Genomic DNA, 227,929 nt, shown 5'->3' on the forward strand with positions numbered 1-227,929 from the left:
GCGAGAACGGACAGGGCGAAGGCAGATGTAGCAAGACGGATCATTTTGGAACCTCATCAATAAGACTGTTGAAGACGTTCCATGGGGAACGCTGTTCCATCACATAAGCTGTATTTCAAAAGCTGCAATTTGACTGACTGTTTATTGAGGGTGAACAATTTGTCATAATTCCGCTGGATGGTTCGGAAAAACGACTCGGCGAGTTATCGAGAAGAATGGAAGTTTCTGCGGGGTCTACAACTGCGCTAGGCAACAGTTGATAGTGACCAAAGCGGCCGCTTTTGACCTTGAAACAATCTGTAGTTTGATGAACGTGATATATGTCATGAAGGCATCAAAGTCTTCAGGCATTCCTTTCGTGTCTCGGTCGCTCGAGCTTCGTTTCCCTTCAACATTGCTGGTGCTTTGACCCCGAACCTTCTGGAGCATATCCGTGAACCGTGCAGCTATTGTTTGCCATCGTGGCCTCAGCCTTAAAGCCCCGGAAAACACTCTGGCGTCTCTGGAAAAAGCGATCGAAGCAGGCGCGGAAGTGGTCGAGCTCGATGTCCGTCCATCCCGCGACGGTGTCCTCTACGTCTTTCACGATGACACGCTGGATAGAACGACGAACGGCTCGGGCCGGTTTGCCGACAAACTCTCATCTGAGATCGACCGACTTGATGCAGGTTCCTGGTTTTCAAAAGAGTTTTCCGGCGAACGTGTGCCGCGGTTTGATGCATTCCTGAAGGCGTGCCGGGAGCGGATTTCGGTCTATGCTGAGATCAAAGAAGGAGACCCGGCGAAGGTCAGAGACATGCTCCAGGCTAACGGTCTCCTGGAAACAGCCTGGACGTTCTCCTTTGACCAGGCCATTCGCGCCAAGGCACGGGCCCGTGTTCCTGATCTCCGGCTCATGGTCTTGTTTGATCATGTCGGCTCGGTTGAAAGGGCGGTCGCGCAAGGCGCGGCAATTTTGGAGTTTCAAGCGCACAACCTGGACCCTGATCTGGCCGCTTCAGCAAGGGATGCTGGGCTCACCACGCAGCTCTTTTATGACGGTGATGATCGCGACGTGTTCGAACTGGCGGTCAAGTGCGGCATCCAGCAAATGAACATTGACCATGTCGACGTTTTCCGCTCTGTTGAAAACGAAATTCTGACCCCGGCGACCTAGGATTTTTGATCACGAGCCGGGCCCTGCAAAACACAAAAGGACTACGACCGGTGACGGGTCATGATGCTGCCTTGAGCCTCAACCGGTTCGAAACGCGGCTTGCAACACGGCTGGTGTTTTTCATTGGTGGACTGACCATGGGCGCCTGGTCACCGCTGATCCCGTTCGCACAACAAAGGCTTGGCGTTGATGATGCCGGGCTTGGTCTTTTGCTCTTGTGCCTCGGTATTGGCTCGGTTCTTTTCATGCCGCTTGCCGGACCTCTATGCGCCGCATTTGGAAGCCGTCGAGTGATCGTCGGGTCCGGGATCGGTTTGATTGCCGGATTTCCGGCTCTTGGGTATGCAGAGACAATCCCGCTCATGGCTATCGCGGTTTTCCTGTTCGGGAGCTTCCTCGGTGTCATGGAAGTCGGCATGAATTCCCATGCGGTGGATGTTGAAAGCGGATCGGATAAACCGCTGATGTCGGGGTTCCATGCCCAGTTCAGCATCGGCGGGTTTGCCGGGGCAGGGGGTGTCACGCTTTTCTTGACGCTCGGCCTGTCACCGTTCGCATCTGCTGGCTTGATTGCGCTGTCAAGCCTCTTGCTGCTGATTTTAGCGGCCCCCCGGCTGCTCCCAAATCGCACGGGCGGTTCTTCAACGGGCGGGGCTTTCCCGAAAAGCGTTGTCCTGCTTCTGGCACTCCTCATTGCCATCACGTTTTTGACCGAAGGAGCTGTTCTGGACTGGAGCGCTGCGCTGATCACAGATCAGGGGCTGGTGGACATTGCCCAGGGCGGTATTGGCTTCATGTGTTTTTCAATCACGATGACGATCGGTCGTTTGCTGGGCGACCGGGTGGTTGCCAGGTTCGGCCCGAAAAATATCCTGCTTTGGGGCGGAGTGATCACCATTGCCGGTATTCTGCTCGTTGCAACGGCGAGCAACCTGGCTGTGTCGCTGATCGGATTTGCGGCAATCGGGGCCGGGGTCTGCAATATTGTCCCGGTGCTCTTCAGCTTAACAGGGCGGCAAAAGGTCATGCCGCAAGGCGCCGCGATTGCAGCGGTCGCAACAGCCGGGTATGGCGGAATATTATTGGGGCCTGCGGTGATCGGTTTCGTTGCGGACGGGATCGGCTTGCCCGTGACGTTCGCCGGGCTTTCTCTGCTTATGGTAATCGTAGCGTTAAGTGCTAGTGTTGCCGTTCAAGGTTCACAGGCTGAATAAAACTGTTGTTTTGATTGTCGTTAGACAGCATCGAAGCCGGGATTTGCCTGTCTTATCAATTCCTCAACGCAGGTGACCGTCAGTTGGAAATAGTTGCGATAGTCTTGGCCCTTATCGCTGTGGTAGTATGAGTATGTCATCGGGGTTCAACTTATGTTCCGCGCCCTGTTTGCTGGCCTTCACCTAACGTTAAAATTGTCAATGTTATAAGGCGCTTCAATAATCATCTAAAATACGGTGTCTGGCGTGGTTTCCATTCGGTCAATAGACGTGTCTACGGTGTTTTATAAGCTCCTTGTTATAAAACCATTTGGCAGACCGGTTGGGTTCAACGTATTCGCTTTTTTTCTCTGCAGTTTCGCGGTCCTGTCTAGCGTCGGTGAAGCGCGCGCTGAGTGGGTCGTCAAGCGTGTGTCTGGGGTCGTTTATTTTGTTGCGCCAGAGGTCAAAGCGTTCCGCGTTCAACGCGGTATGGTGTTTCAACCAGGTTACACCATGGCAACGCGTTCCGGCGCGCGGGCGCTGATCGCGCGCGGCGCAGAGACCATCTCGGTTGGCCCGAATGCCAAGTTTGCTCTTTCAAAGTATCGGAGCAACAATCGCAAGACCACGCTGCTTCAGCGCTCTGGCCGCCTGACCGTCGATGTTCAAAAGCGTGGGCGTCCGCATTTTACAGTCGAAACCCCTTTTCTCGCCGCTGTTGTCAAAGGAACGCGGTTTGGTGTTTCCGTGAACAGCCGCGAAGCGCGGGTTTCTGTTGAACGTGGCCTTGTTGAGGTCTCCGATTTGGCGACCGGCCAAACCGCTTCGCTGGGACCAGGTCAAAGTGCCTCAAGTGCGCCCGGCAGCCGGTCGGGCTTGTCGGTGTCCGGTGTGAATGCGCCCTCTGTGTCACCGGGCGCTGCAAGGGCTCCGGCTTTTGCCACTCCGTCAATCGGAAATGTTCCGAGCCAGTCTACGAACACCTCCAATCAAGGCGTTTCGGGAGGCTCAACAAACAGCCAGGGGCAGAATGCTGGTGGCAACTCGGGTGGCGCCGGTAATGGGAGCGCGGGCAGTTCTTCCGGGAGCGGCGAATCTTCTGGCAATAATGGGAATGGCAACGGAAACGGCAACGGCAATTCCGGCAACAACGGAAACGGCAACGGCAATTCCGGCAACAACGGAAACGGCAACGGCAATTCCGGCAACAACGGAAATGGCAACGGCAATTCTGGCAGTAACGGAAACGGCAACGGCAATTCCGGTAACAACGGAAATGGCAACGGCAATTCCGGTAACAACGGAAATGGCAACGGCAATTCCGGTAACAACGGAAATGGCAACGGCAATTCCGGTAACAACGGAAATGGCAACGGCAATTCCGGTAACAACGGGAATGGCAACGGCAATTCCGGTAACAACGGAAATGGCAACGGCAATTCCGGTAACAACGGAAATGGCAACGGCAATTCCGGCAACAACGGGAATGGCAACGGCAATTCCGGCAACAACGGAAACGGCAACGGCAATTCCGGCAACAACGGAAACGGCAACGGCAATTCCGGCAACAACGGAAATGGCAACGGGAACGGCAACGGTGGAGCTGATACAGGCGGTCGTTTGTAACGCCATTGGTGTTTGCGTACTCAAGCTATCGGTTGGGGAGCCGAAACTTGATGCCAAAGCGTCCTGATGGGATGCAAGCCGGAGTGTATCGAACATTTAGAGGTGGGATTGGGCGGGCAAAGTGCGATTAGGAGCAATTTCGGCTGACTTAAAGAGATTTCTTGCAGCGATCGTGTTTGCAGGCCTGATGGGGGCAGGTCTTTTGGCGCTGCAAGCTGTCCGCGTTACGGACGGGCTTGACCGGATGCTATGGGAACACCGGTTCACAGCGTCCGAGCGTCCGGTCACAGGAGATTTGCTCTTTGTCGATATTGACGCGCGGTCGCTCGAGCAACTTGGCGTATGGCCAATACCGCGGCGAACCTACGCGGATCTGATCGACAATCTGTCCGAAGCTGGCGTCACTGAAATCGTTTTTGATATCGATTTCAGTTCGGTCTCAACTCCAGAAGATGATGCGATTTTTGCGGCGTCCATTGAGCGTGCAGGAAACGTCAGTCTTGCAGCTTTCCGCCAGGCGGCAACCGGTGCAGAGGACGAATCCGAAGAAATTCTCAACCAACCAATAGCGGAATTTTTGGAATTCGCCTGGCCCGTCGTTGTGATGGTGCCGGTGGAGGCCGACAGCCGGATTTGGCGAAACATCTACGGATTTGAACTAAACGGCGTTGAGGAGCTGTCCGCCGCCGCCTATCTCGGCGGCCATACCGGCGCAACCTCAGGGGCCTTTTGGCTGGATTACAGCATCGCCATTGATCAGATGCCCCGGGTATCCATGATTGATGTGCTTGAAGGAGACGTCGCCAATACGACCGTCTTTGGGAAAAAGGTCATCATCGGAGCAAGCGCTCAGGAACTGCGGGACCTGTTTCCAACACCAGTATACGGCATCCTTCCTGGCGCCATGATTCAGGCCCTTGGGGCTGAAACCCTCATGCAGGACCGGGCGTTGATTATCCGTGGCGCAATGCCTGCCGTTTTATCGGTTCTTCTTCTGTTTGTGCTGCTCGCAACAACGAAAAGAACAGGCCTCAGCACGAAACTGGCCGTGCTGGTCGGCTTTATGTTGCTCTTGGAGCTTGCCGGGTATTTTGCCCTTCAAGAACGTCCAGTGCTGATCTCAACGGCGTCCGCGCAAGTGCTGCTTGTCGCCTCTGCGATTGTCATCATTTTCCAGGAACTCGGCCTCAGGAAACTGATCTCTCAGCTCTACCAGATCAGCCAGCGCAATACGGTCCGAATGCTGGGACAGGTCTTTGACGACAGTTTTGATGCCATCGTTGTGATTGATCGGTCGGAGAAGATTACAGCGTCGAGTGAGGTCGCGCGTCAGCTCTTTGGTCTGAACGCCGTTCCGAACGAATCTGGCCGCGACGCACTGCCAGTTGAACTGGTGGATGATGCCGTTGCGGTGTTATCCGACACAACAGAGGGCAAACCTGAACCCAAACTCCTCAAGATGACTGGGGAAGATGGTCAGCTGCGCGTTATTGAGTATGTGGTAACGCGCTCTGAAAAAACAGTAACCAGCAAAAAAGGGAAACACGCGCGGGAAAATGAGGCGCTGGCGTGTCTGACCTGCCGGGATATTACCGAGGAATACGAAGCCAACAAAAGGCTGGCTTATCTTGCAAAGTTCGATCCTGTCACGGGGTTGTTCAACCGCAATGGCTTCGAAGACGAGATGCCGGCGACCGTTGAAAGAGCTGGATTTGATGGGCAAGTCCTGTGTCTTGTTCAGTTCTCGATTTCCAACCTTGACCAGATCATCGCCTCACTGGGATTTTCCTACGGGGATTTGTTGCGAAAAGCGGTTGCGGACCGCGTGACCCAGCATTTTGGCACGGAAGTGACTTGGGCGGCGCTTACGGCCGATGTATTTGCCGCAGCCTACATTTCGGAAGAAGGGGAGGTCTGCGCTGAACGGTTCCTTGAGACGGTGCAACAAGTCGTTGGCAAAGACTACATGATCGAGGGATCCCGGATCTCTGTCCGGCTGGATTTCGGATACATCGTCGACCACTACGCGTCCGAAATAGACGAGCTTCTGAAAAAATCCGGCAACGCATTGGCCTTGTCGCGAAGAAGCGCTCAGCTGGCCTGCGTGGCTTTCCGCCCGGAAATGAATGACACGTTGCAACGGCGCCGGAGCCTGGAAACAGAGCTCTTCAAGTCGATTTCACGGAACGAACTCCGGATGGTTTACCAGCCGCTGATTGATCTGCGGAGCCGGGAAATTATTGGCGTGGAAGCACTGCTTCGCTGGCGGCATGGAGAATTGGGTGAAATCTCACCCGTGGAATTCATTCCGATATCGGAGGAAAACGGGTTTATCGTCGAATTGGGAGCCTGGACCTTGCATCGGTCAATGGAAGAGGTCGGTCAATGGAACAGCAACATCAATCTTTCGGTCAATGTGTCCGCCCTCCAGTTTTCGCGGGGCGATATCGTCGCCACCGTCGAAGATGCGCTCAAGGCCACAAAATTTCCGGCCGACCGGTTCGATCTGGAAATCACAGAATCGCTGTTTATTGACGAGACCATTGATGTGCGGTCCAGCATGCAGGAGCTCGCCGAGCTGGGGTGCTGCTTCTCTCTGGATGATTTTGGCACGGGATATTCGTCGCTGGCCTATCTCCAGAACTATCCATTTTCCAAGATCAAGTTGGACCGGATGTTCATATCGAAGGTGACAACCAACAAGAAGGACGTCGCCCTCATTGAAGCGGTCCTACATATGGCCAAGGCCTTTGGCATGGAAACAGTCATGGAGGGCATTGAAACCGAGGAACAGACTGAAACGCTCCTCGGTCTCGGGTGCCGTGTCGGACAAGGCTATCTTTTCGGGCGCCCTATGAGCGCTGCGGACCTTGCGCAGCTTCTTCGCAGGTCCGCCTAACCGCTTTTAGAGGCCGAGGCCGCCGAGGCAGCTGTATTTGATGTTCAGATAGTCATCGAGGCCATATTTGGAGCCTTCATTGCCGATGCCACTATCCTTGACGCCGCCGAAAGGTGCAACTTCAGTTGTGATAACGCCTTCGTTTATGCCGACAAGGCCATACTGCAGAGCTTCCATAACGCGGAAGGTCCGGCCGAGATCCTGGGTGTAGAAGTAGCAGGCCAGGCCGTATTCGGTGTCGTTTGCCCAACCGATTGCATCTTCTTCGGTTTCGAATTTGAAGAGCGCTGCCAAGGGGCCGAAAGTCTCTTCGTTGGCGACTTTCATGTCCGCGGTTGCTCCGACAATCAGTGTCGGCTCGTAGAAAGTGCCCGGACCGTCGCTGCGCTTGCCGCCGGAGATCAGCTCACCGCCTTTTGCAAGAGCGTCGGCCACATGGTCGGCCACCTTTTCAAGAGCTGCTTCATTGATCAACGGACCTTGTGTGCTGCCATCTTCCAGACCATTGCCGGGTTTGAGTTGCGCGGCGATCGCATCTTTCAGTTTGGCTGCGAAGGCATCGTAAACACCGGCTTGCACGTAGATCCGGTTGGCGCAGACACATGTTTGGCCGGAATTGCGGAATTTCGAGGCGATTGCGCCCTCAACGGCCTTGTCCAGATCCGCATCGTCGAACACGATGAACGGCGCGTTGCCGCCAAGCTCCATGGAGATCTTCTTCATGTTCTTGCCCGCGTTCCCGGCCAGCAGTTTGCCGACGCGGGTCGAGCCGGTGAAGGTGATCTTCCTCAAGAGCGGGTTTTCACACATTTCTTCGCCAATCGCCGGAGCGTCGCCAGTGACGATGTTGACCACACCGGCAGGAATACCGGCTTTTTCTGCAAGAATGCCGTAAATCAGAGCGGAGTAGGGTGTGAATTCAGCCGGTTTCATCACCATGGTGCAACCTGCTGCAAGGGCCGCGCCGAGCTTTCGGGCAATCATGGAATTCGGGAAGTTCCATGGCGTGATCGCGCCGACAACGCCGACAGGCTCTTTGGTCACCAGGATGCGACGGTCCGGCCACGGAGACGGAATTGTGTCGCCATAGACCCGTTTGCCTTCTTCGGCAAAGAACCGGATGTATTTCACACCAAGAGCGATTTCGCCTTTGGCCTCGGCGAGCGGTTTGCCCATTTCTGTGGTGAGCAATACGGCCAAGTCGTCGATCACCGCCATGATCTCATCGCAGAGCTTGTGCATGAGCGTGGCACGGGCTTCTGCGGTCAAGGCCTTCCAGGCCGGCATGGCCTTGTGGGCCGCATCGATTGCGCATTTTGTCTCCTCCCGGCCGCAGACCGGAATGGTGCCGATCACATCTCCGGTTGCCGGGTTGGTCACTTCCATTGTTTGGCCGCTGTCGGCATCCACCCAGGACCCGTCGATGTAGACTTGCTGTTTCAAGAGCGCCGGATTGAGAGACATAGAGAACTCCGTGACATAGGTGCAGGAACCGGGCGAGTGCCGGTCTGAGTTGTTCAAGTGATAGGCGGATCACCAAGGGTCTGGCAAGGCAAAACACTGTTGCAACAGTTCACCGCCCAAACGCGGCGTGGCCGTGTCTGAGCGGTGAACGAAGAAGCGTTGAACGGATCGGGGATTGCGCTGGATCAGCTGCCGCCAAGCCGGCTTTGCAGGGTTGCGATCTCATCGGCAAGGGACTGGGCCTGCTTCTGGATGCGATCAAGGGCGACCCGCATGCTGTCGAGATCTGCGGTGGTGTCTTCTGCAACAGGCGGCGACCCGCGTCCGACAAGAAGCCAGGTCGGGCTGACGTTCAAAAGGCCTGCCAGCAGGATGAGTTTGTTGGACCGCGGTTCGGAGCGGTCGCTTTCCCAGCTTTGCAATGTAGAGGTTTTGATGCCGAGGCGGCGCGCGAGCTGAGCGGTGGACAGTCCGGCAATATCCCGTGCCTTACAAATCCGTTCTCCCAGGGTGTAGTCGCTGCTGCTGTTCGACATGTAGTTGGCTCCGGTGTCCGCAGGTGCGCCGATAGCCGGATAAACGGTCTGATCGTCTTCCTGCGGAACTTCAATTTTCTTTAGATTGGTCATGGGCCGGACCCTCGCATGTTGTGGCGGTGGACCGCAACAGCAAGCCGGCGATTTGTCGGAAAAAGAAATTTGTGTGGCGGAAATCCGAGCCGTATTCGCTAAAAATGCCGGTGATCGTTTAGCCATGTCTGACAGTTTCGACTGGCAATAAAAACGACCATCAATACTCCCGCTCAAAGAATATGCCGGCTTTCGACGACCCATCCGCGCCGACTTCGCCGCGAACCTTCAGGCCGCGGTCGAGGTCAATGTCGACTTTCACACGGCTGGAGCCGCTGGACGCACCTTGCTCGACACCCAAGTAGATGTTGTCGTTGATATAGCGGCCAACCGACACCGATGGTCCATCTTCGCCGGATGTGTCGATGTCGATTGCGTCGAGGCCGAGAGACTTCCGGATCTGGGCAAGCGGTCCGCTGTCACTGCCGCCGGTCAGGGTTGCAACGGCCGCTCCAAGCTGGGCGATCTGAGTGGCAGACAGGTTGCCGACAGATTTGCCGAACAAGAGAAGTGCCAGGACTTCATCCTGTGGCAGTTCCGGGGAGGATGTGAAAGCGATCTGCGGATCATCCGCTTCGCCTGTGACCGTGATCGTAATGTTGGTGTCACTGACGGTCGTGGTCGCAACAAACTCCAGAAATGGTGTGAGGCTGCCTTCAAACGTGGCGCGGCCCGTGGAGAACGTCAAACGACGGGTCAGGATGTCCAGCACGCCGCGGCGCAAGGTGAACGCGCCGATGGCTTGGGGATCGGCGGTTGTTCCGACAATCTTCAAGTTGCCCTGTAGTTCTGCATCAAGGCCGCGTCCGCGAATGAAGATACGGCCAGGGGCCGATACCAGAACATCAAGGCGTGGAGGGTTGCTGCGTTGTTCGGTTTGCCGCCCGCTGTCGCCGCCGCCGAGCTCTTCAGCCTGGCGCCGGACGGCCGCAGACGCATTGAGGTGGCGGACATCAACCGGGGGGATTGCCCCCGGCAGCGACTCTGGAATGGAGACATCTGCCTTGTTGATGGTCACCGTGCCGCCGATCAGCGGCGATGCGGAGGTCGAGGCGAGGGGACCGGTGACAGAAATGCTGGCGTCGACCTCAGCATTGACCAGACCTGGATCAATGTAGCGCGCCTTATCGAGGGAAAGGTTGAGATTGGCTGGCGACCCGTCTTTCATTCCGACGGTACCAGATGCCGACAAAGACCCACCTGTTGCAAGATCACCGGCGATACCATTCAGCGAGGCTTGATCTTGGGTGACGTTCGCTGAACCGCGAATGTTTTGAACAGTCAGACCAGTTGAAAGACTGGTTACCTTGAGGCCGGATGGCGCCGCTGTGAGATTATAGGCTGGAGATTGCGCACTGCCGCCGATGGATCCGTTCAAGTTTATTCCGCCTTCCGCGCGGATACCCGCCTCCAGCAGTGGCCGTCTCAAGGCCGCTGTCGGGATGGTTCCGTCTACAGTGATGGAAAGCGGCTGCGGTGCAGTCAGTCCGACTGTGCCGTTGGCACTGATAGACAGTCCGTTTGCGTCGGACACCTTCGTGGTTTGGGATATCTGATTGTTAATCAGAGTGCCGTTCGAGTTTAGCGCCAGGGCTGAGAGCCCATTGTCCCGCAAGGGAGATGCGGTTAGGCCGCTGCCGGACAGCGCCCAGTCAACTTCCGGCGCTGATGTGCTGCCTTTTGCATGTACCGTTCCCGTCAAAGTGCCGCCGATGCCGAGCGACGACACAAAAGCGTTCGCCAATGAAAGGGGCACTGCGTTCAGATCGGCTTGCAGGCCCAGAGCCTCGCCGGCAGATCCTGAGATTGATAACGATCCTTGCCCGAGCGCAAGTTCCAGCGGAGTGATATCGGCTGTCCCATCGCCATAGGTGATCGTGGCAGGCTGCTTCAGCTGGCTGGCGATGCCCTCATAATTTAGCGCGAGCTGATTGAGTGCGAGCGCATAACTCGTGGCAGTGGGCTGGGACAGGACAGCTGCAAGGGTGAGGCCATCTTGCGCACCATCTTCAAGCTTTACATCGGCGGTCAGAGCCGTTCCATCGCCTTGCGGCTTTGCCGTCAGGGCCACACTGCGCACCGGGGTTGCCGCCGTGATCAGATCGTTCACGACAAGATCGGCCGACACCGTTTTGGGATCATAGGGACGCGCGATGTCGGCTTTCAGCTGAAGACTGCCGATGTTGACTGAAGGAACGTCGATTTCAGCACCGGAGAGATCCAGCAGAAGTTTTCCAGCATCAGGATCGGCAGTAAGGGTTCCTTCGAGGCGGCCGCCAAGCTCCGTCAGGGCCAAGGGGGAGATCGCTGCAAGGTTCGGCGCATCGATCTTCAAGGAACCACTCAGTGTCTCGACAGGGTTTTCCAAGTCGGCCACTGCAAGATCGCCGGAAATTGTGTTTTCCGCCACTCTCACGGCCAACGGATTGAGTTCCGCCGCGCCATCAGCGCTTTTGAGATCCACATCAACCGAGACGGTCTGCCCGTTCAGGTCTGCGGACCCATTGACGCTCGCGGACGGTGCCGACGGATCGGCGGTCGCCTCGATGTCCAGTTCCAGATTGTCGAGAGGAGTGCCGGCCAGGAGGATCTGTTTGGATTTCACATCCGCGGTGATGTCCAGCCGGTCCAGCGGGCCGGATGTTTCAGCACTGAGGTCCAGCGCGCCGCCCAACTGCGGATCCGCCAAAGCGAGATCGGGGAGGGATACAGTGATGCCGGAAGCGAGGGTACCCGACACATAATCCGCAGATCCGGCCAGGGTTAAATTGGTGTTTGTCACCGTCAGATCTTCAACCGATACATCGTCCACACCGGCAAGTTTGACGGTGCCTTTCATGTCCGTTCGACCAGTGAGCAGCGCATCGGCTTGCGCCGTGCCTGTCCGAATATCTTGCGCGACGGCCTGAAGATTTGCTGTTCCTTCCAGCGCTGAGGGGTCCATGTCGAAATCCACGCTTGCCGTCACAGCACCGCCTAGATCTTGTACAGCGAGTTGTGAAAAGCGGCTTAGATCGGACAGGGTCAGCCGACCATTGCCGGACGCCTTTTCCGCACCCAGCTCAGTATCGGATAGATTAAGGTTCACAAAACTGGAGGTGAGGGCGAGGGCGCTCAAATTGAGTGTTTGCGATGCGCCATTGACCGATCCATTGGAGTTGAGTGCCAAAGCACCCGTGACAAACTGGATTTCAGTCATTAGGCCCTGCAAGCCATCAGCAGTCAGGGAGAGATCAAAGGGGGTCGTCAGCACGTCCGGGGTGAGATTTGCACCGCTTCCCTTTGCCGCCAGTTGGATTTGACCGCCGCGAATTTCGGTGGTTTCGAACGAGGCCAGTCCAATGTCCGTTGACCAGGCGACCGACGACATGTCGCCATTTGCGGAGAGTTTAACCGTCAGTGGTCCGAAGGCAATCCGCCGGTCACCAAGATCGAGTGCAATCAGAGAATCTCCGCCCGCGCTGACAGCCAAGTCTGCATCGGCCGACAAACGATTGTTTTCAAGCGCTCCTTGGGCTGACAGGGAAACGGTCTGTGTTTTCAGGTTGATTGAGCCGGATTGCGGCGCGAAATCCAATGTGAAATCTGCGTTGCCAGTGGCGTTGGTGGTTCCCAGCAAAAAGGCATGCGCTTCGGGCGGCGCCAATGGGGCGAGGTCGCCGTCAAGGTTGAAGGTCAAGTGGCGGGCCGCCGCAGTTTCGGCAAGCTTGGCCGTACCGGAAACCGTCTGGCGTCCATCAAGAGCGATGCTGAGATCCGCGGCCCATTCATTGAGCGGGCCGCTGCCGGTCAGCTCAAGACCGAGGGCCGGAAGGTCTGGAACATCAAGCAACCGGGCTGCCAAACCACCGCGCGGTTCGGACACCTTTATGTCAAAGGCCAGGGTTTCTTCCGAGGGGGCGAACTCTGCTTTTGCGGAGAAGTGCGCGTCCACACCGTCGATCCGCCGGACGTCCAGGTTGGCCGAAAAGATCGCCGGATCCATCGCGGCACCGCCTGAGCCGGTCAATGCCAATGCAATTGGGGTCCCGAGAAGGGGCTCGCCGAGATTTATCTCCGAAATGCTGAGCGATCCGAGTGCAACATCAAGAGGGAGCGCGAAAGATGATCCTGTTTCATCGGTGCTTTCGGCGGGCTGCGTCTCTTCCGAAGCTGCGGGAAGCCGGTTCAGGTCGACCCGGGAGGCGGAGATGTCATTGACTTGCAATGTGCCGGAGATGAGCTGAAGCGGAGACCATGAAACGCTTAAATCATCCGCCTCGAGCCAGGTGCCCAAGTCATCGCCGAGCGCAATGCGTTTGGCCGAAAGGTCGAGGTCAAACCCAAGATAAAGGTCTTCGACAGAGATGGTTTGGGCCGGTGAGGATGCAAGATCGCTCACCATGTTGGACACGAGTGTCCGACCTGCCGGGAATTGCAGGATCGCGATAGCGACAACTGGGATTGCGACCGCCAGTGCGACCAGCAGTCCAATGATCCTCAGGGCTAGATTTACAAAACGCATCGGCGTTAGAAGGCCTGGCTTAGTCCAACATAAAGGGCAAAACTCGGGTCGTCCTGTTCCGGGTCGAGCGGGACGGCCGCATCGACTCGCAGGGGACCTATGGGCGTAAAGTAACGCAGTCCAGCGCCCACGCCTATCTTCAGGCCGTCAGAAAAATCAGGAATGGTATCTTCGTACGCATTGCCCGCATCGACAAAACCGACGACGCCGATGGTCTCGGTGATCCTGACGCGGACTTCGCCGGACATTTCGATGAGCGAGCGCCCACCGACAACTTCACCATTTAGCCGCGGGCCAACGTTCCGGTAGGCGTAGCCGCGGATTGACCCGCCGCCGCCTGCAATGAGACGGCGGTTCGCTGGGACGGCCGACACAGACGGCGCGATGATTGATCCGGCGGACAGCTTGCCGGCAAGAATAAAGCGTTTTGCTTCATCCAGGGCGTAGTAGCTTGAAACGGTTCCTTGGAGGAAACCCATTCCGTTGCCGTTCTTGGCATCATAGGCCGGTTCACCAAAAAGGGCGGCAAAGACACCCTTTGACGGGTTTAGCTTGTCGTCCCGGTTGTCGAAGGTCAGATCAGCCGGAAGCCCGACCAGAAGATATTGGTTGTCGCCAAATGCGTCTTCTTCGTCGGCGTACTGGATTTCAAAGCCGGCCCGGCCCTTGATCTGCTCGCTGAACTCCCGGCTCAGGAATGTGTCATAGGTCAGCGTCCGGCTGATGTAGGCATCCGGGTTTTCCTGCTTGGCTTCAAGGCTTGTCGTGAAGCTGGTGAGAGGGCCGAAAACACCGGGTTTTTCAAATGCAATGCGGGCGGAGTATTCCTGGTTGGCAATGCTCTCGGACCCGATCCGGCCAATCGAGCCTTCGACCGACAGGGTTTCCCCCCCGCCAAACAAATTGCGTCGGCGCCAATAGGCTTCCGCGCTGAAGCCTTCGGTACTGGACCAGGACGCGCCCGCACCGATGACATGGCGTTTGCGCTCGGTAACCTGGATGGTGATCGGCAAGGTGCCATCCGGTCTTGCAATGTCGCCTTCTACAAACCGTATGGAGGAAAAGATGCCGAGGTCGTTCAAGCGTTTCCGAGCGCGCGAGATGTCTTCGGGCGAATAGATGCCTCCTTCCGGGATCATCGCCTGCTGGACCACAAACTCCGGCTTTGTAACTTCGGTGCCCGAGACCGATACCTTGCCGAACCTTGCCTGCGGACCGGCATCTGCGATCAAAGCGACGTCCAATCGATGGGAGCTGTGGTCCGCCGTAATCCGGCGCTCTGCGATTTTCGCCTCCGGATAGCCGCGTCCACGCAACATCGTGACTATTCGGCGCTCGGCACTCAGAATTTTGCCGGAGCCTGCTGGCTCTCCGGGAGCAAGACCCCAGAAAGCAGGATCGGTCGAGAGTTCGCCGCCGGGGCTTTGTACTGTGACAGTGCCGAATGTGAAAGCCGGACCCGGGTCCACCAGGATCTTGACTTGAACAGGCCGCCCGTCCGGCAAGCCGGCGCGTTCAAGCGCGCTTTCAAGCGGCAGTCCATTGAGGGAAATACTAACTGTGCCGCCGTAGCGCCCATCGGCATAAAGGCGGGCGATCAAACGTTCCCGGTCCGACAAGGACCGGGCGATCAACCCAGCTTCACCCGAGGGCGGTTTCTTCACTTGCTGAACCAGAAGCGACGTGGCGGTCATTTCCTTGGTCAGATCAGCATCACTGCGCTCAGATACAGCAACCTCTGCCTCATAGGCGATGGGATCCGGGACGGCGGCCTCTTCTTCCTTGCCGTTCTCAAAGAACTTCCAGCCGAAGATTTCAAATGCGTGTGCGGGTTGTGGCGCCAACACGAGCGGAGCTACAACGCTGAGAACTAGCAGTGAAGAAGTGGACAGCAGAAAGGGTGCCGCGTTCTTGGTGTTTACGCGCGCATCTCTTGCGCTTGAGCGCAGGCGCCGGACATGTCCGGACGCTTGAGACGGTAGACCCTTCACTCACTGCCGCCTGTTCAGGTTTAAAGTCGGCATGACCAAGCACTTAGCGTCCTTTGTCATGCCATCAACTTATCTGCAACTGCAGTCCCTACATGGCGCAGCTTAGTTGGCCATGGTTAAGAGGCTGTCAACATTGATAGACCATGGCGGCAGGCCGAATGCAAGGCGGCGGTTTGACCTAACGGAACAGCTAAAAAAGCGGCTCGTCTTCCGGTAGGCCCATGAGCCGTCGGGCGGCGGTTAGCGTGTTGACCATCAACATGGCAATCGTCATCGGTCCGACGCCGCCAGGTACAGGCGTGATGGCGCCGGCGTGTTCTGCGGCTTCGTCAAAGGCGACATCGCCGACAAGACGGCTTTTGCCTTCACCCTTTTCCGGTGCCGGGATCCGGTTGATGCCAACATCAATCACTGTGGCCCCCGGTTTGATCCAGTCGCCCTTGATCATCTCCGGCCGTCCGACGGCTGCAACGACAATGTCGGCTGCGCGGACAACGTCGGGCAGATCTTTGGTGCGGCTATGGGCAATGGTGACGGTGCAGCTTTCCTGCAGCAGCAGCGAAGCCATCGGCTTTCCGACGATGTTCGACCGGCCGACGACAACAGCATTTTTGCCGGTCAAAGTGTCGCCGAGGGTGCGCTTCAACAGCACAAGGCTGCCCGCAGGCGTGCAGGGGACGAGCGCACTGTCGCGTTCGCCGGCGGTCAGAAGGCCAACATTGATCGGGTGAAAGCCGTCGACATCCTTTTCCGGCTTGATCAGGCGCAGAACCTTGCTTTCATCGATATGGCCGGGCAGGGGAAGCTGCACGAGGATGCCGTGAATATCCGGGTCGTTGTTCAGCTGATCGACCATGCCAAGCACTGCGTCTTCGCTGGAGTCGGCAGGCATGGTGTGCTTCACGGAATGAAAGCCACAGGCTTCGGCGGCACGGTCCTTGTTCCGCACATAGACCTGGCTTGCCGGATCTTCTCCGACAAGAACAACCGCAAGGCCGGGGCGTTTGCCGGTTTCGCTCAGAAGCTTTGCTGCGCGTTCGGTAATCTCACCACGCACGGATTCTGCAATAGCTTTTCCGTCAATGATTTGAGCTTGTGGCATTCCGCCTCCCTTTGAACCTGAGATCGGTTTTCTATTCCTATCCGGTGCTCAGCTATAGAGCGCCCGTCTCTTCTGTAAAATGCGGAAAACGTCTTATCGTGCTCTGCATTCGCCATTCATGTTCAAGTCGCAGTCACAGCGACTTGGCGAAGGCGTTCAGTTCCGAAATTGCGCAGACGATGTGATAGAGCGAACTGGCAGGTGCGGCCTCGTCTTCAAACGAGCCGTCAACATGCCACTTGTCCCGGTATAGGCCAGCGGGCACGTCCTCAAAATAAGCCGTAAGCGCTGCAACCGAGAGCGAAATGTCGGCCGTATAGGCCTCGCGTTCCGCGCCAACCGATATCCCGGCCAAGGCAATGGCGGCCTTGATCCATTCCGTCTGCCCCCAGAGCCGTGCGACTGGGTCGCGCACGCTAAAGTCGTCATTGATCGACATGAAGGTCGCGCCGCGGCTTTCGTCAATGCCGTAGGTCCAGCCGATGTCATAGAGCCGCCTGGCTGCGACAAGTGCATCCGCGTCGGCCCGGCTTGTGCCCCACCGGACCAGCAGCCAAGCCCATTCAAAATGATGTCCAGGCTCCAATATCCGTCCTTCGTCGCCGGGCAAAGGGCCCCAGTGAAGATCGAAAAATTCGCGCAATCCGCCGTTCACCGGGTCGATCAGTTTGGTAAGAGCCAGCTCGGCCAACTCATCCGCCATACCCGACCACATCGGGTCGTTGGAGACGCTTTCCCAAGCCATTGCAGCTTCAAACAGGTGCATATGGGGATTTGCGCGCAGAGGGATGCGGTCCGGATTGTCCTCCCGGAACCCGATTACTGGGTGCTTGTAGCTCTTGACTAATACCTCAACGAGTGACTTTGCATCTGCTTCGGCGCTGCTTGCGCAGGCCGGGATCTTGTCGGCCATGTGGGCCAAGGCAAAAAGCACGAACGCCTGATTATAGAGATCGAAGCGCGCATCGGTCAGGGTGTTGTCCATGGCCGCGGTGGCCGCAAAGGTGCCGTCCGGCATCCGGTAGGTGTCCGAAAACCAGGCCCAGAGCCGGGTGGCAATGCTCTCCGACGGGCCCGTCCAGCCAAGCCGGGCCCCTTCAAGAAACGAGTAGATTTGCCGTGGAATAACACGCGCCCGGCGGTCTTTGGGCACGCCTTGCTGGGTTGCAAGGTCTATGGTTTCGTAACACTCGCCAGTGTCTGAATTCATGCCGCCCGCTTGCCAGGCCGGCAATGCGTCCTGCGTTAGCCAAAGTGTCAGGTCATCGGCGAGTTTTTGGACGTGCGCGGTTTCAGAGGACATGGTCACCTATCACGTTACCGGGTGCATTTTGCAGGACCTGCTGGCAGGAGTGGGCGGCAGGTTAGACCAACGTGGCAAACAAGCAAACCGGTAATCTGATCAATGCGTTTTTCGCGTTTCCCTTGCCGATAAGACGGCGCTGAAGACGCTTACTCAGAAGCAGGTTCCGGTAACAGGTAGTAATCTCCCTTGGTCTCACAGTGAATGTGATGGCTGATCTGAAGGCCGGTGGGGCCGTCCTGTGTGCCGGCCATAATCGACACAACGCCTTGGCCGTCCGGCTCCCAGAAGAGCTGGCTTCCGCAGGCTGCACAAAAACCACGGCGAGCGCTGTCGGATGATTGAAACCAGGTCAGATTGTCTTCGCCCTGAATGTGGAGGTCTTTCTTCGCCGCCTGTGTGGCGGCGACAAAATGACCGGATGTCTTGCGGTACTGGACGCAATGGCAGGCAATAACGGGGCGCAATGGCCCCGTTACTTCATAGGTGACACGACCACAAAGACAGCTGCCTTTCATCGTGTCACTCCGGGCGATTTAAACGTTGCTGTCCGGGAAGGACGATTTGCGCTCTGCCATGAAGTCCAGCAGTGCTTCGTCGATGGCCGGATCGAGAGCAGGGCCTGTATAAGCCGCAAGCTGCTCTTTCCAGATCTTGTTGGCCCGTTTTGCCGCGTCCAGTTCACCGTCCGCGAGCCACTGCTCATAGGAATTGTTGTCCGCAACGCTGGACCGGTAGAACGCGCTCTCGAAATTGCGCTGTGTGTGAGCTGCGCCCAGGAAGTGGCCTCCGGGACCGACTTCTTCCAAAGCGTCCATCGCGAGCGACTCGTCGTTGACATCGATGCCTTTGGCCAAGACGTGCATCATGCCGAGCTGATCGGCATCCATGATGAACTTTTCATAGGACGAGCAAAGGCCGCCTTCGAGCCACCCAGCTGCGTGCAGGCAGAAGTTCACGCCGCCCTGAACGGTCGCGGTAATCGTTTGGGCTGATTCTTGAGCGGACTGGGCATCCGGCAATTTGGATGCGGTGAACGAGCCGCCGGAGCGGAACGGAAGACCTGCGCGGCGGGCAAGCTTTGCTGCGCCGTTCAAAAGGAGCGAGCCTTCCGGGCTCCCGAAAGTCGGCGCACCGGACTGCATGGAGATGGAGCTCACGAAAGCACCGAAGACGACCGGAGCGCCTGGGCGGATCAGCTGGGTAAGCGCGCAGCCGGCCAGTGCTTCGGCCAGAACCTGAGCGAGAGTGCCGGCAACGGTCACCGGGCTCATCGCACCGGCCAGAATAAACGGCGAGACGATACAGGCTTGATTGTTCCGGGCGTAGACCTTGAGCGCGCCCAGCATGGTTGCGTCGAACACTAGTGGGGAGTTGGCATTGATCAACTGGATCATCACGCAGTTCTGGTCGACGAAGTCTTCGCCGAACGTGATCTGGGCCATTCGAACCGAATCTTCTGCACGTTCCGGGGCTGTGACGGATCCCATGAACGGCTTGTCGGAATATTTGATATGGGAATAGACCATATCAAAATGACGCTTGTTGACCGGCAGGTCTACCGGCTCACACACGGTGCCGCCAGAATGGTGCATCCATGGGGACATATAGGCGAGCTTCACGAAGTTGCGGAAGTCGTCGATCGTGCCGTAGCGGCGGCCCTGGTCAAGGTCGGTAACGAAAGGAGGCCCGTAGACCGGGGCAAATACAAGATTATTGCCGCCGATTTCCACATTGCGTGCCGGATTACGGGCATGCTGGGTGAACTGCGACGGAGCCGTTTTCAGGATCTCGCGCAGCATGCCTTTTGGAAAGCGAACCCGCTCGCCGTCAACCTCTGCGCCGGCAATCTTCCAGATGTTCAGAACGTCCGGATCCTCGCGGAACTCCAATCCGATCTCAGCAAGGATGCGATCCGCGTTGGCCTCAATGGTGGCCGCGCTCTCGTCGCTCAGCACTTCGTAATTCGGAATGCCACGGCTGATATAAGGAGCGCCGACGCCTCCGGACGTGGCGGTGCGTCTTTCGCGGCGGGCGGATCGGCCACGGCGGCCGGTGCTGACGGCGGCGTCTGACATTGTGGGGCTCCCTGAACAGAAAATTTGTGTCGTTATGTCAAGTCTTAGAGGGCTTGGCCAGCGATCTTGGTGCGGATGCGTCCTATCATGCCCTAATTCCGTCATTGCGGCGGTTCCGGCCCCTGCGTCGGACGGCGGCGGTTTGCCGGGCTGAAATTCTGCTGCGTGTCGTCGCAACATGCTCCCATGACGCAATTGAGCTACTTTGCCCTCCGGAGTGTCGCAATACTGGCGGCCAAATCGGCGGGGCAATGGCTCCGGGGTGCAGAAGAATATCCTTCGTGGATGGGACAAGCGGAGGGGAGCGCGTTTAAGCACAGCGCTTCCTGCCTTTTGAAGAGGAATGAAACATGTCAGCTTTTCCTGACAAGGCACAGGTCGTCATAGTTGGTCTCGGCGGCATCGTCGGCGCTTCGGTTGCGCATCACCTGATCGAGCGCGGCTGGACGGACATTGTCGGCATCGACAAGTCTGGCATTCCAACCGACGTCGGCTCCACCGCCCACGCTTCAGACTTCTGCTACACCACCAGCCACGACTTCTTGTCCACATGGACCTCGCTCTATTCCGTCGATTTCTTCGACAAGATGGGCGCCTACGAGCGCGTCGGCGGGCTGGAAATTGCCCGGACCGGCGACGATGCCTGGATGGAGGAAATCAAGCGCAAGGTAACCTCTGGCAAGGCATTTGGCACCAATGTCCGCCTCGTCACACCCTCCGAAATCAAGGAAATGTTCCCGCTGATCGAGGAAGATCAGGTTCAGGGCGGCCTTTATGACCCGGACGCCGGTCTTGTTGTGCCGCGGTCCCAGGCGCTGTCCGGTCGGCTTGTCGACATGGGCGTTGAAAGCGGCAAGCTGAAATCCTTCGCCAACACACCGGCGCAGTCCCTGATTGTCGAGGACGGCAAGATCACCGGTGTGAAAACCCACCGCGGCACGATCACGGCCGATCATGTTGTCGTCTGTGCCGGTCTCTGGGGCCGCCTGATCGCAAACATGGTGGGTGAAGATCTGCCGGTCATGCCGGTGGACCACCCGCTGACATTCTTCGGTCCGTTTAACGAATTTGAGGGAACCGGCAAGGACATTGGTTATCCGCTGCTTCGCGACCAAGGCAACTCCGCCTATATGCGCGATACGGGCGATCCGAAAACCACCGAAGGCGGCCAAATCGAGTGGGGCTACTACGAGACCACAAATCCGCGCATGTGCCACCCGCGTGATCTTCAGTCCAAGGAAGAGGCGCGCCTGTCTCCCTCACAGCGCGACTTGGAGCTGGAGCAGGTCATCGAGCCGCTTGAAAAGGCGATGGAACTGACCCCGATCCTCAGCGAACTCGGCTACAACGAGACTTGGTCGTTTAACGGCCTGTTGCAGGTGTCGGCCGCTGGCGGTCCATCCTGCGGCGAAAGCCAGAAGGTGCGCGGTCTTTGGTACTGCGTTGCCATCTGGGTCAAGGACGGTCCGGGCTACGGCAAGCTGATCGCCGACTGGATGACCGATGGCCGCACTGAGATCGATCATGCGGGTATCGATTATTCCCGTTTCTATCCGCACCAGATGACAGAAAAGTTCATCGAGGACCGGTGCTACGAGGCGGCGCAGAAGATCTACTTCCCGGCAATCCACCCGCGCGAGCCTTATGCCGGATCACGCAACATCAAGCGCTCGCCGTTCTATGAGCGTGAGGTGGAGCTTGGCGGATACTTCATGGAGCTTGGCGGCTGGGAGCGGGCGCACGGCTACGCGGCCAATGAGCACCTTTTGGAGAACTACGGCAACAAGGTTCCGGTCCGCGAAAACGAGTGGGACAACCGTCACTTCTGGCGCGTTTCCAATGCCGAGCAGCTGGCGCTCTCCGAAGACTGCGGCATCATTAACCTGTCGCACTTCTACATGTTCGATGTGGAAGGTCCGGACCATGTTGCACTGATGGAGTGGCTGTGCGCGGCCAAGATTGGCGGCGACAACAACATCGGCAAAGGCATCTACACGCACTTCCTCGATGATGAAGGCAATGTCCGCGCTGACCTCACCATTTTCCGCATGGAAGACCGCTGCCGGATCGTTGATGGCGCCGATGCCGGGCCGCGCGACTATCACTATGTAAAGCGCATTGCGGAAGACAAAGGTTTTGACGTCACGGTGACCGATGTCAGTGAAGAGTACACGACCATCGGCATCTGGGGTCCGAATGCCCGTGAAAACCTGAAGAAGGTCGTCTCCGATCCAGCGGCTCTTGATCCGGAGAACTTCCCGTTTGCCGCGATCCGCAACCTGGAAATCGCCGGCAAGAAAGTGTCCGCGCTTCGCTTGTCCTACGTTGGCGAGCAGGGCTGGGAACTTCACATGAAGTACGAAGACGGCCTGGCTGTCTGGGACGCGCTGCGCGCGGAAGGCATCATGGCCGTTGGTGTTGAAACATACGCGAACTCCCGGCGCCTGGAAAAATCCCTGCGTCTCCAAAACGCCGACCTTCTGACCCAGTACAACCTCTATGAGGCGGATCTGGCCCGTCCGAAGGTTAAGGAAGCCGATTTCCGCGGCAAGGAAAAGCATCTGGAATACCGTGCGCGCGACAAGCAACCAGCGATGCTCTGCACGTTGGTCATGCAGGAAAACACGGATGCCAGCGGCGTTGAGCGGTTCCCGGTCGGTGCGATGCCGGTTCAGGATCCGGACACCGGCAAGACGCTGGTCGATGAGCTGGGCCGTATTTCCTACACCACCTCGGTCGCATACGGCCCGACCATCGGCAAAAACATTGCGCTGGCCTATCTGCCGCAGGAATACTGCGAAGTCGGCCGCAAGCTTCAGGTGGAGTACTTCTCCGAAAGCTACCCGGTGGAAGTTGCCGGTGTCGGCTATGCGCCGCTCTACGATCCGGAGAACGCTAAACCGCGGAGCTAAGGCGCGGCGTATATGGTCCGCAGTCCCGGGCTTGAACCGGGGCCATCAGACAACTGGTTAGCTTCCGGCGCAGGGCTGGAACAGCCGACGAACCGGAAAAACAAAACCCCGCGTGGACATCCGCGCGGGGTCTGCTATTGCAGGCCTCAGATTTGCCTTCGGGCTCGAGACGACTCGGAAAGACCAAAAAGACATGTCGAAGTTTGAAGATTTCCTCGCTCAAAAAGGTGCATTGCTGGCGGACGGGGCAACGGGCACCAACTTGTTCGATATGGGGCTGGTGTCCGGCGACGCGCCGGAACTCTGGAACACGGACGAACCACAAAAGATCAAGACGCTTTATAAGTCGTTTGTCGATGCCGGGTCCGACATCATTCTGACGAACACCTTCGGCTGCAACCGGCACCGGTTGAAGCTTCACAGCGCGCAGGACCGCGTGAAGGAACTCAATATCGCCGCGGTCGACCTTGCGAAGGAAGTCATTGCACAGTCTGGCCGGGACGTTCTCATCGGCGGTTCGATCGGTCCAACGGGCGAACTGTTCCAGCCGCTCGGCGCATTGTCCTATGAAGAGGGCGTTGAGGCCTTTCGGGAACAGATCGAAGGGCTTGTTGAGGGCGGTGTCGATGTCCTCTGGGTCGAAACCATGTCCGCGATTGAGGAAATGAAGGCAGCGGCGGAAGCTGCTCAAGGCTTTGATATGCCCTTGGTCATCACCGCTAGTTTCGATACGGCTGGCAAAACCATGATGGGGCTGTCGCCAAAGGGGCTAGGGGATTTGCAGGACCAGTTTGCCTGCACGCCGGTTGCCATCGGGTCGAATTGCGGCGTCGGTGCCTCTGATTTGCTGGCGGCCATCATGGAGATCACCGAGGCTTATCCGGACGCGGTTGTCGTTGCCAAGGCCAATTGCGGCATTCCCCAAATCAAGGGGGATGAGGTGGTCTATACAGGTACACCAGAACTGATGGCGGACTATGCCCGCATGGCTTTGGACGCAGGAGCGCGCATTGTCGGTGGATGTTGTGGCACGTCTCCCTCCCATTTGAAGGCAATGCGTCTTGCGCTTGACGACTACAAAAAGGGTGTGCGTCCGACGCTCGAACAGGTGATTTCAGAGATTGGCCCGCTGGTGTCTCCGCCCAACAAGGAAGCCGATGCCGCACGCGCTGCAGAAGGCGAGGGTGCCGGATCCGGTCGCCGCCGCGGCCGTCGCCGGGGTTAATTGGAAGACCGGCATCTGCGAACCAAAATCACTTAGGCGTTGAAAGTGAACCGCACGCTTTCGACCAGCCATGCGATCACCGGGACCCGGAGACGGATTTGCAGGTTTCGCAGATCGCGGTCGACACGGGCAAGGTGCTGTGGCGGTATGGCTTGATACCGTCCATCAGCGCGGCCAAGGCCTGGTACGCGGGTCGACAGCCTGTTCACTGCTTTCCCCTCGGCCCAACGGTCAATTGTTGCATTCATCGGGAGAAAACCGGCTTCATCGGTCCAAGCTTCGATGAAGGTGATTTGCCCGTAATCGTTGAAGGTGAACTCCTGATAAATATCGACATAGGAATCGATCCACTCATAGTGGAAAGTGACCCGGCACCGGCTAAAGGGTTGGACCTTAAAACTACGGCAGTCCCGGTTCAGGACGCGCGTCGGATAGAGCACAAGCAACCGGTCCATCGTCATCCAGTGGTCCTTGTGACCGGTCAGGTACAGCCAGGGAGGCCACTCCCACCGGATCACATGGGTGGAATAGTTGGGCTTTGAGGCGCGGGACGCATAGCTGTCCAGTGTGTCGAAGTATTTGTTGCCTTGTTGGGCGTAGTATGCGGCCGGAAACTTCGGGCTGAGATTTCTGGAAAACGCGGCATCCGGCGGGCCCAGTGTGGCCAGCGCAGACGATACCAGCATAAAGATGTACGTGAAGAGTGTGTCGCAGCGCACTTGGTCCGCGCGCGGGCCACTGCTGCTTTTGTGCATCTCCTGTTCCTCACGAAATTCCAATTTGAAAGGGTGCATTGACACCCGAGCTTCACGGAAAGATTGTAAGGATATGTAGGCTAAGCATGTGGGGTCAAATTATACGCGCTTGACGCGATAGATCGTTTTTAAGTGCACGAAGTCGTGTCTGCGGTGATTATCGGTATAAATGACAGCCGTATGATGAGGCGCTAGGTTATTATTACTGGTTGTATTCCGAGGGGAGGACTTCAGTGGCGCATTTCCGGTATCTTGTTGAGAATGTCAATGAGGCCGTCTCCTTCTATCGGGATCAACTCGGATTTGACCTGAAACAGCAATTTGGGCCGGCGATGGCGATTCTCCAGCGCGATGATCTTGAGCTCTGGCTGGCGGGGCCAATGGCGTCTGCGTCAAAGCCGATGGCAGATGGAACTGTCCCGAAATCTGGAGGGTGGAACCGCTGCGTCCTTATTGTGGCTGATCTGGAAACGCTTGTGACCGAGCTCAGGCAGAAAGAACTCCCTTTCCTCAATGACATCGTCGCCGGGCCTGGCGGAAAACAGATCCTGTGCCGGGATCCATCCGGAAACGTTATCGAGCTCTTTGAACCGGCATAAAGAAAGGGCCCCACCGAACGGGCGGGGCCGCGCAAGGTTGGAGCATTCGGTTATTGGGCGAAATAAGCGTCGATGATGCTTTGATACTCGCCGTTGTCGATCATGCCTTGCAGGACGGTGTCGAGTTCATCCCGCATACCGGCCAGATTGTTGGCTTTTGAAAAAGCAATGTAGGACGGAACAGAAGACAGCTCGGGCTCGAGCTCTGCGACTTTCTCCAGACCGCCCAGGTTTTTCAGGTGATGCATGGCGCCGTACTTGTTCATGATGACGGCATCGATCCGCCCACCCATGAGCTTTTTGATGTTGTTGGAGCTTTCCGGGGCGTAGTCGAGATACGTCAAAACACCTGATTTGATAGCGTCATCAACCGTGCCGCCGTAGCTCAACCCGTCGACGAGGCCGATCGAGACATCACTTAAGCTGTCCATGCTGCCATCAAATGCAACGCTCTTGTCCTTGTTGACCCAAACGGAGACGACTTGCGGCATCAGAACGGTTTTGGAATAGTCGAGGAAGGTTTCCCGTTCGGCGGTCTTATAGGCGGTGAATATGGCATCGGCATCGCCGGTCTCGACCATCTTCAAAGACCGTTTCCAAGGCAAAACCTCAATGCTGATGTCCGCGTTCATTTTGGCAAATGCCTCGCGCAGGATGCGCACGACGATGCCGTCGGCATCAGATCCGGCCTCATACTGGTAGGGCGGGTACTCAAGGGTCACAAGTCTGACGGTTTCTGCTTTGACCGCTGTCGCGCAGAACGCCAGTCCCAACGCAATCAGAGTGATGTGTGCCAGTCGCTTCATGCGTGCCTCCATCCGTGGCTATGACGCCCAGCCTGCGGGCATCGGGTGTCGCAAACCGCCATAGTGGCGGATACTTTAGAACTCCGTTTTTGCCGATTTCTCCGCGAAGTAGTCGTCGATGATCCGCGCATAGTCGCCAGAGGCGATCATGGTCTCCAAGACTTGATCGAACTGGTCTCTCAGCACCGTGTGATTTCGAAGTTTCGAGAAGGCCACATAGGAGGGAACCGAAGAGATTTCGGGCGTCAGTTCTTTGACCCGTTCAAAGCCGTCTTGAAGGTGCAAATGGTGCAGGGCGCCGTAGCGGTTCATGATGACCACGGATGTGCGGCCTGCCAGAAGTTTCTTGATGTTCTGCGCGCTGTCCGGCGCATACTCCAGGTGTTTCAAAGCACCGCTCTTGAGCGCCCGGTCGGCTTTTTCGCCGTAGCTCACTCCAAGAACAAGGCCGATTGAAAGATCCGCAAGGCTTTCCATGGTCCCATCATAGGCAACTTCGGTTTCGCGAAGCGCCCATAAGGAGACTGTTTGTGGGATAAGGACCTTCTTGGAATAGTCGAGGTACTTCAGCCGCTCAGTGGTCTCATATACGGTGAATATGCCGTCGACTTGGCCTTTTTTGGCCATGAGTTGAGCGCGCTTCCATGGAAGGACCGTAATTTCTATGTCCCGTCCCAGCTGTTCAAAAGCGTGGTGCAGCAAGCGGACGACGATGCCGTCTACCTTGTCGCCATCCTGATACTCGTAAGGCGGATATTGAAGCGTTACGAGTTGCAAAGGCGTTGCGGCGGCGGACAGGATTAGGGCCAGCGAGAACGCTGCAGAAAGAACAAACTTCCGGAACACATATCCTGTCGCCATGCTATCGATCCGCAGTCCACGTCATGAGTTGGACAAGCAGTTTCGATAGATTTTGAATTAAATTTGGTTTACGTCGCAGTTCGCAGCGCTTTTGAATCACATCACTATTTATGAAACCTTGAGCTGGTCGCTTAGCACTCCAAGAAAGTCATGTATTTCAGAATGATACGCGGAAATGACTAGATGAAGGTGTTCGCCTTGTCTCTTACGCCCTTTGAAGTCAAAGCTCAGCACTTTTGAGGGGCGGCCTTTTCAAAAGGAACGTCCGTTTCCTTAAGCGATGCTTCGACGATCCCCATTGGCTGAAAGGGTGGTTCTGTCTGCATTCCAAGATTTGCCATGTGAATCGTGTAACAGCCTGAGAAAATGACAGTTGAGCCGTCGGTCTTGGTGGTGTTGAGTGCGACCGGAAGGCCCCAATAGATCTGACCGGCACCCGGATCAGGCTCGGTCGGGCCGAACGTCACTTCAACACTTTTGGTGTCCGCATAACCTTCCGACCAGGACTTGAAATCCTTGGGCGCCATGTCCGTTTGAAAATAGCTGTAAGCTTGAACATAAAGCTGGTTGCTGATCGCATAATAATAGCTTTCAACCAGTTTTTGAGGTGTCGACCGGTCATCCAGATATGTCCAGTCTTCGCCATGCGCCGCACTTGCAAGCATGCTGGCGGTCAAAGCTGCGATAAGGCCGTATCGTGTCATGTGCATGCCTCCAGATGAGTTTTGACCAAGCGTTGGGTCACCAAGTGCCTGCCAGGTGTCGATAAACGTTTTATATAAATACCAGAAAATCAGTCCGATAATCTTTTGTTGGCCCGCGGTCGGTCTTGCCACCGTCATGGAGCTCTTCTAAGGCAGAGTGCATCTGCCCTCGCGTTTTGCTGAGCCAAAAGCCAAGAAAACGGAATTCCCCAATGCGCCCCCTCGGCCTTGTCCTCATTGCACTTGCGGTTCTGATACCGGTTTATTGGTTTGTGCCGATCGCCTCCGAGCGGGACCCGGTTGCCTTGTTCAGCCAATTTCTTGGCTCCGCCGCTCTCATCCTGATGGGCATCAATCAATTTGTCGCCACGAGGGCCCCGGGTTTGGAGATCGTCTTTGGTCCGCTTGACCGGATGTACGTGCTGCACAAGTGGCTGGGTGTCATGGCGCTTGTCGCCATGGGGCTGCATGACATCATTGACGCGGAGATGAACGGGGTGCGCGGCGGAGCGCTCTCCGGAATTGCCGAAGATATCGGTGAGATCAGCCTTTATGGCTTGTTGATCCTGATTCTGGCCTCTGTCATCACCTTCATTCCCTATCACCTCTGGAAATGGAGCCACCGCATCATCGGGTTGTTCTTCTTTCTCGGAGCATTTCATTTCTTCTTCATTGCAAAGCCCTTTTCCAACCTCGACCCGCTTGGGCTCTATGTTTCGGCATTCTGCGGCCTAGGAATAGTTTCCTATATCTGGATGTCTGTCGTTCGCCCGATGGCACCACGTGGTCACAGATATGAAGTGGATCTTGTCCGTCGGGCCGGCGGGTTGACGGAGCTGGTCTTGGTGCCCAAGGGGCGCGGGATGCGGCATAAGCCGGGGCAATTTGCGTTTCTGTCGATCGATGGTAACGGACTGGGGGAGGAGCACCCCTTTACGCTCAGCGGTGCGCCGACAGACGATCGGGTTCTGCGGTTCTCCATCAAGGATCTTGGTGATTATACCGATCGGCTGCAAAGAACGGTTCAGCCGGGCATGGGCGCAATCGTGTCGGGTCCATTTGGGCATTTTTCGATGCCCCGTGGTCGGGATCCTCAGGTGTGGATTGGGGCAGGTGTTGGTATCACCCCGTTTCTGGCCTTTGCGGAAAGTCTCAAGGGCCGGGAGACCGGTCCGGTAAAGCTCTATTATTGCGTCCGGGAGCGGGACGACATTCCTTATGCAGTCGAACTGGAGCGGCTGGCTGAGGAGGTGGATACGCTGGAGCTGATCAACGTGAACTCCGCAGAAGGCATCCGGCTGACTTCGGACCGCATCGTGTCCGACCTCGGAGGCAATACCACAAATGCGCATGTCTTCTTCTGCGGGCCCGTGCCTATGCGCAAGGCGCTCAAATCCGGTCTGGTTCTCAAAGGGCTCAAGGCCTCCAGATTCCACTTTGAAGAATTTGAGATGCGCACCGGAATTGGTCTCCAGGCGCTTGCCGTGTGGCTTTGGGAGCGCGGTATCTATGAAGTGGAAAAACGGGTTTCCAGAAAAACCGAACCTGCTGAATAAGACGGTCTATCCCGCGAACACACTTGCATCAGAACTGCTTTGACGTTTACGTAAGTCAAAGAGATACAACGATTGCAAGTTGAATGGATTGGGAGAGTCGATGCAGCCGATCATGAACGCTGATGAAATCATGGGGATGCTGGATGAGGTTTTTCCTCAAATCCATGCCGATGGCCGCGTCTATGCTATCGAGAGTGTCGGGCCCGGCGAAGCCGTTCTACGCCTGTCAGCCAACGAGCGGCATTTACGTCCCGGTGGCACGGTGTCCGGTCCGACCATGATGGCGATGGCAGACTTTGCGGCCTATGTCGTCATTCTGGCGCATATTGGGCCGCAGGCCTTGGCTGTCACCACCAATCTCAACATCAACTTCCTGAGAAAGCCGGAGCCGGGCGATTTGCTGGCAACTTGCCGTCTTTTGAAGCTCGGAAAACGGCTGGCCGTGGTCGACTGCGCGATTGCCGGAGAGGGGCAGGAAGATATGGTTGCCCATGCAACGGCCACCTATTCGATCCCGCCGCGGTAGTCGGCAAAATACTCCAGAAAGTGTCAGGCACTTTTCTGAGCAGCTTCGTCCTTGAAAAGCCCTTCCAGATCTTCTGAGTATTCAACGACCTGGTTGCGCCCGCCGCGTTTGGCCGCGTAGACCGCCAAGTCCGCGCGGTGCAGGGCGAGGTCTTCCGTATCTCCATCGCGGGAGAGATAAGCACCAACGCTCAAGCTGGGTGTGTAGCTGTTGCCTTCGTGGGTGCAGGGCGTCTTGGCGCCTTCCATGACGCGCTGCCAGAGCCCCCGGAAGTCCTCTTTCGTAATGTTCCGGCACAGGATCACGAACTCATCCCCGCCATAGCGGCCAACGACATCGTCTTTGAGGCGGATACTGGATTTCAGCACATCCGCGATATGCTTCAAAAGGATATCACCACAGGCGTGGCCGTACTTGTCGTTGACCTGTTTGAAATAGTCCACGTCAACAAAAAGAATGCCGGTTCCGGCCGCTCTATCGGGATCGATGAACAGTGCCTTTAAATGCTGTGTGGTCGAATTGCGGTTGAAAACACCGGTCAGTTGGTCATACCGCGTCAACTCAAGCATACGCTTGTCGTTTTGCATAAGTTGTTGGGTCCGGCGCACGAATGCGCCGATAGGGAACAGAAGAACGAGCACGGTTCCGGCGACGAGGTATATGCTGACTTCCTGAAAGGTTTCTTCCAAAGCTTCTTCAAAGGCACTGGCATCCACATAAAGCTCGATCGTGCCAACCTTTTCGCCGGAAGAGGTGATCGCGGGTACATACGCCTCGATATAGGTCTCGGGAACCCGGGGATCGCTATCCGTCCGCTCGTCATTGTCATCGTGATGAACCTCGATGACAGGTTGTCCCGTTTCGAAGGCGAGAACAGCGTTCTCGTTGGGTGCGTCGCCGTAGTTGCTGTCCCGGTCCAGGCTCCCGTTTGACAGGAAGGTCTGCCGGCCTTCTTCGTCAAAGAGCTGAAAGCGGATGATGTTCACCAGGGCAAAGGAGTCTTCCAGGCGGTTGATATCGTCCATATCGCCTTTGCCTGTCTGGATCAGTTCAATGGCAGACGGCGTGGTTTCCAGGAAATTGTGGGACCAATTGAGCGCCCGTTCCTCAGCGTTGCGCTTGATGGCTTCCTGGACCTGCCAGTCTATAAGGGTGTCCAGTGCAATCCACACGATGCCGATCAGGGCCAGCGTTCCCGTGGCTGCGGCAAGAAGCGTATAGCGGTGTTGTTCATACAAACGCGTGACGTTCATCAGGGTTTCCCAGTCATATCCGGGGGAGATCGTAGCCATCGACCGCTTAAGGGCGCGTAAAATAGCGGAAAATTGAATGCTGCCAATTCCAGCGCTTTGGTCTCACCGACGCTGCAGGATGACGATAAGCCATCGAAAGACGCAAAAAAGATGCGGTAATATAATACCGTTTTTTTAAATGTATGATTTTATTACGTTATTTTAAGCGTTGAACGAATAAAGGTTCTTGACGCCCAATTTGGACAGGCGTATAAGCTCGATCCGAACGAATTGAAGGTCCGTTCGCTGTGCTTGTTGAAAGCCGCGCTGGCCTTTTCTTTAACCTGAACTCATGGATCGAACTCATGAAGACCTTCTCTGCCAAGCCGGCCGAGGTCGAGAAAAAGTGGATCTTGATCGACGCAGAAGGCATGGTTGTTGGCCGTTTGGCTGCCTACATCGCCAACCATCTGCGCGGCAAGCACCTGCCGACCTACACGCCGCACGTCGACACCGGTGACAATGTCATCGTCATCAACGCCGACAAAGTGGTTCTGACCGGCCGCAAGTACGACAACAAGAAGTACTACTGGCACACCGGCCACCCGGGCGGCATCAAAGAGCGTACAGCACGCGGCATTCTCGAAGGCCGTTTTCCGGAGCGGGTTCTGGAAAAAGCTGTTCAGCGCATGATGCCGGGCGGTCCGCTGTCCAACAAGCAGCTGTCCAACCTGAAGGTCTACGCTGGTCCGAACCATCCGCATGAAGCTCAGTCGCCGGAACTGGTCGACGTGAAGAGCCTCAACGCAAAAAATGACGGCAAGAGGGCTTAACAATGGCTGAGCTGCAATCCCTGGAAGAACTGGGCGGCGCGGTCGACACCGCAGCCCCTGAAGCTCCGGTCCATGTCCAGAAGCTGGACGCACAGGGCCGTGCATACGCAACCGGCAAGCGTAAAGACGCGATTGCCCGCGTTTGGGTCAAGCCGGGTACCGGCAAGATCATCGTCAACAAGAAGGACTTCACCGAGTATTTCGCTCGTCCGGTTCTTCAGATGATCCTGAAACAGCCGCTGATGATCACCGAGCGTGATGGTCAGTTCGACATCGTTGCCACCGTTACCGGTGGTGGTCTGTCCGGTCAGGCGGGTGCTGTGCGCCACGGCCTGTCCAAGGCTCTGACCCACTACGAGCCGGAACTGCGTCCGATCTTGAAGAAGAACGGCTTCATCACACGCGACAGCCGTGTTGTTGAACGTAAGAAATTCGGCCGCGCGAAAGCTCGCCGGTCCTTCCAGTTCTCCAAGCGTTAATCGCTGGACCAACTGGTTCGAAGACTTCAAAGCCCGCCGGATCGCTCCGGCGGGCTTTTTGTATGACAGGACTGCAAAGCCGATTGAGCGGCCCTTCAGTTTTCCCGAACCGCGGCGATTTTCCCATTGCGAAACTCAGCGAAGTTCCCATCTACCTGAATGGCCATCTAATCGGCTGATGGACTGCAGAAATGGCCTACGAGCATGACATAGACCGTGCCCACGTGTTGAGCCTGCATTGCTTCTACGCCGCGACCCGAAGGCCAAAAATGTAACAATATTGGTTTATGGTTTTCTGCTTGGATGATGAGATTTCTTAAGGGCCCGATGGAGTGGATTTCTGATCCGATAAAGTTCCGGCAGATAGACTATGCGCGCGACATCCAGGCAATTTTTAGGACGGACCTGTGTCCCTCAAGAGCAGCACTTCCGGATAAAGACTCTGTCCCACATGAAAGACGCTGCCAATGATGCCGGGAACTGGCCGTAAACGCCGCCGGTTGTTTCGCTGGTCATGGCGTCTGGCAAATTCCCGGTCGGGCAATATTGGTGTCGCGGTTGTCAGTTTCGCCGAAGCGACAGTGGTTCCTGTCCCGCTTGAGGCCGTTCTGGCTCCGCTCATGCTGCTCAATCCCAAGCGCGGTTGGACTTTGGCCGCGATGGCAACGATCGGGTGTCTTGCAGCCGCGGCTGTCGGCTACGTAGTTGGCTGGCTGTTTTTTGAAAGTGTTGGCCTGCTCTTGATTGACACCTTCGGCTGGCAGGCTGGGCTTGCGACAACGCAAGAATGGATGAAAGCCTACGGTTTCTTTGCCGTATTTGTCATTGGCGTCGTGCCAATACCATTCCAAACTGCCATGCTCTTGGCTGGAGCCACGGGAATGGCGTTCCCGTTGTTTATGTTGGCGGCAGCCTTGTCGCGCGGCGCGCGCTACTTCGGCTTGGCATTCGTAATGATCAAAACTTCCAGTCTGCGAAAGCGTCGCCGGGGTGTTAAGCTCGTGTGATCGGTCGGGGTACCTTCTTAAGCCTCAAAGGTCCTGGCCAAGCGCTGAACCTGTGCTCGGAAACATTTGTGGGCCGGGTCATTTTGTCGGCGGGAGGCACAGGAGATCGAGGTCAAAGGCGGGGGGCGGGAAGGCCGATGGATCGCACGACACATTGCCATCGTGGAGTTTGGCGATACCGCTCGGCATGATGCTCAGTGCGTCCGAGCTGGATAAAAGTGCTGGAGGTATCTCGGGTCTCAGATCAATTGCCTGAGCGCAAGCCGCTGAACATTCTGGCATTTTCCAGAGCGATCACGCTTTGATCGGCAAAGGTATGGGCAAGTTCTGTTGCCTCGCGGCTGAACGGTCGGACTTGTTGCCGGTAAATTGTGAAGGCTCCGACCAACCGGTCGCCAGACAGCATCGGGATAGCGACAAAGGATCGGGCACCACCCAGCTTGGCTGTTGCATGCCGGAGCGGATCATCGGTGTGGTAAACTTTCTCGGCCCGAACGTCGAAGATGTTTATGACTTCGTGGGTGTTTTCCATCCGGCCCAATCCAGTTTGTGCACCGGGAGCAAATGCGCCTTGTTCGTCAAACCAATCGCGAAATGCCGACGGTATGCCACGATAGAAACTGGCGGAAAATTGATTGTTGCCGTGGTGTTCGAATAGAACCCCGAATTCGGCTTCGCACAACTCCAGAGCAAAGCCGAGGATCGCGGCCATTACGGCGTCGATATCGCCGTGTGATCGGCTGATGATTTTTAAAACCTCAGCCATCGTGCGCTCTCGGCGCAAGGCCTCCTCCAGGCTGAGGGCCAATTCCGATATGACGGCCGCATGGTCCGTCTGGTCTTCGTTGCTGGGTTGATCCCCATTCAGCCGGGCGAGCAGTGCAAGTTTTGAGGAAACTTCAAGCTTGCGGTAGACGGTTGCAAGGTGCGTGCGGACTGTAGACGGTGCGAGACAAAGCCGGTCGGCGATCTTTTGATAAGTGTCACCGTCCGCATAGCTGCTCGCGATTTCAATCTCACGTGGGCTGAGAATATCGGACGCCGGCTTCATAGAGTTTTTCATATTTCTCGTGCCATTTCCCGATTAACACAGCCAGTGCTCCGGCATTTGCGTCAGACTAATACTGCATCTCTTCGCATAAAATACTGCATTCGCATGATACTGGGAAAATGTGCCGCTTGATAACCTTTCGTCATGGTGTGGCAAGGAGAAGCGTCATGACGGTCAAGCAAGTGCAACAGTTCACTGTTGCGTCCGATTGGAGGTGAGCGATGCGCTGGCGGATGCTTTCACTCCTCTTCTTTGCCCGGGTCGGGCTCGGCTTGCAATTTCAGACCATGGCGTCGAGCGGCGACGCTTTCGCAATGAGTTTCGGATTGGCCTATGCCGAAATTGGCTTGCTGATCGGTCTGTTTATGGCGCCTGGCCTGTTTCTCGCCCTTCCGGCAGGTTTCTCTGGCCGTTACGCTTCTGATCGGTTGCTGGCGGGTGGTGGACTTGCCGCACTTGCCCTTGGCGGCGTCATGTGCGGGTTGGCGAACGATCCCACTCTGGTTGCCCTTGGCCGGCTTATGGCAGGGGCAGGTTTCCTGTTCGCAAATTTGTACTTTACCAAGATGGTTGCCGATTGGTTCGATGGACGCGAAATCGCAACCGCGATGAGTATTCTCGTCATGAGTTGGCCATTTGGCATCGCGATGGGGCAAGCGGGTTATGCCTGGCTCATAGAAATTCATGGATGGCGGGTGCCATTTTTGTCCGCTGCCATCTATTGCGCGCTCGCGGCTGTCGCTGTCCTGATGTTTTACCGCCCACCTGAAACACACAGCGGCCCTGCATCAAAAGGGGCATTCCAGTTGTCGCGAACGGAATGGGCTTTAATCATTTGTGCGGGCGTCGCATGGGCCGTCTTTAACGCAGGCTATGTTGTCTATCTCAGCTTTGGGCCAAAGATGCTTGAGGTGCATGGCTTGTCGAGTATCGCAGCCGCGGGCGTAATCAGCGTTGGGAGCTGGTTGATGATCGTATCAGGGGCCATATGCGGTCAAATCGTGGATCGGTTCGGCCGCAGGGACGTTGTTCTGATCTTCTGTATGACGGGCGCCATCGCGGCACTTGTGCTCTTGAGCGTTCCCTCTGCCGGACTTCTCGCGAGTTTGCTCTTCGGCCTGATCGGTATGGCGCCAGCCGGGATCATCATGGCACTTTCTGGCCAAGCTGTTGCCCCGGAACGCAGAGCATTCGGAATGGGGATCTTTTTCACCATCTACTACGCCATCATGACCGCGGCCCCGCCGGTTTCTGGCGCAATTTTCGATAGTGTTGGCACCCCGGGTGCGGCGCTGATCTTTGGAATGTGTTTGTTTGCTGCAGTTGTTCCTGCTGCCCTAGCATTCCGCTTGGTTCAGAGACAGGGTGCGGAACGACTGGTCAAAGGAGAAACGTAATGCACATCCGGAAAACCGTTTTAATCCGTGAGTTGACTGAAACCGATGAAACCGGAGTTGTGTCTACGCCACAGATCCGATGCGCGGCGCTGGCCGTGATTCAAAACCCTTTTGCTGGTCTGGAGCAAGACGATCTTTCTGCGCTTTTTGAGAGCGGAGCGATGTTGGGCGAAAAGCTTGCAGCTGACGTTGTGAAAAGCCTTGGCGGTCCAGCAGTGTCCTATGGCAAGGCAGCAATTGTCGGTCTTGACGGCATCGCCGAACATGGAGCGGCATTGTTGCACCCAAGGTTTGGCAAACCGGTGCGGAGCCAAATCGGTGGCGGTCAGGCCCTGATGCCATCAAATGTCAAAGTGGGTGCAATGGGTGTTGCAGTGGATCTGCCGCTTGGCCACAAGAATGAGGCTTGGTCGTTCGACCACATTGACACAATGACTGTTAGCCTTGCCGACGCACCAAGAGCTGATGAAATCGTTGTATGCCTCGGTATGGCCGATGGACCCCGTGTTAGAGCGCGGGTCGGGAGCGGGCCGACAAAGTAGCCTTTGTATACTGGCTGGACACTCCAGATCAGAGAGGTCTGCCGAGCGAGAACTTATCTCCGTCCATCACAGTCTTACAAAGGTTTGTTCAAAGACCTTGCGCCAAACGTCGGACCTGTCCGCGGAACCATTTGTGGGCGGGGTCGTTTTGGCGGCGCGGATGCCACATCAGATCGACATCAAAGACGGGGGACGGGAAGGGCGATGGACTGCAAGCCACATTGCTTTCGTACAGTTTGGCGAGACGGCTCGGCATCATGCAAAGCGCATCGGAGCTGGATACAAGTGCTGGAGCCAGCAGAAAACTCGGCAACGAGATCGCAACGCGGCGCTTGTGACCGGTCTCTTTGAGGACACGGTCTGTGGCTCCAATGAAGCCACCGCCTTCCGGTGACACCAGGATATGCGGGAAAGCGCAAAATCCTTCAAGTGTCATTTGCTGTCCCACAAGAGGATGCGTCTTGGACATGATCACCTGAAAATCTTCTGTGAGCGCTGATTGTCTTTTTGCCTCCGGCAAAGACATGCCCGTTGCAAGCGCAAGGTCTGCCGTTTCGACTTCGAGCGATGACCAGAGCGTTTTCGGATCGAAGGCCAAAAATGCCGCCCGCGCACCCGGGGCTTCCGTCGCCAGCATCTTTTGAACGGGCGCGGCCAAAACGGCATGGACATAGTCGGTCCCGATCAGACGAAACGTTGTTTCGCTCAATGCCGGGTCGAAAACCGTGTGATCGCGCACCAAGGCGTTTAGGCCCTGAAGATGGGCGTGCAGGTCATTCTGCAAAGCACGTGCGCGCGTGGTCGCCACCAGACGCCGGCCGGACGGCACGAGAAGTGGATCGTTGAAAAGGTCGCGGAGCCGCTTGAGCTGCGCCGACATGGCAGGCTGCGTGATGCCGATCTGTTTCGCGGCCAGTGAGACATTCTCATGGTCCAGCAGGGCATTCAGGGCAAGGAGCAGCCCAAGCTCGGTTTGTTTTATATCCACCCAGATTATACCTAATATCTAATTTCGCGATTTTATTTATGCCAGCCTCCGCACCATGTTCAAGCCATCAGACAACAGGAGATGGAAATGAACATCGGTTTTATTGGTGCCGGCGGAATGGCGAAGGCCCTGGCGGGCAAGTGGGCTTCCAAACACGAGGTGATGCTGTCCGGCCGGGATCTGAACAAAACTGAAGCCGCAGCTAGCTCCCTTGGTGTTCGTGCTGGAACCGCTCAGGAAGCGGCCCATTTTGGAGACGTGATTGTTTTGGCAACACGTTGGGAAGATGTGTTTTCGGCCATAGAAAACACTGGTGGACCGGCCGCCTTCGAGGGCAAGACGGTCATTGATATTAATAACCCTGTCAGCATCGAGACCTTCCTAACGACCCGCGAGGATGGTCGGTCGCTGACCCAGGCCATCGCGGATGCATTGCCGGGTGCTAATGTCGCCAAGGCCTTCAACATGGCGCAAGTCGCCGTTTGGGAAGACCCGAACATGATCTATGATGGCCGTCAGCTGGTCACGCTCTATACGTCCGATGAGGAGATTGATGAGACCGTTGCCGGGCTGATTGCCGATGTTGGCTCCGAACCGCTGCGGCTCGGCGGCAATGCGCATGCCCACCAGCTGGAGGCCGCGGCCGCCATTGTCATCAAGTTTTTGTTCGCAGGCCGGGATCCGCATACGGTTTTCAATTTCATTCAGCCCGAAGTGAAAGCCATTCGGTAAATCCTCAAAAGGAAACTTGAAATGATAAATTTTGAAGGAAAAAGAGTAGCGGTTGTCGGCGGCGGCTCCGGGATCGGTCGGGCAGTTGCCGAACGTGCGCTGACGCAGGGCGCTGATGTTATCATTTCCAGCCGGGATGCGGCGAAACTCGAAAGCGTTGCGGAGAACCAATCGGGCATGACTGTGCTGCCGTTGGATATGACGGATGCGACATCCAGAACCGCATGGGCGGATAGGCTCGGATCGATTGATCATCTGGTGATTTCCGCGTCGAGTGCGGCCCACGGAGCGTTCTCCGATTTGCAAGAGGACCCACTCCGGGCCATGTTCGATGCAAAATTCTTCGGACCCTATCTGACGGCTAAGGCAGCGCTGCCACATCTTCGCGATGGCGGGTCGATCACGTTCTTCAGTGGTGTCTTGTCCCGGAGGCCCGGAATGAACTGCTCCGGTCTGGGCGCGGTCAACGGCGCCGTTGAGAGCCTCACCTATGGATTGGCTTTAGAACTCGGTCCCCGATTGGGGGTCAATTGCGTGTCTCCGGGCATGATCCGCTCTGATGCCTATGCGGCTGTGCCGGAGGCTGCAAGAGAAGAAATGTATTCAGCAACGGGCGAGTCCCTGCCGCTGGGCCGGGTCGGGACAGTCGATGAAGCTGCGGAAGCTGCATTGTTCTTGATGGCAAACACCTTCACGACCGGCCATGTTCTGGATGTCGACGGCGGCCACATGATCCGGCAAAACGCCACGCGATAAAACCGGTCCCGACAATTAAGCACCAATGATTGCCGGGCGATTGCCGGTGACATGCCTAAAGACTGGTGCTCTAATGTTCTGAGCCGTTTGCCAGCCATTCGAACACGTCGGCCCAAAGGGGCGCGCACTCTGGTTTGAAGGCACCTTCGTGACCAATCCGCTTGACGTTGAGGTCTTTCGGGGAGGTGAAGGTCAGCGACTTGGGCGCATTCGGATAAGCGTCCAGAAGGACCTCATGGGCCTTGGGTGTTGCAATCGGGTCGTCTGTAAACAGCCAGCTGCGGATCGGCGAGCGAACCTGATCATAGTGCTGCGGTGCCAGCGCGGTCTCAAAGTCCTTTTGAAAGTAGGTCGGGCTGTGGCTCCACCTGCGCCAGGTCTTGAAGACTTCCGGGGGCAGTGCTTCTCCGCGCCACCCGCCAATCGGCTTCAACTGACCATGGCGCAGCAAGGAATAACTGCCCAGACCCCACCAGAAATAGGCTTCCATCGGGCGGTAATGGGCCGCGTGGTGGCCGATGTATCCCGTGCTGACGGCCAGAAAAGCATTGCGCGCGATCTTGTCGTGGTTCGGCATCAGGCCAAGAAAGTGCCCACCCACACTGTGTGCCAGATGCGTAATCGGCAGCTCCGGGGCCGTTGCCTCCAGAACATCGATTGCGGCCGGCATATCAAGACGGCCCCAGTCCGGCAGATCGATTGCGGAGCGGGCGATCGAGGCTGTCTTGGACCCGCCGATCCCCCGGTAATCATAGGTCAGAACGACAGCGCCCTGTTCGGCCAGGTAAGCTGCCATATGCCTATAGAAACGCCGCGGAAATCCGGTGCCTGAAGAGACCAGAATAGCGACCTTCGGCGAAGGGCCAGCATACAGGTCTCCGGTCAGCTGCCAGCCGTCTTCTGCCTGAAAGGTCAGGGATTGGGATTGAACGGTGCGCATGCTTCAGCTCCTTCAGGAAGGGGATTGGCTTTTGTCCGTGTCCGGCTCATCGAATTGATCGGTACCTGGCCCGTTGATGATGGTGTCTGCGTTGGTGGCAAGATGGTTAAGGAACCGGCCGATGACGTCCTGCTCATCTTCCGTGAACGGAGCAAGCAGGGCGGCATTGTAATGTCGCGTGTGGAGGCCTGCTTCTTGCGCTGCCGTCCGACCGGTCTCCTTCAGGTAGACCCTTGTCACACGTCCATCGACCGGGCAGGGACTGCGCCTGACCAGGTGTTTCTCGCACATCCGGTCGATCAGCCCGGTGAGACTGGACTTCCCCATGGAAAGATGATTTGCGATTTCGGAAACCGGTTGCCCGTCCTTTTCATTGAGCAGAAAGAGGACGGCGATCTGTGTGATCGTAAGTCCCGTATTTTGCTTGGCCCGGTGATCTGCCGCGCGGAACACGGCCGAATAGGCGACTTGCAGAAGATAGAAAACACGAAGTTTCTTGGACATCTATTTGGTTCGTATGTGGACTAATTTAGTTTCAATACGAACTAATATCTCGTCTGGCAAGGTTCTTTTTGACGTAAACGGAATGATGATTTTGACGGCAATCGCACTTGGAAATTGGAGCAAGCGCTGCTGGCCGCGCGCTTCGAAAAGAGGGAAGCTCTTCAGCTAAGTATCAGAGCGACGAATTTAGTTGTTCTGTGTTTCTGATCATGAAATTCAGCTCCGCCTATCCGCTGCAAATTATTGCGAATGAACAAAGAATTCGCTTGCTGTTGATCGCAAATAATGGACATGATGTTGGGCAGTAGGCGCCTTGGGGCAAGACTATCATTTTACTCGAACAGCAGTGAACCGCCGCATCAGACTTGTGGTGGCGAGCAGCTCTGTGTGTGTCCGGCACGGATTGATCGGCCCAGATGGGTTGTAGTCCCGGCAGCGCTTTGCAACAGTAGGGTGGTCATGGATGGAATGACGGACAAACCAGAACCGGACACGCCGAAGCGCAAGGAACGCCCGCTCACAATCATTGGATGGATGGAGCGAGTCAGCCTGCCTGATTTGGATCTTTTCGGTGTAAAGGCGAAGATTGATACGGGCGCGCGGACGTCTGCACTGCATGTCAGTGAAATCGAACACTTCGAACAAAATGGGGAACCCTGGGTCCGTTTTCTGACGTTGGACGCGGATGGACAGGGCGACCACTACGCCACCGCAAAAATTCATTCTGACCGGTGGATCAAGAACACAAGCGGTATTCCCGAAGAGCGGATCATCATCCGCACCCGGGCGCGATTTGGAACGCGAACCTGGACCATTGATGTTTCTTTATCCGATCGCACAAACATGACGTTCCCGATGATCGTCGGGCGCTCTGCTTTGAAAAATCACGCCATCGCCGTCCATACCCGCCGCGCTTATTTGATCAGCGAGAAATGACGAATTCAGCTGAAAGGACGTATTATGAAAATTGCAATGCTGGCCCGGAACGCCAAACTCTATTCGCACCAACGTCTGAAAGAGGCCGCGGAAACGCGCGGACATGAGCTGGAAATCATCGACACCTTACGGTGTTACATGAACATCGCGTCGCGGCGGCCGGAAGTTTATTACAACGGTGAGAAGTTGACTGGATTTGATGCCGTTATTCCGCGGATTGGAGCATCTGTAACCTTTTATGGCATGGCGGTCCTGCGGCAGTTTGAAATGATGGGCGTCTACCCGCTTAATGAAAGCGTCGCGATCGGACGCTCGCGTGACAAGCTGCGCTCCATGCAGTTGATGGCCCGTGATGGCATTGGGCTTCCAGTGACGACTTTTGCCCATGATCCGAAACAGACAGAAGAAGTCTTGAGGCTTGCAGGCGGGGCTCCGATCGTTATCAAACTTTTGGAAGGTACGCAGGGGATCGGTGTGGTTCTAGCGGATTCCGACCGGTCGGCGAAATCCGTTGTCGAGGCGTTTCGCGGTGCCGGCGTGAACATCATGCTGCAGGAATTCATCAAGGAAGCCGGTGGCACCGATATCCGGGCAATTGTGATTGGCGGCAAGGTGGTCGCTGCCATGAAACGGACGGGGGCGGAAGGCGATTTCCGCTCCAACTTGCACCGCGGCGGATCTGCGCAGGTGGTCAAGCTGTCCAGTGAGGAGCGGGCAACGGCCGTTCGCGCGGCCAAAAGCCTTGGGCTGAACGTGTGCGGCGTTGATATGCTGCGGTCCAACCATGGGCCGGTCATTATGGAGGTCAACTCGTCCCCGGGCCTGGAAGGCGTTGAAAAGGCAACCGGGCTTGATATCGCCGGCAAGATCATCGAGTACATGGAGAAACACGCCAAATCTGGCGCGACCAGAACGAAGGGCAGCGGTTGATGGCACCGCGCGCGGCCTTCGAGATCGGCCAATACAAGGTTCCGGCAGGAACCCGGCAAACAGTTGATGTGCCGGTTAGCGTGCTCTCAGATCACACACCAGTCACCATGTCCGTGCACGTGGTCCACGGCAAACGCAGCGGACCAACGATCTTTGTCAGCGGTGGTGTTCACGGTGATGAGGTCATCGGTGTTGAGATTATCCGGCGTTTGTTGAAAGCACCTGGCCTTGCAGCGATGCGCGGCACTTTGCTGGCGATCCCGATCGTCAACGCCTTCGGTTTTATCAACCACTCCAGATACCTGCCGGACAGGCGCGACCTGAACCGCATGTTTCCAGGTTCTGCAAGCGGGCCTTTGGCGTCCCGTCTAGCGCACCAGTTCATGAACGAGATCGTGCTAAGATCGGATCTCGGCATTGACCTTCATTCTGCTGCGATCCACCGGATCAACTATCCGCAGGTGCGGGTCTCTCCGGACAATGAGCGGACCATGGAGCTCGCCAAAATTTTCGGTTCTCCGATCATCATGCGTTCGCCCATCCGCGACGGGTCGCTTCGACAAGCTGCTGCAGATGCCGGCAAGGATGTACTTTTGTTCGAAGCAGGCGAGGGGCTGCGCTTTGATGAGTTGTCCGTTCGCGCCGGTGTCGCCGGGGTGTTGCGCATCATGCGGCATTTCAAAATGCTGACCGCCAAGGGGATCTCCAAACCGAAATCGGGCCCCTGGGTGTGCCGGTCCAGCAAGTGGCTGCGTGCGCCGATGGGTGGACTGTTGCGGATCTTTAAAGCCGATGGCGAATTGGTGCGTGAGGGTACCGTTTTGGGCGCGGTGTCCGATCCGTTCGGCGAGCGGGAACAAGATATCATTGCGCCGTTTGACGGGGTGATTGTTGGCCGCGCAGTCATGCCGGTCGTCAACGAGGGCGATGCCGTGTTTCACCTCGGGCGTGTGATGTCCGTTCCTCGGGCGGAGGGCACTTTGGAAAACCTCAGCAACCAGCTCGAGGACGATCCGATGTTCGATGAAGACGAGATCATCTGATCGAGACGAACATTCGTCGCCTCAATGAACGCAAAGCGCAAGCCTAGGCCGCATGAGGGTCTGACTTCTTCAAAAATTCCACCACCGTCCCGAGCGGAGAATTTGGGTCCAGTTGATGCCGCGTTTTGATGGTGAGTTTCTTCTGCAAGGCAACTGTTTCTGGAAACGGAGCAACCAGGGTTCCAGTCTTCAGCTCCTGCCGCATAAGTAAGTCGTGTCCGATCAAGACGCCTGCGCCATTCTTGCACTCCTGCAGGGCCAAGGCATAAAGAGAAAACTCCGGGCCTGACTTTAGGAGCCGTTTGCCCTCCGAGATGTGCGAGAGCCAAGTCTCCCAGTCCGATTTCCAGGCGGTATCATATAAAAACGTCGTACTCGCCAGATCATCCAGGGTGCGGAGTTTTTGCGCAGTCTCAGGCGAGCACACTGGATATATCGTGTCCGATCCAATCAAGATTTCATTGCTGCAGTGATCTGATGTGCTGCTAAAAAAGATCGCAAGATCAAAGGGTTCTCGCGTAAGATTTGGCGGCTCTTCCATGGCCGTCAGGGAGAGGGAGAGGTCCGGTATTGCAGCCCTCAGACGCGGCAGGCGCGGCGAGATCCATAGTTGCGAGATGCTTGGTGTGGCCGCGATCCGGATGTCCAGCGGGTTGGCGGTTGCCCTAAGGGTTTGCACCGAAGACGCCATCGTGTCGAAGGCCGCTATGAAGCCGGGCAAGACGGTCGCGCCCAAAGGTGTCAATTGAACACCTTTGGCGTTGCGCTTGAACAGCTTTTTGCCTGTCCAGGTTTCGAGGCTTTTGATCTGCTGTGCGACCGCAGCCGGCGTAACACATAGCTCGTCGGCGGCAGCTGAAAAACTGTTGAGGCGCGCAGCTGCTTCGAAGGCTTTCAAAGCGTTGAGCGGCGGCATCTTGGGTCGCGGCGGGGCAACGGCCATAACAGATCCAATGAGGCATAGAATTTCTAGGGCAAATAATTAGCAAATCTCGTTTGCAGGTTCCACCCGCATTTGCTTTCGTTCCAATCAACAGCGCGGGAGAGCGAAATGACTGCATTGGAAAGAAGAAACTGGGTGCCGGACGCCTGCGAGGCTTACGTTCAGGAGCTGGCTGCCCGAACCGCCTCAGCCAATCTGGAGGTGACGCAGGCGCGCATCGACGCGTTGATCGCACAGAATCTCCAGATCCATGACCGCGACTGCTTTAACCTCAATCCGGCGACCAACGTCATGAACCCAAAGGCCGAAGCTGCGCTCGCCGCCGGGCTCGGGTCGCGGCCGTCGCTCGGGTATCCGGGCGACAAATACGAAATGGGCTTGGAAGCGATCGAGGAAATCGAGGTCATTTGCGCCGAACTCTGCGCGGAAGTGTTTCAGGCGAAGTTCGCCGAAATACGGGTTGGCTCCGGCGCGCTGGCCAATCTCTACGCCTTCATGGCGACCTGCCGTCCCGGCGATACGATTATTGCGCCGCCCGCGTCCATCGGCGGTCACGTGACCCACCACACGGCCGGATGTGCCGGCCTCTTTGGCCTTGATATTCACGAAGCGCCAGTAAGCGCGGATGGCTACACGGTCGATCTTGATGGGCTGAAGGAACTGGCCGGCCGCGTAAAACCGAAACTGATCACCATTGGCGGCAGCCTCAATCTTTTCCCGCATCCTGTCCGCGAAATCCGCGAAACTGCAGACGGGTGCGGGGCCAAGGTTCTCTTCGATGCGGCGCACCAATGCGGGATCATTGCCGGCAGGGCCTGGCCGAACCCGCTCAAGGAAGGGGCCCACATGATGACCATGAGCACCTACAAGAGCCTCGGCGGACCGGTAGGTGGATTGCTGGTCACCAATGAAGCCGATCTGGCAGAACGGTTGGACGCGATTGCGTTTCCCGGCATGACAGCGAATTTTGATGCAGCCAAGTCGGCAGGCCTCGCGATAACCATGCTGGACTGGAAGGCCTATGGCGAAGCTTATGCGGCCGAGATGATCGCTCTGTCACAACACCTTGCAAAGGAGCTGCAGGAAAATGGTGTGCCAGTCTTCGGCGGAGGAAAGGGTTTTACCCAGTCCCATCAGTTCGCAGTTGAGGCAGCCAGTTTCGGCGGCGGGCAAGCGGCTTCGAAAAAACTACGCCAAGCCGGTTTCCTAGCTTGTGGCATAGGCCTTCCGATTGCACCGGTTGAGGGAGACATGAACGGACTGCGGATTGGAACCCCAGAATTGGTGCGTAGAGGCGTGACCGCTAAAGACGCACCAAAATTGGCGGGTCTGATCGCATGTGCCCTGACCACCAACGATCCGGCCACTCTTGCCCGGGAGGTCTCGGCATACCGGGCTGAGTTCAACGATATTCATTTCGTTCACAACGTGTAGGCTCCTGATACTATCAATCATAGGCCATTTAGTTTTGAATGCAGGGGATACTGATGTCGCACACCGGAGGACGGATCATGAGAAGATTGAACTTGATGGGTGGCAGCTTGGCCATGTGCTTTTTCATGTTCTCTCCAATGCACTCTCCAGCGTCTGCTGAGGGTGACATGGTTGATGGCCGGCCCAAAACTGCTGCAGAACTTGGTATCATGAAGGGCTTTCCGCCCGAGCGAACGGTAGACATCGCTTCCTGGGATAAAGGGCCCGACAACAGGTGGGCCTTTCAGCACATAAGTGAATTCCTGCACGTGGCCAACATTAGCCGTGGGTCTGGTTCATCCACAGCTCTGGAACCGGCTTTCGCGGACTTGTCAGGACTGGAATTCACGGACGCTGAAGGCGGAACCCTGACCGTCTCTGAAATGTTGGTTCGCACGTACACCGATGGATTTATCGTTCTTAAAGATGGGGAGTTGGTTTTTGAGCGATATTATAATGGGATGACCCCGGACACCCGGCATCTCCTTATGTCGGTGTCAAAATCGGTAACCGGCATGCTGGCTGGTGTTCTCGTCAACGATGGGCGGTTGGATCCAACGGCTCAGGTGGTTGATTATATTCCCGAATTGCAGGCCGCTCCGGGGTTTCGCGAGGCCTCTGTGCGCCAAGTGCTCGATATGACGACATCCATCATTTTCAAAGAGGATTATGCTGATCCCGATGCCGAGGTCGTTGCGCATGAAGCATCTTCGGCATGGCGCGGAGCATCCGCCCCATTTGCCTCGGAAGGCGTTTACGCTTTCGCCAAAACGATCGAGAAAGAACCGTCCCGTCCACACGGCCAGCAATTTCACTATGCGTCGATCAATACCGACGTTTTGGGTTGGCTTATTGAAAGGGCGTCAGGACAGCGGTTTGCAGACTTTTTCAGTGATGCTATCTGGTCCAAGCTTGGTGCGGATCACGATGGTCAAATCACGGTCGACTACAAGGGCTCCGCGGCAGCCAATGGTGGTTTTGTTCTGACACTCCGTGATTTGGCTCGGTTCGCCCAAATGGTTTTGGACGACGGTTACTATAACGGCCAGCAGATTGTTTCGTCTGGCTGGATAGATGATACGCGTTTCAATGGCGACAACTCAGCTTGGCAGCCAACCAGCTATTCGGAGATATGGGCTGACGGCTTCTACAGGAACCAATGGTATGCCACGCGCGATGATCATGGTTCCTTTTTTGCTGTCGGTGTTAATGGCCAGCACATCTGGATTAACCCGACGACCCGCACAGCTATCGTAAAATTCTCCTCTTTGCCCGTAAGTGCAGACAAGGAGAACATTTTGCTCGGATGGTTTGCCATGGATGCTATCTCCCGGTCTTTCGAAGACTAGGGTTGGGGGTGTTGTGGCTGGGTTGGTAGTGGCTGTCCCACTCCACGGAACGTTTGTGCGCTGTCATGGGAAAAGAGTTGGCTTAATCGTGCTTCCCGTGGCATGACGCGCGCAGGGGCCACTGTCTGAGTCCCGGCAAACTGTCTGTGCTCATGTCCCAAGCCAAATTCCTGACCGGCAACCTGTTCCATCATGTGACCGTGATGTCGCTGACATCGTCCGTCGGTCTCATGGCCATTTTCGCCGTTGATTTCGTCGATATGATTTTCATCTCGATGCTCGGCAAGGATGAGCTGGCGGCGGCGGTCGGTTATGCGGGCGCAATCCTGTTCTTCACCACATCCTTCAACATCGGTGTTGCGATTGCAGCCGGTGCGTTGGTGGCCCGGGCGCTCGGCGAGGGAGACAAGGAACATGCGCGCAGCAGGGCATCAGCAGCACTCGGCTGGGGCGTCCTCTTTTGCATTGTGTTTGCGACCCTGGTCTGGTTCGGGCTGGATTTTCTAGTCAGCCTGATTGGCGCGACCGGCGCGACCCACGGACTTGCCGTTGATTACCTGTCGATCATTGTTCCAACCTTGCCGTTTTTGCTGTTGGGCATGGCGGGGGGCGCCATTCTTAGGGCTCACGGGGATGCCCGGCGCGCGATGTCCTGCACAATCATTGCCGGTTTGGTGAACGCGGTTCTGGATCCGATCTTGATCTTTGGCTTCGGTCTGGAGTTGACCGGCGCCGCCCTTGCAAGCGCAGCGTCCCGCATCGCGCTGGCTGTCTTCGCCATCTGGCCGATCTTTCAGTATTACGGCGGTTTGAGCCTTCCAGGTAAATCCGCTTTCATGAAAGCTTTGCCGCCGATCGCGGCCATTGCCGTCCCTGCAATTCTCACCCAATTGGCGACCCCTGTCGGTCAGGCGTTTGTCACCCGCTCGATGGCGGAGTTCGGTGAAGATGCGGTTGCCGGAATGGCAGTCGTTGCCCGGATGAGCCCGCTTGCCTTTGCCACGATTTTTGCGCTTTCCGGTGCCGTAGGGCCGATCGTCGGGCAGAATTATGGAGCAAGGGCCTACACAAGGGTTCGCACCGTGTTGCGGGATGCGCTTTTGTTCACGGCCCTAGTGGTTGCGTTCGCCGCCTTGGTGCTTTTTCTTCTTAGAGAGCCGATCGCCGCCCTGTTTCAAGTGCAAGGCGTGGCCCTGACGCTGATCTATCTCTTCTGCGGCCCTTTGGCCCTGGCATTCTTTTTCAATGGCGCTCTCTTCGTCTCCAACGCATTCTTCAACAATCTGGGGCGTCCGTTCTATTCGACCTGGATGAACTGGGGCCGTCATACGCTTGGCACCATCCCGCTCGTCATGATTTGCGGATCGATCTGGGGAGCTCCCGGGGTGCTGATCGGTCAGGCCGCAGGCGGTGTGATTTTTGGCGTTGCGGCCATCTTCCTGGTGCGCTCGGTGATCCGGTCGGTCGAGACCGGGGACGGCAGACCCGCAGGGCCAAGCATCTTCCAGCGTCAGGCCCGCCAGGTCATTCTCTTTTTCAACCGCCGCTAAGCCACTACCTGAAGAGTTTAGAACTTGCTGGGTTTCACAGCGCTCCTTCGGGCACTGATCCGGATGAGTTTTTGAAACTTCGGGCATTCTATGTGACGCGGTGCAGGGCAGTCGGCAACGTGCCGGATCATATCCCGCAAGGATGTCAGCCGGGTGATCTGATCATCGAGATCGTCCGCCTTTGTGCGCAGGACCGAGCGGGAGAGGGACGGGCGGCCGTCCGGTCCGAACATGCCCTTGATCTCCTCCAGCGAAAAACCGGCGGCTTTGCCGAGCCGGATGACAGCCAGCTGATCGAGCACTTCCGGTCCGAACAGCCGTTTCAGGCCACGCCTGCCGGCGGAATGGATCAGACCCTTTTCCTCATAGTGGCGCAGCGCTGATGCGGCGACCCCGGACTGGCGCGCAACTTCCGAAATATCGAGTAATTTCATCTCTTGACCTTAAGTCGACTTGAACTTGTAGGCTGCAGCCAACTCAGTCGTCATGCAAGAGGATTTTTACATGACTTATACAAATGGCCGGCCGGAAACATCGCTTTGGCGCGATGTAACTGCGTTGGCGCTGCTTCTGACAGCCTCGTTAAAAATCATGGCAAATGCCACGATCAGTCCTGCCTTGCCTGCGCTGGAAGCCAGTTTTTCAGGCGAGCCGGGCGCAGCTTATCTGGTCCGCTTTTTGGTCTCGGCGCCGTCCTTGACCGTGGTTCTTGTTGCACCGCTTGCCGGTCTTGCGATTGACCGCTTCGGGCGAAGCTGGCTGCTGATGGCCGGTGTTTTGGTGTTCGCACTGTCGGGCAGTGCCGGTGCCTATCTGAACGATCTGACTGCCATCCTTATAAGCCGTCTTCTGCTTGGGGTCGCCCTTGCTTTTACGATGACCGCGCAGGTCGCACTTGCCGGGGATTTGTTTCAGGGCAACCGCCGCAGCGCCTTTATGGGAGGGCAGGTTGTTGCGATTAATTTCGGAGGTTTTTTGTTTATTGGCGGAGCCGGTCTGTTGGCCGGCGTTTCTCCGCGTTTGCCCTTTGTAATTTATGCGTTGCCTCTTCTGCTGCTGCCGTTGCTCTGGCCGGTTATGAAACAGGAGTATCGGAACCGGAAACCCGCACACGACGTGCCCACATCCTTAACCAGTGCGGCAACCGAAGTATCAGCTGCGCAAGCCGGATCGTGGCTGGTCTATGCTTTTGGGCTTGCCGGTCTTTCAATGCTGACCGTGATGATCTTTTTTCTGATGCCAAGCCAATTGCCGTTTTATCTTGAAACATCAGGATTTGACGGGGCGACCGGCACAGCGCTCGGGCTTGGCGCCTTGACCCTGTCGGGCGCTTTCACTGCGTTGAAGTTTGCAGCGATCCGCGGCCGTCTCGGTCTCCCAATCACGTTTTCGGCAGGTTTTCTCATCATGGGATGTGGGTTCGCCACGCTTGCGATGTATCCAGCGTGGGAGTTCATCATTCCAGGCTGCGCACTGATTGGCGTTGGCTATGCGTTCGTCCAGCCGGCCTTGTTTCTTGCCGCGCTCGACATTGCACCGTCCGCTCGGCGTGGAACGGTCTCCGGCATGATCACAACATCGATGTTCTTAGGGCAGATCGTGTCGCCATTTGTGTTTACTCCGGCACTCCAGAGCTATGGTTTTGTAGCGGTATACGCCGTGAGCGGCGCAGCATTTGTTGTCTTCGCATCTTTGGCACTGGCAGTTAGACTTTTCAGACCCGTAAGAATGGCTGTGCCCTCAGAGCCTAGTTTGGAAAAACCAGTACTTTGACCGGTAACAGAAGGGACTGGATGCGGATGACGAGCGCATTCGCAATTCCCATCCCGTCCACGATCCGGAACAGGAAGGCAGAGAACCCGGAAATCTCACCAGACTTGATGGCCTTGTCGTGATTTGAATACGCAACGCCTATGCATCGGCTGCCGGGTGGGATGTAATCCGCATGACCTTCGAAAACAGGCTCTAGAACAGTCAGGATCGTGCCGGGACGCGCGCGATCCTGAATATCGATTAGCTGATCTGTGGGCCGGAGTTGACCGCCTGAGATCGCATCCTGGATTTCGGTGACAGCCATCGGGATGACGGCAAGCGGTTTTGAGGCGCAAGTAATCTCAACGACCGTGCCGATGTGGAGGATCTGAGCTGAGATTTGGCCAAAGCCAGCCTGAAAGCGGCCGCGGCCCGATCCTTCAGGGACCAGAATACCGGCCGGACGCAGGATTGGATTGACGAGGTCACCCGGTTGGAGCTTGAACTGGCGGACAGTACCGTTTGTCCCGGCAAAGACGGTCGACTTTTCGATCTCTGTTTCCGCCTGCGCAAGTGCCGCTTCGGCACTCGACTTTTGCGCTGGGAGAAGAACCCGGAGCCGGGTCTGGATCGCATCGCGCTGCGCCTTGATTGCTTCCTGCGACCCGGTTAGACCTTCGACCGACAGCCGTAGGCGCTCCAATTCCTGCTTGGTGACCACATTCTGGTTGCGCTCAGACAGGTTCAGGCGCCGCGTGAGATCATCCTGTGCCTGGCGCAACTGACTTTCAGAAGCAACGATATTGCCTTCGGCTGCTGCGAGTTCCGCTTGTCCGACCAGAATTGCGGCTTCCACCTCGGCAATCCGGCGCCGCGCTGTCTCGGCTGCCGCTTGTTGCCGCTGCGTATCGAGCCGGAAGATGGGGTCTCCGGCGCGGACAAACTGGTTGTCGGCAACATAGACCTCTTCGACCCGGCCGGGTCGATCGCTGAGAATAGAAACGGTCCTGAAGAGTGAGGTGACATTCGTCGTGGTGGGGTGAAAATAGAAAATCACCGTCAGCAGACTGATCGCAAGCACCGCACAGGACGTGATGCCCCAACGCAGTTCATACCACACTGTGAACAGGTTGATCTCATGACCAAGCCGCTTGCCCTGCTTGTAGCGGCGATAAAGGTAATCCGGAAGGATCGTAATCAGGGCGCTGAAAAGCAGCTCAAGCATTACCGGATCCTTCGCTTGCCGGTCCGGCCATAACGGAGCGATTTGACCTTAACTGGTAAAACTATCTGCGAAATTGGAATGGCGGCGAGCAACAGAGCTGCAACCCAAAAGGCGTTGTTGAAGGTGATCAGTGACAACAGGCCGAGCAGCCCGACAATCTGGATCTGGGTCTTGCCCATGCCGGACGCCATCCGGTCCGGCCAAGCCTGAACTGTGAAATACAGCGCGCCGAACCCGACCAGCACCAGGACCATGAAGATACTGACCGCGATGAACAGCGTGTCTGTCTGGCCCGGTGCCGTGATAAAAAACGGCAGCGGATCATGGCTAAGATTGCTCGTGATTGTGTCCACAACATCCCCTTCAAAGCCGAGACTTTGTTCTTAGTAGACAAAGTCAGTGCCTTGCGGGCAATACGTAATTTTGCGTTAGAGGCCGGCTGCGTCGAGGTCTGCAGGTTTCTGCGGAACCCCTGCCACATAGATTTCGACAACGGACCGATCGTCACCCAGGGTTTGTAAAACAAACAGCTCTTCGGACAACGTTTCAGCTGTTTCCATCCGCAAGGCCATCGGGCGCGTGGCTTTGGCGTTCAGAACGACAATGTCCGCGTCGGTACCAACGTCGAGCGAGCCGATCTTTTCAGAAAGCGACAGCGCCTTCGCATTGCCAAGCGTTGCCCAGTAGAAGGTTTCAAGCGGATGCAGGCGCTGGCGCTGCAATTGCAGGACCTTGTAGCCTTCATCCAGCGTGCGCAGCATGGAATAGCTGGTGCCGCCGCCAATGTCGGTCGCGATCGAGGTTTTTATGCCGGCTGCTTCTGTCCGTTTTTTGTCGAACAGGCCACTGCCCAGGAACAAATTGGAGGTCGGACAGAATACGGCGACAGAACCGGTTTCCCGCATCACGCCCAATTCCCGGTCATTCATGTGGATGCAGTGACCCAGTAGTGTTTTGGGCCCCAGAAGTCCGCAGTCTTCGTAGACACCCAAATAGTCTTGTGCGTCCGGGTAGAGCTCCTTCGTGAAGGCAATCTCGTTGTGGTTCTCATTGATGTGCGTCTGCAAATGGCAGTCCGGATACTCTTTCAGGAGCGTGCCGGCTGCCTCCAGCTGCTGGGGCGTCGAGGTGATCGCAAACCGCGGCGTGATGACGTAGTGGGCGCGACCTTTGCCGTGCCATTTCTCCAAAAGTGCCTTGCTGTCAGTGTAGGCGCTTTCGGCAGTGTCACAGAGGGCTTCCGGCGCATTCCGGTCCATCATCGTCTTGCCGCCGAGCATCAGCATGCCCCGGCGGCCGGCTTCCTCGAAATACGCCTCGACCGAATTCGGATGACTGGAACAGTAGGCGACCGCCGTCGTCGTGCCGTTTGCAAGCAAACAGTCGTAGAAGCCTTGTGCGATCCGGTCACCGTGTGTTTTGTCGGCGAATTTCTGCTCGGCCGGGAAGGTGTAGTCGTTCAACCAGTCCAGCAGTTGGTCCGCCCAAGAGGCGATGACCTGCACTTGCGGAAAATGCAAATGCGTATCGATGAAACCGGGCATCAGCAAATACGGCCGGTGATCGATTTCCTCAAATGGCTCTAAAGCTGCGGCTTTGACATCGGCATACGAACCGCGTGCCTTGATCACTCCATCGGAAATCAGGAGCGCGCCATCGTCTTCATAGGTATAGGCGGATGTGTCCTCAGGGCCGCCGGGCGCGGAGGTGAAGGTCAGCAGTCTGCCGCGCAGAAGTTTTGCCGTTGTGTCTGCCAAATCTCTATGTCCCTGAAATTATGCTGCCGGAGCCCGCTGTGCGAGGCAAGGCCTTTTAGACGCGATCCGGGAGGGCGGCAACGCGAGATACATTCAGAATTTCAAGAAAGACCTCCATGAGAGGGCCGCCCAAATGGCATTCTCACTTTGACGGTAAGTTGCAAATCTCTTCAGCGGCCGGGTCTGAATGAATGCTTGAGGTTGTCGATAGACTGCGGTTAAGTGCCTGCAGTTCTTTTGATAAAGGTGCCCCATGGCTGTTGATTTGCCCCGTCAGACCGACAACGCGTTCCTTGGCGATTCTCTGAAAGGAGGGTCGCACGAGCCGACTTATGGCGGCGTCTTGTCGTTCATGCGCCGGCGGTACAGCCGCGATTTAACCGGGGTCGATCTGGCCGTCTGGGGCATTCCGTTTGACGCTTCCGTTTCAAATCGGCCTGGTGCTCGTTTCGGACCACAGGGCGTGCGCCGAGCATCGGCTATTTTTGATGGGGATCCGCAATACCCCTTCGAGTTTGATCCTTTCGAAACACTGGCTTGTGTCGATTATGGGGATTGCGTTTTTGACTATGGCCACAACCGGGATATCCCAGGCCACATTGAAGCACAGGCGCGAGAAATCCTGCAGAGCGGCACGCATCTCTTTTCCATCGGTGGTGATCATTTCGTCACCTATCCCTTGTTGAAGGCGCACGTCGAAAAGCACGGACCTTTGGCCCTCGTTCAGTTCGACGCCCACCAGGACACCTGGGATGACAAGGGAGACCGGATCGATCATGGCACCTTTGTCGGCCGGGCGGTTCGAGAAGGGCTGATTGACCCGGAAAAATCAATTCAGATTGGTATCCGGACGCACGCGCCGGAAACTTGCGGCCTCGAAATTCTTTACGGCGAAGAAGTGGAGCTGCTTGGGGTCAACGGCGTGGTCGAATTGGTCAAGGACCGGGTCGGTGATGCCAAGGCCTATATGACGTTCGACATTGATTGCCTTGATCCCGCGTTCGCGCCAGGAACTGGAACGCCTGTTGCGGGTGGTCTTACAAGCCGTGAGGCGTTGATGATCTTGCGCCGCCTGGGGGATTTGAACTTCGTTGGCGGGGATGTTGTCGAAGTCGCGCCAGCCTATGATCATGCCGACATCACATCAATTGCAGGCGCAAGCGTGGCGTTGATGTATATCGGATTGCTTGCGGAAAAGCAGCGTCAGCGGACGGACGGTCTTTGACGTTGACGGCCGAGATCGGACGTCATGTGTCCGTCGGATAAGCCTTTGAATGACTTGTTGTTGTCGTTGGCTTTTTGTGTGTCCCAGAAGCGGTAGAGCGGATGGGTTGTCTTGTTTTGGCTGTAATAGGCAGACAGTTGCTTCCACAAAACGTACTGGGTGATCATGGCGACAATCACACCTGTGACAGCCACAAGTAGCGATAACATCAAACCACCCAAGATGGTGATAGCAAGCGCTGTCCACGCAGTCAGGTAAAGACCCAGCATTGGTCCTTGTTGACCTTTGGTTTCTCTCAGTTGATTGAGCCAGATACGTTCCCCGTAGGCAGCCTCCCGGCATAACCGCAGGCTGTTTATCGGAACATACCGAGACAGGGCTACCACAACCCAACATGTCCAGAGTGCGAGAATGCCAGCATAGAACGGGCCGATCCAAAGCGCCGTCCAGCTTGCAGCCGAAGCACATGCAGGGACAACTATGCGCGCTGCCATGACAGACGCTTTTACCGGGGCAGGTGAACCAGACCGTGCAGTGTAGCGCGCTGACCCGGTTGGCCCGGCCCAGTGTGCCGGTCTTCCATCATCAGAATGAAGCAGAGGCGGTGTGTGCATGATCTGGATTTGTTTCCCTTCGTAAGAACCTATACCGCGCGCTAAACGGGTTTTGCAAACCGGGAAAAGCAAGCGGCTTGGCAAAGTTGACAATAATCAGACAAGGCTTTGGTTCGGTTTTGCTCTCATGCGGCGTTTCTGGGGTTGGATTAACGGAAAATCAAACCAAACACACAGAGCTTGTGCGGGATTAATGCATGTAAACGCTTTGGCAGTCTGGAATGTGTTACTAGGATGGTCTGCAAGAAAAAGTGATAAGCAGATGCGGTTGAAGGCGGATCCATGACGGATCAACAGGTGTCTCAGGGAAGAAACGAAGGCCCAACAGGTTTTGCCGATTGGCAAGCCATGAAATCCCTTGCGACCAGACTGGAAGAGTTGAACACAACAGCGTGCTTTAACAGCTCTCTGGACATGTTTGGCGATCTGGACTGGCTTCAGCAGCTGGTGAACCTCGTTTCCGATTATGTCTATGTAAAAGACCGCCGGTCGCGATTTGTCATGGCAAATGACAAGGTCGCTGAAGATATGGGCCGGTCAACCAGTTCGGAGTTGATTGGCAAGTCCGATTTGGAGTTGCATCCACCCGAGGTCGGGCAGGTGTTCTACGAGGACGAGCAGTCCATGATGCGTGAAGGCCGGGATTTGGTCGACATTATGGACCGTATCCTTTTGCCCGACGGCACCGAAAAGTGGTTTTCATCATCCAAATATCCGATCCGCAAAGAAAACGGTGATGTTGTCGGGATTGTCGGTATTTCCCGAGATGTAACGGAGCGCCAAAACGCTGAGAAATTGCAGCGGGGTCAGAACGAGATCCTGAAGAAACTTGTGAGCGGTTTGCCGCTGCAGGATGTTTTGAATTCGCTCGTGCTCATGATCGAAGGGCAGCTGGAAAGCGGCATGGGTTCCGTCATGCTGGTGGACGACAGCGGTAATCATATCCTGTCTGCGTCCGGTCCGAACTTGCCCCAGAGCTATCTGGAGTTGGTTGATGGCATCGAGATTGGTCCAAGAGTAGGGTCTTGTGGAACGGCTGTTTTTAGAAAGGAAGCAGTGTTCGTCGAGGATATTTTCGACAGCGAGCTGTGGGCAGAGTATGTCGAACTCGTTCGCGAATATGACCTGAAATCGTGCTGGTCCGTTCCGTTTTTCTCCGGGGATGGCAAGGTGTTGGGGACCTTTGCATTCTACTGGACCGATGTTCGGGCCCCTTCAGAGCGGGAAGAGAAAATTGTTCGCGAAGCGGCGCATTTGGCTTCCATTGCGGTTGAACGCGACCGGGCGGAAAAAAGGATCCGGTATCTCGCAGACCATGACCCGCTGACGGGATTGCCGAACCGCCGGAAGTTCAAACGGAAGCTGGAAGCTAAAATCGAAGCAAGCCGACAAACCGGCGAACCGGTTGCTGTCGTGTTCGTGGACATGGACAACTTCAAGTTCATCAACGACAGCTATGGGCATGCTGTGGGTGACGACGTGTTGTCCACTGTCGCGGATCGCATCCTCGGATCCCACAACACCACCTTTGAGACGATAAGGTTCGGCGGGGACGAATTTGTCCTCTTCGTAGATGGCCCTACCGCGCAGAAGTCGGAACTAAAGGACTATCTGGCGCGCATGCGCGCTGAAATTTTGAAAACAATCGAGCTGGAAACGCTGACGCTTCACGTGACTTGTTCGATCGGGGCAGCCGTCTTCCCGTTAGATGGCGACACGGCCGATGAAGTTTTGAAGAACGCCGACCAGGCGATGTTTGAAGCTAAGAACCTCGGCCGGGACAATTTTTTCATTTTCGATCGGGAAACGGCGCCGGCGGGTGTCAACCGGCTGAAGCTGGTCGAAGAGCTGCGTCGGGGCATCAACAACAACGAACTGTTCCTGGAGTATCAGCCACAGATCGATCTGATGAGCGGCCGGATTGTCGGTGCTGAGGCGTTAGTGCGGTGGACACACCCTGAACGCGGGAGACTAATGCCCGGCGAGTTTATTGAGATTGCGGAACAAACCGGCGCGATTATTTCCCTTGGCCGCTGGGTCCTGAACGAAGCATGCCGTCAAAACAAAGCCTGGCAGGACGCTGGTCTTCCGCACATAACGATCGCGGTAAATGTCTCTGCGAACCAGTTCCGTGACAAGGCTCTTTTGTCAGATGTGTTTTCCGCGCTGGACACAAGCGGTTTGGATGCGCGGTATCTGGAACTTGAGTTTACCGAAAGCCTTGTCATCCAGAATGTGGAACAGGCCGTCGCTTTGATGGAAGATTTCCGGCGGATCGGCATTCATTTGGCGATTGACGACTTCGGCACCGGTTACTCCAGCCTTGTCGCTTTGAAGAATTTTCCTTTGAACCGGCTGAAGATTGACCAAAGCTTCATCCGGGATCTCGAATACAAGGAAAGCGACCGCGCAATAGTGCGAGCGATTATCAGCCTCGGGCGGGAACTGGGGCTAAACGTTGTCGCCGAAGGTGTCGAAACGGCAAAACAGCAAGCGTTCCTGCTGAGCTGCCGGTGTGAGACCACACAAGGTTACCATTTCGGCCGGCCTATGGCGGCCGACAAGTTCTCAAAACTTCTCGGGATGACCAGAACACCGTTGGACGTGGCGCTCTAAACGTTGTCTGCCTGTTGGCGCTCGCTTACTGCGAGAAAGCTTGCGGGGAAACACAAGAAGGCACGAAAAGATCGCTTAGATCCGTGCCTTCTTTTTTAGAGCTCAGACCCGGTTCATCACATAACTTCCCGGGGCGTCTTCGAGTATCTTGACCCGGTTGGCGCCAGGTTTGCGCGGCTTGGCTTCAGCCGGATCGTTTTTGCGGATCCACTCGTCCCAATAGGGCCACCAGGATCCGGGGTGCTCTTCCGCGTTTTTCAACCAGTTTTCGAGTGTCCCTCGCGCTTCGCCGCCGGTCCAATACTGGTACTTGTTTTTGACGGGCGGATTGACGACGCCAGCAATATGGCCGGAACCCGACAGCACATATTCCACCGGTCCACCAAAACAGCCCGACCCCAAGAACACAGATTTTGGCGGCGCGATGTGATCTTCGCGGGTTGCGAGGTTGAAGATCGGGATCTTGACCCTGGACAGGTCAAGTGTTTCGCCGCCGATTTCCATCTCGCCTTTTGAGAGCTTGTTGTCGAGGTAACAGTTGCGAAGATAGAAGGAGTGGTTTGCGGCCGGCATGCGGGTAGAATCTGAGTTCCAGTACAAAAGGTCGAACGGGAAGGGCTCTTTCCCCTTCAAGTAGTTGTTCACCACATAAGACCATATGAGGTCATTTGACCGGAGCATGTTAAACGCCGACGACATCTTGGACCCGTCCAGATAGCCGCTTTCCGCCATGCGCTTCTCCAGGATGGAGATTTGTTCTTCGTCCACAAACACCTTGAGATCACCCGCGTAGGTGAAATCGACCTGCGTCGTGAAGAAGGTTGCCGTCTTGATCCGGTCGTCGCCGGTCTGCGCCATGTAGGCCAGCGTTACGGCGAGGAGTGTGCCGCCAACGCAATAGCCGATTGCATTAACCTCTTCCTGGCGGGTGGCGCGCTTGATGACATCCAGCGTGTTGAGGATGCCCTCTTTCATGTAGTGCTCAAAGCTTTTTTGAGCTTGCCGTTCGTCCGGATTGACCCAGGAGATCACGAACACCGTGTGGCCTTGATCCACGGCCCACTTGATGAAGGATTTCTCCGGGTTGAGGTCGAGGATGTAGAACTTGTTGATCCACGGCGGCACGATCATCAAGGGGCGCTTCAAGACTGTGTCCGTAGTCGGGTCGTACTGGATGACCTGGCACACGTCGTTTTGCGCGATGACCTTGCCCTTGGTGGTTCCGAGGTTTTCGCCGAGTTTAAATTTCGACGGATCTGTTTGCCGGATCTTCAGTTCGCCCTTGCCGGTCTTCAGGTCCTCGGCCAGATGCTCCATTCCCTTGACGAGATTTTCGCCGTTGCTCTCCATGGTCAGACGCAGGAGTTCAGGATTGGTCAGAAGGAAATTCGACGGCGAGAGTGCGTTGGAAATCTGTGTGACGTAGAACTCGGCCTTGTGGCGGGTGTGCTCGTCCAGTCCCTGGGCTTCGTGGACCATCTCTTCGGCCCACTGACTGGTGATGAGATAAATCTGTTTGACGAAATCGAAATACTGATTGTTTTCCCAGTCGGGATCAGCAAACCGCTTGTCCGTTACCGGGGCTTTGACGGCCGGCTCCGACTGTTCGCCCATCATCCGTTTCAGTGACGAATTCCAGAGATCGATGTAGCCGCTCCACAAGCGGCCCTGCGCCTCCAGAGCCCGCTGCGGATCAGACGCCCAGTATTCGCCAACTTGAGCGAGTGTCTTGACCACGCCGGTGAGTTCGTCAGTTGATTCGTGCGTAATCTTGCCTTGCTCGCGCGGCTCGATATACGCAGCGAGCGCCTTGCCTGCATTTTCCAATGTCTTCGCAAGATTTTGCGCGAAAGCTTCTGGATTGTTGATGATGTATTGCAACATGGGATGCTGGCGGTCATCAGCCATAAGCAGGGATTCCTCCGACTTCCGGTCTTCTTAACTGCCGTCTGGAGGCGGCAGTCTGTTGGGCGGTTCCTCAGCGTTATGTGTTTCTATTTGCGCTTGTATTCGGAACGTCAGTTTCATTTATGGCACAACGTTCCGGCGCCGTCGATTGGTTTCCATAACGCGTATTGCCGCTGTGCTAGAGGACTTGTGTGACACTTCGATGGAAGTATGATCACAGTTGTAGTTGAGGGAGACGGCAATCATGCGCGTGCGGCGCGATCTCTGTTTGGTGTTCTTGGGGGCATCCATTCTCCAATCCTGCGCCGTTGGCCCCGGCACGCCGCTCGTCAAAGCGGTGAACCCGGACCAAAAAACACGATCAGGCACCGTGCAGCCGCCAACGGGTTACGGTCCGCCAAACGCGTCCGCGCAGTCCAAAGGCCTGATCAACCCGTTGGAGCGGGCAGAGACGGAAGAATATCTAAAAACTCTCGCAGACGAGCAGTGAACAGATCGACACGGCCTTAGCACTGAGTGCGGCGGACTGCCTCTAACGCTCTGGTCTATTCTTCTCAATGGCGCAGAGTGTTAGTTTTATCATAGCCTCAGCAGATGCACCTAACGTCACCTCCCGATAAAAATAGCGGGTACCGTTACGTAAAACAACTTTGGATAACTTTGAAACTTTGGTATGCCACTTTCGGGTGAGCACATACTTTGTTGGGCAGAAATGTGGTCCCGGCGTTTTGGGGGCGCTCGTGCTTGATGTGAAGACTATACTGTTTTCCCTAGTTGTCGCTGAGCTGACAGCCAGTGCTGTTTTGTGCTTTCTTTTTTTCTTCTGGAAACATCGTGACCGGGCAGGGCATTTGTCCTTCGGGCTCTGGTCTATTGCGTTCCTGCTCGGGGCGATCGGCACACTGCTCATAAGCTTCCGTGGTGTGTTGCCGGACGACCTGACCATCATTGCAGCGAATTTTCTTATCCTTTTTGCAACTGGCCTGAGACGCAGTGGTGTCGCGGCCTTCTTTCACCAGCCTTTGCGCCTTTGGATTGCTGCAGGGCTTGCCGGGGTCTGGCTATTACTCTGCTCAGTTCCGGACTTTGCGACAACATTGTCCAGCCGGGTGGCTTACGTACAACCGGTTATGATCCTCTACATCGCATGGTCGGCCATAATCTGCTTGCGCTGGAATACAGAAAACCTCGTCACGCCGAAGCTGTACGCTTTCAGCGCAGCTCTGGAAACGAGCGCGCATTTCAGTTTGCTGACCGCACTTGGATTTGGCGCTGAAAACGGGCTGTTCGAAGCGATCAGCGGTCATGTCATTTTGATTGCACTGCTGCTTATCCTGGTTGCCATGGTGCTTTCCATGTTTACAGCGCTCGCAATGCCGATCGAGCGATCACTTTTGCAATTCAAATCGGCCGCCTATCGCGATTGTCTAACGGGATTGCCCAACCGCCGGGCGGTGTTTGAAAGGGCGGCAACGTTTACGTCAGTTTCCGGCGCAAACAACTGTCTCACGGTGATCCGGTTTGACATTGATGAGTTCAAGAGGGTCAACGACAAGCACGGCCATGCAACCGGTGACCTGGTCCTTCAAGTGTTCGGCCGGGTTTGCGAGGAAACAAGACCGGCGGATACGGTTGCAGGCCGGCTGGGCGGTGATGAGTTTGTCCTTCTGTCCACCAGGATGGAGCCAAACCAAGCTCGGATTCTTGCCGAAAGGATTCGGGCTCATTTCGCAGCTGCCTGTTCTGCGGAGACAGAGGGTGCGATTCAGGTTGGACTAAGCGCTGGCGTCAGTTCTGTGCCGCTTGATCTCGGACTGGATGAGGCCTTGGAAATTGCAGATAGAGCTATGTACGAAGCCAAAGCGTGCGGCCGGGGCAAAACGGTTGTCGGCTCGGCTGAAAAGGCCAGGGTTTTTTCTGGCACTGAAGACACACAATTCGCTTTCTATAACCCCCATCCGGCATAGCTGCCCATTACCCAGCCTTCTATTTGGCGTGCTGTACCTCGTTTCGGGGTCGTTCTTGGTAGGCCCCGGCCAAACTTATCTGTTCCCACATTTAGGTGGCTAGGCGCTCAAAGATGGGTGCGAAACTTGAAAAGGCCTGTTAAAAGGTCGCCCAAACTGCTTACCGCGCAGGTGAGACATACCCATTTTCAAGCCGCAAGGATCCGCGCCCATGGAGGAGTTCCACAAAATCAAACGGCTCCCGCCGTATGTTTTTGAACAGGTCAATCGCTTGAAAGCTAAGGCGCGAGCGGCGGGCGCGGATATTATCGATCTCGGTATGGGTAACCCGGATCTGGCAACACCGAAGCACATCGTCGACAAGCTGACCGAGGTCGTTCAGGATCCACGCAGCCACCGGTATTCCGCTTCCAAGGGAATTCAGGGTCTGCGCAAGGCTCAGGCGTCATATTACGGCCGCCGGTTTGGCGTGAAGCTCGATCCTGACACACAGGTCATCGCAACTCTTGGCTCCAAGGAAGGCTTCGCCAATATGGCGCAAGCCATTTCCGCGCCGGGCGACGTGATCCTGAGCCCCAATCCAAGTTATCCAATCCACACGTTCGGGTTCCTGATGGCGGGAGCCTCGATCCGCAATATTCCGGCCGAGCCAAACAGCGGCTTCTTTGAAGCGCTGGAACGCGCGGTCATTCACTCTGTGCCGAAACCGATCGCGATCATTCTGTGTTATCCGGCCAACCCGACAGCGTATTGCGCGGACCTCGATTTCTATAAGGACGTCGTGGCTTTTGCGCGCAAACACAACATCTTCATCCTGTCGGATCTAGCCTATTCAGAGATCTACTTCGGAGACACCCCGCCACCGTCTGTCTTGCAGGTGCCGGGTGCAATGGACGTCACCGTTGAATTTACATCCCTGTCCAAGACCTTCTCCATGCCGGGATGGCGGATGGGCTTTGCGGTTGGTAATGAACGCCTGATTGGCGCCCTTGGCCGGGTGAAGTCCTATCTTGACTACGGCGCTTTCACGCCGATCCAGGTTGCTGCGACCGCGGCACTGAACGGTCCGGATGATTGCATCCGTGAAACCCGTGAGATCTACAAGAAGCGCCGGGATGTTGTCGTTGAGAGCTTCGGCCGGGCCGGGTGGGATATTCCAGCGCCGGAAGCCAGCATGTTCTGCTGGGCCCCGATCCCGGAAAAGTTCAGGTCCCTCGGCAGTCTGGAATTCTCCAAATTGCTGCTGGAACGCGCCGACGTTGCAGTCGCGCCAGGCATCGGTTTTGGCGAATACGGTGACGGGTTTGTCCGCATTGGTCTGGTAGAAAACGAGCAGCGGTTGCGCCAGGCGGCAAGAAATGTCCGCCGGTTCCTTGAAACTGCGGAGCAAAAGCTGCACAACGTCATCCCGCTTGAGACTTCTCGCTGAATAGAATTGGATTAATTCCCGAATGGCAGACGCATTGAAAATCGGCGTGGCCGGCCTTGGAACGGTCGGTGCGTCCGTGGTGCAACTCCTGGAAAAGCACGCTGGCCAGATCGAACGTAGGACCGGTCGGTCCTTGACGGTTACAGCTGTTAGTGCCCGGAACCGGACGCGCGACCGGGGAATTGATACAAGCGGCTTCATCTGGTTCGATGATCCGATGACCATGGCGAATGAAGCAGAACTCGATATTTTTGTTGAGCTGATCGGCGGGGAAGACGGACCGGCCGAGCAAAGTGTTCGCGCAGCGCTTAGCCGCGGTGTGCACGTCGTGACGGCCAACAAGGCTTTGATTGCCAAACACGGTGTGGATCTGGCCCGCGTCGCAGAGGAGAACAACGCCTGCCTCAACTATGAGGCAGCGGTCGCGGGCGGTATTCCGATTGTCAAAACCATGCGTGAGTCTCTGGCCGGCAATGAAGTCAGCCGCGTCTATGGCATCCTCAACGGGACGTGCAATTACATCCTGACGCGGATGGAAGCCGAAGGCATCAGCTTCGAAGATTGTCTGGCTGATGCGCAGCGGCTTGGTTATGCGGAAGCCGATCCGACGTTCGATATCGAAGGCAACGATACGGCACACAAGCTGGCGATCCTGACGAGCCTTGCCTTTGGCACCGAGATTGACGCCGACAGCATTTTCATGGAAGGCATTACTTCCATTACAACGGCTGATATCCAGGCTGCCGACGAGCTCGGCTTCCGGATCAAGCTGCTCGGTGTTGCACAGCGCACCGACACGGGCATCGAACAACGCGTTCACCCGACAATGGTGCCGAAATCGTCCGCGATTGCACGGATCGACGGCGTTCTGAACGCTGTTGCCGTCGACGGTGATTACGTCGGTGAGATCGTGCTGGTTGGACCGGGTGCCGGTGGGAACGCGACGGCGTCGTCTGTGGTTGCCGACATCACAGACATTGCCCGGGGCGACGAAACACCAGTCCTTGGTATGCCGGCAACAGACCTGGTTCCGTACGAGCGGGCCCGGATGCGCCTTCACGAGGGTGGCTATTATATTCGCTTGTCGGTCTACGATCGCCCGGGCGCGTTCGGCGAGATTGCCCGCTGCATGGGGGATGCCGGTATTTCTCTTGAGTCCATCGTTCAAAAACGGGCAGCGGCAGAAGACCGAGACCGCGACAGTGCGGATGCGCCGCAACCGGTCATCCTTATCACCTATGAAACAACCGAGATCGCCATCAAAGAAGCGCTGGATGTGGTCATGTCAAAAGGCGTGGTCGCAGAACAGCCGCAGATGATCCGGATCGAAAAACTGAAGTAAGTCAAACGTCCCGCGGACGTGCGGAACGGGGGAAAAGCGGAGATGTTGATGTCCAACACAGAACACCAGCCAGCCAGCGGGCTTGACCGTATCCTGACATTGGAACTGGCGCGTGTTGCCGAAAGAGCAGCTGTGTCAGCCGCCCGGTTGCGCGGTCACGGTGATGAAATGGCCGCCGACCAGGCAGCTGTTGATGCGATGCGCCGTGAATTGAACCGCCTTCCGATCGACGGCACGGTGGTGATCGGCGAAGGCGAGCGTGACGAAGCTCCGATGCTCTACATCGGCGAGAATGTCGGCACCAAGCAGGGCCCGAAAGTGGACATCGCTTTGGACCCGCTGGAAGGCACGACCATCTGCGCAAAGAACCTGCCGAACTCTCTCGCTGTCATCGCTCTGGCTCCGGAAGGTGACCTTTTGAATGCGCCGGACAGCTACATGGACAAGATTGCGATCGGTCCAGGCTATTCTGAGGGCCTGATTGATCTGGATGCGCCGATTGCGGACAATTTGGCCGCTGTCGCCAAGGAAAAAGGCGTCAAGATCGAAGAAGTGACGGCTTGTGTCCTCGACCGTCCGCGCCATGCACGTTTGATTGAAGAAATCCGAGCCACCGGTGCTGCGATCCGCCTGATCGGTGATGGTGATGTCGCTGGTGTGATCCACACGACAGATCCGGAAGAAACCGGCATCGATCTTTACGCAGGTATCGGCGGCGCACCGGAAGGCGTTCTGGCGGCCGCGGCCCTGCGCTGTATCGGCGGTCAAATGCAGTCCCGTCTGGTGATCACCCGCGATGAGCAGGTCGAACGCGCCCACCGGATGGGCATCGACGACATCAAGAAGAAATACACGCTGGAAGAAATGGCAGGTCCGGACGTTCTGTTCGCCGCAACCGGTGTGACGGACGGCAACTTCCTGCAAGGCGTGCGCTTCGGACGCAATCACATCACCACGCACACTGTGGTTATGCGATCCTCAACGGGGACTGTCCGCTACATCAAGGCCCAGCACACACAGCTGGAAAAGTTCCACCTGGACTAAGTCTGAACGCATGCTGACAGGATTTGGCGAAGACGATAAAGGGCGCCTCGTACTCGGGGTTGCCCGCTCCGCCAATGACAATGCATGGCGGGAGCGCCTGAGCTCCGCTGAAGCGCGCGCCGCGATGGCGATCTCGCAACAGCACGGGCTGCCCGATGTTTTGGCCCGCGTCATGGCAGCGCGTGGTGTTGCTGCTGAAGACGCTTCGGCGTTTCTCGAACCATCCCTCAAGACCCTGATGCCGGACCCGAGCAGTCTCGTCGACATGGACGCAGCTGTGGCTCGCGTAGCCGATGCGGTTCAGGCAGGGAAGAAGATCGCGATTTTCGGCGACTACGACGTCGATGGCGCCACCTCGTCCGCAGTACTGGCAAAGTATCTTCAATGGATGGGGCTTGATCCGGTCATCCATATTCCCGACAGGATCATTGAGGGGTACGGCCCAAACGGACCTGCAATCGAGAACCTTCAGGCAGGCGGTGCGGAACTGCTGATTACGCTCGACTGCGGCAGCACATCTTTTGAAGCCTTTGAAACGGCCGGGAAGCTTAACCTCGACGTCGTGGTGATTGACCACCACCAGGTTGGAGAAACGCTGCCCGATGTGCGGGCGCTGGTCAATCCGAACCGGCAGGATGATCTGTCGGGGCAGGGACATTTGGCGGCCGTTGGCGTTACCTTCCTCTTTATTGTCGGACTGAACCGCGAGCTGCGTCAGCGGGGCGCATTCAACGGCTGTCAGGCGCCAGATCTGATGGCGCTGCTGGACTTGGTGGCACTCGGCACGGTGTGTGATGTGGTTCCGCTCCAGGGCTTGAACCGTGCTTACGTGACGCGTGGGTTGGCAGTCATGCATCAACGGCAGAACTACGGCCTGACAGCGCTGTCAGATGCCGCGCGGGTGAGCGGAAAACCGGCCCCTTATCATCTGGGGTTCCTGATCGGTCCGCGGATTAATGCGGGTGGCCGGATCGGCGATGCGGCTTTGGGCGCACGGCTTCTGACCACAGCGGACCCGCATGAAGCTCGTGCTATTGCCGAACGTCTGGATCAACTGAACACCGAGCGTCAGGCGATGGAAGCTGTGATGCTCGAACAGGCAGGAGCCGAGGCCGCTATGGCCATCGAACAGCGGGACCCGGCCGTTCTTTTGACCGGATCCAGCGACTGGCATCCGGGGATCGTCGGCCTGATCGCGTCGCGGCTCAAGGAAGCGCACCGCCGCCCAGCGTTTGCGATTGCCTATGATGAAACGGGCAAGGGGACAGGGTCCGGACGATCAATCAATGGCGTGGATCTCGGCAAGGCGGTCCGAAAAGCTGTCGACGACGGGCTTTTGGAAAAGGGCGGCGGACATGCCATGGCCGCAGGGCTGACGGTGCGCCAGGAAAAAGCAGCTGATCTGGAAGCCTTCTTCAACGAAATTCTGAAAGATGATGTGGAAGCTGCAACGGCACACCGGGAACTGAAGATCGACGCGGCATTGACTGCAACGGGTGCAAACCTCGATCTGATGAATATGCTGGAAAAAGCAGGCCCCTACGGCGCTGGTCATTCCGAGCCGGTGTTTGCGTTTCCTGCGCATCGTATCTCTTTCGCCGATGTCGTGGGCAAGGGCCATGTTCGGGCGACACTTGCGGCTGGTGACGGCACTGCGCTCAAGGGGATTTGCTTCAAGGCAGAGGACAAGCCTCACGGCCAGATGCTTCTGGAAGGCCGTGGCCGCAACCTGCATGTTGCAGGGACACTGTCCATTGACACCTGGCAGGGGACACCGAAAGTGCAGCTGCGCATTCTGGACGTCGCGGACCCGCAAAAGACCAGGCTTTAGCGTTCCTGCAACGCCAGTCGAACACCGAGAATGCAGAAAATCGTCCCGACGGCTTTTCCTTGCCATTTCAAGATGACGGGATTGCGCTGGACCAATCCGCCAAGTGTACCGGCGCCCAAGGCAAAGACGATCGTGCTGAATAGCCCGAGGGCGACAAAAATAAATCCGAGAATTGTCAGTTGAAGCAGCACGTAACCATTTTCGGGCTGCACGAACTGCGGCAAAAACGCCAAAAAGAATAGGGCCGTTTTTGGGTTTAGAATCTCCGAAATGAAAGCCTGGCGAAAGGCTGTCCCAGTGCTTACGTCCGCAATGCCGTTTCCGAATGACGTAGCAACCTTCGAAGTGATGGCTTTGATGCCAAGGTAAATCAGATAGGCGGCACCGACGTATTTGATCACCGAAAACAGAAGAGCTGAGGCCGCGATGATCGCTGAGAGGCCGAATACAGCGAGCAATGTGTGAACGATGTCGCCAGCTGCGATCCCGGCGCCTGTCGCGATGCCGACTTTTGGACCCGACGTTGTAGCCCGTGCGATCGTCAAAAGGGTTGCCGGACCAGGAATGAATACAAACCCAAGTACGATGAGACTGTAGGTGATGAGTGTCGGCAGATCGACCATGGCATCCTCCGTCAAGAACTATATTCAATCCATCACGGGCTCAAGGTCTGTACAAGGGATTTGTTATCCGCTGCAATTAACCTCCCTCTAACACCCTTGCCGTAGCGTTCATTCCACGAAGGAATCGTGAGGGTTGAGTATGCGTACTCAGAATGAGTTGGTACCGTATTTCCGCGAGATCGACCGGCGCACAGACCGGGCTCTTGAAGGTGTTCGGGAAGTTAGAAAATCTGCAAAGTTGCGGGCGCTTCCGGCCGAACCCAAGCCGTGGTTCATAAATACCGGCTTTCTGGTTCTTTTGACGTTTTTTGTCGCCTTGTTCGCGAGCTGAACCAAACCGTCTATCGTCGGCCTTGAACTGATACGCAAGGTCCAGCTATGTCGGCTGCTTGGTACTCAAATGGGGCGGCAGCATGACCGAATATCCGATTTCACTTTGGTCCTTCAATCTCGGTAGAGCGCCCAGATCTGTGGCCGCGCTGGCGGACATGATTGCGGAGGGGCTCGAGAGGGCAGCGTCAGGAGGCGCGAAGCTTCTCGTCCTGCCGGAATACCTCGCCGAGACATGCCTTGCCTTCAAACCGGCGGGACTACGGCCAGATCAGGAAATGGGCTTCCTGGCTGATGTTGGTGACGATCTGTTTCCGCTGCTGTCCGAATTGCCGCAAAAGACAGGCGTCTCATTGTTGGCCGGGACATGGCCGGTGAAAACACCCTGCGGGATTACAAATACAGCGGTTCTGCTGACCGCTGATGGCCGCGAAATCCGCCAAGATAAATTAAGCCTCACACCCTTTGAGCAGGAAGAAGACATCTGGCATCTGGTGCCCGGAACGGAGCTGAAGGTGTTTGAGCTGGATGGTCTGAAGATGGCCATCCTGATCTGCCTGGACATTGAAATGCCAGCGCTGAGCTGTCTTCTTGCCAAAGAAAAAGTCGACCTCATCCTCGTACCGTCGATGACGGAAAAACTCTCCGGCTATCACCGTGTGTTCGGTTGTGCAAAAGCGCGGGCGGTCGAATTGATGTGCGCCGTTGCAGCCTGCGGCGTTGTAGGCCGTGCGGAAGGCACAACGCAGAACGACACGAATGTTTCCGGAGCTGCGCTCTATGTGCCGTGTGAAGAAGAGCTTGGATTCGAAGGTGTTGGCGCTGAACTGAAGCCGACAGGCGGCGTCGGCGGTGAAGAATTATTTCTAACCACGCCAGTTCCAGTCGGCGTGATTCGAGCCTTGCGCGACGGCGGTGCAGAGGTTTGGCCGGGCGCTTGGACGGACGAAAACGTAACACTTTTAAAAATGTGACACTCATTGCGTAGTTTTAATGCGTATATGCGCACAATGTGCGTTTTTTGCTAGACGGCAAACAAACTGCGCTATATAAGCCAGCGTCTCAACTTCACCATTCTAGGATTGGTATGGCTTTTGCCCCGACGATATCGGCGTTCGACGCCTCGTGGCTGCGCGGTTTTGCTGGTTTGTTTGTCAAACCGGCCCGCCTGCAGATCGCGGCGTTGTGTTGCCGGAAGGGCGAACAGGAGCATGAGATCCTTCTCGTGTCGACACGGGACACCGGCCGGTTGATTTTGCCGAAAGGATGGCCCGAGGCGGACATGCCGGCCTTCGAGACGGCTCTGCTTGAAGCTTATGAAGAGGCTGGGGTGATCGGCAAGGCAGATCATCGGCCTCTGGGCAGTTTTCGGTCCTACAAGGGGCTCGCAAGTGGCTTGAAACTGCGCACCAAAGTGCTTGTGTTCAAGGTGGAGTTTGAAAGCCAAGTCGATAATTTTCCTGAGCTGGGGCAACGCAAGCGCATTTGGATGCCTGTCTCTGAGGCTATTGAAAAGGCTGATGAACCGGCCTTGCGGCGTTTCTTGAAGCGGCATCGCAACCAGCTTTTCTAATCGATCTGTCAGAACGTTTGAGCGGTCTGTGACACGTCTGCGTCGCAAGGCTGTTGCAAGGCTGCTGGCATATTCAGTTTACTCCGGCGCGGTGCGGACCTGAAGGTCTTCTTGCGACAGGCTGCCGGTGAGCGGATCTGAAAGACGGGTACTGTGCGTTCGGGGGACAACCTGACACCAAAGGCACTCGATAAGGATCTCGACCGGGTCGGGTTTCTTGGCGATGCTGCAGAAGCGATGGGCCGGCGCTTGATTGCGCCCGGGCTTGCCATCTGCTTTTTGGCGGTCTGCGCAATCCTCGCGTCCCTGCAATTTGCAGCGTCGGATGTCTCAAACGTTCTGATCCTGGTCACCGGTGCAACGGTCGGCGGCTATCTCGCCATCACCATTGGCGCCAATGATGTTGCCAACAATGTCGGACCTGCAGTTGGCGCGCGGGTGGTCAGCATAACAACGGCGCTGATCATCGCTGCGATTTGCGAAAGTGCGGGCGCGTTGTTGGCCGGTGGTGACGTGGTCACCACGATTTCGACTGAGATCATCGCGCCAGATGACATCCCTGAAAACTTCCGCTTCATGAAAGCAATGCTGACCGCCATGGCAGCGGCGGCGATCTGGATCAACATTGCCACGCTCATTGGTGCGCCAGTCTCCACGACCCACACGATAATCGGTGGCGTGGTGGGGGCAGGCGTTGCGGCCAGCAGCTTTGCTGCGATCAACTGGTCAACGCTTGGGGTCATTGCCGCTACCTGGGTCGCATCGCCTTTCTTGGGCGGACTTGTTGCAGCGTTGCTGCTTGCCTTTATCAATGCCAAGGTCATCTACACGGACGACAAGCTTTCTGCAGCTCGCTTCTGGCTGCCGATCCTCTTGGGCGGATTGGCTGCGACCTTTACCGCCTATATGACCCATAAAGGTCTTCATCGGCTGATCGTTCTGCCGTTTGTCCCGGCAACGCTGGCACCAATTGTTGTGGGGGCCATGGTCTGGGCCATCTATCGGCGCGTGGTAGCCAGTCAGGCGTTGTTCCTCGACAATCGAACACAGTCTTTGCGCTCTCTCTTTGCGATCCCATTGATTTGTTCAGCTGCTCTTCTGTCGTTTGCGCATGGCGCGAACGACGTGGCGAACGCAATCGGGCCGCTGGCGGCGATCGTCAACAGCCAGTCCGATGAAATCAATGACTTGCACTACTGGATTCTCGGCCAGCTCAACCCGGTTGCACCGCTTTGGGTGAGCGCTGTCGGAGCCTTTGGCATTTCGGCCGGCCTTCTACTGTTTGGCCGCCGTCTTGTAACAGTTGTCGGCAAACGGATTACCAAGCTGAACCCGATCCGGGCGTTCTGCGTCACGCTGGCAACATCTGGAACGGTGCTGACAGCATCCGGGCTTGGGTTGCCGGTCTCGTCCACTCATATCGCTGTGGGCGCCATTTTTGGCGTTGGTCTGTTTCGCGAGTGGTACAGAAACCGGTTCGTCCCCCAGAAGGTGAATGGCAAGCGCCATCAGCCTATCCGCAACCGGGAAGAACGCCGCCGGCGGCTTTTGGTACGCCGGACTAACCTGGTCACCATCATCGGTGCCTGGATCGTCACGGTCCCGGCGTGTGCGCTCCTATCTGCGGGGTTCTTTCATGTGTTCGATTATCTGTTGATCACACAATAGCCCGGTGTCGTCCAGCACCAGAGATTCAGGCAAGATGGCCTGTTGGCTCAAGGGCGAGCTCTGCCCAAACGGGAAGATGATCTGACGCGATCCGCGCTGTCTTTGATTTGTGAACCCCGGCCTTTTGAACGGTGAATTCCGGACTGGTGATGATCCGGTCCAGACTGCCAACGGGCAGGGGACTTGGAAAGCTCCGGCCGGGCGTTGTGACTTCGTAGCGTTTTTCCAGGAGACGGATGCTTTTCGCATCATCGCGCCATTCGTTCAGATCGCCGATCAAAATGGTCGGCAAATAATCCAGGCCTTCGTGAAGCTGGTGCATGAGCGAGGAAATCTGTTTCTTGCGGAAATGACCGATCAGGCTGAGGTGCATGGCGGCGACCCGGATCTTCTGATCCTCCACTGCCAAATCCACGGCCACGGCGCCCCGCGGCTCCAAGGTTGGCAATTCAATTCGCCGGTGATCCAGAATTTCAATGCCTTGCCGGACCAAAATGGCATTCCCATGCCAGCCGAGGCTGTGTTCGCCAACCGCAAAGGGCACCGGGCGGAAGTTGGTCTGCGCAAGAATATGATCGCGGTCGAGAGTGCTCTCGCGCGGTCCGAAGCGTTTGTCGGCTTCCTGCAAGGCGATCACGTCGCATTGCAGCTCACCAATGACCTTCAATGTCCGGTCTGGTCGCCGCCGCGCATCGACACCAATCGATTTTTGTATGTTGTAGGAGCCGATCTTCAGCATTGGGCGGAGTTTGGTGACCCTTGCAATTTCGTTATATCTGAGGACATCAAGCGCCCCTTGTAGCGGAATTATGCAGCCTTGTATCCGTCCATGCGCTGTGTGGCGCGTTTCAGGGCTTCAAAACATGTTGAATCCAACGCAGATCCGACATCGCTCTCCAAAATACCGAGGGCTTTTGCGAGCGGCATGGCTGCGCGGTAAGGCCGCTCTGCCGTCAGGGCATCGAAGATATCTGCCATCGTAACGATCCGCGTCTCCATGGAGATCCTGCTTGCGGTCAACCCATCAGGATAGCCGCGCCCGTCGAGCTTCTCGTGATGCCCGCGCCCGATCGGAGCCAAGTCTTTGAAGGCGTCGATACGAAGGAGGATCTCGTCGGTAAAGACGGGATGAAGGCGGATTGCTTCCCATTCCAGATCGTCGAGTTTGCCGGGCTTGTCGAGAATGGAGTTGCTGACACCAAGCTTGCCGATATCGTGCAGCAATGCCGCGCGTCTCAAGAGTTGCCGGTCCCGGGCGCTGTACCCCAGTTCTTCCGCAATCATGTCGGTGTAAAGCGTGACCCGTTCGCTGTGCCCCGCTGTGTAAGGGCTCTTTGAGTCAATGACCTGCGCGAACCCGAGAGCGATATCGTCCAGCTGGTCATCATCGGTGAAGCGGACGTTCTGGGCCGGTTCCAGTCCGTACACGGTCGCCTCCAGATCGTCCGATTGGAGTGTGTCCCAAAATCCTGTCTCTGAAGCGGTTGTTTCCGCGGCTGCGACCAAGGCCGGATCAAACCAGGATCCGCTGCGCTCTTTTATTTCTGTGAGCGCGCTGTCTTTACCCGCGTTGATCTGGAACACGTCGATCACCTGCGCCAACAACGCGATCTGTGAGAACAGCGGTATGTCAGCCTGTTTCAGCCCATGCGGACGCCCCTGACCGTTCCAGTGCTCATCGAGGCTGTAAATCCCGTCTACAACCGGCTGAGAAAAATGCATCTGGCGGGCAATGTCCGCGCCGCGCTGGCAACGGGTCTCGATCATCTCCGTCGCAATATCGCCGCCGTTCTGCAAAATGTTGACGATCGCCCGGACCCGTTCGGCAAAGCCGTGTTTCAAACCGGTATGCGACAGCACAAACCGAAGTGCAGCAGGCAGGCTGGTCCCAATGGTCTTGAAATCGTGCTTGAAGGTCAGGTCATCCGTCAAATAGAGCTCGCAAATGCGTGCCGCATTGCTGGAACACCCGAGATCTTTCAAGAGCAGCGTATAATAAAGGTCGCTGAGTTCTGCTTCCGGCAGACCGATTTGCCGCCCGATGTGGATGCCGATCCAGCAGCAGCGGACACAATGCCCACGTGGTTGGCCTTCGGTAATGTCGAGGGCGTGACTGAGCGCTCCGAAGAGCTCGGCCAGACGGATCTTACTTGTGTTTTCAGCTGGCAAAAGAAACGACCCTTACGCTCGAGTTCGCGTAAGGGTCGCCGAAGAACCTTAAGATGCGGTTGTTGTACGCGCAGGCTGTGGTCAGGCCGCGGCCAACTCCTGGGCGCTTTCGACAAGGATGCCGGCAACATAGTCCATGAAAGAGACCCAAGCCTCGACCACGAATGTGTCTTCACCCGTGCGCCAGATCATGACTGGAGACTTGTGGAAGATTGTCCGGGTGACTGTACCCACCGGGAACTTTTCCAGTGAGAAATCGATGAATATCCCCGTGTTCAGCAACCAGCTGGCCTTTGGACCTGAAACGATCAAAGCTTCCGAGCGGTGCGAAATGTCGGTGAGGGAGTGCGGCTGACCGTCCAGTTTGGCCTCGATCCCGTCAAACACAGCCTGAAGCTCGTCTTCCGGCGCCAAAAGCGTCCATTCGTCCGGCCCCATCCAAAGCGCTGCCCGTTTTGCCGACGTTTCCGCACCGAGCGGGGTCACCGGCAATTTCGCGCCGAAAGCTTCACCCGCCGCCGGGATGGCAGTTTCGCGCAACCGGAGCGACAGCCGTGTCATCGGCGCTGCCTTCAGAATTGAGACATCCGGAAGGCTGAGGAGCGGGGTTTCGCCGGCGTCCGGCGTGATGACGTCACTGGCAAGAAGATCAGACATTGAGCCGCGCTCCTTCCTTGTCAAAGAATATTGGGCTGGTCACTTCCACCTCGATGCCGCCATCCGGCATTGGCACATAAAGCGACTTGCCATGAAGGGCATGGCCGTTTTTCACAATCGCCAGGGCGATCGTCCGGCCCATGGCGGGACTGAAGTAAGATGAAGTCACATGACCTTCCGCTGGTGTTCCGGTGGCCGGGTTTTGCGTAACAGTGATCTGTGCGCCTTCTTCCAGCTTGACCTTCGGATCCTTGGTCAGGAGGCCGACGAACTGCTTGCGGTTTTCGGCGACAAGATCCGGGCGTTCCAGGCCGCGTTTGCCGACGAAGTCATGCTTTTTCTTGCCGATGGCCCAGCTCATGCCGGCGTCTTGCGGGGTGACAGTCCCGTCGGTGTCCTGACCGACGATGATGTACCCCTTTTCGGCGCGCAGAACGTGCATTGTCTCCGTGCCATATGCTGTGCCGTTGTGCTTTTCGATTTCACCTGCCAGCGTTTCCCACATCATCTTGCCATGGCGGCGCGGGACATTGATCTCGAACCCGAGTTCGCCGGTAAAGGAGATGCGGAACAGGCGGCACGGAACACCGCAGAAGGTGCCTTCCTTGACGCTCATGTGCGGGAAAGCCTCTGCGGACAGGTCAATGCCTTCGATGAACGGGGCGATCACTTCACGGGCCTTAGGTCCCTGAACTGCGGCCACTGCGTATTGCTCAGTGGTGGAGGTGATCCAGACGTCGAGGTCCGGCCATTCGGTCTGCAAATAATCTTCCATCGTGGCAAAGACGCTCGGCGCACCGCCGGTGGTCGTGGTCACGTGGAAGCGGTCGTCTGCCAAACGGCCAATGACACCATCGTCGACGATGAAGCCGGCGTCGTTCAGCAAGAGACCATAGCGGCAGCGGCCAGGAGCCAGCTTTTTCCAAGGATTGGTGTACATCCGCTCTAGGAATTCGGCTGCATCCGGTCCGGCCACCTCGATCTTGCCAAGAGTGGACGCATCAAACAGGCCAACGCTTTCACGCACAGTAGCGCATTCCCTAGCGACGGCTGCATGCATGTCCTCGCCCGACTTCGGGAAGTACCAAGTCCGTTTCCACTGTCCGACGTCTTCATAAACGCCGCCATTGGCGACAACCCAGTCGTGGGACGGGGTCTTGCGGACCGGATCAAAATGATCGCCGCGGGCAACGCCTGCGAACAGACCAAAGGTTGTTGGCGTATAGGGTAAGCGGAACGTCGTCAGACCGACATCCACGATCGGCTTTTCCAGAGCGCCAGAGGCGATGGAAAGCGCATTCATGTTGGATAGACGCCCCTGGTCCGTCGCCATGCCGGTCGTCGTGTAGCGTTTGATGTGCTCAATCGACTGCATGCCTTCGCGCGCGGCCAGTTTGATGTCCTTGGCGGTCACGTCGTTCTGGTAGTCGACAAACGCCTTCACGCGCGAGGCATTGCGGTCATGGGGCAGGGCACCGAGAACAGCGCCTTGGCCTGCTTCCCCGCCGGATGCGGCGGCGTATGTGACCTTGGCTTCCTTGCCGATCGCAGCTTTTGCCGCTGTTTCACCAGCAGTATAGCCGTCCTCAAGTGTTGCCTGAAGGCCGTAGAGACCTTTAGCGGCTCCAGCCGAGCGCTCGTTTTGAACGGATTTTCCAGGAACGTAAGCACCAACGGTTTCGTCCCAGACAACCTTGCCGCGGGACTGTGAGTAAAGGCTCACGGTCGGTGTCCAGCCGCCCGACATCAGGATTGCGTCGCACGCGACCTGACCAGCGGATGCGACCTGGCCGGAGGTCATCAAACGGCCGAGCAGGGCGGCCTTGACCCGTTTGCGCCCAAGGGTACCGGTCACAACGCAACCAGCCTCAACCCGAATGCCGCGGGCCTGTGCAATGGCCACAAGGTTTTCTGGCGGGGTTTCACGCAAGTCGGCGATGGCCACGACGTCCACGCCGTGATCGGCGAGATCGAAAGCCGCCTGCCAGGCAGTGTCACAAGCGGTTGCGACAAGCACCTTGTTGCCGACCTTGACACCATAGCGGTTGAGATAGGTCCGACCGGCATCGGCGAGCAAGATGCCGGGGCGGTCGTTTTCCGGGAAGACCATCGGGCGTTCGATGGCTCCGGAGGCGATCACCACCTCCTTGGCGCGAACCTGCCAGAGGCGTTCGCGCGGCAGCTTCGGATCCGGGTCGCTGAGGTGCTCGGTTACACGCTCGGCAAGAGCGATGTAGTTGTGCGCGAAGTAGCCAAACGCAGTCGTCCGGGACAAAAGCGTGACGTTGTCCATAGATGCCAACTTGGCAACTGTTTCCTGGACCCACTCGATCGGGGTTTTGCCGTCGATGGTTGCGTTTTCGTCCGACAGGAGCGAACCGCCAAATTCGGCCTGCTCGTCACACAGTATGACCTTTGCGCCGGTTTCAGCTGCGGCCACCGCTGCGGCAAGACCGGCTGGTCCGGACCCGGCCACCAGTACATCGCAGTGCGCGTAGATGTTGCCGTAGGTGTCGTGATCCGGGTTTTTTGGCGGTTTGCCAAGACCGGCCGCAGCACGGATGACCGGCTCATAAACGCGGTCCCAGAAGGCCTTTGGCCACATAAAAGTCTTGTAGTAGAAGCCCGCCGGAAATAAGGGCGACAAGAGGTCGTTGACCGCGCCGACGTCAAAGCCGAGCGACGGGAAACGGTTCTGTGAGATCGCCTCAAGGCCTTGGTAGACTTCCACCTGGGTTGCCCGCAGGTTCGGGGTCTGATCGCCCTTGCGATAGATGCCGACCAGTGCGTTCGGCTCTTCGGAGCCTGCTGTCACGATGCCGCGCGGACGGTGGTACTTGAAGGACCGCCCGACCAGGTGAACACCGTTTGCCAGCAGTGCCGAGGCAAGGGTGTCGCCCTTGTGGCCCTGCATCTCTTCCCCGTCGAAGGTGAAGGTCAGCTGTTCGCCGCGGTCGATCCGGCCGCCTTTTTCAGTACGGAATGGCTGGCTCATTTGCCGGCCTCCTTGGCCAATTCGTCAAGATCCGGCATCGGTTCGCCAGCCTTGTAAAACTTTAGGAAGTCGTCGCTCACGGTGTGACGGACGGCGTTGAAGAACCGGCCACAACCATGGATGTGGCGCCAGCGTTCCGCGTAAACACCCTTGGTGTTGTCGCGCATGTAGAGATACTCAACCCAACCTTCGTCGGTGACTTGTGCAGGGTCGGACGGGCGGGCTATGTGCGCCTGGCCGCGGCAGGAAAACTCGGTTTCCGGACGCTCGACCTGGCAGTAAGGGCAGTAAACCAACAACATGTCTGTATTCTCCCCTTAGTGTGCCACGGCGGCGGCGGCCGCTTCGTCGATCAGACGGCCGGTCTTGAACCGGTCGATCGTGAAAGGTGCATTGATCGGGTGCGGTTCGTCCTTGGCAATCGTATGCGCAAAGACGTGTCCGGAGCCCGGTGTTGCCTTGAAACCGCCTGTGCCCCAGCCGCAGTTCACGTAAAGACCCTGGACCGGTGTTTTGGACAGGATTGGTGAGCGATCGGGGGTTACGTCCACGATGCCACCCCAGTTGCGCAACATGCGCATGCGCCGGAAGTGCGGGAACAGTTCGCAGATCGCGTCAATGGTATGGTTGGAAATGTGGATGCCGCCTGTCTGGCTGTAGGAGATGAACTGATCCGTGCCTGCACCAATCACCAGTTCGCCCTTGTCGGACTGGGAGATGTAGGCATGGATCGTGTTCGACATCACGACACAGGGGAAGGCGGGCTTGACCGGTTCGGAGACGAGTGCCTGTAGTGGGAAGGACTCCAGCGGCATCCGCACACCGGCCATATCCATGACGGTTGTGGTGTTGCCGGCAGCCACGACGGCGACCTTCTTGGCCTTGATGAAACCCTTGGCCGTTTCAACACCTTCAACAGCGCCATCGGCGCCGCGCTTGATGCCGGTGACGAGGCAATTCTGGATGATGTCGACGCCCATGTCGTCTGCGCCGCGCGCATAGCCCCAGGCCACCGCATCGTGACGGGCGGTGCCGCCAACGCGCTGAAGGGCCGCGCCCATTACCGGATAGCGGATGTCCTTGGAGATATTGAGCGGTGGGCAGTATTCCTTGGCTTGTTCCGGCGTCAGCCATTCGTTTTGAACACCGGCCAGCCGGTTGGCGTGGATGTGGCGCTGTGCAACCTGAACGTCGTGGACTGTGTGGGCCAGCATCATGACGCCGCGCGCGGAGTACATGACGTTGTAGTTTAGTTCCTGTGACAGGCCGTCCCACAAATCAATGGCGTGATTGTAAAGCGCCGCGCTTTCTTCCCAGAGATAGTTGGAGCGCACAATGGTGGTGTTCCGGCCCGTATTGCCGCCGCCAAGCCAGCCTTTTTCAAGAACCGCAACGTTGCGTACGCCGTGTTCCTTGGCAAGGTAATAGGCGGTAGCAAGACCGTGGCCACCGGCGCCGATGATGACCACGTCATACTCGGCTTTGGGCTCCGGAGCGCGCCATTGGCGGCCCCAGTTCTGGTGCGCGGAAAAGGCATTTTTTGCCAGTTCCAGGAAGGAATAACGCTTCATAAAGAGCGGCTCCGCACGTTTTGGACCATCACAGCCTTTCAGGTTAGAAAGACGGTCGCGGTCCGGTCCTTGTGTTCATGTCCTATGGGCACCGGCAATTGCCAATCGGCAAGCTGTGTCCGTTGGTGCGCATATTCGCGATTGCATGCCCATCTGCATATCAGGTTTCGGTCGCTTGTTGGTCTGAAAGCGACATATTCACCGGCACAGGTTTTCCGCAGGATTAGACATGCTGAAAACACGCGAAAAATGTAAGGCCTTGGGCTGTTTTTGGGCGCAGCAAGGAACAAACCGGCGCTCTTGAATGCGTAAATCCGACATTGGATGTCGTCCCGGTTCTTGCAAATGATCTCGCTCGGAGTAACTGTGCGGGTCAATAGCATTTAGGGAGATCGTCAAATGCAAGTTCGTGCAGCCGTGGCAGTGGGCGCCGGCAAGCCCCTCGAAGTAACCACAGTCAACCTGGAAGGCCCGCGGGCTTTTGAGGTTCTGGTGGAAGTCAAGGCAACTGGCATTTGCCATACGGATGAGTTCACCTTGTCCGGCGCGGATCCGGAAGGTCTCTTTCCGGCGATTCTCGGCCACGAAGGCGCAGGCGTTGTTGTTGAAGTCGGGAAGGGCGTCACGACCCTGAAGCCGGGCGATCATGTGATCCCGCTCTACACGCCGGAGTGCCGGACGTGTGAATACTGTCTGAACCCGAAAACCAACCTTTGTCAGGCAATCCGGTCCACACAGGGCCAGGGCCTTATGCCGGATGGGTCTTCCAGGTTCTCCACGCTCGATGGCGACCCGATCCTGCACTACATGGGGACATCCACCTTCGCGAACTACACCGTCGTTCCGGAGATCGCGCTGGCAAAGATTAACCCGGACGCCCCGTTCGACAAGGTTTGCTACATCGGCTGCGGCGTCACGACTGGCATCGGCGCCGTGATCAACACGGCCAAGGTCGAGATTGGATCGCGCGCGATTGTTTTTGGCCTCGGCGGCATTGGTCTGAACGTCATTCAGGGACTGCGGCTTGCCGGAGCAGACCAGATCGTTGGCGTTGACTTGAACCCGGCCAAGAAGGAAATGGCTGAGCGCTTCGGCATGACAGACTTCGTCAATCCGTCCGAGGTGGAGGAAGACCTGGTTCCGTATCTGGTGAACCTCACAAAGGGCGGTGCGGACTACACCTTCGATGCGACCGGAAACGTCAATGTCATGCGGACCGCACTGGAATCAGCGCACAAGGGCTGGGGCGAGTCGATCATCATTGGTGTGGCGCCGGCCGGTGCCGAGATTGCCACGCGTCCGTTCCAGCTGGTTACCGGACGCGTCTGGAAGGGCACGGCCTTCGGCGGCGCACGCGGGCGGACCGATGTCCCGCAGATCGTTGACTGGTACATGGACGGCAAGATCGAAATCGATCCGATGATCACGCACACCATGCCGCTCGAGGACATCAACAAGGGCTTCGATCTGATGCACAAAGGTGAGTCGATCCGCTCAGTGGTGCTCTACTAAGCTCGTGACGGATCTCAGTGTCAGATCTGCCCGCGCAGAAGATGGGGATGGCATATGGGATATGCTGAACCCCGTCTTCGCAGCCGGTGAAACCTACACGGTCGATCCCGATATCGACCGTGCCGGTGCGCTTGCCTATTGGACAGGCGGCAAAAAAGTCTTTGTGGTTGAAAGGGGTGGGCAACTTCTGGGCACCTACTACATCGTTCGAAACCAGAAGGGCGGTGGCTCTCATGTTTGCAATTGCGGGTTCGTCACCGCTGCTGCCGCGCAAGGCTTAGGCGTTGCCAGACTTATGCTGGAACATTCGCTCGAGACTGCAAAGGCGGACGGGTTTCGGGCGATGCAGTTCAACTTTGTCGTGTCGACAAACACGCGTGCGGTGGAGATCTGGCAGCGATATGGATTTGATGTCGTCGGCCGGTTGCCAGAGGCATTTCATCATCCGCGCGAGGGGTATGTCGATGCACTTGTCATGTACCGGAAGCTTTGACGGTGCGGATGCTAAAGTCTTAATGGAGTTTCCATGAAAACCCTTTCTGAAAACAAGTGTTTTGGCGGCGTTCAGGGCGTCTACAGCCACGAAAGCGCTGTGATCGGTCTGGAAATGACCTTCGCGGTCTATATCCCGCCGCAGGCCAAAGACGGTCCAGTGCCGTGCCTGTGGTATTTGTCCGGGCTGACCTGCACCCACGAAAACGCGATGACCAAGGCAGGTCTTCAGGCGCATGCCGCGGAGTTTGGCCTCGCGGTCGTATTTCCGGACACCAGTCCACGCGGTGAGGGTGTTGCCAACGACGAGGCCTACGATCTTGGCCAGGGCGCCGGATTTTACGTCAACGCAACCCAAGATCCATGGGCACCGCATTTCCAGATGGAAACATACATCGCAACTGAACTGCGCGACCTTGTGCAGGCGCAATTCCCGGTGTCGATCCACCATGGGATCACAGGGCACTCTATGGGAGGGCACGGTGCGCTGACACTGGCGATGAAGTACCCGAGCCAGTACCGCTCCTTGTCGGCCTTCTCACCGATCGCAAACCCAAGCCAATCCGACTGGGGACGCAAGCAACTCGACGCCTATTTTGGGGGCGATGAGAGCCTTTGGACGGCGCATGATGCTGTGTGCCTCCTGAAGGAAAAAGGCTGGGTTGAGGACATCCTCATTGACCAGGGCGCAGATGACCAGTTCTACGATCTGCTCAAACCCGAGGCGCTGGCCGCGGCACTTGCTGAGACAAAGACAGCCCACAGCTTCCGTCTGCAACCGGGCTACGATCATTCCTATTACTTCGTATCGACCTTTGCCCGCGATCATGTCGCCTGGCATGCCGCGCGCTTGAAGTAGGTCCAGTCATCTCGGGTGTATCCGGATCGCGCTGAGAGCCGGTGCGATCCAGCTTGCGATTGTGAGCTAAGTCCATGTTACGCGTGTGGACTCGGTATATCTAACTTTAGTTGTGGAAGCTTTCGTCTCAATTTAAAATAATTGTTCTGCATGGAATTTCGGGCCTTACGATAGCACGCTACGGTCGATATTGCTTTTTTTTGCTAAATTTACGGAGCGACCTATGATCGTCGTTGATCAAAAAGTAATTTATATAAAGGTCCCAAAAACAGGGAGTAGCACGGTAGCGGCGGCAATTTGGGAGCATTATGGAGTGCAGCGAACTACCCCAAGTAAAGAAGTCGTGAATCTCAATTTTTACGATCGCACACGAAAATCTATCGGTTGGCACGTCGCTTTTCACGATATCGAGAATTTTCTCGGAAGACATATCTCAGACTTCAAATCATTTACAGTTCTGAGGAACCCAACTGAACGTATTGTTTCAGCCTATCGTTGGTCCCGGCAAAAAGCGCCAGAGTTCTCGCTTTTTAGTTCTTTGGATGTTTTTCTGGAAGCGGTTCTCAACAAAGATCCGAACTTACCAAAGCTCTCCAGAATTCACGCTCAACCCCAGACTTCTTGGTTGCGGAATGCGGCAGGAGAAATTGAGCCGAGCCTAAGTATATATAGAATGGAAGAATTGCATAAATGCTTGGAATTTTTTGAAAAACACCTAAGTTTTGTGCCAAATTTAGGGCACTTGAACAACTCGATTAAGCATCCGGTGCAAATTGGATCGAAAACAAATTCTATGATCGAAAAGCTTTATGAGGATGATTTCGATCTCTACGAGAAACACTTCGGAAGATTGTTTGAAACAAGTAAATTATAAAACTGAATTCAATTTTTTTTGTAGAAACGACTGTCTTTCTTGAGGGTAGAAAATTCTGTCGACAGTTTTGGATTTGTGAGCTGGTCAGTGTGAAATTGGACCACTTCTGTTGATCTTTGGGTGTATCCGGATTGCACTGAGAGCCAGTGCGATCCAGCTTGCGATTGTCAGCAGTCCGCCAGTCGGGGCCGCCATCGGGAAAAGGCGGTTGCCGATTGTGGCGCGTGCGATTAAATCGCCGCTGAACAGGGTGATGCCAACGACCATAAGCGCAAAGGCAACCGGCAAAAACGGAACACGCCGGATCTGCGCGACGAGTCCCATCCCTAGAAACACGGGGGCGTGGAAGAGCAGCATGTGGGCTGCGGTCTTCATCAGACCGGTCGTATCCGCATGCGCCGAGAGAGCCAAAAACGCGACGCCCGAAGCCCCGCTCAAACCGCCAATGACCAAACCGAGACGGAGAAGTTTCGAGGTGGCGTCGGACATAGTGGGCGAGGTCTGCATAATCAGAAACTCGTTGGTTGGACAATCGATTGCATGAGGTCGGAAGGTCTTGCTTGCCGTTCCGGCATTGCGCCAGGATCTATAAACAATGGTCCCGGCTCGGGGGCCGGGACTGCATCTCAATCAAGTCAGGCTGCGGCGAGGCCGCGGCCTTCCAGAAGGGCGTCGATTTTCGGGGCGCGGCCGCGGAACGCGACATAAGCGTCTTCCGGATCCGGTCGACCGCCAGCGGAATAGATGTTGGTCAAGAGCTTGTCCGCTGTGTCCTTGTCGAAGATGTCACCGGCTTCCTTGAAAGCGCCGAAAGCATCTGCATCCATCACCTCTGACCACATATAGCTGTAATATCCGGATGAATAGCCGTCGCCGGAGAAGACATGTTGAAAATGCGGGATGCGGTGGCGCATGGTGATCGCTTTCGGCATGCCGATCTTATCAAGTTCGGCCTTTTCGAACGCGACCGGATCAAAGCTTGACGGATCGTCCAGCAAATGAAGCTTGAGATCGAGAAGGGCGCAGGCCGTATATTCCACGGTGGCGAAGCCTTGATTGAAGTTCGCGGCGGCAAGCAATTTGTCGAGCAACGCTTTTGGCATCGGTTCGCCGGTTTTGTAGTGAACGGCAAACCTGGAAAGAACTTCAGGTTCGGATAGCCAGTGTTCGTAGAGCTGCGATGGCAGCTCGACAAAATCGCGTGCGACAGATGTTCCGGAGATCATCGGGTAAGTGACATCCGACAGAAGCCCGTGCAGCCCGTGTCCGAACTCATGGAAGAGAGTGCGCGCATCATCAAATGTCAGAAGCGTGGCTTCACCCGATGCGCCCTTGGAGAAGTTCATGACATTGACGATGATCGGTGTTTCGCCGCCGATCAGCTTGTGCTGAGAGCGGAACGCACTCATCCAGGCGCCGGAGCGCTTGGAAGGACGAGCGAAATAGTCACCGAGGAACAGGCCTTTATGGCTTCCGTCAGGGTTCAAGACCTCAAAGGCCCGAACATCCGGATGGTAGACAGGCATGTCCTTGAGTTCCCGGAACGTGACACCGAAGAGGCGAGTTGCTGTGTCAAATGCCGCCTCGATTATCTTGTCGAGCTGCAGATATGGCTTCAGCTCGGCTTCATCGAGATCGTGCTCCGCCTTGCGGACCTTCTCTGAATAGAACCGCCAGTCCCATGCCTCGATCTCATGGTTTTCGCCCAGGCTCTGAGCCATCTCACCGAGTTTTTCTGCTTCCTCATGTGCGCGGGCAACAGCCGGCGTCCAAACCTTGGTCAAGAGATCGCGGACGTTTTCCGGTGTTTTGGCCATCGTGTCGTCGAGCTTGAAGGCGGCAAAGCTGTCAAAGCCCAAAAGCTTGGCTCTTTCAGCGCGCAGTTCCAGCGTGTTTTTGATGATTGCGCGGTTGTCCGTGTCGCCGCCTTTCTCACCGCGGGCAGACCATGCCTTGAACGCTTCTTCGCGCAGCCGACGGTTGGTGGAGAACTGCAGGAACGGCTCGATGGAAGAGCGGGAGAGGGTGATGACATGCTTGCCGTCAAGGCCGCGCTCCTTGGCGGCTTCTGCTGCTGCGGCGACCAGAAAGTCCGGCAGTCCGGCGCGGTCTTCCTCTGTCTCCAGAATCAGCTGGTATTCAGATTCATCTTTCAGCACATTTTGTGAAAACGAGGTGCCAAGGGTCGCAAGCTTTTGCGAGAGCTCTGCCATGCGGGCCTTGTCATCTGCTTCCAGCCCGGCTCCTGCGCGCTGGAACATCTTGTAATAACGTTCCAGGACCTTGGCATCTTCGGGGGGCAATCCGAGGGAGTCTTTTTCATCCCAAAGAGTGGCAATCCGGTTGTAGAGTTTGGCGTTGAGCAGTGTGTCGGAGCTGTGCTTGGCAAGCTTTGGAGCAAGATCGCGTTCGATCTTCTGGAGGGCTTCGTTGGTGTGGGCGCCGCTCAAATTGAAAAAGGTTCGTGCAACTTTGGACAGAGCCTTGCCCGATGTTTCCAGGGCAACAACCGTGTTTTCGAAGGTTGCCGGGGCCGCCTGATCCGCGATTGCATCGATCTCGGCGCGGGCCTCTGCCATGGAAACTTCGAAAGCCTCTTCGAAGTGGCCCGGCTCGATCTCAGAGAAAGGTGGGAGCTCGAAAGGCGTGGTCCAGTCGGTCAGCAACGGATTGGCGGTCATGAAAGTCCTCAAAAGGGTTCGAAATCGACTGCACTCAGATATGGCGCAAGCTGATCGTCCTTTAAAGAGGCGCTTCCGTTATTCCACTACGTCGAGGTTAAACCCTTGGCTGCTGTTGCGTCGCACAGTGGATGCCGCCGCCGGTCTCGCCGAGCGCGTCGACATTGAGGGCGACAACTTCCCGGTCCGGATAAAGCCGCCGCAAAGTCCTCTGCATTTCGACATCCGTGTCCTGATCGCCAAATTCGGCACATACAACGGCGCCATTCAGAACGTAATAGTTGGCGTAGGACGCAAGAAAATCATCAGATGTCACTCTGATGCGGTCGGGTGAGGGCACTTCAGTGATCTTCAAGTGACGTCCTTCCGCATCCGTCGCCGACTTCAGGATAGCGAGCGTCTTCCTGGCAGAGATAGAAAAGATGTCATTGTCGTCCGGATATGGAACTTGAATGAGAACTTCACCCGGGCGAACAAAGCGTGCGAGGGCGTCGATATGATCATCTGTGATGTCATAACCAGCAACACCTGGTGCCCAGATCATCTTGTCTGCGCCATAGGCCCTGAGCAGCCGATCTTTGATCTCGGCGCGTGAGAGAGTGTTACGGTTTGGATTGACCCAGCAGCTTTCATGGGCAAGCAGGGTGCCATGGCCATCCCATTCCACGCCGCCCGGTTCACCGGTCAAGCCGCTCGGATAAACAGTCAGACCCAAACGCTCTGCGACACGCGGCACAATTTGACCGTCGTTGTCATGGACTTGTTTTCCGCCCCAGCCGTTGAATTTCATTCCCGAGACAACAAGGCCGCCCTGATCGTTGATTGCAAACAGTGGTCCTGCATCCCGGCACCAGAGATCGTCGGTCGGGATATCCCATAACTCGACAGACTGGGAGAGAAGCTTGCGAGCGTTTGCATGGTAATCGGCACCGGCCAGCATGACCACAGGTTCAAACTCGGCAATGGTGTTTGCAATCTCAGCGATGGTTTGCTGCAGGTCTTGCAGAAACCAGCGGTCTGGATGAACAGCGGGATGCACGGGCCACTGCATGAACGTGCGCTCGTGCGGGTCGTCTTCTGCCGGGACGAAGTAGCCGTCGGGCAAGCCGGTCGTTGATGCTTGCGCTGACATCATGAAACTTGCTCCAGAGCTACTTGCCGCCAACATTGCTGTCGCCGCAGAGGCACCTTGCAGAAAACGTCTCCGAGATCGGCCTGTTCTTGTCACCACATGGACCCTTTTGCCCGTTGTAACCAGTCCGCATCATAGGTCGATCCGTCGAAACTGTCCTTTATTTCCTGCATGATTTGTCCAGGGGTCGGGATGTCGCCTTTGGCAATATAGCTCTCCGAATTCCAGAGGTCTGCGCGCATGATGGCGCGGGCACACTGGAAGTAAGCTTCCTCGATCGTGATCTCGATGACGGACCGGGGCTCTTTTCCCTCCATGACAAAAAACGCGAGCTGAGCCGGATCAACTGAGATCACCGCATGTCCATTGATGCGCAAAACATTGTTCCAGCCCGGGATCATGAACATCAGCGAGACGCGCGGGTCACGAATGATATTACGCAGAGAATCAATGCGGTTGTTTCCGCGCCGGTCCGGCATGAGCAAAGTGCGAGGGTCCTTGATTCGAACGACCGGGCCGGCGTCTCCGCGCGGGGAACAATCAAGACCTTCCGGTCCCGCCGTTGAGAGTGTGCAAAAGCAGGATTTCTCGACGATTTGACGGTAGGCGCTGGTCAGGTGATCAGTCACTTTTATGAGCGACGCTTCGCCGACTGGCCCATAGTGTTTTTCAAGCTCATCGATGGTTTTGAGAACGGTCATAAAAAAATCTCTTGTGGTTGGTTTCATGAGAAAAATTTCGGCAGGTGCATTGTTTATGTGCAGGTTTTGGTCCGGTCCAACATGTACGGGCCTGCGCGGGCGAGCCGATCATATATGACTTTTGTCTAATGATCTGGATGGATAGGTGTTTTGTCACATTACGTATAGGTTATTTTGCGGCGCAGCAAGAAAAATTTGGGAATGGCTATGATCCGGAGCATGTCGTTTGTTTGCGCTGCGACATGAGTGAGGTGTCATGAGAAGTATTTAGCCAGCGTTACTTCAAAAGTATTAGGCGCTAGAAAGTAGGGCGCGCCAATAGTCGTATTGCTGACTGAAGCGCATCGTTTCTAAAGTCTTGCCAGCTTGCAGTTTTGACGTGGTGGAGCCGGGCAACCGGACGGGGAACAGGTCTGAGCTGCTTGCCGCTGTACAGCTACTGCAGGCGCGCTCAAGGTGAGCCCGCCATGCCTTTCTGGGAGGAAAGAATGAGCTTAATTCGCAAACCCCTTAATCGCCGTTCGATTCTGCGCGCCGGCGCGCTCGGCGGTACGGCTCTCGCCATGCCGACGGTGTTCACCAGCCGTGCGTGGTCGCAGGGCTACTTGAATGAGCCGACCGGCTCGACAGTTACCCTCGGCTTCAACGTTCCGCAGACCGGACCTTATGCCGAAGAGGGGGCTGACGAACTCCGTGCTTACGAACTTGCTGTTGAACACCTGAACGGTGAAGGCGACGGCGGAATGATGGGCACCTTCTCGTCGAAGGCGCTGAAGGGCAACGGTATTCTCGGCAAGAAGGTCGAGTATGTAACCGGTGACACCCAGACCAAGTCTGATGCTGCCCGTGCATCTGCAAAGTCGATGATCGAAAAAGACGGCGCAATCATGATCACCGGCGGCTCGTCCTCCGGCGTGGCAGTGGCTGTGCAGGCGCTCTGCCAGGAAGCTGGCGTGATCTTCATGGCGGGTCTGACCCACTCCAACGACACCACCGGTAAAGACAAGCGCGCCAACGGCTTCCGTCACTTCTTCAACTCCTACATGTCAGGTGCAGCTCTTGCTCCGGTGTTGAAGAATGCATACGGCGCTGACCGTAAGGCCTACCACCTGACCGCGGACTACAACTGGGGTTACACCACAGAGCAGGCTGTCAAAGAGTCCACCGAGGCTTTGGGTTGGGAAACCGTTGAGACCGTTAAAACCCCGCTTGCCGCAACTGACTTCTCGGCTTACATCACACCGGTTCTGCAGTCCGATGCTGACGTTCTCGTTCTGAACCACTACGGCGGCAACATGGTGAACTCACTCACCAACGCCGTTCAGTTCGGCCTGCGCGACAAAGTCGTGAACGGCAAGAACTTCGAGATCATCGTTCCGCTCTACTCCCGCCTGATGGCGAAGGGTGCTGGTGCGAACGTTAAAGGCATCTTCGGCTCCACCAACTGGCACTGGTCGCTGCAGGACGAAGGCTCCAAGGCTTTCGTGAAGTCCTTCGGTCAGAAATACGGCTTCCCGCCAAGCCAGGCTGCGCACACCTGCTACGTTCAGGCTCTGCTTTATGCGGATGCGTGTGAGCGTGCCGGCACGTTCAACCCATGCGGTGTTGTTGAGGCCCTCGAAGGCTTCGAGTTCGACGGTCTCGGCAACGGCAAGACCTTGTACCGCGCTGAAGATCACCAGTGCTTCAAGGACGTTCTTGTCGTGAAGGGTAAAGAAAACCCGACATCCGACTTCGACCTTCTGGAAATCGTCGAAGTGACACCTGTGGAGCAGGTGACCTATGCACCGGATCACCCGCAGTTTGCCGGTGGTGCACTGGGTACCTGTAACTCAGGCGCTTAATCCTATCTCAAAAAATCCGACAGGGCGGGTCTCTGCCCTGTCGGTGTTTTCCTTGTAATCTAGCGCGGTTGGGGGCTACCGCCACGCGCTGTTGATCCGAGCTGAGAGCGATGGACGCGATACTTCTTCAAATCTTGAACGGTCTGGATAAGGGGTCCGCATATGCGCTGATCGCCCTTGGGCTGACCCTCATTTTCGGCACATTGGGCGTTGTCAACTTCGCCCACGGCGCGTTGTTCATGATCGGGGCCTTTTGCGCGGTCACACTGAACCGTCTGCTGTCCGTGTCGTTCACCACCATCGACGATACCCGGACCGACTTCCTCGGGAACCCGCTGAAGGTTGAAACACCTTATGTGGAAGCCTGGTTTGGCCCCGAGATGGGAGGCGCGATTATTGATTGGTCGGTGCCCCTTGCGATCCTGTTCTCAATTCCGATCATGGCCTTGGTCGGCCTGTTCATGGAACGCGGCCTGATCAAATACTTCTACAAGCGCCCGCATGCGGACCAGATCCTGGTGACCTTCGGCCTGGCGATCGTTCTTCAGGAAATCATCAAGTATTTCTACGGCGCAAATCCGATCCCGACACCGGCTCCGGAAGTCTTCGCTGGCAGCTTTGATTTCGGTGCGATGATCGGAATGGACCCGAATGTCATCATCTATCCGTACTGGCGGATTGTTTACTTCCTGTTCGCCACGGTCATTATCGGCGGGGTCTTCGCCTTCCTCCAGTTCACAACCTTCGGCATGGTTGTTCGAGCGGGTATGGCAGACCGGCAAACGGTCGGATTGCTCGGCATTGATATCGACCGGCGCTTCACCATCATGTTCGCCCTTGCTGCGATTGTGGCAGGCCTTGCAGGCGTGATGTATGCCCCAATCAATTCACCCAACTACCACATGGGGATGGACTTCCTTGTCCTCAGCTTCGTCGTGGTGGTTGTTGGCGGCATGGGCTCGTTGCCCGGGGCCGTCGCTGCTGGCTTCCTGCTCGGGATTCTCGAAAGCTTTGCGTCCATGGCGCAGGTCGTCGCCCTGCTGCCGGGCATCAACCAGATCATCATCTATCTCGTTGCGATTGTGATCCTTCTCACCCGTCCGCGGGGACTGTTGGGCCGCAAGGGCGTAATGGAGAGCTAAATCATGCTTGGACTTAACAAAAAAGACACGTCGCTCTTCATCCTCGTCTTGCTGCTGGTTGTATTTGCGCCGTTCCTTCTGAACCCCTTTCCGGAAAATTCAGAGCTCGCGCAATTCAACGCAGGCTATCCGGACCTGATGCAACGCTTCCTGATTTTCGGGATCTTCGCCATTGGCTTCAACATCCTCTTCGGCCTGACGGGCTACCTCAGCTTCGGTCACGCCGCCTTCCTGGGTGTTGGTTCCTACGCTGGCGTCTGGATGATGAAGCTGCTGACCATGAACGTTCTGCCGGCCATCATTATCTCGGTGATCTTTGCCGGTCTGTTCTCTGTCATCGTCGGATACATCTCGCTGCGGCGTTCAGGCATCTACTTCTCGATCCTGACTCTCGCGTTCGCTCAGATGTCGTTCTCTCTGGCTTATTCGGTCCTCACCCCAATCACGGCCGGTGAAACCGGGCTGCAGCTTGCGCTTGATGATCCGCGTATCCTCGGCGTGAGCCAGGTAGATGGGACCATTCCGCTTGCCCACTTCTTTGGGATCGACATGCGCGACAGTTTTGAATTGGCCGTTGGCGGGTGGTTGTTCACGTTCAATGCGGGATACTACCTCTGCGCTGTCGTGATGATGATCGCTTTCTATATCGCGATCCGGATTTTCCGCTCGCCCTTCGGCATGATGCTGCGCGCGGTGAAGTCCAACCAGCAACGTATGAATTTCACTGGTCTGAACTCTAAGCCCTATACACTTGCTGCCTTCGTCATCTCTGGGATGTATGCCGGTTTGGCTGGTGGTCTTATGGTGGCGATGGATCCGCTTGCAGGTGCGGAGCGCATGCAGTGGACGGCGTCTGGTGAGGTCGTCCTGATGACCATCCTCGGCGGTGCAGGCACCTTGATCGGTCCGGTCCTTGGAGCTGGTTTCATCAAGTATCTGGAAAACATCTTTTCCAAGATCAACGACAACATCCTCTACGAATGGTTCTCCGGTCTTCCGGAAGGCATCGCTGACTTCCTGGTCTTCGTCATCCACCCGTTCATCGGCAAGGGCTGGCACCTGACGCTTGGCATCATGTTCATGCTGATCGTTATCTTCCTGCCTGGTGGCATCATGGAAGGTCTTGAGAGGATCGGGCGGCTGTTCAAGCGCAAGTCGTCCCCCGCGAAAGGCTCTGGTGCCAAACCATCCGCCGCGCCAGCTGAATAAGGTGATTTGATATGGAAATCCTCAAAGTCGAGGGCGTAAACAAGTCGTTTGGCGGACTTCGGGCTCTCAACAACGTTAACTTCAGTGTGGAAGAAGGCACCGTCCATGCGATCATCGGTCCGAACGGAGCCGGTAAGTCGACCTTCCTCAACTGCATGATCGGGCGTCTGGCTCCAGATACCGGAACCGTGATGTTCGGGGACATTTCTCTGACCGGCATGAAACCGCACGAGATCAACCAGGTGGGTGTGTCGCGCGTGTTCCAGACACCGGAAATTTTCGGCGATCTGACCCTGATGGAAAACATTATGATCCCGGCACTTGCCAAGCGGGACGGCGAGTTTGCACTCCACGCGTTTGCGCGGGTGGATCAGGATGCCGAGATTCGCGACAAGGCCATGCATATGCTGGAAGATGTCGGTCTCGCCGAAAAGGGCGACATCACAGCGAGCTCCTTATCCCGTGGTGACAAACGCCGGCTGGAGCTTGCGATGTGCTTGTCACAGGATCCGAAACTTCTGCTTCTGGACGAGCCAACAGCTGGCATGTCCCGGGCAGATACCAACAACACCATCGATCTTTTGAAACGCATCGGTGACCGCGGCATTACCAAGGTGGTCATCGAGCACGACATGCACGTTGTGTTCTCGCTGGCCGAAAAGGTTTCCGTTCTGGCGCAAGGGGCGATCATCGCCGAAGGCAAGCCAGAAGACATCAAGGGAGATCCGAAAGTTCAGGAAGCCTATCTCGGAGGAGCGCACCTGTGACCATTCTTGAAGACCAATTCGCCGGCAAGACGGCGCCGGCTGTTCCGCCAAAGAAAGCCCGCGGTGGTGCTCCGGCCTTCTTTTCTGCCTGGGACCTTCACGGCTACTACGGCGAGAGTTACATCGTGCAGGGCGTCAGCTTCGACGTGCGCGAAGGCGAGATCCTTGCTCTTCTTGGCCGGAACGGTGCTGGTAAGACCTCGACCTTGAGGACGATCGCCCGCATGGACGACCCCGCGCTCACCCACGGGGAAATTTGGCTCGACCACAAGCCGCTGCATGAAATGAAGAGCTTTCAGGCCGCTCAAAACGGGGTCGGCCTGGTGCCAGAGGACCGCTGCATCATTCCAGGCCTCACGGTTCAGGAGAACCTGGAGCTGTCTCAGATCGCAGAGCCCAAGGGCTGGTCGATCGAGCGGATCTATGAGCATTTTCCGCGGCTCGCAGAGCGGCGCAACCAGGAAGGCACCACCATGTCCGGTGGTGAACAGCAAATGCTTGCGGTTGCCCGTATCCTGGCACGGGACATCAAGCTCCTATTGTTGGATGAGCCCTATGAAGGCTTGGCGCCGGTTATCGTCCAGGAAATCGAGCGCATTCTGGAAGGCGTGAAGGATCTCGGCATGACAACCATCATCGTTGAGCAGAACGCCATCGCAGCGCTCCACTTGGCGGACAGGGCGGTGATCCTCGACATGGGTGAGGTTGTTTTTGACGGCACCGCGCAAGAGGTGCTCGACAACGCGGAGCTTCGCCAGGAGTATCTCGCGATTTAAAGCTGCCAGAATACTGGATGATCAAGGGTCGGCGTTTGCGCCGGCCTTTTTTTTGTTCGGTTGTCCGACCAGCAGCGCCGCTTATAGTGGGCGCAATATTTGATTGATTCTTCGGGCTGGGGCGGCGGGATGTCCATATTACGATCAGAACTTCCGAGCCTCGTCGGGTTCCTTGCCTTTGCCGCCTTCAAGCTGCTTGGCGATGGTCTGAAACCAGCCGCAGTTGGCACGTTTGGCAGCCTGATCCTGCTCGTGCTGATCTTTGTCGTTGTCATGTGGTGCGCCTTCTCCGTCGTGCGCCATGCCGAAGGCTTGGCGACACTGTTCGGCGAACCATACGGGACCTTGATCCTGACACTGGCTGTGATCGGCATTGAAGTGGCTCTGATCGTTGCGATTATGCTGTCCGGCGATGCGGTTCCGACCATGGCGCGGGATACAATGTTCTCAGTCGTGATGATCGTCCTGAACGGTTTGGTTGGGCTTTGTCTGTTGCTGGGCGGCCTAAAGCATCGCAACCAGACCTATAATCTTCAAGGCGCGAACGCGTTTTTGTCCGTGCTTGTGCCGCTCGCAATTTTTGCGCTTGTATTGCCGCGCATCACGCATTCCGCTCCAGGTGGTGAACTGTCGCCGCTTCAAGTCGGTTTTGAGATCGTGATGTCAGTAATTCTCTATGGTGTTTTCCTGGCCATACAGACCGTGACCCACAGCGACATCTTCCGCCAACCGGATAGTGCCGGTCATGATGAACATCATGGTGTGGTTGTCCGGACCGTTCCGTTTCATGTGATTGGGCTTTTCGGCGCGCTTTTGCCGATCATACTCCTGTCAAAGAGTTTGGCACTTTACGTTGACTTCGGAATTGCCGCCGTCGGCGCGCCGATTGCTTTCAGTGGTTTCATTGTCGCTGCACTTGTCTTGATGCCGGAGGGAATGAGTGCGGTGCAGGCCGCGCGGGACAACATGCTTCAGCGGGCCGTCAATATCTGTCTCGGCTCGGCAGTGGCAACGATTGGTTTGACTGTGCCCGCTGTCTTGATTGTCGGATGGTGGACCGGCTTGCGGGTTGAACTTGGCCTGGAAACGACCGAGATTATCATGTTGGTGCTGACCCTGTTTGTGAGCCTTTTAACCTTCGGCAGCCGCACGACGAACTACCTGCAAGGTGCTGTCCATCTTGCCTTGTTCGCAGCCTATATCATGCTGATCTTCGATCTTTCGTGAAACGCGGACCAACTGGCTGCTGACTTCAGTCAAGTGGTGGTTGGACTGCCGCCGCAAATATGATTTCCTGCAAGCAGTTTCTGTTTCCAATCCCCTTGATTCCGGTTGCCTATGCTGCTCCTTTCTGAAGACCAAACCCGTCACGCACTGCCATTTCCTGCTCTGATCGACGCTCTGGAAGAGATTTTCCGTTCCGGATGTGTGATGCCGACCCGTCACCACCATGACATGGAAATGTCGGGAGAACCGGACGCGACCATGCTCTTGATGCCGGCGTGGGTGCCAGGTGAATACGCCGGGGTAAAGGTGGTCAACGTCATGCCGGGGAACTCTGCGCGGGGATTGCCGGCAGTGGCGGCGCAGTATCTTCTGTCTTCCGCCAAGACCGGCGAAATGCTGGCTTTGATTGACGGGGGCGAATTGACTGCCCGGCGGACGGCGGCGGCATCTGCGCTCGCAGCCAAATATCTTGCGCGGGAAGACGCAAGTCATTTGCTGATTGTCGGCACGGGCCGTCTTGCCCCAAATCTCGTGGCCGCGCATATGGCGGCTCGGCCGATCAAGCAGGTGACAATCTGGGGCCGTTCGAAGGAAAAGGCCGCTGAACTTGCCCGCCATGTTGGCGCGACCTATCCGGTTTCTGTGACCGTCGTCGGTCATCTGGAGGATGTTCTCGGCAAGGCGGATATCATTAGCGCTGCGACACTTTCCAACGAACCGCTGATCAAGGGCGCCCTCGTTAAACCGGGCGCTCATGTCGATTTGGTGGGCGCGTTCAAGCCCTCCATGCGGGAAAGCGATGACGGCCTGGTCCAACGCGCGGACCTCTATGTCGATACAAGAGATGGCTGCCTTGTGGAAGGCGGTGACGTGGTCCAGCCCCTGAAGGCCGGTGTGATTACACCGGAGGCCATCAAGGCCGACCTTTATGACCTTTGCCGAGGTACCCAACCAGGACGACAGTCTGATGATGCGGTGACCTTCTTCAAATCGGTGGGAGCGGCATTGGAAGACCTTGCGGGCGCCATGCTCGCCTATGAAACGGCGCGAAAATAGATTTATCCAAGTTCAAAAGTGGTGATGCCAAATTTCTGATCGAGCGGCAGGTCGGGAGCCGGGCCTTTGTACATTCGGAACGTTTCGAACTCCGGTGACAACTCGTATTTCTCGGCGAGCAAGAGGGCAGCCGCATTCGGTTCCGGGATGTCCAGAATGATGGCCTGGCCTTTCACTTGACCGGCGAGGGCGCGGAACAAGGTGTCTGCAATCTCTGGAGTGTCTGCGAACAGAGGCCCGATCTTGAACCCTTCCAGACATTGACGCAGCACTCCATACCCTTGAACTTCGCCGTTTTCCACAAAGGCAAAACCTCGTCGGGTTTGGGCTGTGGGGGCGGTCCAAAGTTTCAGAAAGTCTGCTCTTTCATCCGGGAAAAACTTCCGGTCGTAGTCAAGAACGGACGGAAACAGGCCCTGGCCAATTGGTGTGAGCCGGGAGTCCATGGGGGTGTCGCACATGGCAATGCCCGCGTAGCGCACGTTCCGGTAGACAGGTTTGAACCCATGCTTTGCGTAGCGCGGCGTCTGTTCTTTCACCGCATCCAGACCAATGGTTCGACCATGAAGATAGGTCATCGCGTGATCCCAGACCAATTGTCCATGTCCCTTGGAGCGGTGATCCGGGTGCGTGATGAACAGGCCGATGAAGCCGAAACCATCACCGTAACGAACACCGGAGATGACTGTGACAAGTTCCCCATCGATTTCGCCGGCGAAAAAACCGGTACGATCTGCCTCCAAAAACGCCAAGCCATCTTCATGACCCGGGTTCCAACCTTCGCCCGCGGCCCAGTCGATGGCGGTCTGGATATCCTCGGCGTTCAAGTTTCTTATGTTCAATTGGACCGCCATGGTGCCTCCGAAGCGTGCGCGAATTGTTGGACTGACAGGACCATAAAATGAGTCGATCAGGGCTTAAAATAGGCATTGAGTCGGTAACTGCCGCGAAAAGACAGAAATCCCGGCGCAATTTTACCAAGTAATTTCCTGATGTTGCAGCCGGTCCGGTGTTTTTGTGACCAAGACCACATGTCTGGCGCCGTCCGGTGCTATAATCCATTCAAACAAACGGCTGCGATCCTGCGCCGTATTGTGCGTGATTTTTCAGGAGACCGTCATGAAGACCGCGTTTGGCTTCTTCTCACTCTATCCGAAATCCATGGCTGCTGGTTTGGCCGCGGCCGGTGTTGTGGCAAGTGCCGGCGTTGGTTTTGCCGAGCCCTTGGCCCTCGTTTTGGACAAGTCAAAGGCTGTTGCTTTTCCAGCATTCAGCGAACTCTCAGCCGGAGATGTTGTCGAACTTGGCAATTCCGGACACATTGATCTCCTCGACTACAGCGCGTGCCGTGAGGTGCGGATAACCGCTGGCCGTGTGGTCTTCACGTCCGCCGGATACGAAGTCGATGGTGGAGAGGAAAAGGAACTGCGGGCCGGTAACTGTCTGCAGGCAGACAGCGGAACGGATCCGGACACTGCCGACAAGGGCCTGACCGTCACACTTCGCAGCATCAAGGCGGCCAATAAAACAGCAGCCTCGCTGATGCTCCGTTTCGACGACCAGCTGAAGACTGAATATGACAGTGTGTTCGTGTCCTTTGAAGGCGGTGAACCGAAGCGGTTCGAACTCGGTGAGAATGTCTTGACCGATATGCCGGTCCGCGATGAGGAGACTGACAAAATCGACGTGCAGCTCTTCTTGCAGAGCAGCACGGCCGACGGTGAAGTTGTCATGCGGGAGTTCACGATCGATCCGGCGACTGTTGGACGGAAGACGGCTGTCGTAGTTGTAAAATGACAGCGGGGCGTCCGTTTTCAGTCCATTTACTTGGCCGCAAACGGCTGACTGCTGTAATCGCGTTTCTGGCACTTGCTGCCGGAACGGCCCTTGGTCTTGGCGCCCAAAACGCCATTTGGGAAGGCTGGTTTGTCGATCGGCTTTTTCAGTCCAAGTCTCTGTTATCTCAGAAAGAAAAGAACCAGCGCGCACCGGTGGCCGTTGTCGGGCTTGACCAGGTGTCTTTGAATTCCGACCGGCTGGCGACTGTCCCTCGTGTTTTCATGAGCCCTGTATTGGCAACGGCAGGGCAGGCGGTTCTGGACGCTGGTGCGGCAGGCGTCGGCTATGATTTCGTATTTGCCTTTAGCGCCGATTCTTTTGCTGACCCCAACACCGGCGAGGAGCGCCTGCGCGGCTTTGACCGGCCGTTCCTCAGGTTTCTCTATCAAAACCGCGGTAAGGTCTTTGTGTCGCGCACAAGTACAGGTGTGCCCCACAGGGCTATTTCCGCCGCTGCCGGCACGTCCGGCGTCCGCTTTGCCGAAGTTACGCCCGATACGGATGGCGTCGTCCGCCGACACATGCCAGAGCTTCCGCTCATCGACTCTCCCTTGTTGATTGATGCCTTGTTGGCGAGCGCGGACGCCTCCATCTCGACAAGTTACACGATGATCCCGGAACATCGGCTTGCGTCATCGATACCCTACCTGTCCTTGATTGATTTGCTGGCGCTGACCGAATCAGAAGCGGGCAGGGAGGAAATCAAAGCGTTTTCTGAAGGGCGGGTGATCCTGTTCGGCAGCACCATGCCAAATGAGGACGAACATCTATATTCTGACCGGTTTTTGCCCCAAATGTCCGCCGAGATTGCTGAAACGGGTGAGAGTGGCCGTCCTGGGGTCCGGCATGCGACTGCCGGTGTATTTGTTTTGGCCGACATGGTCGGGGCGGCTTTGTCAGGCCGCATTGCCCTGGACCCGCCAGCTGGCACTTTGGCACTGCTGGCCTTTGTCTTTGCGGTCGCTGGAACTGTGGCGGGCCTGCTTCTTCCCCTGTCGATTTTGCCTGTGGTCGCCGTTGGTGGCATCTCGGTTGCGTTCGGCATCAGTTTTTTTGGTTTGCAATCTGGCTACCTGATTGCGCCGGGCGTTGCGCCTGTAGCTGTGATCGCGGCGATGATTGTGGCCGCGATTGGCAAGGTCGGTGTTTTGCAACGGCGTCAACGATCCCTGGTCAACCTGTTCGGTCACTATCTGTCCGAGGATGTGATCAAGCAAATGGCGGATTCCGAGGAACTTCCAGCCCTTGGGGGGGAAACGCGTCACGTCGTCGTGGCGTTCCTCGACATCGTCGGCTTTACAAAAATGTCGGAAAAACTGCCCGATCACGAGGTGGTTCGGGTGGTCAACACCTGTTTTGACATGATCGGGCAGGTCATTACCAAGCATGGCGGTTACATCGACAAATACATCGGCGATGCCATCATGGCTGTCTGGAATGCACCGAATACGGTCGAAAACTCCGAACAAGCAGCTGTCGACGCCTCTCGTGAGATCATTGCCCTGCTGGATGAGATCCGAAAAGAGACAGGCCAAGGCAGCCTTGATCTCCGCATTGCCTTAAATGCCGGTCCTGTGCTTGTCGGAGACATTGGCGGAGAACACCGCCGCTCCTTTACTGTTATGGGCACCACCGTCAACACGGCCAGCCGGATCGAAAGCGTTGCGAAGGACAGGAAAGTTCGGCTGGCGTTCAGCGACCCGGTCGCCAGCAATCTGCAAGACGGATATCCGGTCAAAAACATCTGGAGCGGCAGATTGCGTGGCCTCAGCCACGACACTCAAGTTTTCACTGTCGATGATCCTGCGGTGTTCATAGAGAGCGATGTAAGCGCGAGTTTGACCGGTAATGAAAGCAAACAACCCGCCAACTTGGTCAAGTTTTCCAGCTAGAATTTCAAGAGTCGATGTTTTCCTTTGGATCGGCCATTTTTGTTTCTATCCGTCAGCCGGAAATTGAAGTTTTGCCGGTCCGGTGCTGCAAAGGCCTCTCAACAAAATCAATGCGAACCCAGCGCTTGAGACAGCGGCGAACTCAGTCTTTTCGGTGTATTGAGTTTCAGTGGTGCCAATGCATCCTCCGGATGCGGGAGCCGCCGGCCCCAGCAAAAAGGCCGGTCTGGGACCGGCCTTTCATTTCGTGTATCGCACTTGGCGGCGAGCAATAGGTCCGCCGCGAAAGGTCAGTACCGGCTGCCGATTGCTCCGCCAATGATGCCGCCTACAACGCCGCCCATGAACGCTGCACCCGCGGTGTTGCCACCGTTGTTGTTGTTTTGCTGTCGCGTGTTCTGGTTGCGGTTGGTCGCTGTGTTGGTGCGCGTGGTGCTGCTGCGGGTTTTATTAGCTGCAGCCGCCGCCGCCCGCTTGCGGTTCACCTCGGCAACATAGGCTGCGTATTGAGCCTCGGTCTGAGACGTCAGCAGCACGTATTGCGCAGCGGTGAAGTAGCCACTCGGGACCAAACCGTTCTGGGTCTGCCAAGCCGTGATACCAGCGCGGGTTTTCGGCCCAAACGCGCCATCGGGACGACCGACATTGTTGCCGGAAAGGTTCAGCCGTGTCTGGACTTCACGGCGTGCCGTGCGGTTCCAGCCGATAGATGCTTCGGTATCTGCAGTGCCTGCAACAGATTTTTGCGGGTCTGGGAGATTGGTCGCAGTCGTAGCCACACCAGTCTCTGTTGCGTTGTCAGTTGCTGTCGAGTTCCGGGACGCAACCTGCGTTCCAGACTGAAGGCGCTTTATGGCATTCCGTGCGAAGTTCTTGAAGGTCCCATCCGGATAGGAAGAAAGATAAGCTTCATAATCGGCGATTGTGTCGCTTTCTTTCACGGTGTTCCAAACCAGCTTTTCCCGCTCCCAGGCTATCGTGGATTGGGTTGCTGCGGCAGAGGCTGCCGGAGCAGTCGCCTGCGGCACTGATTTGGCGGTGTCACCAAGGCTCGCAACTTGCTGAGAACCAACATCAGCTTGTTTGTTCAGGAATACCTCTCCAATCAGGGAGGCGTTCACCCACGGGCGCTGCCGCTTTTCTGTTGCATCGTAAACGTCACCGGTGACCCGTGTCATGACGGTTTGAATGGACGCGTTCGGGGTGTCGATGTGACGGATAAGAGCCGATGTAAACGGCGAATTGCTGCCCTCACCATCGAGAGCTACATCGCCCGGGCTGGTTGAAAATGCAATTACAGAGCCTTCACCACCGGTCTCCTGGACTTTGATCTCGGCAAGACCAGTGCCGACACTGCCAGACCGGCTCGGCCCCATGCGGCGGGCCAGGGTGCGGGCCAGCGGGTTGTCACGGCAGGCATCAAGGAAGACCATCTGTACTTTCACGTCTTTCGACATCTGGCGCATGATGAAGTCGACCGAGATTGTCTCAAAATCAATCGAGGTCTCGTCTTCTATTCTAGCGTCAACCGGGATTAGAAGGTTTTGGCCGGCGATCTGCATGCCGTGGCCTGCATAAAAGAGGATCGCAATGTCTGCCCCGTAGGCCTTCTTTGCGAACTCCATAACCGTCCGGCGCATGTCCGAATAGGTCTGGTCCATGCCGGACACAACGTCGAAACCGAGGCCGCGGAGTTTTCCGGCCATTACTTCGGCATCATTGGCCGGGTTTGGCAGTGCGACTGTATGTTCATAGGCGCCATTGCCGATTACAAGCGCAACGCGTTTCGCCAACGCAGGTGATGTGCCTGCCAATGCAATTACAAGCACGGCGATCAAGTGTTTGAACATCTCCATGTCCTTTCATCGATCTGGTGTCGCCGGTCGGTTGGTCCGATCTTGTTCAGATATTTGTTCGTTTCTGAACTCATAATACCTGCAGACGCGCTTTTAGATTGTAATGTTTGTCACAAGAGGCCGGAAAAGACATCTTGCTGTCAGACAATGAAATGAGTCCAGCAATTCCGCCAATTTCGTATGCCCCAAATCGGCCACGATTATAGACGGTGCCAAGCAAATTGGCCACGATTAAGTCTGCGCTTGGAAACCGCAGATCCGGTCACATTGAAATTGTTGGGAAAGAAATGGCACGCCCAACGGGACTCGAACCCGTGTTTCCGCCGTGAAAGGGCGGCGTCCTAGACCGCTAGACGATGGGCGCGCGGTCGACGCGGTTGCGTCGTGGGGAGGCTTATAGGCGGGAAATGATTGGCCCGCAAGTGCCTTTTGGAGAAAATTTCACAGGCCCGGAAACTCGGGCCTGTGCTTGTTGAAAACCGGCGATCCGCCGGAAATCATTTGTCTGAGCTCGGCGGGGATACCCTTAGCCGGATCACCACTCGCCGGTGTTGCCCATAGACGCCCAGGGTTCCTTGATTTCAAGGGCCTGACCTTTTTGCAGAAGCTCGAAAGAGATGTTGTCTGGGGAGCGAACAAAAGCCATGCGGCCGTCGCGCGGCGGGCGATTGATGGTCACACCTTTATTTTGCAAGGCTTCACAGAACTCATAGATGTTGTCGACTTCATACGCGAGGTGACCGAAGTTGCGACCGCCGGTGTATTCTTCCGGGTCCCAGTTATAGGTGAGTTCCAGAACCGGACGGGCATTTTCCTTCGCGCTGTCAACGTCATCAGAGCTTGCCAAGAACACAAGAGTGAACCGGCCCTGTTCGCTTTCATAGCGGCGGGTTTCGGTCATGCCCATTTTGTTGCAGTAAAAGTCGAGCGATTCTTCCAAATTGGAAACACGAACCATGGTGTGCAAATAACGCATGTCTTACCCTCTTTAGCAGCGTTTTAAATTTGATGGAGCAACGGACCGGCTCATGAAGATCATCACCGAACTGGCCGAAGCGCAGGAATTTGTGTCGTCTTTCGCCGAAATGCCCACGGGATCGATCGTGGCTTTGACGGGCGCGGGTATCTCAACTGATTCCGGCATCCCGGATTTCCGGTCACCCGGTGGTATTTGGTCTCAACGTGCTCCTGTTCAATATCAGGATTTTCTGGCTTTTGAAGAGAGCCGTCTTGAAGACTGGGGCCGGCGGTTCGAAATGCAGTCGTTTTTCTCGGACGCAGAACCGAATGCAGCGCATCTTGCACTGAGCAGTCTTGATGCAAATGGACAGTTGTCCACCTTGATCACGCAGAATGTCGACGGATTGCATCAGCGATCGGGAGTTTCAGCGGGCAAACTGATCGAGCTGCACGGCAACTCCACCTTTGCCACTTGTCTGGAATGTGGCCGTGAGGCCGCCCTGGATGATCAAAAAACCGCAGTCGAGGCTGGGACCAGTCCGCGCTGCACGGCGTGTGGTGGGCTTTTGAAAGCAGCGGTGATCAGTTTCGGTCAGGCCATGCCGGAAAAGGAAATGGATAGGGCGGTGGACGCATGCCAGTCCTGTGATGTGTTTCTCGTGCTCGGGTCTTCCCTGTTGGTGCACCCGGCTGCGCAATTGCCCGTTATCGCAGCCCGCAGCGGTGCAGATCTGGTGATTCTCAACCGGGAAGAAACGCCGATCGATTCGATCGCGAAAGCTATCTTGCGAACTCCACTCGCGGCGACTTTCGCAAATTTTCCTATGAAATCGGCGTAAATCGCTGAAATCGTCTGTGGTTAGTCTGTTAATTTTTCTTTCCGGCGAAATGTGCGGTGTTATCCTTTTGTTAGGAATCAGCTGTCGGGTGCGTGGTTATCGGGCCCATAGCTGGTAGATGTGCACCAGAGACGGGACATTTGATTATGGGGGTTAAAGCCGCACGGGATCCCCGCGCACTCGAAGACCTGACGGAAGATGTTGCCGTTGATGTATTCGAGGTTGCCGGAACGATTAAATGGTTCGACGTCGGTAAGGGCTACGGCTTTATCGTGCCGGACAGTGGCGAGACAGACATTCTGCTTCACGTGACCTGCCTCAGGCGGGACGGCTTCCAGACCGCTTACGAAGGTGCACGTGTCGTGTGCGAGGTTTTGGACCGGCCGCGCGGTCTTCAGGCGTTTCGTATTCTTTCCATGGATGAGAGTACGGCCGTTCACCCTTCTCAATTGCCGCCTTCGCGGACCCACGTACAAGTCGTCCCGGAGACCGGCTTCGAGACCGCGACCGTCAAGTGGTTCAATCGTGTGAAGGGCTTCGGCTTCCTGACACAAGGTGAGGGGACCGAAGACATCTTTATCCATATGGAGACGCTTCGACGGTATGGCATTACCGAACTTCGGCCAGGCCAAGAAGTGCTTGTGCGCTTCGGGACCGGTCCGAAGGGACGTATGGCCGCCGAGATTCGACCGGTCGGAAGCGGAACCCACATTCCAGCGTCTCATTGAACCGGGATACATCACAGTTTACGGCCGGACATGTTCCGGCCGTTTTTAATGGTGTATCTGGGTAGGACCTGTCGCAACCGGAGTTCTCATGAACGCGTACCAATTGTCCCGATCCGTTGCCCTGGCATTATGTGTAGGCTTTGCCATCCTTTTGAGCGCCGTCAGCAACGGGTCGTTTGCCGGGAACAGTCAAACACCGCCAACCGAGCCGCTGACCGTCTTTTCCGGCGCGAACGAACATCGGTTCACGGTGGAAGTGGCTTCAACGGATACGCAGCGGGCGAAGGGGCTGATGTTCCGCGAAGAAATGGCAGCCGAACATGGCATGCTGTTCATATTTGACGGCGAATTCGAGCGCCATTTCTGGATGAAAAACACACCGCTGCCGCTCGATATCATTTTCATTTCCTCTCAAGGGACGATCGTCAGCATTGCAGCCGACACCACGCCGTATTCGGAAAAAGTCATCCCGTCCGGTGCGCCGGCAAAATTCGTTCTTGAGCTCAATGCGGGAACTGCGGCCAAGCTTGGCATCAAACCGGGAGACGAAGTTGTTGCCGGCTCGATGGGGCTGAACGACACCTGATGAAGCCTGTGTCTTTGGAAGTGCATCACAGCTCTGAAATTGACTGTCCACAAGCATGAGCTCAGGGCGTGACTTTCGCTACTTGACGAACGAAGCAAACGCGGATACACCGCCCGAACCAGCCGTCGGGGTATAGCGCAGCCTGGTAGCGCATCTGGTTTGGGACCAGAGGGTCGCAAGTTCGAATCTTGCTGCCCCGACCACTTCCTCTTTCCATAAAAACTATTATGACGGCTAACCAGCAAGCGCTTTGTTTGTCTGGATATTGGTTTGATCAAAGCTGTGTTTCTGAGGAAATCGGGGAAGTTGTGTTGTTTTCCTTGTGCATCCCTCAGAGGTGTCTCAACTTTGTCTGGGGACCGGGAGAGAAGCGGCGGGACCGCTTTGCCCGAGGCAGGCAGGGCGAGATGATCAACGATCAAAAACACCAAACGACCTTGGAGGTGGCCGCGGCGATCGCCGTTGTAAAGGCGCTAATTTCAGACGGCGGGCTGACTGTTAGGGAAAGCAGCGATTTTGGCCTATTCGAGAAGACCATCCGGAAGACTGAAGACAAGTATCTGATGGAGGACTTTTCGCCCCGGTTTTTCGATCTCCATGGGTCAACCGCCTTTTGGATCGGCGCGTATGACAATCGAGGAAATGTCGTTTCCGTTCAGGCCGCGAAGGTTGAGGATCTCCAGGACCGGAGCCTTGCAGAACACTGGCAGCAACAGCAGCGGCGGATATTTGTCGATCCGAATCCGCAAGCGCGTTTCGGCAACGAACATGCCCACGATGCGTATTTCCTCCGGGGGAAGATTGTTTATCACGGCAATTTGTGGCTGCGCCGGGATGTCCGCGGCAAAGGGCTTGCTGAGCCCTTGACCCAACTTGGCTTTCTTGTGGCCCTGTTGAAATGGTCGCCTGACTATCTCTATGGATTGATGGCGGCGACTGCCGCTGAAAAAGGGTTTGGCATCCGGGTCGGGTATCGGCGGTTCGTGCCCCGTGGCACTCATTGGGAGATGCCGCCCGGCCACATCCGCCCGGATGATTGGCTGGTGTATTCCACCCGCAGCGACCTTATTGGCCTCGCACGGACGATAGCGGCTACAGGCGGCGCTGCAGATCCTGAATAACGCCGAAGTAGGCGCAAATCTGATAACTTGCCGCTGGTGCCGGTCTGATCCCGACGATCAGCCGTTCGAACGCGATTTCGTATGTCTCGCCGTCAAGTGAGATCAGGGTGCGTGCGTAACCGTAATAGGGCTGAAGATTGAGCGCCGCCTTATAGGCGTCAGCTGAAGCTTTTTCCAATTCCGGATCAGGTGTGCGCAATCCGGTTGCCGGACCGCTCGAGGCTTGCGGGTTGGCCCACTGATCGCCGAACAGCAGCCGTTGACTGGATTCTCGTCCAACATAGAAAATCGGAGGCGGTTCCATGTCTGAAACCTTGTCGGAACACAGGCTTAAATAATTGATGTAAGGTTTGAGCGAGCTGGGTGTGGCCTGGTGCGACGCCGATTGAATTGCTTCGTAGAATTCAGACAGTTTCGGGTCTGCAAGGCCTTGTTCTATAACCTTGGTCCCAAGCTCTGTGAATTGAGATGCCGGACGTGTCAGCACAGTATTATGGTACCCTTTTCGTTTCGCCTTACCGATTGAACGCAGTGAGCAACAAGGACATGACGTTCAAGAATTCTTCCTGTTTCTCAAGCGGGAGGTCGGCAACGTCTTCAACGGCGTAGTCGAGTGTTAAGATCATGGTCCACATCTCGCTGAGGTTTGCAGCGTCAATATCAGCGCGCAATCCAACTGGGTCCAGGCGAGTTGTTTCAGGCAGATCAAAAGAAATCTGATCATCGCTCTTAAAACCAAAAAGGTTCTGAAAGTGATGTTGCATGACTGGCCTTCCTGTTATTGGGTGAGCGGATCAGCCTTTCGGGTCCCGGACACCATTTTTTGCCGGTGTTCTTATTTGCCAAACAATTCGGGTGGCAGAACTTAACGGCAGAATGCACTCGTAACTTTCTCATTCTAGGCAGATAGATAGCATAGGTTGTGTTTTTGTGCCATAATGCAACGCAACTGATTGTCCAATTTCTTTCACATCGTTAACTCAGCATTGCATGCGAAGCGTCGTTTCTGTTTGGGATCTTTTTTCCCGGCAATCCGGTCATGGCCGTAACATGAGTTCGCTAGAGGTGCGCTGTAAATTAGCGCGCGAAATCAGCGCAGTTAGACGGCAGATATTGACTTCCGGACCAAAGGAGGGAACAAGCTCATTAAAGATCTGCCACACGTCAAACTGAGCACAGGATAAGACCTATGGTCGCGCGCATTTACCAGCCGGCAAAAACGGCGACGCAGTCCGGCAAGGCCAAAACGCAAAAATGGGTTCTGGATTTTGAACCGGAGGTGGCCAAGTCCGTCGAACCTTTGATGGGTTACACGTCGTCTTCGGATATGAAGCAGCAAGTGCGCATGGTGTTCGAAAGCCAGGAAGACGCCGTCGCTTATGCAAAGCGCCAGGGCATCCCATATCGTGTAGAGAAATCGCAGGCACGTGTGGTACGAGGTGCTGCCTACGCTGATAATTTCAAATTCGACCGCGTCGCGCCCTGGACGCACTAAGCCGGTAGTGATGTCCTTGTCGTCAAACAAAAATGATTGTTGAAATGATTGTTTTGATGTCGACAGGATTGGCGGCTTTGCCGCACAAAGGGCTCAGCAATCTCGAGCTCACGGCCCCGTAGCTCAGCTGGATAGAGCACTCGCCTTCTAAGCGAATGGTCGCAGGTTCGAATCCTGCCGGGGTCGCCACAATTTCTGCTAGTGCAATTATTAAAAGCTATGAAACTGTTGGACCGGCTATCACGGTTTACAATTTCAGTTTTAGTAGTGCCAGGAAGCGGTCATCTTCAGTTGCGAAAAATCGCACACTTATGACCTTCGAACGCAGATCGATCCAGTCTTCTACTTTATTGAGCCCCTTTTGATAGCACTTAGTTTTTGAACGAAAAAAGACCGGGATCCCGTGTCCCGGTCAGTCTTTGGAGCGTTGCACTGAAGCTGGACATGCCGCGATCCAGTGAGGACCAGAACCGCTGCCGCCAAGATGCAATGGGGCCAGTGTTTCAGGTGCCCGTGCTGGTTTGATTGACCATCAAGGGGGTTACCTTGGACTTCAGAATACTGTCGAGGTCTTCACTGCCGTCTTCAAGGGATTGAAGCGCCATATCGAGGAAATATGAGCAAAAGGTCCGACCGTCTTTGTCAGCTTCCTTTTGCGTATAACGGATCATACGCTTGATGGCCTCTACGGGAGGTTCCTGATCAAGTTTTGGATCTGTTTTAACGTTAGACTGAGACATAATACCACCCACCAGTGTTGCTGTCTTTTGGAGGATTCCTGCACTCTGGAAGCCTTTCAAGATCGCCATGTTGTTCTTGAAGCGTGAAACGAGCGTGATAAAGTCTTCGTGTATTTCACGCAGCGTTGCATTCTGGGTTGTGTGGCCGCTGTCAAAAATGACGTGAGTGAAGGAAGTCTTACGGTGAGGATCCCAGTTCCACACTTTGCGGGTCTCGGGCGACCGATGCTGAAGGGGGCAGACGGCGATCCTGTCGCGACCAAAACCCGCAAGGCACTTGCTATCCTCGGTTATGTCAGCCGTATCAGTGACTTGAGCGCATCCCGCGAGGCCGTGGCCGATCTTCTTTGGAGCAGTGCGACCGGACACAGAGGCATGCAATCGCTTCGCCAAGCCTTAAAACAGTTGAAAACGGCAGAAGAAATTGCCGGGCTCGATGTGGTCAAAACCCAAGGCGGGCATATTCAAATTTTTGCGGGAAGCTTGCCTACTGATCTGGCGTACCTTCTGGACCTGCTGAACACCTCCGATTCACCGGATTTCAACACCGCAATTGCTTTATGGCGCGGCGATTATCTGACTGGTTTTGAGGATATCGATCCTGTCTTTACGGATTGGCTGTTGATTGAACGTCAGCGCATCCGGGACGAGGTGATGGATGCCACGCTGAAACACCTTTCTGGCGCAGTTGTCGCTGCTGCCACCCCCGGGGCGGAAGCTGCCGCCCACTTCCTTCTGCATATGGATCCCGCCTTTGAGCCGGCCCACCGCGCGCTGATCCAGATCTATCTGCACCGCGGCCAACGGGAGCGGGCGGAACAGCAATTGCGGGCCTGTGAGCGCGAGCTGAAAGAGTTGGACGGTGTGCCGGAACAGGAAACCCGGGATTTGTTGTCGGTAACTGCGCGCTCAGGCCCGTCAAATGCGCAATTTGTGGTGAGCAGGCCGCAGAACCCAGAATTCTGGCAAGATCCGGATGGAAGTGATGTCACGGTCGTGGATCACGGGTCGGACAATGTTATTCATTTCCCCAAGGTTTCGATTGTTTCGTCCGAGTTGGCCCGCACTGCGCCCAACGATGGAATTTACTTGCGCGAGGAGATTGTCAGCGGTCTTTCCGCATATAGGTCCTTTGATCTCTTTCAATCAGATTACTTCGGCGATGCTGAAGGACCTCCGCCCGTGCTGGTTCAGGGCGACGATGGAGGAAATTTTCTACTTCGTTTTCAACATAATGATCGTTCCGGCAGAGTATTGATCCAGTTTGAGGACCGTGCCGAAGGACGGATTGTGTTCAGCGAAGTCGTCGACTTGCAAGAGTGGGATGGTATTGAGAATGCGGCCAGTCACACAATAGGTCGCATCTACAGTCACGTGACAAACAAGCTTCGGAATCCGAAAAACAGTTCTGCGTTTGCGCGGTGGTGCCAGGCGGAAGCCTTGATGGTGGAGTTTGATCCGAAATCTGACCGGAAGGCATTGCAAATCCTGGAGGAGATTTCCAAACGCCATAGCACGTTCTCAATGTCGTACTCCGGAAAGGCCTTGGTGAACATTAAACAGCTATTGCACTACCGGGTTGAGGATCGCGACAGTGTCCTGTCGTGGGATGAGATTATGTCACTGTGCGAACATGCCGTGAAACTGGACCCGTGGCAGCCGATTAACCTGAGAACTCATGGGTGGGCGCTTATCCAATCAGGCTTGGCCGATGAGGCCCGCCGGTCATTTATGCAAGCCATTCGTTTGAACAGCGTCGATCCAATCAATCTGATTTCAGCTGCTGAAGGCTTGGCATTTGCTGGTGAAGTTGAGCTTGCCTCGGAGCAAAGCGGAAAAGGCGATGAACCTGTTCACAACCGTGCCGCGGGTCTTCTACGAGTATTACTCTCTGGTTTTTTTCGCATCCGAAGATTTCGAAACGGCCGCTAAAATAATCGAGCGCGCGTCCTACAAGAGCATTGTTGGGCTGACAACGCGGGTCGCTGCACTTGTATGTGCAGGGAAAGACGCCGAAGCCCTGGATCTTTTGAGCCGGCATAGCGAAAGCTTGGCCACGGTAATCGATCAGGCTGGGCTGGGTACGGGCGACCCCGATGAGTGGGGGCGACGTATCAACTTCTTCCAAGACCCCAAAACACGCGCCTCATATGACCGCGGTGTTCAGTTGGTCAAGAGATACTTCTTTGGCGACAGGGCTGCGATCTAGTTGATCAGGAAAACTGACGGGCTAGTGGGACAAGGTAACAGGGATCTGCCTGATCGATCTTCTTCTGATTCAGGCGATAGGGGAGCACTGTCGTCTTTGCCTGTGTGGCGTCAACAACCGCGAAATCCATCAATTGCATTGCATGCTCCGGCAAACCAATTTTCCGTAGTTCATCCTTTGGATTCTGGATAAGCTTTCGACGCTTTTCCTTATCCATCCGAGCGTGAGCGAGCAGCTGACCGAGTGCAACAACGTTGCTACGGTAATGAGGAAACCTGGCCATCGGGCAAAACCTTGTGGGTGCGGTTGAAGATTGCGACCGGAGTTGGTGGCCTCCGGTCGCAGGTGCAAGAAAGATCGGTCGTCGATCAGTCCGGCATTTCTTCATAATGACAGCTCGCCAACGCCAGGCGGCCAAGCTCTTCGAAATAAGTTTCATCACCTGCTGCAACGCGGGCTTCATTAATCTTTGCCGGGATGACCAGATGCACCTTGTCCGCGGTGTCGGCATAGATTTTAACATCTGTTGCGAGGCCGAGCTCCGACAGTGTGGCTTCCGGGTGTTCCGCAAACTTGGCGCGTTCTGTTGAGTTCTGGATGATTTCACCAAGTTTCGAACCAATGGCCAGTTCGCGATTGGTAGTTGAAAGAGTGTGCATGCTAAGCCTCCAGTTTATTCGGTTGTATGTTTTTCAATTTTGTCGGCGGCAAAAGTAATAATAGCCCCGAAACTGGAAAGTAATCACGTTGTATCGGTACTGTAAGTAACAATATATTCTGACTACTTGATCCTGCACAAAAACAATGCATCAATATTTTTGTAAAACAATAGAAAAGCGTAAATGCTACCGCTTCGCAATTTCTAATGAGTCTGTTGATCAAAAAATATACTTGATCATGTTCTCAGGAATGCTTTAGTCGCAGAACGTTTTTGTGTGGGGGAGCGATGCAGCGTTTTATGCCAGAGGTTCTGAGTGGGCTTGTGAGTGCCGGTCTGATCGCGGGCACGGAGCGAGATGTGAGACCGGTTAATCCGGATGCCGAGCAGGCTCTGCGGCTGTTTAAGCCGGTCTTGCGAGCCGGCCGGGTTCGCCTGGTGCCTGTCTCTCTTCCAAGCTGTCCAATCCATTTTTGTACCGCTGTTGTTCCGCCTCAAAACTCTGATGAGCAGCATACGGCAAAGGCGACTGGGTCCTTTGCTGCCGGTGGGCAAGCAAATACGAAAATAGGTGCATCTATTAGTTGTATTGGGGAGGTTGCTGAAAGATTAACCCTTTGTTCTCTTGGGCAAGATGATCCGCGTGTTGTTGGTGTTACGAAGGGTGAGTATCAAGCCGATCTTGCATCCATACTGGGATTTAGTGAGGCCCAGACGAGTGATTTGCTTCGCAAGCGAACGGAGTTGGGGCGGGAGTCCCGTGGTTCTGTAATCGATTGGAGTAAGTTGAGTAATCGTCTTGTTCGCGTGAGTAATTTGTTAAACGGGACTGAGGCGCGGCTACCTGCATTCGCGGCTCTTTTCGGAGAAGTTGTTCTCGAACACGGTCTCACGGTAGGCGTTTCGTCAACAGTTGGGTGTGCGGTCTGGTCTGACTTAGAAGGCGCGCGGGAGCGGGCTCTGTTAGAGCTTGCAGAGCGCGATGCAGTGGCTCAGGCATGGTACAACCGCTTGGGGATAACAGTGGTACCCAGGCCGGTTTTGCGCGAAAAAATTTCTGACAACTTGATGAGATATCTGTCTGAGCGCCACCGAAAGACAACGATTTGCAGGGTCGAAACTGATCTGCCGGTCCATGTGGCCGTTGCCATTTCTCACCGCGACGATGGTCACGCGGCAGCGTTTGGTGCTTGTGCCGAATGGGATCTCGGATCAGCGATCTTCGGAGCAATCACCGAAATGCTGCAGGGAGAAATCTCGTTGTCTGCGATGGAGACTGCGTACCCAGATCGTCCCCATGAGCAAGGCAGCAAAATTCCATCTCAGCTTCGGTATGCCCGCCAGAGATCGATCCTGGATGATTGGCCAGTTGGAGAAGCCTCGGTAGCGGCTTCTTTTTCTGAAGCCGAAGCCTTTACTTATGACGGATTGTTGGAGGCCTTGCGGCAGAAGGGAATTACAGTTTGGGAGTTTGATGCGACACGTCCGGATCTTGGTGTGCCCTGCATCAAACTGTTCTCACCCGAATTGTGCACCTGGCAGCCGCGGTTTGGCAAAGACAGGCTCTTTAGTGGCGTGGTCGAGCGCGGACTGCGCACTGAACCTGAACGGGAAAAGGTCTTCTCAGAGCGCCCGTTCCCATTCTAGTCATGCTCAGGAGCACTTTGATCCTGTTGCAGTCTGTTAATTGACGGGGACCGGCCGGCCGTCGGCTTGCGGCCGCGCCAGCGTCATGACCCAGAAATTCCGCCATTTTCCATTGCTGCGATTGGTGCGGGCAATTCCGACACGCGTCACATACGGATTGAGCAAGTTCTTGTTGTGGCCTTCGGAACCTTGCCAGCCGCGGAAAGCTGCAGGCAGATCCGCATAGCCGGCACCCAGATTTTCTGCAGCTGCGTAATTCGGGTACCGCGCCTTGTCGAGCCGCTGGGAAAGACCGAAGGCGCTGTGCTGCCAGGTGTCCATGCTGTCGCGTTTGGCAATATGCCGCGCCATATCTTGCGAGACACCATCAAGCGCCGGATCGTGACGCAAGGCCGGAAGACCATTCTTTGCGCGATAGGCATTCACCATCGCCATGAGAGAAGAGGTGCTGACATCGACATCTGTAAAGACCGGCCGGTCTTCCAATTCGACTTGACCGCCAGGCAGCGCACCGCAGCCTGCCAAGAAAGCAAGGAGCAAGATCAAGGGCAGGGTGCGCAGGCACTGAATAGCTCTGTTTTTCTGGCTGCCGAAAATCATTGTCACGCGTCATCTCCCGGCCAGGAAACACCCTCATCGGCAAAGAAGTGATGCGGTCCGGGATATGCTTCGACATAGGCCATATGGGTCACTGTGCCTGCTTGCGGCGTATGGTGATGAAGGAAATATGCGGGCGGTTCGAAGTTGAACATCGGCGGCCCATCTTCGGTCAAATCCAAAACGACCTGGTGGCCCGTACTGGGGGCGAGCGTCATGATCTTGCCTGCGAACTCCGCGATGATCGGGCGGTGCAGATGACCGCAAAGCAGCCGCTGAATGTGCTTGTGCGGGCCGATCACCTCCGCGAGCGCACCGGCGTCATTCAAGCCAATCGCATCCATGTGCTGAATGCCGCTGAGGGCAGGCGGGTGGTGGAGGGCGATGAGCGTCGGCCGATTGTCCTCCGAGAGACGATCTGACAACCAATTCAGCTGCGGTGTGCCGAGTTCGCCATTCGGTTTGCCGGGGATGTTCGTATCAAGCGCGATGAGCCGGATATCGCCAATGCCGGCGGTGTAGCAGAGCTTGCCCTCTGCATCGCCGTCCATACCCGGAAACCCGGACATCTCGCGGCGCATATCGGCGCTGCCGTCATGGTTGCCGGGGATCATGAACACCGGCATGGCGAGCCGCGACAGGATCTGCCGGGCAAGTGCATATTCCCGTGGATCGCTTTTGTCTGTGAGGTCTCCAGTCAAAACGACTGCGTCCGGGCGTGGCGTCAGGCCGTTCAAGGCCGGGATCGCCCGTTCCGCCAGCATGTTTGTATCGGAGACGCGATAGCAGGCAAGTCCGCGCGGACGAAGATGCAAATCGGTAATATGTGCAATGAGTGCCATATGATTGCCAAAGGAATGTTGCGAGGAATCGTCCCCATGACGATAGCTTCACAGAGTTTGGGTGCAAGCAGTGTTTCCCTTTTCAAAAAGCTCATGTAGGAGATGCACACACATTCTTTTTGAAAGGCTGGGATCAAGCCCTTTTGATCCTCGCGGAATCGGGTCGTAATGGCAGAAACGCAATCGGCAGCGGCAAACAGCGCGCAACCGGAGCAGGATCCGGAAAAGTCCGGAAATCAAATGAAAAAGCCGATATGGCTGCGCATCTTCGGCCATGATGTAACTGCACCGCTCCTGCTGCTCGCGTTAGCGCTTGTTTTGTTCGTTCCAGGTCAGTGGACTGTACCACCTCTGGACCGCGATGAGCCGCGTTTCACGCAAGCGACCAAGCAAATGCTCGAAACTGGCGACTATGTCGATATCCGTTTCCAGGATCAGGCGCGTCACAAGAAGCCGGTTGGCATTTATTGGCTGCAGGCGGCTGCCGTCAAACTGACAGGCCATGATGCATCGGCTGCGCTTTGGGTCTATCGTTTGCCGTCCATTATCGGCGCGACCTTGAGCGTTCTGGCGGTGTTTTGGTTGGCAAGAGCCTTCATGGGCCCCTCAGGAGCGCTTGTTGCTGGTTCCTTTGTTGTGCTCGCCATCATCCTTGGCGTTGAAGCGCGGCTTGCGAAAACCGATGCCACCCTTTTTGCAACGATTGTTATCGCTCAGGGCGCTCTCGCGCGGCTCTGGCTGAGGAACAGCTCTGATAGGGCCTGGGGCCTTGCTTTTGTGTTCTGGACCGCGCTTGCGGCAAGTGTCTTGGTCAAGGGACCAGTTGGCCCGATGGTCGTCGGGTTCACGGTTGTTGGCTTGATCATCACCAGCCGCAATTTGAGCTGGTTCAAGGGGGCCGTCCCGCTGGCCGGTTTCATCTGGTTTTTCTTGCTTGTTCTACCTTGGTTCGTCGCCATTTGGATCGCAACAGACGGCACATTCTTTACAGAAGCGATCGGCAAGGATCTACTCGGCAAGGTGTCTGAAGGGCAGGAAGGGCATGGGGCCCCGCCGCTGACCCATCTCGGTGCCATGTTTGGTGTCTTTTGGCCGCTTCCGGCATTCTTCCTGATTGCTTTGCCGATGATGTGGCGCGAGCGGAAGAGCCCTTTGGTGATCTTCGCAGCTTGCTGGTTTTTCCCAAGCTGGGTGGTGTTTGAACTCGTTGCGACGAAGCTGCCGCATTACACCATGCCCTTGATGCCTGCACTGATTTTGCCTGTGGCGGCGGCCCTGATCGAAGGCGCCGGTTTCCAAACGGCGAAATGGCTACGTTGGGTGGCGGCGATCTTGTTGGCGGTGCCCGCCATAGGAATTGCGGCCGCCGCCTTTGGAGGCCCGTTTGCGCTTGGTATCTGGCCATCACCTCCAGGGGCGATTGTCACCGGGATTGGCGCAGTTTTTGCCGTCTTTGCCGCTACCCGTCTGCTCCGTGGACCGGCGCTCTATGCTCTGCCAGCCACAACGCTGACCGCAATTTGCGTTGCCATCGGTGTATGGGGTTTTTCAGGACCGGCACTGACCACGATCTGGGTTAGTCCGAGGCTTGTCACTGCGATGGACGAGATCCCGGGGTGCGCAAATCGGGATACCCGGCAAGTGGTCACGACCGGCTTCCACGAGCCGAGCTTTATCTTCCTGGAAGGGACCAACACCAAGATCGTGCCGGAGGCTGAAGCCGCCGATTTCCTCGCGCAAGTTAAGGCGGGAGAGAGTGGTGTTTGCCGGATCGCAGCAATCGAGAGCCGGCATGAAGAGGCGTTTTTGGCCGCAGCCAAGGAGAAGGGTCTTGTCCCCGTGGTGCGAAAAAGGGTAGACGGCCTGAATATCAACGGCGGCGATGATGTCGAAATTGCGCTCTATCAGTCGGCCGCGGACGCAACAGACACACAAGGCGGCAATGAGCAGCAATAGTCGGATAAAATGGGTGCTGGAACGGATGCGCGGCAATGCCCGGCGCGCCATGATCCTTTATTCCAATCGCAAGGAGCGCGGTACCGCTCAGTTGCGGACATTGCCACCGGGCCAACGGCCACAAGATATCCTTGCTGTTCTTCTTTTAACGGTGGGTGTCGCAGTCGTTGCCTTTGATGCGCCGACGTATCCTTGGCTGAACTCACTGCCGAACGAATACCGGACTGCCTTCCGCTCGTTCACTGATTTGGGTAAGGCAGACTGGATCCTGATTTCAACGGGTGTTCCTTGTCTCTTTCTGCTCGCGCTCGACGCCGGCCGATATGCTTTCCGGATCCGGATGGCGATCGGCGCCGTCTTCACCTATGCGGCGTTCGTCTTCTACACGGTCGCAGCGTCCGGGATTGTGGTGCTAATCATCAAGTGGAGCCTTGGGCGCGCGCGTCCGAAATTGTACGAAGAGTTCGGCCCCGTTCATTTTGATTTCCTTGCATTTCACGGCAAGTTCACGAGCTTTCCGTCCGGCCATTCCACAACAGTCGCCGCCCTTGCGACTGCGCTTTATTTCATCTTCCCGGCTTACCGGTGGTTGATTGTTGTCAGTGCGTTCTGGCTGGCATTCTCCCGGGTGATGGCGGGTGCGCATTACCCAAGTGACGTCATTGCCGGCACACTGCTCGGCATGACCTTCACCTTCTTCACCGTGCGTGCCATGGCCCGGCGCCGGATCGGTTTTCATATCGCGGAAAACGGCAATATCGTTCCGAACATGACCGCCATTTCGGCCAAGGCAAGCGCGCGAGCCGTTTGGCAGGTTTTGCGCGGACAACGCGGAGCGCAGCGCATCGTACCGGCCCGGACTGCGGTTAGCGAGGCGGACTGAGTGGATGTCATGACAAAGAGTTATTTGGAAGCCCTGGCCGCGACAAAGGGCGGTATCGCCGTCACTGTGGTTGTTCCTGCCAAAGATGAAGCGGAAAATCTGCCAATTCTTCTCGACGAGATTGAAGCAGCACTCAGCGGACGGACGTTTGAAGTCATTGTAATCGACGACGGATCATCTGACGGGACCGACATTGTTCTTCAGGACTACGCGGCAACGCATGACTGGCTGCGTCCGGTTCGGCACGAAAAGTCTTGCGGTCAGAGCTGTGCAGTACGCACCGGACTTCAGCATGCGCGTGGTGACGTCGTCGCCACCATCGATGGAGACGGGGAAAACAATCCCGCATATATCCCGCAGTTGCTCGATGCGCTTGAAGCCGCAGGGCCGTCTGCTGCGCTTGCTGCGGGTCAAAGACTGGGCCGGAAAGCAAGTCTTGCAAAACGGTATGCCTCCAAGTTCGCGAACAAACTGCGGGGCGCCATCTTAAAGGACAACACCCGCGACAGCGGCTGCGGTCTCAAAGCGCTGCGCCGTGAGGTCTTCCTTCAGCTTCCGTATTTTGACAGCTGGCACCGGTTTCTCCCGGCATTGGTGATCCGCGAAGGCTACAATGTGGTGCATATTGACGTTCAAGACCGGCAACGGCGCCACGGGACCTCGAAATACGGTATCTTCGACCGGGCGTTGGTCGGGGTGCTGGATTTGTTTGGTGTGTGGTGGTTGCGCCGCCGCCGCAAAAAAATTCCGGTTGTCCGGCCATTGACCTAATTTGACGCCACAATTCCCGAGCAGAAACGCGCCGCTGGCGTATCAAGGTAACTGGAATCCGACATGGCTGCCCTCATAGACTGGTTTCATGCAGTCTTCATTGCACAGTTTGATTTTTGGCTGATCTTCGGTCTGGCTGCGCAATCAATGTTTATGATGCGCTTTGTTGTTCAATGGATGGCGTCCGAACGTGTCGGACGATCCATCGTGCCGATCGCTTTTTGGTTCTTTTCGATTGCCGGCGGGATCATGCTGTTCACATACGGTGTGATCAAGAAGGAGCCGATCATCATTCTGGGGCAGGGGCTCGGACTGGTGATTTATTTCCGGAACCTTTGGCTAATTTTCAAGGAAAAACGGCGCGATCCTGCAATCTGACCGCGCCATAGCTCGTGTGATATTCTGAGTGATCCGGCTGTGATCAGTCTGTGAAATCGCTTTCGTTCATGACCCGTGCCGAACCAGAAACACGGATTGAGCTTCCCTTTTCAGATCCGATTTCCGCAACGATGCGGCTGGGATGCCCCATGTCATATCCCTGATTGATTTCGATGCGGCCCTGATGCGGCCAACCAATGTCCCGCAGATAACCGGCATAGGCAGCGCTGGCCGCCCCAGTTGCCGGATCTTCATAGACCCCGCCCGAGGCAAAGGCATTGCGTGTATGGAAGAGTTGTGGCGTTTCGCTGAAGGCGATTAGAATCGTAACCCACCCAAGCTTTTCCATCAGTTTACGTCCCGCTTCCTGATCATAGGTCATGTCCGAGACGGCCTCGCGTGAGTTAAGCGTCAGCGCAAAATGATCTGCGCCGCCATGGACGAGCGCTGGCAGGATGCGGATATCGATCTGATCTTTCGTGTAGCCGAAGAGATCCATAACCTCGTTCACAACATCATCCGGTGCTGGTTGGCTTTTTGTCGGGGGCGATTGGAGGGCGGCTTCCACGAGTTCGCCTGAGACAGCGCCTTCCACGGAGATTTCAGCTTCGTTGAGCTTCAGATTGTAGCGCCCTGGACCGAATTCGCGGGTGAGGGCGGATCCGAGTGCGATGGTCGCGTGACCACAAAACGGCACTTCGGATTGCGGCGAGAAATAGCGGACCCGCCAGGCCCCGTCGCCTTGAGGCGCAGCAAATGCGGTTTCGGAAAAGCCAACATCCGCTGCGATGGCGCGCATGTCTTCGACTGACGGATGCGCGTTACTAATGAGCACACCGGCCGGATTGCCGCCGGTGTTGCCATCTGAAAATGCGGAAATGCGCTGAATGTCCATGGTGGGAGCCTTTGTGTGTTTTCGGTTCCCACCATTTTGTGACAAGCAAGACTGATCGCAACAGGTTCCATCCATGAAACTTGTTCATGGAATCCATCAACTATGCGAAAGCCTTGTCGAGGGCCTGGCCAAGGTCCTTGATCAGATCTTCCGGGTCTTCAAGGCCGATGTGAAGGCGAACCGAGTGAAGATTGGGATCGACGTTTGTCGCCGACCGCATGCCTTTCAATCGAACCGGGATTGCAAGACTTTCAAATCCGCCCCAGGAATATCCGAGACCAAACAGGGTCAGCGCGTCGAGAAACGCATAGGCCTGATCTTGTGTTGTCCCGGCCGCAAAGTCGAAGCCGCACAGGCCCGAGGCACCGCTGAAGTCACGCTTCCAGATCTCATGGCCGGGATCGCTCTCAAGTGCCGGATATCTGATCGCTCCGATGGCTGGCTGCGTCTTTAGCCAGTCCAGAACGACGGCTGTGTTTTTCTGGTGCCGCTCCAGGCGGACCGACAGGGTGCGAAGCCCGCGCAAACCCAAATAGACATCATCAGGACCGACATGGCTGCCCATTGCGCCATGGAGCGTGTCCAGTTTGTGCCAGGCCTTTTCGCTGGCAGCGATCGTGCCGAGCATGACATCTGAATGACCGACAATGTATTTCGTGCCCGCCTGAATGGAGAGATCAACGCCGAATGCAATTGGCTGGCAATAGAGCGGACTGGCCCAAGTGTTGTCCATGAGCACGGTCGCATCGATTTCGTGCGCGGCTGCCGCAATTGCTGGAACGTCCTGCATTTCGAAGGTGAGGGAGCCTGGGGCCTCAGTAAAGACTGCAGTGGTGTTCGGTTTGAAGAGCGATTTGATGTCCGCACCGACAGCCGGATCGTAGTACTCAACATCAACGTTAAGGCCTGGCAGGACAGTATCTGCAAAGTGACGGGTCGGGCCGTAAGCCGTATCGGCGATCAGCATATGATCGCCTGCCTTCACGCAGGATAAAATCGCCAACGCTATGGCGTTCAGGCCGGAGTTGGCCAGTTTCACGCCAGCCGCGCCTTCAATTTCCTTCAAGGCGTCTTCTAGGGAATCAGTGGTTGGATTGCCGCGGCGTGCATAGGAGTACTTCTGCGCGCCCGTCACCATGGTCTTGGTGTCGGGATAGAGCACTGTGGAGGCATGGACGACTGGCGGATTGACAAACCCATGGAACCCGGACGGATCCCGGCCGCTGTGCGCAAGAACAGTTTCAATGCTTCTTTTATTGTCCGGCGTATTCGTCATCTATTCTTCAGTCCGCTTTGGCTTGTCTTGTTTTTCCATGTCGGCACTCAGCACCGGCCCAATGCCAATGGGCTGATCATGTGATATGCCGATGGGCTTTCTGATCGCGAAATTGCGTCAGATCGCTGTTTTTCCCAAGACATTTTTTCATTGGTATTCGTGGTTTGTTGCAATGGTCCTTTGAAAGGCTGGGATTTGCGAGCCCTATTTCGCGCCTCAGGAGGACTGAAAATGAAAAACACTCTCAAAAGCTTGGTGATCGCCGCGGCGTTCTCAGGGGCCGCCTTTCCTGCTTCGGCATCCACGCTCGAGCAGGTCAAGGAGAACGGTTACTTCACCTGTGGTGTGAGCCAGGGCAATCCCGGGTTTTCCAACCCGGACAGCGATGGGAACTGGAGTGGACTGGATGTCGACTACTGCCGAGCGATTGCCGCAGCCGTTCTCGGGGATCCGACTGCAGTCAAGTTCCGGCCATTGTCATTACCTGAACGGTTCGCGGCTCTACAATCCGGCGAAATTGATGTTCTGTCGCGCACGACAACATGGACTATGTCGCGTGACACGAACCTTGGCGCCAACTTCGTCGGTGTCATGTACTACGACGGCCAGGCGATGATGGCCCGCAAGGAGCTTGGGATTACATCGGCCATGGAACTTGCCGGCGCCTCGGTCTGTACGGCGACTGGAACCACGACGGAACTCAACGTCGCCGACTTCTTCCGGGTTAACAACATGGAGTACGAGGTCGTTGCCTTTGAAAAGAACGATGAGGTGACACAAGCCTATGATGCCGGCCGGTGTGACGTCTACACAACCGACAAATCGGGTCTGCACGCCAACCGCTTGAAGCTGACCAATCCGTCCGAGCACATGATTTTGCCAGAGGTCATTTCAAAAGAGCCACTGGGCCCGGTGGTCAGGCAGGGCGACGACCAGTGGTTCAATATAGCGAAATGGACCTTGAACGTTCTGATTAACGCAGAAGAACTCGGTGTGACCCAGGCAAATGTCGCAGACATGGCGTCTTCTGATAATCCAGTTGTAAAACGGCTGTTCGGGGTGGAAGGCAACTTCGGCGTTGCGCTCGGGCTTGATCAGGACTGGGCCGTCCGCATCATAAGCGCGGTCGGTAATTACGGAGAAATCTTCGCGCGCAACGTTGGTGTTGATACCCCGCTTGGAATTGAGCGCGGTTTGAACGCGTCCTCGCTCGACGGCGGTATTCTTTACGCCCCGCCGGTTCGGTAAAAAGGTCTTGGTCCGATGCTTTTACACGAATGCATCGGACCTCACTTTGCGGCGTTTCAGGTCTTTCCGTAGGGGACGCAGCCTTAGCGAAAAAAACGAATGATTACGTAATGGGCAGCCAATGAGGCGAAACTAGACATGTTCGCGTTTTGTGCAGCCATGGTAACCGTAATCCTACTTCGGCCCGAGAATTTTAACGAGATATCGTCAGCAAGTACTTGACCCGAACACGCAAATGCCATCGTATGGGGGCTGTTGGATCGGGGGGATGATTTCCGGAGGAACCAGCGCTTTGCGCTGGAATTTGCCCGCAATGTCGGGCGAAGAGGACATCAACTCATACCGGCCAGCTAAATAAAAGTTATGGGTAACAAATAAAGGCTGCATATCCATGTCTAACAAAATCCTTCCGCTCGTACTCGGCGCCGCTATGGGTGTCGCTGCGACAGCTGCTGGTGCGACGACGCTGGAAGACGTCAAGGGCAAAGGCTTCATCCAGTGTGGTGTGAGCCAGGGTCTGCCGGGCTTCTCAAACCCGGATGCACAGGGGAACTGGACCGGTCTCGACGTTGATCTCTGCCGCGCAATGGCTGCTGCAGTATTCGGCGACGCTTCTGCCGTTAAATTCACTCCGCTTTCTGCTAAAGAGCGCTTCACTGCTCTGCAGTCCGGCGAAGTTGATGTTCTGTCCCGGAACACCACCTGGACCATGTCCCGCGACACTCAGCTCGGTCTGAACTTCGCAGGCGTCAACTACTACGACGGTCAGGGCTTCATGGTCCGCAAGGATCTGGGCGTGACCTCTGCTCTGGAACTGTCTGGCGCATCTGTCTGCACCAACACCGGTACAACCACCGAGCTGAACGTTGCTGACTACTTCCGTGCGAACAACATGCCGTACGAAATCGTCGCTTTCGAAAAAGCTGACGAAGTTGTCGCTGCATACGACGCTGGCCGTTGTGACGTTTACACCACGGACGCATCCGGCCTGTACGCTCAGCGCCTGAAGCTGACCAACCCGGGCGACCACATGGTTCTGCCGGAAATCATTTCCAAAGAGCCGCTTGGTCCGGTTGTTCGTCAGGGCGACGATGAGTGGTTCAACATTGCTAAGTGGACCCTCAACGCAATGATCAACGCCGAAGAAATGGGCGTGACCTCTGCAAACGTTGACGAAATGAAGGGTTCTGACAACCCGTCCGTCAAGCGTCTGCTTGGTGCTGAAGGTGCATTCGGTGAGGCCATCGGCCTGTCCAACGACTGGGCTTACAACATCATCAAAAACGTTGGTAACTACGAAGAAAGCTTCAATGCCAACGTCGGTCCGGACACTCCGCTCGGCATCTCCCGCGGCGTGAACGCTCTGTGGTCGAACGGTGGTTTCCTGTACGCTCCGCCGGTACGCTAATCCTCTGATTTAAAGAGGTTTTTGGGGTTCCGGCGGCATGACTGCCGGAACCCTCAATAAATTCTGCGCCAAAATAACCGGAAATCATCCGGACAGTGCGCGGGGAACAAACCTGCTTTCTGCCGATAGGGGACGCTGAACAAGCGTTGAGATGGAAAGCAGACGACGCCACGTCCACGGCTTGCGGACACTTGATCTGCCACATATGCCGGGCGTGATAACTTGGGCGAGGTTCTATGTCAGTCATGGAGCAGGACTCGGCGGGGGCGCCGGCGCGTGCTTCGCTGGTGAATGATCCGAAGGTACGCGGGCTGTTTTATCAGGCACTCCTGATCGCAGCTTTGGTCTTCTTCGGATACTTCATAGTGACGAACACGGTAGCCAACCTGGAGCGGCAGAACATTGCCTCCGGTTGGGGTTTCGTTGAAAATACGGCCGGTTTTGGCATCATCCAATCCTTGGTCCCGTATGCCGAAACGTCTACTTATGGCCAGGCGATTTTCGTTGGCTTTCTCAACACACTTATGGTCGCAGTCGTCGGGATCTTTTTTGCGACCTTCATCGGATTTGTCGTTGGCATTGCGCGGCTGTCCAACAACTGGGTCATCAACCAGATCGCGTATTGGTACGTCGAGCTGGTCCGAAATGTTCCACTTCTTCTCCAGATCTTCTTCTGGTACTTCGCCGTTCTGCGCGCGGTGCCGGGCAAGCGGGAAAAGTGGTCATTGTTCGACACCTTTCACCTAAACATTGCCGGGTTGCGGATGCCAAAGCCCATTTGGGAAGACGGCTCTGGTTTTATCGGCATTGCCTTAATCATCGGTATTGTCGCGTCGGTTGTGGTCTCCAGATGGGCACGCAAACGCCAGGACGAAACAGGACAGCAATTCCCGGTCTTCTGGACAGCGCTCGGATTGATCATTGGGTTGCCGGTCATCACCTATTTCGTGACCGGAATGCCGATGTATCTTGAGCATCCGAACTTCGTCGAAACAGGTCCGATCCTGCGCCGCGGCTTTGAGCTGGGTGTCGGTTTCAACCTGATCCCCGAGTTCCTTGCTCTGACAACTGCTCTCGCGATCTATACGGCTGCGTTCATCGCGGAAATCGTCCGGGCAGGCATTCAGGCTGTCAGCCACGGCCAGACCGAAGCATCGCACGCTCTAGGCCTGCGCAACGGTCCGACCCTTCGTCTTGTGGTCATTCCGCAGGCGATGCGGGTCATCATTCCGCCGCTGACCAGCCAATACCTGAACCTGACGAAAAACTCGTCCCTTGCTGTGGCCATTGCCTTCCCGGATCTCGTATCCGTGGGCGGTACTGTTCTCAATCAGACCGGTCAGGCGATTGAGATCATTGCGATCTGGATGGCGGTTTATCTGTCGCTCAGTCTGATCACCTCAGCCTTCATGAACTGGTACAACCAGCGCATGGCGCTCGTGGAACGGTAAGGAGAGCGACATGTCAAAAACTGAAGTGTTTCAAGTTCGAACGGAAGAGGCGCCGCTCCTGCCGGCACCGATCTCCACCACCGGTGTCATCGGCTGGATGCGGCAGAACCTGTTCTCGTCCATCGGCAACACCATTCTGACTGTGATCGGGATACTGCTCGCTTACTCGATGCTCGCGCCGTTTATCCAATTCGCGTTTATCGACGCGGTCTGGACCGGCGACAATCGGGAAGCTTGTCTGCCCCAAGATGGCGGCCATAGCGGTGCTTGCTGGGCGTATGTCGAAGCATACTTCCCACAATTCATCTATGGCCGGTATCCGGTCGAAGAGCGTTACCGGGTGGACATTGTTTATGCGCTGTTTGCCCTGCTCCTAGTGCCACTGGCGATACCGAGCGCACCATTCAAGAAGATCAACGCGATCCTCTTCCTTGTGGTGTTCCCGATCATTGCCTACTTCCTGCTGACCGGTCTGGTCATCGGCGACAACGTTGTTCTGCCGATTGTCGAGACTGCAGTTTGGGGTGGTCTGCTTGTGACCTTGGTCATTGCGGTGACAGGTATCGTGGCGTCTTTGCCCTTGGGTGTGGCGCTCGCGCTTGGACGCCGTTCAAAGATGCCGATCATCAAGCTGGTCTCGATCATCTTCATCGAGTTCTGGCGCGGTGTGCCGCTGATTACCGTGTTGTTCATGTCCTCGGTGATGCTGCCACTCTTCCTGCCGGAAGGGGTGACCTTCGACAAGCTCTTGCGGGTTCTGATCGGGGTGACGCTGTTCTCGGCAGCCTACATGGCAGAAGTGGTCCGCGGCGGTCTTCAGGCGATCCCGAAGGGGCAGTATGAAGGCGCAATGGCGCTTGGTCTTAGGTTCTGGCCGATGATGTATCTCATCATCCTGCCGCAGGCTCTGAAGCTTGTGATCCCGGGGATCGTCAACACCTTCATCGGCCTGTTCAAGGACACCACACTGGTTCTGATCGTCGGCATGTTCGACCTTCTTGGCCAGATTCAGTCGTCCTTCACGGATCCGACGTGGTCGACACCCAGCCAGGGCCATACCGGTTACCTTTTTGCAGCGATCATCTTCTTCGTGTTCTGCTTCGGCATGTCGCGATATTCCATCTATATGGAGAAGAAGCTGCACACCGGACACAAACGATAACGCTCTTCCGGGGCGCGCGGGATGAAATCGCTGCGCCCCGGTCCAAAGACACTCTTGGAGTAAATCAATGACCGAAAACGCTGTACGCGACGATGACTTGGCTGCCGATCGCACCAAGATGAAGGTCTCCGACACGGACGTCGCCATCGAAATCAAGAACATGAACAAGTGGTACGGGGACTTCCACGTGCTGCGCGACATCAACTTGCGCGTGATGTCCGGCGAACGGATCGTCATCTGCGGCCCGTCCGGGTCTGGTAAATCAACGATGATCCGTTGCATCAACCGTCTGGAAGAGCACCAGGCCGGCCAGATCATCGTGGAAGGTACGGAACTGACCGATGATCTGAAAAAAATCGACGAGATACGCCGTGAAGTCGGCATGTGCTTTCAGCACTTCAACCTGTTTCCGCATCTGACCATTCTTGAAAACTGCACCTTGGCACCGATCTGGGTTCGCAAGATGCCGAAGAAGGAAGCTGAAGATATTGCGATGCACTATCTTGAGCGGGTCAAGATCCCCGAGCAGGCACTGAAATACCCAGGACAGCTCTCCGGTGGTCAGCAGCAGCGTGTGGCAATTGCCCGCTCGCTCTGCATGAACCCGAAAATCATGCTGTTTGATGAGCCGACCTCGGCGCTTGATCCGGAGATGATCAAGGAAGTGCTCGACGTGATGGTTGGTCTGGCTGAAGAAGGCATGACCATGCTTTGCGTGACCCACGAAATGGGCTTTGCCCGTAAGGTTGCCAACCGGGTGATCTTCATGGATGCCGGCCAGATCGTTGAGCAGAACGAGCCGGAGGAATTCTTCACCAATCCGCAGCACGAGCGGACGAAATTGTTCCTCAGCCAGATCCTTCATCACTGACGGATACCGGCGAACCAAACACACTCTTGGAAATCCCGGACCTGTGGTCCGGGATTTTTTTATCTTTTGTCGTAAAATGCCAAACCAAGGTTTCTGAAGAACCCAAAAATAGGCCCCAAAACGACAGCGAATCGTCCATCTAAACTTATTTAAATGACTACAAAATAGGCATTATTCAGCCTGTCTTGGTAGATCTGCATATGCGAAAAGTAACGAAAATTGTTGAAACTATTGGTAGTTATTTCTAGGTGGTTTGCAATTTATAATATGTTTAGCATTTCAATATGACCTAACGGCAGTATGTTGCGAGGGCTGCCATGTCTGAAACCGATTTTGATCATCGTCTGAAATTTGCAGAAATTGATTCCAAAACCATCTCGGCACTGAGGAAAACATGGCCGGTTATTCAGCCGGCTCTGGATGACCTGCTTGCCGGTTTTTATGCGCACATAAAGGCTGAGCCTCATATGGCCAACATGGTCGGCGATCAGCAGCCGCGCCTGGTAGGTGCGCAAAAGAGCCACTGGGAAAAACTCTTTTTGAGCGGCTTTGACAAGGACTATCAGGAAAGCATCAACCGGATTGGGCACATTCATTGCCGGATTGGTCTCGAGCCCCGCTGGTATATTGCCGGTTACAAGTTTGTCCTGACACGCCTACACAAACATCTGGTCAAGAAATACCGGACGTCCTTTACCGACCTTGGTGATGTTCTGGAACACGTTACCGCGGCGGTCATGTTCGACATGGATCTGGCCATTTCAACTTATGAAGAACAACTGTTGTTGGAGCGGGCTGAGCAGGCAAACAAGTTGAACAGAGCGATCGAGCAGTTTCGGGAGAAAATAGAAAAGCCACTGAAGGATGCCGATGAGGGCGCCCGGATTGTGACTAGCGAGGCTGCTCAGCTTGAAAGCGTCTCCCGGCATGCACAGGACCAAATCTCAAGCGCGGAAACCGTGTCAAAAGACTCCAGCGACAGTGTGCAAACCGTGGCCGCAGCGACGGAAGAGTTGTCCAGTTCCATCCAGGAGATCTCGAAGCAGATTGTTGGCGCGTCCAGAATTGCCAGCGAGGCGTCGGCCGGAACTGAAAAATCCAGCGATCAGGTTGCGAGCCTTGCAGGGGCCGCGCAGAAGATTGGGGACGTTGTTGGGCTGATTCAGGCAATTGCCGAGCAGACGAATCTTTTGGCGCTCAACGCGACCATTGAGGCAGCACGGGCAGGGGATGCGGGCAAAGGCTTTGCAGTGGTTGCTGCAGAGGTCAAGGAGCTCGCCCAACAGACCGCGAAAGCGACGGAAGAGATCAGTCAACAGGTCTCCGAAATTCAGGAATCGACGGAAGGCGCGGTTGGGTCCATCCAGTCGATTGCAGAGGTGGTCCGGCAGCTGGATGAGATGACCTCGTCGATTGCCGCTGCCGTTGAAGAGCAGGGCGCTGCGACGCAAGAGATTTCACACAGTGTCCAGACGGTTGCGAACGGGGCGCAAACACTTGAGGGCAATATCGAAGGTGTTGGGCATGCAGTCGTGGCAACTGACAGAGCTGCCGGCAATTTCAAGACTGCGGCTGACCGGATGAACACAAGCGTCTATGTCATTTCTGATGAAATCAAAAACTTCTTTGAGACACTGCGGACCGGAACCTGATTGAGTCCGGTAGGGGGCGAAAAGGCTCCCGGGAACCCTTTAGACCTTAGCCATATGCGCCATGCATCATCTGGCAGGATCGGGCAAAAGCCTGTCGACCGCGCTTTTGATGAGGCTTTTTAGCTCATCTGGATCTTCACCTGCTCGAGCGCGCACCGACATGCCATGGAGTAGGACGGAAAACAGCCTTGCCGTTTCATTGGCTTCGTCTTCATGAACGGTGGCATCGCCGGAGCCAAGAATGAGGCGGACGAAGCCGCGGTCCATCCGGCCCATGACCTTGTTCAAAGCATTCAGAAACTCTGTATCCTGGGCTGCTTCTGCTGGCAGAGTGGAGATGGCAAGGCAGCCGAAACGGGATGCAGATACACCCGTTTGACCGGTATAAAGATCGATGGAAGCTGACAGGATCGCCTCGAAGCGGTCCTTTAGAGATCCGTCGAAATCACCAGCCGCCGCAAGATGTGCCTGCATGATGTCGGCAAAGCGGTTTATCACCTTCAGATACATGTCTTTTTTGCTGCCAAAGGCAGCATATAGGCTCGGTCGGTTGAGGTTGGTTGCCTCAGCTATCTGGTCGAGGCTCGTGGCTGAATAGCCCTGCTCCCAAAAGACCTGCATGATCTTGTCGAGAATTGCCGTCTCATCGAAAGATCGAGGACGGCCGCGTTTTCGTTCCTTCGCCATTCTGTAACGCTTCGCATAAAAAACTCGACCTGTCTATTTTTATGCGATACGGTACAAATAAATAGAGGAGCTGATATGACCACCATTTGTCAAACAAAACACAAGGCGCCAATTATGGGATCTCTGGCCTGGGGTGAGAGAAAAGGTGCGTTCAGCGAGGGACGGTTAACGCGGGCCGAGAGGGTCACAGTCATTGGAAACATGGTTCGGATGAGCCTGCTGCAGGCATTGGATCAGGCGTCAGACAAACTGGGTCTGATGAACGCTTATGGGGCCGATCTTGAAGGCTTGTTGCCGCTCCAAACCCGGCTGGTATCCGATAGTGAGGCGCTCGCTTCAGAAAAACTTGGAACAGACGTTCTGGAACACAGCTGGCGCACCTACTATTGGGCGATGTGCCTGGCCGGTTACAAGAAGCTGGACGTTGACCGGGAGATTTTGTTTTCGGCGGCCATGCTCCACGACCTTGGATTGGCCAAGGACCGCCCGGTTCATCCGGGCGCCTGTTGTTTCACCGTACACGGCGCAAAGCGCAGTAAGAATCTTCTCGTCTCCCAAGGCCACGATCCGGCAAAAGCACGGAAGATTGGAGAAGCGATCGGGCTGCACTTGAACGGCTATGTCTCGCGCCGGCTTCACGGTGCAGAGGCGCATCTGCTTTCAAGAGGTGCTATGTGTGACGTCTTCGGTATGGGCCGGGCGCGCATCGCCGGATCAACACGCCGTGAAGTCCAGAAACGCCATCCGAAGGGCGATCTCATGAACGGTCTGGAGATCTGGCCGGGACACCATCTTCAGGGAACGCGCGGTGACTTTCTGATCCGGGTTGGCGGAAAGCGCCCCACCGCTAAAATTCCTAAAGACAAGCTGCTCGCAGCGCCTCGGACCTAGGATCGTTTCGGTTATGCTGGGGCGCGATTTGGCCCCAGCGCATTCAGCCCAAATCCTAGTTCGGACCAGTTACAACGTCCGTGTCGTCGCGCGCGCCCCATTCAGACCAGGAGCCGTCATAAAGGCTTACGTCCCGGGTTCCGAGAACTGTAAGTGCAAGGGTCAGGATCGCTGCGGTGACGCCGGACCCGCAGGTCGTTGTGACCGGCCGGGACAGGTCAACGCCGGCGTTTTTGAAGGCCTGCTCAAGTCCGGCGCGTTGTTTAAACGTGCCGTCTTCGGAAATCAGGTCCGTGAATGGCAGGTTCAGCGCATTCGGCATATGCCCGCTGCGCAAACCCTGACGCGGTTCTGGGGCGTCTCCGGCAAATCTGGCAGCAGACCGGGCATCGAGAATTTGCCCGTTTCCGGATGCGCTCAAGGCTTTGATGGCAGACAGATTGGCAACAGCGCTGTGGTCGAGCCGTGCCGAGAAGTGGCGTTCCGGCCGCCGGACAGGATCATCGTTGACTGGCCGGTTTTCGCCCTGCCATTTCGGCATGCCGCCGTCCAGAACATAGACGTTTTCAACACCAAACGTCCGGAAGGTCCACCAGACACGGGCGGCGGAATAGAAGCCAAAGTCATCATAAACGACGATGGTCTGGCCATCCCCGATCCCGAGCTTGCGCATGGCGGAGGAAAAGACGTGCGGGGCCGGCAGCATATGCGGCAGGTCGCTGTTCTTGTCGCAGATCTCATTGACGTCAAAAAACACAGCACCCGGGATATGGCTGTCCGGATAGACCGGTTTGGCGTCCGGCGTCGTTACCGGCGGCATCCAGGCATTGACGACGACCACATCCGGTGCATCCAGATGATCGGCCAGCCAGTCTGTCGAGACAAGCGGATGATAGGTCATGAGGTGTCCTTGTTTTCGTAAAGGCCGTGGCGCTTGTGCCAGTCTTCGATGGAAAGCTCCGGATATTCCTGGAAATGGGCCTGATCGGGTCCCTCGGCAACGTCGACCCAGTCTGGTTTGCTCTCCAGGAGAATATGAACCGTCTCAGGTGGTTTCGGCAGCGGCGTATCGATGGCAGCTGCCAGCGGATGAACAAGCTCGGGCCAGCGCGGATCCCAAAGCCAGAGATGGCTGCCACACCGTCCGCAGAACGAGCGCTCAGCGGGGCTCAAACCTGTCTCGAACTCCGCCTGATAGATCTTTCTCACTTTATGCGGGTCGTGGATCTGAAGGCTCTCAGCTTCGCCCATCAGATTGATCGCATAACCGCCGGCACCGGTTGTCTTCCGGCAGACCGAGCAATAACAGCGCATGTAAGGGTAGGGCGTCTTGCTCTCCACATCGAAGTGAATGGCGCCGCAATGGCAACTGCCGGATAGTTTCATGGCACATCCTCCCAAACAGTCTTAATCGGCGAGGCGAATCCGAACCCGTCTGTTCTGTTTGCCTTTTTTCTCGCTTTTGCCGAGTTCCAGAGGGCCGATTTCAGATGTTTTGGAAACGTGGGTGCCCCCGCATGGCTGAAGATCGATGTCACCGCCGATCCGGACCAGCCGCACCCGGCCGGCACCGCGCGGCGGCTGAACGGACATCGTTTTCACAAGCCCGGGGTTGGCGTCCAGTTCTTCATCGGTGATCCACTCGAACGCAACATCATGATCGCCGCCTGCAAGTTCATTCAGTTTCTCGGCGACTTTTTCCTTGTCGAGCGCCGTGTCGCCCATATCGAAATCGAGCCGGCCTTCGCCGTCGCCGATTTGACCACCAGTCACTGGAAAGGGCAGCGCGACCGACAATAGATGAAGCGCCGTATGCATTCGCATCAACCGGTAGCGGCGCGCCCAATCAATATGGGCCGTCAGTTTTGTGCCCGGCTCCGGCAGTGTCTGGTCCTCTGCCGGCACGTGGACGATCGTTTTCTTGTCCGCGTCATAGACGGTCGTTGCAATGTCGATGCGGGCATCGTCTTCAAGCTCCAGATACCCGGTATCTCCGGGCTGTCCGCCGCCGGTTGCATAGAACACAGTTCGGTCCAGGACGATGCCGCCACGCTCGTTCACCGCCACAACATCCGCTTCGCAGCTGCGCAAATAGGCATCATCGCGGAAGAGGGGCGTGGTCATTTAAGCAACTCCTTGGAAGAAAACTGATTTTGCCCAAGAGTGCACAGCCGGAGAAATGGGTCAATCCGGTTTTGGAGTGAAAAGTCGCGCGAAACCGTTCAGGCGTTTGCCTTTGCGACCAGCAGCTTCAGCGCGAAGGTTCCCATGATCCCGGCGAACAGCCAGTCGAACGCGCGCATGAACGCTGGCGACGACTTGAGGAAGCGTGAGAACGCGCCCGCGCCTAAGACCATCAGCACACAAATCGGCATCCCGAGCAGAACGAAATAGCCACCGAAAAACAGAAGTTTTGCAGTTGCATGCGGGTCGCTTGCCGACACGAATTGCGGAAGGAAGGTCACGAAAAACAGGACTATTTTCGGATTGAGAATGTTCACCCCAAGCCCCTGCAGCCAGACCCGGCGGAACGGCTGGGTTTTGCTTTCTGCGGCCTCAAGGGTGAGGGAAGTGCCTTTTCTGAGAGCCTGTATAGCAAGCCAAATCAGATACGCCGCGCCGACAAACTTCAGCACTGTAAATGCTGTCGCAGAGGCTGCAAGAAGCGCAGAAATGCCAATAGCTGCGAGGATCGTGTGGATGATCAACCCGGTCGTAGCCCCAAGGACCGCCGCGATCCCGGCTTTGCGTCCCAGGGTGAGCGTTTTGCTCATGAACAGGGTCATGTCCGGCCCTGGTGTGATTGTCAGGACAAGAGCCGCGGCCGTAAAGGCTGCGAGAACCGATAAAGAGGGTAGAAAGTCGGGCATTGGACACCAAAGCGTAGGCGTTAGATGACCGCACAACACCTTATCACTCTGTCGGTGTCAAAGCATATTTGGTGAGAGTGGTCCGCGCGGCCTAGACGCCCACGCGAATTGTCGCTCTCAGAATCTTGCAAGGGTCGCCATAAAGCTTTTCCAGAAATGCGATTGGTGAGGGGCGGGCGACGAACAAAGTGGCCTCCATGATCCCGCTGTCGATCGCAAGGTTCGCATCATGCAGTTTCGCAAGGTTCCTCATGCGTGTGTTTTCAAGAAGGCACAGCATATGGATGGTCTTGATCTGTCTGGTTTGGGCAGCGCCGATCATCCGATTGAACAGGGCTTTACCGATACCCTTTTCTTGCCAGTCCCGCTCGACGACAAGCGCAAGTTCGGCTGCGCGCGGCCAACTGTTTTGCAGTTCGCGCAGTTCCGCCATTCCACGCAACTCGTGATCAGGAAAAGCGCCATACCCTATTGCGCCGGCTGAAAGAATGGATTCGGCATATTGATCGACAAAACCGTCACTGACCCTTCCGGCAAACCTCAGCCGCCGGGTGTCGCTGTCAAGTCTTTGAAAATGTTCGGTGAGCCTGTCGAGGTCAGACTGCCAAAGTCGTCTGATGCCGGGATGAGAAACAGCTAAGTTGTCGTTCATGTAAGGACCCTCTGTGTCTGCCGGTTTTCCGGCGATGAAAGTGTCCTCCCTGGAATCAGAGGTTAGTGCTGCAATGCGGCATAAACAGGGTCATATGGTTTTGGTGCTGCGCGCTTGCCTTTAGAGAATCGGAGACAGCAGCCGGGCGCCTTGAGCGAAAACCTGGAAAATGTAACTGCGCGACTGGAACGCATCCGGCCAGGTGAGGCGGGAATGCGCGAAATCGTCTTCAAGCATCTTCTCCACCTTCGAAATCAGCCGTTCATGGGTAAACCAGAGCGTGAGTTCAAAGTTGATCTGGAAGGACCTGTTGTCGAAATTCACCGTGCCGATGGACACCAGATCATCGTCAAGCAAGGTCACCTTCTGATGGAGGAAGCCATCCGTGTACCGGTAGATCTTAACGCCTCTCTGGACGAGCGTATCCTCATAGGCATGGCTGGCGAGCCAGACTGTCCAGTGGTCGCGTTTTTCCGGTAGGAGAATGCGGACATCGACCCCGCGCATAGCGGCTGCGGCAAGTGCCGTTTGCACATCCAAAGACGGCACCAGATATGGTGTTGTGATCCAAAGTCTGTGTTTTGCTTGCGCCGCGGCTTCAACAAACGCAATCGCGCATTCTTCCAGTTTGTCAGCTGGCCCCGTTGGCATCACCAGCACAGACTCATCGCCCGGCATGGGAATTTCGCTCACCTGCGGCAGATCGATGTGATTGCCGCTCGCCCAGAGCCAGTCTTCCACAAATGACAAGGCGCAGGCGACCGCAGCCGGTCCTTCGATCCTCACATGGGTATCGCGCCAACGGCCAAACCGTTTGCTTCGCCCGACATATTGATCCGCAACGTTGTGGCCGCCGACAAATGCTTCGCGGTAATCGATCACCACCAGTTTTCTGTGGTTTCGATAGTTGAGGCGCATTGGCCCTAAAACACGCAGGAATTTGTGGTTTTCGTTGAATCCGCAAACCTTGATACCCGCGTCCGTTAGGCGTTCGATGTATTTATTAGAGAGCGAGTGGCTCCCGACATCATCATAGAGGAAGTAAATCTCCACTCCGTCCTTGGCCCGCGCGATCAGCGCATCGGCCATTTCCCGGCCAAGGGCATCATCGTGTATTGCAAAGAACTGAAAGAAGATAACGCTTTCGGCTCGGGCGATCCCGTCCTTGATCGCTGTGAAGGTTGCGTCGCCGTCGATCAGGAGTTCGGAAGTGTTGCCTGCAAGAAACGGCACGCCGGCAACACGGGAAAGCACGGGCCAATCCCGCGTTTCGTCGTGGTCTGTGAGACCAAGTTCATCGGCCCGGCGCGCTCGTTCGCTGCGGCCAAGTGTAATTTGAATTTTCGCGTAGTCGGAAAAGGACCGCCAGCCGAACACAAAATACAGCGGGACAGTGACATATGGGATGAAAAACAGAGACAGGAGCCAAGCAACCGAACCTTGTGAGGTGCGCGAGTACATAATCTCGCGAACCGCACAAATAATCGCTGTGATGTAAACAACCGCAAGCGCACCTGCGACCAGACCCAGGTTGTTTGCCACCATATCAACGACGGTTATGTCCGTGGCAGCATCCTGGATCACGCGCCTTGTATCGGCAATGCCGGTTTGAAGTGCAGGATCATGGGTCGACATGATTGGACTGGCTCGGTCTCCTCCTCATTGGAAGTTATGCGAAGGGCGGTTTCAGGTCGACTGTCCGCTCAAGCCAACCGGGCACCGGCAAGTTCTTGGCCCGCAGGAACTCTGGATTATAGAGTTTTGACTGGCTGCGGGTGCCATGGTCACAGAGGATGGTCACGATCGTGTGGCCCGGACCCATTTCCTTTGCCAAGCGCCGTGCGCCAGCAAGATTGATCGCAGACGAGCCGCCGAGCAGCAGTCCTTCGTTTTCGGCAAGATCAAAGACAAGCGGCAGCGCTTCTTCATCAGGGATTGAATATGGATGATCGACCTTGATATCGCCGACAATCACCGTTGAACGGCCAAGTCCAATGCCTTCTGCAATTGAACCGCCGTCGGTGGCCTTTGCTTCGCCATCTTTAAAGAGGTGGTACATGCCCGCGCCCAGCGGGTCGGCGCATCCGATGGTAATGCCCGGCTTTTGCTCGCGCAGATACGTTGAAACGCCGGCAAGCGTTCCGCCGGAGCCGACGGCACAAATAAATCCGTCAATCTTTCCGTCTGTCTGAGCAAGGATTTCCGGACCCGTTGTCAGATAGTGGGCTTTGCGATTGTCCAGATTGTTCCATTGATCGGCAAAGAGGACACCATTCGGTTCGGTCTTGGCCAATTCTTCAGCAAGGCGGCGCGCCACATGTTGGTAATTGTTCGGATCTTTGAAGGGTTTTGCCGGAACTTCGAGAAGCTCTGCGCCGCACATGCGCAGCATATCCTTCTTTTCCTGGGTCTGAGTTTCCGGGATAACGATAACGGTCCGATATCCGCGTGCACTTGCAACCAGCGCAAGGCCGATGCCGGTGTTCCCCGCTGTCCCTTCAACGATGACACCGCCGGGCTTCAGATCGCCGCGCGCTTCGGCTTCCAGGATCATCTGACGGGCCGGGCGGTCCTTGACGGATTGTCCCGGGTTCATGAACTCGGCCTTGCCGAAAATCTCACAACCGGTTTCTTCGGACAGGCCCTTAAGGCGGATAAGCGGCGTATTGCCGATGGCATCGACGACAGATGCGGACACAGACATTCAATTGATCCCGACAGAGTGGACAGCGGAGCGCTGTTCCATAGATTTCATCACGCGTTCAGCGCCGACGCTAATGGCACCGATAGGTCTTATCAAGCAAGCAATGTAAGTCTTTAACTGCGGATTGCTACATATTAAAATCGATATTTTTGGCGCTGTAAGCGTTTTCATTAAAAGTACTGGCTGAGTTGTTCTTCAGATCCCCTAGATCCCGAGGAAAATTCGGCTTATTTAGTTTTGCAAATGATCCAGATGCTGAATCAAGCCGTAGGCGAACTGTACTCTGGAAGCAAAAGGTAAGCATGAGATACGAGATGGAAAAGCACGTGACCGGAATGGATGAGTTGTTGGCTGGATACGCAGCCGGAACACTTACGTATCCGGCTCAAGCTCTGATTGGTGCTCACTTGGAATTGAGCGGCCAGAACCGGGGCTATGTCCATTCTCTTGAGACTCTTGCCAGCACGGGGATCGCTGATAGTGATCCTGTTGAATTTGCGGATCGCGATTCTGCCTTGGCCGCGATTTTTGAGAGTGAAGAGCCAATCCGGGACCTAGCCCCCAGGCGCACGTGCGAGAGTGATAGCCGTGTTCCCGAATCGCTCCGTTCGATTATCGGCCCGTCGATGGACAACGTTGCCTGGAAAACACTTCTTCCTGGCGTGAAAGAATGCAAACTCGGCGAGATTGATGGCTGCGATGCCAGCCTCATCTGGGTCCGCGCAGGGCGCGCAATGCCGTCACATACACACCACGGGACTGAACTCACCCTTGTTCTCCAGGGCGGCTTCAAGGACACCGACGGTCACTATGTGACTGGCGATGTTGCTTTCGCTGATGACGATGTTGATCATCGCCCGATTGCAGATGATGGCGATGATTGCATTTGCTTTGCAGTGACTGCTGGGCGTCTGGAACTGACCGGGCCGGTCGGCCGCTGGTTTGCACCTTTCATGCGCGGATAAGCAAACCATTTCTCCTGTCTTTGCGTACAGATAGCAGAGACTTGAGGAGACACCATTGTCCATAGTGAGTTACGTAGCAGCCCCGTCCGACGGGGCTGTTTGGATTACAGGCGCAAGTTCTGGCATCGGCCGGGAACTGGCGTTGGAGATGGCGCGAACCGGCTGGACGGTAGCCGTCACAGCACGATCTGAAGATGCTTTGACGGAGCTTAAGGACGCCGCATCCGATTTTTCCGGTTCCATTCAGGTTTATGCCGGCGATGTCAGCGATACCGCACTTATGGAGGCGTACTGCGCGTCTATCGCGGCCGAATACGGGCTTGCGTTGGTCGTTGCAAACGCCGGGATCTATCTGCCTCAAGATGGCCTCGACGGCGACGCGGAAGCCTACCGGAAAACGTTCGACGTGAACCTGATGGGCACGGTGAACGTCGTTCTGCCGGCCATCAATGTGATGAAGGCGGCGGGGCAGGGGCAGATCGCCATTGTGTCATCAGTCGCAGGTTATCGCGGTCTTCCAACCTCTGCTGCCTATGGCGCCAGCAAAGCCGCGCTGTTCAATTTCGCGGAAAGCCTGCGGTTTGATCTCGAGCGAGCCGGAATTCGTCTGCAAGTCATCAGCCCCGGATTTGTCGACACACCCGCCACCAAATCAAATCCGTTCCCGATGCCGCACCTGATTTCACCTCAAGAGGCTGTCAGGGGGATCATCGACGGACTTCAGGATCGGAAGCACTTTGAGATCTCGTTTCCAAAGGCGTTTGTTCGTCAGTTGAAAGCGATCGAGTTCTTACCGTTTAATCTCTATTACAAACTGGTCCGCAAAACGACCGGATGGGATCAGAAGGGAAAGGCGTAAACCGCCGGACATCGATCGGTAAGCCCCTTTGCCAACTGCCTGTAAATGCAAATGAGCGGTGCAGCTCCATGCTGCACCGCTCGTTTGGCTTTTTAGTAGGCTCAACAGACCGTGTCAGGTTGCCTTTTCATAGACCAGCTGTCTGACGTCGATGTTGCCTGCGCGGAAACCGGCTTCGCAGTAGTGCAGATAGAACTCCCACAGCCGTTTGAACCGTTCGTCAAAACCCATCGGACGGATTTGCGGCCAGGCGGTGCGGAAACGTTGCCGCCATTCCAAAAGCGTCCGCGCGTAATCCTGCCCGAATATTTTTTGATCTTTCAGATCAAGGCCAAGGGACTTGCCGATTTCTGAAAGTTTTCCGGGAGGCGGAAGCATGCCACCTGGGAAAATATATCGCTGAATAAAGTCAGTGCCTGACCGGTAGTCCTCGAACATCTGGTCCTGGATCGTGATGATCTGGAGACCCGCCTTGCCGCCCGGCTTCAGACAGTCCGACACCTTCTCAAAGTAGGTCGGCCAGTATTTTTCGCCGACAGCCTCGAACATTTCGATCGAGGCAATCCGATCATAAACACCTTTTTCGTCGCGGTAGTCTTGGAAGACGATTTCGACTTTCTCATTAAGGCCGGCCTTGAAGATCCGTTCTCTGGCGTAATCGTACTGCTCGCGAGAGATTGTCAGGCCTCGGACGTTCGCCCCGACTGTTTTGGCGACGTGCTCAGCAAAGCCGCCCCAACCGCAGCCGATTTCCAGAACGGAGTGTCCAGGTTCGATCCCGGTTTGCCGGACCAGCGACGCGTACTTCTCAGCTTGCGCTTGTTCCAGGCTATTGGTTTCATTGCTGAAGATTGCAGAGGAGTAGGTCATCGACGGGTCGAGCCACTCCTGATAGAACGCATTTCCCAGATCGTAGTGAGCCGAGATGTTGCGCTTGGAGCCGCGCTTTGTATTCGCGTTAAGCCAATGACGTAGCGACAACAACAGACGGGTCAGCGGGCGACCACGCAAGGCCTCCAAAGTGGACGCCTGATTGAGCGCGAAAATCTCCAGGAATGTCGTGACATCCGGAGATGACCAATAGCCAGCCATGAAGGCTTCACCGACACCAACATCGCCGCCCTTGACGGCCATAGTGAAAAATTTCCAGTTATGGATTTTCAGAACGCCATCTGGCCCAGGTTCCGTTCCATTGATCCGGAACATGCGCCCGTCCGGGAAAGTGATGTCGAGCGTTCCATAGCGGATCTTGATTGCCAGGTTTGCCGCCATGCGCGCAAGCCGCGGCGTTCCTTTGAGTTGCGTGCGGAGATTGTCCTCGGACAACACAATAGGCCCATTCATGCCGAACCCCTTGAAATGTTGTTTGTTGTTTCTTGCCAAAGTTCCGAAGCTGTGCTCCGGCCCGCGCTGTCGTCCCTACCATCATTCGCAGGCCGCGGATGAAATGGTACACGCTTGCGCCAGATTTTAAAGGCTTGCCAATGAATGGCGGCCATCACCTTGAAGGTCAAAAGCGGAACCCGCGCAAAAGCGCGCATCAAAGACCATGTGGTCAAGGGTTCCTGCGTGCCGGAAAAGGTTGCTGACAACAATGGACCTGTGTCGTCCGTCTCCAGGATCCGGACCCGCACCGCATTGCCCGGCGGCAGCATTCGAAAGTGATAATGCTGCTGCATGCTGATAAACGGCGACACGTAAAACTCTTTACGCTGATCCTGACGAACACCGGCATCGCTGATCTGCCCGTCACGCACCGGCCCGACATAGGTATGTAGACCGCCGAAGGTGTTGCGGACCTCATAGACGAGTGCGGTCAGCCGATCGTTCTTATCATAAGCATAATAGATGCTGAGCGGATTGAACCCATACCCCAAAAGCCGGGGATAGGCGAGCAGCACTACCCGGTGGGCCCGCTCCAAACCCTCTTTCTCCAGCAAGCTGTCGATGTGTTGTCTCAACGAGCTTCCGTCTCGCGGGCCATGATCTTTTTCATGAAACGAGAGAAGGTTGAACCGGTTGACCGACAACATCCAACTCAATCTTGAAGCTTCTTTCAACCGATCGATATCGATCAGAAGATTGAAAACGTCATAAGAGAACCGGTGCTGTTTTGGTTTCATGCGCTGGTGCATGACAGCGCCATTGTAAAGCGCTGCCGCAGCTTCCGGCGCGGGGCCATTATCCGACATCCTGTTTGTGGCAGGTGCGGGTGTCATTCAGCGGCTTCCAGCATCACAGGCTCTTGACGCTCACGCTCCCACGGCAGGACAGCTCCCAGTGCCTTGGCTACGTTAAGACCGGATGCCAATCCGTCCTCGTGGAAGCCATGACCGTTCCATGCCCCGCAATACCAGGTGTTGTTCACACCCTGGATCTTGCTGAGCTGCTGCTTGGCCGCCAGGGCTTTGGCATCAAATTGCGGGTGGTCATAAATATATTTGGCGAAAGTCTTGTCTTCGCTCGGTGGCTGGAATGGATTGAGTGTGACAAAGACCGGCTTGGAGCGGTCAAGGTTCTGCAGCCGGTTCATCCAATAGGACACCGTCACATCACGTGTTTCACCCGCTTCTCGGTCCGACATGTAGTTCCAGGATGCCCAAACCTTTTTCTTCTTGGGCATCAGGCTTTCGTCCCGGTGCAGATACACCTCGTTCGGGCGGTACCGGATCGCGCTCAATATCTCCCGCTCTTCCGCGCTTGGATCGCCGAGCATGGCAAGGCTTTGATCCGTATGGCTGGCCATGATGACGTGATCGAATGTATCGGTATGACCCGTCTCGTCGCGAACAACGACTTTTCCATCTGTTCTGAGGATTTCCGCAACCGGGCTGCCAAGACGCATCTTGTTGGCAAACGGCTCAGTGAGTTTCTTCACGTAGTTGCGGCTGCCACCGGAGACCGTCCGCCACAGCTGACGGTCGAAGGACAGGAGACGGTGATTGTCGAAGAACGCCACGAAGCTCTCGGCCGGGTAGGCGCGCATCTCGTTAATCGGGGTCGACCAGATGGCAGCCCCCATGGCAAGCAGATAATCGTTGATGAAACCGCTGGAGTAGCGCTCCGCCTCCAGATAGCCACCAAGGGTTTGGCCCGCAAGCCGACCTGAGTTCAAGTCCGCGACGGCTTGTTTGTTAAAGCGGAAGATGTCCCGAAGCATTTTCAAGAATCGCGGCGAGACAATGTTCTTGCGCTGCGCGAACACGGCGTTGAGCCCGTCGCCACACCATTCCAGTTTGCCCCGGTCCGCTGACAGCGAGAAACTCATGTCGCTGATCTCGGTTGCAACACCCAAATGGTCGAGTAGGGCTGTGAAGTTCGGGTAGTTGAGTTCGTTATAGACAATGAAACCTGTGTCGACGCTCATCGGGGTGCCGTTGTAGTCGATATCGGCCGTTGCGCTGTGGCCACCCGGACGGTCTCTTTTCTCGTAAAGAACAACATCGTGGTGGCTGTTAAGTGCCCATGCAGCACTGTTTCCGGAAATACCCGAGCCGATGACGGCAATCCGCATGTTAAATCCTTTGGCTTGGCAGGGCCGCCTAAATCCCAGCGTGGGGAAGCCCAGTCGGTTGGTCAGTTGCTATTCAAGACCGTCTACGGGGGAGTTTAAAGTGCGGATCACGCAGGGCAATGAATTTCCTATGAAAATTCAATTCGAGGCAAAGGTGTGTTGAAAATGAAGAGACAACCCGTCGCTGTTCGCGGCGGAGTTTTTCAAAGAGTGTAGGTTCGGGTCACTCTTGCGTGGCCAAGGGGGCGCGGCCCGCTCTGACGAGCGGACCGCATCAACCTGTTCGCGGGGACTATGGCGATCAGGCTTGAAGCGTGTCGACCAGCCAGGTCCATGCGACCTTTACCTGACTTGTGGCTGCGTTGAAGAAAGCAACAACGCGTTCCCAAACTGTCTGGCCGAAGTCGGCGATTTCGAGCATCGTGCCCTTACGAGCGGGCTCGTCCGATGTTTCGATCAATTCAACCGCCGCAGCGTTGCCACCATCGTTGATGACCCGCCGGGTCACAACAAGTGCGCCTTCGGTCACGAGACGGGATTCATCCTTCTCCGCAACCATAGTCTGCGGATCTAGCGCATTGACCACGACCGCGCGTCCATCCGGCAACAGATGGGTTTCGTTGGTGCTGACTTCGGAATCGTAAATCACTTCACCATAGGAATCGATCAGCTCGACCCAAACGACGTCGCGGCCGTTCAAGTTCACTTCTCCGACCCATATGGTCAGTTCGCTCTCAAGCGGATCTTTTTGATCCAGGCTCGCAGAGGCGACTGTTACCTCAAGGCTGTCTTCTGGCAGAGTAATCGTTTCTTGCGGCAAAGGACTGGCTGCCGCGCTTCCCGCAAACGCGAGGATGAGGCCAAGCGCAAACGCTCCTGCTTTGGTATTCCGTTGCATGATCGCCTCCCAAGGCTAATACAACTCAATTTACCGCGCTTTGGGGCTTTGTGATCCTGGTCCGTTTTGGACTTCTTGACCAAATTCCTTTTGTTTTTCGTCTTTTAGCGTGAAAGCGCCCCTATATGCGCAGCCACTATTTTGCCATTATCGCACCACAATCTGGTGAATGGGTGTAATAAACATCACAAAACTGCTTGTTTCTGGCTACTTTCCGTTAATAAGTGTGTCTTAATCGCCTCAGCGCAAGAAAAATCACGCTGACGTGATGTTGTCTTCATTGTAAGTATTGCGGATAAAATCTGCGGTCTGTCGAGTCTGTTGCAGATTGGCAACGAAAAAAGGCCTGTCTTTGAGCAAAAAACCGGCAGGCTTCTTTCTGAGTTAGATGAATATGAGCATTGGTCACTCTTGCCTTTGCGGAAGATTAAGGTGTGTCGTCCTATCCAATTTTTTTGTCTTTCTGGAGTGATTATCAAAAATTACGAGAAAGAATTTAAAGTTGTTTCCAAATATGAATTAACAAATGCGTAATTCATTGGGTTCTCAATTACGTTGTGAGACCAAGTTCCAGATAATTTGCCAAGAAAGGTAAGGGAACATGAAATACGCAAATCTTAAGTCATTCGTAAAACTACTACCAATTCATGCTGTTTTGGTCGGGAGTGTTTCACTTTCATCTGTTGCGTTGGCAGATACTGTAATTGTTGGCGTTGAAGATCTAACCTACTACCCGCATTACACCATGGAAGGCGGGGAGTATGGTGGTTTTGGACGGGCGCTGCTGGATGCATGGGCGTCGGATAACGGACACACGCTGAAATATGAGGCGTATCCGATCAAGCGCTTGATGGAAAACCTGGTCGAAGGAACAGTCGATATCAAATACCCGGACAATGCCTATTGGTCCGCGGATTTGAAGGATGGCAAGCCGGTGGTCTACTCAGACAAGGTGGTCGAATACATCGATGGGGTCTCTGTGACGCCGGGCAATGTCGGTAAAGGAATGGGGTCGGTCAAGAAACTGGGTACCGTGCGCGGCTTTACGCCGTGGTCCTGGATCGATCTGACCTCCTCCGGGGCCGTTGAGTTGTCGGAAGTGAAATCCCTGGATGGTCTGATCAAACAAGCCATAAACAGCCGTATCGATGCTGCTTATGCCAACGTTGCGGTCATTCAGCACCAACTGGGGGAAATGGGGCAGCCGAATGCGCTCTCGTTCGATCCGGACCTCAAGCATACCCGCGACTACTATTATGCCAGCACGACAACAAAGCCGGAGTTGATTGCGGACTTTAATTCTTGGATGTCCGAAAACGCTGACAAGGTCGCGGAATTGAAAGCTCAGTACAAAGTGAACCTGGACTGATCGACGGCAGTCCATAACAGGGCGGGGCTGGCTGTTTCCGTCAGTCCTTGATTTTTGCGTTTTCGAACGCTCAAGACTCAATCGCGGACGTGCCTGATGACCGATTGTCCGTAGATCTGACCGATTGCATGTTTTTTAGGAAAAAGAGTGGCTCCCTGAGTAGGACTCGAACCTACGACCCAGCGATTAACAGTCGCTTGCTCTACCAACTGAGCTATCAGGGATCACCGTGCCGGGGCAGTGCTTGACCGCCCCCGTCGATGGAGATGCGTATAACGCAGCCCTTATCCATTTGCCAAGCCCTGAAATGCGTTTTTTTCATTCCATCGTTATTTTTTCGTCAGGTATGTGGAAAACTATAAATTTTTCAGACGCCTAGTTGTGTCTATCGGTTTTTAACAGGTGCGCTTCACCGGTCGTATTTCCGCATTGCCGCCAAGACGGAACTCAAAACGCTGCGTTTTCCAACCGGCCATGGCAATTTGCGGTCAAACATATGGACAAGAAGACTTGCCGCCTTAAACACTCCGGCTTGTGCGGGCTGGCGGTTCCAGCTAGGAAGGAAACAGACGGTTCTGGTGCTGGAGTGATCCAGCCCGGATGAAACGGGAATTCGGTAAGTCCTCAGAGAGGATTGATCCGGAGCTGCCCCCGCAACTGTGAGCGGCGAGTGCTGGCACATGACCCACTGGAGATCTTTGAGCATCGTTCTCAAGGTGACCGGGAAGGGGTGCTGGTCATAAGGAACCGCGAGCCAGGAGACCGGCCGTCGACAAAGTTTAACCGCAAGGCTGTCGGGCGGACGGCTGGGAGGCACATGTGACGCAGTCTGACCATGGCCGGTCTACCCTCGTTTTCGGCGGGGCCCGGTCCGGAAAAAGCACCTTTGCAGAAAGGCTTGCAGCTCGAAGCAGCCTGGAAAGGGTGTATGTCGCAACAGGTGCCGCTTTCGATGACGAGATGGCGGACCGTATTGCCAGTCACAAGGATCAACGCGGGCCCTCCTGGATTACCATTGAAGAGCAGCTGGATCTCGCAGGTGTGCTGAGCCGCGAAAATGCCGCGCACCGGGTACTCCTCGTTGACTGCCTGACCCTTTGGCTGTCCAACCTGATGTTTTCCGACAAGGACATAGCTGCGGAAACGGCGCGCTTGATTGAAGCCACCAGGGGGCTAGCCGGGCCGTGTGTGTTTGTCTCCAACGAAGTCGGCATGGGGATCGTGCCGGAGAACCGCTTGTCGCGGTCGTTCCGGGACGCGCAAGGCCGTTTGAACCAGGATATCGCATCGGTGTGCCATCAGGTCGTGTTTGTCGCTGCTGGACAGCCGCTTCTTCTCAAACCCTCGCATCAACCGGAGATCGGATTGTGACTTCTTCAACGCTTAAGCCGGGTCAAAAAATCCCGGCAACCATCGTGACCGGTTTTCTTGGCGCGGGAAAAACGACCCTGATCCGCAACCTTTTGCAGAATGCCGGCGGCAAGCGGATTGCGCTCATCGTCAACGAATTTGGCGATATGGGATTTGACGGATCGCTGGTGAACGGCTGTGCGGACCCGAGCTGTTCGGCAGAAGAAGTTGTGGAGCTGACCAACGGCTGTATTTGCTGCACGGTTGCCGATGACTTTCTGCCGACCATGGAAATGCTGCTCGCGCGCGAGAACCTGCCGGAGCATATCGTCATCGAAACATCCGGTCTCGCCTTGCCGCAGCCGCTGGTCCGGGCCTTTTCGTGGCCATCGGTGAAACCAAAAGTCACTGTGGATGGCGTCGTTACGGTCCTGGATGCAGCCGCGCTTGCCGAAGGGCGGATCGCTCTGGATGAGGAGGCGCTGGAAGCCCAGCGCGCTGCGGATGAAGCGCTGGATCATGAGAGCCCGGTTGAGGAACTTTTCCATGATCAGCTTCGCTGCGCGGATCTTGTGGTGCTGAATAAGGCCGATTTGGTCGCGGGCGATATTCTTGCGGGCGTTCAGGAAAAGATCGCAGCTGAGGTCCGCCCGGCAGTGCATATCGTTGCTTCCGAGAAAGGCACTTTGCCGATCGAGGTTCTGCTCGGGCGCGGCTCAGCTGCCGAGGATGACATGGCCTCCCGCCATGAGCATCACCATCACCACCATGATGATGACCACCACCATGATCACGATGATCATCATCACGACCACCATCATGACCATCATCACCACGATGACTTTGAAAGCCATGTGATCGAGGCGCCGATCTTTGCTTCGCTGAAGGAAGCTGAGGCGCAGGTGCTTCAGGCCATGGCATTGAAAGGTGTTCTTCGGATCAAAGGGGCCGTTCAGGTGGATGGCAAGGCCTCGCCGGCCATGGTGCAGGCGGTGGGCCCGAGGGTAGAGACCTGGTTTGCATCAGGTGCGGAGAGCGCCGGCAAGCTGGTGGTGATCGGGCTCAAAGGCTTCGATTTGGGCGCGGTGCGCGGCGCGTTATCGGGTCTTGCGGAAGCTGCTGAGTGATTTCAGGCGACCTCAAATGCCGGAACTGCCGGGCGTTGTCCGGCAGTTCATTGAAAGCCTTTTCTCTTTGAAAAGCAGCGGCGGGTCATATGGTCCTGCCACGGGATGACATAAGAACGAGAAACCATCCAGATGCACATTCTCGCAAGCCAGACGCGTCGGATCGATGACGGGGGGGATGCTGTCGACCTCGGCCAGCAGCCTGCCGATATCCTCTTTTTGTCCGCGGCCGATACCGAGCTTGGAAGTCTGGCATCGGCACAGTCTGGCTTAGGGGCGGATACGCCAAGCCTGCGTCTTGCGAACCTGATGGCATTATCGCATCCGTATTCGGTTGATCTTTATGCGGAGCAGACGGTTCGCGGATCCCGGATTGTGATCTTGCGTGTCCTCGGCGGTGTCGAATACTGGCGCTACGGGTTGGAGCGGTTTGTTGAAGAGGCGCGCGCCAGCGGCATCGATCTTGTCGTCATACCTGGGGACGACAAATGGGATGACGCTCTCACAAGCCATTCGACGCGCGGCACGGATGAGGTGCGTCAGATGTGGCGCTACTTCGTTGAAGGCGGTCCTGAGAACTACGCCAACGCATTGCGGTTTGCCGGTCATCTGATCGAGCTTACTGAAGAGCCTGCGCATGCGGTTCCTCTACCAAGGGCAGGTATTTATCTGCCCGGTCATACCGCGCCGGGTCTGGAAACGTTGAGATCAACCTGGGCAGACCCGAAGGCTCCCGTCGCTGCGATCACCTTTTACCGGGCTCTGGTGCAAGGATCCCAGACCGCGCCTGTTGATGCTTTGGTATCCGCACTTGCAGAGGCCGGTGTCAATGCGCTGCCGGTCTTCGTCTCCAGCCTCAAGGAAGCGGAATCCATCGCTGTTCTGGACGCATTGTTTGAAGAGGCAAAACCGGATGTCGTTTTGAACGGGACTGCTTTTGCGGTTTCAAAAGCCGGGATCGACCACCAGCCGACGCCGCTCGACAAATGCGGCAAACCTGTCCTTCAGGTGGTGTTCTCGTCTTCGTCCAAAGAGGGCTGGGAGGAGAGTGACCAAGGTCTGTCGATCCGCGATCTTGCAATGCACGTGGTGTTGCCGGAAATCGACGGGCGGTTGTTGACCCGGGCCGTGTCTTTCAAGGAGGAAGGTGTATTTGACGCGGTGACGCAATCGACGCCCGTGAAATTCACCCCCGTGCCGAATCGCATGCGGTTCGTGGCTGACCTGGCAGCCAACTGGGCCCGTCTTGGCCGGGTTGCGGCAAAAGACAAGAAGACCGCGTTGATCCTGGCGAACTACCCAAACAAAGATGGCCGTCTTGCCAATGGAGTCGGCCTTGATACGCCAGCCTCTTGCGTGTCCGTGCTCAAAACCATGAAGAAGGCCGGATATGATGTCGGCAACGCCCCGGAAACGTCGGCGGACCTGATGGGCGTTCTGACATCCGGTGTTACGAACGCCCTTACGCAGAGGCAGGAGAAGGCGAGCTATGAGCGGCTGTCACTTACTGCTTACACCGCCGAATTTGCCAAACTGCCGGAGGCGGTCCGCACAGCCGTTGAGGATCGATGGGGCAAGCCGCAAGTCGATCCGCATGTGATTGACGGCACGTTCCGTTTGGCGCTGCACCGGTTCGGCAATCAGATCGTGGGCATTCAGCCTGCGCGTGGCTACAACATTGATCCCAAGGAGACGTACCACGATCCGGATCTGGTGCCGCCGCACCATTATTTCGCGTTCTATATCTGGTTGCGCCGGGAGTTTGGCGCCGATGCGGTGATCCATCTCGGCAAGCACGGAAATCTCGAATGGCTGCCCGGCAAGGCGCTGGCCCTGTCTGAAGGCTGTTTCCCGGAAGCCGTACTTGGCCCGATGCCGAACATCTACCCGTTTATCGTCAATGATCCGGGTGAGGGGGCACAGGCCAAGCGGCGGACATCCGCTGTCATTGTTGATCACTTGACCCCGCCGCTCACTCGGGCGGAAAGCCACGGCGTTGCCGAGGAGCTGGAGACGCTACTTGATGAGTACTACCTCGCAAGCGGTGTCGATCCTCGGCGTCTTAAGGCGTTGACCCGGGACATCCTGGATGCGGCTAGCCGGCACGGCCTCGACAAGGACATTGGCATCACCGACGAGATGGATGAAGACACCCGTCTTGCCCGGCTTGATGCGCATTTGTGTGATCTGAAAGAACTTCAGATTCGCGACGGCCTACATATCCTGGGCGAGAGCCCGGAAGGCGGCCTCTTAACCGATCTTCTGTCTGCGCTGGTGCGGGTCCCGCGTGGCGGTGAGGCACGGCAAAACAGCTTGCAGCGAGCGCTTTCAGAGGACTTGGACTTTTCCGCATTTGACCCGCTCAATTGTGATTTTGCGGCACCTTGGACCGGACCAAAGCCGGACGTTCTGGCAAGTGTCTCTGATGCGCCATGGCGCTCAAATGGCGATACGGTTGAACGGCTTGAATTACTCGCGCAGCAAATTATCGCAGGCGATATAGTCTCGCCTTCAGGGTGGCCTGCGGTGCAGGCGGTGCTCGCCGAAATCGAAGAACGGATCCGTCCTTCAGTTACCGGTTCCGGAAAGTCCGAACTGGACGCTGTCCTAACCGCGCTGAATGGCGGTTTCGTGAAACCGGGGCCTTCCGGTGCACCATCTCGTGGCCGGCCGGATGTCTTGCCGACGGGTAAGAACTTCTATTCCGTCGACGTGCGGGCCGTTCCGACAGAAACCGCCTGGCGTCTCGGCCAGCAATCGGCCTCGCTGGTGGCCGAGCGGTATTTTCAGGAAGAAGGCGAGTGGCCGGCATCGTTGGTTTTGACCTGCTGGGGCACGGCCAACATGCGCACGGGCGGCGATGATATCGCGCAAGCGCTGGCGCTGATTGGCGCCAAACCGGTCTGGGAAACTGCCTCTGGCCGTGTAACAGGCTTTGAAATCCTGAAACTGTCGGAACTCGGACGCCCGCGGATCGACGTGACCTTGCGCGTGTCCGGCTTTTTCCGCGATGCTTTCCCGCATCAGATGGACCTTTTTGACAGCGCCGTGCGGGCCGTCGGACAACTGGAAGAACCAGAAGATGCCAATCCCATTGCCGCGCGCATGAAACAGGAAGCCGCCGAGTTGGCTGCTGCTGGCCTGTCGCCAGATGAAGCCCAGCGCCGGGCCGGGTTCCGGGTGTTTGGTTCAAAGCCCGGAGCCTATGGAGCCGGCCTACAAGCGCTGATCGATGAAGGTATCTGGGATGAGCGCGGTGATTTTGCCGAAGCGTTCCTGACCTGGGGCGGCTATGCCTATGGCGGCGGTGCGTCGGGTGATCAGGCCCGCGGTGAGCTGGAGGGCCGGTTGGCGTCCGTGGATGCGGTTCTGCACAATCAAGACAACCGCGAGCACGACCTTCTCGACAGCGATGATTATTATCAGTTCGAAGGCGGTCTTGCGGCAACGGTGGAGCACCTGAAAGGCGACGCGCCAAAGATCTATCACAACGACCATTCGCGCCCCGAACGCCCTGTTGTGCGTTCCTTGTCAGAGGAAATCGGCCGTGTCGTGCGCGGCCGGGCCGCCAATCCGAAATGGATCAAGGGCGTGATGCGTCACGGCTACAAGGGCGCGTTCGAGATGGTGGCAACGCTCGACTATCTGTTTGCGTTTGCCGCAACGACCCGGGCTGTTGGCGATCATCATTTTGATCAGCTCTATGAAGCCTATCTGGACGATGAAGTCGTGCGCGATTTTCTTCAAGACGCGAATCCGGCAGGCTACCAGGAAATGCTGGCACGGTTTCAGGAGGCGCTGGATCGCGGCCTCTGGACACCGCGCCGGAATTCGACCCATGCTGCACTGAATGATTTGAACAAAATACAATAATCGGGAGACACACCATGACCGCCGATACGGATAAATCCGAGCTTACGGAAGACGAACTCAACGCGCGCCATGCGGAAAAGATGCGCAAGAAAAAGGCCGCGCGCGACAAGATCATGGCCACCAAGACCATCGAAAAGGGCCTTGTGATCGTTCACACCGGCAAGGGCAAGGGGAAGTCGACGGCCGGGTTCGGCATGGTGTTCCGCTCGCTCGGTCATGGTCACAAGGTGGGCGTTGTCCAGTTCGTGAAAGGCCGGATCGAAACAGGCGAACGCATGGCGCTGGAACGGTTCGACGATCTGGTGACCATCAAGCGGATGGGCGAGGGGTTCACTTGGGAAACCCAGGACCGCCAGCGGGACATCGACGCGGCTCAACAGGCCTGGGACGCTGCCAAGGACATGATCCGCTCCGGAGATTTCCGGCTGATCCTGTGTGATGAACTCAACATCGTGTTGCGCTACGACTATCTCGACATCAACGAGGTCGTTGACTTCCTGAAGAATGAAAAACCGGAAGACGTTCATGTGATCATCACCGGACGGAACGCCAAGGACGAGTTGCTGGATGTGGCCGACCTTGTCACGGACATGACGCAGGTCAAGCATCCGTTCCGGTCCGGCGTGAAGCCGCAAGAAGGCATTGAGTTCTAAGTCCGAACGATGCCTTACACAGTTGCACGCGCCAGCAGCGCGGATTCTCACGAGATCGCGCTGCTGCTGCGCGCGTCCATTATTGAGCTCTGCGGGCTTGACCATGGCGACAATCCTGATCGCTATAAAGCCTGGCTGAAAAACAAAACCGCGCCGAATGTAGAAAGCTGGATCGATGGTCCGGGGGCAGCGTTTGTTGTCCAGGATCAGGACAAGCGCATTCTCGGGTTCGCGATGGGAACACCCAATGGGTACATCCCCTTGATGTACGTGCTCCCGGATACCCGTTTGACCGGGGTGAGCAAGACCTTGATGCGGGCGCTTGAAGATACCTTTCGCGACCGCGGTCTGGATGAGGCTCATCTCTCCAGCACGCTCACGGCAGAGCGCTTTTATAAATCCCTTGGTTATGCTGAAACCGGAGAGACAAAAACCCAGTTGGACATGACCTTCCGGTGTTTCAAAAAGGGCCTTTGAAATGAGCAAGCTGTTTGATCATAGCCTTCGCAGCGCGTCCCCGGACCATGCGGAGATCGTCCGCAAGTACGAACTCTACCGGACGATCGTGGAATTTCTCGCAGCTCTCTTGTTCGTGATCGGCAGTATTTTCTTTTTCTACGAGAGCCTTCTTTTTGCCGGAACCTGGCTGTTCCTGATCGGCTCGATCCTTTTTGGTGTCCGGCCGACCATCCGGCTTCTTCTGGAACTCAAACTGGCCAACCTCCCGGTGCCAAAAGAATTCCGGCCATATGGCGCACCGCCGGTTGATGAGACGGTGAGCCGATGACACACAGCACCGGACGCCGCACACCGGCTCTGATGATCCAGGGAACCGGGTCCAATGTCGGCAAAAGCCTGATTGTTGCCGGGTTGTGCCGCCTCTTTGCCAATCGCGGCATGGCGGTCCGCCCGTTCAAGCCGCAAAACATGTCCAACAACGCCGCTGTCACGTCCGACGGCGGTGAGATCGGCCGGGCTCAGGCCCTGCAGGCGATGGGCTGCCGCGTGCCTTTGACCGTGCATATGAATCCGGTTCTCCTGAAGCCGGAAACGGATACCGGCGCGCAGATCATCGTTCAGGGTAAGCGCTTTGGCACGATGCGCGCCCGCGAATATGGCAAGCAGAAAGCAGAGCTTTTGCCGAAGGTTCTGGAAAGCTTCTCAAAACTTCAATCAGACGCCGATTTGGTCATCGTGGAGGGCGCGGGCAGCCCTGCCGAAATCAACCTTCGGGCGGGCGACATTGCCAATATGGGGTTTGCGGAGGCAGCAGACCTGCCTGTCGTTCTTTGTGCTGACATTGACCGGGGCGGTGTGATTGCTTCGGTGGTCGGGACCCATGCCGTGCTGGAGCCGTCCGAGCAGGATCGCATCAAGGCGTTTTTTATCAACCGGTTTCGCGGAGACCCGAGCCTCTTTGATGACGGCATGCGCGAGATTGCCCAACGCACCGGCTGGCAAGGCCTTGGCGTGGTGCCGTGGTTTGCAGACGCCAACAAACTGCCGGCAGAAGACGCGCTCGATCTTACAAGCGGCGCGGGCAGGGGCGGGATCAAGATCGTCGTTCCGGTGATTTCCCGGATTGCGAATTTCGATGATCTCGACCCGCTGCGGATGGAGCCGGATGTTTCGCTTGAGCTTATCCAGCCCGGAACGCCCTTGCCGGGAGATGCGGATCTGGTCCTTCTGCCCGGAACCAAATCAACCATTGGCGATTTGGCGTTCTTCCGTAAACAAGGTTGGGACATTGATCTGGCGGCTCACGTGCGCCGGGGCGGCCATGTTCTCGGGATTTGCGGCGGTTATCAGATGCTCGGCAAAATCATCTCCGACCCCGATGGCATCGAGGGAACGGCCGGAACTGTCGAAGGACTTGGGCTTCTTGATGTCGAAACGGTGCTGACGCGGGATAAATCGCTTGTCGAGGCTGACGGCAAGCATCTGGCATCAGGTGCCAGTGTCAAAGGATACGAGATCCATATCGGCCGCACATCCGGGCCTGATTGCGCCCGGCCATACCTCCACATCCGTGATGTGGGCGGATCGCCGAAACTGGACGGGGCGCAGTCATCAGATGGCCGTATTGCCGGGACCTATTTGCATGGGCTTTTCACCGATGATGATTTTCGGAAAGCTTATCTGAAAGGCTTCGGGGCCGTGTCGGACTTTGCCTACGAGCACCAGATTGATGCCGTGCTTGATGATCTGGCGAAGCATTTGGAGGGTGTACTGGACACCGAAGCGATTTTGGCAATTGCAAATAACCGATAGGCCCAGCGATCGTTTTTTTAGGGAGTTCTTATGGAATACATTGGGGCCGTTCTAGTCCGGCTGTTCGCCATTTTTCTTCTGGTTAGCAATTTGAGCACTTTGTTGAGTTTTGCTTACTTCGCCGCAAATTCCGATCCAGCCCTTAAAATTGTGTCCTTTGGCGCTGTCGGCGGTGGTCTGCTCATAGCTGGTCTGCTGTTCTTCTTTCCGCAACTTGTTCTACGCGGTTTGAAAACACCTGATCCGCAGGCAGAACAGGATCGCATCCCATCTGAAAATATGCTGCAGATCGGGATGGTTGTTATTGGTCTCTACTTCACAGTTCGCGGTCTGCAATCCTTGTTCAACGCCGTCTTGTTCAAGTCTTTTACGGCCTCTCAACCGGCTTCGGCTGTTCTGGCTATCCCGGAAATTGGCAACGGATTGTTCACGTTGGGAATTGGTGTGTTCCTGATCGTTGGCGCACGCCAAATGTCTAACTTCATCCTGAGATTAAGGCGGTTTTGAGTGACCGCGCTGCTTTCCGAACGATATGAAGCGCTGCGAGCAAATCGGGCAGTCGGGTACTAGATATCGTCCTCAGCCCCGTTCCCAGAGCACCATCTGATTGTTCGCCGGCATGGCATGATCAGCGGTGAATTTCAGACCTGCTTTTTGCGCAAGTGCGTCGAGCGCTTCGAAATCGCGGATACCGCTCACCGGGTTCCAACTTTTCAGCTGGACATCAAAGGCGGCATTGCTTTCGGTTGTGAATTCGCCGCCGTACTTGAGCGGTCCATAGACGCAAAGAGCGCCGTTCTTTGTGCTCAGCACTTCCCCGGCGCGGGCGAAAAACTGCTCCACATGTTCAAATGACATGATGTGCAGTGTGTTGGCGGTGAAGATTGCGTCAAAGGCCTCCGGTCCGCCGGGGGCTGGCAAGCGCCATGGCGGCGTAGCGACGTCGAGGGCGATTGGGGCCGGTGTCCGGTCATTGCCGTCCTGATTCAGCCGTTCCGTGATGCCCGGAACGTTGTCCGGCAAATCACTGCATTGCCAGGTGATGTGCGGTATGGCGTTCGTCACGTGAACTGCGTGTTGGCCGTTGCCGCTGCCGATCTCCAGAACCCTTGTCCGGTTCGCCAGTATTGGCCGCAAAGTCTCCAGAATGACGTCCTTGTTGCGTTCAGCGGCAGCAGAAAAAGGGAGCATGGGTTTGTCTCTCAATTCAGGAAAAGGACAGCCAGAAACAGAACAAGCGCGGCTTCGATACCATACGCGCCGACAAGAACCTTGAGGCCGCGTGAGATGTCATCAGCCGTTGCGTCGCGGCGCCCGTCTGCGTTCATATAAGGATCATCGACCGTGTATCCAGGATAGGTCCTTGGGCCGGCCAACGCCAAACCAAGCGCCCCGGCCATCGCAGCTTCCGGCCAGCCAGCATTGGGGGAGCGGTGCTGTTTCGCATCCTGAACCATGATCGAAATACTCTTTCGGACGGATCCGCCGGCAACTGGCGCGGCAAGCGCCAGGAACACACCCGACAAACGGGAGGCAGGAAGATTGATCAAGTCATCGAACCGTGCCGATGCCCAGCCGAAATCAGAATAGGTCTCGTTCTTGTGGCCGATCATGCTGTCTGCGGTGTTCACCGCTTTGTAGGCGATCAGGCCTGGCAACCCCAGAACGGCAAACCAGAAAACCGGCGCGACAATACCGTCGGAGAAATTCTCGGCGCAGGATTCGATCGCAGCGCGGGAGACGCCCGCCTCATCCAAGGTGTTCGGGTCCCGGCCGACAATCATGGCGACGGCCTGCCGGCCACCGGCAGGACCGTTGTTTTGCAAGCCGTCTCTGACCGCAGCAACGTGCTCATAAAGGCTTTTTTGAGCGATCAAAACCGCCGCGATAACAACGATCAGGAGTTCACCGAAAGGGAGCTTCGCTGCGAATTCCTGAATGATGAAGCCCAACGCCAGACTGCTGGCCAATAAGATCAGCAAGGTCACGATCCCGGTGAACCGGCGGGTCTGAGCGCGCCAGTCTTTGCGGTTCAGCGTTTTATCAAGCGCTGAAATAACCTTGCCAATCCAGACTACAGGATGGGGTAGACGGCGCCAGAGCCAGTCCGGATCGCCTATTATCCCGTCGAGAATCAGAGCGGCGAGAAGCAGCCAAAGCGCGTTTTCATAAAGCAGCATGAGTGCTGGTTAGAGATCTTTTTGAGCCGCTGCAAGCGCGTCGGTCAGGCGGGCCAGGTTTTCAGCGCCACCCGGCAGGCCAAAGCGGATCCAGGTTGGTGCATAGTCGAAGATCCGGGTCCAGATCCGCTGTTTGGCGAGCGCGTCATGCAGCTTGGCGGCAGATCTCGTCCCGGCGAGCGCATAAAGCGGGGTGCCGCCAAAGACGCTGAGCATGTTCTGTTGCAGCGCCAGTGTGAGATCGGCCATTTCGTCGGCCAGTTGGCGGCTCATCGATTTCTGCCAGGCTTGGTCTTTCAGCGCAGTGGCGCCGAGCTCGAGCGCCGGGCCGCTGAGGCACCAGCTTTCTAGAAGGGCGGAGACCTTTGCGATCATCGGCTTCGGCCCCGCCAAGAAACCGAGGCGCAGCCCGGCCAGACCAAAGAACTTGCCGAAGGAACGCAGGATCAAGATGTTTTCATCAGTAATGTGCGGCAGAAGGCTGGAACCGGGCATGACATCGGCAAAAGCTTCATCCACCACGAGGTACCCGCCGCGCTCCGTCAACGTCCGGGCGATCTCCAGAAGGCTTTTGACATCAACAAGCTGGCCGTCGGGATTGTTCGGATTGACGAGCAGAACGATTTTCGCATCGGCCGGTAGGGCGTAAATGCTGGACAGCTCGACCGGTTTGCGGCCGTCCCGTGTCCAGACGTCTGCATGGCTGGTGTAAGTCGGGGCTGCGAGCGCAACAGGGCCCTGGGGTAGGAGCTGCGGCAACACTGACAAGAGCAGCTGGGTGCCGGGTCCGGCGGCAAGTCCAAGATGATCCGGCACTGTATAGGCCTGGCGTGCGGCGCCGATAAGCTGATCCTGGGCTGATTGTGCGGGCAGGGACGCCCAGGCCTTCTCTGAAAATCGGTCCGGGACTGGATAGGCATGCGGATTGATGCCGGTCGACAAATCGAGCCACTGGTCAGGTGTCCCGCCAAAGCGCTCGATTGCTTCGCTCAAATCTCCGCCGTGCTTCATGACCCGGTCAGTCCTGTTTAGTGCGCAAGCCGCATGGTTGTCCAAGGCTGCTATCTAGCGGATATCAATGATAAAAGTACAGGCGGATCGCGACCTAGGTTGCGGTAGAAACGGCACATGAGACAAAGCAGGGGTCTTATGCGTGGGAAAAAGACATTGTCGATTTGGCCAAGTCGCCAAGGCCTGCAGATCAAGTTACCAATTCTCGTGTGTTTTTTGCCCGTTGGGTTCCAGTAAAGGGAGACGCAATGTTCGGATCACGTGCTGTGCTGGTCTTGGTCTTGATGATCTGGATAACTGCAAGTGCGGGTGTTCAGGCACAGCAGATCGTGCGGCTTGGGATCGAACATTATGATGATGGCGAAGACCGGTATGAAGTCTCCTTGCTAAAACTGGCCTTGGAGCATTCTGGAGAGGATGCCGTCCTTGAGGTGGTTTCGCTCGGCGACACGACGCAGGAACGCGTCTTGATCGAGTTCGAGCAGGGCCGCTCCAACTTCGATGTATTTTACAGCGGCGGCTCGCCGGAACGCGAACAGCGTTTTGAGCAGATCGACATCCCCTTGAGCCGTGGCTTGCTCGGGCACCGCATATTTGTGACCCGCAAAGATCAGCTTTATCGCTTGGCGCAGATTAAGACCCTCGACGAATTTCGCGACTATGCCGTAGTTGGCTCAGGCTTCGGCTGGCCGGACACGGATATTTTCAGGGCAGCCGGGTTTAAGGTTCTGCCGGCAGAGTGGAAAAACATCTGGCGGATGCTGTCTGTTGGCCGCACGAACGTCTTTAATCTCGGTGTCCATGAAGCTCATGCGGAACGAGCGAATTTCGATGCGATCTATCCAAACCTCACTGTCGATAACAATCTATTGGTCAAATACCGCTTCGGGTTTTTCTTCTACGTACAAAAAGACAACCGCGCTCTGGCAGAACTGATCGAACGCGGACTGGAGCGGGCTTATGAGACCGGTGCGTTCATGCAGCTTTTCGAGCGTCATCCACGCATACAGCGGGCCTTGGACCATATCCGGCAAAACGATTTGACCGTTCTGGAGATCCCCAATCCTTATTTGTCTGACCGGCACAGAGCGATCCCGGATCGGTATTGGCATGACGTAAAATAGCTCCGCTTCATGTTGACACGCCGCGCCGCTTGACTGAAAATAGAACAAAATAAGAACATTTGACTGTGCGCAGGATAGAATTGACCATGTCTCACCCAAGACGAACCCGGTCTCCATTGGATTTTGACCGGGATAAGTTACTGCAATCACTGGGAAGTGCCCGTTCGGCGCTGATTGAGGCGCATCGAAGCATGAAACCGAAGTCAGGACTTGCGCGCTCCGCGGATGCGGTCGTGTCTGAAATCGATGAATTTGCCCTGGTTCTGACCGGATCGCGTGACTTTTTTCATCTGAAAGCGCACGGAACACCGCCATCCAAGGACGACCCAAGCTAAGGCTTCTGGTCCCGGAAGATCAGATCAGCGTCATATGGCTTTGGCTGACACAGGTATTTCGGCAAGGCCATGCTGCGTTTCATGAACCAGCTGATCCACAACAGCCTCCAGTTTCGATCGGTCGATCAGGCTGTCTTCCGACATGTCTCCTGCAAGTGCCAGCTGTCGATCCGCTGATGTACCGCGCTCTGCTATCGTTCGGATGTGGGCGATCTCCGCTTCACAGCCAAAAAACGCAGCATCTGGGGCCACCAGCTCGCTGATTTCGTCGACCAGATCTTTGAATGCGATGGATTTCTTCTGGCCGAAGTCAATCAAATTGGCAGCCGAGCCATGCCGCTGAGCCTGCCAGCGATTTTCCGCGAGCAGGAACCTTGAGTAATGCCGCCATCCCTGATTGGCGCGCCGCAAGCGGTAGAGCATCCGGCACAGGCACCGGAAGAGTGCTGCAATGGCAACGGCATCCTCAACGCACGGGCAGACATCCGTCACCCGCATTTCAAGGGTTGGAAATCGGTCGGAGGGCCGAAGGTCCCACCAGATCTTGGTCGCATCCTCGATGACGCCAGCTTGAACCAGCATGTCGATGGTGTGGCGGTAGTCTTCGTGGCTCTCAAATCGCGGCGGCAATCCGGTGCGGGGCAGCTCGTTGAACACCGAAAGCCGGTAGGATTTCAGTCCCGTGTTTCGGCCCCGCCAGAAAGGCGAAGATGTGCTGAGCGCCAGAAGATGGGGCAGGAAGTAGGTCAGTTGATTGAAAAGATCGACGCGCAGCTCTGCATCTTCAATGCCTATGTGAACATGCATGCCGCAGATCAGGAGGCGCTTGGCGACAACCTGCATGACCCTGGCCAGGTCGTTGTAGCGTTCCTTGTCGGTGTGCGGCTGCTCGGTCCATTCCGCAAAGGGGTGGGTTGAGGCGGCAATGGGCGCCAAGCCATGCCGGGCGGCCTCATCGGCTATGGTTTTGCGGAAATAAGCCAGTTCTGCCTTCACTTCGCCAAGCGTCATGCAAACGGGAGTGCCAACTTCGATCTGGCATTGAAGAAATTCGGGACTGACCCGTCCTTCCAGTGCGGTTTCGCAGGCAGAAAACAATTCGGATGGCGGGGAGCTCGCGATTTTGCGGCTCGCGAGGTCGACCAGAAGATATTCTTCCTCAACCCCGATGCTGAAGCTGGGTTCTTTCATTTAAACAGCTTGCGGGAGCATGCTTTGTAGGGTCAAGCACGAATTATTGCGTAGAGCACCATTGATATCTGCGGTGGGAGCCCTCGTGTGGCTCCAGCGCACTCAGGTTGACCGGATGGCGAACACTCAAAACACCAGGACAGATGCCACGCGGATCTGGCGCTCGGTGACTGAGGCCGGCTTGAGAATTTGAAATTTTCGAAGAAAAGTGGAGGCCCCGACCGGAATCGAACCGGTGTACACGGATTTGCAATCCGCTGCGTCACCACTCCGCCACAGGGCCCCTCGGTGGTGTGCCGCGCCTTATCAAACACTTGGCGCGGCAGGTCAAGTCCTGATTGATTGGCTGATGACATTTCCACTGTGACACCCGTGGAAAGGTCTGTATGACTGATTGTCAGCGGTAAAAATTCTCCCGGAATTCAAAGGGTTTGGTGATAGAGCCGCATCTGGTGCTTGTCAGGGCGGGTTTGCCTCGGTATGGAACCAGCCGAAGAGGTGCCGGGACGCCGGCAATTCAAGCGAGGGCCGATATGACGGACTTTAACCAGTCCCGCCGCAAGATGGTGGACAACCAGTTGCGTACCAACGATGTGACGGATCACCAGATCCTGGATGCAATGGAGGTGGTTCCGCGCGAACGGTTCGTACCTGCATCCAAGCGAGCAGTGGCCTACATCGATGAAGATCTGCCCATCGGTGCCTCCGGGTCCGGCCGGTACTTGATGAAGCCGCATATCTTCGGAAAGCTGATCCAGCTGGCGCAAATCAGTGCGGACGACATTGTGCTCGTGATTGGAGCCGGCAGCGGCTACAGCACGGCGGTCGCGGCAAAACTGGCGGCATCTGTCGTTGCTCTGGAAGAAAACGCGGAACTGGCCCGCGATGCTGGCGATCTCCTCGTGGATCTCGGAACTGAAAACGCAGTCGTTGTGGAAGGTCCGCTGGTCGATGGCTACGCTGCGGAAGGCCCATACGACGTTATCCTGATTGATGGTGCGGTTGAGGTCCTGCCCGAGGCTTTGCTGAAACAGTTGAAGTCCGATGGTCGCCTTGTTGTCATCGAAGGCCAGGGCGGAGCAGGGGTTGCCAAGCTTTATCAGAAATCGGGCGAAGCGGTGAGCGGAAGATTTGCGTTTAATGCATCGGCAGCCTTGCTTCCCGGTTTTGCTCAAGCCGCAGAATTCACCTTTTAAAGGCCTGTTATAAGAGTTATTTCCGGTCTGATCTGAAGACCGGGGCTGATCGGCCAGTGTCACGTGTTGTGTTACGCAGCGGGCTCCATTGGAGCCTGTTGCCCATAAGCCGCACTGGAAGATTTTCATTAAATCTGAGCTCGTGCCGGTTGAAGATGGACACCGGTGAGTTTACTCAGGTTTTGAGTGTACGTGGGTGAGCCGGAAGGAGTGTGGAGTGTCTGGTCGTTCAAGGGTGAAAGCAATGACACTATCGAAAGGACTGATGAGCGGGGTTGCCGCTGTCGTCTTGTCCGGCTTCATTGCGTCCTCGGCCAGTGCCGACACGATCCGTGATGCGCTGTCTCTCGCCTATGCGAACAACCCGACCTTGAACGCGGCCCGGGCCCAGTTGCGCGGTGTCAACGAAAACGTGCCGCAAGCTCTGGCCGGTTGGCGGCCAACGGCTTCTGCGGCGCTGGCGGCGGGCGGTGTTCGCTCCTCAGTGAACGGGCGGCAGGCCTACCGTAACAACGCAGCGATCTCGTTGACCCTCAGCCAAGCGGTCTTCCGCGGTTTCCGAACAGTCAACTCCACGCGCCAGGCTGAGGCTGTTGTCCGTGCCCAGCGCGAAAGCCTGATGTCGAGCGAGCAGGATACGCTCCTCAGCGCTGCGACCGCCTATGTTGATGTGATTCGCGACACTGCGCTTGTTTCCCTTCAGCGCAGCGACCTAGCGTTCCTCCAAGAGCAGGTGCGTGCAGCGCGCGATCGGTTTGATGTGGGTGAGGGAACCCGGACCGACGTCTCCCAGGCAGAAGCCCGTGCTGCGGAAGCACAGGCATCGCTGAACACGGCGCTTGCCAATTTGAACACAAGCCGGGCGATTTACCGACAGGTGATCGGTGTTGACCCGAAGAGCCTTTCGGCAGACACATCCATTACCCGTCAGGTTCCCAAGTCCCTGGATGTTGCCCTTCAGATCAGTGAAGAGAAGCAACCGTTGATCCAGCAAGCGTTGCACCTTGTTGATGCTGCGATCTTCAATGTGAAGGCCATTGAGGGTGAGCTGCTTCCGACTGTCACCGTCGATGCGAGCGTTGGTCGAAGCTGGAATCCATCGAACACGGTTGATCTCAACAACAATGCGCAGATCTTCGGTAACGTCAGCATTCCGATCTACCAGGGGGGCGGCGTTTATTCGCGTGTGCGTCAAGCCAAGGAAGAGCTGGGTCAAACCCGTCTTCAGCTGGACGTAGCCCGCGATCAGGTCCGCGCAAACGTGATCACCGCTTGGGGGATCTTCCAGGCGGCCGAAGCGTCAATCGTAGCGGCGCGTGCGGCGGTCGAAGCGCAGCAGCTGGCTCTTGAAGGGGTGATCGAAGAGCAGCGGGTTGGTCAGCGGACAACCCTGGACGTCTTGGATGCCCAGCGCGAACTGGTCATTCAACAGTCCAATCTGGTGACTGCACAGCGGAACCGGATCGTTGGTGGTTATCAGCTTGTCGCTGCCGTGGGTCATCTGGATGCTGAAACACTCGGGCTGAATGTCTCCATCTACAATCCAGAACAGCATTACAAGTCTGTTCGCGGCAAGTGGATCGGCCTGCGGACACCGGATGGCCGCTGAGACCGGCCATTAAGTCTATCGCAAATGCACATGCATCTCTGAAACCGGCCCTGGCCGGTTTCTTCGTTTTTGGCGTTTGCACGGAGCGATTCGGTTTGCATTTACCCAAAAGTTTACAAAAAGTGGACTTAAAAGGGGAAAAGCCTATCTCAGGCCGTGCGGTTGCTTTGCGCGTTTCCAGTTGATCCGCATAATTTCCTTAACGAATCATCCGGGGACTTCTGGTTGGAGCGTAGAGTAGCCAACAAGTACGGGGGACGTCATGGCACAGGCGAGCAAGGCTGAAGAGCCGTCGATGGAGGAGATCCTCGCATCGATACGCCGGATCATATCTGATGAAGACTCCCAGAGTGCGGACTCCGGCAATGAACAAGCAGATGAAACCCCAGTAGAAGCAAAGGCGGAGGATGATATGGGTGATGCCTCCGAGATGTCACAAGACGACCTCGACAAGCTGTTCGATATGGACGGCGATGACGATGTCGCTGAAGACGAAGGCGCGGATGACATGGCTGCGGCCATGATGGCCGACGCTGAGGAAGATGAAAGCGACGCGGGCGACGACGACGTCCTCGAACTGACGGAAGAACTTGCAGTCGAATCTACCGACGATCTGGATATGGTCGACGGGCTCGCAGAAGATCTCGATAACCTCGACGGTGACGTTTCCTTCGCACCGGATCCAGAGCCAGAGTCTGCGGAAGACCTCATGACGCCGCCGGAGCCGACGGCCGAGCCCGAAGCCTTGTTCGAGCCGGAAGAACCGGTGATCAAGTCAAAGCCTATTCCGGATGACCTACCGGATGTGGCTCCTGAAGACTATCTAACATCCGCTGCGACAGGGCAGGCGGTTCATGCGGCGCTTGACAATTTTTCTGACATGTTGATCAGCACGAAAGCGCAGACCATCGAAGAGATGGTTCGGGACATGCTGCGTCCGATGATAAAGGCTTGGTTGGATCAGAACCTGCCGCCCATGGTCGAGCAGATGGTCAAGAAGGAAGTTCAGCGGGTGATCCGCCGGCGGGACTGATCCACGTCAGTCGGATTGCGAGCAGATTTTACAGGGGCGGCCGGAGACGGCAGCCCCTGAAGTCCGTTTGGGCAATGCCTGTACAAAGCTCATACCACTCGCACCCGGCACATGCCTGCCGAATGCTTCCGTCCTGAAAAGCCGACCGCAGTTTGGCGATGTCTTTGCCGCTGAGACGGAGAGTACCAACCGATAGCGGCTTGCCAAGGAGCAGTAGCCCGATGTCGCGTGCGGCCAATCGGTCCCGCTCGCGCACGCTTTCATTGTGACAGTGGCAGGTTGGGTCATTGAGCATCGGCACGCAAATGTCGTCCGGACCCTCGATCAGTTTGATGGTCTCACCGTCGTTGAGGCGATTGACGATAGCTTTGTAAGCTTCCACGAAAGCAGGGGTATAGCCCTTTCCGGCGAAGGTCAGCATACACAGAAGATGGTGTGCGCGAAGGCGGATGGTCATAAGAACAGGCGTTTCACCGGCTTGTTGTGTGGTTTTGCCGAGGATGGCGGGTTACTCGGGTTCGCCAGAGAACTTATGCCAGTAATAATCGGGAAGTGCAGCCGTTTCTGGGGTCAGGTTGGGGTTATCGAAGCGGATTGGCCGACGACTGTCGAGATGGAGTTCCGCGAAAATCTCCCGGATCATCGGGTGCGTCCGGAAGTATTGAATGAAACTGCCGTCCTCATATGCGGTCACCAGGCCCGTTTCGATTATCTCCGCAAGATCTGCGTTGTGCTTGCCGGTGAAAAAATAGAACGGAAACCGGTCGTAGATCAGGACGACTTCCTGCTCGATGTCATAGTCTAGCTGGCTGTATTCCGCCCGCTCGCTCAGGATTTCGACTGAAGCTCGCGGAAATGCGTCGGCGTCCGCCGAAGCGATCATCGGATAAAGATGGCTTTTCCGAGCAGTCTTTACCGTCAACCCGGCGCCTTCAAGGATCGCAATGTCTCCCCAGTCGATGCCTTGAAGGAACGTCATGTCCTGGAGGTCGCCCACCGTGTTGACCGATAAAAACCTGTCCTGGCTGCCTTTTGGAATCGCGTTGATCCGGGCACCAATCAGACCGCGCACCAGTGGGACGCGGATCGGCAGGGCAATCTTTTCGTAGTGTTTTGAAGTGCCCGCCGCATAGAGATTGAACTCCGAACTCGCCGGATCAGTGAGTTTTTCCATCACTTCTACAGCGGTGAGGTCTTTGGAATTTTCAGGCAATACGATCTTGAACGGGCGGTCCTGTTTGGAGAGTGCAAGCTCCAGAAGCGGGACCGTGTATTCCGGGATAGAGGCAAGCTGCGGCAGGCGTATTTCAATCGTCTGGTCGGCTGCTGCCGGCCCTGCGAAAAACAGTGTGGCCATCAAACCGATGATACCGCATCTGGGTATCGTCATTCGAAGTTCCTTCCCAGTGCGCAGCTGGCGCAGGTGTCGTACACCTGATTAGACGACGAAATTTCTACTCAAAACCTAATTCCAGCTGCAAAACCGAACAAGCAACTTTGGGTAAAGGGCTATTAGATCCTTGCACTGAGCGTCGATTGGTTCGAACGACACAATCGATTATGGCCTTGGACGGGATAGAAGCGCCGGACCATACCTCTTAGGCGGTTGACTTGCGAGGCGGCTTCCGATTTACACGGGAACTCACAATTTCTGGACAACTTCCCCATTGAGTGACCCTGATGCTGGATAAGACCTACGATGCGGCCAGCGTTGAGCCGCGGATTTACGAAACCTGGGAAAAGGCGGAGGCCTTCAAGGCCGGAGCCGGTGCCAAGGACGGCGCCGATGCCTTTACCATCGTAATTCCGCCGCCGAATGTGACAGGCTCTCTGCACATGGGCCACGCGCTGAACAACACGCTGCAGGATATTCTTGTCCGCTGGAAACGCATGCAGGGCTATGACGTTTTGTGGCAGCCGGGCACAGACCACGCGGGCATTGCAACGCAAATGGTCGTTGAACGGGAGCTTGCTGCTGACAACAAGCCAAGCCGCCGGGACATGGGCCGGGAAGCCTTCATCGAGCGCGTCTGGGAGCAAAAACGCAAGTCCGAAGGCACCATCCTGGGCCAGTTGAAGCGCCTCGGGGCGTCGTGCGACTGGAGCCGGACCGAGTTCACCATGTCGCCGAACCTGTCGGACGCTGTCCTGAAGGTCTTTGTCGATCTCTACAAGGAGGGCTTGATCTACAAGTCCAAGCGGCTGGTCAACTGGGATCCAAAGTTCGAGACGGCGATTTCCGATCTGGAAGTCGAGAACATCGAAACCGATGGCCACATGTGGCACTTCAAGTACCCGCTGGCCGGTGGGGAATCCTATGAGTATGTCGAGAAGGATGAAGACGGCAACGTAACGCTGCGCGAGACGCGCGACTACATCTCGATCGCGACGACCCGCCCGGAAACCATGCTTGGCGACGGCGCGGTTGCCGTTCACCCGGGAGACGAGCGCTACAAGCCGATCATTGGCAAGCTCTGCGAAATTCCTGTTGGTCCAAAGGAACACCGTCGCCTGATCCCGATCATCACCGATGAATATCCGGACCCTGATTTTGGGTCAGGTGCTGTGAAGATCACCGGTGCGCACGATTTTAACGATTATCAGGTGGCCTTGCGCGGCAAGATCCCGATGTACCGGCTCATGGACACCCAAGGGGCCATGCGGGCTGATGGCGCGCCGTATTCTGAGGAAGCGAAAAAGGCGCAGGCGATCATCGACGGCGCCGAGATGACAATCAACGAGATTGACGAGATCAACATCGTTCCCGATGAGCTTCGCGGTCTTGACCGGTTTGCCGCCCGCAAGCGCGTCATTGACCAGATTACAGCGGAAGGCCTCGCTGTGATGGTCCCTAGTGACCATGCTGACGTTGCCTGGATGAAAGGCAAGGCGCCGGAGTGGGACGGCAAGGGCAAGGCCAAGGTCCAAAAACTCGTCGACGACGAGGAAGGTCCGGCAGAGCTTCCAATGGTCGAATCCAAGAAGATCATGCAGCCGTTCGGTGACCGCTCAAAGGTTGTTATCGAGCCGATGCTCACAGATCAGTGGTTCGTTGATGCCAAGACGCTGGCCGCTCCGGCATTGAAGGCAGTTCAGGACGGTGACACCAAGTTCGTTCCGGGCAACTGGGACAAGACCTACTACAACTGGCTGAACGACATTCAGCCGTGGTGTATTTCGCGCCAACTCTGGTGGGGCCACCAGATCCCGGTTTGGTACGACGAAGAGGGCAACGAATACTGCGCGATGAGCGAGGAGGAAGCCGTCGAAATGTCAGGCGGCAAGACCTTGAAGCGCGACGAAGACGTGCTCGACACGTGGTTCTCGTCCGCGTTGTGGCCGTTCTCCACGCTTGGTTGGCCGCATCAGACACCGGAACTTGAGCGCTACTACAAGACGGACGTTCTGATCACCGGCTTCGATATCATCTTCTTCTGGGTTGCCCGGATGATGATGCAGGGCATCCACTTCATGAAGGAAGTGCCGTTCCACACTGTCTACATCAACTCGATTGTGGTCGATAAGAACGGGAAGAAGATGTCCAAGTCCTTGGGCAATGTTCTCGACCCATTGGATCTCATCGCGTCTTATGGTGCGGATGCGACCCGCTATGCCTTGGCGAGCCAGGAAGTACAGGGGCGCCGGACACTGCGCATGTCTGATCAGGCAGCGGAAGGCGGTCAGCGGTTTGCGACCAAACTTTGGAACGCAGCGCGTTTTGCGGAGATGAATGGTTGTGGCCGGGTTGACGGGTTCGATCCATCGACCGCGAGCCATACGCTCAATCGCTGGATCGCTACCGAGATGGGCAAGTGCATCGCCGAAGTCACCAAGGCGCTTGAAGACTACCGCTTCAACGATGCCTCCGGAGGCATCTACCGGTTCACCTGGAACACATTCTGCGATTGGTACCTGGAGCTCGCCAAGCCGATCTTCAACGGGGATGACGAGGCAGCCAAGGCCGAAACACGCGCAACGGCTGCCTGGGCGATCGACGAGATCCTGAAAGTGTTGCATCCGTTCATGCCGTTCCTGACCGAAGAGCTTTGGGAGCGTCTGGGCGACGAGGGCCAGAAAGCGGACAAACTGTTGATGCTGAGCGCGTGGCCGAAGCCGCTGGTCAGCGATGAGACGGCTGCCGGGGAAATCAACTGGCTGGTTGATTTGATCTCTGAAATCCGCTCGGTCCGAGCAGAAATGAACATCCCGGCAGGTGCCAAGGTTCAGCTGGTTGTTGTTGGGGCCAATGACCTGACCCAGAGCCGGATCGCAACCCATGAACCTGCGATCCAGCGTCTTGCGCGTGCCGAGGACATCTCGATGGCCGATGCGGCTCCGGCTGGTGCTGCGCAGATCATCATCGGCGAAGCAACGATCTGCTTGCCGCTTGCTGGTGTGATCGATCTTGCCGCCGAAAAAACCCGTCTTTCCAAGGATGCCGGCAAACTGGAGGCTGACATCTCGAAGATCGAGAAGAAGCTTTCCAATCCGAAGTTTGTTGAGAAGGCCCCGGATGAAGTGGTTGCCGGTGAGCGGGAGAAGGTTGCTGAGTCCAAGGAAAAGCTGGACAAGATCAACGTTGCTCTGAGCCGGCTTGCCGAAATCGGCTAATAGAGGCCGTACAATCTGTTGGATAGACGGCCCGGATGCGCTTGTTGCCGCGTCCGGGCCGCATTTCAATGGTAGCGCCCGGTCCCCAGGCAGGGATAGGATTGAAATTGCGAATCTGGTCGGAGCTGATGCCCCACGTGTTTTTTGATGGTCGAACTGTTTTGAAGCCTGCCGCAATGGCATTCGGGCTCGGGTTGCTTGCGTTTCAGCCGCAGGCTGCGCTCGCGCAGGCGGAATCGGAAAAAATTGAAAACCCGGTGGCCGTCTTTTCTGGTCTCGACAAGATCACGGGCCGGATCATCAACTTCGACGTCTATATCGGCGAAACGGTTCAGTTTGGCGCCCTTCAGGTGACCCCGCGGGTCTGTCACACCCGCCCGCAAACCGAATCGCCCCTGACAACAGGCTTTGTGCAGGTCGACGAAATTACCTTGAACAATGAGGTCCGCCGGATCTTTTCGGGCTGGATGTATGCGGCAAGCCCGGGCCTTCATGCGGTTGAGCACCCGGTTTACGACATCTGGCTGACCGACTGCCGCCTGGCATCGAAAGTCCCACCGCCGGAGGATTATGACGGCCCGCCGATCAAGGGTGTTGTCGCTGAAGGGGAAGACCCGCTGGCAGGACCTGACGATGGCGTCGATACCGGACCCGGTATCCCACGCGCCAAACCTTTCCAGGGGTAAATATCGAACTTGGTTGGTATTGGACCAACAAAAAACCCGCCGGTTGGCGGGTTTTTCATTTTCTGAGTGTCTTAGCAATCAGTCGACGTCGACATAATCGGCGGGTGTCAGGCCGAGTCGGCCATCGACGTAATCGCCGCAATTGTCGATCAGCGTGTCCATGTCGTTTTCAAAGAAATGGTTCGCGCCTGGGATCGTCTGGTGATCGATGACGATGCCTTTCTGGGTCTTCAGCTTGTCGACCAGCGTTTGAACGTCCTTTTGCGGAACAACCTTGTCCTGCTCGCCGTGAATGATCAGGCCGGAGGATGGACAGGGGGCGAGGAACGAGAAGTCATGCAGGTTCGCCGGCGGGGCCACGGAAATGAAGCCTTCCACTTCCGGGCGGCGCATCAAGAGCTGCATGCCGATCCAGGCACCGAACGAGAAGCCGGCAATCCAGCAGGCGCGGGCATCTGGATGAACGGTCTGGACCCAGTCGAGCGCGGCAGCTGCATCAGACAACTCGCCTTGTCCGTGATCGAAGGTGCCTTGCGAACGGCCAACGCCGCGGAAATTGAAGCGCAGAACAGCAAAGCCGCGTCGGGCGAACATGTAGTACATCTGATAAACAATCTGATTGTTCATCGTACCGCCGAACTGGGGATGCAGGTGCAGGACCAGAGCGATGGGAGCGTTACGCTTTTTTGCGGGATGGAACCGGCCTTCCAGCCGGCCGGCGGGACCGTTGAAGATCACCTCAGGCATGAAGCGATTTATCCTTGTGTTTTGACGGCGGCCGAACGGCCGCCGGTGAATTCGGTTCTATACGTGGTTTCCCGTAAGTCTAAACTTGACTCTCAAGCTCCAAGTTTCTAGAACCTTGTTTAGAATTATTCGAAAGTTCGTGCCGCCGCTGAAATGGCAACACTCGGTTCGACCGGTTGTCGCTGTTATCGTCATCACGGCGGAAAATTTCAAGTTTTTCGAACAGATGCTTGAAAATTGTACGGATTTTGGAAGCCAAACGTATCCAGTTTCACCGAAGAGGTGTCATGTCCCGCCGCTCCGACCCGGTTTATCTCGATCACAACGCAGGTGCGCCCATGCGCCCTGACGTCCGCGATGCGATGATCACCGTGCTTCAGGACGCAGGAAATGCCTCTTCCGTTCATACCCATGGCCGGAAGGCTCGGGGCAGGATCGAGGAAGCCCGTGAAGCGGTGGCCCGCCTGTGCAGCGCCAAGACACGGGCTGTAACCTTTGTGTCTGGTGGTACGGAAGCCAACATGACGGCGCTGGCGCCTGCGTGGCAGGATCAGGGTACGCCCGTTTATCTCGACAAGTTGTTCCGCAGCGCGGTCGAACACCCGTCCGTTGTGACCGGCGGGCGGTTCCCGGTGATGGATCAGGTGGTTGTTCCAGTTGATTCGAATGGCGTTGTCGATCTTCGCGCGTTGGGAGAGCTGATCAAGGACGCTGCGCCGAGCCTGATTTCGGTCATGGCAGCAAACAATGAGACCGGGGTCATCGAGCCGCTCTCAGACATTGGCGCGCTGGCTGCGAAATACGGTCACTTTTTCCATGTCGACGCGGTTCAGGCAGCCGGCCGGATGCCGATTGACATTGAAGCCTGGGGCGCGGATGTCATCACGCTGTCCGCGCACAAATTTGGTGGCCCGCAAGGCATGGGCGCTGTCGTAGTCCGGTCCACGGCACGTGTTCCGGCGCCGCTAATGGTCGGCGGGGGCCAGGAAAACTGGCGCCGGGGCGGCACAGAAAACGTCTCCGCGATTGCCGGCTTTGGTATTGCGGCGCAGGCGGCCCTTGAGGACGCGGCCGATACATCCCATTTTGTGGCCTTGAGGGAAAAACTCGAAGACGGCTTGCGGGCAGTGTGCCCGGAGACAGTCATCTTCGGTGAGGGCACAGACCGCTTGGTCAACACTGTTTGTTTCGCCGTTCCCGGCATAGCAGCTGAAACCGCACTGATCGCTTTTGACCTGGAACGCGTATCCGTTTCATCGGGGTCTGCTTGTTCGTCCGGAAAGGTATCCGTGTCGCATGTTCTGACCGCGATGGGTGTGGATGAAGATACGGCGCGTGGCGCCCTGAGGATCAGCATGGGCTGGGACACGGGCCCACGGGAAATCGACCGGTTTTTGGAGGTTTGGCCGAAGATCGTCGACCGGCTGAACCCGGATGCACGCCACAAGGCTGCGTGAGGCACGAAATCTGGCGGGTAACCGCCATCACACCTTGGGCCGCAGTTCGCGGCACATGGACATGCAAAAGACGCGGACACGTCCGTTCGCATAATGGAGGCAAGCGATGCCAGCTGTACAGGAAACCATCGACCAGGTGAAAGCCATCGATGTTGACCAGTATAAATACGGCTTTGTAACCGATATCGAGTCGGAAAAGGGTGCCAAGGGTTTGTCCGAGGAAACCATCCGGTTCCTGTCGGCGAAAAAAGACGAACCCGAGTGGATGACCGAGTGGCGCCTTGATGCCTTGCGCCGCTTCCAGCAGATGGAAGAGCCGGATTGGGCGCGCGTCTCCTACCCGAAGATCGACTTTGACGAGCTCTACTACTGGGCAGCGCCGAAGTCCGTCGAAGGGCCGAAGAGCCTGGACGAGGTCGATCCGGAACTCCTGGAAACCTACGAAAAGCTTGGCATTCCGTTGCGCGAGCAGGAAATCCTGGCAGGGGTGGCGCCTGAAAACCGGGTCGCTGTCGATGCTGTCTTCGATTCCGTTTCCGTTGTCACGACCTTCAAAGAAGAACTGAAGAAGGCCGGTGTCATCTTCTGCTCGATTTCCGAGGCGATGCGCGAGTATCCGGACCTTGTGAAAAAGTACATCGGGTCCGTGGTTCCGGTGACCGACAACTATTATGCGACGCTGAACTCGGCCGTTTTCTCTGACGGATCCTTCGTCTACATCCCGGAGGGCGTGCGCTGCCCGATGGAGCTGTCGACCTACTTCCGCATCAACGAGCAGAACACGGGTCAGTTTGAGCGCACGCTGATCATTGCCGACAAGGGTTCCTACGTTTCCTATCTTGAAGGCTGCACGGCGCCACAGCGGGATGAAAACCAGCTGCACGCGGCGGTCGTGGAACTGGTTGCGCTGGACGACGCGGAGATCAAGTACTCCACCGTTCAGAACTGGTTCCCGGGCGACAAGGACGGCAAGGGCGGCATCTACAACTTCGTAACCAAGCGGGGCGATTGCCGCGGCAAGAACTCCAAGATCTCCTGGACCCAGGTCGAGACCGGCTCTGCAATCACCTGGAAGTACCCGTCCTGCATTCTGCGCGGCGACAACTCCCGTGGTGAGTTCTACTCCATTGCGGTGTCCAACGGTCACCAGCAGATCGACAGCGGCACCAAGATGATCCACCTCGGCAAGAACACGTCGAGCCGGGTGATTTCCAAGGGCATTTCCGCCGGCAAGTCGGAAAACACCTACCGTGGTCTGATTTCTGCCCACCGCAAGGCATCCAACGCCCGGAATTTCACCCAGTGTGACAGTCTCCTGATCGGTCAGGAGTGCGGCGCACATACGGTGCCTTACATTGAAAGCAAGAACGCAACGGCACAGTTCGAGCACGAGGCGACCACCTCGAAGATCTCGGACGACCAGATGTTCTATTGCCTGCAACGTGGGATGAACGAAGAAGAAGCGGTGGCGCTGATCGTCAACGGCTTCGTCAAGGACGTCATCCAGCAGCTGCCAATGGAATTTGCCGTTGAAGCTCAAAAGCTGATCTCGATCAGCCTTGAAGGATCTGTGGGCTAAGCCCGCCTGAAAATTTGGTTTGGGCGACGACTGCCCTTTGAATGACAAGGAACATCTCAATGCTTGAGATCAAAAACCTGCACGCTCGCATCGCGGAAGACGAAACAGAAATCCTGCGTGGCATTGACCTCACCGTCAACGCCGGCGAAGTCCACGCCATCATGGGCCCAAACGGCTCCGGCAAGTCTACGCTTTCGTACATCCTGGCCGGTAAGGACGACTATGAAGTCACCGAAGGCGAGATTCTGTTCAACGGTGAAAACATGCTCGACATGGAGCCGGACGAGCGGGCGGCAGCCGGCATGTTCCTGGCGTTTCAGTACCCGATCGAAATTCCGGGTGTTGCGACCATGGAATTCCTGAAGACAGCGATGAATGCACAGCGCAAGGCGCGCGGCGAAGACACCTTGTCCATTCCGGACTTCATGAAGCGCGTCAAGGAAGCTGCGGCTCACCTGAACGTCTCCATGGACATGCTGAAGCGGCCGCTGAACGTTGGTTTTTCCGGCGGTGAGAAGAAGCGTGCCGAAATCCTTCAGATGTCTCTTCTGGAGCCGAAGCTTTGCGTTCTGGACGAAACCGATTCCGGCCTCGATATCGACGCTCTGCGCATCGTCTCCGAGGGCGTCAACAAACTGCGAGGCCCGGACCGGGCAATGGTTGTGATCACACACTATCAGCGTCTGCTCGATCACATTGTCCCCGATGTTGTCCACGTCTTGTCCAAAGGCAAGATCGTGAAGACAGGCGACAAGGACCTGGCGCTTGAACTGGAGAAAAACGGTTACGCTGACATCATCAACGCAGCCGCTTGATAGGAGCCGCGACATGAACGCAAATGCACCCATCAGGAACACCCAGGCCGAAAGCGACCTGATCGACCGGTACGACTCGGCCAAGAGCGCACTCGCAGGCTCCGTTGCAGTCTCAGCCTTGCGCGATAGCGCGCTTGGCCAGATCAAGGACAAGGGGCTGCCGCACCGCCGCGTTGAGGAGTACAAATACTCCGATCTGCGCGCCTTTATGAAGTCTGCGGCACCGCTGGCAACCGCTGCCGACAGTTCCGCTGTCAAAGGCGTTCTGGAGGCCTCCGAGACATTTGGCGATCTGGCTCGTTTCAAGATTGTTGTCGCCAATGGCAGTTTTGTTGCAGAGCTGTCGGATGTTGACGCGCTCGCTGCAGAAGGTGTCACAGTCTCCAATCTCACGGATGCACTATCCAGTGACGAAGGCGCACAGCTTCTGAAGTCGCCCAAGACCGGACCGAATGACGGTTTGGTTGCGCTGAACACGGCTTTTGTTCAAGGCGGTGTGGTTGTCGCCGTGAAGGACGGCGCGGAAGTCTCCAAGCCGCTTGAGCTGGTTCAGCTGGCAACCGCAACCGGGGCACAGGTGGTCCGCAATAAGATCACTGTTGGCAAGGGCGCCAAGCTGCGTGTTCTGGAAAGCTTTTCAGGCGACACCGGTGCCGGTGAGATCAATACTGTGTTTGACTACGACGTTGCAGACAATGCATCCGTTGCAGCAACGCGGCTGATTGTCGGCAAGACCGATGCAGCGCGTCTTCTGACGACGATCGCAACGCTTGGAGCCGAGGCTGAATTCAAATCGCTCGGCTTCATCGCAGGGCCGCAATTCGTCCGGAACCAGCAGTTCATCAACTTCACCGGCGAAAACTCCGAGGCCAAGATCTACGGTGTTTCAATGGCCGGCGGATCTGATCTTGCCGATCAGACACTGATCGTCGATCACGCTGTACCGCATTGTAACAGCCGTGAATTCTTCAAGACCGTGCTCGATGGCGAAGCCCGGGGTGTTTATCAGGGCCGGATCAACGTTGCTCCGCATGCCCAGAAGACCGACGGCGAAATGATGACCCAGGCGCTGCTGCTCTCTGAGACAGCGGAAATGGCGAACAAGCCGGAGCTGGAAATCTTCGCGGACGACGTTCTGTGTGCCCATGGTGCGACCAGCGGTCAGATCGATGAAGATCTTCTGTTCTATCTCCGTGCCCGCGGCATCCCGGAAGACGAGGCAAAGACACTTCTCGTTCTTGCCTTCCTTTCCGAAGCCATTGAAGAGTATGGCGAAGATGACGTGACCGAAGGCCTGGAACAGCGGGTCCGCGACTGGTTGGCCGGTCACTGATGATGTGGTTGCGCGGGTTGGGCAAATCCGCGCACACTTTTGTTTTCCGCCGGGTGATGAAGCATTTCTGCGGAAAAGGATTTTTGGAATAAGGAGCAGCGCCGCATGACGGTCGCAACCGCACAAGAGACCACGATATCGACGGCATACGATGTTGAGGCGATCCGCAAGGATTTCCCGATCCTTGCGCGCGAGGTCTATGGAAAGCCGCTGGTTTATCTCGACAATGGCGCCTCGGCGCAAAAACCTCAGGCGGTGATCGATGCGGTGACCAAAGCGTATAGCCATGAATACGCCAACGTCCACCGGGGTCTGCATTACCTGTCCAATACGGCCACTGATAACTTCGAAGCGGCGCGGGAAAAGGTTCGCCGTTTCCTGAACGCTGGTTCCGTCGACAATATTGTTTTCACCAAGTCGACCACCGAAGCTATCAATCTCGTTGCCTATGGTCTCGGCGGGAAGTTCTTCGCAGAGGGCGATGAGATCGTTCTGTCGATCATGGAGCACCACTCCAACATCGTGCCTTGGCACTTCCACCGGGAGCGGCACGGGGCAAAGTTGAAGTGGGTCTATGTCCGTGAGGATGGCTCGTTTGATCTGGAGGCGTTCAAGGACGCGTTGACCGACCGGACCAAGCTCGTCGCTATCACGCATATGTCCAACGTTCTTGGAACCGTTGTTCCGGTCAAGGAGATCTGTGAAATCGCGCATGAGCGCGGCATTCAGGTCCTCGTGGACGGAAGTCAGGCTGCCGTGCATATGCCTGTCGATGTTCAAGACATTGGCTGCGACTATTATGTATTCACAGGTCACAAGGTTTACGGCCCCTCAGGCATTGGCGTGCTCTACGGCAAGCCGGAACGTTTGGAAGCATTGCGTCCGTTCCAGGGCGGCGGAGAGATGATCCTCGATGTGACCGAGGATGATGTGACCTACAACGCACCGCCACACCGGTTTGAAGCCGGCACCCCGCCGATTGTTCAGGCGATTGGTCTTGGAGCTGCGCTGGACTACATGGATTCCATTGGCCGCGAGAACATTGCGCGCCATGAGGAAGATCTGAAAATCTACGCGCATGAGAAACTGCGCCAGATCAACTCGCTACGGATATTCGGCGATGCACCGGGGAAAGGGGCCATCATCTCATTTGAGATCGAGGGAGCCCACGCTCATGATGTCTCGACGATCATTGACCGGTCTGGCGTAGCGGTTCGTGCGGGCACACATTGCGCTCAGCCCCTCTTGGCAAAATATGGTGTAACCTCTACATGCCGGGCAAGTTTTGGAATGTACAACACGCGCGATGAAGTCGACGCGCTGTATGAAGCGCTCGTAAAGGCGCAGAGCTTCTTCGGGTAAGGACCGACGGACATGGATAACGCGACCACGATCGATACGAATGCAGCTGGTGAGGAGCTCCAGGCTGAGGTCAGCGCTCAGAGCGCGATTTCGCCGGCTGAACTCGACCGCCTGACGACGGACATCATCGGTGCTCTGAAAACCGTCTACGATCCGGAAATTCCGTGTGACATCTATGAACTCGGCCTGATCTACAAGGTCGATATCGAAGATGACCGCTCGATCAACATCGATATGACCCTAACGGCGCCGGGGTGTCCCGTTGCCGGTGAAATGCCGGGCTGGGTGGAGAACGCTGTTGCCTCTGTTGCCGGTGTTGGCCCGGTGACTGTCGACATGGTCTTTGATCCGCCCTGGACGCCGGACCGCATGTCCGATGAGGCCAAGGTCGCGCTCAACTGGTATTGAGTTCTTCTCTTTGTATCCTTAAGCTGAGTTCCTATATCAGGTTAAACTCCTGAGACTGCTTGAGAGGACATGATGGCTTCTGCCACAAAATTCCAGGTCATGACATTGACCGATGCTGCCGCAGAACGGGTCTGCGAACTTGTCGATAACGCGGACAAGCCGGCATTGGGTTTGCGCGTCGGCATCAAAAAAGGCGGCTGCGCCGGTATGGAATACGCCATGGATCTCGTCGAAGAGGCGAGCCCCGGCGATGATGTGATCGAAGACAAGGGTGCAAAGATCTTTGTCGATCCGTCCGCCGTGCTTTTCCTGCTCGGAACGGAAATGGACTTTGAAGTGACCAAGTTCCGGTCCGGCTTTGTCTTCAAGAACCCGAACGAAGTGTCTGCCTGCGGTTGCGGCGAATCTGTGTCTCTTCAGGCAGCTGACCTCAGCGCACACGCGCGGAATTGATTGACCATACTCCAATATTTCAGGTGATAGCGTGAAGTTGTTTGAGCGGCTGAAGGCCGATTCGGCCCCGCAATGGGCGTCTTATGTTGACCACGAGTTCGTTCGCCAGCTCGGCAAAGGGGATCTCCCGCTCAATGCATTCAAACACTATCTGGTCCAGGATTATCTGTTTCTGATCCAGTTTGCGCGGGCCTATGCGCTCGGCATTTATAAAAGCCCGACAGTTGGGGACATGCGTCAGTCACTTGAGGGCGTTAAGGCCATACTGGATGTCGAGCTGGACCTACATCTGGAGCTTTGTGGCTCCTGGGGCATGAGAAGAGAAGATATTGAAAGCGCCCCAGAAGATACACCTACAATGGCTTACACGCGCTTTGTTCTGGATGCCGGCATGTCCGGCGATCTCCTGGATCTGCAAGCAGCACTCGCCCCTTGTGTGATTGGCTACGCCGAAATTGGGTCAGCGCTGATCAATGCGGGAGCGGCCTCCGACGACAATCCTTACAGCCGCTGGATCCAGGAATATGGCAATGATGACTATCAGGATCTGGCCAAGGGTTTTGCCAACTGGATCGACGAGACAGGGGACGTCTATCTGACCGAAGCACGATATCCGCGGCTTTTGGCCTTGTTCGAAAAGGCAAGCCGATTGGAAGCGGATTTCTGGCAAATGGGATTGGACGCTGCGGACTAGGTCCGGGAAATAGTTTTGGGAGGTCGTCGTCGGTTGTTAGGCGACGTTTTCCTGATTTTCTTTCATTTCGAGATCGTTTTCAGTTTTCACAAGGTTACGGCCAGCGTTCTTGGCCGCATACATTGCTTCATCGGCACGCGAGACGATGGTGTGCTCGTTATCGTCCGGCTTGTAGGCTGCAATACCGGCGGAAATCGTGATGCGCCCAAGGTTTTCACCCGTCGAGCGCTTTACAAGTTCCTTGGCCATAACAGCAGCCCGGATCTTTTCCGCAACTTCTACAGCTTCGTCCAACCCGGCATGTGGCAAGATGATCGCGAACTCCTCGCCGCCATATCTGCACGCAATGTCTTGGCTTGAAATGTTTTGTTTCACGGACAAGGCAACGAGGCGCAATACCTGATCGCCCGTCTGGTGACCGTAGGTATCGTTGAACTTCTTGAAATGATCGATGTCCGTCATCAACAAAGCAAACCCACGGCCACTCTCTATGGAGTTCCGGATTACCTTCTCGAGTGAGTTGTCGAAGTGCTTGCGATTGTTAAGGGTTGTCAGCTCATCAATCAGAGACTCATAGCGGATCGCTTCAAGCGAGGACTGCAAGTTCTCGATATGCTTTTTAGATTCCAACAGCTGGCTTTCAAGCTTCCTGTTGGATGCAACCGCATTTTGGGTGGATTTGACCAGATGCGTTACATAAAGCTTCAGTTTATCCGGATCGGTGATCCCGGAGATCTTAAGGCCGGCCTGCTCAAGAGCGGCACCGTAGTCGGATGTCGCATCAGCGCTCAGCTTCAGTGTTTCGACAATCTCTTCAACTTCGCGGGAAACTTTTGAGCCGACATCATCCAGGCGGTCGCCAAGCCGGGTCGGAGACAAGAAACGACCATAGAGGGACAGCATCTCATCGGTGCTGATCCTGCCGTTTTCCTTTACAGCTTCGTTGATAGCGCGGTTGAGGCCCTGATTATATCCAGCAGAATAGGTGTACCAGAGTTCATAAGAGCGCGGATAAGCGGGTAAGGTGTTTTTCCTTATATACCCGATCGCGGACTCACCGTATCCGATGGTCCTGATATGATCGTCCTTATCCGACATCAGTTTTCTCTCAGTCAAGTCTTCTTCGGTGGCCACCCCACACGGCCCGAATTCTTGACATCCAAAATCTGACGTAACGTTTAAGGACGAGTTAAATAATTTGGTCGAGTCGCTGCAAGTTGGGGATTACGACGCTTTTTTTGCCCGCGGCTCACGCAACAGGAATGCAGGAATATGAACGCCTTCGCTGAAGGCTGGGGCGTTGTTGTCTTGCTTTTGCGGCTTGCTGCCTGATTTTTGAGAAATCTTTTGAACCCTGTTGCTTGAGCGTGTTTCTTCAACCTGCGTTTCAGCGGCCGGCTCTTCACTTTTTCGGCGTGACTGGCCACGCTTTTTAGGCGCTGATTTGCTTTGGCTTGCGTCGTTGTCGTTGCTTGAATCTGCTTTGGCCGATTTAGGCGAGCGGCGCTTGGCTTTGCGTTCCGCTGCGGCAGCCTCAAAGTCGATCGATTCGCCGATCCATTCGATCGACTGGTTTGTCAGCTCTTCGATCGCGCGCAAATACTTCTGATCGCTTTCCGTTACGAGCGTATACGCTGTTCCGCTGCGGCCAGCACGGCCCGTGCGACCGATCCGGTGAACGTAGTCTTCCGCATTGATCGGAACATCGTAGTTGAAGACGTGGCTGACTTCCGGGATGTCCAGCCCGCGAGCTGCCACATCACTTGCAACAAGCAGTTTGATCGCGCCTTTCCGGAAGTTTTCCAGCATCATCATGCGTGTGCGCTGGTCCATGTCGCCATGCAGAGCACCAACGTTGTACTCGTGGCGCTCAAGCGACCGGAACAGCGTCGAGATATCGCGCTTGCGGTTACAGAAGACAATCGCGTTCTGGAGGTCTTCAGCACCCTCCAGAAGTTCGCGCAAGGCGGCGCGTTTGTCGTAATCCTTGCCGCCAGCAGCCTTCAGCTGCTGTGTTACATTTTCGGACGTTGAAGAGGTCGGAGCCACTTCGATCCTTGCAGGGTTCTGCAAAAATGTTTCGGTTAGGCGCTGAATTTCCGGTGGCATCGTTGCTGAGAAGAACAAGGTCTGCCGCGTGAACGGGATCAGCTTGCAGATCCGCTCAATGTCCGGAATGAAGCCCATGTCGAGCATCCGGTCAGCTTCATCGATCACCAGGATTTCGACGCCCTGGAGCAGCAGCTTGCCGCGCTCGAAATGATCAAGCAGGCGGCCAGGTGTGGCGATCAGCACGTCCGTGCCGCGATCGAGCTTCTTGTCTTGCTCGGCAAAGGAAACGCCGCCGATCAAAAGGGCAACGTTCAGCTTGTGGTTCGTGCCGTATTTCTCGAAGTTTTCCTGGACCTGAGCGGCCAGTTCCCGGGTCGGCTCCAGGATCAGTGTGCGCGGCATGCGGGCGCGGGCACGTCCTTTTTCAAGAAGGGTCAGCATCGGCAAGGTGAAGCTGGCGGTCTTGCCGGTCCCGGTCTGTGCAATGCCGAGGACATCGCGCCGTTCCAGGACTTGAGGTATAGCACCTGCCTGGATGGCTGTTGGATCTTTATAACCTGCCGCATCAACTGCAGCGAGGACCTTCTCGCTCAGACCGAGAGTATTAAATGACATGGAGCGCTTTGCCCGAATGTTGTGATTTAATGGCAGCAGTTCGTCCTGAACTGCCCTTCGCCGATTTGGCCACACCCTACATTTGTTCGCTGGTGAGTCAATGCATTGGTGAGGTTAAATATCAGAAATGTTCAGTATTTCTCTTGTCGTTTTGCCAACTCAGTTAATGGTTGATCGGAAATCATGCGCAATAAAACTAGGTGTATGAGTGATCATACGCATAAAACTTCTACATCGCATGATTTCGTTGGCATTTAAGTTAAATGCGACTTGAATGCCTATCTTCCTATAACACTTTGAATTAATTGGGCTCTGTCCGTCTGCGTCCTAGATATCAAGGTCGTCGGCAAATTCAGCATTGTCCTGGATGAACCTGAAACGGGCTTCGGGTTTGTTGCCCATGAGCCGTTCAACTGTGTCATTGGTATCTGCAATGGCAAACTCGTCCACGCTGACTTTGAGAAGGGACCGCTTGGATGGATCCATGGTGGTTTCCTTCAGCTGAGCGGGCAGCATCTCGCCAAGACCCTTGAAGCGGCCGATTTCAACCTTCGATTTGCCCTTAAAGGCGCTAGCCAAAAGTTCGTCCTTGTGTATGTCGTCGCGTGCGTAGAGGGTCTTTCCGCCTTGACTCAAGCGATAAAGTGGTGGCACCGCAAGATAGAGATGACCACCGCGGATCAGTTCCGGCATTTCACGATAGAAGAACGTGATCAACAGCGAAGCGATGTGTGCGCCGTCCACGTCCGCATCGGTCATGATGACGATTTTTTCGTAGCGCAAATCTTTCTCAGCATAGCTGGAGCGGGTCCCGCAGCCGAGCGCTTGAATGAGGTCGGCAAGTTGCTGATTGGCGACCAGCTTGTCGCGGCCAGCATTGGCGACGTTGAGGATCTTGCCGCGCAGCGGCAAAACGGCCTGGTTGGCGCGGTTTCGAGCTTGTTTTGCAGATCCGCCCGCCGAGTCGCCCTCAACAATAAAGAGTTCCGTTCCCTCCGACTGGCTGGTCGAGCAATCCGCGAGCTTTCCAGGGAGACGAAGCTTGCGCACGGCCGTCTTGCGGGCCACGTCTTTTTCCTGGCGGCGCCGAAGGCGTTCCTCGGCACGGTCGATTACCCATTCCAGAAGCTTGTTGGCTTGATTGGGCGAGGCGGTCAGCCAGTGATCAAAGGCATCGCGAACCGCCGTCTCGGCAACGCGTGTCGCTTCGTTGGTAGCGAGTTTGTCTTTGGTCTGGCCAACAAATTCGGGTTCCCGGATGAAGACCGAGAGCATCCCGCCGGCAGATGTCATGACGTCATCGCCGGTAATGATTGAGGCCTTCTTGTTGTTGACCAGTTCGCCGTAGGCTTTCAGGCCTCGCAGGAGCGCATAACGGAAACCGGCTTCGTGCGTGCCGCCCTCCGGGGTTGGGACGGTGTTACAGTACGAATTGATGAACCCGTCACCTGCAAACCAGCTGACGGCCCATTCGACCGATCCATGTTTGCCGGTCTTGTCGGTCCGGCCCGAAAAGACTTCCTCGACTACCCGCCGTTCCTTGCCGAGCCGTTCTTCCAGAAAGTCCCGCAGGCCGCCGGGGAAGTGAAATACAGCCTCCGCCGGGGTTTCGTCCTTCTCTGAAATCAATTCCGGAGCGCAGTGCCAGCGGATTTCGACGCCGCCAAAGAGATAGGCTTTCGAGCGCGCCATCTTGAGCAAGCGCGCCGGCTGGAATTTCGCACCCTTTCCGAAAATCGTCTCGTCCGGCCTGAATCGGACCATCGTTCCGCGGCGGTTTTGAGTATCGCCAATATGCTCCAGCGGTCCTTGCGGGTGACCGCGACGAAAGATCTGACGATAGAGCTTGCGGCTTCGGGCCACTTCGACAACCAGTTCGTCCGACAGGGCATTAACGACGGACACGCCAACGCCGTGCAAACCACCGGACGTTTCATAGACTTTGCTGTCGAATTTACCACCGGCATGCAGGGTCGTCATGATGACTTCCAGAGCCGACTTGTCCTTGAACTTCGGATGCGGATCGACCGGGATGCCGCGGCCGTTGTCCGTGATGTTCAGGTAGCCATCCGCACCAAGGGAGACATCAATCCAGGTTGCGTGTCCCGCAACGGCTTCGTCCATGGAGTTGTCGATGACTTCGGCAAAAAGGTGGTGGAGGGCCTTTTCGTCCGTGCCGCCAATATACATACCCGGACGTCTGCGAACTGGCTCCAGTCCTTCCAGGACTTCAATATCGGCAGCTGAATAATCGCTGTTTTCGGCAGCAGCTTGTGACTTCTTTCGTGCCTCAGAGAGATCCGCAACAGGCGTTGGCGCAGGCTTGGGTGCTGGTGCTGATTCCGATCCAACCGGATTGGAAACAGCTGCATTGCCTGCAAAAAGATCGTCTTTTCCGCTCATTGCGTATCGCCTGATGGGTACCTGGTTTCATTAAACTGCGCTGACCGCGCATCTGATCACGCTGGTCCTACACCGAATCATGGTTCAGTTTGAAGTACAAACATAGAACAGCCAAGGAAATTGGCCAAAAGCCCCCGTTTTCCCCAGCGTTGAAGCTAATTGGCATCACTCGAGGCCTTTTGAAGATATGGAAACCGATCGTCAACCTGCGTGTGTTTCGATTGGGACTGAGGAGGGGCGGCAAATTGTGCCTATTCAGCAACACTTGGCGGCAAAGTATTGCGGTGCCTTCATGGAACCGCTTGATGCCCATGTTCGGCCATGATTGCGGTACACGAGTGGTTCAACACGTAGCGCTCGGCACAAAAACAGATGCCAGGTTGCGCGATGGTTCAATGCGTTACGGCGGTTTTGCTGGGGCAGGGCGCGCAGCCCAACTAAGGCCAGATTGATCGCTCACATTTGGGACATCACGCAATCGTTTCAAGACGCATGGTGAGGTGTCAAACATTCAAGCATCAGCTTGGTGTAACAGATGAATGGGATAAGTGCCCGTGACGATGAATATCGTTCGCGGGAGAATAGTGTGAACGGGATGTACAGCAAGAAGACACATCGTCAGCACTTAAGCGTCAGCGGGGCCGTTGTCGGCGCGCTCGCCTTGATGATGGCAACAGTGCCGTCAGAGGCGTTTGACGGCCAGCCGGCTGCGCCCGGACCGATCAATCCGTCAACCATGTCGCCCAACGAAGCTCTGCGCACTGGTGCCCGGCAATATTACTCCGGTGATAAAACAGCAGCGATCTCGTCTTTGAAATATGCCGCAGAAAACGGGCAGACCATGGCTGCCTGGAAGCTTGGTGACATGTACGCCAAGGGCGACGGTGTGCAGGAAGATGACTACAAGGCCTTTCAATATTATAGCCAGATTGTTCGGGATCACGGCAATGACAGCCCGGATTCGCCGGACGCACCTTTTGTTTCCAGCGCCTTCGTGGCCCTTGGCTCTTATTATCTGAGCGGCATCGATGGCGCCGTCATCAAAGATGAAGGACAGGCCCGCAGGATCTTTACCCACGCGGCATCTTATTACGGTGATGCAGCTGCCCAGTTTCATCTTGGGGAAATGTACCGGGAGACCAACAGTCGGATGGCGGTGCGCTGGTATAATCTTGCTGCGCTCAAAGGCCATGTCGGTGCTCAGGCCAAACTCGGCGAAACGCTTTATTCTCTTGGATCTTCAGACAAGAAAAAAGCTCGGGGTTTGATGTGGTTGACTGTTGCCCGCAAACAAGCAACCGGCCAGGACACAACCTGGATCAACAACCTGCATGAGCAGTATTTTGCCGTCGCGCCGGAACCGGTTCGTGCAGAAGCACGGTCCCTGGCTGATACATGGATCGAAAACAACCGTCCGGATATGCTGACGGCTCAGCAGGTCCCAACGCAGTAATTTGCGCAACGCGGCTTTGACCGTGTGAAACCCTCCAGACACACAGCAACGACGTAGTGAAGACAACATCGCGCGCTTTCTGCAGGCGGTACCCAACTACGGTCAATCAAAGGATCGGTGTATCCGCCAATTCGTCCGGTGACGCCTGTTGAATGGGCGATACCTCCGGAATCTCGAGGGCTTGCGGGCAGGGGGCGTTGCTCATCTTCCAGGACGTATTGTTCAGAACCATCGAACATGTCGCCATTTTGGGGCTGGAGCCGCTGGACAAGCAGATGGAGTCGCCGATGCTGTAGTCCTCACCCTGATAACGGCACGTGCAAGGCACATTCGGTTTGGCCGTCTCTTGGGCTTGAGCTTCTGTTGAAACGTATTGAGAACCGCTCGACAAGACTGCCACAGTCAACGCGGCAAAGAGGTTTGGGGAGCGCAGCTTGAAGCAGCGCCAGGAGAAAAACCCGCTTTTCGCCGGTGCGGGCCAGTGGCCTTGGTCCGTTATCCCATTAACGAAAATATAGCATGCCGGCGAAGGATCGCAAACGGCATAGACCAGCCAGTTTCTTCAATGCAGTGGATATAAAGGCACCGGGGGCATCGGCATTCAGGCGGCGAGTTTAACCCACACGGGAACATGGTCGGACGGCTTTTCCCAGCCGCGAACATGTTTGTCGATCCCGCAGCCGAGCATTTTATCGTTCGCCTGCGGCGACATCAAAATGTGATCAATGCGGATGCCGTTGTTTTTCTGCCAGGCTCCGGCCTGATAGTCCCAGAAGGTAAACGTTTCCGGAGCTTCGGTGCAGGCGCGGACGGCTTCGGTCATGCCAAGATGAGTTAGTGCGCGGAATTTCTGCCGGCTTTCGGGTTGGAACAGAGCATCGTCCGTCCAGTTTTCCGGATTTTTCGCATCGATCGGATCCGGGATGACATTGTAGTCGCCCAGGAGAATGAAGGGCACTTCTTCAGCAAGCCGCTTTTCTGCATGGATCAGCAACCGGTCCATCCAGCCAAGTTTGTAGGGAAATTTTTCGGTCCCAAGCGGGTTGCCGTTGGGCAGATAGAGGCAACCGAAACGGACAACGCCCTCTCCGTTGGTCACTGTTGCTTCGATATATCGTGCTTGTTCGTCGTCGTCGTTTCCTGGAAGCCGCCGTTCAACGTCTTCCAGAGGCGTTTTTGAGAGGATGGCAACGCCGTTGAAGCCTTTTTGCCCATGAATTTCGACGTTGTAGCCGAGATCTTCAAACGGCTGGCGCGGAAAGTTTTCGTCGACCGACTTGATCTCTTGAAAACAAGCAACATCGGGAGAGGATTCTTTCAGCCATTCCTGCACTGTTTCTAGTCGTGCCTTGACGCCGTTGATGTTCCAGGTGGCAATTTTCATCACAAGTCTCCGCCGCTCTCTGCGCCGCATCATATGCGAAGGAGATCGTTTGTCGCCCACGTTCTGAACATATGCCCAGCCATTAACATCCGACCGGTTCGGTCTCTGATCGAACAGCTTGGTTCAGGCAGGCTTTTAGATCGTGAAGCTCGTGCCGCAGCCGCAACCGGCAACAGCATGCGGATTGTTGATCTGGAAGGCCTGACCGATCAGATCGTCCACGAAGTCGATCTCCGATCCGCCCATGTATTGTAAGGAGATGGAATCGATTAGCACCGTCGCGCCGAGTTTCTCGATCACCAGATCATCATCTTCTTGTGCGCCGACGACGTCGTATTTGTATTGCAGTCCTGAGCATCCGCCGCCCTCCACGCTGACGCGCAGCATGCTGCCAGAAGCCTCTCCTGACAAAATCTTGGCAATGCGCTTGGCAGCGCGATCACTGACTGTTACTCGATTTTCAAGCGTTTCGGTCATCTTCTACTGACTCGCTGTGTCTGCGCCAACGTTAGCGCGACAAAATTGACTTAACCCGATAGTTAAGATCTCGAAGCACAAGCGTCAATAACTGGGCCAGTACCGGTGCGTTATTCAAGGGGACGGGCAGTGAACGACAATTGGAAGAAAATCCAGGCAGACATCGGGTACGGGGCGCAATCCCTTGCAGTCTATGCTCAAAACCCGTTCAAGAGCAGGGGGCGCCACTTTCAGGAGCCTGAAAGCCCGACGCGGACACCTTTCCAGCGCGATCGGGACCGGATCATACATTCCTCGGCCTTTCGGCGTCTCAAGCACAAGACCCAGGTCTTTGTGTATCACGAGGGAGATCACTTCCGCACGCGTTTGACGCACACCATTGAGGTCTCCCAGATCGCCCGGTCGCTCGCCCGGGCGCTGCGGCTGGATGAGGATCTCGCAGAGTGTCTTGCACTTGCACATGACCTCGGACACACACCTTTCGGCCATGAGGGCGAGGATGTCATGCATGAATGCATGGCGCCTTACGGAGGTTTTGATCACAACGCCCAATCCTTGCGGGTCGTGACCCATCTGGAGCATCGATACGCAGAGTTTGACGGCTTGAATCTCGCCTGGGAAACCCTGGAAGGCCTGGTGAAGCACAACGGTCCACTCGTCGATGATGCCGGTGCACCGCTTGGCAAATTCAAAAACGGTGAGTTGCCCTTCGCGATCCGGGAGTATCAGAAACAGCAGGATCTGATGCTTGGCACATGGCCGAGTGCTGAGGCACAAGCTGCTGCAATTGCAGATGACATCGCCTACGACGCGCATGATCTTGACGATGGACTTCGGGCTGGCCTGTTCGCGATCGACGACATGCGGGAAGTTCCGTTTCTGGCAGATATTCTCGCGGAAGTGGACCACAAGTATCCAGGCCTTGAAGAAACGAGGCGGATCCACGAGATCGTCCGCCGCAGCATTACCCGGATGGTGGAAGACGTTATTCAGGAGGGCGTGCGCAATATCAGCGAGTTAGATCCGCAAAGCGTTGAGGATGTGCGTGCGGCCGGAGAATGCCTGGTCGGGTTTTCGCCAGCGATGACAGCGGCCGAAAAGGAAGTGAAACGGTTCTTGTTCGCGCGGGTCTACCGCCATGAGGATGTTTTGTCGGTCCGCCGTCTTGTTGCCCGCGTCGTCAGGGATTTATTTGCGCGTCTTCTTGCCGAGCCGGACCTGATGCCGGCCCCTTGGGACAAGGGCTTGGAGAGCCTTGACGAGACCAGCAGAGCCCGGCGCGTGTGTGATTATATCGCTGGCATGACTGATCGTTATGCGATCGAAGAACACCGCAGACTGTTTGACGACACACCGGATTTGGGGTAGGCGCAGGGTCAAAATCGGATCCCCACCGCGCCAGAGGGCTTCTCGCTGGCGCGTGCGGGGCCGTTGTGTTTGAAGTTTCAACCCTGACCGGTGCCTGAATGAACATCTTTGCCGTGTTCACGCAACGCGTGAAAAAATGCCTCGAAGCGCTTGAGTTAAAAGGACCGGATGGCAATGCGCCAGATCTGTCCCGCGTTGTCGTCGAGGCACCTCGGGATCCGGCTCATGGAGACTTTGCGACCAATGCGGCAATGGTTCTTGCAAAGCCGCTTGGCATGAAACCGCGTGATCTGGCGGAGCGTTTGGTTGCCGAACTCTCAAAAGACCCGGAAATTACCGAAACCACGGTCGCTGGTCCTGGATTTATCAATCTGCGGGTCGACCAGAGTGTCTGGCAGAAGATACTTGGTAGCATTCTTGCGGAAGGCCTTGGTTATGGCGGCACGAAGACCGCTGATCCTTCCAAGGTGAATGTCGAATATGTCTCTGCGAACCCGACCGGACCGATGCATGTCGGACATATTCGCGGGGCAGTGGTTGGCGATGCGCTTGCGAATTTGCTGGCATTTGCCGGCAATGAAGTGGTCAAAGAATACTACATCAACGACGCCGGCTCTCAGATCGACACGCTCGCCCGCAGTGCTTTTCTTCGCTATCGCGAGGCACTCGGCGAAGATATCGGCGAGATCCCGGCAGGCCTTTATCCCGGAGATTACCTCGTCCCGGTTGGCGTGGCGCTGAAGGACGAATTCGGCAGTGATTTGCTCGATCAGGACGAAGCCGATTGGCTCCCGAAGGTCAAGGAACGCGCGATTGCTGCGATGCTGGATTTGATCCGCTCGGATCTCGCCGCGCTCGGTGTTGAGCACGAGGTCTTTTTTTCCGAGCGATCTCTGCATGAGCGCAGTGGCAGCAACGGATCAAAGATTGATCACATGCTCGATGGTCTGCGGGCCAAAGGACTTGTGTATGAAGGTACGCTCCCGCCGCCCAAGGGTCAGGTCCCGGACGACTGGGAAGATCGGGAACAGACACTTTTCCGCGCAAGCGATTTTGGGGACGATACCGATCGGGCGCTGAAAAAGTCAGATGGGTCCTACACATATTTTGCTGCCGACGTTGCGTATTTCGAGGACAAGTTCCAGCGCGGTTTCAAGGAAGCGATCTACGTTCTTGGTGCAGACCACGGCGGCTACGCCAAACGTTTGCAAGCGGTCGGCAAGGCTGTTTCCGGCGGCGATACCGAAGTCATCGTCCGTTTCTGCCAGCTTGTGAAGTTGATGCGCGACGGGGCGCCGGTGAAGATGTCAAAGCGGTCCGGTGATTTCATCACCCTGCGCGAAGTGGTCGATGAAGTTGGATCGGATCCGGTCCGTTTCATGATGTTGTTCCGGAAGAACGATGCACCACTCGACTTTGACTTTAAGAAGGTAACGGAGCAGTCTAAGGACAATCCGGTCTTTTACGTTCAGTATGGCCACGCGCGCTGCTGCTCTGTCTTGCGGCAGGCCGCAGAAGAACTGTCCGGGCAAGACTTGAGTGATTCTGTACTCGCGGGTGCCGACTATTCCCTGCTTGATGACATCGGTGAGCTCGAATTGATCGGTAAAATGGCTGAGTGGCCAAAAGTTGTCGAGGCAGCTGCCGACACTCATGAGCCGCATAGAATTGCGTTTTACCTGCATGAACTTGCAAGTTCACTGCACGGTCACTGGAATAGAGGCAAGGAATTGCCTCATTTACGTTTTATTGATTCTAGTAACACGAAATTAACCGTAGCGCGTGTTGCTTTGGTTCGTGCAGTATCCTTGGTACTTTCGTCAGGCTTGGCGATTCTTGGTGTACAAGCTCCTGAGGAAATGCGCTGATATGCCTTGTGAGAAGTGATCAGGGTATATTGATAAAACGTAGCGTAACGAAACCGGTTCTTTAGAGCGCTCATGTCAGACGAATACGACAAAAAGCGGCCAGATACGGCAGAGACCCCAGCGCCGTCCGGGGGAAACCGGCCGTCTGGTGAAGATCCGCTGATTGAATTGGCGCGCATTGTCCATAATAACAAGCAATTGGGGGCGCCGGTGAGCAGCGGCCGGGTCGGAAGCACTGATTATTTCGCAGACTTGGATGATTTCGCGAGTGAGCCGAAACCCGCTGCGGATCCCAATCCACCGCGCCAGGAACCCGTATTCGGCGCCGGGCAATCACCAGAAATTCCGCGCTCCGACGCCCCACTTTCCAGCGAGCCGCCGCGCTTCAATGCTCCGCAGCAGGCCCCCGACCCCAGTTCTATTGTCACTCCGGGTGTAGTGCAGTCTCCAGATAGCTCTGCTCCAGGCTATCAAGCCCAGGCCGAGCCAAGAGGTGATGTGCCTGGCTGGCCACAGGTGCCGCAGCTGGACACGATTGAAGCCACAGCTGCAAGCGCTATGAACCGACCGGCACCATCTGCGCCCACACCGTCAGTCTTAGAGCCAGCGCAACCAACCTTCCAACCATCGTCTCCGCCTCAACCGCGCGGACCTGCTGTCGATTTTGGACGTGATTTTGGAACAGGCTTGGCAGCCTCTGTAGCGAATGATCTTGAACAGAACCTGACCGCTGAACTTGAAGATGAGCTGAAGGGCGCCCTGCGTCAGACCATCGATCCGCCTGAAGACCAGGCATTCGATCAACGCACTGCGCCCGCACCAGTTTCGCCGGAACCGCAGACAACAGCGCAAACCCAGCAACCGACTGCGGACTCGAGCTACTATTCAGGTGGGTACCAAGCGCACACGGCAAGCTTCAGTCAAGCACCTGCTCCGGTGCGCTCCGATAACTATTCCGACACAGTAACTCCGGATAATACTGTAAGCCGCGCCGGCGACCCGCGTCCTGCATTCGGTTCGGAAACTCCACCATCTACGCAGGCTTTTGAACGTCCGGCGCAGGACATTCAGCCTGAAGTCTCTTCGCCGTCCGCCCCGGCACCGCAAAGACCGGCAATCAACGAAGATGATCTGTTTGCTGCGCTAACCACGCCACAGGGTGGCGCGGCTTCTGAAAGTGCGCCTCAGGCCTCCGCGGACAGTCAGAAATCAATCGCCGGGATCGATACGCTTCTGGCAGATCTTGATTTTCCGGAGCGGGACGACCGGGCTCGTCAACAAAGCGCGGCAGAGAATTCATCTGAGCCTGCCGCGGCACAAGCTTCGGCAGAAACGAAGGCTACTGCGGCAGCTTATGCTGCCGAGGCTCCGGGTCGGCAAACAGCTGATGACATTGACGATATGGTCTGGCCGGCAGCGGCAGACGCTGTTCGCGACCTTGGCGATGATGACACACCGCCGCCGCCAGAAGGTTATGATCTCGATGCCGTCGCACGGGCGATGCAGGAGAGTGACCCAACCTTGAAGGGCAGTGGGGTTTTGCCGCCGCACTCGCGCGCTGAGCAAGCTGCAGTTCCACACGCAGAAGAACGTTCGCGCCGCGGCATCTTTGTTGCTGCTGGTGTCTTGGGCGTTGCTGCACTTGGCGCTGTCGGCTTCTTCTTCCTGGATACCGACACGATTGCAGTCCCGGATGGACCGCCGCCTGTGATTAGCGGCCTGCAGGAGCCACTCAAAATTTTCCCGGAAGAGCAGGATCCGTCTGCCGGCAACAATCAATCCGCCAAGCTGATTTATGATCGCGTTGATGGCCGCAACGAAAATGCGCCGACACAGCTCGCGCGTCCGGAAACACCTGAACCTGCCTCCTTGCCGCCAGCACCTGCCGGTGTTCAATCCGGTGCGGAACTCGTTCCTGGAGCAACCAAGCGGGTCCGGACAGTTGTTGTTCGTCCGGACGGAACCATTGTGTCGGGCGAGGACGCGGCCCCAGCAGCGACTGGCACCGCGCAACCGGCAGCCCCTGCGCCGGCTGAGCCCCGTGTTGTTGCAACTCAGCCGATTACGGCAACACCTTCGCCGGAACCTGCAGCGGCTCCGACGCAGGCTGAACCGGCTGCCGGAACGCCACAGCCCGCTGCACCGGCACCGACAACGCCTGCAATCGTTGCTGCTACAGAACCTGTGGCGGCAGTTGAGGAGCCTGCAGCTCCTGTTCCGACAGTTCTGCCGCGGAAAAAACCAGCTGCGCCTGTGCAAGTCGCGCAAGCGCCTGCTGCTGCAACAAATCCTGCACCGGCAACGCAGAACAGTGGTCCATTGAACTTGTCTCAACCGGCCTCGGCTCCAGCGCCTGCTACGACCACAGCACCTGCCGCAGCGGCTGCTGGCACTGGTACGATACCGGGTGGAACGTATATCGTTCAGGTGACGTCTCAGCGCTCAGCTTCGGCTGCGAGCGATGCCTATTCGTCGCTACAACGTCGCTACCCGTCGATTATCGGCAATGTGAACGCCGTGATTGTGGCGGCGGACCTCGGCGATCGGGGAGTCTTTTACCGGGCCCGGATCCCGACGGGATCGCGTGATGAAGCCATCCGGTTGTGTGAACAGCTGCAAGGCGCAGGCGGCGACTGCTTCGTTCGCAGGCAATAGACCAGGGCGCACCAATACAACGATTAAGATGGCCGGGTGTTCCGGCCATTTTTTATTCGGCTGCGGTCATCTTGGCTTGGCTCTGCAAACCGAGAAGGTGCGGGGTCATCTGCCGGTAAACATCCGAAATAGCGTCGATCGCCAGACGGACGGCAGGTTCACGCCGGACATCGCGGTGAACGATGATATGCTCCGGATTTGTGAGTTCCGGCAAGGGTTCCATGACCCGTACGAGGTCTGGATGCCGGTCACCCATGAAGACCGGAATCAATCCGAGGCCGGATCCGCTCGCAATCATGTTCATCATAGTGGTCATGGTGTTGGTGCGCAGCCTGGGTGGCGCGGGCAGGCGTTCTGCGAGCCAGCGATTATGGGCCGGATACCAGAGGTCGTCCGGCGTAAATCCAAGCCAACTGCACGCTGAGTACCGGGCTTCTTCAAAAACAGATGGGCGGGCCGCCGCGTAGGATTTGCTAGCATAAACGCTGTAAGCGAGATCGCCGATTTTCCGGGCAATCAGCGTATCGGTCTCGGGGAGGCAGTTTCTGATCTGCAATTCGATGCTGCGGCTTTGATGATCGACATGGCTGTGGCTGGAGATCAGCTCAAGCTCAATGTCTTTTAGCCGTTCATCCAGAAGAGGATACATGTCTGTCAGGACACGGGCGCGCACCTCATCGACGGCAACGCGAACGACCCTGAGCGAAGCACCGGCCAGATCTGGCATGATGCGCGCCGCTGCATCCGCACGTTGACGCATATCTGCGGCAAGTGGAATGAGCCTTTGCCCCGCTTCTGTGGGTTTGAGACCAGAGGGTGTTCTATCAAACAGCCGCGCTCCGACGCGGTCCTCGAATGCTTTCAAACGCCTGCTGAGCTGCGGTTGACTGATATCCAATGCCTTGGCTGCGCCGGATAAAGACCGCGCGCGGGCCGCAGCGTCCACGAGTTTTAGATCATCCCAATTCATCAGGAGAGTATACGTATTCGCCTAGGTAAGGGCAATGGTATGCGTATTCGCATGGGGCGCATGAGGAACTGGCATCTGTTTCGACAAACCTTTGAGTGCTAGTTCCCAATCATCATATTCAAGATCTGGAGCCCTCGCCGTGACACCATCTGCCGCCATCGGCCAGCGCGAAAACATTCCCGCGGCACTGTTTCTAGCGCTCCTGGGGATGTCAGCTTTCACGCCGATTTTTGCGGCCGGGAAACTGGCAGGCGGTGTGTTGCCAATCGTTGCACTCGTCTGGCTTCGGTTTGCAGGCGGGGCCGCAACCATCTTGTGTGTCGCCAGCGTGAAAAAAGTTCCGCTCCACAAGCAGTTAAGTCCCTTATGGAAACTCCACTTGATGCGAGCGGTGTGCGGTGTAGGAGGCTTGGCCTGTGCGGTCTATGCAGCGTCCGTGATGCCGCTTGCGGATGCGACCGCGATTGGATTGACGAAAGGCATCTTTGCGATTGCCCTGGCCGGGTTGATCCTGAAGGAGCTGGTGACCGGCAAGCATTGGATCGCCGGAGCGATGAGTATGCTCGGCGCCTATCTCGTCGTTCAATCGGCCGACAGTGTGTCTCAGAATTCGGAGATGGCGCTCGTTGGGGCTATTGCGGCGATTGCAAGTGCGCTCTTCATGGCAGCGGAAAGCTTGATCATGCGCTACATCGCCCAGCGCGAAGATACAGTTACGATCCTGGCCTATGTAAACGTGTTTGCAGCGTTGTTTTTGGCCGTGCCGGTGATTTGGCTGATCGCCAGAGACGGCGTTGCGGTGGGCGATCTGCTTGCGTTCGCCTGGCTTGGCCCCCTCGCAATTGTCGGCCAGTCTTTCAACATTTCGGCCTACCGACGTGCTGGCGCTGCAACACTTGCCCCTGCTTTTTACGCCACCGTGGTCCTCTCGGCCTTGTTTGGTTACGCCGTTTGGGGCGAAGTTCCGGGACCAGAAGCCCTTGTTGGTGCGCTGCTGATCCTGGCCGGGGGCGCAGTCTTGACCCTGCGCCGGGGCCGGTAGATCCCTACTTCAAAAGAGCATTTGCAAGGAACGGCAGGCTTTCGTCCATCCGATAGTCAATCGACGAGTGGGTGTCGTTGAACTCCTCATAGACGTGATCAACACCGGCGGTCTCCAGCTTCCGTTTCAAACGGCGTGCGCCATAGACCAGATTGTATTGGTCGATGTACCCGCAATCGATCCAGAGCCCCTTCATGGATTTCAAGGAATCGGTATGCGCTTCGACCATTTGCACAGGATCCCAGGACAGCCAGGCATTCCAGCGGTCTTCAATGATTTCGCAGGTCTCAAGGTCAACCGGTAAGCGAATACCGCAGAAGGTGTCTGCCGACGGATCAGGGTCGTAGGTTGCCGCCATCGCAAATGTCATCAGATCGTGCAACGCGCCGCCGGGATACTTCGGCCCGGCTTCAAACCAGCGAACAAAAGCCTCAATTGACCCATGTTTCTGGATTGCCCGCAGCGCACTTGGCATTTCCGGCAAGTAACAGAGTTCAAACGCCATATCTCCTGAGTGACAAGCCGCTGCTGACCAGACGTCAGCGTGTTTCATGGCGTGAACAATGGCGCCATAACCGCCGGATGACTTGCCGAATAATCCGCGTTTACCGTCCCCGCCACAGCCGAATTGGCCTTCGACAGCTTGGAGCATGTCCGTGGTGAGCCACGTTGCCCAAGGTCCCATGGCTGTGCTGTCGATATACTGGTTGCCGCCAAGGCGCGTGAAACAGTCCGGGAAGGCGACAACAACCGGGGGGAGTGCGCCATCATGGATCAGCCGATCCAAGCGCTCCGGAACGTTTTCGCCAAAATTTTTCCAGTTCACATGCGCCGGGCCGCCGGACGTATAGCCAACGATATCCACCAGAAGCGGCAGCCCAGTGCCGTCATGTCCATTTGGGACATAAACGACCACTTCGCGCGTTGCCGGGTCGCCAAGCCGGTTTTGGGTCAAGATTTCAGATGTGACGGAAATCCGGTGCAAAGTGCCGGCCGGAATGTCATGGCGCGCGCGCATGGAAAGTTACTCCAATGAGAAACAGAACGAGGAAACTTAGATTGCAAGTTCGCATCCGGAGCGCAAGTGCGCTTGCCGGTGAACCGGACCTTTCTTGACGGGCAGGGGTGGTGCCGGTAAGCGATGATCATGATCAAAGCCTTTATTTCCGGCTGCGCCGGCACAAGTCTCTCCGCTGCTGAACAAGCGTTTTTCAAAGAGCATAATCCCTGGGGACTGATCCTGTTTGCCCGGAATGTCGACAGTCCGGATCAGGTTCGAGAATTGACCCGGACTTTTCGGGATGCTGTCGGCCGGGCAGATGCGCCGGTGCTCGTCGATCAGGAGGGCGGCCGGGTGCAGAGGCTACGGCCTCCGCATTGGCGCAAATATCCAGCACCCAAGCTTTTCGGAGATCTCTACAAGACGGATGAGGCCGCTGGAAAACGGGCGGCGTTCCTGGGCGCGCAGCTGATTGCCGCAGATCTTTCTGAGGTGGGAATTACAATCGACTGTTTGCCGTGCCTTGATGTGCGGTATCCGGACACCGTCGATGCGATCGGAGATCGCGCGCTTTCAGATGATCCGGAGACTGTTACCATCCTCGGACGCGAGATGATCAACGGCGCGATCGCCGGGGGCGTTCTTCCTGTCATCAAACATATTCCGGGGCATGGCCGCGCCAAGGTGGACAGTCATCTTGAACTGCCACGTGTTGCCGATGACAAAAACGCATTGGAAGCTGTGGATTTCCTGCCATTCAAGGCGCTTGCAGACATCTCTTTGGGTATGACCGCGCACTTGCTTTATGAGAGCATAGACCCCGAAAATCCGGGGACGCAGAGCAGTGCGGTCATAAATGGGATTATCCGCGATGAAATCGGCTTCGATGGCTGTCTGATGAGTGATGATATCTCGATGAAAGCGCTTGGCGGCGATGTGTCGAGCCGGTCCAAAAAAATCTGGGATGCCGGATGCGATGTCGTGCTCCACTGCAATGGCGATATGACGGAAATGCAGGCCGTTGCGGATGCCGCGCCGGTCCTCGCGGGACGTTCTCTAGAGCGCTGCAACACGGCTTTGGCTGGATACAAAGCGGTAGAATCTGGCTTTGATGCAGACAGGGCCTGGGTAGAGTTTCAATCCCTGACAGGCTGGGCGGGAGTGTAACGGGACACAAAATGGCGGAGCAAGACACACAACCCGCATCCGCGCCAGACAAGTCATTTGACCTTCTGAGCGCGGTGCACACAAGCGAGGAACGGGCGACGTCCGATCCGCAGCTGGTTGTGGACGTCGACGGTTTTGAGGGGCCACTTGATCTGCTTCTCGGTCTTGCGCGCACGCAAAAGGTGGATCTCGCAAAAATCTCAATTCTGGCCTTGGTTGAGCAGTATCTGGAGTTTGTGACCGAAGCCCGGCGGATGCGTCTTGAACTCGCTGCGGACTATTTGGTGATGGCCGCCTGGCTGGCCTATTTGAAATCCCGTCTTTTGCTTCCCGAACAAAAGGACGAAGACGAGCCCACAGGTGAGGAATTGGCCGCAGCGCTTGCTTTTCGTTTGCGCCGACTTGAGGCTATGCGGGAGGTTTCTGAAAAACTGCTGGCCCGCAGCCGGGCAGGGCGCGATGTGTTTTTCCGGGGTGAACCTGAGACCATGTCCGTCGTCCACAAAAGCATCTGGGATGCCTCTGTCTACGACCTCCTGTCGGCCTACGCCACGCAGCGCCAGCGTCAGTCTGTTACATCTGTCCGGGTTTTGCGCAGAACAGTCTGGTCACTCCAGGAGGCGCGGGAGCTGCTGACCAAGCTCGTCGGCCGGGTCAGTGAATGGACCCCTTTGAATGCCTATCTTCGCGATTACCTTTATGACAACAAGGATTGGGCGACGGTCGTGGCAAGCAGCTTTTCCGCCAGCCTTGAAATGGTTAGAGAGGGACAGGTCGAAATCCGCCAGGGAGAGCCGTTTTCACCGGTCTACATTCGCGCCCTAGAACAGGAACCGGACCAAGATGTCTGAGCTGGAACAGCTTCACTTGGAGGGCGGTGCTGATTTGGTCGCGGCACCCCAAAAAGCCTCTGAGGATCTTAGCGGCCTCCGGATGGTCGAAGCACTTCTGTTTGCTTCGTCCGAACCATTGTCGCTTGAAGAGCTGACACTCCGTTTGCCGGAGGGAACCGATGTGCTCGGGCTGCTGGAAGCGCTGCAGGAGATGTATGCGCCGCGCGGTGTCAATGTGGTTCGGCTTGCGGGCAAGTGGTGTTTCCGGACAGCCGAAGATCTCAGTTACTTGATGCACCGCAACGTTGAAGAACAGCGCAAACTGTCGCGCGCAGCGCTTGAGACCCTGGCTATCATCGCGTATCACCAACCGGTAACGCGGGCCGAAATTGAAGAAATTCGCGGCGTATCGACATCAAAAGGAACGCTGGATGTCCTTTTGGAAACAACCTGGATCCGGATGCGCGGCCGCAGGCGAACCCCGGGACGTCCGGTCACTTACGGAACAACCGAGCAGTTTCTGATCCATTTCGGTCTGGAAAACGTCAAGGATCTGCCGGGTCTTGAAGAGTTGAAAGGGGCAGGGTTGCTTGATAGCGCGATCCCTGCGTCCTTCTTGGTGCCAACGCCAAGTGACGATGCTGCCTTGACCGAAGACGAAGATCCTTTAGAGGACGGCACATTGTTCGATGAAGAAACGGATGAGACTGCCGGTAGCTGATGTTCAAATCCAACGAATCCAATTGGAATGGCGGTCCGAAAACGTGGGGTGCGCGCGGGTCAGCAAGTGCCACGATAGCCGCAGGCCTGGTCTTCGAGAATATTTCTCATGACTATGAGGGTGTGCCGTCCGTCCGGAACCTGAGCCTCTCGATTGCGCCGGGTGAAATCTTATGCCTGCTCGGCCATTCTGGCTGTGGCAAGACGACGTTGATGCGGATTGCGGCCGGGATTGAACGGCAAAGCGCGGGCCGGGTTTTGATCAACGGCAAGGAGATCGCCGGACCGCAGACATTTGTCCCGCCCGAACGGCGCGGTATCGGTCTGATGTTTCAGGACTATGCTCTTTTTCCGCATATGACGATCCTGGACAACGTGGTGTTCGGTATCAAGAAGTTGGGCAAAGAAGCCGCAAGTGCGGCCGCATTGACGGCCTTGCGGCGGGTTGGCTTGGTAGACTATGCCGAAGACTATCCGCATGCCCTCTCCGGGGGCGAACAGCAGCGCGTCGCGCTTGCCAGGGCCCTGGTGCCGCGGCCGGGCATCCTTTTGATGGATGAGCCATTTTCAGGTCTCGACAAACGTCTGCGCGACAGCGTGCGTGATGAAACGCTGGCGGTGATCCGCGAGACACGCGCCACCTGCATCATCGTGACCCACGACCCGGAAGAAGCCATGCGCATGGGGGACCAGATCGCGTTGATGCGGCGCGGTGAACTCGTTCAGCACGGGACCGCGGCCGAGCTCTATAATAACCCGGCCGACTTGTTCGCCGCCCGGTTCTTTTCCGAACTCAATCAAATCGAAGGCAAAGTGACATCTTTCGGTGTTGAGACGCCGCTCGGTATTGTTGCCTCGACCGGGATGAACCAGGGATCTGCCGATGTCTGCATTCGTCCGCAGGGCATTATTCTCGGCAAGGCCGGTTTGTGCGGCGTGAGGGGGCGAATCCAGTCCAAACGATTCGTCGGAGAAGTCGATTTGCTGACAATTATCGTTGAAGGTCTCGACCAACCTTTGCAGGCGCGCGTGCGGGCCGGGTGCGAATGGGAGCAGGGCATGGACGTAGGCGTGACCACTGATCCCAAGGATGTCCTTGTCTTTCCGCGGTCGTGACCCCAAATCAGGGAAGAATAATTCTCCGGCTTATCCTTCTGTCTAGGAGTACAGAAACATTCCGGCATGTATTGTTGCAGGCAAGGAGCCAGTTTTGTACAAGGGCTCCAAGGGCGAGGAAGCCGGTTATCAGGAGTTTGGCGTATGGGTATTAGTATCTGGCAGATTTTGATCATCGCAGTCGTGGTGGTTTTGCTGTTCGGACGTGGCAAGATTTCCGAGTTGATGGGCGATGTCGCCAAGGGAATCAAAAGCTTCAAAAAGGGAATGGCTGAAGACGATACCGCCGATGCTCCCAAGACCATCGATCATGAGAGCGGTGAGACCGTGAAGTCCACCAAGGCGGAAGATCAGACCAAAGCGAGCTGATCTTTATCTGCGTCGCGTCTCCTTAAGGGGCGAAAGTACCTATGTTCGATATTGGTTGGACGGAGCTCTTGGTGATCGCCTGTATCGCGATTATCGTCGTAGGGCCGAAAGACTTGCCGCGTATGCTGCGCACCCTTGGCCAGACAATGGGCAAGATCCGCCGGATGTCGCGTGAATTTCAGTCGACGTTCAATGAAGCCCTGCGTGAAGCAGAGCAGCAGGCCGATATCGCCGACATGAAGAAACAGGTCGAGGAAGCCGCAAACTTCAATCCGCTTGGCGACTTGAAGAAGTCGATCGAAGAGGATGCGGCCAAGAAGACCCCTCCGGCAAAACCAGCGGCAAAAGCGGACACAGACCCGAAGCCTGAGAGCAAACCGGCTGAAACGCCGGCAGCCTCGGCGGCGAAACCCGCTGCGCCGGAGGAAGCGCCGGTGACGGAAGAAGCCAAGGCATGAGCCAGGAAGATATCGACGCCTCAAAGGCGCCCTTGATCGAGCATTTGATCGAACTGCGCCAGCGGTTGATGTGGTCCATCGCGGCCATCCTGGCGATGTTCGTGATCTGCTTCTATTTCGCCACCGACATCTACAACATCCTGACTGTGCCGTACCTGCGTGCCGCGCCGGACCCGGAGCACGTAAAGATGATCTTCACGGCGCCGCAAGAGTGGTTCTTCACGCAACTGAAACTTGCGCTTTTCGGCGCCTTGTTTCTGGCGTTCCCGGTGATTGCCAGCCAGGTCTACATGTTTGTGGCACCGGGCCTTTACAAACATGAGCGTGGCGCTTTCCTGCCGTTTCTGGTCGCAACACCCATCCTGTTCCTGATCGGCGCCTGTCTGGTTTATTTCCTCGTCATGCCGATGGCGATGGGCTTTTTCTTGTCGATGGAGCAAACCGGCGGGTCGGGCCAAGTGGCGATCGAGCACCTCGCAAAGGTGAGCGAATATCTCGGTCTGATCATGATCCTGATTTTCGCTTTCGGTCTAGTATTCCAGTTGCCGGTGATCCTGACGCTTTTGGGCCGCGCAGGCATGGTGACGGCTGAAGGTCTCAAGCAGAAACGCAAATACGCGATCGTTGGTGCCTTTGCAGCTGCGGCTATTTTGACACCACCGGACCCGATCTCGCAGATCGGTCTTGCGCTGCCAACGTTGCTTCTCTACGAAGTCTCCATTCTGTCCGTCCGGATGGTGGAGAAAAAGCGCGCGGAACGTGAGGCCGAGCGTGAAGCTGAGGATGCTGCGGCATAAATCTAAAGCTTAGTCTTCGTCCCGCGGCGGCCAGTCCTTAGACAAAGACCGCCGTTCGGGAAGCGAAGATGTTTGATATCAAATGGATCCGGGAAAACGCAGATGCCTTTGACAAGGCTTTGGCAAAGCGGGGCTATGAGCCTTCTGCTGCCAATTTGATTGCCTTGGACGATTCCCGTCGCTCCCACATCACCAAGCTGCAGGAAGCCCAGGAACGGCGCAACGCGGCCTCCAAAGAAATCGGCAAGGCCAAAGGCTCCGGAGATGAAGCCCGAGCTCAAGAGCTGATCGACGAAGTCGCTCAGATCAAGGCCTTCATCCAGTCCGGTGAGGAAGAAGAACGCAAGCTGATCGCAGCTCTGGAAGAGGCGATGGCCGTCATTCCGAACCTTCCGCATGATGATGTGCCGGAAGGTGCGGATGAAGCGGACAATGTGCTTTATCGGACCCATGGCGACAAACCGGCGTTCACCTTCAATGAAGCGCCGAAGGAGCATTACGAACTTGGTGAAGAGCTTGGTGGGATGGACTTCTCCACCGCTGCCAAGTTGTCCGGCTCGCGTTTTGTCATTCTGAAAGGCCAGATAGCGCGGCTGGAGCGGGCGCTCGGTCAGTTCATGATCGATATGCACACGCAGGAAAACGGCTACACGGAAGTCTCGCCACCGCTGTTGGTTCACAGCGATCCGCTCTATGGCACCGGCCAGTTGCCGAAATTTGAAGAAGATCTCTTCAAGACCACAACTGATCACTACCTGATCCCGACCGCTGAAGTCCCGCTGACCAATCTGGTGGCCGGAGAGATCATGTCCGAGGATCAACTGCCGCTGCGTGTTACCGCTTTGACCTATTGTTTCCGGTCTGAAGCTGGTTCTGCGGGCCGGGATACCCGGGGCATGTTGCGTCAGCATCAGTTCCAGAAATGCGAGCTGGTGTCTGTCACGACACCGGAAGAGTCGCTCAATGAATTGGAGCGGATGCTTGGTTGCGCCGAGATGATCCTTCAGAAACTCGGCCTCCATTACCGGGTAATGACGCTGTGTACTGGCGATATGGGCTTCGGGGCCCGCAAGACTTATGACATCGAAGTCTGGTTGCCGGGGCAGGACACGTTCCGTGAAATTTCGTCTTGTTCCGTTTGTGGTGATTTTCAGGCCCGGCGCATGAATGCGCGCTTCCGTCCTGCCGATTCCAAGCAGCCTGTGCATGTCCACACGCTGAATGGATCCGGGATCGCGGTCGGGCGTGCTCTGATCGCTGTTCTTGAAAATTATCAAAACGCGGACGGCTCAATCACTGTGCCGGACGTCCTGCGGCCCTATATGGGCGGTTTGGAAAAAATCAGTTAAGGGCATCAGGCCCTTAACCCCTACCTTTTGGCCAAGAACGGATTTTTCATGCGCATTTTGATCACCAATGACGACGGCATTCACTCTTCCGGGCTCTACGCCCTCGAACGGATCGCAAAGATGCTCTCCGACGATGTGTGGGTGATCGCGCCGGAGACGGATCAAAGTGGCGTGGCGCATTCACTGACCCTTGGAGATCCGCTTCGCCTCCGCCAGATCGACGACCGGCATTTCGCTGTGAAAGGCACTCCGACCGATTGCGTGATCATGGGCTGCCGTAAGGTGCTTCCGGGTCTGCCGGACCTGGTGCTGTCTGGGATAAACCGCGGGCAGAACCTTGCAGAAGACGTCACCTATTCAGGGACAGTGGCAGGGGCGATGGAAGCTGCAATCCTCGGCATCCGCTCGATCGCGGTTTCCCAGGCCTACAGCTGGAACCCGAAATCAGAGCCGGATTACGGTGTCGCGGAGGCACATGCTCCGGAGCTCTTCAAGAAACTGATGACCTTCGACCTGCCGCCGTACTCTCTCTTGAATGTCAACTTCCCGGTTGGTCCGGCCGATGCGGTGAAGGGCGTGAAGGTCACGGTGCAGGGGCATCATGAACAAAGCGGCCTGTCCATTGATGAGCGGACGGATGGCCGCGGCAATCCCTACTACTGGCTGAAGTTCCAGGACCGCGGAAAATCAGTTTTGGATAATTCTGACCTTCACGCCGTTGCCGATGGGTATGTTTCCGTGACCCCGCTTCGGATCGATCTGACGGCGCATGATCTCGTCGGTCGATTGGCGGACAGTCTTGGCTGATTTCCTTTTTTGCTGCGACGTCTCCTTTTGTGATGAGTGCCCAAGACGTTCTTTAACCGGGAAAACAGGGTGCCGCACCGGAACGGCCATTGTGTCTTTGCGCTCGGGTCGGTCAGTATGAGGACAGGGTGACGGTGAGAATCTCTCATGGTTGACCCATTTGCAGGCTGCCAGGGATGTCTGGCGGCAAACGGGTCTCCCGCGGGCGGGTAATGGAGAACGCGTGAATGGCCGCATTCGTTCCCGGTGATGACGACCGGGCAACGCAATCGAACTTGCCGAATGAAGCGGAGGCGCGTGCGGCCCTGGTGCTTGGCTTGCGTCAGCGCGGCATAGCCTCCGTGAACATTCTGTCCGCCATTGAACGTCTGCCACGACGGCTTTTTCTTGCGGCCCGCTATCACAATCTGGCTTACGAAGACACCGCACTTCCAATGGAGTGCGGGCAGACTATGACCGCGCCAAGCGAGGTTGCATTTGCGCTCCAGCTTCTCGACTTGCAGTCAGATCAAACGGTTTTAGAGGTCGGCACGGGGTCCGGGTACCAGACTGCAATCCTCTCACAGCTTGTCCGGCATGTTTACAGTCTTGACCGATATCAGACCCTTCTCAAGCTGGCGGATCAACGCCTGGCGGCCTTGAAACAGACAAACGTATCGCTGGAACACAGGGATGGGCTCTCGGGTCTTGAGAAGAAAGCCCCCTTTGACCGGATTGTTCTGAACGGGGCAGTCTTGGAAATACCCGATACTTTGATCGCGCAGCTTAGACCGGATGGCATTTTGATCGCTCCATTGGGCCCGCCGGGAAAAGCCCAATCGCTCGTGCGGATCACCAAAGCCGAGAGCATCGGCGCAAGCAAGACAGTGGCGGAAGTCCGATGGGTTTCCCTGATGCCTGGTGTTGCTCAACATCTGTAGAACCCCGGTATGGCGCATGTTGTTGCTGCCGTTGCGTCATGATACGAATGAAACCGTATTTGGGGGATGGTATGGTGTGTCAGCGTTTTTCTATTTTGATTACATGTATTCTGGGCCTTGTAAGTCCTTCTCTCGCAGAAGACTGGGTTGAAAAACAATTGCCCTCATATGCAGCAGGTGTTGAATTCATCGCCATTGGTGGTGACGGTCTGTTGTATTCAATTCAATCCAATCCCAATGGTTATGTCCTGACGTCCCTGATCGATAAGTACCGTTTCGAGTTCACGGGCGGAGACGGCTTTACTGGAAATATTCTGGCGGCAAAGGAAATCGTTTATCTCGGATCGAGTTGCGACGCGGTCGCCGGATCAATTTCTGGACGGTGGGTCAATGACAACACCGGGCTCAATGTTGTGGTGGAAGGAAACAGCGGTCAACGATTGGATTTTCGGTTTCTTGATACGGGACTGGAGCCAGCCCATTCCTGCTGAGGCGAAATAGGAGGAGCACAAGATGCTGTTGCAGTTGAAAAGACACTTGGTCCTTGTTTCTGCCTTGGTTTGTGGAATGGGGTCGCCGTTGGCGGATGAATTGCCGCTCGAAGACTATTTCATGAGTTTTCCGAATTGCTATGGGCGAACTTACAGTCTGCAGCACCAAAAAGATCATCCTGCGCAAAACACTGTCGACATAGCAATCAGCCACTTTCCGTCGAAGCAAGAGCTTTTGGGGATGGACAGCCCGTTCCAACCCTATCCGGATACGCCAAGGCTGGTCGTGAAGCTGGATGTCTGGATGAAAGGGCAGAACGAGGGGTGGCAAACGGACGCGATCTGCGATCCGGATGGCAACCGGCTCCTTTGCCGAATTGAGTGTGACGGCGGGCGTTTCTTCCTGGAGGGCCGGTCCGATGATAAACTCGTACTGACAGGCGGGACCGATCTCGATTTCAATCAGTGCGACGCCGGGGATCGAGTTCTTCAAAGAGCGCCCGACGATGGGACGTTTCATCTGACACCGATTCCGTTATCCCACTGCAGGGCGCAGTGATCTCGACAATTGGCGAATGCGAGGCAACTGAGTCGGACGATCCAGCCGGCTGCCCGGAGGATGCTGGCCGGTAGGTCCGATGTGCGTTTACCTTATGCAATTGCCCTGAGTTGAATTGGAAATCGGCAGAATTGCGGGTGTTGCAGGCCTTTAGCGGCGTGCAGGTTTTTCAGATTGGCTGGAATTCGAGGCCTCTTCTTTAGTCTTTATAAACCTTACTGCTTTCTAATCTTAACCACAGCAGCCATGTAAAGCAGTTTGGGTTGAGTCGATGAAAAAGCGGATGCGTTTCCTCCGCCAGGATTTACTGGGTAAAGTCGCAAAGGTTACTCTTGGAGCAGCAGCTCTTGCAGGGTGTTCCTCGGCCACCGAGCGGTTCGGACCCAACGACATTTACACCGCCAGCACCGCTAATCAGAAAGAGATCCTGACCGGATCTGCCCCAGTGCAACCGTCCTATCAGGACATTATCAACGGCACCGGTGGAACGACGGCTGGCTTGCCGCAAAACACGTCTGCTCCTGTCTCGACCGGTTCCATCCCGCGTCAACCAGCGCCCGTAACGTCTCCAGCTGTCGTCAGTGCTCCCATTGCACCGTCCATCACCTCGGCTCAAGTCCCATCGGTACCTGCGCCGGAGACACTTGCTGCTGGCAAGGACTGGAAAGGCTGGACCGCGGCTGGCGGCACCCAGATCAAAGCCCGGCAAGGCGATACGCTCGCGTCGATCTCCCGCCGCTATGGCGTGCCCATTCAGGCTGTCGCATCCGTCAATGGTCTTCAGAGCCGGTCCAGCGTGCAGGCGGGGCAGTCTCTGATCATCCCGACCTATGTTTATTCAGACCGGAACGGTTCTACGAGCACCACCGACGGTGAGACGAGGGCCGTGCAACTGCCAACTGTTTCGCGGAACGAAAATGTCGTTACCGGCTCTATACCAAACGTGTCGCGAGCGGCTCCGCGTCCGGATCGAAAGCCGTATGCGCAACCAACTTTCGCGCAGGTGACTCAATCAACACCTGCCATTGTCGCAACTCCTGTTGTCCCGATCAGCGCTTTACCAAAGAGCAAACCTCAAGGGGTGAGCGCACCGATCGTGACCGCATCTGTTCCGCAGACCGTGGCAAGTGGTGGCGCAAGTGTTCCATCTCCCAAGCGTCAACCGGACCGGATTGTCTCAACAAACCGTTCTGACGACTCAATTCAGGTTGAAACAACCCCAATTGCAGCTCCAGATTCTTCGGCAGATGCACCGGTCAAGACGGAGGCTGCACCTGAAAAACCAATCGAGGTTGCGAGCATTCAGCCGCAAGCCGATGAACCTGTTGCCAAGTTCCGTTGGCCAGTTCGTGGCCGTATCATTTCCGATTTCGGCGCAAAACCGGGTGGTGGACGCAATGAAGGCGTGAATTTGGCGGTTCCTGAGGGAACGCCGGTCAAAGCGGCCGGGGATGGGACGGTTATCTATGCCGGGAATGAGCTGAAAGGGTATGGCAATCTTGTGCTCGTCCGCCACGACGAAGGTTGGGTTTCCGCCTATGCTCACAACAGCGTCTTGAATGTCAAACGCGGAGATACGGTGCGCCGCGGAGATCCTGTCGCGCTCGCCGGTGCCACAGGCTCGGTCAATCAGCCACAAGTGCATTTTGAATTGCGCCAAGGCAACAAGCCGGTCGATCCGCTGAAATACCTGCCACGGCGCTAAGCTGGGGCTGCCCTCAGGTTAGGGCAACTTCGCAATCGTTCCCAAAGCTGTCTGGAAAATGAATTGGTCGCTCCGAATTGGGCGGCCAGTTCTCGTTTTTGAGGGATGCGCCCTTGCTTCAGGCTACACAAGGACCACGCACCAAGACACGCAAACCTATTTGAGCCGGGCATCTTTCAATGCTTCGAGCATCAATTCGGCTTCCTTGTCCGGATCGCCGCCAGAGTCGGGGATTTCCACGTAAGACACTGTTACCGAATTGTCGGGCGAGGCCAGGATAACTGTGAAATAGATCCAGACACCTTTGTTCAGGAATTCCAGGTCCAGCTTTATTCGTGGCAGGCTATCCCAATCGAGTTCAGCCTGTCCGCCCATGGAATACCGCAGCGTATCTTCCTTGAAGAACAGTTCGGCAGAGGTCTTCACAAGGTCGGCGATGTTGGCGTGCTGTTCGAGCCGGATGTAAGCGGCAAAATCCAGAACGTCGACGAGCTTCAAGTCTTCAATGAAACCGGTCAAGGCCTCGGCAATTGCCGCCTGGCGCTTGCGGGTTTTATCATCCGCTTCAGGTTCCATTGCGGCAGCCTCACGCAGCTTACTCATCCAAACCCTCCATTATTCATTGTTTTATACAGCGGTCTTGGATTTGCGTGAATAAACGAAACAGATAATTTCAGCAACAGCGCGATAGAATTCAGGTGGTATCATCCGCTCCACTTCTGTCGCGGCGTAAAGTGAGCGCGCCAGCTGCCGGTCCTCGATCACCGGGATGTCGTTGGTCTCGGCGATTTCCCTGATTTTCAACGCTATCAGGTCCTGTCCCTTCGCCACAACGACCGGCGCTGGGTTTTTCTCACCGTCATACCGCAAAGCGACCGCGAAGTGAGTCGGGTTCGCGACCACCAGGGTTGCCTGGGGAACCGCCGACATCATGCGGTTGCGGGCGCGGTCGCGTGCAAGTGATCTCTGCCGTGCCTTGACGATGGGGTCGCCCTCCATCTGTTTGTGCTCGTCTTTGACTTCCTGCTTGGTCATCCGCAGGTTCTTGCGCCAATGAGAACGCGACCAGAGGATATCGACAGTCACGAGAAGGATTGTGACAATGCAGACACCGGAGATCAGCCGCAGAGATATCTGCAGTATCATTTCGGGGAGGGCACTTGGATCGGTGAACATGGCGTTGATCAGATCCGCTTCATGAGTGCGGAACTGAGCATACACGATTGCGCTGACCGTGCTGAATTTGAAAACAGCCTTGAGAAATTCGACAAAGCCCTGGGCGCCAAAAATTCGCGACCAGCCCTTTTTGAGTGATAGCTTGCTGAGTTCCGGTTTGATCCGGTTTGGAACGATGCTTGGTTTGTTCTGAAGGAAAGCGGATGCAAGGCCGGACGCCGACAAAATTGCGATGATCGGCGCAAGGAACAGCCCAACCTTGATGGACAGGCTGTGGGACAGCATGAGTGCGTCTGCGCTGTTACCAAGGTCCAATCCTCCCGATACGTCCAGGAGGTGCACCATGTCTGAAACAAGCTGGCGCACCCCAGATGTTATTGCGAAACCGCCGATCAACAAGGCACCGATCAACATTGCAAGAACAGGAGCTTCCTTGGAGACCGGCGTATTGCCCTTCTCAATTGCGTCCTGGATCTTTTTCTCGGTCGGTTCCTCTGTTTTTGAGTCCTTATCCGCTTCTTCCGACATCGCCCTGCAGTCTCCTTAGAAACGCAGACCGCCGTACGGCCGGAACAAGTGGTCCTTATGCAAAGTAAGCCCCTTCATCCTGTTTCGGATTGAGCTCGATTTCGCCGCGTCCTGCCATTTCCAGTGCAAGGTTGGTGATCGAGCTGCGGGCCTCCAGAACGTCGCGCTGCGCTGCCGGCTCGCCAGCTGCCAGTTCATGTTCGGCAATCCTACGGGCACGGGATGTCATGGACGAGAGGACCACTTCGCGGAATTCAGCTGATGTTCCCTTCAATGCCAGGACAATCCGATCTGCTGGAATCTGATCGAAGATCGCCATCCGGGTACGTGCATTGAGGTTGCTGATGTCGTCGAAGGTGAACAGGAGACCCTTCAGGAGTTCTGCCGTTTTCGGCCTGATCTCGTTCAGGTTTTCCAGCGCATCTTCCATGTGATCCCGCTCCATCTTGTTCAAAATGTCAGCCATGCGCGCATGGGAGTCCGCTTCGAGTGTTCCGGACAGGTTGAGCATGAAGTCCTCATGCATCGTTTTTTCCACGTCGCGCATGATTTCCGGGACCACCGCCTTAATCGACAACATCCGCCGCACCAGCTGATTGCGCATGTCGGCCCGGATGTGGCCGAGAACCTTTGCGGCTGCGCTTGGCTTGATTTTCGTCAGGATCAAGGCCGCCGTTTGCGGGTGCTCTTTCAGCAGGTAATTGGCAAACACGGTTTCCGAAACCGTTGTGAGCCGGTCCCAGATCGAGCGGTTTGAATTGCCATGGACATCCGACATGATGTCCGCCAGCTGTTCGTCCGGCAGAACGCCTTCCAGCATCTTTTCCACTTCGTTGGCAGAGCCGAACAAGGTGGTACCGTTGGAAAACTGATCGATGAACTCTTCGGCAAGCTTGTCCAGTTCCGCAGAAGCGACCGTTCCCAACTGGGCCGCGCTAACTGTGATCATTCTGATCTCTTCCTGATCAAAATGGCGCAGCAGTTTTTGGGAGCTGGTCCGTCCAAGCGATAGAAGCAGGGCGGCGACACGCTGCACCCCATTCAAACGCCGGATCGGTGGCGCCGGTGGCTTGGGGACGGCGGCAGGAGCCGGGGCAGCTTTGGCTTGGCTTGTCATTCTCGCGTGTTCCTCAAAAGGAGCATGGGCAATCAAAGGGTTTGGGAAATCTGGCGTCCGGCTGGGTGGTTTAGATTTCCAGCGGGCTTGTTTGTGAGCTGATGATCTCAGTTAGCGAGACACCGAAACGGGAGTTGTCGTCTTCCACAACAACCACTTCACCGCGGGCGATGACACGGCCATTCACAACAATGTCGATAGGCTCACCAACACGGTGGTTGAGAGGGATAACAGCGCCGCGGCCCAGCTTGAGAAGATTGGAGACCAGCATGGTTGCAGAGCCCAGAACAACCTGAATATTGACAGGAATGCCGAGGATCGTATCGAGGTTGCGATCATCGCCCATGGTCTCGCCGGCATTTTTCTTGTCTGGTGCTTCAACCCTGGCGAAATTCGCCGCATCGGCCGTTTTGATGGTTGCACCGGTTTCTACATCAACGTTTTCAACGATCGTGTCGGACATTATAACGTATCCTTTTGGTTCATAGAGACTGAGCGGAAGGGGCTTCCGAGCGTGTTATCGATTTTGTGCACACGGGTCGGAGCCTTGGGACCGCTGGTTCCACGGTGAATAACCGGTCCATCTTGTGGGGAGCTTGCCACAGCCGAAACAGGGGTTGGCTGCGCCGCAGTTTCATCATTGAACAGATCAAGGTCTTCACGGACAGGCGTAAAGCGGTTTGCCTTCTGCATGAGAGCATGAGAGCTCGAGAGTTCCTTGAGTTCTGCTTTCAGAACCGACTGCTGACGTTTTGCCTCGCGAGTGAGGGCGTCGATCTCAGCAATCAGCTCCCGGGCATCATCCATGCGATTGCCCAACGCATTGAGGATCTGAGCGCCTTTGACGTTGATCTCCTGGATAGAGACTTCAATCCCGTCCAGCGCGAGCGCAGTCTGGTCGAAAATGCGCTGGTAGTCTTCGTGATAGGACCCCAAGCGGCGCAGATCCTTGTGCATTTGCACCATTCGGATGGTGGTTACGACCAATGCCAGAAGCAGCACGCCGTCAACGATTGCGGAGATCATCGAAAAGATCCTTTTCTTCCTCGTGGATGAGTTCTTCAATCTGCAGGGTGTAGGATCCGTCCAGCTGTCCAAGCTGGCAGGTGAATATCGGTTGGTCATTGCAGGCCAGCGTCACGGGCGAGCGCGCAGTTGCCTGAAGCTCAATCACTTGGCCGACCTTCAGGTTTGACAACTCGCCAAGGTGCATCTCGCGTTCTTCCAGGATCGCTTCCAGCTTGACTTCCGTCCGCTGGATTTCGTTGTGGAAGTGCTGCGTCCATTGTTTGTCGCGGCCGGACATTTCGCCGGACAACACTTGGGACAGTGCCTGGCGCAGCGGATTGAGTGTCGCGTGCGGCAGCACGACGAAGACTTCACCACCGCGGCCGATGGCCTGCTGGAGCAGGCGGCCAACGACCGCCGGATTGTTCCGTCGGCCGACAACCGCAAAATCCATGCGGCTTTCGATCCGCTCGATTTTCAAAGTTGTTTCTGCGATGGGCGCGAAAGACTCTGCAAGAGACTTCGCGGCCACTTCAAATATCGTCCGGGCAATGCGTGTTTCGATGTTTGAAAATGGCCGCTCCTCATCAATTGGAGGCTCGGTTCCGTCTGCGCCGAACAGCACATCCACGAGGGTGAAGATGAAATCCCGGTCGAAGCCGACCAGCACGCGGGCATCCCATTCCGGAGAGTAAAGAACGGCGACAAGCGCATTGGATTCAAACTCATCCAAAACATCGCCAATCCGGTTGTTTTCCACATAACTGACCGAGATGTAGGATGGCGACGGTGATTTTTGGCGCATCACATCTGCCATCACCCGCGCCATGCGGTCGAAAACCACTGGCAGCATCGGCAGGCGGTCTACGGAGATACCCGCGGCGTCCAGCAGGCGGTCCGTGATCATTGCCCGTTCAGAGTTGGAGGCAGATTGCGTATCTGTTGCTGCGTCGAGCATGGTTTATGCGGCTCCCTGGAGATCGGCCGTGCTGGTTTCTGCGCCGCCGGCTCTCATGGTTTCATTCTCGACTTCGTCGATGGTTGGCCGGTCGTATCCGGAGATGGTCTTGCGGCCATGCTCCAGCGCGATTTGCGGGTCAGCGCCATTCATGAAGGCAAGCAGGGTTTGCTTGACCACGATGTAGTTGCGCAGCCGCGTTTCCCGGACCGATTTGATCTTTGCTGCCAAGGGGCCAAACAAGGAGTAGGAGAACAGGATCCCGATGAACGTTCCCACAAGGGCGGCTCCGATCAGGCTGCCGAGTAGCTGCGGCGACTGGTCGATTGCGCCCATTGCCTTGATCACACCCAGAACCGCGGCAATGATCCCGATCGCCGGCAGAGCATCGGCCACGCTGCTCATTGCATGATACGGCTTCATCTGATCGCGATGGATGGTCTGAATTTCCTCATCGACCAGAGCTTCGATTTCATGAGCTCGGGCATTGCCGACAATGATCAGGCGGAAGTAGTCACAGATGAACGTCGTCATGTTGGCGTCGCGCAGGACCGACGGATACTTCTGGAAAATCGGAGATGTGCTTGGGTCTTCGATATGCGGTTCGACAGCATTGCGGCCCTTCGCGCGCAACTCGCGCATCAGTCCATAAAGAAGTGCCAGCACATCCAGGTAATCACGTTTGGACGGGACCGCATTCCGCAATGCGTCGGAAACGGCCACGGTCGTCCCGAGTATGACTTTCATGGGATTTGCAACGATGAAAGCGCCAATTGCAACGCCGAGAATGATCACCAATTCCCAAGGTTGCCAAAGAACGAGGACCTTTCCGCCCATGGCGGCGAAACCGCCAATCAGGGATGCCGCGCCGATTATCAGGCCGATAATAATAGTCACCAAACAGCTCCTATCGGGTGAGGTTTTACTGTGCTGGTGAAAAGCTAGGGGATGAGACTTGTCCGAAGCTGACCGAACGGCCGTTTGCACCGGTGCCATCCAGTCAGCTTGGCGTAAGCTCGGGGCGCGAAAGTGTTTTCAAGACACTTACCGCTTAAAGGGCGCGGACATGATCAATACGATTACGCAGGTACAACTGGTTCGGAACAATATGGACCGCTCCATCCAAACCGTCGCATCAGATCCAATGGTGGAACGCCAGACCGAGTACTATCGCGAGAACATCAGCGACATAAAATCGATTGATGAGTTCCTATCGAATGACAGGATCTACCGATACGCCATGACGGCCATGGGCCTGGAAGACATGATCTACGCAAAAGCGTTCATGCGGAAGGTTCTGGAAGAGGGCATTTCGAAAAGCGATTCATTTGCCAATCAGCTGACGGACCAGAGGTATCAGAAGTTCGCTGAAACATTTAACTTCGCGAGTCACGGTGAGGCGACGACCGCCTTCAGACGAACCCAAGAGGGTATCGTCGACAAGTTTCACCGGCAAACACTTGAAATCCAGCAAGGCGAACAGAACAACGGGGTCCGTCTGGCTCTCTATTTCGAGAGGCAAGCATCCACGATCCAAAATGCCTACAACATTCTTGCCGACCGTGCGCTCGCAGAAACAGTCTACACCGCATTGGGGCTGCCAGATTCTTTTGCAATGACGGACATCGACAGGCAGGCAGCCTATTTCGACAAGCATCTAAACTACGAGAAACTGAGCAGCGATCCAGAACATCTGGCCGAATTCCTCGATCGTTTTTCGGCACTCTATGACGTCAAGAATGGTCCCCAGGCGGTTTCATCGCCGACACTCGCTGTTTTTGGTGCCGGTCCTGGAGTTGTGCCTTTCGGTGAAGGGCTTTTGTCCAGCATCCAGAATTTTAAACTTGGAGGCAGCTGAGCCATGCAGTCAGCTCTATATGTCGCGTTGTCCGCCCAAGTCGCTCTTTCCAACCGGCTGGAAACAGTCTCCCGGAACGTTGCGAATATGAACACTGCGGGCTACCGCGCTGACGAGATCAATTTCGCTGAGATGGTGTCTAAGGCAGGCCCCGATAAAGTCAGCTTTTCAAGTGGTGGCGAGAACTACATCTCTCGTCAGAACGGTAGCCTGAACAAAACGGACAATCCTCTGGATCTCGCGATTGAAGGAGAGGCCTGGTTCGCCATTCGGGATGCAAATGGCGGACTTTCCTATACACGAGATGGCCGGCTCAACATCGCTGATGACGGAACCTTGAGGACTGTGACCGGGCAGGTGATCGTTGGTGCCGGCGGGCAACCGATCCAGCTTAATCCGGACGGAGGAACACCGCTCATCACGCAAAACGGTGACGTCATTCAAGGCGATGAAGACATCGTTGGCCAGATTGGTCTCTTTCTGATCCCGAATGATGCCAAACTAACCCGAAGGGAGAATTCTGCAGTTGTGCCGGACCGGGCAGTCATTCCGGTGCAGGTGTTCGACCAGCATGGGATCCGTCAGGGCTATGTGGAAGGGGCGAATATTAACCCCGTCCGCGAGATGACCAAGATGATCATGATCTCCCGCGCGTTCGAAAGCGCCACCAAAATGATCGACATGGGAAGTGAAAGCCAAAAGACGGCCATTCGCGAATTGGGCAAAACATCATGAGTGCGGTGGTTGGCATAAGCTCTCCTTCTGAAGATCCATCCCCACGGCATGTGCTACTGAAGACTGTCGAGGCATCACAAAAAGCAACGGACGCGAAAGCACCGACAAAGGCGGGATTCGGGTTTTCTGATTTTGTTGATGTGATCAATCCGCTGCAGCACATCCCAGGTGTTTCTAACGTTTACCGCGCTGTGACGAACGATCAGATTTCCGAGGACGCGCGTCACGCCGGCCGCACACTTTATGGAGCCGCATTGGGTGGTCCGGTCGGCATCGGTCTCATGATGGCCTATGATGCGATGACAACACCTGGAACAAGCAGCACTGCACAGGACACGTTGGACGCTGAAGTTGCGTCGGTTGAGACACCGCGGACAATCACCGCACCCGAAACACCTAATGGGGATGGGTTTGATAGCGAAGGCGCACCGATGATATCCGTGTCGTCCCCAATCCTCGGAGAAACAGTTGCAAGTGCCGGTGAGCGAACACCTGGAACGCCGTTTAATCTGCTGCAATTCGGTGAGTTATCAGAGGACGCAGTTCCTGCGCCAAAGCCGAGCAATAACGATTCCACAGAACGCGTACCCGAGCCTGGCAGGATATCAACAGGTGACGCACCGGGAGCCGATCAGTCCGATACCAAGACGGTTGTACCAAGTAGCGACGATTTGGGCAGGCTCGCAGAGCACGAATCCAACCACCTTTCCCTGGATGTCTTGAAAGCCCTACAGGAGCGTCATGCCAAGCTCTCAGCATCTTAACAGCCTGGATCAAATCACGGCCTCCTTGGCTGCTCTTGATACAGAAATTGGCCGCGTCAAACTGAGCGGTCAGGTTACGCAGGTCTCCGCTGAAGCGATCCGGGTGTCCGGATTGTCACGCGTGGTTTGTTTGGGTGATCTGATTCAATTTGAAGGCCGGTCCGGTGTTCGTCAGGGCGAGATTATCCGGCTTGAACAAAAGGATGTTGTTGTCAAACCTCTTGAACGGGTATCGGACATTGGAATTGGCAGCGTTGCCTCGCTGATGGGAGGTTTGGCAATTCATCCGGACCTTAGCTGGCGCGGGCGCATCATCAATGCCCTTGGAGAGCCGATCGACGGGCAGGGGCAATTGCGTCACGGCGTCGAGGCTTTTCTTCTAGACAGGGCGCCACCTCCGGCAATGAACCGAGAAAAGATCACGGAAGGCGTGCGGACAGGTGTTCGTGTCATTGATCTCTTTACGCCGTTATGTGTCGGGCAGAGGATCGGTGTCTTCGCTGGTTCAGGCGTAGGGAAATCCACGTTGCTCGGGATGCTCGCCGGGTTTGGAGAGTTCGACACCGTCGTGGTCGGTCTTGTCGGTGAGCGCGGCCGTGAAGTCCGGGAGTTTATTGACGACATTCTTGGTGAAACGATTGCCAATTCCGTCGTTGTTGCCTCCACCGGTGATGAAAGCGCAATGCAGCGCCGCCTCGCTCCGAAAACAGCCATGAGTGTTGCCGAATACTTCAGGGCTCAAGGGCATAAAGTGCTGCTGATTTTGGATTCTGCAACACGTTTTGCTCACGCAGCCCGCGATGTCGCTCTTGCCGCTGGTGAGCCTCCCGTCGCCCGTGGGTATCCGCCAAGTGTTTTTGCAGATCTTGCCCGGCTGATTGAACGCGCTGGACCAGGTGCGACTGGTGAGGGGTCAATAACTGGCATTTTTTCAGTCCTTGTAGACGGGGACGACCACAATGATCCTGTGTCCGATGCCATTCGGGGTTTGCTTGACGGTCATATTGTTCTGGATCGCAAAACCGCGGAAGCTGGAAGATATCCGCCGGTGGAGATTCTGAAATCAACATCGCGTCTTGCGTCTCGCGCGTGGACAGATGATCAGCAAGAATTGATCCACCGGATCAAAGGGCTGATTTCTAACTATGAAGATACGAAGGATCTTCGGATGATGGGTGGGTTTCAAATCACTGGTGATGAGCATTTGGAGAAAGCGTGCCGCCTCGTCCCCAAGATCTACGAAGCGATGCGGCAGGGTGCCCAGCAACCGGTGCCCGGAGATCCTTTTGCCGAGTTGGCTCAAGCCTTGGCTGCGGACGCGTAAACCATTTTCGATGAAATCATGTAAAAGTTACGAGGCGTCGCTTTATTTAGCGGCGTTTTTTATATATATGTTCGTTTAATTCATCTGAAATAATTTGTAGAAACGTATTTTAATAAAATTACTTATTATTTTTATCTCAATATCTCTGCCGTTTTATTTAGTTTTGCATCTGCCGATAAGTTATGGCGTTACCAAAAACCTCCAAATACAACTCTCGCGATGGAAGAATTGTTGACGTCGCGATGTGGTAATTTTACCCATACTACATCGAAAAAATTTGGGGGCTAAATCATGTTTATCATCGTTGACGACAGAGAGATCGTCACGAGCGGCTATGCCGCTGCCTTTGAGAGAGAGGGGTATGCTTCCCTCGAATTGTTGCCGAGTGAATTGCCTGATTGGCTGGAAACAGGGTGCTCACAAGATCTGGCTTCTGTTGATGCAATCTTGATTGGCGAATGTACTGAGAGGGCTGGTTTTGTAACGCAGATCAGAAGTCGTTGCCCGGAAGCTCAAATCGTTGCCCTTGAAGACACGGCAAGCTTGCAAGGGACTCTTGATCTATTCTCAGCCGGATTCGACGAGGTGTTGAAAAAACCAGTTCATGTTCGCGAAATCATTGCCCGGTTCGGTGTGTTCCGCCGTCGCGCCATGGCACGTGACACGTCCTCGGAGGCTGGTGCAATTGAGGTATTTTTTGATGGTCGTGACCCGACTGTTGGCGGGCAGGTCATGGAATTGCCACGCCGTGAGCGCCGCATCCTGGAGTATCTTGTCAAAAACAAGGGGCGCAGGGTCACCAAAACGCAGATCTTTAATGCGGTTTATGGTGTCATGAACGAAGGCGTGGATGAGTGTGTGGTCGAGAGCCATATCTCCAAGCTGCGCAAAAAACTGAAACGCCAGCTTGGTTTTGATGCCATCGAATCCACCCGGTATATCGGTTACATGTTGAAAGACACAGCGTCCCCGAAACGTCTTGTCAGCGAAACACCTTTGCCGAAATCTGCTCGTCAGCCGGTTCGGGCAGCGGTTAACAAGCGGGAATTGGTTCTTGCGGTCGAGAATGTTGGATAGAGTGTTGACTTAGTCAGAATGTCCTGGCCTATCCCCCGGGCCTTCAGGACCTTTGTATGCAGCCGGAGTCATTCATGACTCCGGTATTTGCAATAAAACGTTCCAAAACTACGGTATGGAATTCGCTTTTTTGGGGGCGATAGCCCACTATTTTCGGGTTTTTATGGATACGTCTTGTTTCTTTTGAATACAGCTTAGTCTTTTGCGTTTCTGCATACTTGTTTTAATGAGCAAATTTAAGCTTTTAGCCTAGGCGGATAGTTCGTCTGTTGGCGCTCCTGAATAGCTGTCTTAACAGGAATGCTGATCGCCACGCAAAAAGCGCGTGAAAAAAACTCGTCTTATTTGCGGATATAGGCGTTAGTTACAATTGTCTTTTAAGAAAAATTTAGAAAACTAGACCAATCTCTTCAAACGAGTTGGGCTTTGAGACTTGTTAAATCTTTTTCCAATGGTCGGTCTGACGTTGTTGGAGTTAGAATGATCTGGAGCAATTGTTTGTCGAGTGGGTATCGATTTCCTAAAGGTGACAGTCCGCGCAGAGGTCAACGGCTGATCGGTGCCTTGGTGTTGGTTGGTAATTCGGCTTTTGAAGCTCCGGTCAAGGGGGCAGTGATTTGAGTTCGAGTGCCAGTACGTCTTTGCCGTTTGCGGCATCAGAGATGGGCCGGAACAGCCTGTCGCGAACCTTTATTGTTTATACGCTTGGATTGTTTGCAGTCCTCGGCATCATTTTCATTGGTATTCTGACAAAGATCACTTGGGACGCATCACACGCTCGCGCCATTCGGGTAACGGAAGCTTTCTTCCAGGCGACAAAACGTCCGTTTGAGCGCGCGATTTGGACAGTCAATGCGGATGCAACTTTGCAGTTGATCCGTGGTCTTGAGAGCCTCGAAGTCGTCGAAAAGGTTTGGGTCGAGACCCCGGATACAGGCAATTTTGGAGATCCGCCCGCAGATGATCGTCGTCAGTCGGCCCTCAGTTATACGCTGAATTCTCCAAGCACGATCCTGCACAAAGATATGATCGGTCAGGTCTTTATTATGATCGACCGAAACTCCATTTCGTACGAGATTATTTCCACTGTCGGGCTCATCGTGACGGCGATTATCGCCTATTTGCTCGTTTTGGCGTTTGTGATCCGGAGTATTTTTCACAGGCTGATCGGGCTGCCTCTGTCCGAGATCGTTGCATATCTTTCAACGCCGCGTTTGATCGAAGATCCGCCCACCGAGGCCTTGATGCCGGGTCGGGCGGATGAGATCGGCATTCTTGCATCCAGCCTTCAGTCGATGGTGCAGCGGCGCCACTTGGATCTGCAGAAAATCCAAGAGTACCAAACCAATCTTGAAGAGCTGGTCACACACCGCACGGAGCAGCTGAAATTGGTTCAAGAAGAGCTTATTCAGGCTGATAATCTGGCAGCGCTCGGGTCTCTCGTTGCCGGTGTGTCACATGAACTCAACACTCCGTTGGGTAATGCCTTGATGGCAGCCACAACCATCAAGGATTCGGCGACACTTCTGGATGACGAACTCGAGCGCCAAACTTTGAGCAAAGAAGCGCTGGAAAATGAGGTCGCTCGGATATCTGAAACCGCAAGCATCATCGAGAAGACCTTGGCGCGTGCCCGCGAGCTGGTCGGGAACTTCCGGCAAGTTGCCGTTGATCGGCAAAGTGAAAAGAAGCGGGCCTTCAATTTTGATCACATTATCCGTGAGACAATCGCGACCTTGCAGCCAACACTTCAGAAGACTCCTTTTAAGCTCGAGCTCGAGCTCGATCTTGATGGTGATCAGGTCATAGACAGCTATCCAGGGGCTGTCAGCCAACTCGTCTCTAACTTTGTCGAGAATGCGGTGAAGCACGCATATGAGGGTAGAGAGCACGGGACCATCCGGCTGTCGTCAAGCATAGAGAATCGAAGCAAGGGAGCTGGCGCTGCTGGCCGCACGATCGTGTTCAAGTGCCGCGACGATGGCGTTGGGATACCCGACAAGAATTTGAAAAAAGTCTTTGAACCGTTTTTTACAACGAAATTCGGTAAAGGGGGATCCGGGCTCGGTATGGCCATTTGTTATCAGCTTGCAACCGAAGCATTGAATGGCACAATCTCCGTGTCATCAAAGGTTGGACATGGTACTGAGTTTACTGTTGAGATCCCGGTGATGGAACCGCAGAAGAAAAAGGCACACATAACAACAACGACGAAGGTGCATTGACATGGTGATGGATTTTCTGGCGCCTTCTGAGCCTAAGACCGGCGAGGAGCTTGAAAAGCCCTGGAAGGTTCTGATCGTCGACGACGATCCGGACGTGCATGAGGTCACACGTATAGCCGTGTCTGGATGCCGGTTCGAGAACCGTCCGTTCCAGTTGTTGCACGCTTTGTCTGCGCATGAAGCCAAGCAGATCCTTCAAGAAAATGATGACATCCCGGTGGCGCTCGTCGACGTTGTGATGGAAAGCGACACCGCCGGTCTCGGTCTTGTCAGCTGGATTCGCAAGGATCTTGGGAATCGCTTTACCAGGCTGATCCTGAGGACCGGTCAGCCCGGCTATGCCCCTCAGACCGATGTCATCATGAAATTCGATATCGACGGATATGCAGAAAAAGCAGAGTTGTCGCGCACCAAGCTGATCACCGCGATCGTCACGGCATTGCGCGGTTACAAGCTGGTGATGTCAATTGAAACCAACCGCAAGAAGCTGAAGGAATTGAACGCGCACTTTGCGGAAATCGTCCAGCAAAACGCGCTCAGTGAGTTTGCATCTGCCGTGCTTGAGCAGTTTACCGCTTTGATCGGTAAACCGATCGATTGTCTCTTGTGCGGTTACGAAACCCTGCCTGAGTACGCAGGTTCGGATAAGGTTGGTGTTCGGGTGTTGTCCGCCCGAGGTATCCATGAAGACAAGGTTGATTTGCCGCTCGATGTGATCAGCAGCAGCGATATTCGCCAGGCAGTTGCTCAATGTATCGAGACACAAGAAATGTGCGCCAATGCAGACGGCGTTGCACTGCCTTTGGTCACCCGCAACGGTATGTCCGGCGCTCTTTATCTCGGAACCACCTACGAAGAACTTGAAGAACTTGTCGGGTCCGAAGTGGTGCAGCTCTTTGTGTCAAATGCTGCCCTTGGTTATGAGAAAACCGGTTTGTTGGAGCACATCCGAAATCTCGCTTATGTGGACCGGATGACGGGTCTGTCGACCTTTTCCGGATTTTTGGAAGCTTTTTACAGGAATACGCTCACAGCTTCAAAATTGCTGGTCGTGCACGCAGATATCCAACGGTTCCGGGTCATTGTTGACGGCATCGGTGATGAAAAGGCCTCTGGTGTCTTGAGAAAAACCGGCCACCGTTTGTCGCGGACCTTCCCGGACGCCTTGTCGATTGCACGCAAGGAACGGGATGAGTTTTTGATCCTCCTGAAGGGCAACAGCGATGACGATGTACAGGACGTCGTTGCCCGCGTGGAAGAGGCGTTTCAGGAACCCATCCGTTTGGACGACACACAACTGACACTGCGTCCACGTCTTGGTTTCGCGATGTCGTCTGATCCGGCCAATGCAGCTGAGGACATTGCACGTCAGGCTTCTATTGCACTCAACGACGTGCGGCAAAATGCCAACAGCAGCTACGCTGTGTTCAATCCTTTGATGCAGGAAGCGGCATTTGAACGGCTTCGTCTTGCGTCTTTGTTGACAGGTGGTCAGGAGCAGACGGAGTTTTCCGCTCACTACCAGCCGATCATGTCTGCCAAGGATGAGAGCATCGCCTCCTTTGAGGCTCTGATGCGGTTCCGCACACCAGGTGGTGCTTTCCTGAACACTGCAAGCATGATCGAAGCGGCGGAAACCAGTGGATTGATTACGGAAATCGGTGCCTGGATGTTCCGGACGTCTTTCTCTGAGTTCAGCAGCTTTCAGGGTATTTCTGATCAGGTTCGCTTGAATGTAAACCTATCACCCCGTCAAGTGCACGCCAGCCGGATCTACAAAGATATCGAGGACGCTGCGACCAACGCCGAGCTGTCTTTGAACCGGCTGGTGTTCGAGGTCACGGAAGGTTTGTTCCTCAGCAACGACCAGGTCACCCTTGATCTTTTGACGTGGCTTCGCAAACGCGGGGCGACTGTTGTTATCGATGACTTTGGAACAGGGTACTCGTCCCTAAGCTACCTGCGTAAGCTTCCTGTCGATGGCATCAAAATCGACCGTAGTTTTATCATGCACATGGACCAAGATCCCGATGCGCTTGCTGTTGTGAAATCGCTTCTGGCTGTTGCAAAGGCGCTTGATCTTAGCGTGACCGCTGAGGGGGTTGAGACCGTTGCGCAACGGAAAATCATGCAGGATCTCAACTGTAGCTACCTGCAGGGCTATCTCTACTCCAAGCCTCTCAGCGCGGCGGACCTGACGGACTTTATCAACAAGGCCGTGGAGCCCGGCGTCGCTTTTGGCTGATTTTATTAGCGGAACCGATGCTGCTTCCGCTCGTTCATACTGATCCGTCAGAGAACCAATACAGGAACAGCAGCTCCTGCGGGTTCAGCCGGTGCAAACGGTGGGCGTACGATCAATCCGCCCGATTTTGCCAGGAGTGCCAGCATTGAGCTGTCCTGCTTCGGGAACGGAGCGGCAATCAGCCGGCCATCAGCGTCTTCACTGAGCATTGCTCGCACATAGTCCTGCCGCCGGTCGTTCTCCCCGATCGCCTCGGCCAAGATTGCTTCTTTTGGAGTTGCCGAACCATTCGGAGCGCCTAGCATTTTTGCGATGAGCGGCTTTAGGAACAAAAGACCACACACAAGACTGGAGACCGGGTTTCCCGGAAGCCCGAGAACCTTTGTTGTCCCGAGGCGGCCCGCCATCAAAGGCTTTCCGGGGCGCATAGCGATCCGCCAGAACGACAGGTCCATCCCCTCATTGCCAAGAACATCCTGTACAAGATCGTGATCGCCGACGGACGCGCCGCCAAGGGTTACAAGAATGTCGGCCTCTTCGGTAATGGCCCGCTTAACGCAACCCGCAAGTTCCTTTGGTTCATCGGGTGAAATGCCAAGGTCGAACGGTTCCCCGCCGCAGTCCTCAACCATTGCTGCAACGCCCGCATGATTGGACGCAATAATTTGGTCAGGGCCGGGTCTGCCGCCTGGCCGGACAAGTTCGTCGCCTGTCGCGAGGATTGCAACCTTGGGCCGCTTCACGACGGTCAAGACCGCATGGTTCATCGCAGCGGCAAGAGCCAAATGCCGATAGTCGAGTTTCAACGGTGGATTTAGGAGGATGTCGCCTTCTGAAAAATCTAGCCCGGCCGCGCGAACGAACGCGCCTTTTGCGGGGTTTTCCAGAACCTTGATCCGATCATCGCAACGTTCGGCGTTTTCCTGGATCAAGATGGTGTCGGCACCTTCGGGAACCGGGGCGCCAGTGAAGATCTGAACCGCTTGTCCCCGACCAACCTGTCCGGAATATCCATGACCTGCAGGAGCTTCGCCGATGACGACGAGTTCTGTTAGCTCGGATGTCAAATCGGAGTGCCGGATCGCATAGCCATCCATCGCGGATGCCGCAAATGGCGGCTGTGTTCGCGTTGAGGCGAGGGGCCGTGCGAGAAATCGGCCATTGGCTGCCTCCAGCGGTACAGTCTCCGCCTCCAGAGGAGCAACGCCCTTCAAGAGCTTATCAAGGGCCTCCGAAACCGGCATCAGGCTCATCAGGTGCCGCCCTCGCTGCCGTCCTTTTCCAATGTCCAGTGCCCGGATTTTCCGCCGGCCTTCTCAACAAGCCGAATATCTCCGATGACCATGCCGCGATCGACGGCCTTGGCCATGTCATAGATGGTAAGGCAAGTCAGCGAACACGCTGTCAGCGCTTCCATTTCAACACCGGTTTGGCCACTTACTTTTGTGGTCGCCGTAACAACAAGGCCGGGGAGACTGTCATCCGGCTCAATGTCGACGTTCACCTTGGACAGCATCAGCGGGTGACAGAGTGGGATAAGCTCGTGGGTTTTTTTGGCAGCCAGGATGCCCGCAATCCGGGCAGTTCCAATCACATCGCCTTTTTTGGCGTTCCCGGAACGGATGAGCTCCAGGGTTTCAGCGCGCATAGTGATGTGACCGCGCGCAACGGCGATCCGGTGTGTTGTTTCCTTTTCGGAGACATCGACCATGTTGGCCGCACCCGCGGCATCCAAATGTGTGAGGGTCGGTTCAGCCACGCGTCAGCCTGCCTTTGACAGTGTTTCTTTGGCAAGTAGAGACTTCGTGGCTGAGGCGACGTCGTCTTGACGCATCAAGCTCTCACCGATGAGGAAGGTGGAAATGCCTACCTTGCTCATCCGTTCAAGATCAGCTGGCGTGAACAGTCCAGATTCGCCGACGATGATCCTGTCATCAGGGATCATCGGTGCCAGTTCTTCGCTGGTTTCCAGTTTGGTCTCGAATGTCTTCAGGTTACGATTATTGATGCCCATCAAAGGAGACGACAGCTTTAGCGCGCGTTCCAGTTCTTCCGCGTTGTGAACTTCCAGAAGGACGTCCATGCCGAGCTCAAACGCCGTGTCTTCGAGCGCTTTCGCCGTGTTGTCATCGATCGCAGCGAGAATGATCAGGATACAGTCCCCGCCCCAGGCTCTCGATTCGTAGACCTGATAGGTGTCGTAGAGAAAATCCTTGCGCAGGGCAGGGAGGCTGACGGCATCACGAGCCGCGGTCAAAAACTCTGGCTTGCCCTGGAAAGAAGGCGTGTCGGTCAGAACGGACAGGCATGCAGCGCCTCCTGCCTCGTATGCTTTTGCAAGCAGCGGCGGATCGAAATCCTCGCGAATAAGTCCCTTGGAAGGGCTCGCCTTTTTGATCTCGGCAATCAGAGCGTAGTCGCCAGCAGCATGTTTGGTTTCAAGGGCTTTTTGAAAACCGCGCGGCGCACTCACATCCTGAATACGTGCCTTTAGATCGTCGAAAGAGACTGCTGCCTTGGCAGCTGCGATCTCATCGCGCTTATAGGCTTCGATTTTTTGAAGTATGTCGGCCATGTCTTATCCGTTCGAGACTGCGACGAGTTCGTTCAATGTGCTTGCAGCAGAGCCTGAATCAATAGACTGAGCGGCAATTGCAACGCCTTCCTTCAGGTCGGTGACCTTGTCCGCAACGATCAAGGATGCAGCTGCGTTGAAGAGCACGACATCCCGATATGCATTTTTTGCACCCGCGAGGACTTCGCGCAGGGCCTTCGCGTTCTGCGCTGGCGTGCCGCCTTTGAGATCTGCAAGTTTTGCCTCTGGCAAACCAGCGTCTGCAGGCGTGACTTCGAACGAGCGGATCTCGCCGCCGGACAATTCGCTGACGAATGTCGGACCGGTGGTTGTGATCTCATCCATGCCGTCGGATCCATGAACGATCCAGGCTTTTTCTGTTCCAAGTTCCTTCAAGGCCTGGGCGACTGGCTCGACCCATTTGCGGTCGAAGACGCCGGTCATCTGGCGTTTCACGCGGGCCGGGCAGGACAGGGGGCCAAGAAGATTGAAAATCGTCCGGGTGCCCAATTCCATCCGCGTCGGACCAACATTTTTCATGGCGGCGTGATGAAGCGGGGCAAACATGAAGCCGATGCCGGCTTTGGAAATACAGTCCGAGATGACGTCCGGCGTGACATCAATATCCACACCGAGCTCGACCAGTGCTTCTGACGCGCCCGACTTGGATGACAGCGAGCGGTTGCCATGTTTCGCGACTGGAACGCCGCAACCGGCAACAACCAGCGCCGTGCAGGTCGAGATGTTGTAGCTGCCGGAATTGTCACCACCGGTGCCAACAATATCGATCGCATCGGCCGGTGCATCGACTGGCAGCATCTTCTCGCGCATTGTCGCAACGGCGCCGGTCACTTCAGCAACGGTTTCACCGCGCACCCGCAAGGCCATCAGGAAGCCTCCGAGCTGCGACGGCGTTGCCGAACCACTCAAGATAATGTCGAACGCGCTCCGTGCCTCTTCAAAGGTCAGAGAATGCCCGTCGGCAACCTTGGCAATGTAGTCCTTGAAGCTCTGCATTTTACATTCCGCTGCCACTGTGAGCCGTTCCATCCGGGTTTAAGCCCATGACCTGGGCTACAGCAGCGCTGTTGATGTCAACACCTGCCCGGGTTTCCTGTTCCGCAACAAATAGATCGAGCAAGGAATTTTGGACCTGTTGGGAGAGCTGTCCTTCCAGCGCTGTGACTTCTGATGTCTCAGGGTTAAACTCGGGGATCTCAGAGCCGGTGACTTTCAGAACAACCCGGCCGTTGCCGTCGGCCGTTTCGGCTGTCGCAACAGAGCCAGCCGGCCCTTCGAAAATCGCGGTAAGGGCATCGCGGCCAAGATCGCCGGTCGGAACACTGCGTGTCACACCTTCTGCGGTTTGAACTGTTACGCCTTCAGCAGCGGCAAGGTCGCCCAAGCTGGTGCCGCTCTCGGCTTTCGTCAACAGATCGGTTGCCTTTTGGCTGAGGCGTTCGTTTAGCTGATCCGATTTCCACGCAGCAATAACCTGATCCCGCACTTCGTCGAGGTCACGATCCCGTTCCGGAGTGACGCTGGTCACGTCGTACCAGAGGTATCCGCGATTACCGATCTGAAGGACGTCGTTTTCAATGCCGATGTCGCTGTCGAACGCACCCGCAATCAAACCTTCCGCATCCGGCAGAATGGCGTCGGTCTCAATTGTGGTCTTGCCCTCGCGGTCGAAAGAGCCGGTGCTTTTGACTGCCAAGGAGAAGCGCTCACCGATCTCGTCAAGTAGGGCGCCGCCCGCGCGGGCGTCTTCGATTTCATCAAGGAGATCGAGAATTTCACGTTCCGCTTGCTCCAGAGCGAGCTCCTCAACAATCTCGTCCCGCACATCTGCGAAGGGGGTCGTGTTTGCCGGAATGATTTCTTCAACATTGACGATGACGTTGGAGAAACGCCCATCAACGACATCGCTGGTTTCGCCCGCGGAAAGCCCGAAGGCTGCGTCCCCGATCGCATCGTCGAGGAAGTCCGCACGGGACATGACGCCGAGCGTGACATCATTGTTGGTGAGATTCCGGTCTGCCATCAGGTCCGCGAATGTTTTGCCGGCTGTCAGGGCCTCAGATGCATCTTGCGCATCTTCATCGGAGTTGAACGACAACTGGCGCACACGGCGGCGCTCTGGTTCAGCGAAGTCGGAAATCCGGCGATCATATTCTGACCGGGCATCCGCATCCGTGATGTCTTCAGGACGCGCAAGGGCCGACGGGACAAGTTCGACATACTTGATTTCGCGGTATTCGGGAGCCCGGAAATCGGCCTTCTTGCCATCATAGTAGGTGACCAGGGCATCTTCTGCCGGGTCTTCTATGTCGCCAATTTGCTCCGCCGCAATGGCAATATACTCCACGGAGCGTGTCTCATTTTGGAAGGCGTCGAAAGCTGCAAGGTAGGTTTGCGGCGCGCTCATGCCACCGATGAGGCCTTCGATCACCTGACTACGCTCTGCTTCCTGACGGCGCAGGATCACATATTCATCTTCCCGGTAGTCATTGGCGTTCAGTACCTGTTGAAGGCGGCTGCGGTCATACCGCCCGGAAGCACCCTGGAACGCCGGATCCGACTGGATAATAGCGCCAAGGCGATCGTCGGAGATTCCAACTTTTAGCTCCTGCGCGGCATTGCTCATTGCCGCCTGGCCAATTAGGCGGGCCAGCGCTTGCTGCGGAATACCGAGCGACGCACCTTCCTGCGGCGTCAATGGACGTCCGAATTGTTGCCCAAGCCGGTTCAGGTCCTGGCGGTACATACGGTCAAATTCCAAAAGGGAGACTTCCTTTTCGCCGACCTTGGCGACCGTGTTTTGGCCGTAGCCCTGGAGGAAATCTGTCACACCCCAGATCGCGAAGCTGAAGATCAGCAGGGCGATGAACAGTTTTGCAATCCAGGTACCTGCGCCCTTGCGCAATGAGTCAAGCATGACGTCTCCCGTTTCTTTCGTCTCATGCGGGCGCCTGTCGGGCGCCGTGGTCCGGCTCGTTAGCGGAGCGGGCGGATCATAATGAGGCCTTCATAAACGAGCAAGGCGGCAAGAACAAACATCTTCATGACATTTCGCTGACCCATTGCATGGCGGCTTTGCATCTGGTCTATAGGCGCAAAATGCGGATCTGCAGGAGATATGAATGAGCACGCCGATCAAGCCGATGGTGGCCGGAAACTGGAAAATGAACGGCCTGAAGGCCGGCCAGGCAGAGCTTCACAAGATGCTGGCTGGAATTTCGGAAGATTTGGCTGATCGCGTGGATGTGATGATTTGTCCTCCGGCGACCTTGATCGCGTCGTTTTCCGAAAAAGTGACCGGCAACGTGATGGCCATCGGCGCACAAGACTGCCATGCGGCGGCATCCGGTGCGCATACTGGTGACTTATCCGCCGGAATGATCGCCGATGTAGGTGCAAAGGCCGTTATCGTCGGACACTCTGAGCGCCGCACTGATCATGGGGAGACGGATGCAGATGTGAACGCCAAGGCTCAAGCGGCCTGGTCAGCTGGTCTTGTTGCCATCATCTGCGTTGGCGAAACCGAGGCGGAACGGAAAGCCGGCGACGCTGTTGCAGTCGTTGAGCGCCAGTTGGCGGGCTCTGTGCCGGATGGCGCGACTGCGCAAAACACAGTCATTGCATATGAGCCTGTGTGGGCAATCGGAACTGGATTGACCCCGACAGCGGGTGATGTTGCAGAAATGCATGAAGCCATGCGGGTCGATCTTGCCAAGCGGTTTGGCGCCGAGGGAAGCGCCATGCGTCTGCTTTATGGTGGGTCGGTGAAACCGGGAAATGCCGCAGAGCTGATGGCTGTGGACAACGTTGATGGGGCGCTTGTAGGTGGTGCCAGCCTCAGGGCCGATGATTTCCTCGGTATCCTTGCTGCCTATCAATAAGTCACCGAACCTTGACGCTTTAAACAAGAAGCATCAATTCATGGGTGGTAAGCGGCCTGCTTGTGGTGTAGAAGGCCGCCAATCTTGTATTTTTGAACTGAACGGAAGCCGATGGAAACCGTAGTCATCGTGATCCACCTTATGGTCGTTCTGGCCCTGGTGCTTGTTGTCCTCCTGCAGCGTTCTGAAGGCGGTGCGCTTGGCATGGGCGGCGGCGGCGGTGGAGGCGGCGGATTGATGTCCAGCCGCGGAACAGCCAACGTGTTAACACGGGCGACGGCCATTCTTGCTGTTGCGTTCTTCGCAACGTCTCTGACGCTCAGCCTGATCGCCTCTAACGAAGACAGCCCGGCATCCATCCTTGATGCCGCACCAGCTGCAACCAGCGGTGCGCCTGCTGCGCCGGGTGCTGATACCGACACTGGTGCTGGTGGCGGCGGAATTCTCGATTCGCTCAGACAACAGAGCCAACCCTCCGGGCCACAGGTTCCAGCTGCTCAGTAACGGAGCGGCGCCGGAACCCGGCCTATTCGCCTAACATATGCCCTGCGGCCCAAATCGCAGGGCATTTTTATGTGTTAAGAACGTAACTCCCGAATGGTCAAATGGCCTTTCGAAAGGATATGGTATTGCTCCATGGCGCGATACATTTTCATCACCGGCGGCGTGGTCTCCTCGCTAGGAAAAGGTCTTGCTTCGGCTGCACTGGGCTCTCTGCTCCAGTCCCGAGGCTACAGGGTTCGGCTTCGTAAGCTCGATCCGTATTTGAACGTGGATCCGGGCACGATGAGCCCGTATCAGCATGGCGAATGCTATGTCACCGACGACGGGGCCGAGACGGACCTTGATCTCGGCCACTATGAGCGGTTCACCGGACGTCCTGCCAACCAGCAGGACAACATCACGACCGGACGCATCTATCAGGACATCATCGCCAAGGAACGGCGTGGTGACTATCTGGGCGGTACGGTGCAGGTGATTCCGCATGTCACTGATGCGATCAAGAATTTCGTCCTCAGTGGCAACGAAGACTACGACTTCGTACTCGTGGAAATCGGCGGTACGGTTGGCGACATTGAAGGCTTGCCGTTCTTTGAAGCAATCCGTCAGCTCGGCAATGATCTACCGCGGGGCGATGCGGTCTATGTTCATTTGACCTTGATGCCTTACATTCCGGCAGCTGGTGAGATGAAGACCAAGCCGACACAACACTCTGTAAAAGAGTTGCGCTCAATCGGTATTCAGCCGGACATTCTCATGGTCCGTTGTGACCGTCCGATTCCGGAAAACGAACGCCGAAAGCTGTCCTTGTTCTGTAATGTCCGTGAGACTGCGGTCATTCCGGCTTATGATGTCAAATCCATTTATGACGTGCCGATTGCCTATCACAAGGAAGGCCTCGACGACGAAGTCCTTGCGGCATTTGGCATCAAAGGGGCTCCGGCTCCGGTTCTCGACCGCTGGAAGGGTATTTCGGAGGCCGTTGCCAATCCTGAGGGCGAGGTCAAAATCGCCATCGTCGGCAAATACACCGTTCTGAAGGACGCCTATAAATCCATGATCGAGGCCCTGGTTCATGGCGGCATAGCCAACCGAGTCAAGGTCAATCTGGAATGGATCGAATCGGAAACCTTCGAGAAGGAAGATCCGAGCCCTTACTTGGAGGGCGTCCACGGCATTCTGGTTCCCGGCGGTTTTGGCGAGCGTGGCGCGGAAGGCAAAATAGCAGCTGCACATTATGCGCGGACCCGGGATATTCCGTATTTCGGGATTTGCTTCGGCATGCAGATGGCGGTCGTTGAAGCGGCCCGAAATCTTGCCGGTATCAAGGAGGCAAGCTCCACCGAGTTCGGCCCAACCAGCGAACCTGTTGTTGGTCTGATGACGGAATGGACCAAAGGCAACGCCAAGGAAATGCGCGTTGAGGATGGCGATCTCGGCGGCACGATGCGTCTCGGTGCCTATCCCGCAGCCCTGAAGCCCGGCTCGAAAATTGCCGAGGTCTATGGCTCCACGTCGATTTCCGAGCGTCACCGTCACCGCTATGAAGTGAACATCGATTACCGGGATCGCCTTGAAAACTGTGGTCTGATCTTTGCCGGGACATCTCCGGACGGCGTGCTGCCGGAAACGGTGGAGATTGAGGACCATCCTTGGTTCATCGGCGTTCAGTACCACCCGGAACTGAAATCACGCCCGTTTGAACCACATCCGCTCTTTGCATCCTTTGTCGGTGCAGCGCTGCGA

Annotated in this window: 209 protein-coding genes, 5 tRNA genes, 1 pseudogene and 1 riboswitch (2 of these 216 cut by a window edge); of the genes and pseudogenes, 124 read left to right on the forward strand and 91 right to left on the reverse strand. The window is 56.1% G+C overall.

Features of this window, described 5'->3' with window-relative positions; genetic code table 11:
- Positions 1-44, reverse strand: the 5' portion of a protein-coding gene (locus ACVDG4_RS01975; protein ID WP_209175099.1) for a YceI family protein. Its footprint begins 541 nt before the window's first position; 44 of the gene's 585 nt are visible here — the first part of the coding sequence; it begins with the start codon at positions 42-44; its stop codon lies beyond the left edge, outside the window.
- A 389-nt stretch (positions 45-433) separates the two neighbouring features.
- Here ACVDG4_RS01975 and ACVDG4_RS01980 point away from each other — a divergent pair, with 389 nt between their 5' ends.
- The 3 genes and pseudogenes from ACVDG4_RS01980 to ACVDG4_RS01990 all read left to right on the forward strand — a co-directional run.
- Positions 434-1,156: a glycerophosphodiester phosphodiesterase gene (locus ACVDG4_RS01980; RefSeq protein ID WP_447233832.1), complete on the forward strand. Its 723-nt coding sequence runs from the start codon at positions 434-436 to the stop codon at positions 1,154-1,156.
- Between the two features lie 50 nt (positions 1,157-1,206).
- On the forward strand, positions 1,207-2,370 hold the full coding sequence (locus ACVDG4_RS01985) for an MFS transporter (protein ID WP_447233833.1): 1,164 nt from the start codon (positions 1,207-1,209) through the stop codon (positions 2,368-2,370).
- Positions 2,371-2,865: 495 nt separating this feature from the next.
- A pseudogene (locus ACVDG4_RS01990) lies at positions 2,866-3,087 on the forward strand (FecR domain-containing protein); the annotation flags it as partial.
- A gap of 104 nt (positions 3,088-3,191) precedes the next feature.
- Here ACVDG4_RS01990 and ACVDG4_RS01995 read toward each other — a convergent pair.
- A complete protein-coding gene (locus tag ACVDG4_RS01995) occupies positions 3,192-3,341 on the reverse strand; it encodes a hypothetical protein (protein WP_306156133.1) in 150 nt (49 codons plus the stop codon).
- 19 nt (positions 3,342-3,360) lie between these two features.
- Complete coding sequence (locus tag ACVDG4_RS02000) at positions 3,361-3,984, reverse strand: hypothetical protein (protein ID WP_447235111.1); 624 nt, start codon at positions 3,982-3,984, stop codon at positions 3,361-3,363.
- Between the two features lie 115 nt (positions 3,985-4,099).
- Between ACVDG4_RS02000 and ACVDG4_RS02005 the strand changes: the two genes are divergently transcribed.
- The gene (locus tag ACVDG4_RS02005) at positions 4,100-6,877 is read left to right on the forward strand and encodes an EAL domain-containing protein (protein ID WP_447233834.1); all 2,778 of its coding nucleotides are present in this window, start codon (positions 4,100-4,102) and stop codon (positions 6,875-6,877) included.
- Between the two features lie 6 nt (positions 6,878-6,883).
- On the opposite strand, the gene ACVDG4_RS02010 is transcribed toward ACVDG4_RS02005, so the two are convergent.
- From ACVDG4_RS02010 to ACVDG4_RS02045, 8 genes are all read right to left on the reverse strand, one after another.
- Complete coding sequence (locus tag ACVDG4_RS02010) at positions 6,884-8,341, reverse strand: NAD-dependent succinate-semialdehyde dehydrogenase (RefSeq protein ID WP_447233835.1); 1,458 nt, start codon at positions 8,339-8,341, stop codon at positions 6,884-6,886.
- Positions 8,342-8,526: 185 nt separating this feature from the next.
- Positions 8,527-8,970, reverse strand: coding sequence for a helix-turn-helix domain-containing protein (locus ACVDG4_RS02015; RefSeq protein WP_133947066.1), 444 nt, complete (start codon positions 8,968-8,970; stop codon positions 8,527-8,529).
- A 160-nt stretch (positions 8,971-9,130) separates the two neighbouring features.
- The gene (locus ACVDG4_RS02020; protein WP_447233836.1) at positions 9,131-13,474 is read right to left on the reverse strand and encodes a translocation/assembly module TamB domain-containing protein; all 4,344 of its coding nucleotides are present in this window, start codon (positions 13,472-13,474) and stop codon (positions 9,131-9,133) included.
- Between the two features lie 5 nt (positions 13,475-13,479).
- Positions 13,480-15,465 (reverse strand): autotransporter assembly complex protein TamA, encoded by a 1,986-nt coding sequence (locus ACVDG4_RS02025; protein ID WP_447233837.1) that lies wholly within the window; start codon positions 15,463-15,465, stop codon positions 13,480-13,482.
- Positions 15,466-15,655: 190 nt separating this feature from the next.
- A complete protein-coding gene (gene folD / locus ACVDG4_RS02030) occupies positions 15,656-16,567 on the reverse strand; it encodes a bifunctional methylenetetrahydrofolate dehydrogenase/methenyltetrahydrofolate cyclohydrolase FolD (protein WP_447233838.1) in 912 nt (303 codons plus the stop codon).
- A gap of 133 nt (positions 16,568-16,700) precedes the next feature.
- Positions 16,701-17,870 carry an AGE family epimerase/isomerase gene (locus ACVDG4_RS02035; protein ID WP_447233839.1) on the reverse strand — a complete coding sequence of 390 codons (1,170 nt, stop codon included), beginning with the start codon at positions 17,868-17,870 and terminating at the stop codon, positions 16,701-16,703.
- Positions 17,871-18,019: 149 nt separating this feature from the next.
- The gene (locus tag ACVDG4_RS02040; RefSeq protein WP_447233840.1) at positions 18,020-18,388 is read right to left on the reverse strand and encodes a GFA family protein; all 369 of its coding nucleotides are present in this window, start codon (positions 18,386-18,388) and stop codon (positions 18,020-18,022) included.
- Between the two features lie 18 nt (positions 18,389-18,406).
- The gene (locus tag ACVDG4_RS02045) at positions 18,407-19,948 is read right to left on the reverse strand and encodes a trimethylamine methyltransferase family protein (RefSeq protein ID WP_447233841.1); all 1,542 of its coding nucleotides are present in this window, start codon (positions 19,946-19,948) and stop codon (positions 18,407-18,409) included.
- A gap of 350 nt (positions 19,949-20,298) precedes the next feature.
- On the opposite strand from ACVDG4_RS02045, the gene ACVDG4_RS02050 reads away from it, so the two are divergent.
- Positions 20,299-22,860 carry a GcvT family protein gene (locus ACVDG4_RS02050; protein WP_447233842.1) on the forward strand — a complete coding sequence of 854 codons (2,562 nt, stop codon included), beginning with the start codon at positions 20,299-20,301 and terminating at the stop codon, positions 22,858-22,860.
- A 193-nt stretch (positions 22,861-23,053) separates the two neighbouring features.
- Entirely contained in the window at positions 23,054-24,085 is a 1,032-nt protein-coding gene (gene bmt, locus ACVDG4_RS02055) for a betaine--homocysteine S-methyltransferase (protein ID WP_447233843.1), read from the forward strand.
- A 32-nt stretch (positions 24,086-24,117) separates the two neighbouring features.
- Here the strand turns inward: bmt and ACVDG4_RS02060 are convergent, their stop codons facing one another.
- Positions 24,118-24,840, reverse strand: coding sequence for a hypothetical protein (locus ACVDG4_RS02060; protein ID WP_447233844.1), 723 nt, complete (start codon positions 24,838-24,840; stop codon positions 24,118-24,120).
- Between the two features lie 233 nt (positions 24,841-25,073).
- Here ACVDG4_RS02060 and ACVDG4_RS02065 point away from each other — a divergent pair, with 233 nt between their 5' ends.
- Positions 25,074-25,439, forward strand: a complete 366-nt coding sequence (locus ACVDG4_RS02065) for a VOC family protein (protein ID WP_447233845.1) — start codon at positions 25,074-25,076, stop codon at positions 25,437-25,439.
- 50 nt (positions 25,440-25,489) lie between these two features.
- On the opposite strand, the gene ACVDG4_RS02070 is transcribed toward ACVDG4_RS02065, so the two are convergent.
- From ACVDG4_RS02070 to ACVDG4_RS02080, 3 genes are all read right to left on the reverse strand, one after another.
- Entirely contained in the window at positions 25,490-26,245 is a 756-nt protein-coding gene (locus ACVDG4_RS02070) for a substrate-binding periplasmic protein (protein WP_447233846.1), read from the reverse strand.
- 75 nt (positions 26,246-26,320) lie between these two features.
- On the reverse strand, positions 26,321-27,106 hold the full coding sequence (locus ACVDG4_RS02075; protein ID WP_447233847.1) for a substrate-binding periplasmic protein: 786 nt from the start codon (positions 27,104-27,106) through the stop codon (positions 26,321-26,323).
- Between the two features lie 227 nt (positions 27,107-27,333).
- Positions 27,334-27,810 (reverse strand): hypothetical protein, encoded by a 477-nt coding sequence (locus ACVDG4_RS02080; RefSeq protein ID WP_306148549.1) that lies wholly within the window; start codon positions 27,808-27,810, stop codon positions 27,334-27,336.
- Positions 27,811-28,022: 212 nt separating this feature from the next.
- On the opposite strand from ACVDG4_RS02080, the gene ACVDG4_RS02085 reads away from it, so the two are divergent.
- Complete coding sequence (locus tag ACVDG4_RS02085; protein ID WP_447233848.1) at positions 28,023-29,366, forward strand: ferredoxin reductase family protein; 1,344 nt, start codon at positions 28,023-28,025, stop codon at positions 29,364-29,366.
- A 100-nt stretch (positions 29,367-29,466) separates the two neighbouring features.
- On the forward strand, positions 29,467-29,892 hold the full coding sequence (locus tag ACVDG4_RS02090) for a PaaI family thioesterase (RefSeq protein WP_447233849.1): 426 nt from the start codon (positions 29,467-29,469) through the stop codon (positions 29,890-29,892).
- Positions 29,893-29,915: 23 nt separating this feature from the next.
- Here ACVDG4_RS02090 and ACVDG4_RS02095 read toward each other — a convergent pair whose 3' ends face one another.
- On the reverse strand, positions 29,916-31,184 hold the full coding sequence (locus tag ACVDG4_RS02095) for a GGDEF domain-containing protein (protein WP_447233850.1): 1,269 nt from the start codon (positions 31,182-31,184) through the stop codon (positions 29,916-29,918).
- Between the two features lie 305 nt (positions 31,185-31,489).
- On the opposite strand from ACVDG4_RS02095, the gene rplM reads away from it, so the two are divergent.
- The 3 genes from rplM (at position 31,490) to ACVDG4_RS02110 (ending at position 33,443) form a co-directional block, all read left to right on the forward strand.
- Positions 31,490-31,957 carry a 50S ribosomal protein L13 gene (rplM, locus tag ACVDG4_RS02100; RefSeq protein ID WP_133947080.1) on the forward strand — a complete coding sequence of 156 codons (468 nt, stop codon included), beginning with the start codon at positions 31,490-31,492 and terminating at the stop codon, positions 31,955-31,957.
- 2 nt (positions 31,958-31,959) lie between these two features.
- On the forward strand, positions 31,960-32,436 hold the full coding sequence (gene rpsI / locus ACVDG4_RS02105; RefSeq protein WP_133947081.1) for a 30S ribosomal protein S9: 477 nt from the start codon (positions 31,960-31,962) through the stop codon (positions 32,434-32,436).
- Positions 32,437-32,903: 467 nt separating this feature from the next.
- On the forward strand, positions 32,904-33,443 hold the full coding sequence (locus ACVDG4_RS02110) for a YqaA family protein (RefSeq protein WP_447233851.1): 540 nt from the start codon (positions 32,904-32,906) through the stop codon (positions 33,441-33,443).
- A gap of 244 nt (positions 33,444-33,687) precedes the next feature.
- On the opposite strand, the gene ACVDG4_RS02115 is transcribed toward ACVDG4_RS02110, so the two are convergent.
- Positions 33,688-34,494 (reverse strand): LuxR C-terminal-related transcriptional regulator, encoded by an 807-nt coding sequence (locus tag ACVDG4_RS02115; RefSeq protein WP_447233852.1) that lies wholly within the window; start codon positions 34,492-34,494, stop codon positions 33,688-33,690.
- A 221-nt stretch (positions 34,495-34,715) separates the two neighbouring features.
- On the opposite strand from ACVDG4_RS02115, the gene ACVDG4_RS02120 reads away from it, so the two are divergent.
- Together ACVDG4_RS02120 and ACVDG4_RS02125 are read left to right on the forward strand one after the other, a co-directional pair.
- Complete coding sequence (locus ACVDG4_RS02120) at positions 34,716-35,891, forward strand: MFS transporter (RefSeq protein ID WP_447233853.1); 1,176 nt, start codon at positions 34,716-34,718, stop codon at positions 35,889-35,891.
- Positions 35,891-36,433, forward strand: a complete 543-nt coding sequence (locus ACVDG4_RS02125) for an amino acid synthesis family protein (protein WP_447233854.1) — start codon at positions 35,891-35,893, stop codon at positions 36,431-36,433. Before ACVDG4_RS02120 ends, ACVDG4_RS02125 begins: the two co-directional genes overlap by 1 nt.
- 88 nt (positions 36,434-36,521) lie before the next feature.
- On the opposite strand, the gene ACVDG4_RS02130 is transcribed toward ACVDG4_RS02125, so the two are convergent.
- Positions 36,522-37,421 carry a LysR family transcriptional regulator gene (locus tag ACVDG4_RS02130; RefSeq protein ID WP_447233855.1) on the reverse strand — a complete coding sequence of 300 codons (900 nt, stop codon included), beginning with the start codon at positions 37,419-37,421 and terminating at the stop codon, positions 36,522-36,524.
- A gap of 87 nt (positions 37,422-37,508) precedes the next feature.
- Between ACVDG4_RS02130 and ACVDG4_RS02135 the strand changes: the two genes are divergently transcribed.
- Both ACVDG4_RS02135 and ACVDG4_RS02140 read left to right on the forward strand, forming a co-directional pair.
- Positions 37,509-38,153 carry an NADPH-dependent F420 reductase gene (locus ACVDG4_RS02135; RefSeq protein ID WP_447233856.1) on the forward strand — a complete coding sequence of 215 codons (645 nt, stop codon included), beginning with the start codon at positions 37,509-37,511 and terminating at the stop codon, positions 38,151-38,153.
- Between the two features lie 21 nt (positions 38,154-38,174).
- Positions 38,175-38,909: an SDR family oxidoreductase gene (locus tag ACVDG4_RS02140; RefSeq protein ID WP_447233857.1), complete on the forward strand. Its 735-nt coding sequence runs from the start codon at positions 38,175-38,177 to the stop codon at positions 38,907-38,909.
- 70 nt (positions 38,910-38,979) lie between these two features.
- Here ACVDG4_RS02140 and ACVDG4_RS02145 read toward each other — a convergent pair whose 3' ends face one another.
- Together ACVDG4_RS02145 and ACVDG4_RS02150 are read right to left on the reverse strand one after the other, a co-directional pair.
- On the reverse strand, positions 38,980-39,849 hold the full coding sequence (locus ACVDG4_RS02145) for an alpha/beta hydrolase family protein (protein WP_447233858.1): 870 nt from the start codon (positions 39,847-39,849) through the stop codon (positions 38,980-38,982).
- A gap of 12 nt (positions 39,850-39,861) precedes the next feature.
- Positions 39,862-40,353 (reverse strand): MarR family winged helix-turn-helix transcriptional regulator, encoded by a 492-nt coding sequence (locus ACVDG4_RS02150; RefSeq protein WP_447233859.1) that lies wholly within the window; start codon positions 40,351-40,353, stop codon positions 39,862-39,864.
- A gap of 468 nt (positions 40,354-40,821) precedes the next feature.
- On the opposite strand from ACVDG4_RS02150, the gene ACVDG4_RS02155 reads away from it, so the two are divergent.
- The 3 genes from ACVDG4_RS02155 to ACVDG4_RS02165 are packed head-to-tail and all read left to right on the forward strand — an operon-like array spanning position 40,822 to position 43,262.
- Positions 40,822-41,289, forward strand: coding sequence for an ATP-dependent zinc protease family protein (locus ACVDG4_RS02155; RefSeq protein WP_409688115.1), 468 nt, complete (start codon positions 40,822-40,824; stop codon positions 41,287-41,289).
- A gap of 24 nt (positions 41,290-41,313) precedes the next feature.
- Positions 41,314-42,219, forward strand: a complete 906-nt coding sequence (gene rimK, locus ACVDG4_RS02160; RefSeq protein WP_008193904.1) for a 30S ribosomal protein S6--L-glutamate ligase — start codon at positions 41,314-41,316, stop codon at positions 42,217-42,219.
- On the forward strand, positions 42,219-43,262 hold the full coding sequence (locus ACVDG4_RS02165) for a succinylglutamate desuccinylase/aspartoacylase family protein (RefSeq protein ID WP_409688110.1): 1,044 nt from the start codon (positions 42,219-42,221) through the stop codon (positions 43,260-43,262). The genes rimK and ACVDG4_RS02165 overlap by 1 nt, the downstream gene beginning before the upstream one ends.
- A 43-nt stretch (positions 43,263-43,305) precedes the next feature.
- On the opposite strand, the gene ACVDG4_RS02170 is transcribed toward ACVDG4_RS02165, so the two are convergent.
- Positions 43,306-44,205 carry a LysR substrate-binding domain-containing protein gene (locus ACVDG4_RS02170; protein ID WP_447233860.1) on the reverse strand — a complete coding sequence of 300 codons (900 nt, stop codon included), beginning with the start codon at positions 44,203-44,205 and terminating at the stop codon, positions 43,306-43,308.
- Positions 44,206-44,313: 108 nt separating this feature from the next.
- Between ACVDG4_RS02170 and glyA the strand changes: the two genes are divergently transcribed.
- The 3 genes from glyA (at position 44,314) to ACVDG4_RS02185 (ending at position 48,577) form a co-directional block, all read left to right on the forward strand.
- The gene (glyA, locus tag ACVDG4_RS02175; protein WP_447233861.1) at positions 44,314-45,639 is read left to right on the forward strand and encodes a serine hydroxymethyltransferase; all 1,326 of its coding nucleotides are present in this window, start codon (positions 44,314-44,316) and stop codon (positions 45,637-45,639) included.
- 77 nt (positions 45,640-45,716) lie between these two features.
- On the forward strand, positions 45,717-47,027 hold the full coding sequence (locus ACVDG4_RS02180) for a serine hydrolase domain-containing protein (RefSeq protein ID WP_447233862.1): 1,311 nt from the start codon (positions 45,717-45,719) through the stop codon (positions 47,025-47,027).
- A 152-nt stretch (positions 47,028-47,179) separates the two neighbouring features.
- Positions 47,180-48,577 (forward strand): MATE family efflux transporter, encoded by a 1,398-nt coding sequence (locus ACVDG4_RS02185; protein ID WP_447233863.1) that lies wholly within the window; start codon positions 47,180-47,182, stop codon positions 48,575-48,577.
- Positions 48,578-48,594: 17 nt separating this feature from the next.
- Here ACVDG4_RS02185 and ACVDG4_RS02190 read toward each other — a convergent pair whose 3' ends face one another.
- On the reverse strand, positions 48,595-49,011 hold the full coding sequence (locus ACVDG4_RS02190) for a helix-turn-helix domain-containing protein (protein WP_209175135.1): 417 nt from the start codon (positions 49,009-49,011) through the stop codon (positions 48,595-48,597).
- Between the two features lie 70 nt (positions 49,012-49,081).
- On the opposite strand from ACVDG4_RS02190, the gene ACVDG4_RS02195 reads away from it, so the two are divergent.
- Positions 49,082-50,350 carry an MFS transporter gene (locus ACVDG4_RS02195; protein WP_447233864.1) on the forward strand — a complete coding sequence of 423 codons (1,269 nt, stop codon included), beginning with the start codon at positions 49,082-49,084 and terminating at the stop codon, positions 50,348-50,350.
- Here the strand turns inward: ACVDG4_RS02195 and ACVDG4_RS02200 are convergent.
- The 3 genes from ACVDG4_RS02200 to guaD form a co-directional block, all read right to left on the reverse strand.
- Positions 50,325-51,554, reverse strand: coding sequence for an HlyD family secretion protein (locus tag ACVDG4_RS02200; protein WP_306148569.1), 1,230 nt, complete (start codon positions 51,552-51,554; stop codon positions 50,325-50,327). The genes ACVDG4_RS02195 and ACVDG4_RS02200 overlap by 26 nt on opposite strands.
- Positions 51,554-51,907, reverse strand: a complete 354-nt coding sequence (locus ACVDG4_RS02205) for a hypothetical protein (protein WP_306148570.1) — start codon at positions 51,905-51,907, stop codon at positions 51,554-51,556. The genes ACVDG4_RS02200 and ACVDG4_RS02205 overlap by 1 nt, the downstream gene beginning before the upstream one ends.
- A 75-nt stretch (positions 51,908-51,982) precedes the next feature.
- A complete protein-coding gene (gene guaD / locus ACVDG4_RS02210) occupies positions 51,983-53,311 on the reverse strand; it encodes a guanine deaminase (protein ID WP_447233865.1) in 1,329 nt (442 codons plus the stop codon).
- 253 nt (positions 53,312-53,564) lie between these two features.
- On the opposite strand from guaD, the gene speB reads away from it, so the two are divergent.
- A complete protein-coding gene (gene speB, locus ACVDG4_RS02215; protein WP_447233866.1) occupies positions 53,565-54,536 on the forward strand; it encodes an agmatinase in 972 nt (323 codons plus the stop codon).
- Here the strand turns inward: speB and ACVDG4_RS02220 are convergent.
- Positions 54,515-55,030, reverse strand: a complete 516-nt coding sequence (locus tag ACVDG4_RS02220; protein WP_447233867.1) for a hypothetical protein — start codon at positions 55,028-55,030, stop codon at positions 54,515-54,517. The genes speB and ACVDG4_RS02220 overlap by 22 nt on opposite strands.
- A 402-nt stretch (positions 55,031-55,432) precedes the next feature.
- Here ACVDG4_RS02220 and ACVDG4_RS02225 point away from each other — a divergent pair, with 402 nt between their 5' ends.
- Complete coding sequence (locus ACVDG4_RS02225) at positions 55,433-57,766, forward strand: sensor domain-containing protein (RefSeq protein ID WP_447233868.1); 2,334 nt, start codon at positions 55,433-55,435, stop codon at positions 57,764-57,766.
- 102 nt (positions 57,767-57,868) lie between these two features.
- On the opposite strand, the gene ACVDG4_RS02230 is transcribed toward ACVDG4_RS02225, so the two are convergent.
- The gene (locus tag ACVDG4_RS02230) at positions 57,869-59,674 is read right to left on the reverse strand and encodes a PHA/PHB synthase family protein (protein WP_306148574.1); all 1,806 of its coding nucleotides are present in this window, start codon (positions 59,672-59,674) and stop codon (positions 57,869-57,871) included.
- A gap of 244 nt (positions 59,675-59,918) precedes the next feature.
- On the opposite strand from ACVDG4_RS02230, the gene ACVDG4_RS02235 reads away from it, so the two are divergent.
- From ACVDG4_RS02235 to recJ, 6 genes are all read left to right on the forward strand, one after another.
- Complete coding sequence (locus ACVDG4_RS02235) at positions 59,919-60,164, forward strand: hypothetical protein (protein ID WP_209175143.1); 246 nt, start codon at positions 59,919-59,921, stop codon at positions 60,162-60,164.
- Positions 60,165-60,414: 250 nt separating this feature from the next.
- A complete protein-coding gene (locus ACVDG4_RS02240; protein ID WP_447233869.1) occupies positions 60,415-61,641 on the forward strand; it encodes a GGDEF domain-containing protein in 1,227 nt (408 codons plus the stop codon).
- 211 nt (positions 61,642-61,852) lie between these two features.
- Complete coding sequence (locus ACVDG4_RS02245; protein ID WP_306148576.1) at positions 61,853-63,070, forward strand: LL-diaminopimelate aminotransferase; 1,218 nt, start codon at positions 61,853-61,855, stop codon at positions 63,068-63,070.
- A gap of 22 nt (positions 63,071-63,092) precedes the next feature.
- Entirely contained in the window at positions 63,093-64,412 is a 1,320-nt protein-coding gene (locus ACVDG4_RS02250; RefSeq protein ID WP_447233870.1) for a homoserine dehydrogenase, read from the forward strand.
- A 48-nt stretch (positions 64,413-64,460) separates the two neighbouring features.
- Positions 64,461-65,456 carry a class II fructose-bisphosphatase gene (glpX, locus tag ACVDG4_RS02255; protein WP_209002191.1) on the forward strand — a complete coding sequence of 332 codons (996 nt, stop codon included), beginning with the start codon at positions 64,461-64,463 and terminating at the stop codon, positions 65,454-65,456.
- Positions 65,457-65,466: 10 nt separating this feature from the next.
- Positions 65,467-67,287, forward strand: coding sequence for a single-stranded-DNA-specific exonuclease RecJ (recJ, locus tag ACVDG4_RS02260; RefSeq protein ID WP_447233871.1), 1,821 nt, complete (start codon positions 65,467-65,469; stop codon positions 67,285-67,287).
- On the opposite strand, the gene ACVDG4_RS02265 is transcribed toward recJ, so the two are convergent.
- A complete protein-coding gene (locus ACVDG4_RS02265; RefSeq protein ID WP_447233872.1) occupies positions 67,284-67,910 on the reverse strand; it encodes a LysE family translocator in 627 nt (208 codons plus the stop codon). The two genes, recJ and ACVDG4_RS02265, sit on opposite strands and share 4 nt — an antisense overlap.
- 139 nt (positions 67,911-68,049) lie before the next feature.
- On the opposite strand from ACVDG4_RS02265, the gene ACVDG4_RS02270 reads away from it, so the two are divergent.
- The 4 genes from ACVDG4_RS02270 to ACVDG4_RS02285 all read left to right on the forward strand — a co-directional run bounded on the left by ACVDG4_RS02270 (position 68,050) and on the right by ACVDG4_RS02285 (position 71,481).
- Positions 68,050-68,241 carry a hypothetical protein gene (locus ACVDG4_RS02270; protein WP_447233873.1) on the forward strand — a complete coding sequence of 64 codons (192 nt, stop codon included), beginning with the start codon at positions 68,050-68,052 and terminating at the stop codon, positions 68,239-68,241.
- A gap of 82 nt (positions 68,242-68,323) precedes the next feature.
- On the forward strand, positions 68,324-69,214 hold the full coding sequence (locus ACVDG4_RS02275) for a nitrilase-related carbon-nitrogen hydrolase (protein ID WP_447233874.1): 891 nt from the start codon (positions 68,324-68,326) through the stop codon (positions 69,212-69,214).
- A 113-nt stretch (positions 69,215-69,327) separates the two neighbouring features.
- Positions 69,328-69,813 (forward strand): NUDIX hydrolase, encoded by a 486-nt coding sequence (locus ACVDG4_RS02280; RefSeq protein WP_447233875.1) that lies wholly within the window; start codon positions 69,328-69,330, stop codon positions 69,811-69,813.
- A gap of 153 nt (positions 69,814-69,966) precedes the next feature.
- Entirely contained in the window at positions 69,967-71,481 is a 1,515-nt protein-coding gene (locus ACVDG4_RS02285) for an inorganic phosphate transporter (protein ID WP_447233876.1), read from the forward strand.
- A gap of 25 nt (positions 71,482-71,506) precedes the next feature.
- Here ACVDG4_RS02285 and ACVDG4_RS02290 read toward each other — a convergent pair whose 3' ends face one another.
- The 6 genes from ACVDG4_RS02290 to ACVDG4_RS02315 all read right to left on the reverse strand — a co-directional run bounded on the left by ACVDG4_RS02290 (position 71,507) and on the right by ACVDG4_RS02315 (position 78,873).
- Positions 71,507-72,220: an endonuclease/exonuclease/phosphatase family protein gene (locus ACVDG4_RS02290; RefSeq protein WP_447233877.1), complete on the reverse strand. Its 714-nt coding sequence runs from the start codon at positions 72,218-72,220 to the stop codon at positions 71,507-71,509.
- Positions 72,221-72,288: 68 nt separating this feature from the next.
- The gene (locus tag ACVDG4_RS02295) at positions 72,289-73,650 is read right to left on the reverse strand and encodes an HD-GYP domain-containing protein (RefSeq protein WP_447233878.1); all 1,362 of its coding nucleotides are present in this window, start codon (positions 73,648-73,650) and stop codon (positions 72,289-72,291) included.
- A gap of 81 nt (positions 73,651-73,731) precedes the next feature.
- Positions 73,732-74,307 (reverse strand): sarcosine oxidase subunit gamma, encoded by a 576-nt coding sequence (locus ACVDG4_RS02300; protein WP_447233879.1) that lies wholly within the window; start codon positions 74,305-74,307, stop codon positions 73,732-73,734.
- On the reverse strand, positions 74,300-77,302 hold the full coding sequence (locus ACVDG4_RS02305) for a sarcosine oxidase subunit alpha (RefSeq protein WP_447233880.1): 3,003 nt from the start codon (positions 77,300-77,302) through the stop codon (positions 74,300-74,302). The genes ACVDG4_RS02300 and ACVDG4_RS02305 overlap by 8 nt, the downstream gene beginning before the upstream one ends.
- Entirely contained in the window at positions 77,299-77,604 is a 306-nt protein-coding gene (locus ACVDG4_RS02310; RefSeq protein WP_447233881.1) for a sarcosine oxidase subunit delta, read from the reverse strand. Before ACVDG4_RS02310 ends, ACVDG4_RS02305 begins: the two co-directional genes overlap by 4 nt.
- 15 nt (positions 77,605-77,619) lie before the next feature.
- Entirely contained in the window at positions 77,620-78,873 is a 1,254-nt protein-coding gene (locus ACVDG4_RS02315) for a sarcosine oxidase subunit beta family protein (RefSeq protein WP_209175160.1), read from the reverse strand.
- 399 nt (positions 78,874-79,272) lie between these two features.
- Here ACVDG4_RS02315 and ACVDG4_RS02320 point away from each other — a divergent pair, with 399 nt between their 5' ends.
- The 4 genes from ACVDG4_RS02320 (at position 79,273) to ACVDG4_RS02335 (ending at position 82,610) form a co-directional block, all read left to right on the forward strand.
- Positions 79,273-80,385 carry an S-(hydroxymethyl)glutathione dehydrogenase/class III alcohol dehydrogenase gene (locus ACVDG4_RS02320; protein WP_008194504.1) on the forward strand — a complete coding sequence of 371 codons (1,113 nt, stop codon included), beginning with the start codon at positions 79,273-79,275 and terminating at the stop codon, positions 80,383-80,385.
- Between the two features lie 61 nt (positions 80,386-80,446).
- A complete protein-coding gene (locus ACVDG4_RS02325) occupies positions 80,447-80,878 on the forward strand; it encodes a GNAT family N-acetyltransferase (protein WP_447233882.1) in 432 nt (143 codons plus the stop codon).
- 33 nt (positions 80,879-80,911) lie between these two features.
- Entirely contained in the window at positions 80,912-81,736 is an 825-nt protein-coding gene (gene fghA / locus ACVDG4_RS02330) for an S-formylglutathione hydrolase (RefSeq protein ID WP_447233883.1), read from the forward strand.
- Between the two features lie 223 nt (positions 81,737-81,959).
- Positions 81,960-82,610 (forward strand): sulfotransferase family 2 domain-containing protein, encoded by a 651-nt coding sequence (locus tag ACVDG4_RS02335; RefSeq protein WP_447233884.1) that lies wholly within the window; start codon positions 81,960-81,962, stop codon positions 82,608-82,610.
- Between the two features lie 84 nt (positions 82,611-82,694).
- On the opposite strand, the gene ACVDG4_RS02340 is transcribed toward ACVDG4_RS02335, so the two are convergent.
- The 4 genes from ACVDG4_RS02340 to ACVDG4_RS02355 all read right to left on the reverse strand — a co-directional run bounded on the left by ACVDG4_RS02340 (position 82,695) and on the right by ACVDG4_RS02355 (position 87,124).
- Positions 82,695-83,099: a DUF423 domain-containing protein gene (locus ACVDG4_RS02340; protein ID WP_447233885.1), complete on the reverse strand. Its 405-nt coding sequence runs from the start codon at positions 83,097-83,099 to the stop codon at positions 82,695-82,697.
- Positions 83,100-83,245: 146 nt separating this feature from the next.
- Positions 83,246-85,291, reverse strand: coding sequence for a M3 family metallopeptidase (locus ACVDG4_RS02345; protein ID WP_447233886.1), 2,046 nt, complete (start codon positions 85,289-85,291; stop codon positions 83,246-83,248).
- A 97-nt stretch (positions 85,292-85,388) separates the two neighbouring features.
- Complete coding sequence (locus tag ACVDG4_RS02350; protein ID WP_447233887.1) at positions 85,389-86,522, reverse strand: agmatine deiminase family protein; 1,134 nt, start codon at positions 86,520-86,522, stop codon at positions 85,389-85,391.
- Positions 86,516-87,124, reverse strand: coding sequence for a pyridoxamine 5'-phosphate oxidase family protein (locus tag ACVDG4_RS02355; protein ID WP_447233888.1), 609 nt, complete (start codon positions 87,122-87,124; stop codon positions 86,516-86,518). The genes ACVDG4_RS02350 and ACVDG4_RS02355 overlap by 7 nt, the downstream gene beginning before the upstream one ends.
- Positions 87,125-87,612: 488 nt before the next feature.
- Between ACVDG4_RS02355 and ACVDG4_RS02360 the strand changes: the two genes are divergently transcribed.
- The 7 genes from ACVDG4_RS02360 to lhpI all read left to right on the forward strand — a co-directional run bounded on the left by ACVDG4_RS02360 (position 87,613) and on the right by lhpI (position 95,145).
- Positions 87,613-88,968: a substrate-binding protein gene (locus tag ACVDG4_RS02360; protein ID WP_133947123.1), complete on the forward strand. Its 1,356-nt coding sequence runs from the start codon at positions 87,613-87,615 to the stop codon at positions 88,966-88,968.
- Between the two features lie 110 nt (positions 88,969-89,078).
- Positions 89,079-90,110, forward strand: coding sequence for a branched-chain amino acid ABC transporter permease (locus ACVDG4_RS02365; RefSeq protein WP_133947124.1), 1,032 nt, complete (start codon positions 89,079-89,081; stop codon positions 90,108-90,110).
- 3 nt (positions 90,111-90,113) lie between these two features.
- Complete coding sequence (locus ACVDG4_RS02370) at positions 90,114-91,319, forward strand: branched-chain amino acid ABC transporter permease (protein WP_209175175.1); 1,206 nt, start codon at positions 90,114-90,116, stop codon at positions 91,317-91,319.
- Between the two features lie 11 nt (positions 91,320-91,330).
- Positions 91,331-92,086, forward strand: a complete 756-nt coding sequence (locus ACVDG4_RS02375) for an ABC transporter ATP-binding protein (RefSeq protein WP_133947126.1) — start codon at positions 91,331-91,333, stop codon at positions 92,084-92,086.
- The gene (locus ACVDG4_RS02380) at positions 92,083-92,862 is read left to right on the forward strand and encodes an ABC transporter ATP-binding protein (RefSeq protein ID WP_133947127.1); all 780 of its coding nucleotides are present in this window, start codon (positions 92,083-92,085) and stop codon (positions 92,860-92,862) included. Before ACVDG4_RS02375 ends, ACVDG4_RS02380 begins: the two co-directional genes overlap by 4 nt.
- 129 nt (positions 92,863-92,991) lie before the next feature.
- Entirely contained in the window at positions 92,992-94,089 is a 1,098-nt protein-coding gene (locus ACVDG4_RS02385) for a calcium:cation antiporter (protein ID WP_447233889.1), read from the forward strand.
- Between the two features lie 111 nt (positions 94,090-94,200).
- On the forward strand, positions 94,201-95,145 hold the full coding sequence (gene lhpI, locus ACVDG4_RS02390) for a bifunctional Delta(1)-pyrroline-2-carboxylate/Delta(1)-piperideine-2-carboxylate reductase (RefSeq protein ID WP_447233890.1): 945 nt from the start codon (positions 94,201-94,203) through the stop codon (positions 95,143-95,145).
- A gap of 2 nt (positions 95,146-95,147) precedes the next feature.
- Here lhpI and ACVDG4_RS02395 read toward each other — a convergent pair whose 3' ends face one another.
- The gene (locus ACVDG4_RS02395) at positions 95,148-95,999 is read right to left on the reverse strand and encodes a GNAT family N-acetyltransferase (RefSeq protein WP_447233891.1); all 852 of its coding nucleotides are present in this window, start codon (positions 95,997-95,999) and stop codon (positions 95,148-95,150) included.
- A gap of 265 nt (positions 96,000-96,264) precedes the next feature.
- Between ACVDG4_RS02395 and ACVDG4_RS02400 the strand changes: the two genes are divergently transcribed.
- The gene (locus tag ACVDG4_RS02400) at positions 96,265-96,942 is read left to right on the forward strand and encodes a hypothetical protein (protein WP_447233892.1); all 678 of its coding nucleotides are present in this window, start codon (positions 96,265-96,267) and stop codon (positions 96,940-96,942) included.
- The gene (locus ACVDG4_RS02405) at positions 96,939-98,876 is read left to right on the forward strand and encodes an adenylate/guanylate cyclase domain-containing protein (protein ID WP_447233893.1); all 1,938 of its coding nucleotides are present in this window, start codon (positions 96,939-96,941) and stop codon (positions 98,874-98,876) included. The genes ACVDG4_RS02400 and ACVDG4_RS02405 overlap by 4 nt, the downstream gene beginning before the upstream one ends.
- Before the next feature lie 290 nt (positions 98,877-99,166).
- Here ACVDG4_RS02405 and ACVDG4_RS02410 read toward each other — a convergent pair whose 3' ends face one another.
- The 3 genes from ACVDG4_RS02410 to ACVDG4_RS02420 form a co-directional block, all read right to left on the reverse strand.
- Positions 99,167-100,726 (reverse strand): caspase family protein, encoded by a 1,560-nt coding sequence (locus ACVDG4_RS02410; RefSeq protein ID WP_447233894.1) that lies wholly within the window; start codon positions 100,724-100,726, stop codon positions 99,167-99,169.
- Positions 100,727-101,020: 294 nt separating this feature from the next.
- Positions 101,021-101,096 (reverse strand) — tRNA-Glu (locus ACVDG4_RS02415).
- Positions 101,097-101,267: 171 nt separating this feature from the next.
- The gene (locus ACVDG4_RS02420) at positions 101,268-101,708 is read right to left on the reverse strand and encodes a VOC family protein (RefSeq protein WP_447233895.1); all 441 of its coding nucleotides are present in this window, start codon (positions 101,706-101,708) and stop codon (positions 101,268-101,270) included.
- A gap of 52 nt (positions 101,709-101,760) precedes the next feature.
- Between ACVDG4_RS02420 and ACVDG4_RS02425 the strand changes: the two genes are divergently transcribed.
- The 5 genes from ACVDG4_RS02425 (at position 101,761) to ACVDG4_RS02445 (ending at position 104,966) form a co-directional block, all read left to right on the forward strand.
- The gene (locus tag ACVDG4_RS02425; protein ID WP_447233896.1) at positions 101,761-102,531 is read left to right on the forward strand and encodes an SIR2 family NAD-dependent protein deacylase; all 771 of its coding nucleotides are present in this window, start codon (positions 101,761-101,763) and stop codon (positions 102,529-102,531) included.
- A 146-nt stretch (positions 102,532-102,677) separates the two neighbouring features.
- Positions 102,678-103,259 carry a cold-shock protein gene (locus ACVDG4_RS02430; RefSeq protein WP_008195514.1) on the forward strand — a complete coding sequence of 194 codons (582 nt, stop codon included), beginning with the start codon at positions 102,678-102,680 and terminating at the stop codon, positions 103,257-103,259.
- 88 nt (positions 103,260-103,347) lie between these two features.
- Entirely contained in the window at positions 103,348-103,845 is a 498-nt protein-coding gene (locus tag ACVDG4_RS02435; protein ID WP_447233897.1) for a DUF192 domain-containing protein, read from the forward strand.
- Positions 103,846-103,971: 126 nt separating this feature from the next.
- Positions 103,972-104,048, forward strand: a tRNA-Pro gene (locus tag ACVDG4_RS02440).
- 204 nt (positions 104,049-104,252) lie between these two features.
- A complete protein-coding gene (locus ACVDG4_RS02445) occupies positions 104,253-104,966 on the forward strand; it encodes a hypothetical protein (protein WP_447233898.1) in 714 nt (237 codons plus the stop codon).
- On the opposite strand, the gene ACVDG4_RS02450 is transcribed toward ACVDG4_RS02445, so the two are convergent.
- Both ACVDG4_RS02450 and ACVDG4_RS02455 read right to left on the reverse strand, forming a co-directional pair.
- Positions 104,938-105,453 (reverse strand): hypothetical protein, encoded by a 516-nt coding sequence (locus ACVDG4_RS02450; protein ID WP_447233899.1) that lies wholly within the window; start codon positions 105,451-105,453, stop codon positions 104,938-104,940. The two genes, ACVDG4_RS02445 and ACVDG4_RS02450, sit on opposite strands and share 29 nt — an antisense overlap.
- A 28-nt stretch (positions 105,454-105,481) precedes the next feature.
- The gene (locus ACVDG4_RS02455; RefSeq protein ID WP_447233900.1) at positions 105,482-105,730 is read right to left on the reverse strand and encodes a hypothetical protein; all 249 of its coding nucleotides are present in this window, start codon (positions 105,728-105,730) and stop codon (positions 105,482-105,484) included.
- Between the two features lie 425 nt (positions 105,731-106,155).
- Here ACVDG4_RS02455 and ACVDG4_RS02460 point away from each other — a divergent pair, with 425 nt between their 5' ends.
- Positions 106,156-106,461, forward strand: a complete 306-nt coding sequence (locus ACVDG4_RS02460) for an ETC complex I subunit (protein ID WP_133947138.1) — start codon at positions 106,156-106,158, stop codon at positions 106,459-106,461.
- Between the two features lie 112 nt (positions 106,462-106,573).
- A tRNA-Arg gene (locus tag ACVDG4_RS02465) sits at positions 106,574-106,650 on the forward strand.
- 314 nt (positions 106,651-106,964) lie between these two features.
- On the opposite strand, the gene ACVDG4_RS02470 is transcribed toward ACVDG4_RS02465, so the two are convergent.
- The gene (locus ACVDG4_RS02470) at positions 106,965-107,405 is read right to left on the reverse strand and encodes a hypothetical protein (protein WP_447233901.1); all 441 of its coding nucleotides are present in this window, start codon (positions 107,403-107,405) and stop codon (positions 106,965-106,967) included.
- Between the two features lie 21 nt (positions 107,406-107,426).
- Here ACVDG4_RS02470 and ACVDG4_RS02475 point away from each other — a divergent pair, with 21 nt between their 5' ends.
- Together ACVDG4_RS02475 and ACVDG4_RS02480 are read left to right on the forward strand one after the other, a co-directional pair.
- Complete coding sequence (locus ACVDG4_RS02475; protein ID WP_447233902.1) at positions 107,427-109,133, forward strand: BTAD domain-containing putative transcriptional regulator; 1,707 nt, start codon at positions 107,427-107,429, stop codon at positions 109,131-109,133.
- On the forward strand, positions 109,045-109,410 hold the full coding sequence (locus tag ACVDG4_RS02480; protein ID WP_447233903.1) for a hypothetical protein: 366 nt from the start codon (positions 109,045-109,047) through the stop codon (positions 109,408-109,410). The genes ACVDG4_RS02475 and ACVDG4_RS02480 overlap by 89 nt, the downstream gene beginning before the upstream one ends.
- Positions 109,411-109,414: 4 nt before the next feature.
- On the opposite strand, the gene ACVDG4_RS02485 is transcribed toward ACVDG4_RS02480, so the two are convergent.
- A complete protein-coding gene (locus ACVDG4_RS02485) occupies positions 109,415-109,549 on the reverse strand; it encodes a hypothetical protein (RefSeq protein ID WP_447233904.1) in 135 nt (44 codons plus the stop codon).
- 229 nt (positions 109,550-109,778) lie between these two features.
- Positions 109,779-110,069, reverse strand: coding sequence for a hypothetical protein (locus tag ACVDG4_RS02490; protein ID WP_447233905.1), 291 nt, complete (start codon positions 110,067-110,069; stop codon positions 109,779-109,781).
- 287 nt (positions 110,070-110,356) lie between these two features.
- On the opposite strand from ACVDG4_RS02490, the gene ACVDG4_RS02495 reads away from it, so the two are divergent.
- Positions 110,357-111,715: a YcaO-like family protein gene (locus ACVDG4_RS02495; protein ID WP_447233906.1), complete on the forward strand. Its 1,359-nt coding sequence runs from the start codon at positions 110,357-110,359 to the stop codon at positions 111,713-111,715.
- Positions 111,716-111,751: 36 nt separating this feature from the next.
- Here ACVDG4_RS02495 and ACVDG4_RS02500 read toward each other — a convergent pair whose 3' ends face one another.
- Positions 111,752-112,315 (reverse strand): CAP domain-containing protein, encoded by a 564-nt coding sequence (locus ACVDG4_RS02500; protein ID WP_447235073.1) that lies wholly within the window; start codon positions 112,313-112,315, stop codon positions 111,752-111,754.
- Positions 112,316-112,317: 2 nt separating this feature from the next.
- Positions 112,318-113,154 (reverse strand): phosphodiesterase, encoded by an 837-nt coding sequence (locus ACVDG4_RS02505; RefSeq protein WP_447233907.1) that lies wholly within the window; start codon positions 113,152-113,154, stop codon positions 112,318-112,320.
- A 240-nt stretch (positions 113,155-113,394) separates the two neighbouring features.
- On the opposite strand from ACVDG4_RS02505, the gene ACVDG4_RS02510 reads away from it, so the two are divergent.
- The 4 genes from ACVDG4_RS02510 (at position 113,395) to ACVDG4_RS02525 (ending at position 117,142) form a co-directional block, all read left to right on the forward strand.
- Complete coding sequence (locus ACVDG4_RS02510; RefSeq protein WP_447233908.1) at positions 113,395-115,110, forward strand: glycosyltransferase family 39 protein; 1,716 nt, start codon at positions 113,395-113,397, stop codon at positions 115,108-115,110.
- Entirely contained in the window at positions 115,097-115,993 is an 897-nt protein-coding gene (locus tag ACVDG4_RS02515) for a phosphatase PAP2 family protein (RefSeq protein WP_447233909.1), read from the forward strand. Before ACVDG4_RS02510 ends, ACVDG4_RS02515 begins: the two co-directional genes overlap by 14 nt.
- A gap of 9 nt (positions 115,994-116,002) precedes the next feature.
- Complete coding sequence (locus ACVDG4_RS02520) at positions 116,003-116,764, forward strand: glycosyltransferase family 2 protein (protein ID WP_447233910.1); 762 nt, start codon at positions 116,003-116,005, stop codon at positions 116,762-116,764.
- Positions 116,765-116,827: 63 nt separating this feature from the next.
- Positions 116,828-117,142 carry a lipid-A-disaccharide synthase N-terminal domain-containing protein gene (locus ACVDG4_RS02525; protein WP_008191718.1) on the forward strand — a complete coding sequence of 105 codons (315 nt, stop codon included), beginning with the start codon at positions 116,828-116,830 and terminating at the stop codon, positions 117,140-117,142.
- 43 nt (positions 117,143-117,185) lie between these two features.
- On the opposite strand, the gene ACVDG4_RS02530 is transcribed toward ACVDG4_RS02525, so the two are convergent.
- Positions 117,186-118,037, reverse strand: coding sequence for a PhzF family protein (locus ACVDG4_RS02530; RefSeq protein WP_447233911.1), 852 nt, complete (start codon positions 118,035-118,037; stop codon positions 117,186-117,188).
- A 100-nt stretch (positions 118,038-118,137) separates the two neighbouring features.
- Complete coding sequence (gene metC, locus ACVDG4_RS02535) at positions 118,138-119,313, reverse strand: cystathionine beta-lyase (RefSeq protein WP_447233912.1); 1,176 nt, start codon at positions 119,311-119,313, stop codon at positions 118,138-118,140.
- A 231-nt stretch (positions 119,314-119,544) separates the two neighbouring features.
- Here metC and ACVDG4_RS02540 point away from each other — a divergent pair, with 231 nt between their 5' ends.
- The 6 genes from ACVDG4_RS02540 (at position 119,545) to ACVDG4_RS02565 (ending at position 127,105) form a co-directional block, all read left to right on the forward strand.
- Entirely contained in the window at positions 119,545-120,561 is a 1,017-nt protein-coding gene (locus ACVDG4_RS02540; RefSeq protein WP_447233913.1) for an amino acid ABC transporter substrate-binding protein, read from the forward strand.
- 391 nt (positions 120,562-120,952) lie between these two features.
- On the forward strand, positions 120,953-121,969 hold the full coding sequence (locus tag ACVDG4_RS02545; protein WP_209002198.1) for an amino acid ABC transporter substrate-binding protein: 1,017 nt from the start codon (positions 120,953-120,955) through the stop codon (positions 121,967-121,969).
- A 245-nt stretch (positions 121,970-122,214) separates the two neighbouring features.
- Positions 122,215-123,420 (forward strand): amino acid ABC transporter permease, encoded by a 1,206-nt coding sequence (locus ACVDG4_RS02550; protein WP_447235074.1) that lies wholly within the window; start codon positions 122,215-122,217, stop codon positions 123,418-123,420.
- Positions 123,421-123,430: 10 nt separating this feature from the next.
- A complete protein-coding gene (locus ACVDG4_RS02555; RefSeq protein ID WP_133947150.1) occupies positions 123,431-124,582 on the forward strand; it encodes an amino acid ABC transporter permease in 1,152 nt (383 codons plus the stop codon).
- A gap of 67 nt (positions 124,583-124,649) precedes the next feature.
- Entirely contained in the window at positions 124,650-125,453 is an 804-nt protein-coding gene (locus tag ACVDG4_RS02560; protein WP_133947151.1) for an amino acid ABC transporter ATP-binding protein, read from the forward strand.
- Positions 125,454-125,770: 317 nt separating this feature from the next.
- Positions 125,771-127,105: a protoglobin domain-containing protein gene (locus tag ACVDG4_RS02565; RefSeq protein ID WP_447233914.1), complete on the forward strand. Its 1,335-nt coding sequence runs from the start codon at positions 125,771-125,773 to the stop codon at positions 127,103-127,105.
- A 66-nt stretch (positions 127,106-127,171) separates the two neighbouring features.
- Here the strand turns inward: ACVDG4_RS02565 and ACVDG4_RS02570 are convergent, their stop codons facing one another.
- Positions 127,172-127,792 (reverse strand): TetR/AcrR family transcriptional regulator, encoded by a 621-nt coding sequence (locus ACVDG4_RS02570; RefSeq protein WP_447233915.1) that lies wholly within the window; start codon positions 127,790-127,792, stop codon positions 127,172-127,174.
- A gap of 75 nt (positions 127,793-127,867) precedes the next feature.
- Between ACVDG4_RS02570 and ACVDG4_RS02575 the strand changes: the two genes are divergently transcribed.
- The gene (locus tag ACVDG4_RS02575) at positions 127,868-128,683 is read left to right on the forward strand and encodes an HD domain-containing protein (RefSeq protein ID WP_447233916.1); all 816 of its coding nucleotides are present in this window, start codon (positions 127,868-127,870) and stop codon (positions 128,681-128,683) included.
- Positions 128,684-128,738: 55 nt separating this feature from the next.
- Here ACVDG4_RS02575 and sseA read toward each other — a convergent pair whose 3' ends face one another.
- The 7 genes from sseA to ACVDG4_RS02610 form a co-directional block, all read right to left on the reverse strand.
- On the reverse strand, positions 128,739-129,584 hold the full coding sequence (sseA, locus tag ACVDG4_RS02580; protein ID WP_447233917.1) for a 3-mercaptopyruvate sulfurtransferase: 846 nt from the start codon (positions 129,582-129,584) through the stop codon (positions 128,739-128,741).
- Positions 129,581-130,069, reverse strand: a complete 489-nt coding sequence (locus ACVDG4_RS02585; protein ID WP_209178028.1) for a GFA family protein — start codon at positions 130,067-130,069, stop codon at positions 129,581-129,583. The genes sseA and ACVDG4_RS02585 overlap by 4 nt, the downstream gene beginning before the upstream one ends.
- Positions 130,070-130,090: 21 nt before the next feature.
- Positions 130,091-130,807 (reverse strand): alanyl-tRNA editing protein, encoded by a 717-nt coding sequence (locus tag ACVDG4_RS02590; protein WP_447233918.1) that lies wholly within the window; start codon positions 130,805-130,807, stop codon positions 130,091-130,093.
- A 98-nt stretch (positions 130,808-130,905) separates the two neighbouring features.
- On the reverse strand, positions 130,906-131,553 hold the full coding sequence (locus ACVDG4_RS02595) for a LysE family translocator (RefSeq protein ID WP_447233919.1): 648 nt from the start codon (positions 131,551-131,553) through the stop codon (positions 130,906-130,908).
- A gap of 91 nt (positions 131,554-131,644) precedes the next feature.
- A complete protein-coding gene (locus tag ACVDG4_RS02600; protein WP_447233920.1) occupies positions 131,645-132,205 on the reverse strand; it encodes a GNAT family N-acetyltransferase in 561 nt (186 codons plus the stop codon).
- Between the two features lie 120 nt (positions 132,206-132,325).
- Complete coding sequence (cls, locus tag ACVDG4_RS02605) at positions 132,326-133,840, reverse strand: cardiolipin synthase (RefSeq protein WP_447233921.1); 1,515 nt, start codon at positions 133,838-133,840, stop codon at positions 132,326-132,328.
- A gap of 34 nt (positions 133,841-133,874) precedes the next feature.
- Positions 133,875-134,909 (reverse strand): cysteine synthase A, encoded by a 1,035-nt coding sequence (locus ACVDG4_RS02610; protein WP_447233922.1) that lies wholly within the window; start codon positions 134,907-134,909, stop codon positions 133,875-133,877.
- 314 nt (positions 134,910-135,223) lie between these two features.
- On the opposite strand from ACVDG4_RS02610, the gene ACVDG4_RS02615 reads away from it, so the two are divergent.
- Together ACVDG4_RS02615 and ACVDG4_RS02620 are read left to right on the forward strand one after the other, a co-directional pair.
- A complete protein-coding gene (locus tag ACVDG4_RS02615; RefSeq protein ID WP_306148653.1) occupies positions 135,224-135,874 on the forward strand; it encodes a ChrR family anti-sigma-E factor in 651 nt (216 codons plus the stop codon).
- A 61-nt stretch (positions 135,875-135,935) separates the two neighbouring features.
- Positions 135,936-136,733 (forward strand): SDR family NAD(P)-dependent oxidoreductase, encoded by a 798-nt coding sequence (locus ACVDG4_RS02620; protein WP_447235075.1) that lies wholly within the window; start codon positions 135,936-135,938, stop codon positions 136,731-136,733.
- A gap of 114 nt (positions 136,734-136,847) precedes the next feature.
- On the opposite strand, the gene ACVDG4_RS02625 is transcribed toward ACVDG4_RS02620, so the two are convergent.
- From ACVDG4_RS02625 to ACVDG4_RS02640, 4 genes are all read right to left on the reverse strand, one after another.
- Complete coding sequence (locus ACVDG4_RS02625) at positions 136,848-138,077, reverse strand: class I SAM-dependent methyltransferase (protein WP_428525284.1); 1,230 nt, start codon at positions 138,075-138,077, stop codon at positions 136,848-136,850.
- A complete protein-coding gene (locus ACVDG4_RS02630; protein WP_447233923.1) occupies positions 138,074-138,952 on the reverse strand; it encodes a DUF1365 domain-containing protein in 879 nt (292 codons plus the stop codon). The genes ACVDG4_RS02625 and ACVDG4_RS02630 overlap by 4 nt, the downstream gene beginning before the upstream one ends.
- Positions 138,949-140,247 carry an NAD(P)/FAD-dependent oxidoreductase gene (locus tag ACVDG4_RS02635; RefSeq protein WP_447233924.1) on the reverse strand — a complete coding sequence of 433 codons (1,299 nt, stop codon included), beginning with the start codon at positions 140,245-140,247 and terminating at the stop codon, positions 138,949-138,951. Before ACVDG4_RS02635 ends, ACVDG4_RS02630 begins: the two co-directional genes overlap by 4 nt.
- Before the next feature lie 301 nt (positions 140,248-140,548).
- Entirely contained in the window at positions 140,549-141,145 is a 597-nt protein-coding gene (locus ACVDG4_RS02640; RefSeq protein ID WP_447233925.1) for a hypothetical protein, read from the reverse strand.
- 601 nt (positions 141,146-141,746) lie between these two features.
- Between ACVDG4_RS02640 and ACVDG4_RS02645 the strand changes: the two genes are divergently transcribed.
- A complete protein-coding gene (locus tag ACVDG4_RS02645; protein ID WP_447233926.1) occupies positions 141,747-142,514 on the forward strand; it encodes a transporter substrate-binding domain-containing protein in 768 nt (255 codons plus the stop codon).
- Positions 142,515-142,662: 148 nt separating this feature from the next.
- Here ACVDG4_RS02645 and ACVDG4_RS02650 read toward each other — a convergent pair.
- Positions 142,663-142,738 (reverse strand) — tRNA-Asn (locus ACVDG4_RS02650).
- A 329-nt stretch (positions 142,739-143,067) separates the two neighbouring features.
- Positions 143,068-143,299: riboswitch (cobalamin riboswitch) on the forward strand.
- Between the two features lie 34 nt (positions 143,300-143,333).
- Here ACVDG4_RS02650 and cobU point away from each other — a divergent pair.
- The 8 genes from cobU to ACVDG4_RS02690 all read left to right on the forward strand — a co-directional run bounded on the left by cobU (position 143,334) and on the right by ACVDG4_RS02690 (position 152,295).
- Entirely contained in the window at positions 143,334-143,885 is a 552-nt protein-coding gene (gene cobU, locus ACVDG4_RS02655) for a bifunctional adenosylcobinamide kinase/adenosylcobinamide-phosphate guanylyltransferase (protein ID WP_306148658.1), read from the forward strand.
- Positions 143,882-144,991 (forward strand): cobalamin biosynthesis protein CobW, encoded by a 1,110-nt coding sequence (cobW, locus tag ACVDG4_RS02660; protein ID WP_447233927.1) that lies wholly within the window; start codon positions 143,882-143,884, stop codon positions 144,989-144,991. Before cobU ends, cobW begins: the two co-directional genes overlap by 4 nt.
- Positions 144,992-145,123: 132 nt before the next feature.
- A complete protein-coding gene (gene cobN, locus ACVDG4_RS02665; protein WP_447233928.1) occupies positions 145,124-148,864 on the forward strand; it encodes a cobaltochelatase subunit CobN in 3,741 nt (1,246 codons plus the stop codon).
- Positions 148,865-148,878: 14 nt separating this feature from the next.
- The gene (gene cobO, locus ACVDG4_RS02670) at positions 148,879-149,517 is read left to right on the forward strand and encodes a cob(I)yrinic acid a,c-diamide adenosyltransferase (protein ID WP_447233929.1); all 639 of its coding nucleotides are present in this window, start codon (positions 148,879-148,881) and stop codon (positions 149,515-149,517) included.
- A gap of 9 nt (positions 149,518-149,526) precedes the next feature.
- Entirely contained in the window at positions 149,527-149,994 is a 468-nt protein-coding gene (locus tag ACVDG4_RS02675) for a GNAT family N-acetyltransferase (protein ID WP_447233930.1), read from the forward strand.
- 1 nt (position 149,995) lies between these two features.
- Complete coding sequence (locus ACVDG4_RS02680) at positions 149,996-150,304, forward strand: YrhK family protein (protein WP_447233931.1); 309 nt, start codon at positions 149,996-149,998, stop codon at positions 150,302-150,304.
- The gene (locus ACVDG4_RS02685; protein ID WP_447233932.1) at positions 150,301-151,788 is read left to right on the forward strand and encodes a cobyric acid synthase; all 1,488 of its coding nucleotides are present in this window, start codon (positions 150,301-150,303) and stop codon (positions 151,786-151,788) included. Before ACVDG4_RS02680 ends, ACVDG4_RS02685 begins: the two co-directional genes overlap by 4 nt.
- Before the next feature lie 30 nt (positions 151,789-151,818).
- Complete coding sequence (locus ACVDG4_RS02690) at positions 151,819-152,295, forward strand: hypothetical protein (protein ID WP_447233933.1); 477 nt, start codon at positions 151,819-151,821, stop codon at positions 152,293-152,295.
- Positions 152,296-152,367: 72 nt separating this feature from the next.
- Here the strand turns inward: ACVDG4_RS02690 and ACVDG4_RS02695 are convergent, their stop codons facing one another.
- From ACVDG4_RS02695 to cobD, 3 genes are read right to left on the reverse strand one after another with little or no spacing between them, the layout of a single operon-like run.
- The gene (locus tag ACVDG4_RS02695) at positions 152,368-152,979 is read right to left on the reverse strand and encodes a DUF938 domain-containing protein (protein WP_447233934.1); all 612 of its coding nucleotides are present in this window, start codon (positions 152,977-152,979) and stop codon (positions 152,368-152,370) included.
- Positions 152,980-152,990: 11 nt separating this feature from the next.
- Entirely contained in the window at positions 152,991-153,968 is a 978-nt protein-coding gene (gene cbiB, locus ACVDG4_RS02700; RefSeq protein WP_447233935.1) for an adenosylcobinamide-phosphate synthase CbiB, read from the reverse strand.
- Between the two features lie 9 nt (positions 153,969-153,977).
- Entirely contained in the window at positions 153,978-154,979 is a 1,002-nt protein-coding gene (gene cobD, locus ACVDG4_RS02705; protein WP_306148667.1) for a threonine-phosphate decarboxylase CobD, read from the reverse strand.
- Between the two features lie 248 nt (positions 154,980-155,227).
- Between cobD and ACVDG4_RS02710 the strand changes: the two genes are divergently transcribed.
- Both ACVDG4_RS02710 and ACVDG4_RS02715 read left to right on the forward strand, forming a co-directional pair.
- Positions 155,228-156,103 (forward strand): hypothetical protein, encoded by an 876-nt coding sequence (locus ACVDG4_RS02710; RefSeq protein WP_447233936.1) that lies wholly within the window; start codon positions 155,228-155,230, stop codon positions 156,101-156,103.
- Between the two features lie 191 nt (positions 156,104-156,294).
- On the forward strand, positions 156,295-156,438 hold the full coding sequence (locus ACVDG4_RS02715) for a hypothetical protein (RefSeq protein WP_209002201.1): 144 nt from the start codon (positions 156,295-156,297) through the stop codon (positions 156,436-156,438).
- A gap of 30 nt (positions 156,439-156,468) precedes the next feature.
- Here ACVDG4_RS02715 and ACVDG4_RS02720 read toward each other — a convergent pair whose 3' ends face one another.
- Both ACVDG4_RS02720 and ACVDG4_RS02725 read right to left on the reverse strand, forming a co-directional pair.
- Positions 156,469-157,629 (reverse strand): carboxylate-amine ligase, encoded by a 1,161-nt coding sequence (locus tag ACVDG4_RS02720; RefSeq protein ID WP_447233937.1) that lies wholly within the window; start codon positions 157,627-157,629, stop codon positions 156,469-156,471.
- Between the two features lie 209 nt (positions 157,630-157,838).
- Positions 157,839-157,912, reverse strand: a tRNA-Cys gene (locus ACVDG4_RS02725).
- A 250-nt stretch (positions 157,913-158,162) separates the two neighbouring features.
- On the opposite strand from ACVDG4_RS02725, the gene ACVDG4_RS02730 reads away from it, so the two are divergent.
- The 3 genes from ACVDG4_RS02730 to ACVDG4_RS02740 all read left to right on the forward strand — a co-directional run bounded on the left by ACVDG4_RS02730 (position 158,163) and on the right by ACVDG4_RS02740 (position 161,467).
- On the forward strand, positions 158,163-158,825 hold the full coding sequence (locus ACVDG4_RS02730) for a protein-L-isoaspartate O-methyltransferase family protein (protein WP_209177930.1): 663 nt from the start codon (positions 158,163-158,165) through the stop codon (positions 158,823-158,825).
- Positions 158,826-159,069: 244 nt separating this feature from the next.
- The gene (locus ACVDG4_RS02735; RefSeq protein WP_306148671.1) at positions 159,070-160,434 is read left to right on the forward strand and encodes a TolC family outer membrane protein; all 1,365 of its coding nucleotides are present in this window, start codon (positions 159,070-159,072) and stop codon (positions 160,432-160,434) included.
- Positions 160,435-160,696: 262 nt separating this feature from the next.
- The gene (locus ACVDG4_RS02740) at positions 160,697-161,467 is read left to right on the forward strand and encodes a PopZ family protein (protein WP_447233938.1); all 771 of its coding nucleotides are present in this window, start codon (positions 160,697-160,699) and stop codon (positions 161,465-161,467) included.
- Positions 161,468-161,495: 28 nt separating this feature from the next.
- On the opposite strand, the gene ACVDG4_RS02745 is transcribed toward ACVDG4_RS02740, so the two are convergent.
- Both ACVDG4_RS02745 and ACVDG4_RS02750 read right to left on the reverse strand, forming a co-directional pair.
- On the reverse strand, positions 161,496-161,924 hold the full coding sequence (locus tag ACVDG4_RS02745; protein WP_447233939.1) for a DUF1284 domain-containing protein: 429 nt from the start codon (positions 161,922-161,924) through the stop codon (positions 161,496-161,498).
- A gap of 51 nt (positions 161,925-161,975) precedes the next feature.
- Complete coding sequence (locus ACVDG4_RS02750; RefSeq protein ID WP_447233940.1) at positions 161,976-162,857, reverse strand: hypothetical protein; 882 nt, start codon at positions 162,855-162,857, stop codon at positions 161,976-161,978.
- A 290-nt stretch (positions 162,858-163,147) separates the two neighbouring features.
- Between ACVDG4_RS02750 and ACVDG4_RS02755 the strand changes: the two genes are divergently transcribed.
- Complete coding sequence (locus ACVDG4_RS02755) at positions 163,148-166,078, forward strand: valine--tRNA ligase (protein WP_447233941.1); 2,931 nt, start codon at positions 163,148-163,150, stop codon at positions 166,076-166,078.
- Between the two features lie 176 nt (positions 166,079-166,254).
- Positions 166,255-166,764: a DUF2155 domain-containing protein gene (locus ACVDG4_RS02760; protein WP_286183753.1), complete on the forward strand. Its 510-nt coding sequence runs from the start codon at positions 166,255-166,257 to the stop codon at positions 166,762-166,764.
- A 78-nt stretch (positions 166,765-166,842) separates the two neighbouring features.
- Here the strand turns inward: ACVDG4_RS02760 and ACVDG4_RS02765 are convergent, their stop codons facing one another.
- On the reverse strand, positions 166,843-167,511 hold the full coding sequence (locus ACVDG4_RS02765; RefSeq protein ID WP_133947187.1) for an alpha/beta hydrolase: 669 nt from the start codon (positions 167,509-167,511) through the stop codon (positions 166,843-166,845).
- Between the two features lie 287 nt (positions 167,512-167,798).
- Between ACVDG4_RS02765 and ACVDG4_RS02770 the strand changes: the two genes are divergently transcribed.
- From ACVDG4_RS02770 to tenA, 8 genes are all read left to right on the forward strand, one after another.
- Positions 167,799-168,968, forward strand: a complete 1,170-nt coding sequence (locus tag ACVDG4_RS02770; RefSeq protein WP_447233942.1) for a cysteine desulfurase family protein — start codon at positions 167,799-167,801, stop codon at positions 168,966-168,968.
- Between the two features lie 106 nt (positions 168,969-169,074).
- On the forward strand, positions 169,075-170,547 hold the full coding sequence (gene sufB, locus ACVDG4_RS02775; protein ID WP_133947191.1) for a Fe-S cluster assembly protein SufB: 1,473 nt from the start codon (positions 169,075-169,077) through the stop codon (positions 170,545-170,547).
- 59 nt (positions 170,548-170,606) lie between these two features.
- Positions 170,607-171,362 carry a Fe-S cluster assembly ATPase SufC gene (gene sufC / locus ACVDG4_RS02780; RefSeq protein WP_133947193.1) on the forward strand — a complete coding sequence of 252 codons (756 nt, stop codon included), beginning with the start codon at positions 170,607-170,609 and terminating at the stop codon, positions 171,360-171,362.
- A gap of 13 nt (positions 171,363-171,375) precedes the next feature.
- A complete protein-coding gene (gene sufD / locus ACVDG4_RS02785) occupies positions 171,376-172,695 on the forward strand; it encodes a Fe-S cluster assembly protein SufD (RefSeq protein ID WP_447233943.1) in 1,320 nt (439 codons plus the stop codon).
- A 105-nt stretch (positions 172,696-172,800) separates the two neighbouring features.
- A complete protein-coding gene (locus tag ACVDG4_RS02790) occupies positions 172,801-174,057 on the forward strand; it encodes a cysteine desulfurase (protein ID WP_447233944.1) in 1,257 nt (418 codons plus the stop codon).
- A gap of 12 nt (positions 174,058-174,069) precedes the next feature.
- A complete protein-coding gene (locus tag ACVDG4_RS02795) occupies positions 174,070-174,465 on the forward strand; it encodes an SUF system Fe-S cluster assembly protein (RefSeq protein ID WP_055670174.1) in 396 nt (131 codons plus the stop codon).
- 72 nt (positions 174,466-174,537) lie between these two features.
- Positions 174,538-174,918, forward strand: a complete 381-nt coding sequence (sufA, locus tag ACVDG4_RS02800) for a Fe-S cluster assembly scaffold SufA (protein ID WP_409688795.1) — start codon at positions 174,538-174,540, stop codon at positions 174,916-174,918.
- A gap of 31 nt (positions 174,919-174,949) precedes the next feature.
- Positions 174,950-175,612 (forward strand): thiaminase II, encoded by a 663-nt coding sequence (gene tenA, locus ACVDG4_RS02805; RefSeq protein ID WP_447233945.1) that lies wholly within the window; start codon positions 174,950-174,952, stop codon positions 175,610-175,612.
- Positions 175,613-175,648: 36 nt separating this feature from the next.
- Here tenA and ACVDG4_RS02810 read toward each other — a convergent pair whose 3' ends face one another.
- From ACVDG4_RS02810 to parE, 3 genes are all read right to left on the reverse strand, one after another.
- Entirely contained in the window at positions 175,649-176,710 is a 1,062-nt protein-coding gene (locus tag ACVDG4_RS02810) for a GGDEF domain-containing protein (protein WP_409687840.1), read from the reverse strand.
- Positions 176,711-176,836: 126 nt separating this feature from the next.
- The gene (locus ACVDG4_RS02815) at positions 176,837-178,279 is read right to left on the reverse strand and encodes a DEAD/DEAH box helicase (protein ID WP_522731722.1); all 1,443 of its coding nucleotides are present in this window, start codon (positions 178,277-178,279) and stop codon (positions 176,837-176,839) included.
- Positions 178,280-178,606: 327 nt separating this feature from the next.
- Entirely contained in the window at positions 178,607-180,682 is a 2,076-nt protein-coding gene (gene parE / locus ACVDG4_RS02820) for a DNA topoisomerase IV subunit B (protein WP_447233946.1), read from the reverse strand.
- Between the two features lie 595 nt (positions 180,683-181,277).
- Between parE and ACVDG4_RS02825 the strand changes: the two genes are divergently transcribed.
- Entirely contained in the window at positions 181,278-182,135 is an 858-nt protein-coding gene (locus ACVDG4_RS02825; RefSeq protein WP_420340612.1) for a tetratricopeptide repeat protein, read from the forward strand.
- 152 nt (positions 182,136-182,287) lie between these two features.
- Positions 182,288-182,431: a hypothetical protein gene (locus tag ACVDG4_RS02830; protein WP_166672641.1), complete on the forward strand. Its 144-nt coding sequence runs from the start codon at positions 182,288-182,290 to the stop codon at positions 182,429-182,431.
- A gap of 305 nt (positions 182,432-182,736) precedes the next feature.
- On the opposite strand, the gene xth is transcribed toward ACVDG4_RS02830, so the two are convergent.
- Both xth and ACVDG4_RS02840 read right to left on the reverse strand, forming a co-directional pair.
- Entirely contained in the window at positions 182,737-183,519 is a 783-nt protein-coding gene (gene xth, locus ACVDG4_RS02835) for an exodeoxyribonuclease III (protein ID WP_447233947.1), read from the reverse strand.
- Positions 183,520-183,654: 135 nt separating this feature from the next.
- Entirely contained in the window at positions 183,655-183,996 is a 342-nt protein-coding gene (locus ACVDG4_RS02840; RefSeq protein WP_008194073.1) for a HesB/IscA family protein, read from the reverse strand.
- Between the two features lie 129 nt (positions 183,997-184,125).
- On the opposite strand from ACVDG4_RS02840, the gene ACVDG4_RS02845 reads away from it, so the two are divergent.
- The 3 genes from ACVDG4_RS02845 to ACVDG4_RS02855 all read left to right on the forward strand — a co-directional run bounded on the left by ACVDG4_RS02845 (position 184,126) and on the right by ACVDG4_RS02855 (position 189,887).
- Positions 184,126-185,364, forward strand: a complete 1,239-nt coding sequence (locus ACVDG4_RS02845) for a deoxyguanosinetriphosphate triphosphohydrolase (RefSeq protein ID WP_447233948.1) — start codon at positions 184,126-184,128, stop codon at positions 185,362-185,364.
- A gap of 98 nt (positions 185,365-185,462) precedes the next feature.
- Positions 185,463-187,232: an arginine--tRNA ligase gene (gene argS / locus ACVDG4_RS02850; protein ID WP_447233949.1), complete on the forward strand. Its 1,770-nt coding sequence runs from the start codon at positions 185,463-185,465 to the stop codon at positions 187,230-187,232.
- A gap of 72 nt (positions 187,233-187,304) precedes the next feature.
- Positions 187,305-189,887: an SPOR domain-containing protein gene (locus ACVDG4_RS02855; protein WP_447233950.1), complete on the forward strand. Its 2,583-nt coding sequence runs from the start codon at positions 187,305-187,307 to the stop codon at positions 189,885-189,887.
- A 52-nt stretch (positions 189,888-189,939) separates the two neighbouring features.
- Here the strand turns inward: ACVDG4_RS02855 and ACVDG4_RS02860 are convergent, their stop codons facing one another.
- Positions 189,940-190,857 (reverse strand): LysR family transcriptional regulator, encoded by a 918-nt coding sequence (locus tag ACVDG4_RS02860; protein ID WP_447233951.1) that lies wholly within the window; start codon positions 190,855-190,857, stop codon positions 189,940-189,942.
- Between the two features lie 139 nt (positions 190,858-190,996).
- On the opposite strand from ACVDG4_RS02860, the gene ACVDG4_RS02865 reads away from it, so the two are divergent.
- Positions 190,997-191,899 (forward strand): DMT family transporter, encoded by a 903-nt coding sequence (locus ACVDG4_RS02865; RefSeq protein WP_447233952.1) that lies wholly within the window; start codon positions 190,997-190,999, stop codon positions 191,897-191,899.
- Positions 191,900-191,903: 4 nt separating this feature from the next.
- On the opposite strand, the gene ACVDG4_RS02870 is transcribed toward ACVDG4_RS02865, so the two are convergent.
- On the reverse strand, positions 191,904-192,917 hold the full coding sequence (locus ACVDG4_RS02870) for an alpha/beta hydrolase (protein WP_447233953.1): 1,014 nt from the start codon (positions 192,915-192,917) through the stop codon (positions 191,904-191,906).
- Between the two features lie 129 nt (positions 192,918-193,046).
- Here ACVDG4_RS02870 and nagZ point away from each other — a divergent pair, with 129 nt between their 5' ends.
- The 13 genes from nagZ to ACVDG4_RS02935 all read left to right on the forward strand — a co-directional run bounded on the left by nagZ (position 193,047) and on the right by ACVDG4_RS02935 (position 204,190).
- The gene (nagZ, locus tag ACVDG4_RS02875) at positions 193,047-194,066 is read left to right on the forward strand and encodes a beta-N-acetylhexosaminidase (RefSeq protein ID WP_447233954.1); all 1,020 of its coding nucleotides are present in this window, start codon (positions 193,047-193,049) and stop codon (positions 194,064-194,066) included.
- Between the two features lie 11 nt (positions 194,067-194,077).
- Complete coding sequence (locus ACVDG4_RS02880) at positions 194,078-194,917, forward strand: segregation and condensation protein A (protein ID WP_209002205.1); 840 nt, start codon at positions 194,078-194,080, stop codon at positions 194,915-194,917.
- Between the two features lie 82 nt (positions 194,918-194,999).
- Positions 195,000-195,620 (forward strand): SMC-Scp complex subunit ScpB, encoded by a 621-nt coding sequence (gene scpB / locus ACVDG4_RS02885; protein WP_286189939.1) that lies wholly within the window; start codon positions 195,000-195,002, stop codon positions 195,618-195,620.
- Positions 195,620-196,735, forward strand: a complete 1,116-nt coding sequence (locus tag ACVDG4_RS02890; protein ID WP_447233955.1) for an ABC transporter ATP-binding protein — start codon at positions 195,620-195,622, stop codon at positions 196,733-196,735. Before scpB ends, ACVDG4_RS02890 begins: the two co-directional genes overlap by 1 nt.
- Before the next feature lie 144 nt (positions 196,736-196,879).
- Positions 196,880-197,104 carry a twin-arginine translocase TatA/TatE family subunit gene (locus ACVDG4_RS02895; RefSeq protein WP_133947229.1) on the forward strand — a complete coding sequence of 75 codons (225 nt, stop codon included), beginning with the start codon at positions 196,880-196,882 and terminating at the stop codon, positions 197,102-197,104.
- A gap of 41 nt (positions 197,105-197,145) precedes the next feature.
- Positions 197,146-197,562 (forward strand): Sec-independent protein translocase protein TatB, encoded by a 417-nt coding sequence (gene tatB, locus ACVDG4_RS02900; RefSeq protein ID WP_447233956.1) that lies wholly within the window; start codon positions 197,146-197,148, stop codon positions 197,560-197,562.
- Complete coding sequence (gene tatC, locus ACVDG4_RS02905; protein ID WP_133947233.1) at positions 197,559-198,359, forward strand: twin-arginine translocase subunit TatC; 801 nt, start codon at positions 197,559-197,561, stop codon at positions 198,357-198,359. Before tatB ends, tatC begins: the two co-directional genes overlap by 4 nt.
- 68 nt (positions 198,360-198,427) lie before the next feature.
- Positions 198,428-199,708 carry a serine--tRNA ligase gene (gene serS, locus ACVDG4_RS02910; protein WP_447233957.1) on the forward strand — a complete coding sequence of 427 codons (1,281 nt, stop codon included), beginning with the start codon at positions 198,428-198,430 and terminating at the stop codon, positions 199,706-199,708.
- Positions 199,709-199,756: 48 nt separating this feature from the next.
- Positions 199,757-200,515 carry a 5'/3'-nucleotidase SurE gene (gene surE / locus ACVDG4_RS02915; protein ID WP_447233958.1) on the forward strand — a complete coding sequence of 253 codons (759 nt, stop codon included), beginning with the start codon at positions 199,757-199,759 and terminating at the stop codon, positions 200,513-200,515.
- Positions 200,516-200,742: 227 nt separating this feature from the next.
- Entirely contained in the window at positions 200,743-201,435 is a 693-nt protein-coding gene (locus tag ACVDG4_RS02920; RefSeq protein WP_447233959.1) for a protein-L-isoaspartate(D-aspartate) O-methyltransferase, read from the forward strand.
- A 47-nt stretch (positions 201,436-201,482) separates the two neighbouring features.
- Positions 201,483-201,926 (forward strand): hypothetical protein, encoded by a 444-nt coding sequence (locus tag ACVDG4_RS02925; protein ID WP_447233960.1) that lies wholly within the window; start codon positions 201,483-201,485, stop codon positions 201,924-201,926.
- Positions 201,927-202,002: 76 nt separating this feature from the next.
- A complete protein-coding gene (locus ACVDG4_RS02930; protein ID WP_447233961.1) occupies positions 202,003-202,485 on the forward strand; it encodes a hypothetical protein in 483 nt (160 codons plus the stop codon).
- Between the two features lie 283 nt (positions 202,486-202,768).
- Positions 202,769-204,190 carry a peptidoglycan DD-metalloendopeptidase family protein gene (locus ACVDG4_RS02935; protein WP_447233962.1) on the forward strand — a complete coding sequence of 474 codons (1,422 nt, stop codon included), beginning with the start codon at positions 202,769-202,771 and terminating at the stop codon, positions 204,188-204,190.
- A 156-nt stretch (positions 204,191-204,346) separates the two neighbouring features.
- On the opposite strand, the gene ACVDG4_RS02940 is transcribed toward ACVDG4_RS02935, so the two are convergent.
- The 7 genes from ACVDG4_RS02940 to motA all read right to left on the reverse strand — a co-directional run bounded on the left by ACVDG4_RS02940 (position 204,347) and on the right by motA (position 209,874).
- Complete coding sequence (locus tag ACVDG4_RS02940) at positions 204,347-204,793, reverse strand: BspJ family T4SS effector nucleomodulin (RefSeq protein WP_133947248.1); 447 nt, start codon at positions 204,791-204,793, stop codon at positions 204,347-204,349.
- Between the two features lie 24 nt (positions 204,794-204,817).
- Positions 204,818-205,894, reverse strand: coding sequence for a flagellar biosynthesis protein FlhB (flhB, locus tag ACVDG4_RS02945; RefSeq protein ID WP_447233963.1), 1,077 nt, complete (start codon positions 205,892-205,894; stop codon positions 204,818-204,820).
- A gap of 55 nt (positions 205,895-205,949) precedes the next feature.
- Positions 205,950-207,011: a flagellar motor switch protein FliG gene (locus ACVDG4_RS02950; RefSeq protein WP_050775945.1), complete on the reverse strand. Its 1,062-nt coding sequence runs from the start codon at positions 207,009-207,011 to the stop codon at positions 205,950-205,952.
- 70 nt (positions 207,012-207,081) lie between these two features.
- On the reverse strand, positions 207,082-207,357 hold the full coding sequence (gene fliN / locus ACVDG4_RS02955) for a flagellar motor switch protein FliN (RefSeq protein ID WP_208981091.1): 276 nt from the start codon (positions 207,355-207,357) through the stop codon (positions 207,082-207,084).
- 116 nt (positions 207,358-207,473) lie between these two features.
- Complete coding sequence (locus tag ACVDG4_RS02960; RefSeq protein ID WP_447233964.1) at positions 207,474-208,037, reverse strand: hypothetical protein; 564 nt, start codon at positions 208,035-208,037, stop codon at positions 207,474-207,476.
- Positions 208,018-208,977 (reverse strand): flagellar motor switch protein FliM, encoded by a 960-nt coding sequence (locus ACVDG4_RS02965; protein WP_286189875.1) that lies wholly within the window; start codon positions 208,975-208,977, stop codon positions 208,018-208,020. Before ACVDG4_RS02965 ends, ACVDG4_RS02960 begins: the two co-directional genes overlap by 20 nt.
- 3 nt (positions 208,978-208,980) lie before the next feature.
- Complete coding sequence (motA, locus tag ACVDG4_RS02970; protein ID WP_133947256.1) at positions 208,981-209,874, reverse strand: flagellar motor stator protein MotA; 894 nt, start codon at positions 209,872-209,874, stop codon at positions 208,981-208,983.
- Between the two features lie 169 nt (positions 209,875-210,043).
- Here motA and ACVDG4_RS02975 point away from each other — a divergent pair, with 169 nt between their 5' ends.
- The 7 genes from ACVDG4_RS02975 to ACVDG4_RS03005 all read left to right on the forward strand — a co-directional run bounded on the left by ACVDG4_RS02975 (position 210,044) and on the right by ACVDG4_RS03005 (position 219,205).
- A complete protein-coding gene (locus tag ACVDG4_RS02975; RefSeq protein ID WP_447233965.1) occupies positions 210,044-210,835 on the forward strand; it encodes a DUF1217 domain-containing protein in 792 nt (263 codons plus the stop codon).
- 3 nt (positions 210,836-210,838) lie between these two features.
- Positions 210,839-211,570: a flagellar basal-body rod protein FlgF gene (gene flgF, locus ACVDG4_RS02980; protein WP_306148704.1), complete on the forward strand. Its 732-nt coding sequence runs from the start codon at positions 210,839-210,841 to the stop codon at positions 211,568-211,570.
- Complete coding sequence (locus ACVDG4_RS02985; RefSeq protein ID WP_447233966.1) at positions 211,567-212,334, forward strand: hypothetical protein; 768 nt, start codon at positions 211,567-211,569, stop codon at positions 212,332-212,334. The genes flgF and ACVDG4_RS02985 overlap by 4 nt, the downstream gene beginning before the upstream one ends.
- The gene (locus ACVDG4_RS02990) at positions 212,312-213,658 is read left to right on the forward strand and encodes a FliI/YscN family ATPase (RefSeq protein WP_447233967.1); all 1,347 of its coding nucleotides are present in this window, start codon (positions 212,312-212,314) and stop codon (positions 213,656-213,658) included. Before ACVDG4_RS02985 ends, ACVDG4_RS02990 begins: the two co-directional genes overlap by 23 nt.
- A 291-nt stretch (positions 213,659-213,949) precedes the next feature.
- The gene (locus ACVDG4_RS02995; RefSeq protein ID WP_209175456.1) at positions 213,950-214,735 is read left to right on the forward strand and encodes a response regulator transcription factor; all 786 of its coding nucleotides are present in this window, start codon (positions 213,950-213,952) and stop codon (positions 214,733-214,735) included.
- A gap of 617 nt (positions 214,736-215,352) precedes the next feature.
- Positions 215,353-216,960, forward strand: a complete 1,608-nt coding sequence (locus tag ACVDG4_RS03000; protein ID WP_447233968.1) for a sensor histidine kinase — start codon at positions 215,353-215,355, stop codon at positions 216,958-216,960.
- A gap of 1 nt (position 216,961) precedes the next feature.
- The gene (locus tag ACVDG4_RS03005) at positions 216,962-219,205 is read left to right on the forward strand and encodes a bifunctional diguanylate cyclase/phosphodiesterase (protein WP_447233969.1); all 2,244 of its coding nucleotides are present in this window, start codon (positions 216,962-216,964) and stop codon (positions 219,203-219,205) included.
- 47 nt (positions 219,206-219,252) lie between these two features.
- Here the strand turns inward: ACVDG4_RS03005 and ACVDG4_RS03010 are convergent, their stop codons facing one another.
- The 5 genes from ACVDG4_RS03010 to ACVDG4_RS03030 are packed head-to-tail and all read right to left on the reverse strand — an operon-like array spanning position 219,253 to position 224,718.
- Positions 219,253-220,458, reverse strand: coding sequence for a molybdopterin molybdotransferase MoeA (locus tag ACVDG4_RS03010; RefSeq protein ID WP_447233970.1), 1,206 nt, complete (start codon positions 220,456-220,458; stop codon positions 219,253-219,255).
- Positions 220,458-220,964, reverse strand: coding sequence for a cyclic pyranopterin monophosphate synthase MoaC (gene moaC / locus ACVDG4_RS03015; RefSeq protein ID WP_008196247.1), 507 nt, complete (start codon positions 220,962-220,964; stop codon positions 220,458-220,460). The genes ACVDG4_RS03010 and moaC overlap by 1 nt, the downstream gene beginning before the upstream one ends.
- 3 nt (positions 220,965-220,967) lie before the next feature.
- Complete coding sequence (gene trpC, locus ACVDG4_RS03020; protein WP_447233971.1) at positions 220,968-221,780, reverse strand: indole-3-glycerol phosphate synthase TrpC; 813 nt, start codon at positions 221,778-221,780, stop codon at positions 220,968-220,970.
- A gap of 3 nt (positions 221,781-221,783) precedes the next feature.
- Positions 221,784-222,797: an anthranilate phosphoribosyltransferase gene (gene trpD / locus ACVDG4_RS03025; RefSeq protein WP_447233972.1), complete on the reverse strand. Its 1,014-nt coding sequence runs from the start codon at positions 222,795-222,797 to the stop codon at positions 221,784-221,786.
- A 1-nt stretch (position 222,798) separates the two neighbouring features.
- On the reverse strand, positions 222,799-224,718 hold the full coding sequence (locus ACVDG4_RS03030) for a SurA N-terminal domain-containing protein (RefSeq protein ID WP_447233973.1): 1,920 nt from the start codon (positions 224,716-224,718) through the stop codon (positions 222,799-222,801).
- 205 nt (positions 224,719-224,923) lie between these two features.
- On the opposite strand from ACVDG4_RS03030, the gene tpiA reads away from it, so the two are divergent.
- The 3 genes from tpiA to pyrG form a co-directional block, all read left to right on the forward strand.
- The gene (gene tpiA, locus ACVDG4_RS03035; RefSeq protein WP_447233974.1) at positions 224,924-225,682 is read left to right on the forward strand and encodes a triose-phosphate isomerase; all 759 of its coding nucleotides are present in this window, start codon (positions 224,924-224,926) and stop codon (positions 225,680-225,682) included.
- 111 nt (positions 225,683-225,793) lie between these two features.
- On the forward strand, positions 225,794-226,186 hold the full coding sequence (gene secG / locus ACVDG4_RS03040; protein ID WP_209177893.1) for a preprotein translocase subunit SecG: 393 nt from the start codon (positions 225,794-225,796) through the stop codon (positions 226,184-226,186).
- Positions 226,187-226,318: 132 nt separating this feature from the next.
- Positions 226,319-227,929, forward strand: partial view of a CTP synthase gene (pyrG, locus tag ACVDG4_RS03045; RefSeq protein WP_447233975.1) — the 5' portion only. The gene runs 18 nt beyond the window's last position; only the first 1,611 of its 1,629 coding nucleotides appear in the window; the start codon lies at positions 226,319-226,321; the stop codon falls past the right edge of the window.

This window comes from Roseibium sp. MB-4 (genome assembly GCF_053005265.1).

What these genes read in the sequence shown, in the direction of transcription:
- ACVDG4_RS02525 (WP_008191718.1), top strand. Translation starts at nt 116,828, where the DNA reads ATGGCTGCCCTCATAGACTGGTTTCATGCAGTCTTCATTGCACAGTTT.
- ACVDG4_RS02455 (WP_447233900.1), bottom strand. Translation starts at nt 105,730, where the DNA reads ATGCAACATCACTTTCAGAACCTTTTTGGTTTTAAGAGCGATGATCAG.
- ACVDG4_RS02675 (WP_447233930.1), top strand. Translation starts at nt 149,527, where the DNA reads ATGCCTTACACAGTTGCACGCGCCAGCAGCGCGGATTCTCACGAGATC.
- ACVDG4_RS02825 (WP_420340612.1), top strand. Translation starts at nt 181,278, where the DNA reads ATGTACAGCAAGAAGACACATCGTCAGCACTTAAGCGTCAGCGGGGCC.
- ACVDG4_RS02145 (WP_447233858.1), bottom strand. Translation starts at nt 39,849, where the DNA reads ATGCGCACCGTTCAATCCCAATCCCTGACCTTTCAGGCAGAAGACGGC.
- bmt (WP_447233843.1), top strand. Translation starts at nt 23,054, where the DNA reads ATGTCGAAGTTTGAAGATTTCCTCGCTCAAAAAGGTGCATTGCTGGCG.
- ACVDG4_RS02810 (WP_409687840.1), bottom strand. Translation starts at nt 176,710, where the DNA reads ATGTCGGATAAGGACGATCATATCAGGACCATCGGATACGGTGAGTCC.
- ACVDG4_RS02540 (WP_447233913.1), top strand. Translation starts at nt 119,545, where the DNA reads ATGAAAAACACTCTCAAAAGCTTGGTGATCGCCGCGGCGTTCTCAGGG.
- nagZ (WP_447233954.1), top strand. Translation starts at nt 193,047, where the DNA reads ATGATCAAAGCCTTTATTTCCGGCTGCGCCGGCACAAGTCTCTCCGCT.
- ACVDG4_RS02270 (WP_447233873.1), top strand. Translation starts at nt 68,050, where the DNA reads ATGCGTACTCAGAATGAGTTGGTACCGTATTTCCGCGAGATCGACCGG.
- ACVDG4_RS02575 (WP_447233916.1), top strand. Translation starts at nt 127,868, where the DNA reads ATGACCACCATTTGTCAAACAAAACACAAGGCGCCAATTATGGGATCT.
- ACVDG4_RS02365 (WP_133947124.1), top strand. Translation starts at nt 89,079, where the DNA reads ATGGACGCGATACTTCTTCAAATCTTGAACGGTCTGGATAAGGGGTCC.
- sseA (WP_447233917.1), bottom strand. Translation starts at nt 129,584, where the DNA reads ATGACCTATCATCCGCTTGTCTCGACAGACTGGCTGGCCGATCATCTG.
- ACVDG4_RS02495 (WP_447233906.1), top strand. Translation starts at nt 110,357, where the DNA reads ATGCAGCGTTTTATGCCAGAGGTTCTGAGTGGGCTTGTGAGTGCCGGT.
- ACVDG4_RS02640 (WP_447233925.1), bottom strand. Translation starts at nt 141,145, where the DNA reads ATGCAACGGAATACCAAAGCAGGAGCGTTTGCGCTTGGCCTCATCCTC.
- ACVDG4_RS02975 (WP_447233965.1), top strand. Translation starts at nt 210,044, where the DNA reads ATGATCAATACGATTACGCAGGTACAACTGGTTCGGAACAATATGGAC.
- ACVDG4_RS02735 (WP_306148671.1), top strand. Translation starts at nt 159,070, where the DNA reads ATGACACTATCGAAAGGACTGATGAGCGGGGTTGCCGCTGTCGTCTTG.
- ACVDG4_RS02280 (WP_447233875.1), top strand. Translation starts at nt 69,328, where the DNA reads ATGGCTTTTGCCCCGACGATATCGGCGTTCGACGCCTCGTGGCTGCGC.
- ACVDG4_RS02935 (WP_447233962.1), top strand. Translation starts at nt 202,769, where the DNA reads ATGCGTTTCCTCCGCCAGGATTTACTGGGTAAAGTCGCAAAGGTTACT.
- ACVDG4_RS02480 (WP_447233903.1), top strand. Translation starts at nt 109,045, where the DNA reads ATGAACCTGTTCACAACCGTGCCGCGGGTCTTCTACGAGTATTACTCT.
- ACVDG4_RS02965 (WP_286189875.1), bottom strand. Translation starts at nt 208,977, where the DNA reads ATGCTCGACGCAGCAACAGATACGCAATCTGCCTCCAACTCTGAACGG.
- ACVDG4_RS02060 (WP_447233844.1), bottom strand. Translation starts at nt 24,840, where the DNA reads ATGCACAAAAGCAGCAGTGGCCCGCGCGCGGACCAAGTGCGCTGCGAC.
- ACVDG4_RS02715 (WP_209002201.1), top strand. Translation starts at nt 156,295, where the DNA reads ATGAAACCGAAGTCAGGACTTGCGCGCTCCGCGGATGCGGTCGTGTCT.
- ACVDG4_RS02370 (WP_209175175.1), top strand. Translation starts at nt 90,114, where the DNA reads ATGCTTGGACTTAACAAAAAAGACACGTCGCTCTTCATCCTCGTCTTG.
- ACVDG4_RS02355 (WP_447233888.1), bottom strand. Translation starts at nt 87,124, where the DNA reads ATGACCGTTCTCAAAACCATCGATGAGCTTGAAAAACACTATGGGCCA.
- ACVDG4_RS02045 (WP_447233841.1), bottom strand. Translation starts at nt 19,948, where the DNA reads ATGTCAGACGCCGCCGTCAGCACCGGCCGCCGTGGCCGATCCGCCCGC.
- sufC (WP_133947193.1), top strand. Translation starts at nt 170,607, where the DNA reads ATGCTTGAGATCAAAAACCTGCACGCTCGCATCGCGGAAGACGAAACA.
- ACVDG4_RS02990 (WP_447233967.1), top strand. Translation starts at nt 212,312, where the DNA reads ATGCCAAGCTCTCAGCATCTTAACAGCCTGGATCAAATCACGGCCTCC.
- ACVDG4_RS02755 (WP_447233941.1), top strand. Translation starts at nt 163,148, where the DNA reads ATGCTGGATAAGACCTACGATGCGGCCAGCGTTGAGCCGCGGATTTAC.
- ACVDG4_RS02485 (WP_447233904.1), bottom strand. Translation starts at nt 109,549, where the DNA reads ATGCAATTGATGGATTTCGCGGTTGTTGACGCCACACAGGCAAAGACG.
- ACVDG4_RS02830 (WP_166672641.1), top strand. Translation starts at nt 182,288, where the DNA reads ATGGGCGATACCTCCGGAATCTCGAGGGCTTGCGGGCAGGGGGCGTTG.
- ACVDG4_RS02890 (WP_447233955.1), top strand. Translation starts at nt 195,620, where the DNA reads ATGTTCAAATCCAACGAATCCAATTGGAATGGCGGTCCGAAAACGTGG.
- flhB (WP_447233963.1), bottom strand. Translation starts at nt 205,894, where the DNA reads ATGTCGGAAGAAGCGGATAAGGACTCAAAAACAGAGGAACCGACCGAG.
- ACVDG4_RS02245 (WP_306148576.1), top strand. Translation starts at nt 61,853, where the DNA reads ATGGAGGAGTTCCACAAAATCAAACGGCTCCCGCCGTATGTTTTTGAA.
- ACVDG4_RS02185 (WP_447233863.1), top strand. Translation starts at nt 47,180, where the DNA reads ATGTCCCAAGCCAAATTCCTGACCGGCAACCTGTTCCATCATGTGACC.
- ACVDG4_RS02925 (WP_447233960.1), top strand. Translation starts at nt 201,483, where the DNA reads ATGAAACCGTATTTGGGGGATGGTATGGTGTGTCAGCGTTTTTCTATT.
- ACVDG4_RS02460 (WP_133947138.1), top strand. Translation starts at nt 106,156, where the DNA reads ATGGTCGCGCGCATTTACCAGCCGGCAAAAACGGCGACGCAGTCCGGC.
- sufB (WP_133947191.1), top strand. Translation starts at nt 169,075, where the DNA reads ATGCCAGCTGTACAGGAAACCATCGACCAGGTGAAAGCCATCGATGTT.
- ACVDG4_RS02490 (WP_447233905.1), bottom strand. Translation starts at nt 110,069, where the DNA reads ATGCACACTCTTTCAACTACCAATCGCGAACTGGCCATTGGTTCGAAA.
- rpsI (WP_133947081.1), top strand. Translation starts at nt 31,960, where the DNA reads ATGGCTGAGCTGCAATCCCTGGAAGAACTGGGCGGCGCGGTCGACACC.
- ACVDG4_RS02565 (WP_447233914.1), top strand. Translation starts at nt 125,771, where the DNA reads ATGTCTGAAACCGATTTTGATCATCGTCTGAAATTTGCAGAAATTGAT.
- serS (WP_447233957.1), top strand. Translation starts at nt 198,428, where the DNA reads ATGTTTGATATCAAATGGATCCGGGAAAACGCAGATGCCTTTGACAAG.
- ACVDG4_RS02010 (WP_447233835.1), bottom strand. Translation starts at nt 8,341, where the DNA reads ATGTCTCTCAATCCGGCGCTCTTGAAACAGCAAGTCTACATCGACGGG.
- ACVDG4_RS02515 (WP_447233909.1), top strand. Translation starts at nt 115,097, where the DNA reads ATGAGCAGCAATAGTCGGATAAAATGGGTGCTGGAACGGATGCGCGGC.
- ACVDG4_RS02075 (WP_447233847.1), bottom strand. Translation starts at nt 27,106, where the DNA reads ATGGCGACAGGATATGTGTTCCGGAAGTTTGTTCTTTCTGCAGCGTTC.
- ACVDG4_RS02710 (WP_447233936.1), top strand. Translation starts at nt 155,228, where the DNA reads ATGTTCGGATCACGTGCTGTGCTGGTCTTGGTCTTGATGATCTGGATA.
- tatB (WP_447233956.1), top strand. Translation starts at nt 197,146, where the DNA reads ATGTTCGATATTGGTTGGACGGAGCTCTTGGTGATCGCCTGTATCGCG.
- ACVDG4_RS02405 (WP_447233893.1), top strand. Translation starts at nt 96,939, where the DNA reads ATGACAGCGGGGCGTCCGTTTTCAGTCCATTTACTTGGCCGCAAACGG.
- ACVDG4_RS02630 (WP_447233923.1), bottom strand. Translation starts at nt 138,952, where the DNA reads ATGACACCCGCACCTGCCACAAACAGGATGTCGGATAATGGCCCCGCG.
- ACVDG4_RS02225 (WP_447233868.1), top strand. Translation starts at nt 55,433, where the DNA reads ATGACGGATCAACAGGTGTCTCAGGGAAGAAACGAAGGCCCAACAGGT.
- cobD (WP_306148667.1), bottom strand. Translation starts at nt 154,979, where the DNA reads ATGAAGCACGGCGGAGATTTGAGCGAAGCAATCGAGCGCTTTGGCGGG.
- ACVDG4_RS02590 (WP_447233918.1), bottom strand. Translation starts at nt 130,807, where the DNA reads ATGACCACGCCCCTCTTCCGCGATGATGCCTATTTGCGCAGCTGCGAA.
- ACVDG4_RS02950 (WP_050775945.1), bottom strand. Translation starts at nt 207,011, where the DNA reads ATGACAAGCCAAGCCAAAGCTGCCCCGGCTCCTGCCGCCGTCCCCAAG.
- ACVDG4_RS02690 (WP_447233933.1), top strand. Translation starts at nt 151,819, where the DNA reads ATGGAATACATTGGGGCCGTTCTAGTCCGGCTGTTCGCCATTTTTCTT.
- rimK (WP_008193904.1), top strand. Translation starts at nt 41,314, where the DNA reads ATGAAAATTGCAATGCTGGCCCGGAACGCCAAACTCTATTCGCACCAA.
- argS (WP_447233949.1), top strand. Translation starts at nt 185,463, where the DNA reads ATGAACATCTTTGCCGTGTTCACGCAACGCGTGAAAAAATGCCTCGAA.
- ACVDG4_RS02430 (WP_008195514.1), top strand. Translation starts at nt 102,678, where the DNA reads ATGGGGGTTAAAGCCGCACGGGATCCCCGCGCACTCGAAGACCTGACG.
- ACVDG4_RS02855 (WP_447233950.1), top strand. Translation starts at nt 187,305, where the DNA reads ATGTCAGACGAATACGACAAAAAGCGGCCAGATACGGCAGAGACCCCA.
- ACVDG4_RS02085 (WP_447233848.1), top strand. Translation starts at nt 28,023, where the DNA reads ATGCGCCCCCTCGGCCTTGTCCTCATTGCACTTGCGGTTCTGATACCG.
- ACVDG4_RS02290 (WP_447233877.1), bottom strand. Translation starts at nt 72,220, where the DNA reads ATGCTGAAGATCGGCTCCTACAACATACAAAAATCGATTGGTGTCGAT.
- ACVDG4_RS02195 (WP_447233864.1), top strand. Translation starts at nt 49,082, where the DNA reads ATGACTTATACAAATGGCCGGCCGGAAACATCGCTTTGGCGCGATGTA.
- ACVDG4_RS02095 (WP_447233850.1), bottom strand. Translation starts at nt 31,184, where the DNA reads ATGGCTACGATCTCCCCCGGATATGACTGGGAAACCCTGATGAACGTC.
- ACVDG4_RS02500 (WP_447235073.1), bottom strand. Translation starts at nt 112,315, where the DNA reads ATGATTTTCGGCAGCCAGAAAAACAGAGCTATTCAGTGCCTGCGCACC.
- ACVDG4_RS02040 (WP_447233840.1), bottom strand. Translation starts at nt 18,388, where the DNA reads ATGAAAGGCAGCTGTCTTTGTGGTCGTGTCACCTATGAAGTAACGGGG.
- ACVDG4_RS02510 (WP_447233908.1), top strand. Translation starts at nt 113,395, where the DNA reads ATGAAAAAGCCGATATGGCTGCGCATCTTCGGCCATGATGTAACTGCA.
- ACVDG4_RS02135 (WP_447233856.1), top strand. Translation starts at nt 37,509, where the DNA reads ATGAACATCGGTTTTATTGGTGCCGGCGGAATGGCGAAGGCCCTGGCG.
- fliN (WP_208981091.1), bottom strand. Translation starts at nt 207,357, where the DNA reads ATGGGCGATGATCGCAACCTCGATACGATCCTCGGCATTCCTGTCAAT.
- ACVDG4_RS02180 (WP_447233862.1), top strand. Translation starts at nt 45,717, where the DNA reads ATGAGAAGATTGAACTTGATGGGTGGCAGCTTGGCCATGTGCTTTTTC.
- cobO (WP_447233929.1), top strand. Translation starts at nt 148,879, where the DNA reads ATGACCGCCGATACGGATAAATCCGAGCTTACGGAAGACGAACTCAAC.
- ACVDG4_RS02325 (WP_447233882.1), top strand. Translation starts at nt 80,447, where the DNA reads ATGCTGAACCCCGTCTTCGCAGCCGGTGAAACCTACACGGTCGATCCC.
- folD (WP_447233838.1), bottom strand. Translation starts at nt 16,567, where the DNA reads ATGCCACAAGCTCAAATCATTGACGGAAAAGCTATTGCAGAATCCGTG.
- ACVDG4_RS02625 (WP_428525284.1), bottom strand. Translation starts at nt 138,077, where the DNA reads ATGAATGGGCCTATTGTGTTGTCCGAGGACAATCTCCGCACGCAACTC.
- ACVDG4_RS02610 (WP_447233922.1), bottom strand. Translation starts at nt 134,909, where the DNA reads ATGTCTGTGTCCGCATCTGTCGTCGATGCCATCGGCAATACGCCGCTT.
- ACVDG4_RS02560 (WP_133947151.1), top strand. Translation starts at nt 124,650, where the DNA reads ATGACCGAAAACGCTGTACGCGACGATGACTTGGCTGCCGATCGCACC.
- ACVDG4_RS02115 (WP_447233852.1), bottom strand. Translation starts at nt 34,494, where the DNA reads ATGAAGCCGGCGTCCGATATTCTCAGCCCACGTGAGATTGAAATCGCG.
- ACVDG4_RS03005 (WP_447233969.1), top strand. Translation starts at nt 216,962, where the DNA reads ATGGTGATGGATTTTCTGGCGCCTTCTGAGCCTAAGACCGGCGAGGAG.
- ACVDG4_RS02265 (WP_447233872.1), bottom strand. Translation starts at nt 67,910, where the DNA reads ATGGTCGATCTGCCGACACTCATCACCTACAGTCTCATCGTACTTGGG.
- ACVDG4_RS02425 (WP_447233896.1), top strand. Translation starts at nt 101,761, where the DNA reads ATGAAGATCATCACCGAACTGGCCGAAGCGCAGGAATTTGTGTCGTCT.
- ACVDG4_RS02940 (WP_133947248.1), bottom strand. Translation starts at nt 204,793, where the DNA reads ATGAGTAAGCTGCGTGAGGCTGCCGCAATGGAACCTGAAGCGGATGAT.
- ACVDG4_RS02400 (WP_447233892.1), top strand. Translation starts at nt 96,265, where the DNA reads ATGAAGACCGCGTTTGGCTTCTTCTCACTCTATCCGAAATCCATGGCT.
- ACVDG4_RS02090 (WP_447233849.1), top strand. Translation starts at nt 29,467, where the DNA reads ATGCAGCCGATCATGAACGCTGATGAAATCATGGGGATGCTGGATGAG.
- glpX (WP_209002191.1), top strand. Translation starts at nt 64,461, where the DNA reads ATGTCCAACACAGAACACCAGCCAGCCAGCGGGCTTGACCGTATCCTG.
- ACVDG4_RS02765 (WP_133947187.1), bottom strand. Translation starts at nt 167,511, where the DNA reads ATGCCTGAGGTGATCTTCAACGGTCCCGCCGGCCGGCTGGAAGGCCGG.
- ACVDG4_RS02125 (WP_447233854.1), top strand. Translation starts at nt 35,891, where the DNA reads ATGCACATCCGGAAAACCGTTTTAATCCGTGAGTTGACTGAAACCGAT.
- ACVDG4_RS02760 (WP_286183753.1), top strand. Translation starts at nt 166,255, where the DNA reads ATGGCATTCGGGCTCGGGTTGCTTGCGTTTCAGCCGCAGGCTGCGCTC.
- ACVDG4_RS02505 (WP_447233907.1), bottom strand. Translation starts at nt 113,154, where the DNA reads ATGGCACTCATTGCACATATTACCGATTTGCATCTTCGTCCGCGCGGA.
- ACVDG4_RS02235 (WP_209175143.1), top strand. Translation starts at nt 59,919, where the DNA reads ATGCGCGTGCGGCGCGATCTCTGTTTGGTGTTCTTGGGGGCATCCATT.
- ACVDG4_RS02080 (WP_306148549.1), bottom strand. Translation starts at nt 27,810, where the DNA reads ATGACACGATACGGCCTTATCGCAGCTTTGACCGCCAGCATGCTTGCA.
- fghA (WP_447233883.1), top strand. Translation starts at nt 80,912, where the DNA reads ATGAAAACCCTTTCTGAAAACAAGTGTTTTGGCGGCGTTCAGGGCGTC.
- ACVDG4_RS02165 (WP_409688110.1), top strand. Translation starts at nt 42,219, where the DNA reads ATGGCACCGCGCGCGGCCTTCGAGATCGGCCAATACAAGGTTCCGGCA.
- cls (WP_447233921.1), bottom strand. Translation starts at nt 133,840, where the DNA reads ATGTCGACCCATGATCCTGCACTTCAAACCGGCATTGCCGATACAAGG.
- ACVDG4_RS02230 (WP_306148574.1), bottom strand. Translation starts at nt 59,674, where the DNA reads ATGGCTGATGACCGCCAGCATCCCATGTTGCAATACATCATCAACAAT.
- ACVDG4_RS02530 (WP_447233911.1), bottom strand. Translation starts at nt 118,037, where the DNA reads ATGGACATTCAGCGCATTTCCGCATTTTCAGATGGCAACACCGGCGGC.
- ACVDG4_RS02170 (WP_447233860.1), bottom strand. Translation starts at nt 44,205, where the DNA reads ATGGCCGTTGCCCCGCCGCGACCCAAGATGCCGCCGCTCAACGCTTTG.
- ACVDG4_RS02360 (WP_133947123.1), top strand. Translation starts at nt 87,613, where the DNA reads ATGAGCTTAATTCGCAAACCCCTTAATCGCCGTTCGATTCTGCGCGCC.
- ACVDG4_RS02985 (WP_447233966.1), top strand. Translation starts at nt 211,567, where the DNA reads ATGAGTGCGGTGGTTGGCATAAGCTCTCCTTCTGAAGATCCATCCCCA.
- ACVDG4_RS02410 (WP_447233894.1), bottom strand. Translation starts at nt 100,726, where the DNA reads ATGTTCAAACACTTGATCGCCGTGCTTGTAATTGCATTGGCAGGCACA.
- ACVDG4_RS02635 (WP_447233924.1), bottom strand. Translation starts at nt 140,247, where the DNA reads ATGCGGATTGCCGTCATCGGCTCGGGTATTTCCGGAAACAGTGCTGCA.
- ACVDG4_RS02585 (WP_209178028.1), bottom strand. Translation starts at nt 130,069, where the DNA reads ATGAAACTATCCGGCAGTTGCCATTGCGGCGCCATTCACTTCGATGTG.
- ACVDG4_RS02685 (WP_447233932.1), top strand. Translation starts at nt 150,301, where the DNA reads ATGACACACAGCACCGGACGCCGCACACCGGCTCTGATGATCCAGGGA.
- speB (WP_447233866.1), top strand. Translation starts at nt 53,565, where the DNA reads ATGGCTGTTGATTTGCCCCGTCAGACCGACAACGCGTTCCTTGGCGAT.
- ACVDG4_RS02150 (WP_447233859.1), bottom strand. Translation starts at nt 40,353, where the DNA reads ATGTCCAAGAAACTTCGTGTTTTCTATCTTCTGCAAGTCGCCTATTCG.
- trpC (WP_447233971.1), bottom strand. Translation starts at nt 221,780, where the DNA reads ATGGCCGACATACTTCAAAAAATCGAAGCCTATAAGCGCGATGAGATC.
- secG (WP_209177893.1), top strand. Translation starts at nt 225,794, where the DNA reads ATGGAAACCGTAGTCATCGTGATCCACCTTATGGTCGTTCTGGCCCTG.
- ACVDG4_RS02880 (WP_209002205.1), top strand. Translation starts at nt 194,078, where the DNA reads ATGGCGGAGCAAGACACACAACCCGCATCCGCGCCAGACAAGTCATTT.
- metC (WP_447233912.1), bottom strand. Translation starts at nt 119,313, where the DNA reads ATGACGAATACGCCGGACAATAAAAGAAGCATTGAAACTGTTCTTGCG.
- ACVDG4_RS02300 (WP_447233879.1), bottom strand. Translation starts at nt 74,307, where the DNA reads ATGTCTGATCTTCTTGCCAGTGACGTCATCACGCCGGACGCCGGCGAA.
- ACVDG4_RS02770 (WP_447233942.1), top strand. Translation starts at nt 167,799, where the DNA reads ATGTCCCGCCGCTCCGACCCGGTTTATCTCGATCACAACGCAGGTGCG.
- ACVDG4_RS02645 (WP_447233926.1), top strand. Translation starts at nt 141,747, where the DNA reads ATGAAATACGCAAATCTTAAGTCATTCGTAAAACTACTACCAATTCAT.
- ACVDG4_RS02795 (WP_055670174.1), top strand. Translation starts at nt 174,070, where the DNA reads ATGGATAACGCGACCACGATCGATACGAATGCAGCTGGTGAGGAGCTC.
- ACVDG4_RS02600 (WP_447233920.1), bottom strand. Translation starts at nt 132,205, where the DNA reads ATGAACGACAACTTAGCTGTTTCTCATCCCGGCATCAGACGACTTTGG.
- ACVDG4_RS02435 (WP_447233897.1), top strand. Translation starts at nt 103,348, where the DNA reads ATGAACGCGTACCAATTGTCCCGATCCGTTGCCCTGGCATTATGTGTA.
- ACVDG4_RS02745 (WP_447233939.1), bottom strand. Translation starts at nt 161,924, where the DNA reads ATGACCATCCGCCTTCGCGCACACCATCTTCTGTGTATGCTGACCTTC.
- ACVDG4_RS02520 (WP_447233910.1), top strand. Translation starts at nt 116,003, where the DNA reads ATGACAAAGAGTTATTTGGAAGCCCTGGCCGCGACAAAGGGCGGTATC.
- ACVDG4_RS02310 (WP_447233881.1), bottom strand. Translation starts at nt 77,604, where the DNA reads ATGTTGTTGGTTTACTGCCCTTACTGCCAGGTCGAGCGTCCGGAAACC.
- sufA (WP_409688795.1), top strand. Translation starts at nt 174,538, where the DNA reads ATGGCTTCTGCCACAAAATTCCAGGTCATGACATTGACCGATGCTGCC.
- ACVDG4_RS02320 (WP_008194504.1), top strand. Translation starts at nt 79,273, where the DNA reads ATGCAAGTTCGTGCAGCCGTGGCAGTGGGCGCCGGCAAGCCCCTCGAA.
- ACVDG4_RS02960 (WP_447233964.1), bottom strand. Translation starts at nt 208,037, where the DNA reads ATGATCTCCGCAATCGTTGACGGCGTGCTGCTTCTGGCATTGGTCGTA.
- ACVDG4_RS02155 (WP_409688115.1), top strand. Translation starts at nt 40,822, where the DNA reads ATGACGGACAAACCAGAACCGGACACGCCGAAGCGCAAGGAACGCCCG.
- ACVDG4_RS02895 (WP_133947229.1), top strand. Translation starts at nt 196,880, where the DNA reads ATGGGTATTAGTATCTGGCAGATTTTGATCATCGCAGTCGTGGTGGTT.
- sufD (WP_447233943.1), top strand. Translation starts at nt 171,376, where the DNA reads ATGAACGCAAATGCACCCATCAGGAACACCCAGGCCGAAAGCGACCTG.
- cobN (WP_447233928.1), top strand. Translation starts at nt 145,124, where the DNA reads ATGCACATTCTCGCAAGCCAGACGCGTCGGATCGATGACGGGGGGGAT.
- scpB (WP_286189939.1), top strand. Translation starts at nt 195,000, where the DNA reads ATGGTCGAAGCACTTCTGTTTGCTTCGTCCGAACCATTGTCGCTTGAA.
- ACVDG4_RS02275 (WP_447233874.1), top strand. Translation starts at nt 68,324, where the DNA reads ATGACCGAATATCCGATTTCACTTTGGTCCTTCAATCTCGGTAGAGCG.
- ACVDG4_RS02680 (WP_447233931.1), top strand. Translation starts at nt 149,996, where the DNA reads ATGAGCAAGCTGTTTGATCATAGCCTTCGCAGCGCGTCCCCGGACCAT.
- ACVDG4_RS02475 (WP_447233902.1), top strand. Translation starts at nt 107,427, where the DNA reads ATGCTGAAGGGGGCAGACGGCGATCCTGTCGCGACCAAAACCCGCAAG.
- ACVDG4_RS02000 (WP_447235111.1), bottom strand. Translation starts at nt 3,984, where the DNA reads ATGGCGTTACAAACGACCGCCTGTATCAGCTCCACCGTTGCCGTTCCC.
- rplM (WP_133947080.1), top strand. Translation starts at nt 31,490, where the DNA reads ATGAAGACCTTCTCTGCCAAGCCGGCCGAGGTCGAGAAAAAGTGGATC.
- ACVDG4_RS02840 (WP_008194073.1), bottom strand. Translation starts at nt 183,996, where the DNA reads ATGACCGAAACGCTTGAAAATCGAGTAACAGTCAGTGATCGCGCTGCC.
- tatC (WP_133947233.1), top strand. Translation starts at nt 197,559, where the DNA reads ATGAGCCAGGAAGATATCGACGCCTCAAAGGCGCCCTTGATCGAGCAT.
- ACVDG4_RS02345 (WP_447233886.1), bottom strand. Translation starts at nt 85,291, where the DNA reads ATGACCGCCAATCCGTTGCTGACCGACTGGACCACGCCTTTCGAGCTC.
- ACVDG4_RS03030 (WP_447233973.1), bottom strand. Translation starts at nt 224,718, where the DNA reads ATGCTTGACTCATTGCGCAAGGGCGCAGGTACCTGGATTGCAAAACTG.
- ACVDG4_RS02015 (WP_133947066.1), bottom strand. Translation starts at nt 8,970, where the DNA reads ATGACCAATCTAAAGAAAATTGAAGTTCCGCAGGAAGACGATCAGACC.
- ACVDG4_RS02545 (WP_209002198.1), top strand. Translation starts at nt 120,953, where the DNA reads ATGTCTAACAAAATCCTTCCGCTCGTACTCGGCGCCGCTATGGGTGTC.
- ACVDG4_RS02305 (WP_447233880.1), bottom strand. Translation starts at nt 77,302, where the DNA reads ATGAGCCAGCCATTCCGTACTGAAAAAGGCGGCCGGATCGACCGCGGC.
- glyA (WP_447233861.1), top strand. Translation starts at nt 44,314, where the DNA reads ATGACTGCATTGGAAAGAAGAAACTGGGTGCCGGACGCCTGCGAGGCT.
- ACVDG4_RS02815 (WP_522731722.1), bottom strand. Translation starts at nt 178,279, where the DNA reads ATGTCATTTAATACTCTCGGTCTGAGCGAGAAGGTCCTCGCTGCAGTT.
- ACVDG4_RS02740 (WP_447233938.1), top strand. Translation starts at nt 160,697, where the DNA reads ATGGCACAGGCGAGCAAGGCTGAAGAGCCGTCGATGGAGGAGATCCTC.
- surE (WP_447233958.1), top strand. Translation starts at nt 199,757, where the DNA reads ATGCGCATTTTGATCACCAATGACGACGGCATTCACTCTTCCGGGCTC.
- ACVDG4_RS02420 (WP_447233895.1), bottom strand. Translation starts at nt 101,708, where the DNA reads ATGCGTTATTTGCACACCATGGTTCGTGTTTCCAATTTGGAAGAATCG.
- ACVDG4_RS02385 (WP_447233889.1), top strand. Translation starts at nt 92,992, where the DNA reads ATGTCCATATTACGATCAGAACTTCCGAGCCTCGTCGGGTTCCTTGCC.
- cbiB (WP_447233935.1), bottom strand. Translation starts at nt 153,968, where the DNA reads ATGCTGCTTTATGAAAACGCGCTTTGGCTGCTTCTCGCCGCTCTGATT.
- ACVDG4_RS02120 (WP_447233853.1), top strand. Translation starts at nt 34,716, where the DNA reads ATGCGCTGGCGGATGCTTTCACTCCTCTTCTTTGCCCGGGTCGGGCTC.
- ACVDG4_RS03010 (WP_447233970.1), bottom strand. Translation starts at nt 220,458, where the DNA reads ATGAGCCTGATGCCGGTTTCGGAGGCCCTTGATAAGCTCTTGAAGGGC.
- ACVDG4_RS02695 (WP_447233934.1), bottom strand. Translation starts at nt 152,979, where the DNA reads ATGCTCCCTTTTTCTGCTGCCGCTGAACGCAACAAGGACGTCATTCTG.
- ACVDG4_RS02140 (WP_447233857.1), top strand. Translation starts at nt 38,175, where the DNA reads ATGATAAATTTTGAAGGAAAAAGAGTAGCGGTTGTCGGCGGCGGCTCC.
- ACVDG4_RS02870 (WP_447233953.1), bottom strand. Translation starts at nt 192,917, where the DNA reads ATGCGCGCGCGCCATGACATTCCGGCCGGCACTTTGCACCGGATTTCC.
- ACVDG4_RS02375 (WP_133947126.1), top strand. Translation starts at nt 91,331, where the DNA reads ATGGAAATCCTCAAAGTCGAGGGCGTAAACAAGTCGTTTGGCGGACTT.
- ACVDG4_RS02445 (WP_447233898.1), top strand. Translation starts at nt 104,253, where the DNA reads ATGATCAACGATCAAAAACACCAAACGACCTTGGAGGTGGCCGCGGCG.
- ACVDG4_RS02750 (WP_447233940.1), bottom strand. Translation starts at nt 162,857, where the DNA reads ATGACGATACCCAGATGCGGTATCATCGGTTTGATGGCCACACTGTTT.
- parE (WP_447233946.1), bottom strand. Translation starts at nt 180,682, where the DNA reads ATGAGCGGAAAAGACGATCTTTTTGCAGGCAATGCAGCTGTTTCCAAT.
- ACVDG4_RS02995 (WP_209175456.1), top strand. Translation starts at nt 213,950, where the DNA reads ATGTTTATCATCGTTGACGACAGAGAGATCGTCACGAGCGGCTATGCC.
- ACVDG4_RS02035 (WP_447233839.1), bottom strand. Translation starts at nt 17,870, where the DNA reads ATGTCCTCTGAAACCGCGCACGTCCAAAAACTCGCCGATGACCTGACA.
- ACVDG4_RS02110 (WP_447233851.1), top strand. Translation starts at nt 32,904, where the DNA reads ATGATGCCGGGAACTGGCCGTAAACGCCGCCGGTTGTTTCGCTGGTCA.
- ACVDG4_RS02200 (WP_306148569.1), bottom strand. Translation starts at nt 51,554, where the DNA reads ATGCTTGAGCTGCTTTTCAGCGCCCTGATTACGATCCTTCCGGATTAC.
- xth (WP_447233947.1), bottom strand. Translation starts at nt 183,519, where the DNA reads ATGAAAATTGCCACCTGGAACATCAACGGCGTCAAGGCACGACTAGAA.
- ACVDG4_RS02615 (WP_306148653.1), top strand. Translation starts at nt 135,224, where the DNA reads ATGGAAAAGCACGTGACCGGAATGGATGAGTTGTTGGCTGGATACGCA.
- ACVDG4_RS02220 (WP_447233867.1), bottom strand. Translation starts at nt 55,030, where the DNA reads ATGGCAGCGCGCATAGTTGTCCCTGCATGTGCTTCGGCTGCAAGCTGG.
- ACVDG4_RS02070 (WP_447233846.1), bottom strand. Translation starts at nt 26,245, where the DNA reads ATGAAGCGACTGGCACACATCACTCTGATTGCGTTGGGACTGGCGTTC.
- ACVDG4_RS02930 (WP_447233961.1), top strand. Translation starts at nt 202,003, where the DNA reads ATGGGGTCGCCGTTGGCGGATGAATTGCCGCTCGAAGACTATTTCATG.
- ACVDG4_RS02020 (WP_447233836.1), bottom strand. Translation starts at nt 13,474, where the DNA reads ATGCGTTTTGTAAATCTAGCCCTGAGGATCATTGGACTGCTGGTCGCA.
- ACVDG4_RS02315 (WP_209175160.1), bottom strand. Translation starts at nt 78,873, where the DNA reads ATGAAGCGTTATTCCTTCCTGGAACTGGCAAAAAATGCCTTTTCCGCG.
- recJ (WP_447233871.1), top strand. Translation starts at nt 65,467, where the DNA reads ATGCTGACAGGATTTGGCGAAGACGATAAAGGGCGCCTCGTACTCGGG.
- flgF (WP_306148704.1), top strand. Translation starts at nt 210,839, where the DNA reads ATGCAGTCAGCTCTATATGTCGCGTTGTCCGCCCAAGTCGCTCTTTCC.
- ACVDG4_RS02730 (WP_209177930.1), top strand. Translation starts at nt 158,163, where the DNA reads ATGACGGACTTTAACCAGTCCCGCCGCAAGATGGTGGACAACCAGTTG.
- ACVDG4_RS02570 (WP_447233915.1), bottom strand. Translation starts at nt 127,792, where the DNA reads ATGGCGAAGGAACGAAAACGCGGCCGTCCTCGATCTTTCGATGAGACG.
- ACVDG4_RS02395 (WP_447233891.1), bottom strand. Translation starts at nt 95,999, where the DNA reads ATGGCGGTCCAATTGAACATAAGAAACTTGAACGCCGAGGATATCCAG.
- trpD (WP_447233972.1), bottom strand. Translation starts at nt 222,797, where the DNA reads ATGCAGAGCTTCAAGGACTACATTGCCAAGGTTGCCGACGGGCATTCT.
- ACVDG4_RS02050 (WP_447233842.1), top strand. Translation starts at nt 20,299, where the DNA reads ATGTCAGCTTTTCCTGACAAGGCACAGGTCGTCATAGTTGGTCTCGGC.
- tpiA (WP_447233974.1), top strand. Translation starts at nt 224,924, where the DNA reads ATGAGCACGCCGATCAAGCCGATGGTGGCCGGAAACTGGAAAATGAAC.
- ACVDG4_RS02595 (WP_447233919.1), bottom strand. Translation starts at nt 131,553, where the DNA reads ATGCCCGACTTTCTACCCTCTTTATCGGTTCTCGCAGCCTTTACGGCC.
- ACVDG4_RS02250 (WP_447233870.1), top strand. Translation starts at nt 63,093, where the DNA reads ATGGCAGACGCATTGAAAATCGGCGTGGCCGGCCTTGGAACGGTCGGT.
- ACVDG4_RS02335 (WP_447233884.1), top strand. Translation starts at nt 81,960, where the DNA reads ATGATCGTCGTTGATCAAAAAGTAATTTATATAAAGGTCCCAAAAACA.
- ACVDG4_RS02190 (WP_209175135.1), bottom strand. Translation starts at nt 49,011, where the DNA reads ATGAAATTACTCGATATTTCGGAAGTTGCGCGCCAGTCCGGGGTCGCC.
- ACVDG4_RS02790 (WP_447233944.1), top strand. Translation starts at nt 172,801, where the DNA reads ATGACGGTCGCAACCGCACAAGAGACCACGATATCGACGGCATACGAT.
- ACVDG4_RS02720 (WP_447233937.1), bottom strand. Translation starts at nt 157,629, where the DNA reads ATGAAAGAACCCAGCTTCAGCATCGGGGTTGAGGAAGAATATCTTCTG.
- ACVDG4_RS02340 (WP_447233885.1), bottom strand. Translation starts at nt 83,099, where the DNA reads ATGTCCGACGCCACCTCGAAACTTCTCCGTCTCGGTTTGGTCATTGGC.
- ACVDG4_RS02920 (WP_447233959.1), top strand. Translation starts at nt 200,743, where the DNA reads ATGGCCGCATTCGTTCCCGGTGATGACGACCGGGCAACGCAATCGAAC.
- ACVDG4_RS02860 (WP_447233951.1), bottom strand. Translation starts at nt 190,857, where the DNA reads ATGAATTGGGATGATCTAAAACTCGTGGACGCTGCGGCCCGCGCGCGG.
- ACVDG4_RS02550 (WP_447235074.1), top strand. Translation starts at nt 122,215, where the DNA reads ATGGAGCAGGACTCGGCGGGGGCGCCGGCGCGTGCTTCGCTGGTGAAT.
- ACVDG4_RS02555 (WP_133947150.1), top strand. Translation starts at nt 123,431, where the DNA reads ATGTCAAAAACTGAAGTGTTTCAAGTTCGAACGGAAGAGGCGCCGCTC.
- lhpI (WP_447233890.1), top strand. Translation starts at nt 94,201, where the DNA reads ATGCTGCTCCTTTCTGAAGACCAAACCCGTCACGCACTGCCATTTCCT.